Source organism: Dactylosporangium sp. NPDC006015 (genome assembly GCF_040614215.1).
Taxonomy (GTDB): domain Bacteria; phylum Actinomycetota; class Actinomycetes; order Mycobacteriales; family Micromonosporaceae; genus Dactylosporangium; species Dactylosporangium maewongense.
Map to the genome: position 1 here is coordinate 486,105 of NZ_JBEXUD010000002.1, position 216,939 is coordinate 703,043.

At 70.8% G+C, this 216,939-nt stretch carries 193 protein-coding genes, 4 tRNA genes, 1 pseudogene and 1 riboswitch; of the genes and pseudogenes, 74 read left to right on the forward strand and 124 right to left on the reverse strand.

Translation table 11 applies throughout. The features are described from left to right. Window positions 1–133 precede the first annotated feature (133 nt). The 4 genes from ABZ321_RS05230 (at window position 134) to ABZ321_RS05245 (ending at window position 8,400) form a co-directional block, all read left to right on the forward strand. Window positions 134–1,666 (forward strand): C40 family peptidase, encoded by a 1,533-nt coding sequence (locus ABZ321_RS05230; protein WP_354889495.1) that lies wholly within the window; start codon window positions 134–136, stop codon window positions 1,664–1,666. Between the two features lie 218 nt (window positions 1,667–1,884). Next, window positions 1,885–6,333, forward strand: a complete 4,449-nt coding sequence (locus ABZ321_RS05235; protein ID WP_354889497.1) for a hypothetical protein — start codon at window positions 1,885–1,887, stop codon at window positions 6,331–6,333. An 83-nt stretch (window positions 6,334–6,416) separates the two neighbouring features. After that, window positions 6,417–7,721, forward strand: a complete 1,305-nt coding sequence (locus tag ABZ321_RS05240; protein ID WP_344509363.1) for a DEAD/DEAH box helicase — start codon at window positions 6,417–6,419, stop codon at window positions 7,719–7,721. A 73-nt stretch (window positions 7,722–7,794) separates the two neighbouring features. Continuing rightward, on the forward strand, window positions 7,795–8,400 hold the full coding sequence (locus ABZ321_RS05245) for a putative glycolipid-binding domain-containing protein (RefSeq protein ID WP_344508968.1): 606 nt from the start codon (window positions 7,795–7,797) through the stop codon (window positions 8,398–8,400). On the opposite strand, the gene ABZ321_RS05250 is transcribed toward ABZ321_RS05245, so the two are convergent. Then, window positions 8,397–8,843, reverse strand: coding sequence for an Lrp/AsnC family transcriptional regulator (locus tag ABZ321_RS05250; protein ID WP_344508966.1), 447 nt, complete (start codon window positions 8,841–8,843; stop codon window positions 8,397–8,399). The two genes, ABZ321_RS05245 and ABZ321_RS05250, sit on opposite strands and share 4 nt — an antisense overlap. A 187-nt stretch (window positions 8,844–9,030) precedes the next feature. On the opposite strand from ABZ321_RS05250, the gene ABZ321_RS05255 reads away from it, so the two are divergent. Beyond that, window positions 9,031–9,258, forward strand: a complete 228-nt coding sequence (locus tag ABZ321_RS05255) for a BldC family transcriptional regulator (RefSeq protein WP_344508964.1) — start codon at window positions 9,031–9,033, stop codon at window positions 9,256–9,258. On the opposite strand, the gene ABZ321_RS05260 is transcribed toward ABZ321_RS05255, so the two are convergent. Next, a complete protein-coding gene (locus ABZ321_RS05260) occupies window positions 9,221–9,853 on the reverse strand; it encodes a UbiX family flavin prenyltransferase (RefSeq protein WP_344509361.1) in 633 nt (210 codons plus the stop codon). The genes ABZ321_RS05255 and ABZ321_RS05260 overlap by 38 nt on opposite strands. Window positions 9,854–9,925: 72 nt before the next feature. Between ABZ321_RS05260 and ABZ321_RS05265 the strand changes: the two genes are divergently transcribed. Next, the gene (locus ABZ321_RS05265; RefSeq protein ID WP_344508962.1) at window positions 9,926–11,386 is read left to right on the forward strand and encodes a menaquinone biosynthesis decarboxylase; all 1,461 of its coding nucleotides are present in this window, start codon (window positions 9,926–9,928) and stop codon (window positions 11,384–11,386) included. Next, window positions 11,383–12,285 (forward strand): menaquinone biosynthesis prenyltransferase MqnP, encoded by a 903-nt coding sequence (gene mqnP / locus ABZ321_RS05270; RefSeq protein ID WP_354889500.1) that lies wholly within the window; start codon window positions 11,383–11,385, stop codon window positions 12,283–12,285. The genes ABZ321_RS05265 and mqnP overlap by 4 nt, the downstream gene beginning before the upstream one ends. Window positions 12,286–13,244: 959 nt before the next feature. On the opposite strand, the gene ccsB is transcribed toward mqnP, so the two are convergent. Genes ccsB through hemL form a run of 6 tightly spaced genes read right to left on the reverse strand, consistent with a single transcriptional unit; the run spans window position 13,245 to window position 19,125 of the window. Then, on the reverse strand, window positions 13,245–14,297 hold the full coding sequence (gene ccsB, locus ABZ321_RS05275; protein ID WP_354889502.1) for a c-type cytochrome biogenesis protein CcsB: 1,053 nt from the start codon (window positions 14,295–14,297) through the stop codon (window positions 13,245–13,247). After that, a complete protein-coding gene (locus ABZ321_RS05280; RefSeq protein ID WP_344508198.1) occupies window positions 14,297–15,853 on the reverse strand; it encodes a cytochrome c biogenesis protein ResB in 1,557 nt (518 codons plus the stop codon). Before ABZ321_RS05280 ends, ccsB begins: the two co-directional genes overlap by 1 nt. Continuing rightward, window positions 15,850–16,602, reverse strand: a complete 753-nt coding sequence (locus ABZ321_RS05285) for a cytochrome c biogenesis protein CcdA (protein ID WP_354889504.1) — start codon at window positions 16,600–16,602, stop codon at window positions 15,850–15,852. Before ABZ321_RS05285 ends, ABZ321_RS05280 begins: the two co-directional genes overlap by 4 nt. Beyond that, window positions 16,602–17,138, reverse strand: a complete 537-nt coding sequence (locus ABZ321_RS05290; RefSeq protein WP_354889506.1) for a TlpA disulfide reductase family protein — start codon at window positions 17,136–17,138, stop codon at window positions 16,602–16,604. Before ABZ321_RS05290 ends, ABZ321_RS05285 begins: the two co-directional genes overlap by 1 nt. Next, window positions 17,138–17,788 (reverse strand): histidine phosphatase family protein, encoded by a 651-nt coding sequence (locus tag ABZ321_RS05295; RefSeq protein WP_344508203.1) that lies wholly within the window; start codon window positions 17,786–17,788, stop codon window positions 17,138–17,140. Before ABZ321_RS05295 ends, ABZ321_RS05290 begins: the two co-directional genes overlap by 1 nt. Next, complete coding sequence (gene hemL, locus ABZ321_RS05300) at window positions 17,785–19,125, reverse strand: glutamate-1-semialdehyde 2,1-aminomutase (protein WP_354889508.1); 1,341 nt, start codon at window positions 19,123–19,125, stop codon at window positions 17,785–17,787. Before hemL ends, ABZ321_RS05295 begins: the two co-directional genes overlap by 4 nt. A 101-nt stretch (window positions 19,126–19,226) precedes the next feature. Between hemL and ABZ321_RS05305 the strand changes: the two genes are divergently transcribed. After that, window positions 19,227–19,556 (forward strand): STAS domain-containing protein, encoded by a 330-nt coding sequence (locus tag ABZ321_RS05305; protein ID WP_344508207.1) that lies wholly within the window; start codon window positions 19,227–19,229, stop codon window positions 19,554–19,556. Here the strand turns inward: ABZ321_RS05305 and ABZ321_RS05310 are convergent. Beyond that, the gene (locus ABZ321_RS05310; RefSeq protein ID WP_344508209.1) at window positions 19,522–20,121 is read right to left on the reverse strand and encodes a response regulator; all 600 of its coding nucleotides are present in this window, start codon (window positions 20,119–20,121) and stop codon (window positions 19,522–19,524) included. The genes ABZ321_RS05305 and ABZ321_RS05310 overlap by 35 nt on opposite strands. A 32-nt stretch (window positions 20,122–20,153) precedes the next feature. Further along, window positions 20,154–24,521, reverse strand: a complete 4,368-nt coding sequence (locus ABZ321_RS05315; protein ID WP_344508211.1) for a HAMP domain-containing protein — start codon at window positions 24,519–24,521, stop codon at window positions 20,154–20,156. Window positions 24,522–24,612: 91 nt separating this feature from the next. On the opposite strand from ABZ321_RS05315, the gene ABZ321_RS05320 reads away from it, so the two are divergent. Further along, entirely contained in the window at window positions 24,613–26,571 is a 1,959-nt protein-coding gene (locus ABZ321_RS05320) for a SpoIIE family protein phosphatase (protein WP_354889511.1), read from the forward strand. 146 nt (window positions 26,572–26,717) lie between these two features. Here ABZ321_RS05320 and ABZ321_RS05325 read toward each other — a convergent pair whose 3' ends face one another. The 8 genes from ABZ321_RS05325 to ABZ321_RS05360 are packed head-to-tail and all read right to left on the reverse strand — an operon-like array spanning window position 26,718 to window position 34,372. Then, complete coding sequence (locus ABZ321_RS05325) at window positions 26,718–27,188, reverse strand: PH domain-containing protein (protein ID WP_354889513.1); 471 nt, start codon at window positions 27,186–27,188, stop codon at window positions 26,718–26,720. A 14-nt stretch (window positions 27,189–27,202) separates the two neighbouring features. Then, complete coding sequence (locus tag ABZ321_RS05330) at window positions 27,203–27,793, reverse strand: hypothetical protein (RefSeq protein WP_354889515.1); 591 nt, start codon at window positions 27,791–27,793, stop codon at window positions 27,203–27,205. A gap of 9 nt (window positions 27,794–27,802) precedes the next feature. Then, a complete protein-coding gene (locus tag ABZ321_RS05335; protein ID WP_354889517.1) occupies window positions 27,803–29,005 on the reverse strand; it encodes an ABC transporter permease in 1,203 nt (400 codons plus the stop codon). Continuing rightward, window positions 29,002–29,688 carry an ABC transporter ATP-binding protein gene (locus ABZ321_RS05340; RefSeq protein ID WP_344508221.1) on the reverse strand — a complete coding sequence of 229 codons (687 nt, stop codon included), beginning with the start codon at window positions 29,686–29,688 and terminating at the stop codon, window positions 29,002–29,004. The genes ABZ321_RS05335 and ABZ321_RS05340 overlap by 4 nt, the downstream gene beginning before the upstream one ends. Before the next feature lie 14 nt (window positions 29,689–29,702). Then, complete coding sequence (locus ABZ321_RS05345) at window positions 29,703–30,929, reverse strand: HlyD family efflux transporter periplasmic adaptor subunit (protein WP_354889519.1); 1,227 nt, start codon at window positions 30,927–30,929, stop codon at window positions 29,703–29,705. A 36-nt stretch (window positions 30,930–30,965) separates the two neighbouring features. Next, entirely contained in the window at window positions 30,966–32,576 is a 1,611-nt protein-coding gene (locus ABZ321_RS05350; RefSeq protein WP_344508225.1) for a HAMP domain-containing sensor histidine kinase, read from the reverse strand. A 9-nt stretch (window positions 32,577–32,585) separates the two neighbouring features. Further along, window positions 32,586–33,302, reverse strand: a complete 717-nt coding sequence (locus tag ABZ321_RS05355; protein WP_344508227.1) for a response regulator transcription factor — start codon at window positions 33,300–33,302, stop codon at window positions 32,586–32,588. Between the two features lie 11 nt (window positions 33,303–33,313). Next, a complete protein-coding gene (locus tag ABZ321_RS05360) occupies window positions 33,314–34,372 on the reverse strand; it encodes an HlyD family efflux transporter periplasmic adaptor subunit (RefSeq protein ID WP_354889522.1) in 1,059 nt (352 codons plus the stop codon). A 133-nt stretch (window positions 34,373–34,505) separates the two neighbouring features. Between ABZ321_RS05360 and ABZ321_RS05365 the strand changes: the two genes are divergently transcribed. The 5 genes from ABZ321_RS05365 to ABZ321_RS05385 all read left to right on the forward strand — a co-directional run bounded on the left by ABZ321_RS05365 (window position 34,506) and on the right by ABZ321_RS05385 (window position 38,493). After that, complete coding sequence (locus ABZ321_RS05365; RefSeq protein ID WP_344508231.1) at window positions 34,506–35,072, forward strand: hypothetical protein; 567 nt, start codon at window positions 34,506–34,508, stop codon at window positions 35,070–35,072. A gap of 159 nt (window positions 35,073–35,231) precedes the next feature. Further along, entirely contained in the window at window positions 35,232–35,723 is a 492-nt protein-coding gene (locus ABZ321_RS05370; RefSeq protein ID WP_354889524.1) for a hypothetical protein, read from the forward strand. A 137-nt stretch (window positions 35,724–35,860) separates the two neighbouring features. Further along, window positions 35,861–36,544 (forward strand): response regulator transcription factor, encoded by a 684-nt coding sequence (locus ABZ321_RS05375; protein ID WP_344508235.1) that lies wholly within the window; start codon window positions 35,861–35,863, stop codon window positions 36,542–36,544. Beyond that, window positions 36,537–37,928 carry a HAMP domain-containing sensor histidine kinase gene (locus tag ABZ321_RS05380; RefSeq protein ID WP_344508237.1) on the forward strand — a complete coding sequence of 464 codons (1,392 nt, stop codon included), beginning with the start codon at window positions 36,537–36,539 and terminating at the stop codon, window positions 37,926–37,928. The genes ABZ321_RS05375 and ABZ321_RS05380 overlap by 8 nt, the downstream gene beginning before the upstream one ends. Before the next feature lie 58 nt (window positions 37,929–37,986). Next, entirely contained in the window at window positions 37,987–38,493 is a 507-nt protein-coding gene (locus ABZ321_RS05385; protein WP_354889526.1) for a hypothetical protein, read from the forward strand. On the opposite strand, the gene ddaH is transcribed toward ABZ321_RS05385, so the two are convergent. Next, the gene (ddaH, locus tag ABZ321_RS05390) at window positions 38,490–39,320 is read right to left on the reverse strand and encodes a dimethylargininase (RefSeq protein ID WP_354889528.1); all 831 of its coding nucleotides are present in this window, start codon (window positions 39,318–39,320) and stop codon (window positions 38,490–38,492) included. The genes ABZ321_RS05385 and ddaH overlap by 4 nt on opposite strands. Window positions 39,321–39,388: 68 nt before the next feature. Here ddaH and ABZ321_RS05395 point away from each other — a divergent pair, with 68 nt between their 5' ends. Both ABZ321_RS05395 and ABZ321_RS05400 read left to right on the forward strand, forming a co-directional pair. After that, on the forward strand, window positions 39,389–39,877 hold the full coding sequence (locus ABZ321_RS05395) for an Lrp/AsnC family transcriptional regulator (protein ID WP_354889530.1): 489 nt from the start codon (window positions 39,389–39,391) through the stop codon (window positions 39,875–39,877). A gap of 5 nt (window positions 39,878–39,882) precedes the next feature. After that, complete coding sequence (locus tag ABZ321_RS05400; RefSeq protein ID WP_354889532.1) at window positions 39,883–41,772, forward strand: beta-propeller domain-containing protein; 1,890 nt, start codon at window positions 39,883–39,885, stop codon at window positions 41,770–41,772. Window positions 41,773–41,859: 87 nt separating this feature from the next. Here ABZ321_RS05400 and ABZ321_RS05405 read toward each other — a convergent pair whose 3' ends face one another. Then, window positions 41,860–42,036: a DUF397 domain-containing protein gene (locus ABZ321_RS05405; RefSeq protein WP_344508247.1), complete on the reverse strand. Its 177-nt coding sequence runs from the start codon at window positions 42,034–42,036 to the stop codon at window positions 41,860–41,862. 23 nt (window positions 42,037–42,059) lie between these two features. Next, the gene (locus ABZ321_RS05410; RefSeq protein ID WP_344508249.1) at window positions 42,060–42,917 is read right to left on the reverse strand and encodes a helix-turn-helix transcriptional regulator; all 858 of its coding nucleotides are present in this window, start codon (window positions 42,915–42,917) and stop codon (window positions 42,060–42,062) included. A gap of 277 nt (window positions 42,918–43,194) precedes the next feature. Between ABZ321_RS05410 and ABZ321_RS05415 the strand changes: the two genes are divergently transcribed. Next, window positions 43,195–43,620, forward strand: a complete 426-nt coding sequence (locus ABZ321_RS05415) for a DUF6232 family protein (protein ID WP_354889535.1) — start codon at window positions 43,195–43,197, stop codon at window positions 43,618–43,620. 13 nt (window positions 43,621–43,633) lie between these two features. On the opposite strand, the gene ABZ321_RS05420 is transcribed toward ABZ321_RS05415, so the two are convergent. The 3 genes from ABZ321_RS05420 to ABZ321_RS05430 all read right to left on the reverse strand — a co-directional run bounded on the left by ABZ321_RS05420 (window position 43,634) and on the right by ABZ321_RS05430 (window position 45,632). After that, window positions 43,634–44,698 (reverse strand): hypothetical protein, encoded by a 1,065-nt coding sequence (locus ABZ321_RS05420; RefSeq protein ID WP_354889537.1) that lies wholly within the window; start codon window positions 44,696–44,698, stop codon window positions 43,634–43,636. A gap of 98 nt (window positions 44,699–44,796) precedes the next feature. Further along, window positions 44,797–45,033: a DUF6457 domain-containing protein gene (locus ABZ321_RS05425; RefSeq protein ID WP_344508255.1), complete on the reverse strand. Its 237-nt coding sequence runs from the start codon at window positions 45,031–45,033 to the stop codon at window positions 44,797–44,799. Continuing rightward, a complete protein-coding gene (locus tag ABZ321_RS05430; RefSeq protein ID WP_354889711.1) occupies window positions 45,030–45,632 on the reverse strand; it encodes an NTP transferase domain-containing protein in 603 nt (200 codons plus the stop codon). The genes ABZ321_RS05425 and ABZ321_RS05430 overlap by 4 nt, the downstream gene beginning before the upstream one ends. A 99-nt stretch (window positions 45,633–45,731) precedes the next feature. Here ABZ321_RS05430 and fdhD point away from each other — a divergent pair, with 99 nt between their 5' ends. Further along, window positions 45,732–46,604 (forward strand): formate dehydrogenase accessory sulfurtransferase FdhD, encoded by an 873-nt coding sequence (gene fdhD, locus ABZ321_RS05435; protein ID WP_354889539.1) that lies wholly within the window; start codon window positions 45,732–45,734, stop codon window positions 46,602–46,604. A 452-nt stretch (window positions 46,605–47,056) separates the two neighbouring features. Here the strand turns inward: fdhD and ABZ321_RS05440 are convergent, their stop codons facing one another. From ABZ321_RS05440 to ABZ321_RS05455, 4 genes are all read right to left on the reverse strand, one after another. Continuing rightward, complete coding sequence (locus tag ABZ321_RS05440; protein WP_354889541.1) at window positions 47,057–48,097, reverse strand: DUF4192 domain-containing protein; 1,041 nt, start codon at window positions 48,095–48,097, stop codon at window positions 47,057–47,059. Window positions 48,098–48,240: 143 nt separating this feature from the next. Next, window positions 48,241–48,795 carry a GNAT family N-acetyltransferase gene (locus ABZ321_RS05445; protein WP_344508261.1) on the reverse strand — a complete coding sequence of 185 codons (555 nt, stop codon included), beginning with the start codon at window positions 48,793–48,795 and terminating at the stop codon, window positions 48,241–48,243. Between the two features lie 246 nt (window positions 48,796–49,041). Then, a complete protein-coding gene (locus tag ABZ321_RS05450; protein WP_344508262.1) occupies window positions 49,042–49,242 on the reverse strand; it encodes a DUF397 domain-containing protein in 201 nt (66 codons plus the stop codon). Between the two features lie 19 nt (window positions 49,243–49,261). Further along, on the reverse strand, window positions 49,262–50,116 hold the full coding sequence (locus ABZ321_RS05455) for a helix-turn-helix transcriptional regulator (protein ID WP_344508264.1): 855 nt from the start codon (window positions 50,114–50,116) through the stop codon (window positions 49,262–49,264). Window positions 50,117–50,293: 177 nt separating this feature from the next. On the opposite strand from ABZ321_RS05455, the gene ABZ321_RS05460 reads away from it, so the two are divergent. Next, window positions 50,294–50,551, forward strand: coding sequence for a hypothetical protein (locus ABZ321_RS05460; protein ID WP_344508266.1), 258 nt, complete (start codon window positions 50,294–50,296; stop codon window positions 50,549–50,551). A 204-nt stretch (window positions 50,552–50,755) separates the two neighbouring features. Here ABZ321_RS05460 and ABZ321_RS05465 read toward each other — a convergent pair whose 3' ends face one another. Then, window positions 50,756–51,346 (reverse strand): hypothetical protein, encoded by a 591-nt coding sequence (locus tag ABZ321_RS05465; RefSeq protein ID WP_344508268.1) that lies wholly within the window; start codon window positions 51,344–51,346, stop codon window positions 50,756–50,758. Between the two features lie 351 nt (window positions 51,347–51,697). On the opposite strand from ABZ321_RS05465, the gene pdhA reads away from it, so the two are divergent. From pdhA to ABZ321_RS05485, 4 genes are all read left to right on the forward strand, one after another. Beyond that, on the forward strand, window positions 51,698–52,831 hold the full coding sequence (pdhA, locus tag ABZ321_RS05470; RefSeq protein WP_344508270.1) for a pyruvate dehydrogenase (acetyl-transferring) E1 component subunit alpha: 1,134 nt from the start codon (window positions 51,698–51,700) through the stop codon (window positions 52,829–52,831). Further along, entirely contained in the window at window positions 52,828–53,808 is a 981-nt protein-coding gene (locus ABZ321_RS05475; protein ID WP_344508598.1) for an alpha-ketoacid dehydrogenase subunit beta, read from the forward strand. Before pdhA ends, ABZ321_RS05475 begins: the two co-directional genes overlap by 4 nt. Before the next feature lie 11 nt (window positions 53,809–53,819). Then, window positions 53,820–55,229 carry a dihydrolipoamide acetyltransferase family protein gene (locus ABZ321_RS05480; protein WP_344508272.1) on the forward strand — a complete coding sequence of 470 codons (1,410 nt, stop codon included), beginning with the start codon at window positions 53,820–53,822 and terminating at the stop codon, window positions 55,227–55,229. A gap of 208 nt (window positions 55,230–55,437) precedes the next feature. Continuing rightward, window positions 55,438–55,572: a hypothetical protein gene (locus ABZ321_RS05485; RefSeq protein WP_344508274.1), complete on the forward strand. Its 135-nt coding sequence runs from the start codon at window positions 55,438–55,440 to the stop codon at window positions 55,570–55,572. A gap of 1,282 nt (window positions 55,573–56,854) precedes the next feature. Here the strand turns inward: ABZ321_RS05485 and ABZ321_RS05490 are convergent. Then, window positions 56,855–57,196, reverse strand: coding sequence for a hypothetical protein (locus ABZ321_RS05490; RefSeq protein ID WP_354889544.1), 342 nt, complete (start codon window positions 57,194–57,196; stop codon window positions 56,855–56,857). Here ABZ321_RS05490 and ABZ321_RS05495 point away from each other — a divergent pair. Next, window positions 57,195–57,722 (forward strand): hypothetical protein, encoded by a 528-nt coding sequence (locus ABZ321_RS05495; RefSeq protein WP_354889546.1) that lies wholly within the window; start codon window positions 57,195–57,197, stop codon window positions 57,720–57,722. The genes ABZ321_RS05490 and ABZ321_RS05495 overlap by 2 nt on opposite strands. A gap of 63 nt (window positions 57,723–57,785) precedes the next feature. Next, a complete protein-coding gene (locus ABZ321_RS05500; RefSeq protein WP_354889548.1) occupies window positions 57,786–59,624 on the forward strand; it encodes an NHL domain-containing thioredoxin family protein in 1,839 nt (612 codons plus the stop codon). 1,167 nt (window positions 59,625–60,791) lie between these two features. On the opposite strand, the gene ABZ321_RS05505 is transcribed toward ABZ321_RS05500, so the two are convergent. The 3 genes from ABZ321_RS05505 to ABZ321_RS05515 are packed head-to-tail and all read right to left on the reverse strand — an operon-like array spanning window position 60,792 to window position 62,981. After that, window positions 60,792–61,553, reverse strand: coding sequence for a 5-oxoprolinase subunit PxpA (locus ABZ321_RS05505; RefSeq protein WP_354889550.1), 762 nt, complete (start codon window positions 61,551–61,553; stop codon window positions 60,792–60,794). Further along, complete coding sequence (locus ABZ321_RS05510) at window positions 61,537–62,391, reverse strand: biotin-dependent carboxyltransferase family protein (protein WP_354889552.1); 855 nt, start codon at window positions 62,389–62,391, stop codon at window positions 61,537–61,539. The genes ABZ321_RS05505 and ABZ321_RS05510 overlap by 17 nt, the downstream gene beginning before the upstream one ends. Beyond that, window positions 62,388–62,981, reverse strand: a complete 594-nt coding sequence (locus ABZ321_RS05515; protein WP_354889553.1) for an allophanate hydrolase subunit 1 — start codon at window positions 62,979–62,981, stop codon at window positions 62,388–62,390. The genes ABZ321_RS05510 and ABZ321_RS05515 overlap by 4 nt, the downstream gene beginning before the upstream one ends. A gap of 122 nt (window positions 62,982–63,103) precedes the next feature. On the opposite strand from ABZ321_RS05515, the gene ABZ321_RS05520 reads away from it, so the two are divergent. Beyond that, window positions 63,104–63,730, forward strand: a complete 627-nt coding sequence (locus ABZ321_RS05520) for a hemolysin III family protein (RefSeq protein WP_344508600.1) — start codon at window positions 63,104–63,106, stop codon at window positions 63,728–63,730. 32 nt (window positions 63,731–63,762) lie between these two features. Here ABZ321_RS05520 and ABZ321_RS05525 read toward each other — a convergent pair whose 3' ends face one another. After that, entirely contained in the window at window positions 63,763–64,068 is a 306-nt protein-coding gene (locus ABZ321_RS05525; RefSeq protein ID WP_344508602.1) for a DUF6458 family protein, read from the reverse strand. 55 nt (window positions 64,069–64,123) lie between these two features. Between ABZ321_RS05525 and ABZ321_RS05530 the strand changes: the two genes are divergently transcribed. Next, window positions 64,124–64,678: a histidine phosphatase family protein gene (locus ABZ321_RS05530; protein ID WP_354889555.1), complete on the forward strand. Its 555-nt coding sequence runs from the start codon at window positions 64,124–64,126 to the stop codon at window positions 64,676–64,678. A gap of 75 nt (window positions 64,679–64,753) precedes the next feature. Here ABZ321_RS05530 and ABZ321_RS05535 read toward each other — a convergent pair whose 3' ends face one another. From ABZ321_RS05535 to ABZ321_RS05550, 4 genes are all read right to left on the reverse strand, one after another. Then, window positions 64,754–66,601, reverse strand: coding sequence for an acyl-CoA dehydrogenase (locus tag ABZ321_RS05535; RefSeq protein WP_354889557.1), 1,848 nt, complete (start codon window positions 66,599–66,601; stop codon window positions 64,754–64,756). A gap of 419 nt (window positions 66,602–67,020) precedes the next feature. Beyond that, entirely contained in the window at window positions 67,021–68,130 is a 1,110-nt protein-coding gene (locus tag ABZ321_RS05540) for a PP2C family protein-serine/threonine phosphatase (RefSeq protein WP_344508290.1), read from the reverse strand. A gap of 66 nt (window positions 68,131–68,196) precedes the next feature. After that, window positions 68,197–68,772, reverse strand: a complete 576-nt coding sequence (locus ABZ321_RS05545) for a septal ring lytic transglycosylase RlpA family protein (protein WP_354889559.1) — start codon at window positions 68,770–68,772, stop codon at window positions 68,197–68,199. A gap of 205 nt (window positions 68,773–68,977) precedes the next feature. Then, window positions 68,978–70,750, reverse strand: coding sequence for a proline--tRNA ligase (locus tag ABZ321_RS05550; RefSeq protein WP_354889561.1), 1,773 nt, complete (start codon window positions 70,748–70,750; stop codon window positions 68,978–68,980). A gap of 61 nt (window positions 70,751–70,811) precedes the next feature. On the opposite strand from ABZ321_RS05550, the gene ABZ321_RS05555 reads away from it, so the two are divergent. After that, window positions 70,812–72,731, forward strand: a complete 1,920-nt coding sequence (locus ABZ321_RS05555; RefSeq protein ID WP_354889563.1) for a methyl-accepting chemotaxis protein — start codon at window positions 70,812–70,814, stop codon at window positions 72,729–72,731. A 12-nt stretch (window positions 72,732–72,743) separates the two neighbouring features. On the opposite strand, the gene ABZ321_RS05560 is transcribed toward ABZ321_RS05555, so the two are convergent. Continuing rightward, window positions 72,744–72,914: a hypothetical protein gene (locus tag ABZ321_RS05560; RefSeq protein WP_354889565.1), complete on the reverse strand. Its 171-nt coding sequence runs from the start codon at window positions 72,912–72,914 to the stop codon at window positions 72,744–72,746. A gap of 79 nt (window positions 72,915–72,993) precedes the next feature. Between ABZ321_RS05560 and ABZ321_RS05565 the strand changes: the two genes are divergently transcribed. After that, the gene (locus ABZ321_RS05565) at window positions 72,994–74,781 is read left to right on the forward strand and encodes a glycosyltransferase family 4 protein (RefSeq protein WP_354889567.1); all 1,788 of its coding nucleotides are present in this window, start codon (window positions 72,994–72,996) and stop codon (window positions 74,779–74,781) included. Window positions 74,782–74,938: 157 nt separating this feature from the next. Next, entirely contained in the window at window positions 74,939–77,695 is a 2,757-nt protein-coding gene (locus tag ABZ321_RS05570; protein WP_354889569.1) for a BTAD domain-containing putative transcriptional regulator, read from the forward strand. On the opposite strand, the gene ABZ321_RS05575 is transcribed toward ABZ321_RS05570, so the two are convergent. The 3 genes from ABZ321_RS05575 to ABZ321_RS05585 are packed head-to-tail and all read right to left on the reverse strand — an operon-like array spanning window position 77,692 to window position 78,855. Beyond that, complete coding sequence (locus ABZ321_RS05575) at window positions 77,692–78,042, reverse strand: alpha/beta hydrolase (protein ID WP_354889571.1); 351 nt, start codon at window positions 78,040–78,042, stop codon at window positions 77,692–77,694. The two genes, ABZ321_RS05570 and ABZ321_RS05575, sit on opposite strands and share 4 nt — an antisense overlap. Continuing rightward, a complete protein-coding gene (locus tag ABZ321_RS05580; protein WP_354889573.1) occupies window positions 78,039–78,473 on the reverse strand; it encodes a nitroreductase family protein in 435 nt (144 codons plus the stop codon). The genes ABZ321_RS05575 and ABZ321_RS05580 overlap by 4 nt, the downstream gene beginning before the upstream one ends. Window positions 78,474–78,507: 34 nt before the next feature. Then, the gene (locus tag ABZ321_RS05585) at window positions 78,508–78,855 is read right to left on the reverse strand and encodes an alpha/beta fold hydrolase (protein WP_354889574.1); all 348 of its coding nucleotides are present in this window, start codon (window positions 78,853–78,855) and stop codon (window positions 78,508–78,510) included. Between ABZ321_RS05585 and ABZ321_RS05590 the strand changes: the two genes are divergently transcribed. After that, complete coding sequence (locus ABZ321_RS05590) at window positions 78,839–79,408, forward strand: TetR family transcriptional regulator (protein WP_354889576.1); 570 nt, start codon at window positions 78,839–78,841, stop codon at window positions 79,406–79,408. The genes ABZ321_RS05585 and ABZ321_RS05590 overlap by 17 nt on opposite strands. Before the next feature lie 67 nt (window positions 79,409–79,475). Here the strand turns inward: ABZ321_RS05590 and ABZ321_RS05595 are convergent, their stop codons facing one another. From ABZ321_RS05595 to ABZ321_RS05635, 9 genes are all read right to left on the reverse strand, one after another. Beyond that, window positions 79,476–81,791 (reverse strand): Hsp70 family protein, encoded by a 2,316-nt coding sequence (locus ABZ321_RS05595; RefSeq protein ID WP_354889578.1) that lies wholly within the window; start codon window positions 81,789–81,791, stop codon window positions 79,476–79,478. A gap of 97 nt (window positions 81,792–81,888) precedes the next feature. Then, window positions 81,889–82,872 carry a sugar phosphate isomerase/epimerase family protein gene (locus tag ABZ321_RS05600; RefSeq protein ID WP_344508311.1) on the reverse strand — a complete coding sequence of 328 codons (984 nt, stop codon included), beginning with the start codon at window positions 82,870–82,872 and terminating at the stop codon, window positions 81,889–81,891. Between the two features lie 6 nt (window positions 82,873–82,878). Further along, a complete protein-coding gene (locus ABZ321_RS05605; protein WP_354889580.1) occupies window positions 82,879–84,315 on the reverse strand; it encodes an FGGY family carbohydrate kinase in 1,437 nt (478 codons plus the stop codon). After that, complete coding sequence (locus tag ABZ321_RS05610; protein ID WP_344508315.1) at window positions 84,308–85,270, reverse strand: transketolase C-terminal domain-containing protein; 963 nt, start codon at window positions 85,268–85,270, stop codon at window positions 84,308–84,310. Before ABZ321_RS05610 ends, ABZ321_RS05605 begins: the two co-directional genes overlap by 8 nt. Further along, the gene (locus ABZ321_RS05615) at window positions 85,267–86,148 is read right to left on the reverse strand and encodes a transketolase (protein ID WP_344508317.1); all 882 of its coding nucleotides are present in this window, start codon (window positions 86,146–86,148) and stop codon (window positions 85,267–85,269) included. The genes ABZ321_RS05610 and ABZ321_RS05615 overlap by 4 nt, the downstream gene beginning before the upstream one ends. 78 nt (window positions 86,149–86,226) lie before the next feature. Continuing rightward, complete coding sequence (locus ABZ321_RS05620; RefSeq protein WP_344508318.1) at window positions 86,227–87,228, reverse strand: D-ribose ABC transporter substrate-binding protein; 1,002 nt, start codon at window positions 87,226–87,228, stop codon at window positions 86,227–86,229. A 64-nt stretch (window positions 87,229–87,292) separates the two neighbouring features. After that, window positions 87,293–88,369, reverse strand: a complete 1,077-nt coding sequence (locus tag ABZ321_RS05625) for an ABC transporter permease (protein ID WP_344508319.1) — start codon at window positions 88,367–88,369, stop codon at window positions 87,293–87,295. Next, a complete protein-coding gene (locus tag ABZ321_RS05630; protein ID WP_354889583.1) occupies window positions 88,366–89,892 on the reverse strand; it encodes a sugar ABC transporter ATP-binding protein in 1,527 nt (508 codons plus the stop codon). The genes ABZ321_RS05625 and ABZ321_RS05630 overlap by 4 nt, the downstream gene beginning before the upstream one ends. Next, window positions 89,889–90,554 (reverse strand): DUF2291 domain-containing protein, encoded by a 666-nt coding sequence (locus ABZ321_RS05635; protein ID WP_344508323.1) that lies wholly within the window; start codon window positions 90,552–90,554, stop codon window positions 89,889–89,891. Before ABZ321_RS05635 ends, ABZ321_RS05630 begins: the two co-directional genes overlap by 4 nt. A 165-nt stretch (window positions 90,555–90,719) precedes the next feature. On the opposite strand from ABZ321_RS05635, the gene ABZ321_RS05640 reads away from it, so the two are divergent. Continuing rightward, window positions 90,720–91,718, forward strand: coding sequence for a sugar-binding transcriptional regulator (locus ABZ321_RS05640; RefSeq protein ID WP_354889585.1), 999 nt, complete (start codon window positions 90,720–90,722; stop codon window positions 91,716–91,718). 65 nt (window positions 91,719–91,783) lie between these two features. On the opposite strand, the gene ABZ321_RS05645 is transcribed toward ABZ321_RS05640, so the two are convergent. Further along, window positions 91,784–93,394: a nucleoside hydrolase-like domain-containing protein gene (locus tag ABZ321_RS05645; protein ID WP_354889587.1), complete on the reverse strand. Its 1,611-nt coding sequence runs from the start codon at window positions 93,392–93,394 to the stop codon at window positions 91,784–91,786. A gap of 135 nt (window positions 93,395–93,529) precedes the next feature. Then, on the reverse strand, window positions 93,530–95,047 hold the full coding sequence (locus ABZ321_RS05650) for a DUF1593 domain-containing protein (protein WP_354889589.1): 1,518 nt from the start codon (window positions 95,045–95,047) through the stop codon (window positions 93,530–93,532). Between the two features lie 584 nt (window positions 95,048–95,631). Here ABZ321_RS05650 and ABZ321_RS05655 point away from each other — a divergent pair. Continuing rightward, window positions 95,632–97,620, forward strand: a complete 1,989-nt coding sequence (locus ABZ321_RS05655; RefSeq protein ID WP_354889591.1) for a S8 family serine peptidase — start codon at window positions 95,632–95,634, stop codon at window positions 97,618–97,620. A gap of 117 nt (window positions 97,621–97,737) precedes the next feature. Here ABZ321_RS05655 and ABZ321_RS05660 read toward each other — a convergent pair whose 3' ends face one another. Continuing rightward, window positions 97,738–97,872: a hypothetical protein gene (locus ABZ321_RS05660; RefSeq protein WP_354889593.1), complete on the reverse strand. Its 135-nt coding sequence runs from the start codon at window positions 97,870–97,872 to the stop codon at window positions 97,738–97,740. A gap of 504 nt (window positions 97,873–98,376) precedes the next feature. Here ABZ321_RS05660 and ABZ321_RS05665 point away from each other — a divergent pair. Both ABZ321_RS05665 and ABZ321_RS05670 read left to right on the forward strand, forming a co-directional pair. After that, window positions 98,377–98,667 (forward strand): helix-turn-helix transcriptional regulator, encoded by a 291-nt coding sequence (locus ABZ321_RS05665; RefSeq protein ID WP_354889595.1) that lies wholly within the window; start codon window positions 98,377–98,379, stop codon window positions 98,665–98,667. Between the two features lie 72 nt (window positions 98,668–98,739). Further along, window positions 98,740–99,042 carry a hypothetical protein gene (locus ABZ321_RS05670; RefSeq protein ID WP_354889597.1) on the forward strand — a complete coding sequence of 101 codons (303 nt, stop codon included), beginning with the start codon at window positions 98,740–98,742 and terminating at the stop codon, window positions 99,040–99,042. 502 nt (window positions 99,043–99,544) lie between these two features. Here the strand turns inward: ABZ321_RS05670 and ABZ321_RS05675 are convergent. Further along, window positions 99,545–100,018, reverse strand: coding sequence for a hypothetical protein (locus tag ABZ321_RS05675; protein ID WP_354889599.1), 474 nt, complete (start codon window positions 100,016–100,018; stop codon window positions 99,545–99,547). Window positions 100,019–100,829: 811 nt separating this feature from the next. On the opposite strand from ABZ321_RS05675, the gene ABZ321_RS05680 reads away from it, so the two are divergent. Next, window positions 100,830–101,513 (forward strand): nucleotidyl transferase AbiEii/AbiGii toxin family protein, encoded by a 684-nt coding sequence (locus ABZ321_RS05680; protein ID WP_354889601.1) that lies wholly within the window; start codon window positions 100,830–100,832, stop codon window positions 101,511–101,513. Between the two features lie 39 nt (window positions 101,514–101,552). Here ABZ321_RS05680 and ABZ321_RS05685 read toward each other — a convergent pair whose 3' ends face one another. The 4 genes from ABZ321_RS05685 to ABZ321_RS05700 form a co-directional block, all read right to left on the reverse strand. Beyond that, complete coding sequence (locus ABZ321_RS05685) at window positions 101,553–101,810, reverse strand: helix-turn-helix transcriptional regulator (RefSeq protein ID WP_344508335.1); 258 nt, start codon at window positions 101,808–101,810, stop codon at window positions 101,553–101,555. Between the two features lie 38 nt (window positions 101,811–101,848). Further along, the gene (locus ABZ321_RS05690; protein ID WP_354889603.1) at window positions 101,849–102,088 is read right to left on the reverse strand and encodes a type II toxin-antitoxin system RelE/ParE family toxin; all 240 of its coding nucleotides are present in this window, start codon (window positions 102,086–102,088) and stop codon (window positions 101,849–101,851) included. 108 nt (window positions 102,089–102,196) lie between these two features. After that, a tRNA-Gly gene (locus ABZ321_RS05695) sits at window positions 102,197–102,267 on the reverse strand. A 9-nt stretch (window positions 102,268–102,276) separates the two neighbouring features. Further along, complete coding sequence (locus ABZ321_RS05700) at window positions 102,277–102,783, reverse strand: pyridoxamine 5'-phosphate oxidase (protein WP_354889605.1); 507 nt, start codon at window positions 102,781–102,783, stop codon at window positions 102,277–102,279. Window positions 102,784–102,849: 66 nt separating this feature from the next. On the opposite strand from ABZ321_RS05700, the gene ABZ321_RS05705 reads away from it, so the two are divergent. Further along, window positions 102,850–103,305, forward strand: a complete 456-nt coding sequence (locus tag ABZ321_RS05705) for a MarR family transcriptional regulator (RefSeq protein WP_344508371.1) — start codon at window positions 102,850–102,852, stop codon at window positions 103,303–103,305. 9 nt (window positions 103,306–103,314) lie between these two features. Then, on the forward strand, window positions 103,315–103,893 hold the full coding sequence (dcd, locus tag ABZ321_RS05710) for a dCTP deaminase (protein ID WP_344508373.1): 579 nt from the start codon (window positions 103,315–103,317) through the stop codon (window positions 103,891–103,893). 25 nt (window positions 103,894–103,918) lie between these two features. Here dcd and ABZ321_RS05715 read toward each other — a convergent pair whose 3' ends face one another. From ABZ321_RS05715 to ABZ321_RS05730, 4 genes are all read right to left on the reverse strand, one after another. Further along, window positions 103,919–104,890, reverse strand: a complete 972-nt coding sequence (locus ABZ321_RS05715) for an NlpC/P60 family protein (protein WP_344508375.1) — start codon at window positions 104,888–104,890, stop codon at window positions 103,919–103,921. 9 nt (window positions 104,891–104,899) lie between these two features. Then, window positions 104,900–105,032: riboswitch (cyclic di-AMP (ydaO/yuaA leader) on the reverse strand. A gap of 96 nt (window positions 105,033–105,128) precedes the next feature. After that, window positions 105,129–105,722 (reverse strand): LamG-like jellyroll fold domain-containing protein, encoded by a 594-nt coding sequence (locus tag ABZ321_RS05720; protein WP_354889608.1) that lies wholly within the window; start codon window positions 105,720–105,722, stop codon window positions 105,129–105,131. Between the two features lie 275 nt (window positions 105,723–105,997). After that, a complete protein-coding gene (locus ABZ321_RS05725; RefSeq protein ID WP_344508379.1) occupies window positions 105,998–107,011 on the reverse strand; it encodes a hemolysin family protein in 1,014 nt (337 codons plus the stop codon). Further along, on the reverse strand, window positions 107,004–108,332 hold the full coding sequence (locus ABZ321_RS05730; protein ID WP_354889610.1) for a hemolysin family protein: 1,329 nt from the start codon (window positions 108,330–108,332) through the stop codon (window positions 107,004–107,006). Before ABZ321_RS05730 ends, ABZ321_RS05725 begins: the two co-directional genes overlap by 8 nt. A 180-nt stretch (window positions 108,333–108,512) precedes the next feature. On the opposite strand from ABZ321_RS05730, the gene ABZ321_RS05735 reads away from it, so the two are divergent. Beyond that, a complete protein-coding gene (locus ABZ321_RS05735; RefSeq protein ID WP_344508383.1) occupies window positions 108,513–108,746 on the forward strand; it encodes a hypothetical protein in 234 nt (77 codons plus the stop codon). Window positions 108,747–108,785: 39 nt separating this feature from the next. Here ABZ321_RS05735 and ABZ321_RS05740 read toward each other — a convergent pair whose 3' ends face one another. After that, window positions 108,786–110,933, reverse strand: a complete 2,148-nt coding sequence (locus ABZ321_RS05740; protein ID WP_354889613.1) for a (Fe-S)-binding protein — start codon at window positions 110,931–110,933, stop codon at window positions 108,786–108,788. 204 nt (window positions 110,934–111,137) lie between these two features. Beyond that, window positions 111,138–111,422, reverse strand: coding sequence for a cell division protein CrgA (locus ABZ321_RS05745; protein WP_344508387.1), 285 nt, complete (start codon window positions 111,420–111,422; stop codon window positions 111,138–111,140). A 130-nt stretch (window positions 111,423–111,552) separates the two neighbouring features. On the opposite strand from ABZ321_RS05745, the gene ABZ321_RS05750 reads away from it, so the two are divergent. The 4 genes from ABZ321_RS05750 to ABZ321_RS05765 all read left to right on the forward strand — a co-directional run bounded on the left by ABZ321_RS05750 (window position 111,553) and on the right by ABZ321_RS05765 (window position 114,452). Continuing rightward, window positions 111,553–112,362: a DUF881 domain-containing protein gene (locus tag ABZ321_RS05750; RefSeq protein WP_344508389.1), complete on the forward strand. Its 810-nt coding sequence runs from the start codon at window positions 111,553–111,555 to the stop codon at window positions 112,360–112,362. A 79-nt stretch (window positions 112,363–112,441) separates the two neighbouring features. Continuing rightward, window positions 112,442–113,491: a class E sortase gene (locus ABZ321_RS05755; RefSeq protein WP_344508391.1), complete on the forward strand. Its 1,050-nt coding sequence runs from the start codon at window positions 112,442–112,444 to the stop codon at window positions 113,489–113,491. Between the two features lie 4 nt (window positions 113,492–113,495). Continuing rightward, window positions 113,496–113,798: a hypothetical protein gene (locus ABZ321_RS05760; RefSeq protein ID WP_344508393.1), complete on the forward strand. Its 303-nt coding sequence runs from the start codon at window positions 113,496–113,498 to the stop codon at window positions 113,796–113,798. A 9-nt stretch (window positions 113,799–113,807) separates the two neighbouring features. Next, entirely contained in the window at window positions 113,808–114,452 is a 645-nt protein-coding gene (locus tag ABZ321_RS05765) for an aminodeoxychorismate/anthranilate synthase component II (RefSeq protein ID WP_344508394.1), read from the forward strand. A 112-nt stretch (window positions 114,453–114,564) separates the two neighbouring features. Here ABZ321_RS05765 and pknB read toward each other — a convergent pair whose 3' ends face one another. From pknB to ABZ321_RS05800, 7 genes are all read right to left on the reverse strand, one after another. After that, window positions 114,565–116,292: a Stk1 family PASTA domain-containing Ser/Thr kinase gene (pknB, locus tag ABZ321_RS05770; RefSeq protein ID WP_354889714.1), complete on the reverse strand. Its 1,728-nt coding sequence runs from the start codon at window positions 116,290–116,292 to the stop codon at window positions 114,565–114,567. Window positions 116,293–116,411: 119 nt separating this feature from the next. Further along, window positions 116,412–118,148: a serine/threonine-protein kinase gene (locus ABZ321_RS05775; protein WP_344508607.1), complete on the reverse strand. Its 1,737-nt coding sequence runs from the start codon at window positions 118,146–118,148 to the stop codon at window positions 116,412–116,414. A 13-nt stretch (window positions 118,149–118,161) separates the two neighbouring features. Beyond that, entirely contained in the window at window positions 118,162–119,682 is a 1,521-nt protein-coding gene (locus ABZ321_RS05780; protein WP_344508396.1) for a penicillin-binding transpeptidase domain-containing protein, read from the reverse strand. Then, the gene (locus ABZ321_RS05785; protein ID WP_344508609.1) at window positions 119,679–121,148 is read right to left on the reverse strand and encodes an FtsW/RodA/SpoVE family cell cycle protein; all 1,470 of its coding nucleotides are present in this window, start codon (window positions 121,146–121,148) and stop codon (window positions 119,679–119,681) included. The genes ABZ321_RS05780 and ABZ321_RS05785 overlap by 4 nt, the downstream gene beginning before the upstream one ends. A 75-nt stretch (window positions 121,149–121,223) precedes the next feature. Further along, window positions 121,224–122,642, reverse strand: coding sequence for a protein phosphatase 2C domain-containing protein (locus ABZ321_RS05790; protein ID WP_354889616.1), 1,419 nt, complete (start codon window positions 122,640–122,642; stop codon window positions 121,224–121,226). After that, window positions 122,639–123,118 carry an FHA domain-containing protein gene (locus ABZ321_RS05795; protein WP_327007183.1) on the reverse strand — a complete coding sequence of 160 codons (480 nt, stop codon included), beginning with the start codon at window positions 123,116–123,118 and terminating at the stop codon, window positions 122,639–122,641. Before ABZ321_RS05795 ends, ABZ321_RS05790 begins: the two co-directional genes overlap by 4 nt. A gap of 86 nt (window positions 123,119–123,204) precedes the next feature. Next, window positions 123,205–123,981: a DUF3662 and FHA domain-containing protein gene (locus tag ABZ321_RS05800; RefSeq protein WP_344508403.1), complete on the reverse strand. Its 777-nt coding sequence runs from the start codon at window positions 123,979–123,981 to the stop codon at window positions 123,205–123,207. Between the two features lie 136 nt (window positions 123,982–124,117). Between ABZ321_RS05800 and ABZ321_RS05805 the strand changes: the two genes are divergently transcribed. The 3 genes from ABZ321_RS05805 to ABZ321_RS05815 all read left to right on the forward strand — a co-directional run bounded on the left by ABZ321_RS05805 (window position 124,118) and on the right by ABZ321_RS05815 (window position 126,307). Next, window positions 124,118–124,200, forward strand: a tRNA-Leu gene (locus ABZ321_RS05805). Between the two features lie 225 nt (window positions 124,201–124,425). Then, a complete protein-coding gene (locus tag ABZ321_RS05810; protein WP_344508405.1) occupies window positions 124,426–125,499 on the forward strand; it encodes an NAD-dependent epimerase/dehydratase family protein in 1,074 nt (357 codons plus the stop codon). Window position 125,500: 1 nt separating this feature from the next. Further along, window positions 125,501–126,307, forward strand: coding sequence for a WecB/TagA/CpsF family glycosyltransferase (locus ABZ321_RS05815; RefSeq protein ID WP_344508407.1), 807 nt, complete (start codon window positions 125,501–125,503; stop codon window positions 126,305–126,307). 90 nt (window positions 126,308–126,397) lie between these two features. Here ABZ321_RS05815 and ABZ321_RS05820 read toward each other — a convergent pair whose 3' ends face one another. The 5 genes from ABZ321_RS05820 to ABZ321_RS05840 all read right to left on the reverse strand — a co-directional run bounded on the left by ABZ321_RS05820 (window position 126,398) and on the right by ABZ321_RS05840 (window position 129,633). Then, a complete protein-coding gene (locus tag ABZ321_RS05820; RefSeq protein ID WP_354889619.1) occupies window positions 126,398–126,703 on the reverse strand; it encodes a hypothetical protein in 306 nt (101 codons plus the stop codon). A gap of 115 nt (window positions 126,704–126,818) precedes the next feature. Continuing rightward, window positions 126,819–127,787 (reverse strand): adenosine deaminase, encoded by a 969-nt coding sequence (gene add / locus ABZ321_RS05825; protein ID WP_354889621.1) that lies wholly within the window; start codon window positions 127,785–127,787, stop codon window positions 126,819–126,821. Between the two features lie 115 nt (window positions 127,788–127,902). Further along, window positions 127,903–128,412, reverse strand: coding sequence for a hypothetical protein (locus tag ABZ321_RS05830; protein WP_344508413.1), 510 nt, complete (start codon window positions 128,410–128,412; stop codon window positions 127,903–127,905). A 145-nt stretch (window positions 128,413–128,557) separates the two neighbouring features. Beyond that, window positions 128,558–128,785, reverse strand: coding sequence for a DUF397 domain-containing protein (locus ABZ321_RS05835; protein ID WP_344508415.1), 228 nt, complete (start codon window positions 128,783–128,785; stop codon window positions 128,558–128,560). Next, window positions 128,785–129,633: a helix-turn-helix transcriptional regulator gene (locus ABZ321_RS05840; RefSeq protein ID WP_344508417.1), complete on the reverse strand. Its 849-nt coding sequence runs from the start codon at window positions 129,631–129,633 to the stop codon at window positions 128,785–128,787. The genes ABZ321_RS05835 and ABZ321_RS05840 overlap by 1 nt, the downstream gene beginning before the upstream one ends. 357 nt (window positions 129,634–129,990) lie before the next feature. On the opposite strand from ABZ321_RS05840, the gene ABZ321_RS05845 reads away from it, so the two are divergent. Then, complete coding sequence (locus tag ABZ321_RS05845) at window positions 129,991–130,254, forward strand: hypothetical protein (RefSeq protein ID WP_344508419.1); 264 nt, start codon at window positions 129,991–129,993, stop codon at window positions 130,252–130,254. A 43-nt stretch (window positions 130,255–130,297) separates the two neighbouring features. On the opposite strand, the gene ABZ321_RS05850 is transcribed toward ABZ321_RS05845, so the two are convergent. After that, window positions 130,298–131,143 carry a PASTA domain-containing protein gene (locus ABZ321_RS05850; RefSeq protein WP_354889624.1) on the reverse strand — a complete coding sequence of 282 codons (846 nt, stop codon included), beginning with the start codon at window positions 131,141–131,143 and terminating at the stop codon, window positions 130,298–130,300. 151 nt (window positions 131,144–131,294) lie between these two features. Here ABZ321_RS05850 and ABZ321_RS05855 point away from each other — a divergent pair, with 151 nt between their 5' ends. After that, window positions 131,295–132,755 carry a hypothetical protein gene (locus ABZ321_RS05855; RefSeq protein WP_354889626.1) on the forward strand — a complete coding sequence of 487 codons (1,461 nt, stop codon included), beginning with the start codon at window positions 131,295–131,297 and terminating at the stop codon, window positions 132,753–132,755. Window positions 132,756–132,949: 194 nt separating this feature from the next. On the opposite strand, the gene ABZ321_RS05860 is transcribed toward ABZ321_RS05855, so the two are convergent. Together ABZ321_RS05860 and ABZ321_RS05865 are read right to left on the reverse strand one after the other, a co-directional pair. Further along, window positions 132,950–134,425 carry a glutamate--cysteine ligase gene (locus ABZ321_RS05860; RefSeq protein ID WP_344508425.1) on the reverse strand — a complete coding sequence of 492 codons (1,476 nt, stop codon included), beginning with the start codon at window positions 134,423–134,425 and terminating at the stop codon, window positions 132,950–132,952. Window positions 134,426–134,616: 191 nt separating this feature from the next. Continuing rightward, a complete protein-coding gene (locus ABZ321_RS05865; protein WP_344508427.1) occupies window positions 134,617–135,192 on the reverse strand; it encodes a YceI family protein in 576 nt (191 codons plus the stop codon). 108 nt (window positions 135,193–135,300) lie between these two features. Here ABZ321_RS05865 and ABZ321_RS05870 point away from each other — a divergent pair, with 108 nt between their 5' ends. Continuing rightward, window positions 135,301–135,795, forward strand: a complete 495-nt coding sequence (locus ABZ321_RS05870) for a MarR family transcriptional regulator (RefSeq protein ID WP_354889716.1) — start codon at window positions 135,301–135,303, stop codon at window positions 135,793–135,795. Window positions 135,796–136,148: 353 nt separating this feature from the next. Here ABZ321_RS05870 and ABZ321_RS05875 read toward each other — a convergent pair whose 3' ends face one another. The 12 genes from ABZ321_RS05875 to ABZ321_RS05930 all read right to left on the reverse strand — a co-directional run bounded on the left by ABZ321_RS05875 (window position 136,149) and on the right by ABZ321_RS05930 (window position 155,503). Continuing rightward, a complete protein-coding gene (locus ABZ321_RS05875) occupies window positions 136,149–138,509 on the reverse strand; it encodes a helix-turn-helix domain-containing protein (protein WP_344508429.1) in 2,361 nt (786 codons plus the stop codon). 71 nt (window positions 138,510–138,580) lie between these two features. Then, window positions 138,581–140,740: an MMPL family transporter gene (locus ABZ321_RS05880; RefSeq protein ID WP_344508431.1), complete on the reverse strand. Its 2,160-nt coding sequence runs from the start codon at window positions 140,738–140,740 to the stop codon at window positions 138,581–138,583. A gap of 48 nt (window positions 140,741–140,788) precedes the next feature. Further along, a complete protein-coding gene (locus ABZ321_RS05885) occupies window positions 140,789–141,946 on the reverse strand; it encodes an acyl-CoA dehydrogenase family protein (protein ID WP_354889629.1) in 1,158 nt (385 codons plus the stop codon). 12 nt (window positions 141,947–141,958) lie between these two features. Further along, entirely contained in the window at window positions 141,959–143,461 is a 1,503-nt protein-coding gene (locus ABZ321_RS05890; RefSeq protein WP_344508435.1) for an acyl-CoA carboxylase subunit beta, read from the reverse strand. A 163-nt stretch (window positions 143,462–143,624) separates the two neighbouring features. Further along, window positions 143,625–145,238 carry a chaplin family protein gene (locus tag ABZ321_RS05895; protein WP_354889631.1) on the reverse strand — a complete coding sequence of 538 codons (1,614 nt, stop codon included), beginning with the start codon at window positions 145,236–145,238 and terminating at the stop codon, window positions 143,625–143,627. Window positions 145,239–145,484: 246 nt separating this feature from the next. Next, on the reverse strand, window positions 145,485–146,519 hold the full coding sequence (locus ABZ321_RS05900) for a hypothetical protein (RefSeq protein ID WP_354889633.1): 1,035 nt from the start codon (window positions 146,517–146,519) through the stop codon (window positions 145,485–145,487). A 134-nt stretch (window positions 146,520–146,653) separates the two neighbouring features. Beyond that, the gene (locus tag ABZ321_RS05905; RefSeq protein ID WP_354889635.1) at window positions 146,654–147,547 is read right to left on the reverse strand and encodes a hydroxymethylglutaryl-CoA lyase; all 894 of its coding nucleotides are present in this window, start codon (window positions 147,545–147,547) and stop codon (window positions 146,654–146,656) included. Then, entirely contained in the window at window positions 147,544–148,896 is a 1,353-nt protein-coding gene (locus ABZ321_RS05910; RefSeq protein ID WP_344508442.1) for a biotin carboxylase N-terminal domain-containing protein, read from the reverse strand. Before ABZ321_RS05910 ends, ABZ321_RS05905 begins: the two co-directional genes overlap by 4 nt. Before the next feature lie 67 nt (window positions 148,897–148,963). After that, the gene (locus tag ABZ321_RS05915; protein ID WP_344508443.1) at window positions 148,964–149,587 is read right to left on the reverse strand and encodes a TetR/AcrR family transcriptional regulator; all 624 of its coding nucleotides are present in this window, start codon (window positions 149,585–149,587) and stop codon (window positions 148,964–148,966) included. 52 nt (window positions 149,588–149,639) lie between these two features. Continuing rightward, a complete protein-coding gene (locus ABZ321_RS05920) occupies window positions 149,640–152,471 on the reverse strand; it encodes a tetratricopeptide repeat protein (RefSeq protein ID WP_354889637.1) in 2,832 nt (943 codons plus the stop codon). After that, on the reverse strand, window positions 152,461–154,236 hold the full coding sequence (locus ABZ321_RS05925; protein WP_354889639.1) for an HSP90 family protein: 1,776 nt from the start codon (window positions 154,234–154,236) through the stop codon (window positions 152,461–152,463). Before ABZ321_RS05925 ends, ABZ321_RS05920 begins: the two co-directional genes overlap by 11 nt. A gap of 43 nt (window positions 154,237–154,279) precedes the next feature. Further along, complete coding sequence (locus ABZ321_RS05930) at window positions 154,280–155,503, reverse strand: hypothetical protein (RefSeq protein WP_354889641.1); 1,224 nt, start codon at window positions 155,501–155,503, stop codon at window positions 154,280–154,282. Between the two features lie 61 nt (window positions 155,504–155,564). Between ABZ321_RS05930 and ABZ321_RS05935 the strand changes: the two genes are divergently transcribed. The 3 genes from ABZ321_RS05935 to ABZ321_RS05945 all read left to right on the forward strand — a co-directional run bounded on the left by ABZ321_RS05935 (window position 155,565) and on the right by ABZ321_RS05945 (window position 159,989). Continuing rightward, on the forward strand, window positions 155,565–156,446 hold the full coding sequence (locus ABZ321_RS05935) for an ADP-ribosylglycohydrolase family protein (RefSeq protein WP_354889643.1): 882 nt from the start codon (window positions 155,565–155,567) through the stop codon (window positions 156,444–156,446). Between the two features lie 149 nt (window positions 156,447–156,595). Further along, complete coding sequence (locus ABZ321_RS05940; RefSeq protein WP_354889645.1) at window positions 156,596–159,049, forward strand: glycosyltransferase; 2,454 nt, start codon at window positions 156,596–156,598, stop codon at window positions 159,047–159,049. Next, window positions 159,039–159,989 carry a hypothetical protein gene (locus ABZ321_RS05945; protein WP_344508455.1) on the forward strand — a complete coding sequence of 317 codons (951 nt, stop codon included), beginning with the start codon at window positions 159,039–159,041 and terminating at the stop codon, window positions 159,987–159,989. Before ABZ321_RS05940 ends, ABZ321_RS05945 begins: the two co-directional genes overlap by 11 nt. Before the next feature lie 649 nt (window positions 159,990–160,638). Here ABZ321_RS05945 and ABZ321_RS05950 read toward each other — a convergent pair. Both ABZ321_RS05950 and ABZ321_RS05955 read right to left on the reverse strand, forming a co-directional pair. After that, window positions 160,639–161,478 carry a sulfurtransferase gene (locus ABZ321_RS05950; protein ID WP_344508457.1) on the reverse strand — a complete coding sequence of 280 codons (840 nt, stop codon included), beginning with the start codon at window positions 161,476–161,478 and terminating at the stop codon, window positions 160,639–160,641. A 4-nt stretch (window positions 161,479–161,482) separates the two neighbouring features. Continuing rightward, a complete protein-coding gene (locus ABZ321_RS05955) occupies window positions 161,483–162,250 on the reverse strand; it encodes an SGNH/GDSL hydrolase family protein (protein ID WP_344508459.1) in 768 nt (255 codons plus the stop codon). Window positions 162,251–162,396: 146 nt separating this feature from the next. Between ABZ321_RS05955 and ABZ321_RS05960 the strand changes: the two genes are divergently transcribed. Both ABZ321_RS05960 and ABZ321_RS05965 read left to right on the forward strand, forming a co-directional pair. After that, entirely contained in the window at window positions 162,397–162,822 is a 426-nt protein-coding gene (locus tag ABZ321_RS05960) for a CBS domain-containing protein (RefSeq protein WP_344508461.1), read from the forward strand. A gap of 17 nt (window positions 162,823–162,839) precedes the next feature. Beyond that, on the forward strand, window positions 162,840–163,304 hold the full coding sequence (locus tag ABZ321_RS05965; protein ID WP_354889648.1) for a SufE family protein: 465 nt from the start codon (window positions 162,840–162,842) through the stop codon (window positions 163,302–163,304). Here ABZ321_RS05965 and ABZ321_RS05970 read toward each other — a convergent pair. Continuing rightward, a complete protein-coding gene (locus tag ABZ321_RS05970; protein ID WP_354889650.1) occupies window positions 163,287–164,606 on the reverse strand; it encodes a VWA domain-containing protein in 1,320 nt (439 codons plus the stop codon). The genes ABZ321_RS05965 and ABZ321_RS05970 overlap by 18 nt on opposite strands. Window positions 164,607–164,720: 114 nt before the next feature. Next, on the reverse strand, window positions 164,721–165,251 hold the full coding sequence (locus tag ABZ321_RS05975; protein ID WP_344508467.1) for a dihydrofolate reductase family protein: 531 nt from the start codon (window positions 165,249–165,251) through the stop codon (window positions 164,721–164,723). A 78-nt stretch (window positions 165,252–165,329) separates the two neighbouring features. On the opposite strand from ABZ321_RS05975, the gene ABZ321_RS05980 reads away from it, so the two are divergent. Continuing rightward, complete coding sequence (locus ABZ321_RS05980; protein ID WP_354889652.1) at window positions 165,330–166,097, forward strand: DUF4184 family protein; 768 nt, start codon at window positions 165,330–165,332, stop codon at window positions 166,095–166,097. On the opposite strand, the gene ABZ321_RS05985 is transcribed toward ABZ321_RS05980, so the two are convergent. Next, complete coding sequence (locus tag ABZ321_RS05985) at window positions 166,037–167,755, reverse strand: tetratricopeptide repeat protein (protein WP_354889654.1); 1,719 nt, start codon at window positions 167,753–167,755, stop codon at window positions 166,037–166,039. The two genes, ABZ321_RS05980 and ABZ321_RS05985, sit on opposite strands and share 61 nt — an antisense overlap. Here ABZ321_RS05985 and ABZ321_RS05990 point away from each other — a divergent pair. The 3 genes from ABZ321_RS05990 to ABZ321_RS06000 all read left to right on the forward strand — a co-directional run bounded on the left by ABZ321_RS05990 (window position 167,754) and on the right by ABZ321_RS06000 (window position 170,828). Then, window positions 167,754–168,515 carry an arginase family protein gene (locus tag ABZ321_RS05990; protein WP_344508473.1) on the forward strand — a complete coding sequence of 254 codons (762 nt, stop codon included), beginning with the start codon at window positions 167,754–167,756 and terminating at the stop codon, window positions 168,513–168,515. The two genes, ABZ321_RS05985 and ABZ321_RS05990, sit on opposite strands and share 2 nt — an antisense overlap. 91 nt (window positions 168,516–168,606) lie before the next feature. Continuing rightward, window positions 168,607–170,313, forward strand: a complete 1,707-nt coding sequence (locus tag ABZ321_RS05995) for a substrate-binding domain-containing protein (protein WP_354889657.1) — start codon at window positions 168,607–168,609, stop codon at window positions 170,311–170,313. Next, window positions 170,313–170,828, forward strand: a complete 516-nt coding sequence (locus ABZ321_RS06000) for a YbaK/EbsC family protein (protein ID WP_354889718.1) — start codon at window positions 170,313–170,315, stop codon at window positions 170,826–170,828. The genes ABZ321_RS05995 and ABZ321_RS06000 overlap by 1 nt, the downstream gene beginning before the upstream one ends. Here the strand turns inward: ABZ321_RS06000 and ABZ321_RS06005 are convergent. From ABZ321_RS06005 to gyrB, 7 genes are all read right to left on the reverse strand, one after another. Next, window positions 170,806–171,564 (reverse strand): hypothetical protein, encoded by a 759-nt coding sequence (locus ABZ321_RS06005; RefSeq protein WP_354889659.1) that lies wholly within the window; start codon window positions 171,562–171,564, stop codon window positions 170,806–170,808. The two genes, ABZ321_RS06000 and ABZ321_RS06005, sit on opposite strands and share 23 nt — an antisense overlap. A gap of 208 nt (window positions 171,565–171,772) precedes the next feature. Then, window positions 171,773–171,848, reverse strand: a tRNA-Ala gene (locus ABZ321_RS06010). Window positions 171,849–171,874: 26 nt separating this feature from the next. After that, window positions 171,875–172,003, reverse strand: coding sequence for a DLW-39 family protein (locus tag ABZ321_RS06015; RefSeq protein ID WP_344508479.1), 129 nt, complete (start codon window positions 172,001–172,003; stop codon window positions 171,875–171,877). Window position 172,004: 1 nt separating this feature from the next. Further along, window positions 172,005–172,078 (reverse strand) — tRNA-Ile (locus tag ABZ321_RS06020). 127 nt (window positions 172,079–172,205) lie between these two features. Continuing rightward, window positions 172,206–173,066, reverse strand: a complete 861-nt coding sequence (locus ABZ321_RS06025; protein ID WP_344508481.1) for a DUF3566 domain-containing protein — start codon at window positions 173,064–173,066, stop codon at window positions 172,206–172,208. A gap of 3 nt (window positions 173,067–173,069) precedes the next feature. After that, the gene (gene gyrA, locus ABZ321_RS06030; RefSeq protein WP_344508483.1) at window positions 173,070–175,580 is read right to left on the reverse strand and encodes a DNA gyrase subunit A; all 2,511 of its coding nucleotides are present in this window, start codon (window positions 175,578–175,580) and stop codon (window positions 173,070–173,072) included. A 28-nt stretch (window positions 175,581–175,608) separates the two neighbouring features. Next, on the reverse strand, window positions 175,609–177,552 hold the full coding sequence (gene gyrB / locus ABZ321_RS06035) for a DNA topoisomerase (ATP-hydrolyzing) subunit B (protein ID WP_344508485.1): 1,944 nt from the start codon (window positions 177,550–177,552) through the stop codon (window positions 175,609–175,611). Between the two features lie 455 nt (window positions 177,553–178,007). On the opposite strand from gyrB, the gene ABZ321_RS06040 reads away from it, so the two are divergent. Next, the gene (locus ABZ321_RS06040) at window positions 178,008–178,565 is read left to right on the forward strand and encodes a hypothetical protein (protein WP_344508487.1); all 558 of its coding nucleotides are present in this window, start codon (window positions 178,008–178,010) and stop codon (window positions 178,563–178,565) included. 87 nt (window positions 178,566–178,652) lie between these two features. Here ABZ321_RS06040 and ABZ321_RS06045 read toward each other — a convergent pair whose 3' ends face one another. The 5 genes from ABZ321_RS06045 to dnaA all read right to left on the reverse strand — a co-directional run bounded on the left by ABZ321_RS06045 (window position 178,653) and on the right by dnaA (window position 185,140). Then, window positions 178,653–179,201 carry a DciA family protein gene (locus tag ABZ321_RS06045; protein WP_344508489.1) on the reverse strand — a complete coding sequence of 183 codons (549 nt, stop codon included), beginning with the start codon at window positions 179,199–179,201 and terminating at the stop codon, window positions 178,653–178,655. Then, window positions 179,194–180,327 carry a DNA replication/repair protein RecF gene (gene recF / locus ABZ321_RS06050; RefSeq protein ID WP_344508491.1) on the reverse strand — a complete coding sequence of 378 codons (1,134 nt, stop codon included), beginning with the start codon at window positions 180,325–180,327 and terminating at the stop codon, window positions 179,194–179,196. The genes ABZ321_RS06045 and recF overlap by 8 nt, the downstream gene beginning before the upstream one ends. 2 nt (window positions 180,328–180,329) lie before the next feature. Continuing rightward, window positions 180,330–181,202 (reverse strand): phosphogluconate dehydrogenase (NAD(+)-dependent, decarboxylating), encoded by an 873-nt coding sequence (gene gnd / locus ABZ321_RS06055; protein WP_354889662.1) that lies wholly within the window; start codon window positions 181,200–181,202, stop codon window positions 180,330–180,332. An 18-nt stretch (window positions 181,203–181,220) separates the two neighbouring features. Next, window positions 181,221–182,351 (reverse strand): DNA polymerase III subunit beta, encoded by a 1,131-nt coding sequence (dnaN, locus tag ABZ321_RS06060; protein ID WP_344508495.1) that lies wholly within the window; start codon window positions 182,349–182,351, stop codon window positions 181,221–181,223. A 965-nt stretch (window positions 182,352–183,316) separates the two neighbouring features. Continuing rightward, on the reverse strand, window positions 183,317–185,140 hold the full coding sequence (gene dnaA / locus ABZ321_RS06065) for a chromosomal replication initiator protein DnaA (RefSeq protein WP_354889665.1): 1,824 nt from the start codon (window positions 185,138–185,140) through the stop codon (window positions 183,317–183,319). A 479-nt stretch (window positions 185,141–185,619) separates the two neighbouring features. Between dnaA and rpmH the strand changes: the two genes are divergently transcribed. The 11 genes and pseudogenes from rpmH (at window position 185,620) to ABZ321_RS06120 (ending at window position 196,554) form a co-directional block, all read left to right on the forward strand. Next, complete coding sequence (rpmH, locus tag ABZ321_RS06070) at window positions 185,620–185,757, forward strand: 50S ribosomal protein L34 (protein WP_033360019.1); 138 nt, start codon at window positions 185,620–185,622, stop codon at window positions 185,755–185,757. Between the two features lie 26 nt (window positions 185,758–185,783). Further along, window positions 185,784–186,251 carry a ribonuclease P protein component gene (gene rnpA / locus ABZ321_RS06075; RefSeq protein WP_344508499.1) on the forward strand — a complete coding sequence of 156 codons (468 nt, stop codon included), beginning with the start codon at window positions 185,784–185,786 and terminating at the stop codon, window positions 186,249–186,251. Further along, a pseudogene (gene yidD, locus ABZ321_RS06080) lies at window positions 186,248–186,519 on the forward strand (membrane protein insertion efficiency factor YidD). Before rnpA ends, yidD begins: the two are co-directional and overlap by 4 nt. 11 nt (window positions 186,520–186,530) lie before the next feature. Further along, a complete protein-coding gene (gene yidC, locus ABZ321_RS06085) occupies window positions 186,531–187,574 on the forward strand; it encodes a membrane protein insertase YidC (protein ID WP_344508614.1) in 1,044 nt (347 codons plus the stop codon). Window positions 187,575–187,684: 110 nt separating this feature from the next. Then, window positions 187,685–188,347, forward strand: coding sequence for a R3H domain-containing nucleic acid-binding protein (locus tag ABZ321_RS06090; protein ID WP_344508501.1), 663 nt, complete (start codon window positions 187,685–187,687; stop codon window positions 188,345–188,347). A 1,318-nt stretch (window positions 188,348–189,665) separates the two neighbouring features. After that, the gene (locus ABZ321_RS06095; protein WP_354889668.1) at window positions 189,666–190,532 is read left to right on the forward strand and encodes a tetrahydrofolate dehydrogenase/cyclohydrolase catalytic domain-containing protein; all 867 of its coding nucleotides are present in this window, start codon (window positions 189,666–189,668) and stop codon (window positions 190,530–190,532) included. Window positions 190,533–190,637: 105 nt separating this feature from the next. Further along, entirely contained in the window at window positions 190,638–191,315 is a 678-nt protein-coding gene (gene rsmG / locus ABZ321_RS06100; RefSeq protein WP_354889670.1) for a 16S rRNA (guanine(527)-N(7))-methyltransferase RsmG, read from the forward strand. Between the two features lie 844 nt (window positions 191,316–192,159). Continuing rightward, window positions 192,160–193,143, forward strand: coding sequence for a ParA family protein (locus ABZ321_RS06105; protein WP_344508616.1), 984 nt, complete (start codon window positions 192,160–192,162; stop codon window positions 193,141–193,143). Then, a complete protein-coding gene (locus ABZ321_RS06110) occupies window positions 193,140–194,186 on the forward strand; it encodes a ParB/RepB/Spo0J family partition protein (protein WP_354889672.1) in 1,047 nt (348 codons plus the stop codon). Before ABZ321_RS06105 ends, ABZ321_RS06110 begins: the two co-directional genes overlap by 4 nt. A 668-nt stretch (window positions 194,187–194,854) precedes the next feature. After that, complete coding sequence (locus ABZ321_RS06115; RefSeq protein ID WP_344508617.1) at window positions 194,855–195,724, forward strand: hypothetical protein; 870 nt, start codon at window positions 194,855–194,857, stop codon at window positions 195,722–195,724. Between the two features lie 152 nt (window positions 195,725–195,876). Then, window positions 195,877–196,554: a GNAT family N-acetyltransferase gene (locus ABZ321_RS06120; RefSeq protein WP_344508509.1), complete on the forward strand. Its 678-nt coding sequence runs from the start codon at window positions 195,877–195,879 to the stop codon at window positions 196,552–196,554. Between the two features lie 99 nt (window positions 196,555–196,653). Here ABZ321_RS06120 and ABZ321_RS06125 read toward each other — a convergent pair whose 3' ends face one another. From ABZ321_RS06125 to murJ, 7 genes are all read right to left on the reverse strand, one after another. Continuing rightward, complete coding sequence (locus ABZ321_RS06125; protein ID WP_344508511.1) at window positions 196,654–197,811, reverse strand: N-acetylmuramoyl-L-alanine amidase; 1,158 nt, start codon at window positions 197,809–197,811, stop codon at window positions 196,654–196,656. A gap of 136 nt (window positions 197,812–197,947) precedes the next feature. Beyond that, entirely contained in the window at window positions 197,948–198,283 is a 336-nt protein-coding gene (trxA, locus tag ABZ321_RS06130; protein ID WP_033359929.1) for a thioredoxin, read from the reverse strand. A gap of 46 nt (window positions 198,284–198,329) precedes the next feature. Beyond that, complete coding sequence (trxB, locus tag ABZ321_RS06135; protein ID WP_354889675.1) at window positions 198,330–199,256, reverse strand: thioredoxin-disulfide reductase; 927 nt, start codon at window positions 199,254–199,256, stop codon at window positions 198,330–198,332. A gap of 98 nt (window positions 199,257–199,354) precedes the next feature. Then, a complete protein-coding gene (locus ABZ321_RS06140; protein ID WP_354889677.1) occupies window positions 199,355–200,266 on the reverse strand; it encodes a hypothetical protein in 912 nt (303 codons plus the stop codon). Then, complete coding sequence (gene sigM / locus ABZ321_RS06145; protein WP_344508519.1) at window positions 200,263–200,895, reverse strand: RNA polymerase sigma factor SigM; 633 nt, start codon at window positions 200,893–200,895, stop codon at window positions 200,263–200,265. Before sigM ends, ABZ321_RS06140 begins: the two co-directional genes overlap by 4 nt. A 37-nt stretch (window positions 200,896–200,932) precedes the next feature. Then, window positions 200,933–202,468 carry a protein kinase family protein gene (locus ABZ321_RS06150; RefSeq protein ID WP_344508521.1) on the reverse strand — a complete coding sequence of 512 codons (1,536 nt, stop codon included), beginning with the start codon at window positions 202,466–202,468 and terminating at the stop codon, window positions 200,933–200,935. Window positions 202,469–202,779: 311 nt separating this feature from the next. Next, a complete protein-coding gene (gene murJ / locus ABZ321_RS06155; RefSeq protein ID WP_344508523.1) occupies window positions 202,780–204,639 on the reverse strand; it encodes a murein biosynthesis integral membrane protein MurJ in 1,860 nt (619 codons plus the stop codon). Window positions 204,640–204,820: 181 nt separating this feature from the next. Here murJ and ABZ321_RS06160 point away from each other — a divergent pair, with 181 nt between their 5' ends. Beyond that, on the forward strand, window positions 204,821–206,323 hold the full coding sequence (locus ABZ321_RS06160; RefSeq protein WP_344508525.1) for a CCA tRNA nucleotidyltransferase: 1,503 nt from the start codon (window positions 204,821–204,823) through the stop codon (window positions 206,321–206,323). Here the strand turns inward: ABZ321_RS06160 and ABZ321_RS06165 are convergent. Both ABZ321_RS06165 and ABZ321_RS06170 read right to left on the reverse strand, forming a co-directional pair. Next, window positions 206,310–207,473: a peptidylprolyl isomerase gene (locus ABZ321_RS06165; RefSeq protein ID WP_354889680.1), complete on the reverse strand. Its 1,164-nt coding sequence runs from the start codon at window positions 207,471–207,473 to the stop codon at window positions 206,310–206,312. The two genes, ABZ321_RS06160 and ABZ321_RS06165, sit on opposite strands and share 14 nt — an antisense overlap. Window positions 207,474–207,706: 233 nt before the next feature. Next, window positions 207,707–208,846: a glycosyltransferase gene (locus ABZ321_RS06170; RefSeq protein WP_354889681.1), complete on the reverse strand. Its 1,140-nt coding sequence runs from the start codon at window positions 208,844–208,846 to the stop codon at window positions 207,707–207,709. Between the two features lie 220 nt (window positions 208,847–209,066). Between ABZ321_RS06170 and ABZ321_RS06175 the strand changes: the two genes are divergently transcribed. Next, window positions 209,067–210,023: a hypothetical protein gene (locus tag ABZ321_RS06175; protein ID WP_354889683.1), complete on the forward strand. Its 957-nt coding sequence runs from the start codon at window positions 209,067–209,069 to the stop codon at window positions 210,021–210,023. Window position 210,024: 1 nt separating this feature from the next. Here ABZ321_RS06175 and ABZ321_RS06180 read toward each other — a convergent pair whose 3' ends face one another. The 3 genes from ABZ321_RS06180 to ABZ321_RS06190 all read right to left on the reverse strand — a co-directional run bounded on the left by ABZ321_RS06180 (window position 210,025) and on the right by ABZ321_RS06190 (window position 213,589). Next, window positions 210,025–211,392 carry an MFS transporter gene (locus tag ABZ321_RS06180; RefSeq protein ID WP_344508533.1) on the reverse strand — a complete coding sequence of 456 codons (1,368 nt, stop codon included), beginning with the start codon at window positions 211,390–211,392 and terminating at the stop codon, window positions 210,025–210,027. A gap of 129 nt (window positions 211,393–211,521) precedes the next feature. Next, entirely contained in the window at window positions 211,522–213,048 is a 1,527-nt protein-coding gene (locus ABZ321_RS06185; RefSeq protein WP_344508535.1) for an SPFH domain-containing protein, read from the reverse strand. Between the two features lie 34 nt (window positions 213,049–213,082). Continuing rightward, window positions 213,083–213,589, reverse strand: a complete 507-nt coding sequence (locus ABZ321_RS06190) for an NfeD family protein (RefSeq protein ID WP_344508537.1) — start codon at window positions 213,587–213,589, stop codon at window positions 213,083–213,085. Window positions 213,590–213,669: 80 nt separating this feature from the next. On the opposite strand from ABZ321_RS06190, the gene ABZ321_RS06195 reads away from it, so the two are divergent. Beyond that, complete coding sequence (locus ABZ321_RS06195; protein ID WP_354889686.1) at window positions 213,670–214,155, forward strand: methylated-DNA--[protein]-cysteine S-methyltransferase; 486 nt, start codon at window positions 213,670–213,672, stop codon at window positions 214,153–214,155. A gap of 67 nt (window positions 214,156–214,222) precedes the next feature. Here ABZ321_RS06195 and ABZ321_RS06200 read toward each other — a convergent pair whose 3' ends face one another. Continuing rightward, window positions 214,223–215,302 carry an inositol-3-phosphate synthase gene (locus tag ABZ321_RS06200; RefSeq protein ID WP_344508618.1) on the reverse strand — a complete coding sequence of 360 codons (1,080 nt, stop codon included), beginning with the start codon at window positions 215,300–215,302 and terminating at the stop codon, window positions 214,223–214,225. A 23-nt stretch (window positions 215,303–215,325) separates the two neighbouring features. Next, window positions 215,326–215,925 carry a PadR family transcriptional regulator gene (locus ABZ321_RS06205; RefSeq protein ID WP_344508541.1) on the reverse strand — a complete coding sequence of 200 codons (600 nt, stop codon included), beginning with the start codon at window positions 215,923–215,925 and terminating at the stop codon, window positions 215,326–215,328. 185 nt (window positions 215,926–216,110) lie between these two features. Here ABZ321_RS06205 and ABZ321_RS06210 point away from each other — a divergent pair, with 185 nt between their 5' ends. Further along, window positions 216,111–216,545: a DUF5318 domain-containing protein gene (locus ABZ321_RS06210; protein ID WP_344508543.1), complete on the forward strand. Its 435-nt coding sequence runs from the start codon at window positions 216,111–216,113 to the stop codon at window positions 216,543–216,545. A 122-nt stretch (window positions 216,546–216,667) separates the two neighbouring features. Here ABZ321_RS06210 and ABZ321_RS06215 read toward each other — a convergent pair. After that, on the reverse strand, window positions 216,668–216,939 hold a 272-nt coding region (locus ABZ321_RS06215; RefSeq protein WP_354889688.1), incomplete at its 5' end, for a MerR family transcriptional regulator.

The following is a 216,939-nucleotide window of genomic DNA, read 5'->3' on the forward strand; positions in this document are numbered from 1 at the left end:
TACTGATCGACCAATGGCGGGCAGACCGACTGGGGACGGTGGCATGGACGGATTGGTACTGAGAGCGGCGAGCTATCCCGGCGACGAGTGGGTCCCGCCTGCACAAGCAGAGGAATCCGCGCAGGTCGCGGCCATGGTCCCCAGACAGCGCGGGAAGCACTCGACCGGCCGGCGCGGCAGGATGTTCGTCGCCACGATCGTGTGCACGCTGCTGTGCTCGCTGGTCCCCCGGCCCGCGTACGCCGATCCGGGCGGCGCGATTCCCGACACGGGCTCGCGGCCGATCGCGGCCGGCACGCTCCTCATGCCCGGGCAGACGGGCACCGGCACCTCCGTGCCCGTCGGTGGGAGCACCACGACGCAGCGCGGCCCGCTCGCCACCCAGCTCGCCACGCTCGAGGTCGCCGTCAGCACGCTCGGGCAGAAACGGCTCCAGGCACAGATCGACCTGGAGACCGCGCAGGCCGCGGCCGCCGACGCCCAGGACAAGCTGCGGCTGGCCACCGACCAGGTCACCGAGCTGCGCAGCCGGGCCGACTCGGCCGCCGCGGAGGCCTACAAGCGCGCGACGGGTCTCGGCCCGCTCGACGGCTATGCCCACAACCTGCACCAGTTCGGCCTGCTCGCCCCGGGCCTCGGTCAGCAGCCGGGCAGCCAGGAGGACGCCCGTGGCCTGCTGCGCGCCGAGCAGGAGGAGGCGGCCGCCAAGCTGCAGTACGAGCTGGCCCAGTCGACCTACCTCGCCGCGCAGGGCACGTTCGTGCCGCTGGACTCCGACTTCAGGATCAAGGACGCCGAGTTCCAGAAGCTCAAGGCCGACAACGAGGCGGCGGTCCTGCGGATCGCCGCGGAGGACGCGGCCGCCGAGCAGGTCCTCGGCACCGTGGACAACGTGCCGGTCGACGGCATGGTCGCCAACCCGAAGGCCCTCCAGGCGCTGAACTACGCACTCGGCAAGATCGGCAGCTGGTACGTGTGGGGCGACGAAGGCCCCAGCACCTTCGACTGCTCGGGGCTGGCCTACTGGTCCTACGGGCAGGTCGGGGTCCGCGTGCCGCGGGTCGCCAACGACATGTACCACGGCACCCACGCGATCCAGGCGACCAAGCGGACCCTCGGCGACCAGCTGCTCCCGGGCGACCTGGTGTTCTTCGCCAGCGACTCCAGCGACTGGCGCTCGATCTACCACATGGGCATCTACGTCGGCGGCGGCAAGATGGTGCACGCGCCGACCACGGGTGACAAGGTGAAGATCGGGCAGGTCAAGTGGTCGCGCTTCTTCGGCGCCACCCGGATCTTCGACGCGGTGCGGGCACCGAACGCGACCCCGACCACGACGGCGCCGTCCTCGACCCCGCCGTCGTCGACGCCACCCTCGTCGACCCCGCCGTCCTCGACGCCCCCGTCTTCGACGCCGCCGACGTCGACGCCACCGACGTCCACGCCACCCTCGTCCGCACCGCCGTCGTCGGCGCCGCCGTCGTCCGCGGCACCCACGACGACGACCGCACCGCCGCCCGCGCCGGAGCCCACCGCCGACGAGACGTCGAAGGCGCCGAGCACCCCGGCCAGCAGCACTGCGGCGCCTTCGAAGTCGGCGCTCAAGCCGTCCGCGGCCGGGGCAAGCACGACCGCGCAGACCACGGCGTCCGCGTCAGGAAACTGAGCGACCTGTTCCACCGGACCGGCTCACGGGGTCTCCCGTGGCCGGTCCGTTCGTTTCCCAACAAATCCGGCGTCCGCACCCGCGGATGATCTAAAACCCGACCGAGGTCCGGTCCAGCGTTCCGTGACTCGATGTGGCACCGTGGACGCGTGACTGGCGGCGGGGGCACGCCGGAAGCGCGACGACGCCCGGGCAGGGCACGGTCATGGAGGGCAGCAATGGACGAGCGGGAGACACGGGACGGCGCACGCGACGAGGGGGTGCGGGCCGGCTCCCCGTTCGGCTTCCCGCCCGGCGCGCAGCCGCAGGCCACGAACCCGGCGGCCGGCACCGACGCGGAAGCACTCGACGACCTGCCGCCGCTGCCGCCGCCACCACCGGTCGGCGCCGACCTGCCGCCGGACACGCCGGAGGAAGTGGTCCCCGACGCGGCGTACGAACTCCCGCCCACCCCCACCGACGGCGCCCTCTGGCCCGGCGGCGACCCGTTCGCGGACGCCGACGACGACGAGGACGACCCGGAGGTCGCGGCGATGGTCGCGGCGTTCCACTCGACCGACACCGCCGTGCCCGCGTCCGACGGGCTGTCCGAGGCGCCCGACACCCCCGAAGGCCTGGACGCCGGCGTGAGCCCCGCGGGCCTGGGCCCCGCCAGCACCGGTGTGGACGCCGGGTTGAGCCCCGCGCCGAGCGGCTCGCTGAACGAGGCGCCCGACCAGCGGCCGGCCGGTCCCGACGGGCCGCGCCGCCGCGCCGAGCCCGAGGCGGACGTGATCGCCGCCGCGCTCTCCGCCGAGCCGCCGGCGTTCCAGCTGCCGAGCTTCGACTCCGTCGCCGGGACGTACGGTCCCCCGCCCGGCGAGTCCACGCCGTACTCCGGAATCCACCCCGCGGAGCCGGAGTCCTCGGACGTGGCGGCGCCGCCGTTCGCGCCGGTTCCGGTCTCTGGCTTCGGGGCTCCCGCCGCGTCGATCGAGGACCCGGTGTCGCCGGCCCCTGGTTCGCCGGCCGACTCGCCCGCCGGTTCGCCGGTCGCTGGTTCGTCTGAGGAATCGTTGCCGCCGCTGCCGAGCCGGGCGCGGGCGCCGCGGCCGCTGCCGGAGTCGTCGTGGGACGCGTTCGCGCTGCCGTGGAGCGCGCCCTCGTCCTCCGATTCACCCGCTGCCGGCGATTCACCTTCTGGTTCACCTGCTGGTTCGGCTGCTGAAGCGCCGGTGTCGGAGCCGCAGGTGGTGCATCCGTTCGCGGTGCAGCGGCCGTCCCTGCCGTTCCCGCCCGCCGCCGAGCCTGCTCCGGCCGCCGCGGCCGAGCCCGTCGTCGAGCCTGTGCTCGCGCCGATCGACCGGCCCGTCGTCGACGTGCCCGCCGAGCCGCTGATGGCGCCCGGCTCGTCCGCTCCGGTCTCCTCCGCTCCGGTGGTGCTGCCGGTCGCCGGGGCGTTCGCCGCCGCCGTGGTCGCCGCCCGGGCCAGCGCCTCCGTGCCCGGCGCCCACTCGGTGACCGCCGAGGAGGCCGAGCAGGCCGCCCGCGCCGCCGCCACCCCGACCGTGTACCGCACCTCCATGGCCCTGCCCCAGTCCATGGCCGGTCCGGGCGCCTCTCCCTCCGGCGCCTTCGCCGCCGCTGGTCAGGACGCCTCGCCTGCCGCGGCGCCTGTCGACCCGATCCCGGGGCCGGAGCCGTCGCCGCTCCCCGGCCCGGAGCCGTCGCCGTTCCCGAGCCCGGAGCCCGTGCCCACGCCGGAGCCGGCACCGTTCCCGCCGGCGCCGGAGCCCGAGCCGATCCCGACGCCGTACCCGCCGACTCCCCCTGCGCCCGAGCCCGCTCCCGTGCCGGAACCGGAGCCGACGCCGCAGCCGTTCCCCGTGCCTGAGCCGTCCCCGGTCCCGGGCCCCGGACCCGCGCCGTCGCCGCCGTTCCCCGGGCCAGGGCCGCAACCGCCGTCGCCGTTCCAGGCGCCCACGCCGTACACGACGCCGTCCTCCCAGCACCCGTGGGGCACCTCCGACGCCGGCCAGCCCGCGGCCGCTGCCACCGGACAGGATGGGGCGCCCGCTTGGGCCCAGCCGGCCGCCGGCGTACCGCAGCCGCCTGCCGGACCGCAGCAGCCGCCGGCCCCTGCGCAGCCGTGGCTGGCCGGCCAGCAGCCCGTGTCGACCCCGCCCGGCCAGAGCTGGACCCAGCCCCCGGCGCAGCAGCCCTGGCAGGCTCCCCCGGCCCAACCCGCCCCCGGCGGCTACGGCCCCCCGGCCCAGCAGCCCCCGGCCTACCAGCCCCCGCCGCAGTACGGCACCCCCGGGCAGCACGGCCAGCCCGGGCAGCACGGCCAGCCCGGCCCGGCGGGTCAATACGGCGTTCCCGGCCAGTACGGCACCCCTGCCCAGTACGGCGCTCCCGGCCAGCAGGGTGTTCCTGGTCAGCACGGCGCCCCGGCCCAGCCCGGCGCTCCGGCCCAGCCCGGCCAGTACGGCGTCCCGGGCCAGTACGGCACGCCCGCCCAGCACGGTGCGCCGGGCCAGTACGGCACGCCCGCTCAGCCCGGGCAGTACGGCACCCCGGCCCAGCACGGTGTTCCTGGTCAGCACGGCGCTCCGGGGCATCCGGGTGCTCCTGGTCAGCACGGCGCTCCGGGGCATCCGGGTGCTCCTGGTCAGCACGGCGCTCCGGGACAGCACGGCGCCCCGGCCCAGCCTGGTCAGTGGGGTGCCCCGCAGCCCGGCCAGCAGGGCGCCGCGGGCCAGTACGGCACGCCACCTCAGCACGGGCAGCCCGGCCCGGCGGGTCAATACGGCGCTCCCGGCCAGCCCGCCCAGTACGGCACGCCCGGCCAGCCCAACACCTACGGAACGCCAAGCCAGCCCCCGGCCCCACCCGCGCAGGGATGGTCCGCCCCGCCGGCGTCAGCCCCGCCCGCGCAGGGTTGGGCCGCGCCGCCGGCACCCGCCCAGCCCAGCTGGCAGCAGCCGCAGGGCCAGCAGCCCGCCGCCGCACCGGGCGAGCAGGGCTGGGCCACCCCACCCGGCCAGGGCTGGGCCCCGCCGCCGGCCGCTCAGGCCTGGCAGCCAGGCACCGGCCAGACGGGCGAGCAGGTCTCCTCTCCCCCGGCACCCTCCTGGCAGGCGCCCCCGGCTCAACCGGCATCAGCCCCACCGGCGTTCGCCCCACCCACCTCGGGCGCACCGGCCTCCAGCACCCCGCCGTTCGCCCCGCCGCCGTCGTCCGACTCGGCACCGCCCGCGTTCGCACCGCCGACCTCGGGCGCACCGGCCTCGGCCCCACCCGCGTTCGCAGCACCGGCCTCGGCCCCACCCGCGTTCGGCGCACCAGCGTCGGCACCGCCCGCGTTCGCGCCGCCGTCGTCGGACTCGACGCCGCCCGCGTTCGCACCACCCACCTCGGGTGGACCGGCGTCCAGCACCCCGCCGTTCGCCCCGCCCGCATTCGCACCGCCGCCGGCGGCGGGTGGGCCGGGTGCGGGCACTCCGCCGTTCGCGCCGCCCGCCTACGGGGCTCCGGCGTCGGAGCCGCCTGCTTCGGCGCCACCAAGCTCCGGGGCAGGGTCGTACACATTGCCATCAGCATCACCGTCGGACTCCATGCCGCCGGTCTCCTTGCCGGGCGCTGTGTCCGGATCGTTCACCATGCCGTCCGCGACGCCGTCACAGTCGACGCCGCCGAGTTCTGCGCCACCTAGTTCGGGGGCTGGGTCGTACACCATGCCATCAGCATCACCGTCAGACTCCATGCCGCCGGTCTCATCGCCGCCGGCCTTCTCCATCCCCTCGGCGAGCCCGTCGGACTCCACGCCGCCGGTGTCGGCGCCGCCGAGCTGGGCTCCCGGTGGGCAGGCGTCAGGCTGGACGCCACCGCCGCCGGCCGCTGACTCGGTGTCGGCGCCGTTCGCGCCGAGCTGGGCCGCACCGTCCGCAGAGGCCCCCGCGCCGTCTGCGTCCCCCGCTCCCTCGGCTCCCTCCTCTCCTGCCGCGCCCGCGGCTTCTGCCTGGGCGCCGCCCCCGTCATCGCCGGACTCAGGGCAGGGCTGGGCGCCGCCGCCTTCCTCCGACGGGCCGCCCGCCTACTCGGTGCCGACCGCCCAGCCCGAGCTGCCCCCGCTGCAGCAGACGGGCTGGGGCGCGCCCGCCTGGACCCCGTCCGAGCCGCCGTCGGCGGGTCCCGAGCGGGACGACCGGCCGTCCAACGACAGGACGCCCGGCGCCGTCTACCCGTCGAGCGGCGCACCCGCCAACCCGTCTCCTCCGCCGCATCAGCAGCCGCCCGCGATCCCCCCGCCTGCGTCGGACGAGACCCAGGTGGTGAGCGACGCGGGCCCTTCGCCCGCGGCGGAAAGCTACGGAAAATGGGCTCGGAACCATCGCGGCTCTGCGGGCACAGTCTATGGCGGGCAAGGTGTCACCCCGGTGACAACAGCCTCGGCCGACGGCGGCAGCAGTCCTTTGGAGAACTCCGGCTCGCTGACCGGGCACATCTTGAGTCAAGGCACGCAGGAAGCGGACGAGGACGACGACGAGCCGGCCCGGTCCAGCAACCTGAAAGTCATGGTCATCATCGCGGTCATCGTGGTGGTGCTCGTGGTGGGCGGTTACCTCGCTGTCACGTTCTCCAAGTCATTCATGGAGGACATGTTCAGCGACGTACCGCAGAAATAGTGAGGCACGACACCTCGACGCGGGGTCGGTGAGCGAGATCGGATAAGCTGAAGGGTCTCCAATCGGAAGGTCCCAGCTCCTTGCTGCTCGCTGACCCCAGTTCGTTCCCCTCCATCTTCGAATCCACCGATGAGCCGGGCTTCGCCGGCCTCGGTCTGCCCGCCAGGTTGGTGCGCGCACTCGCCGACCAGGGCATCACCGATCCGTTCCCCATCCAGGCCGCGACGATCCCCGACGTCCTCGCGGGCCGTGACGTGTTGGGCAGGGGGCGCACCGGCTCGGGCAAGACGCTCGCGTTCGGCCTGCCGCTGCTGGCCCGGCTGGCGGCGAGCGGGCGGTCCCGTCCGCATGCGCCGAAGGCGCTGATCCTCGTGCCGACGCGCGAGCTCGCGATGCAGGTCAACGATGCGCTGACGCCACTGGCGAAGACGCTCGGCCTGTTCTGCAAGACCGCCGTCGGCGGCGTGCCGTATGACCGGCAGATCTGGTCGCTCGAGCGGGGGGTCGACGTGCTCGTCGCGACGCCCGGCCGCCTCGGTGACCTGATCAAGCGCGGGGTCTGCCGGCTCGACGCGGTGGAGGTCACCGTGCTCGACGAGGCCGACCAGATGGCCGACATGGGCTTCCTGCCGGAGGTCACCGAGATCCTCGGTCAGACGCCGGCCGGCGGCCAGCGCCTGCTCTTCTCCGCGACGCTCGACAAGGACGTCGACTCGCTGGTCAAGCGCTTCCTGGTCGACCCGGTCACGCACTCGATCGAGCCGCCGACCGCTTCTGTCGGCTCCATGGACCACCACGTGCTGCTGGTCCCGCCGAATGACAAGTTCGCCATCGCCGCGTCGATCGCCGCCCGCAAGGGCCGCACGATCCTCTTCGTGAAGACGCAGATGGCCGTCGACGAGCTGGTAGAGCAGTTCGCGGCCGTCGGCGTGCGGGCCGGTGCCCTGCACGGCGGCAAGACGCAGCGGGTGCGCACGCGCACGCTCGCCGAGTTCAAAGAGGGCACGTGCAACGTGCTGGTGGCGACCGACGTCGCGGCGCGTGGCATCCACATCGATGACGTGTCGCTGGTCGTTCATGTCGACCTCCCACGTGACCAGAAGGACTATCTGCACCGTGCCGGGCGGACCGCGCGGGCGGGGGCCGCGGGGACGGTCGTGACGCTGGTGCTGCCACGGCAGCGGCGGCGGGCGGCGGCGCTGCTCGCGAAGGCCGGGGTCACCCCGACCGAGCTGCGGGTGCGGGCCGGCGACCCGGCATTGGCCGAGGTCACGGGCGCTCGGCAGCCGAGCGGTGTGCCGGTGCGCATCCAGCGCAGTGCCCCGTCGCACGGTGGTCGTCCGGCCCGGCGGCCGAATCACGACCATGATCGTCGTCCACGGCGTTAGTCGCTGACGACAAGGGCGGTCCGCGTATGGTGCGGACCGCCTTTTTGTCGTACCCATCGGATAGCGTCGACGCATGACGGTGCTTCCTCGGGCGTTCGCATGGCAGCGGACCGACACGACAGGCGGCGAGTTCGTCACGCTCGACGATCGCCGCGGGCTCTATGCCAAGGGCACGGCGTTCGCCGCCGACAACGCGTTGTATTCGTGCCGATATGACCTGCACACCGACGAGGGCTGGGCGAGCACGCGGCTGGAGGTGACGGCCGAGGGTGCGGGCTGGCGACGGACGCTGCGCATGGAGCGGGCCGCGGGCCGGTGGCGGGTCACCACTGGCGAGCAGGGCGATCTGGAGCGGGTGCTGCCGACGGCGCCGTTCGCGGGCATCGAGGAGCCCGACCGGCTGCATCAGGTGCTCGACGTCGACCTCTACAACTCCCCGCTGACCAACACGTTACCGGTGCGCAGGCTGGGCCTGCACCGCGCGGAGCCCGGCACGGTGGCGACGATCGAGGCGGCGTGGGTCCTGCTGCCCAGCTTGGCCGTGTTGCCGTTGCAGCAGGTGTACGAGGTGCTGCCCGGCCGACGGGTCCGCTATTCCTCGGAGGGTTTCACGGCCGAGCTGGAGCTGGACACGGACGGTTATGTGGTCGACTATCCCGGGCTTGCGACGCTGGCCTAGGCCGGGGGCTGGGTGCGGCCTTCCCACTTCGTGGAGAGGGCGATCGCCGTGCGCGTGCGGGCGATGCCTTTGACGCGGTTGAGGTCGATGATGAGCCGCTCCAGGTCGCCGATCGTCTTCACGCGCGCCTTGCACAGAAACGATTCCTCGCCCGCCATGAAGTAGCAGGATTCGATCTCCTGATGCTCGCGGAGGGCCTCGAGGATGTCGTCGGTGTCGCCGTTGCTGTCGTGCACGATGCCGATGATGGCGGTCAGCGGCAGCCCCATGGCCTCCGGGTGGATTTCGGCGCGGTAGCCCTGAATGACCCCCGACGACTCGAGCTTGCCGACGCGTTCGTGCACGGCCGGCGCGGACAGGCCCACCTTCCGGGCCAGCTCCGCGTATGGAAGCCGGGCGTTGTCTCGAAGCAGGTCGATGAGTTGTCGATCGATCGCATCCATCGCGTCCAGCCTAATGGTCAGGGTTTTAGCACAGCTAATTACCCAACACGTGCGATTTCCTCGTTTCCCGGACACGGCACGCTAGCGGTGCTGTAATGGGCGTACATCCCAGGATGACTCGTGCTTTCAGCTTGCCGCATGGGGGTGCGCGGGCCCGATCGAGCCACCCATGGGTTAAGGAGGGGCCGTGGAGACGGGAGATCGTCTGCTGACGCCCGGCGAAGTCGCCGCCTTGTTTCGTGTCGACCCCAAAACGGTGACACGCTGGGCTGCGGCCGGCCGGATCAGCAGCATCCGAACCCCGGGGGGACACCGGCGGTTCCGGGAATCCGAGGTGCGGGCACTGCTCGAAGGAGACGAGACGCTCGACGACACCTCTAACGGGAATGGCCGAGTTCACCCGACCAACGAGTGAACAAGGTATGAGTGACGCCGGCAGCGTCGAGGACCTTGCCGGCGATGAAGTCAACGAGTTGGGCGGCCGTGGCCGCCGCTCCGGCCGAGTAGAAGCCGGGGCTGGCGGGGAGGACCACGGCGCCGGCGTCATGCAGGGCGATGAGGTGCTCCAGGTGACTGCGGGTCACCGGGGTCTCCCTCGGGACGACAACCACCGGGCGGCGCTCCTTGAGGTTGACCTCGGCAGCCCGCTGCAGCAGGTCCTTGGAGAGGCCGATCGCGATGCCGGCGCACGCCGCGGTGCTCGCCGGCACGACGAGCATGCCCTTGACCTGGTACGACCCACTACTGGGACCGGCGGCGAGATCACCGGCGGGCCAGTAGGCGACGTCTGCTCCTGTCGCTTCCTGCCCCACCCAGGTGGCCAGGTCGTCCTTCCAGTGCGCGTCACGGAAGGGCGCACCAGTCTCGTCGAGGATCGTGAGCCGGGCGGCGCGTGACACGACGAGGTCGACGGCCTCGCCCGCGTCGAACAGCGCCCGGATCACCGCGGCCGCGTACGGCGTGCCGGACGCCCCGGACACCCCGACGACCCACGGCCTGCGCTGATCCACCACGCGGTCAACTCTGCCACAACTGACCAGCCCGCTCGGAAAGTGTCATACCGGGTTGGCAGGATGGTGGGCATGGCACGCGGCTTTCCGTACGCAGACCTCAACGCCTTCCTCGCCGACCTCCAGCGGGCAGGTGAGCTGCATCGCGTGTCCGCACCCGTCGACCCGCACCTGGAGATCAGCGAAATCGTCACGCGGACCGTCCGGGCGGGCGGGCCGGCGCTCGTGTTCGACCGGCCGACACGTGGCGACATGCCGGTCGCGATCAACCTGTTCGGCACCGAGCGGCGGATGGCGATGGCGCTCGGAGTCTCCCATCTCGACGAGGTCGGCGAGCGCATCGGGTCGCTGGTCAAGCCGGAGCTGCCGGTCGGCTGGGCGGGCATCCGCGACGGCATCGGCAAGCTGCTGCAGCTCAAGGCCGTGCCGCCGAAGCACGTGAAGACCGCGCCCTGCCAGGAGGTCGTCTACAAGGGCGACCAGGTGGACCTCAACCGGCTCCCCGGCCTGCAGATCTGGCCCGACGACGGCGGGATCTACCACAACTTCGGGCTGACCCACACGAAGCACCCCGAGACCGGCAAGCGCAATCTCGGGCTCTATCGGCTGCAGCAGCACTCGCACAACACGCTCGGCATGCACTGGCAGATCCACAAGGACTCGACCGCGCACCACGCGGTGGCCGAGCGGCTCGGGCAGCGGCTGCCGGTCGCGATCGCCATCGGCGCCGACCCCGTCGTCTCCTATTCGGCGAGCGCCCCGCTGCCGTCCGACATCGACGAATACCTGTTCGCCGGGTTCCTGCGCGGCGAGCGGGTCGAGATGGTCGACTGCCTGACCGTGCCGCTGCAGGTGCCGGCCAATGCGCAGATCGTGCTCGAGGGCTATCTGGAGCCCGGCGAGCGCCTGCCCGAGGGGCCGTTCGGCGACCACACCGGGTTTTACACGCCGGTCGAGGACTTCCCGGTGCTGCACGTCGAGTGCATGACGACCCGCAAGCAGCCGATCTACCACTCGATCATCACGTCGAAGCCGCCGCAGGAGGACCTGGGCCTCGGCAAGGCGACCGAGCGGATCTTCCTGCCCCTGCTGAAGATCATGATCCCCGACATCGTCGACTACGACCTGCCCGCGGCCGGCGTGTTCCACAACTGCGTGATCGTGTCGATCCGCAAGCGCTATCCGAAGCACGCGCAGAAGGTGATGAGCGCCATCTGGGGCGCGCACCTGCTGTCACTGTCGAAGTTGATTGTGGTCGTCGACGAGGACTGCGACGTGCACGACTACGCCGAGGTCGCCTTCCGCGCCTTCGGCAACGTCGACTACAAGCACGACCTGCTGATCACCGAGGGGCCGGTCGACCACCTCGACCACTCGTCCTATCAGCAGTTCTGGGGCGGCAAGGCCGGCCTCGACGCGACCCGCAAGGGCCCGTCGGAGGGCTACCATCGCGGCTGGCCGGAAGAGATGATCATGTCCCCCGAGGTCGTGGCGCGGGTCGACAAGCGCTGGAGAGAGTATGGGTTCAAGTGACGCTCGCTGAGGCACCCCCGAGCCGGGTCAAGGCTTTCCTGCGGCTCGTCGCGATCGAGCACTCGGTGTTCGCGCTGCCGTTCGCCTATCTGTCGGCGCTGACCGCGATGACCGTGCACGGCGGCCACGTCAACTGGGCCGATCTGCTCCTGGTGACGATCGCGATGGTCGGCGCCCGCACATTCGCCATGGCCGCCAACCGGATCATCGACCGCCACATCGACGCCCGTAACCCGCGCACCGCCCAGCGCGAGCTCGTCACCGGCGCCGTCAGCGTCCGCACCGCGTGGACCGGCGCCGCCGTCGCCCTCGTCGTGTTCCTCGGCGCCGCCGCTCTGCTCAACTGGCTGTGCCTGGTCCTCGCCCCGCTCGCCGTGGTGCCGCTGGTCCTCTACCCGTATGGCAAACGCTTCACCAACTGGCCGCACGCGCTGCTCGGCCTGGCGCAGATGGTCGGCCCGGTCGGCGCATGGCTCGCCGTCACGGGCGACCTGAGCGGCTCGGGCCCCGCCTGGGTGCTCGGCGCCGCGGTCGGCCTGTGGATCGGCGGCTTCGACCTCATCTACGCCTGCCAGGACGCCACCGTCGACCGCGAGATCGGCGTCCACTCCGTCCCCTCCCGCTACGGCGTCCCCTTCGCCCTGCACCTGTCCAGCGCCGCCCACGTGGTGACGTTCGGCCTGTTCGTGTGGTTCGGCCAGCTCGTCGGCCTCGGCTGGCTGTGGTGGATCGGCCTGGCCGCCACGGCTGTCGCCTTCATCTACGAGCACGCCATCGTCCGCCCCGACGACCTGTCCCGCGTCAACCGAGCCTTCTTCACCGCCAACGGCTTCGTGGGGATCGCACTCTTCGTGTTCGCCCTCCTCGACCTGACCGTCTTAGGCGGCCTCCGCCCCTGACCCATCTCACCAACCTCGACCCCGCCCCGCCCACGTCGACGCCTGGCACCCACGTCGGACACTGACGTCCCGACGTCCGTCGGACGGAAGCCTTCCCACGGACGTCACTGGCGCCGGGCGCGTGGCTTCGCAAGGACGTCAGCGTCCACGCCGGCATCGGCCGCAGGCGTCGACGTTCCACGCCGGCATCGGACACGGGCATCAGGCATGGAACCTCGCGCAGCTGTGGGCGTCAGGCATCCGTGTTGGTGTTTCCGCAGTCGTTGAGCGTTTGCGCGGGCCTTCGCGTTTGACGTTGACGTTCCCGCAGACGTCAGGCGTCCGGCGCGAGGCCTTCGCAAGGACGTCAGCGTCCACGCCGGCGTCGCACGCAGGTATCGACGTTCCGTGCAGACGTCGGAAGCGGGCATCAGGCATGGGACCTCGCGCAGCCGTGGGCAGTTGGCACTCACGTTGACGCCGCCGCCAACCCGAGCATCGTCAGCTCCAGCAGCTGACCCCCACTCCACCGATGGCCGACCGCGGCCGATCCGGTTTGAGGCGGGCAACGCCGCCGATCCGGTCGAGGCGGGCAACGCCGCCGCTGCCGCCCGCCGCCGCGGCGTCCACTGCTGCGGCATTCCACCGACCCGGCGTCCAGAAGCGTGGTGATCCAAGGACCGAACTGGCCGTCATGACAGCCGGAACCATCCTTGGATCACGCCAGCGCGACGCCGACCGAACAGGACCAGACATCGGCCGGTGGCACCGCAGCGGAAACCCAGAGCCGGCCGACCCGCGCCCGCGCGGCAGACACCCGACTGCCCAGCAGACGGGCCACCCCTCTGCGGCATCCACCAGACTGGCGCCCGTCAGCGTGATGATCCAAGGACCGAACTGGTCGGCATGACCGCCAGAACTGGACTTCGATCAAGTGGCGGTGAGCAGGGTGGCGGTGTGAGGCGGTGGTGGGGTGAGGGTCAGACGCCGGCGTAGGAGTGGAGGCCGCTGGCGACGAGGTTGACGCCGAAGAGGTTGACGAGCATGGTCAGCCAGCCGACTACGGCGATCCAGGAGGTGACGCGGCGGCTGACGCTCGGGGTGGAGCGGGCGTGGAGGTAGCAGGCGTAGACGACCCAGGCGATGAAGGACCAGACCTCCTTGGGGTCCCAGTTCCAGTATCGGCCCCAGGCAGCCTCGGCCCAGATGGCGCCGGCGATGACGCCGAAGGTCCAGATGGGGAAGGCGAAGGCGTGGACGCGGAAGGTGACGCGTTCGAGGGTGTCGGCCTGGGGGATGCGCTCGCCGAGGCTGTACGGGAAGTTGCGCTTGCCCTGGTCGTGGCCGGTGCGGATCAGGTGCATGGCGGCGGCGACGAAGCCGACGAGGAAGATGCCCGAGGCGATCGAGGCGGCGCCGACGTGGATGACGAGCCAGTAGGACTGGAGCGCGGGGACCAGGGGGCCGACCGGGACGTACAGCGTCATGCCGGCGATCGCGAGCAGGAGGGACGCGACCAGGGTGACGAAGAGCCCCAGGTGCCGGAGGTTGCGCCACTTGAACAGCACGACCAGCCAGGCGGAGACGCCGACGAGGGTGGCGGTCATGACGAACTCGTACATGTTGCCCCAGGGGGCGCGGTCGGCGGCGATGCCGCGGGTGACCAGGGCGCCGACGTGGGCCAGGTAGCCGAGGACGGTGAGACCGACGGCCGCGACACCCGCCCACCGAAGACCCGAACCCGAAGAGTCCGGCTTATCCGAAAAATCGGAAATGTCCGCGGGGGAAGGGGAAGCGGAGGAAAGGGAAGCGGGAGAAGGGGAAGAGGAGGCCGAAGAAGAGGAAAGCGCGGAAGAGGTGGAAGCCGCGGCGGCCACCGGGATGGCTTCGACCGCTGGGGCGCCAGCAGTTATCAGCGCGCGCTGGCCGACGAGGCTGCGGGCGCCGAACGCATATTCGACGGCGTACGCCAGCATGGCCAGGACGTAGCTGAAGATCGTGACGACCAGCAGCTGATTGGACAACCCACCCATCAAACGACCTCCTTGACGTCAGCGTCAGTCTGCGCCACCTGGTCCGGCACGGTGGCGGCAGGGGTCACCGCGGCCACGATGGACTCGAACTCCTCGGCGAAGCCCGGGTAGTCGCCGCGCGGCAGGCCGCCCGCGGACATGCCGGTCGGGGTGATGCGGAAGAACACGCGGCGGCGCTTGCCGGTGAGGGAGCCCAGCAGGCCGAGCAGCAGCGCGGCCGCGCCGCCCAGGACGATCGGCTGGCCGGGGTCGTGGCGGATCGAGATGCTGATCCACTGCTCGGTGCCGAGGAACTCGACCGTCGTGCCGTCCGGGAGGGTGCCCTTGTCGCCGGGCTTGAGCATGATCGGGTCGCCGAAGGGGCTGAGGCGCTTCGCGTCGATCTGGCGCTGGTCCAGCGTGTACACGGACAGGGGCGCGCCGGCGTCGAAGCCGAGGACGCCGCGGTACGCCTGCAGCATGAGACGCGGGTCGTTCTCGGCGGGGAAGGCCGACGACGCGACCGAGGGGTCGGACGGCAGGGTAGGCAGGTAGACGCCGGAGAAGCCGATCTGGGCCTTCTCGTCGCGGGTGCCGGTCGACGGGTTCAGGTTGACGTCCGGGAAGGTGGCGACGCCGTCGCTGGTGAGCATCCCGTCCTTGGGCAGGAAGGCGGCGACCTGCTCGTGCGTCTTGCCGTACTTGTCGGTGTAGCGCAGCCGGGGGGCGTACCCGTGGCCGAGCAGCGACACGTTGGCGCCCGAGAGGCGCAGCGGGTCGTTGACCTGCAGCACGTGCTTGGAGGAGCGGCCCCGCTCGGTGACGGTCACGTCGGCCTTGTAGGTGACGGGCTGGCCGTTGTCGAGGTACGTGGCGGCGAACTTGTCCATCCGCACGCAGAAGCGGGGCAGGTCACCCTCGCCGACCTGGGCGCCGAGGGCGTGCTCGTCGTAGTTGAGCAGGGTGTTGCAGAAGGCGAAGTCCTGCCCCTGGATGAGCAGCCGGTTGCCGTGCCAGCCGAACCACGACCCGTACGCGACGCCGATAAGCAGCGACAGCAGCGCGAAGTGGAAGACCAGGTTGCCGGTCTCCTTGAGGTACCCCTTCTCCGCGCTGATCTCGGTGACGTCACCCGAGACCCGCACGACGGTCCGGAAGCGCCGACGCCGCAGAACCCCCAGAACCGAAGAAACGGATGAAACGGGCAAGTCAGCAGCAGAGGCGGGTAGCCGGGAGAACCGCGCCGGGGCCGGCGGGGGCTTGCGCACCATCGCGGCGAAGTGGGACCGGAAGCGGGGCACCAGGCAGCCGACGAGCGACGTGAAGAGCAGCAGGTAGATCGCCGAGAACCACGGCGAGGCGTACACGTCGAAGAAGAAGAACCGGTCCAGCGTCGGGCCCCAGTCGGGGTTGTCCCGCAGGTACTGCCGGACCTGCTCGGGCGACACGTTGCGCTGCGGCAGGACCGAGCCGGGGATGGCGGCGACGGCGAGCAGGAACAGCAGCACCAGCGCGGTGCGCATCGAGGTCAGCTGGCGCCAGGCGCGCCGGCACACGGAGACGAGCCAGCGCGTCACAGCGGCACCAATCCGGGCCCGAAGTTGGCCGTTAGGGCGATCATGAGCGAGTGCCAGACGCCGGTGATGAGCGCGACGCCGACGAGGACGAGCAGGGCGCCGCCGATGCGGGTCACCCAGCGGCTGTTGCGGCGGATGAACTTGATGACGCCGATGAGTCGCTGGAAGCCCAGCCCGACCGCGATGAAGGGCAGGCCGATGCCGAGGCTGTACGCGATGGCGAGGGTCACGGCCCGCGCCTGCGAGCCGCTGGTGGAGCCGAGCGCGATCATCGCGGCGAGCGTCGGACCGGTGCACGGCGCCCAGGACAGGGCGAAGACGACGCCGAAGACGGGGGCGCCGACGAGCCCGGCGGCCGGGAGCCGCTGGATCCGCCACTGCCGCTCCAGCCCCGGCACCAGGCCGATGAAGGCCAGACCGAGGACGATGACGATCACGCCCGCGACGATCTCGATCGTCCGGCGGTGGATCATGAGCTGCATGGCGGCGCTGGTCGCGAGGACGATGAGGGTGACGAAGACGGCCGTGAACCCGGCGATGAAGAGCGCGACCCCGGCGACGACCCGGCCCCGGCGCTGCCCGGAGTCGAGGTCGGCGCCCGCGAGGCCGGTGACGTAGGAGAGGTAGCCGGGCACGAGCGGCAGGATGCACGGCGACAGGAAGCTGGCCAGCCCGGCGAGGACGGCGACGGCGATCGCACCGACCAGCGGGCCGCTGGCGGTGAAGTCGAAGACGTCGGCGAGGAGCATCAGGCCTGCTCGGCGACCAGGTCGCGCACGATCGGCTCGAGCAGCTTCTGGTCGACCTGGGAGCGGATGACGGCGGCGACCCGGCCGCTGCGGTCGATGACCAGCGTGGCGGGGATCGTGTTGGGCGGCACGGGGAACTTCAGCGGCAGCTCGCCGGGTGGGTCGAAGATGCTGCCGTATGTCGGCTTCACGTCGGCCAGGAAAGAGGCGGCGGGGTCGCGCTGGTCGCGGACGTTCACGCCGACGAAGACGACGCCGTCGCCCTTGGTCGCGTCGTACACCTTCTCCAACTCCGGCGCCTCGGTGCGGCACGGCGCGCAGTAGGACGCCCAGAAGTTGATCACGACGACCTCGCCCTTGTGCTGGGCGAGGTCGAACGAGCCGGCGCGGTCCATGAAGTCGCCGCGCATCGCCGGCGCCGCCACCCGGTCGGAGACAGCGATCTTGCGACTGCCGAGGGCGTTCTGCGGGGCGGCGCTGTCGCAGGCGGCCAGGAAGACGCAGGCGACGAGGATCCACAGGAGGCGAGCTCGCATCATGCGCCCTTCGCGTCGCGCGCGCCCGGCGACATGGCGACGAGGTGCGCGGCCGGTTCGCTGTACGCCACCCCGACGATCTTCGTGTCCTCGAAGTGGAAGCTGGTGTAGCTGGCGAGGTTGCACTCGCGCTTGCGGGGGTCGTGCCACAGCCGCTTGCGCTCGACGTGCCGGCGCAGCGTCCAGATCGGCAGCTGGTGCGACACGCACACGGCCTCGTGGCCCTCGGCGGCCTCCCTGGCGGCCATCAGCGCGGCGAACATGCGCGAGGCGATCGCCGTGTACGGCTCGCCCCACGACGGGGTCACCGGGTCGCGCAGCACCCACCAGTTGCGGGGGTCGCGGAGCGCGCCGTCGCCGGCGCCGACCCGCTTGCCCTCGAAGAAGTTGCCGCTCTCGATGAGCCGCTCGTCCACGGCGATCGGCAGCCCGAACTGGTCGGCGATCGGCGACGCGGTCTGCTGGGCGCGCTCCAGCGGGCTCGCCACCACGTGGGTGATGTCCTTCTCGGCGACGGCCTGGGCGGCGGCCTTGGCCATCTGCACGCCGAGCTCCGACAGCCGGTAGCCGGGAAGGCGGCCGTAGAGGATCTTCTCCGGGTTGTGCACCTCACCGTGCCGCAGCACGTGCACGATCGTCTTGGTCGTCATGAGAGGCCCGCCGAGGCGGCCGCGGCGGCGCGGGCGGCGTGCGGGAGGGCGGCCGAGATGACGTCCAGGGCCTCGGCGCCGATCGCGGTGGAGACGAACCACGACTCGTAGGCGCTGGGCGGCAGGTAGACACCCCGGGACAGCATGGTGTGGAAGAACGCCTTGAACGCCGCCACGTCCTGCGTGCGCGCGTCGTCGTAGTTCCGCACCGGCTGCGCCGTGAAGAAGATCGAGAACATGCTGCCGGCGGTGGCGAGCGTGTGCGGTACACCCGCCGCGGCCAACGCATCGGAGGACAGCTTGCCGATCGTGGCCGCCGTCGCGTCGAGCTGCGCATAGACCTCGGGGGTCGCCAGTCGCAGGGTCGCGAGGCCGGCCGCGCAGGCGAGCGGGTTGCCCGACAGTGTGCCGGCCTGGTAGACCGGGCCGGCCGGGGCGAGGTGCGCCATGATCGACGCGCGACCGCCGAACGCGGCGGCCGGCAGCCCGCCGCCCATGACCTTGCCGAAGGTCCACAGGTCGGCGTCGACGGGCTCGAGGCCGACCCAGCCGGCCCGGCTGACCCGGAAGCCGGTCATGACCTCGTCGAGGATGAGCAGCGCGCCGTGGCGGTGGGCGAGCTCGGCGAGCTTGCCGTTGAACCCGTCGTGCGGCGCGACGACGCCCATGTTGCCGCAGGCCGCCTCGGTGATCACGGCCGCGATCCGGTCGCCCTCGGCGGCGAAGACCGCTTCGACGGCGGCGATGTCGTTGTAGGGCAGGACGATGGTGTCCCCCGCCGCCGCACCGGTGACGCCGGGCGAGTCGGGCAGCGCGAGGGTCGCGACCCCGGACCCGGCGGCGGCGAGCAGCGCGTCGACGTGACCGTGGTAGCAGCCGGCGAACTTGACCACCTTGGGCCGGCCGGTGAAGCCGCGGGCGAGCCGGAGCGCGCTCATCGTGGCCTCGGTGCCGGAGTTGACCAGGCGGACCTGCTCGACCGGGGTGCGCGCGACGATCTCCTCGCCGAGCGCCACCTCGCCCGGTGTCGGGGTGCCGAAGCTGGTGCCGTGCGCGGCCGCGGCGGTGATCGCACCGATCACCTCGGGATGCGCGTGGCCGAGGATCAGCGGCCCCCACGAGCAGACCAGGTCGACATAGCGTCGCCCGTCGGCGTCGGTGAGCCAGCAGCCCTCGCCACTGACCATGAACCTGGGGGTGCCACCGACCGCGCGGAACGCCCGGACAGGTGAATTCACCCCACCCGGCACGATGGCCTGAGCGCGGTCGAACAGTGCCTGCGAAGCCGGAGCGTCACCCGCGTAGGGGCCGAGGCCGGCGGAGTCAATAGCTGTCACAGCCTGCCCATTCTGACAGCCCGCCCGAGGCGACGCCGACCGCCCCCGGGCGGCCTGTGCCCGACGCCACTGCGGGCGCTGATCCACGTTAGGCTGTGCGGGTGGATCGACCGGAGCTTTCCGTCACAGTGCGGCGCGCGCCGACCGAGACCGTGGTATCGCTCGCGGGCGAGATCGACATGTCCACGGTCCAGCGGCTGGCGACAACCGTCGATGAGATCCTCGGCGGCGACGCCCCGCAGCGGGTCGTCCTCGACATGAGCGGCGTGACGTTCTGCGACTCGCAGGGCCTCGGCACGCTCGTCGTCCTCAGCCGCAAGGCGACCATGGCACAGAGCTACCTGGTGCTGACCAACGTCGGCGCGTTCCTGATCCGAGTCCTGGACATCACGGGCCTCAGGGGCGCACTGATGATCCAGGAGCCTGCCTGAAGGCTCTGGTCAGCGCCTCCATCGCCTTCTCCACCTGCGAGCGCCCGACCTCGCCGCCGGCGGCCAGCCCGGCCTTCAGCAGCGCGGTGGCCTCGTCGACGGCGACCCCGGCGGCCCGTAACTCGCCGTCCCGGGCCTTGACCAGCTCGGACTGCACCGCGAGCTGTGAGGTCTTCGTCCACAGCTCGACGAACACGGACACCTTCGCCCGGAGCACCCATGGGTCGAAGGGCTTCGTGAGGTAGTCGACGGCGCCGGCAGCGTACCCGCGAAGCGCCAGGTGCGAGTCACGGTCGGCCGCGGTGAGGAAGATGATCGGCACGTGCCGGGTCCGCTCGCGGCGCTTGATGTGCCGGGCGGTCTCGAAGCCGTCCATCGTCGGCATCTGCGCGTCCAGCAGGATCAGGGCGAAGTCGTCCACCAGCAGGTGCTTGAGGGCCTCCTCGCCGCTCTCGGCGGCGACGCCCTGGACCGGCAACCCCTGCAGGATCGCCTCCAGGGCGAGGAGATTGTCCCGCCGGTCGTCGACGAGCAGCACCTTCGCCGGCCGGTCCGGTCCAGTCAAAGACGCGCCCCTTTCTTCCGTTTCGGAGCAACCTACACCGCGCGACCCTCCCCGTTTACCCAAGCGGCCATGACGTCAAGCAGCTCGTCAAGATCGACCGGCTTGGTGATGTAGTCGCTCGCCCCGGCGGCCAGGGACGACTCGCGGTCGCCGGGCATCGCCTTGGCGGTCAGGAACACCACCGGGAGCTTCGCGAAGCGCCGGTTGCGCCGGATCGCCCGGGTCGTCTCGTTGCCGTCCTGGTCGGGCATCATCGCGTCCATCAGCACGATGTCCACGCCCGGGTGCTCCGACAGCACGCGCACACCGTCGGCGCCGTTGTCGGCGTACAGGACGGTCATTCCGTGCAGCTCGAGAGCGCTGGTGAGGGCGAAGACGTTGCGGACGTCGTCGTCGACGATGAGCACGGTCGCGCCGTCGAGCTGATGCGCCGCCGCGGTCGGGCGCCGCTCCGGGGTCGGCAGCGCCCGCAGCATCGCCGGGCCGGGCGGCAGGCTGCGCACCGGCGCCAGGGGCTGCGCCGGCACGGTGTGCACGGTCTGGGTGACCTCGGTCGCGATGACGTCCGGCAGGTACAGGGTGAAGACGGCGCCCCGGCCGACCTCCGAGGTGACCCCGATCGCACCGCCGAGCAGCCGGGCCAGCTCGCGGCTGATCGACAGGCCGAGGCCGGTGCCGCCGTACTTGCGGCTGGTGGTGCCGTCCGCCTGCTGGAACGCCTCGAAGATCAGCGCGACCTTGTCGTTGGAGATGCCGATCCCGGTGTCGGCGACCGCGAACGCGATCACCCGGCGCGCGCCGGCGAGCGTCGGCGACGAGAACTGCAGGTCGGGCGTGGCGACGCTGATCGACAGCGTGACCGCGCCCTTCTCGGTGAACTTCACCGCGTTGGAGATCAGGTTGCGCAGGATCTGCTGGAGGCGCTGCGGGTCGGTGACGATCGCGGGCGGCAGCTCCTCGGTCGTGCCGACCGTGAAGTCGAGGCCCTTGTCCTCCGCCTGCGGGGCGAACGCCTGCTCCACGTACGAGCGGATCTCGTCGAAGGAGACCTCACCGGGCTCCACGTCCATGCGGCCCGCCTCGATCTTCGACAGGTCGAGGATGTCGTCGATGAGGGCGAGAAGGTCGGAGCCCGCGTTGTGGATCGTCGCGGCGAACTCGATCTGCTTCGCGGTGAGGTTGGCGTCCGGGTTGTCGGCGAGCAGCCGCGACAGCAGCAGCATCGAGTTGAGCGGGGTGCGCAGCTCGTGGCTCATGTTGGCGAGGAACTCAGACTTGTACTGCGACGCCTGCGCCAGCTGCTGCGCCTTCTCCTCCAGGCCGAGGCGGGCCATCTCGATCTCGCGGTTCTGCTTCTCGATGTTGCCCTTCTGCTCCGACAGCAGCGTCGCCTTCTCCTCCAGCTCGGCGTTGGTGCGCTGGAGCTCCGCGGACTGGTCCTGCAGCTCCAGCGCGAGGCGCTGCGACTGGGACAGCAGCTCCTCGGTCCGCCGGTTGGCGAGGATCGTCTTGAGCGCGACGCCGATGGTGACCACGAGCCGGTCGAGGAACGCCAGGTGCAGCTCGGAGAACGAGGCGACGCCGGCGAACTCGATGACGCCGAGCGGCTCGCCCTCGAACAGCACCGGCAGGACGACGAGGTCCGCGGGCGGGGTCGCGGCGACCCCGGAGCGGACCTGGAGCCGGCCGTCCTGGGGTGCGCTGACCCGGATCGCGCGGCGCGACAGCGACGCCTGCCCGATCAGGCCCTCGCCGGGTGCGAAGCTGACCTCGGCGCCGGGCGCCATGTAGCCGTAGGACGCCTCCAGGCGCAGTCGCAGGCCGGACCCGGCGTCGGCGCCGGCCAGGAAGAACGCGCCGATCTGCGCGTCGACCAGCGGCGTCACCTCGGCCATGATCATGCGGCAGACCTCGCCGAGGTCGCGTTGGCCCTGCAGGAGGCCGCCGACGCGGGCCAGGTTGGAGTCGAGCCAGCCCTGCTCGGCGTTCTTCTTCGTCGTCTCGCGCAGCGTGACGATCATCTGGTTGATGTTGTCCTTGAGCTCGGCGACCTCGCCGAGCGCCTCGACCGCGATCCGCTGGGTCAGGTCGCCGCGGGTCACGGCGGTGGACACCTGCGAGATCGCCCGCAGCTGGGTGGTCAGCGTCGAGGCGAGCTGGTTGACGTTCTCCGTCAGGTCGCGCCAGGTGCCGGAGACGCCGCGCACCTGGGCCTGGCCGCCGAGCTTGCCCTCGGAGCCGACCTCGCGGGCCACACGGGTGACCTCGTCGGCGAACGACGACAGCTGGTCGACCATCGTGTTGACCGTCGACTTCAGCTCCAGGATCTCGCCGTGCGCGTCGACGGTGATCTTCTGGGACAGGTCGCCGCGGGCGACGGCGGTGGTGACCTGGGCGATGTTGCGGACCTGGGACGTCAGGTTGGACGCCATCGAGTTGACGTTGTCGGTGAGGTCGCGCCAGGTGCCGGAGACGCCCTTCACCTGCGCCTGACCGCCGAGCTTGCCTTCCGTGCCGACCTCGCGGGCCACACGCGTGACCTCGTCGGCGAACGACGACAGCTGATCCACCATCGTGTTGACCGTCGACTTGAGGGCGAGGATCTCGCCCTGGGCGTCGACGGTGATCTTCTGCGACAGGTCACCACGGGCGACGGCGGTGGCGACCTGGGCGATGTTACGGACCTGGGCGGTGAGGTTGGACGCCATGAAGTTCACGTTGTCCGTCAGGTCCCGCCAGGTGCCGGCGACGCCGCGCACCTGGGCCTGACCGCCGAGCTTGCCCTCCGTGCCGACCTCGCGGGCCACACGCGTGACCTCATCGGCGAACGACGACAGCTGATCCACCATCGTGTTGACCGTCGACTTCAGCTCCAGAATCTCGCCCCGGGCGTCAACGGTGATCTTCTGCGACAGGTCACCACGCGCCACCGCCGTCGCGACCTGCGCGATGTTACGGACCTGGGACGTCAGGTTGGACGCCATGAAGTTCACGTTGTCGGTCAGGTCCCGCCACGTGCCGGCGACGCCCGTCACCTGGGCCTGACCGCCGAGCTTGCCCTCCGTGCCGACCTCGCGGGCCACACGCGTGACCTCATCGGCGAACGACGACAGCTGATCCACCATCGTGTTGACCGTCGACTTCAGCTCCAGAATCTCGCCCCGGGCGTCGACCGTGATCTTCTGCGACAGGTCACCACGGGCCACCGCCGTCGCGACCTGCGCGATGTTACGGACCTGGGACGTCAGGTTGGACGCCATGAAGTTCACGTTGTCCGTCAGGTCCCGCCACGTGCCGGCGACGCCCGTCACCTGCGCCTGACCGCCCAGCTTGCCCTCCGTGCCGACCTCGCGGGCCACACGCGTGACCTCGTCGGCGAACGACGACAGCTGATCCACCATCGTGTTGACGGTGTCCTTGAGCTCGAGGATCTCGCCCTGCGCGACGACGGTGATCTTCTGCGACAGGTCACCCCGGGCCACGGCGGTGGCGACCTGGGCGATGTTGCGGACCTGGCCGGTGAGGCTGGACGCCATCGAGTTGACGTTGTCGGTGAGGTCCTTCCAGGTGCCTGCCACACCCGGCACGTCCGCCTGGCCGCCGAGCTTGCCCTCCGTGCCGACCTCGCGGGCCACGCGGGTCACCTGCTCGGCGAAGATCCGCAGCGTGTCGACGAGCGAGTTGATCGTCTCGGCGAGCTCGGCGACCTCGCCCTTGGCCGTCACCGTGATCTTCTGCGACAGGTCGCCGCGGGCGAGCGCGGTCGCCGCGGTGGAGATCGACCGGACCTGGCCGGTGAGGTTCGCGGCCATCGAGTTGACCGAGTCGGTGAGGTCGCGCCAGGTGCCGGCGACCCCGGTCACCTGCGCCTGGCCGCCCAGCTTGCCCTCGGTGCCGACCTCGCGGGCCACACGCGTGACCTCGTCGGCGAACGACGACAGCTGGTCGACCATCGTGTTGACCGTGCGGCCGATGGTGAGGAACTCGCCACGCAGCGGCCGGCCGTCGATCTCCAGCGCGAGCTGCTGCGAGAGGTCGCCCTCGGCGACGGCGACGATGACCCGGGCGATCTCCGTGGTGGGCCGCCCCAGGTCGTCGATCAGCGAGTTGACCGCGTGGATGCGGTCCAGCCACGCCCCCTCGAAGCCCTCCTCGTCGAGGCGCTCGGTCATGCGGCCCTCGCGGCCGACGACCCGGCTGATCCGCATGACCTCGCGGGTGTGCCGCAGCTTGAGCTCGGCGAGCCGGTTGAAGCGCTCGACGACCTCGCCGGGCAGGCCGTCGCGGCGGCTCAGCCGGTACTTCAGGTCGCCCGACGCCAACCGGTCCAGCCCGGTGGACAGCTCCTCGAGCAGCAGCGTCTCGGGACTCTTCTGGGTGACTTCTTCGACTGTGGTCATGACGTCTCCACCGGTCTCGGGGGCAGGCGGTGTCCACCCATCGTCGTCTCCAGGTTGGATTGTTACCACCGTTCGGTAGAGACTGCGAGGTGTGAACGCCCCGACCGTCCGGAGGATCCGACTCCCGGCCGACCATAGCTCTCCTGGGCTGGCCCGCGAAGCGATCCGGACGATCGTGCACGAACGGGATCTGGGCGGCATTCTCGACGAGGCGCTGCTGCTGGTGACGGAGCTGACGACCAACAGCGTCGTGCACGCCGGCACCGAGGTCGACGTGGAGATCACCGCCGCCGACAATTCGCTGACGGTCACCGTGCTGGACTTCAAGCCCGGCACGGTCGTGCCCAACATCCCGGCGCCCGGCACCGACCTGGACGAGCGCGGCCGCGGCCTGCTGCTCGTCGACCAGCTGGCGTCCTCCTGGGGCACCCTGCACTTCGGCGGCGGCAAGGGCGTCTGGTTCCGGCTGGACAAGAAGCCCGGCACCGTCGGCAGCGACAGGACACCACCCAGCTTCGAGATCCCCGTCGCGCCCGCACCGGAGGCGCTCAGCGCGCTCGGCTGGTCGGGCACCGGCACGTCGCTGACCGAGGTCTCGGAGGAGCTGCTCCAGCGGCTCGTCGGCGTGATCGGCGGGACCGGCGCGGCGCTGACCCTGGACGAGGGCGACGGCCCGCACACGGTCGCCGCCGTCGGCCGGCTCACCGGGACCGTCGACAGCGGCCTGCGGGTGCCGCTTCGGGTCACCAAGCCCTGGCGGGCGGAGCTTCTCGTGGCCGGCGGTGGTGGCAACCCGTACGCGCGGCCGCTGACGTCGCTCGCCGCGGACCGGCTGATGCTGCTGATCGAGAACCACCGGCTGCGCCGCACCGACTCGGAGCGGCGCACCTGGCTGACGTTCCTCGCCGACGCCAGCGAGCTGCTCGCCCAGTCCCTCGACGTGGAGCTGACCCTCGCCCTCATCCCGCGGCTGGTGGTGCCGCGACTGGGCACCTGGTGCGCGATCCACGCCGCCGACGCCGGCGGTGAGCTGCGGCTCGCCGCGGCCGCGCACGCCGACGAGTCGATGCTCACCGGGCTGCTCGACTCGCTCACGCACGCGGCCCCGCAGCTGAAGGAGGCGATGGGCACCGACGCGGTGGTGCCGCTCGGCCCGCCGCTGGAGGGGTATGTCCTCGCGCTGATCGCCCGCGGGCAGCACCTGGGCACGCTGACGGTCGGCGGTGGCGGCGACACGTGGCAGCGCAGCGAGGAGGTCGCCGTCGTCGAGGACGTGGCCCGCCGCGCCGCGCTCGCGATCGACAACGCCAACATCCACGCCGAGCGGCGCAGCATCGCCCAGGCCCTGCAGCGCTCGCTGCTGCCGCCGCAGCTGCCGAAGGCCGAGGGCGTGGAGTTCGGCGCCGAATACGTGCCGACCGGCGAAGGGGTCGACGTCGGCGGCGACTTCTACGACGTGGTGCCGCTCTCCGGCCGCCGCTGGCTGGTGGTCGTCGGCGACGTGTCGGGCAAGGGTGTCCAGGCGGCGACGGTCACCGGCCTGGTGCGGGACGTCACCCGCGTGCTGGTCCGCGACGGCCGGCCGATGCCCGAGACGCTGAAGCGGATCAACGAGACGCTGCTCGAGCGGGGCGCCGGCCGCTTCTGCACGCTCTGCCTGGCGGAGATCCTGCGCCGCCCCGACGGCACCCTTGACGTGGCGCTGCACCTCGCCGGGCACGACCAGCCGGTGCTGCTGCGCGCCGACGGCAGCACGGAGCTCGCCGGCCGGTGCGGCACCGCCCTCGGCCTGCTCGACACGATCAACACCCCGCGCACCCAGATCACGCTGCAGCCCGGCGACACGCTGATCTTCTACACCGACGGCGTCACCGAGCGCCGCCGCGGCGCGGAGCTCTTCGGCGTCGACCGGCTGCGCAAGGAGGCGGCGCTGCTGGCCGGCTTCCCCGCCGACGTGGTCGTCGCCCGCCTGCGCGCGACGACGCTGGGGTTCTCCGCGGAGGCGCCCCGCGACGACATCGCCATCTTCGCCGTCCGCAACGACAGCTAGCACCCAGCGACAGCTGTCCGCAACGACAGCTAGCACCCAGCGACAGCTGTCCGCAACGACAGCTAGCACCCAGCGACAGCTGTCCGCAACGGCAGCTGGAAGCCAACGACAGCCAGAAGCCAGCGACGGCTGGAAGCCGACGGCAGCTAGAAGCCGCGGAGCCGGAGCAGCTCCTCGTAGACGTCGGCCGGGTGCGCGTTGAGGTCGTACCGGCTGAGCAGGAACAGCTGCTCGCCCGCGTCGATCTCCAGGAGCTCGCTGCGCATGCCGCCACGGGACCGGGCGTCGACGCGCATCCGCTCGACCTGCACCCACTCGACCCGGCGGCGGCCCGCGTAGCCGCTGACGACGGTGACTCCGTCCGGGTCCGCGGCGAGACGGACCGGCGCGACGAAGTCCCGCAGCGCATAGACGCCGAGGATGGCCGCGGCGACCACCGCGGCGGTGAGCATCCGGCGGTCGCCCGCGGCGAACACGCCGGCGACCAGGAGGCCGATCGCCGCACAGGCCTTCAGCGCGGCGAAGCCGGTCGACACCCGCCACCGTAAGGCGGTCGCCTGCGGCTGCGGCTGCGGCTGCGGCTGCGAGGGGTCGAAGGTTCCGCTGCGGAGGTCCATGCCCCCAGCATGCGCTACTTCGTCTTGGTGATCGAGGTGGCGGTGACGGTCCCGTCGGCGTTCTGGCCGACGATCGTCACGCTGGAGCCGGCGGTGAGGTCCTTCAGCGCGCCCGGCATCGAGACGGTGGTCGTGCCGCTGGTCTTCACGATCAGCGTCTGGCCGTCGGCGGTCTCCACGTAGACGGTGGTGCCGTCGACGAGCTTGACGGTGCCGGTGATGCCGCCCCGCGTGCCCGTCTGCCCGGTGCCGGTGCCGCCTTGCGCTCCGCCGGGGAAGCCGCCCCGCCCGGCGAACTGGCTCGCCAGCGCCGCCGGGTTGGCGCCGCCGCCCGGGGTCGAGGCCGCCGGTGCGGTGCCGTAGGACTTCTGCACCTGCGCGCCGCCGACGAAGCCGGCGACCAGCAGCGCCAGCCCGGCCAGGACGTACGTGGCGCGGTTGGCGAGCCGGCGCGGCGCCGCCTTGCTGATCCGCTCGCTCAGGTCGTCGTCGAGCGGCTGCGCGAGCAGGTCGTCCGGTTCCGGCTCCGGTTCTTCGAGGAGCACGACCGGCTCGAGGACCTCGGTGTCCGCATTGTCGGAAGGCCGGCGAAAGGCGTGACTCACAGGAATCTCCTACTCATAGCGCAGCGCTTCGATGGGGCGCAGGCCGGCGGCGCGGCTGGCCGGGTAGCTGCCGAAGAACAGCCCGATCGCGACCGAGAACCCCAGCGCCAGGAAGACCGAGCTGGGCACGATCACGGGTTGGATGCTGACGATCGTGAACCGGCTGCCGATCACCGCCGCGGCCACGCCCAGGAGCCCGCCGATCAGGCTCAGCACGGTCGCCTCGACCAGGAACTGGGTGAGGATCGTGCGCTTCGGCGCGCCGAGCGCCTTGCGGATGCCGATCTCGCGGGTCCGCTCGGTGACGGTGACCATCATGATGTTGGTGATGCCGATCCCGCCGACCAGCAGGCTGATCCCGGCGACCGCGCCGAGCAGCAGCGTGAAGGTCTCCGCGGTGTTCGCGCGGGTCTCCAGCAGCTGCGAGGCGTTCTGGATGCGGTACGCGCTGGTGCTCGACCCGGTGATGTTCAGCTTGGCGTTGAGGATCGCCGTGACCTCGCCCTGCGCGTCGCTGACGTCCTCCGGCGCGGTCGCCTGCACCAGCAGCTGGTTCAGCGACCCGTAGCCGGTCAGCGACTCCTGCACCGCGGTGACCGGGGCGATCGCGACGTCGTTGGGGTCGGTGAAGCCGGTGCCGCCCTTGTCGGCGAGCACCCCGACGACGGTGAAGAGCTTGCCGGACACGGTGATCTGCTTCGACAGCGGGTCGACGGCGCCGAACAGCTCCTCCGCGACGGTCTTGCCGATGAGCACGACCTTGCGGGAGTCCTTGACGTCCTCGTCGGTGAAGAGGGCACCCTTGTCGACCTTGAAGTTCGAGGCCGCGACATAGCCCGGGTAGGTGCCGACGAACTGCGCGATCGTGTGGTCGGTGCCCTCGTACGTTGCCGACTGCGAGCCGGTGACGACCGGCGACACGCTGCGCACGTGCGGCGCCTCGTCCTTGTCGGAGAGCGCGGGCACCAGGTCCATGGTGAGCGCGGTGCTCGTGGTCGCCGCCGCACCTCGCGCGCCACCGCCACCGCCGGCCGTGACGGTCAGCGTGTTCGTCCCCAGTGACTCGATCTGCTTCTGTACGGCCTGGGCCGAGCCGTTGCCGACCGCGACGAGCAGGATGACCGCCGCGACGCCGATGAGGATGCCGAGCACGGTGAGGCCGGACCGCAGCTTGTTGGCGGTGATCGCCCGCAGGGCGAAGACGATGTTCATTTCAGCCGCTCATCCTGGACGATGTGTCCGTCGACGAGCCGGATCAGTCGCTTCGCCCGCTCGGCGACGTCCGGCTCGTGGGTGATCAGCACGATCGTCCGGCCCGACGCGCTGAGCCGGTCGAAGACGGCCAGGACGTCGCTGGTGGACTGCGTGTCGAGGTTGCCGGTCGGCTCGTCCGCGAGCACCAGCGCCGGCGCGGTGACCAGGGCCCGCGCGACGGCGACCCGCTGCTGCTGGCCGCCGGAGAGCTGGTTGGGCTCGTGGCCGGCGCGGTCGGCGAGCCCGACCATCGCCAGGGCCAGGTTGGCCCGGCGGCGGCGCTCCGCGGACCTCACCCCCGCGTAGGCGAGGGGCAGCTCGACGTTGGCGAGGGCGGTGGTCCGCGCGATCAGGTTGAACGCCTGGAACACGAACCCGATCCGCCGGTTCCGCACGAGCGCGAGCTGCCGGTCGTTGAGGCGGCTCACGTCGACGCCGTCGAGCAGGTACTTGCCGGTCGTCGGGATGTCGAGGCAGCCGAGGATGTTCATCAGCGTCGACTTGCCGGAGCCCGACGAGCCCATGATCGCGACGTAGTCGCCGCGCTCGACGGTCAGCGACACCCCGCGCAGGGCCTGGACCTCGGTCTCGCCCTGCCCGTAGATCTTCTTGACCTTCTGGACGTCCAGAACTGGGTGCATGTCGCCGGGTCCCATCAGTTGCCCTGGCGGCCGCCGCCGCCACCGGTGAAGCCACCGCCGCCGGTGAAGCCGCCACCGCCACCGGGGAAGTTGCCGCCGGGGAACTGGTTGGTGTTGGTGCCGGTCGTCGAGCCGGTCGTCGTCGTGGTGATCACGACCTGCTCGCCGGCCGTGAGCCCCGACTTGATCTCGACGAACGAGCCGCCGCTGATGCCGACCTCGACCGTGCGGGTCTCCACCTGGCCGTTGACCTGCACCTGGACGGTGCGCTGGCCGCCGGCCGTGCGCAGCGCCTGGGTCGGGATGCGCACCACGTTCTGCGCCTCGGCGATCGTCACGACCGCCGTGGTGCTCTGTCCGAGCCGCACCCCTTCCGGCAGCGTGTCCAGGCCGATGACCACCGCGTAGGAGTTGACGTTGTTGGTGGTCGTCGCCGTCGGCGAGATCGTGCTGACCTTGCCGTTGGCGCGGGTGCCGCTGAGCGCGCTCCAGCTGATCTCCGCGGTCTGGCCGGGCTTGAGCTTCGTCGCGTCGGCCTCCGCGAAGCCGGCGTTGATCTGCAGCTTCGTCAGGTCGGCGAGCTGGATGAAGCCGCTCGAGCTGCTGCTGGAGGAGGTCGCGCCGCCGGTACCGCCGCCGCCGGACGAACCAGAAGATGACCCGGAAGACGACGAGGCCGATCCGACGGCGCCGTTCACGGCGGTGACCGTGCCGGCGATCGGGGCGGTCAGGACCGTGCCGTTGACGGTCGTCTGCGCCGACGTCACGCTGGCCTGCGCGGTCGCGACCTGCGCCTCCGCGGAGGCGATGGTGGCGTCGTCGGCGTTGTTGTTCTCCGCCCGGGTGAGCGCCGCCTTCGCCGCGGTCAGGTTGGCCTTCGCGGTGTTCAGCGACGCGTTGGCGGCCGTCGGGTCGATCTTCGCCAGGACCTGCCCCTTGGTGACCACGTCGCCGACCTTCACGTCCACCTCGGTGACCGTGCCCGAGCTGGTGAAGTTGGCGTTGGCGGTCGCGGAGCTGGCGACCGAGCCCGACGCCGACACCGTCTGCGACACCGTGCCCTGGGAGGCCGCGACGACCCTGGTCCGCGTGGTGGTCTGCGACGCCTGGGCGGCCGCCGGGCCGGAGACGATCTGATAGGCCCAGAGCCCGCCGCCGACCGTGGCGACCGCGAGCGCGGCGTTGATCAGACCCACGGAGTTCGGACGAGGCCGGCGTAGAGACGGCAGCGACAAACGCATGAGGGGAATCGTGGTGGGTGCCGCTCGGAGCGACCCTCAGTCCACCTCGGAGTTACCTCGGAATTCGGTTGCCCCGGTTTCTCCGGATTCGTCGTCGTCAGGGCCGTCGGGCTCGTCCTCGAAGTCCGGCTCGTCCATCGCCGGCAGCAGCACCCGGAACCGCGTACCGACGCCCGGTGCCGTCCACAGCTCGACCCGCCCGCCGTGCGCCTGCACGATCGCCGCGACGATGGCGAGGCCCAGCCCGGCGCCGCCGTGCCGGCGGGAGCGGGAGCCCTCCGCGCGGTACAGGCGCTCGAACACCCTGGTGGCGTCCTCCGGCTTCATGCCCGGCCCCGTGTCGCTGACCTCGATCGCGGCGAGCGGCACCCCTTCGGGCAGCGGCGCACCGATCGACGCGGTCGGCGGCGGGGTGTCGCCGGTCGCCCGCCCGACCCGCACGACGACGCGGGTGTCCTCCGGCGTGTGCTGCAGCGCGTTGCTGACCAGGTTGGCGACGACCTGCCGGATGCGCGCCTCGTCGCCCTCCACGGTGACCGGCTCGAACGTCACCGACCGCTCGTCGAGCGCCGACAGCTGCACGAACCGGGTCGGCACCCGCACGTGCGCGTCGCGCACCGAGTCGGCGGCGACGGCGAGCAGGTCCACCGGGTGCCGCTGCAGGGCCCGCTCCTCGTCCATCCTGGCCAGGGTCAGCAGGTCGTTGACGAGCAGCCGCATCCTGCTGACCTCGGCCTCGATGCACGCCATCGCCTCGTCCAGCGCGGGTCCGGGCGGGGCACCACCGCGCCGGTACAGCTCGGCGAAACCCTGCACGGAGGTCAGCGGCGTGCGCAGCTCGTGTGCGGCGTCGGCGAGGAACTGGCGCAGCCGGCGCTCCGAGTCGGCGCTGTCCTCGACGGCCTCCTCGATGCGGGTGAGCATCGTGTTCAACGCGATGCCGAGCCGCCCCGACTCCGTGTGCGGGTCGGCGTCGACGATCCGGCTGGACAGGTTGCCGTCCGCGATCTCGACCGCGGTCTCCTCCATGCGGGTCAGCGGGCTCAGCCCGACCCGCACCAGCGACGCCGTCGCGAACCCGGCGAAGCCGAGCACGATCAGGCTCACCAGCAGCGAGTACTGCAGCATCCGGTCCCGCGTGTCCTGGATCTCGACGAGGGAGACCGCGTTGGCGCCGTATCCGTTGGCCCCGGCCGCGGTGCCCGTCGGCACCGGCAGCGCGAACACGATCACCCGCCAGTCCTCGCCGGCCGGGCTGGTGACCGTGAACGGCTTCGGGTCCTCGGCCCGCTGCCGGACGTCACCGAAGAGCGCCGGGTCCAGCACGACCGTCGGCGGCTCCTTGAGCTTGCCCGTGCTGTCGAAGCGGTAGATCTGGTACAGCGGTCCGGGGAAGAACTCGCCGCTGTACCGGTCGCGCCGCCCGCCCGTCACCGAGGCGCTGGGGCTCGGGTTCGGGTTGCGGCCGACGAACGCGGGCGGGTGCGCCGAGTGCTCCAGCTGGTCGTCGATGCGCTGCATCAGGTACCAGTTGAGCAGCCCGACACCGATCGCGTTGGCGGCGATGAGGGCGACCCCGGCGAGGGCCACCACGGAGACGACGATCCTCGCGCGGACCGTCCACTGGCGCCAGGGCCTGAGTCTCACCGCTGCGGCCTACTTCTGGGGCAGGCGCAGCGCGTAGCCGACCCCGCGGACGGTGTGGATCAGCGGCGGATCCCACTTGTCGACCTTGCGGCGCAGGTAGTAGACGTACGACTCGACGATGCGCCCGTCGCCGCCGAAGTCGTAGTTCCACACGCGGTCCAGGATCTGCGCCTTGCTGACCACCCGGCCGGCGTTGGTCAGCAGGTACCGCAGCAGGTTGAACTCGGTCGGGGAGAGGTCGACCCGGTGCCCGCCGCGGCGGACCTCGTGCGCGTCCTCGTCCATCTCCAGGTCCGCGTAGCGCAGCACCCCGCCGTCGACGAGCTGCTGCTGATCGCCCAGGCTGCGGCGCAGGATCGCGCGGATCCGCAGCACGACCTCCTCCAGGCTGAACGGCTTCGCGACGTAGTCGTCGGCGCCGACCGTCAGCCCCGAGATGCGGTCCTCCACGGAGTCCCGCGCCGTCAGGAACAGCACCGGCACCGGCCGCTGACTGCCGCGCAGCCGCTGCGCGACCTCGAACCCGTCCAGGTCGGGCATCATCACGTCGAGCACGACCAGGTCGGGCGCGAACTCGGCGGCGGCCGCGAGGGCCTCCCGCCCGCCGCCGGCGACCTTCACGTCGAAGCCGGTGAGCCGCAGCGTCGCGGACAGCAGGGCACGGATGCTCGCCTCGTCGTCCACGACGAGGACCTTCGGCTGTGGCGTGTTCGCCTGTACGGTCATCGGCTCCATCGTCACCGACCCGCCGTCAGGATCTCGTCGCCTTCGGCAAGTCCGCTCGTGATCTCGGTGTTGACGTCGCCGCGCAGCCCCGTCGCGACCTTGCGCTCCTCGTCCCGGCCGTTGACCCTGACCACGACCACGCCGCCGCGCACGGCCGTGGAGGGCACCGACAGCACGCCGTCCACGGACGCGGTGACCACTGCGACAGTAGCGCTCTGCCCGTAGAGCAGCGTGTCGGGCACCTTGTCGAACGCGATCAGCGCCGCGTAGCGCACCAGCCGGTTCGACACCGTGCCGGCCGGGTCGATCTGGATGACCTTGCCGTCGTACTTCGCGCTCGCGTTGTCCGGCAGCGTGATCCGGGCGACCTGCCCGACCTTGAGGTGGGCCACCTCCGCCTCGGTGAACTGCGCCTTCACCACGACATCGCCGGTGCCGGCGAGCGTGATCACGCTCGAGCCGGCGGCGGACCCGACGGTGCCGTTCACGTCGAGGATCTTGCCCGCGAGCGGCGCGGTGATCACCGTCCCGGCCAGCTTGGCGTTGGCCTGGGTGAGGGTGAGCTTCGCGTTGTTGAGCCGCTGCTGCGCGTTGAGCAGGTTGTCGCTGGCGTTCTGGACACTGTTCTGGTTGCCGGTGCCGGGGTTCTGTCCGCCGCCGGGCGCGCGGCTGGCGCTCGGGCTGACGCTGGGCGTGCTGGTGGCGCTCGCCTGGGCGGTCTCCGCGCGGTCCAGGGCGTCCTCGGCGCTGTCGACGCTCTCCTCGGCGGCGTCCACCGACTCCTGCGCGGCGGTCGCGTCGATCCTGGCCAGCACCATGCCGGCGGCGACGACGTCGCCGGGCTTGACGTTGAGCTCCGTCAGCATGCCGCTGCTGGTGAACCCGAGCGTGCGGCTCTGCTGCGCCTGCACCGTCCCCGACGCGGAGACCGTCGTCGAGACCGACCCGCGGGTCACCTTCGTCGTGCTCACCTTCGCCGGCGCGACCTTCTCGTCGCCGGTCAGCAGGACCCCCACGACGACCGCGACCGCGAGCACGGCAGCCCCTCCGGCCAGCCACCAGACCTTCATGCCTGCTAGTTGACCGGTCCCGGCTCCCGGTCAGCTCGACCGGACCTCAAAGTTCCCTGGGAAGGCGCTCTCACCGAATTTTGAGGTCCAGCCCACGGTGCGTCGAGGTTCGCGCCGTTGCATGTCGGGAGTGATGACCAAGCGGATCGGTGGGGCCGCCCTCGCGCTCGCCGCGGTGGCGTTCTTCGCCACAGCCTGCGGATCTTCGGACAGCGCGGCGCCGGCCACGGCGGCGTCCGGCACCGACTACGCGTCGTGCCTGCGCGACAACGGCGTCAACCTGCCGCAGATGAACGGCTCGGGACGCCCCACCGCCCGTCCTGACGGCAACGCGTCGGGCCGACCGACCGCGTTCCCGTCGGGGCAGCCGCGCCCGTCCGGCAGCGGTGGGTTCCGCGGCGGTGGCGGTGGCTTCTTCGGTACGGCCGCGCCGAACGGCGTGGACCAGCAGACCTGGGAGAAGGCGCAGAAGGCCTGCGAGTCGCTGCGCCCGACCGCGTTCCCGAGCGGCGGGTTCGGCAACGGCGGAGGCGGCGGCAACGGTGGCGGCCGGGATGCGGCGTACCGCAACTGCCTGACCGAGCACGGCGTCACCGTCAGCGGCCCGGTCGACCAGCTCGACACCGCCGACGCGAAGGTGGCGGCCGCCGTCACCGCCTGCGCTCCCCTCAAGCCCAGCCCCCGCCCGTCCGCTTCGTAGCCCTCCCCCGGAAAGTCGGACAGGCGGTGCGCCGGTCTTGCGGGCGCGGCGGTGGAGAAAAGGACATCGTGGGAGTGTCCTGACACTACGCCCGCAAGATCGGCGCGTTTCCGGGGCCGCGACGCGTGTCGCTGAGCGCGAACCGTCGTTGGCTTCGATATGGAGACGCTGGACACCTTCACGTGCACGTTCCTGCCGGCCACCGCACTGGCGAGGCTGTCCGCCGCGACCATCCGCCGCCACGTGCAGGTGCTGCGCGGCTGCGCCGGGGACCGTGACGCCGTCGCCGTCGTCGCCCGCTGCACGTCGCGCGCCTCCCGCAACAGCGTGCTGATGCTGACCCGCAGCCGCCTCGTGATCACCACCGAGTCGCCGCTGCTGCGCCGGGTCTCCCTGCACCTCAACACCGACCTGCACTCGCTCGCCGATGTCACCTGGACCCCCGAGCCGACCCGCTCCGGCATCCAGCTCGGCGTGACCGCCATCGACGGCGTCCGCGAGAACGTCTGGGTCCGCCTGCCGAACAAGGTCGAGACGTGGCGCCTCGACGAGGCCCTCAAGCAGGCGTTCCGCACCCCGTGGGGCGTGGTCGCCGCCGCCGCGACGCCCCGGGTCCCCGCCCTGGCCAAGGCGGTCCTCCGCTTCGCGTGAGCGATCGGCCCACCCTTCGCGGCAGGCGCTGGCTTCCTCGCGAAGGGTGAGCCGATCGATGTTCTTGTATCCGACCGACTCGATGCCCAAACCTCGCCCGAACATCGGGCGGGATGCGGGCGCGGCAGAATGGGCCCGTGGATCAGGGCAAGGGGCTGGTGCTGGTCGTCGAGGACGAGCGGCCGATCGCCGACCTGCTGCGCATGTATCTGGCGCGCGAGGGCTTCGGGGTGCACGTCGAGCACGACGGCACGGCGGGCCTGGCCGCGGCGCGGAAGCTGCGGCCCGTCGCGTGCGTGCTGGACATCGCGCTGCCGGGGATGGACGGCACGGAGATCTGCCGGCGGCTGCGGGAGGCCGGTGACTGGACGCCGGTGCTGTTCCTGACCGCGCGGGACGACGAGGTCGACCGGATCCTCGGCCTGGAGCTGGGCGGCGACGACTACGTGACCAAGCCGTTCAGCCCGCGGGAGCTGGTCTCGCGGGTGAAGGCGGTGCTGCGCCGCACGCAGGGGCCGCCCGACGTCGAGCAGGTCCGCACCGTCGGACCCGTCACGCTCGACCCCGCGCGGCGGGAGTGCCTGGTCGACGGCGCGCCGGTGGTGCTGACGTCGACGGAGTTCGCGCTGCTGGCGCACCTGATGAACCGGCCGGGGCGGGTGTTCACGCGGGAGGAGCTGCTCGGCTCGGTGTGGGGGTACGCCGCGCATTCCGGCACCCGGACGGTCGACGTGCACGTGGCGCAGGTGCGCGGGAAGCTCGGCGCCGCGGCGGGGGTGCTCAGGACGGTGCGGGGCGTCGGGTACACCGCCGATGCTTAGGGCCGGGTTCCGGTCCATCGCCGGACGCAGCGCGCTGGTCACGTGCCTGGTCGCGGTCATCTCGGTGCTGGTGACGGCGCTCGTCGGGGCGCCGCTGGCGATCCAGGAGGCCAACAAGGCGGCCCGGGTCCGGCTGGCCGACGACGCGACGCTGACCGCCGAGCTGCTGCGCCCCCGGTTCAACACGCCCAGGAGCACGGACGAGCAGGTGATCGTCGAGCGGCTGCGGACCCGCGGGATCCAGGTCTACCTGATCCGGGCGGGGCAGCCGGACCGTGCGGGGCTGCCCGACGGGGTGGTCAAGACGGTCGGGGCCGGGCGGCCGGTCCCGGTCCGGCGGGCGGTGGTGGACCAGCAGGTCCAGCTCGTGGTGGGCCGGCCGATCGGCAACGCGGGCAACGGGATCGTGCTGACCGAGCGGATGCCGTCGCGCCAGGCGACCATCACGCGGCTGTGGGGGCAGCTGTGGATGGCGCTGCTGGCCGGGTTGGCGGCCGGACTGCTGGCGGGCGTGCTGCTGGCCAGGAGGATCGCGCGGCCCATCCGCACCGTGGCGGACGCGGCCAACCGGCTCACCGCCGGGGACCGGTCGGTCACGCTGGACGCGGACGGGCCGGCGGAGGTGGCGGACCTGGCGCACGCGGTGAACGCGCTGACCGCGGCCCTCGCCACGAGCGAGGGGCGCGAGCGGGACTTCCTGCTGTCGGTGTCGCACGAGCTGCGCACGCCACTGACGACGATCCGCGGCTACGCGGAGGCGCTCGCGGACGGGGTGGTGGGTCCGGACGGGGCGCAGCGGGCCGGGCAGACGGTGCTCGACGAGGCGGAGCGGCTCGACCGGCTGATCGCCGACCTGCTGGTGCTGGCCCGGCTGGAGGCCGCGGACCTGCCGGTCGAGGTGGTCGACGTGGATCTGACCCAGCTGGTGGCGGCGACCGCCGAGGCGTGGGGCGGGCGGCTCACGGCGGCGGGGCTGCTGCTGCGCACGGAGCTGCCGCCGATGCCGGTGCCGGTGCGCACCGACCCGGGACGGATCCGCCAGATCGTCGACGGCCTGCTGGAGAACGCGCTGCGGGTCGTGCCGTCCGAGCAGGCGACAGGGGTGCCGGTGGTGCTGGCGCTGGTGTGGGGGCCGGCGGAGGCGTCGATCGAGATCCGTGACGGCGGGCCCGGGTTCACCGACGACGACCTGGCGGTGGCCTTCGAGCGGGGTGCGTTGTCGCGGCGGTACCAGGGCGCGCGCAAGGTCGGCAGCGGGCTGGGGCTGGCGCTCGCCGCGCGGATGGCCCGCCGGCTCGGCGGCAGGATCGAGGCCGGTCACGCGCCCGAGGGCGGGGCGAGATTCACGGTGACGGTGCCGTTTGGGCCGGGTGAGAGGAGGTAGTGCACCCGTCGGCTCAAATTCGGCGGAGCTCGGAGCAGCTCGGACAGGAGGTACCCAGATGCGACGCACACGCATAGGCCTGTTGCTCAGTGCCGTGATCCTGGTGATCGTCGGCTCCCTGCCGGGGGTCGCACTGGCGGATCCGACACCCGGCGAGACCGGTCAGGGTGGCCAGCACGAGAACTGGCTCAAGAACGTGCTGCACGGTGAGGGCATCGTGCAGACGAAGAAGGGCCCGATACGGGTCGCGATGCAGAACGGCACCGCGACGGCGGCGACGGAAACGTCCGTGACGGTCCGGTCGACCGACGGCTACACCAAGACGTGGACCCTGGCCCAGAACGCCAAGATCTACAACGACCACATGAGCGTGCAGCCCGGCGCACTGCAGGCGGGCTCCATGGTGGTGGTCGGCGGCCCGATCACGGTCAGCGGCGGCGGCGGGAGCCCGGCGGCGTCCCCCACCACGACCTACACGGCGCAGATCGTGCTGATCCAGTCCACGGCCGGGACCGGGACCGGGACCGGGACCGAAACCCCAGCGCCGGCTCCGGCGACCTCTTAAGGCCGAAGTTCGGCGATGCAGCACTTCACGGAGCCGCCGCCCTTCTTGAGCTCGGTCAGCTCCACCGGTACAGGCGCGTAACCCGCCTGGCGGAGTTTTGCCGCGAGGGCGGTGGCTTCACTGTTGAGCACCACGTTGCGCCCGTCGGAGACGAGGTTGAGCCCGAACGACAGGGCGTCCTCCTCGTCGGCGACGACGGCGTCCGGGAAGAGCTGCGCGAGCACCCGCTGGGACGCGGCCGAGAACGCGCCCGGGTAGTAGACGACGGTGCGGTCGTCCAGCGACGCCAGCGCGACGTCGAGGTGGTAGAAGCGCGGGTCGACGAGGCGCAGCGAGACCACCGGCCGGCCGAGCGCCTCCTGCGCCTCCGAGTGCGCCGAGGTCTCGGTCCGGAAGCCGTGACCGGCCAGGATCACGCCGCCGCCGAGCGCGTCGGGCAGGTAGGCGAAGTCGCCCTCGCCCTCGTTGGTCTCGGCCGGCGCGACGAACTTCCAGCCGTGGTTGTCGTAGAACCGCCGGTGCGCGGCGGCCTCGGCGATGCGCTGCGGGTACTTGAAGCGCGCCCCGTAGACGACGCCGTCGACGCTGAACGCCCCGTTGGCCGCGTAGACCATGTCCGGCAGGCCGATCTCCGAGGGCAGCACGTGCACCTGGTGGCCGAGCCGCACCAGGGTCTCCCGCAGGCCCTCCCACTGCTTCAGGGCGAGCTCGGTGTCGACCGGCGTGGACACGTCCATCCACGGGTTGATCGCGTACTCCACCACGAAGTGCTCGGGTGGCGACATCAGGTAGGTGCGCTCGCGTGGCTGCCGCTCGACGTGGGTCACGAGATCAAACGGTAGATTTGCGGGGTTGCACAAAACAGCGGTATTGCTTGCTTTCGAGGAGGGATTTGTTGCGCCTCGACCCGATCGACCAGCAGATCATTGCGTTGCTGCAGGAGGACGCCCGCTCATCGTATGCGGACATCGGATCGCAGGTGGCGCTGTCCGCACCGGCCGTGAAGCGTCGCGTCGACCGGCTTCGATCGACCGGAGTGATCCGCGGCTATACGGCGCTCGTCGACCCGGACGCGCTGGGGTGGACGACGGAGGCGTTCGTCGAGCTGTTCTGCACCGGGCGGACGTCGCCGCAGCAGATCCGCAACGCCGCGAAGCGCCACCCGGCGGTCGTCGGCGCCTACACCATCTCGGGTGAGGCCGACGCGCTGGTCCACCTGCGGGCGGTCGACATGGCGGGGCTCGAGGAGGCCCTCGAACGGCTGCGCGCCGAGCCCTTCGTGACGTCGACCCGCAGCATGATCGTGCTGTCACGGCTGGTCGAGCGGCTGGCGCCGAAAGTCGTCACCGTGCCGGGAACCGGATCGACACCCGCCACGTCCTAGCACGCATGAGACGCTCGCTTGCCGCGTTGAGTGCCCTGGTTTTCGTTGTCGCCGGATGTACGGGCGGCGGGTCGCCGAAGTCCGCGCCGGCCACGGTCGCCGGGCCGGAGCCGGTGTTCAAGCTGGTGGCGTTCGACTCCTGCGAGCAGCTGCTGTCGTCGCTGCGGGACGCCGCCGCGGGTGTGGTCGGGCCGTGGGGGTTCCTGAACGACGGCGGCATGCTGCGCGGCGGCCGCGCCGAGGACACCGGCGCACAGCGGCAGGGCGGGCTCAACAGCGGCAAGGCGGCCGCGCCGGCCGGTCAGGAGTTCTCTGGCACCAACACCCATGAGGCGGGTGTCGACGAGCCGGATCTCGTGAAGACCGACGGCAAACGGATCGTGACGCTGTCGCGCGGCACCCTGAAGGTCGTCGACGTCGCCGGCCGGGCGGTGACCGGCTCCCTGGCCATCGGCACCGTCGACGACGTCAGCGGCAAGAGCGCCGCCAACGCCACGGAGCTGCTGCTGTCCGGGGACCGCGCGCTGGTGCTCGGCTACGACTACCGGGCCGGCTTCGACGACGTGCCCGGTGTGTCGGGCGCGCAGATGACGCTGGTCGACCTCGCCGGCGCGCCGAAGGTGATCGGCCGGTTCACCGTCGAGGGCGGCCTGCTCGACGCCCGGCAGGTCGGCGGCACCGCCCGCGTGGTCGTGGTGTCCCGGCCGCGGATCGCGTTCCCCGACAACTCGAAGCTCGGCAGCGCCGACGCGCGGATCGCGGCGAACCGTTCGGCGGTCATGGCCGCGCCGGTCGACGCGTGGCTGCCGAAGTGGGCCGCGACCGACGCCGCCGGCAAGCGCACCGAGGGGCGGGTCGACTGCGGCGCGGTGAGCCGGCCGGCGACCTACTCGGCAACGTCGATGCTGACGGTGCTGACCTTCGACCTGGGCGGTGCGGCGCTCGGCGGCGGCGACCCGGTCTCGGTCGTGGCCGACGGCGACACCGTCTACGCCAACGGGCCCAGCCTGTACATCGCCAACGACCAGCGCTGGCGGATGCTCGCCGCCGACGTGGTGCGCAGGAAGGTCGCGACGTCGCCGGCCCGGCCGTCGACCCAGGTGTTCAAGTTCGACATCGGCGCGCCGGGCAGCCCCCGGTTCGTCGCGTCGGGTGAGGTGCCGGGCTGGCTGCTCAACCAGTACTCGATGTCGGAGTGGGACGGGCACCTGCGGATCGCCACGACGATGTCGGCCGACAACACGACGGCGTCGGCGGTGTACGTGCTGCGCCGCGACGGCGGCCGGCTCACCGAGGCGGGTCGCGTCGACGGCCTCGGCAAGGGCGAGCGGATCTATTCCGTGCGGTTCATCGGCACGACCGGCTACGTGGTCACGTTCCGGCAGACCGACCCGCTCTACACGCTCGACCTGCGCGACCCCGCGGCACCGAAGGTGGTCGGGGAGCTGAAGATCCCGGGCTACTCGGCATACCTGCACCCCGCGGGCGACGGGCGGCTGCTCGGCCTGGGGCAGGACGCCAACGCGCAGGGCCGGGTGCAGGGTATGCAGGTGTCGCTGTTCGACGTGCGGGACCCGGCGCACCCGTCGCGGGTCGCGCAGTTCAAGCGGCAGGGCGGCAGCTCCGAGGCGGAGTACGACCCGCACGCGTTCCTCTACTGGGCGCCGCTGGGGCTGCTCGCGGTGCCGGTCTGGCGCGACACCCAGCCGGCCGTGCTGGTGCTGAAGGTCGGCGACTCGGCGATCACCGAGGCGGGTGCGATCACCCACCCCGGTCGCTACACGGCGATCCGCCGCTCGCTGATCATCGGTGGCACTTTGTGGACCCTGTCGGAGCAGGGGCTGAAGGCGACCGACGCGGCGACCCTGGCCGAGCAGGCCTGGATCGCGCTCTAGCTGGATCGTTTCGGTTCTGCGCCGCTGGGCGGTCGGCGCGGCTGGGCGGTCAGCGCCGCCGCACGGTCAGCGCTGTCCGCCGTCTGGTCAGCGCTGCTCTCCGGCGACGTGCTGCACGAACGCCCTCCAGGCGGCGGCGTCCACGAAGATCTCCGGGCTGTTGGCGTCCTTCGAGTCCCGGATGCCGACGGCCTTCGGGTCGAGTAACACCTCGACGCAACCGTTGCCGCCGCTGCGCGTGCTTTTACGCCACACAATGCTCATGATGATGACCCCTAGAACCTGGGCTATTCGTATTCGCGAATAGCCCGCTGAATGTAATCAAGTGTTTCCGCGTGGCTCAGCGCCACAGTGCGCAACGATTCGAAGGCGACCAGGTAGCGCCGCACTTCCTCGGGGCGGTTGCGAAACACCCCGCCGGTCATTCCGTCGCAATACACGAGCGACTGCTCGGTCTCGCCGACGAAGTCGAGCACCGTGAACGCCCCGTCGATCCCCCGGTGCGCCCCACGGTCGAACGGCACCATCTGCAGCGTCACCGTCGGACGGTCGGCGATCTCCAGGAGCCTCATGAGCTGCCTTCGCATGACATCATGACCGCCGACCGGCCGCTTGAGGACCGCCTCGTCGAGAATCGCCCAGATCCGCGGCGGCGGGTCACGGGTCAGGACGGCCTGTCGCGCCATCCGGACCGACACCCGCTGGTTCACCACATCGGGCCGCTCCCCCACGGACACCGAATTGATGATCGCGCCGGCGTATTCCACGGTCTGCAGAAGTCCGTGGAGAATGACCGCGTCGTAGATGTAGACGTCGGATGCCTCGGATTCGAACCCGATCATTGTTTCATAGGCGCCGAGCAATGCGTCGCCATAGGCTTCCCACCAGGCCCGCTGGCGCGATTGCGCGGCGAGGGCGGTGATGCGGGTGCGCTCGGCCTCTGCGGTCTGGTAGAGGTCGAAGAGCTTCGTCAGGTCCGGGTTGCGGACGCTGCTGTTGGCGGTCTCGATCCGGCTGACCTTGGACTCGGACCACTTGAGCTCGGCTGCGACATCGGCGGCCGTCTTCCGGGCAGCCTCCCGCAACCGGCGCAGCTCGGCTCCGAGCTGGCGACGGAGCAGAGTCGGGCTCGGCTTCGAGGACATCGACCACACCGTACCGCATCCACACTCAAATACTGAGAACTTTCGGCACTGGGTTGCACTTGCATCTGACAGCGAGTTGATGCGTAATCAAGTTAGAAGCTACTAGTGAGGTTGCATGATCCGCCTCACCCAGCGACGGCGACGCTTGGGCTTCGATGTGCCTCATCCCAGGAGGCACGCTGGACGGCGGCCGTCACCGTGGCCGGTTGCCGCCTTCCTCGTTCGTCGCGTCGGCGTCCGCGATCCGGGCCCCGACCAGCAGCAAGGGAGCGCGACCATGAGTTCCTACGCACCCCAGTCGTTCGAGTCCCGGCCGGTCATCCACTACAACCAGCACGGGATCCTGGTCACCGACCGGATCTTCGCCACCGACCGCGGCCGCTACGAGATCGCGGAGCTGTCGCGACCGGCGCACGGCACCGGCACCCTGCACCCGGGCGTGCGGGCGTGCGTCGCGGTCGGGATCGCGAACGTCGTCGTCCTCGGCGCGGCGGCGACCACCGGCTCCGTGCCGGTCATCCTGGTCGCGCTGTCGGCGCTGCTGATCACCTGGGTCGTCGGGGTCGTCTACGCACGCCGCTGGCCACGGCAGCACACGCTGCTCGCCGACTACCGCGGCACGCGGGTCACGCTGCTGCGCACGCGGGACGTCGACCTCTTCGGCCGGGTGTCCCGGGCGCTGCGCCGCTCCTGCGGGCTCTAGCGTCTGCCGCGCTTTACAGGTACATCCCGGTGCGCTCGCCTTCGACCTGCTTGGGGGTGTCGTTCTCGCCGAAGAACCGCTTCCCGCCGAACTCGCCCTGCAGGCGGTCGTCCAGCTCATCCGCGAGCCCGGTCATCACCTGCACGGCGAGCATCAGGTGGGTCGCCTGGAAGTCCCGGCCGAACACCGGCACCGACGCCCACACCGTGTCGTTGGTGCAGTACAGCCGGCCGATCGGCATCCGGTTGGTGAGCTCGGACAGCTTCACGTAAAGCCGCTCGGTCGGCTCGATCTCGGTCAGCACCGGCGAATACACGTCGACCAGCGGCGGGTTGTCCCGCACCCGGACGAACACCATCGCCGACCCGGACCGGATGCCGATGTCACCGTCCGGGTCGATCGTCAGCTCCTCCGGCGTCGTCTTCATCAGCCGGGCCACGACCGTGATCACCTTGTCGTGCAGCGGCAGGTCGTCCTGCTCGTCACCCGCCTGGTGCTGCTTCGCCCGCACCACCGCCACCGGCCCGTCGCCGTCGGTCTCGACGATCGACGCGAGCGACCGGGCGACGCCGAGCGACGGCAGGGCCGCCACCAGCCCCTGCGCGTCGTGGGCGAGATAGGTGAGGAACGCAGGGTGCGGCGTGCCGTAGATGTCGCGCAGCGTCCGCATGATGAGCCGGCTGAGCTGGATGGCCTCGCTCTTGGGCACCCGCACGCCGAACGCCTCGCCCGAGCCCGGCACCACCCCCGGCGGCGACCACCCGAGCGCCACCGTCTGCGCGATCACGGTCCGCCCCAGCCGATACGCCGCGGGCAGGTCGGCGTTGCCGACGGCGGTCGCGGCGAGCATGTCGCCGTCCTCGCCGGTCACCTGCACCGAGTAGATGGCGTCGCCGGTCCCGGACGCCGTCGGGTCGAGCGTCAGATCGAGCGTCGTGCCGGGGGCGAGCTGCCGCAGCGCGTCGACCAGGTGCCGCGCGAAGTCGCGCCAGGCCTCGGCGACCTTCTCCTTGAGGTCCCCGCCGATCGGGTCCTCGTCGTCGAACAGCGCCGCCTCGTAGTCCTGATCATCCGCCATGACCGCCTCCAATCCCCCCGGGCTCACCCTATCCAGACGACGCACGTCCCGGGTGCCTCGGGCTCCTCGGACTGGTTGCTTCCGGGTCGTGGCGTCGGTCAGCCCTCGTCCACCAGGGCGACGAGCCGCGCCCGGGCCTCCTCAAGGTCGGCGCCCCGCCCGACGGCGACCCCCAGCAGGAACGCGGTCAACGGCGCCCCCGGCCGGGCCACGTTGTGCGCCACGTCCCGCGCGAGGTCGAGGATCGCGTCCTGCTCCCCCGCGCCCAACGGCTCCAGCCCGAGCTCAGCGCACGCCCGCACCACCCACGCCGCCAGCTCCGGATTCCCGCTCATCGGTCTCCACCCCCGTCTGCTCGCCGCAGGTCTTCTTCGGTGTCGCAGTCGAAGTACGGCGCCGGCCCGGAACCGGTCCACTCGACCTCGACCACGTCCAGCCCATCCAACACCGCCCGCATCGACCGGCCTTCGGGCGCCCCGAGCTGCTCGACCGCATCCCGCAGCGCGCCGGCCCGCCACACCCCGCACAGCAGCTGCCGCTTGCCGCGCCCGTCGACGAACACCGCGCCATCCGCGTGGCTCTCGACCGCCGCGAGCAGGACCTCGACTCCTTCAGTCGTGAGGTACGGCAGATCCGCGGCGAACAGCCCGACCAGCGCCGGCCCTTCCTCCGCTTCTGCCTGGTCCTCCGACGCCGCTCGCGGGACGAGGCCGAGCGCAGCGGCGGTCGCGGCCGCCGGGCCGGCACCGGGCGGCTCCTCGCGGACGGTGCGCACCCCCGCGGGCAGCCCCTCCCGGGGCGGCCCGACCACGATCCGCAGCGCCGCCCCCTCGACCGCGGCGAGCACCCTGTCGAGCATCGGCACCCCGGCGACGGGCAGCATCGGCTTGTCCTGGCCACCGAGGCGCGTGCCGCCACCCCCGGCGAGGATCACGGCCACGAGTCCCGGCCATGCGGTGGCTGCGCCCATGGGCAGAACGTACCGTCGAGCGGGCAACGACCGGAACCACTCCCCGCATCTGGAGGCCCGACCATGGGACGCGTCACGCAACGGCGCACGATCACCCGGGTCACCGTCACCCCCGCCCCGGACGGCCCGGCGGGGGTCTCCGCAAAGGTCGGGCCCGACACCTTGATCGCCGAGGAGCCGCTGGAGATCAGGGTCGGACCGGCCGGGACGCCACGCCCCGCGCTGGCGGTCACGATGCGGACCCCCGGTGACGACCTCGACCTGGCGATCGGGTTCCTCCTCACCGAGGGGATCATCAGATCCGCCGCGGACGTGCGGACGGCGCAGCTGTGCGCCGGCGACCAGGAAGCGAACACCTACAACGTCGTGGACGTGGTGCTCGCCGACGGGGTCCCGGCCCCGCAGACCGATCCGAGCCGGAACTTCTACACCACCTCCTCGTGCGGCGTGTGCGGCAAGGCCAGCATCGACGCCGTGCGGACACGCTCACAGTTCGACGTCGCGGCGGACGGCATCCGGGTGGCCCCGGCCGTGCTGGCCGACCTGCCCGACGCGCTGCGGGCGGGCCAGCGGGCGTTCAGGACGACGGGCGGCCTGCACGCGGCCGGGCTGTTCGACGCGGCCGGGCGCCTGGTCTGCCTCCGGGAGGACGTGGGCCGGCACAACGCCGTGGACAAGGTGATCGGCTGGGCCGCGCGACAGGACCGCCTGCCGCTCGCCGGTCACGTGCTGATGGTCAGCGGCCGGGCGAGCTTCGAGCTGTGCCAGAAGGCCTGGATGGCAGGCATTCCGGTGCTGGCCGCGGTGTCGGCGCCGAGCACCCTGGCCGTCGACCTGGCCGAGGAGGCAGGACTGACCCTCGTCGGCTTCCTGCGCGGCCAGACCTTCAACGTCTACACCGGCGCCCACCGCATCACCGGCCTGCCCCAGACCTGATCACACCGGCCGAGTTCCCCGCGGGCGGGAATGCCGGGTCAGCCCTCAGACGAACGGCGCATCCACAGTCCCCGGCGGTGCGCACGCACCAGCACGCCGCCCGGACTCGGCTGGACGGCAAGGCACCCTCATCCAGGGCGGCCCGCAGGACGGTGGCGGTGCCCCCGCGACCGAAGGACAGATCGCCAACCGGACCGAGAGGACCTCACCGCGACCGACCACCCGCGTCCGACCCGGACCGGCAAACACCCGCAACCAGGTCGAACGCGGCGTCGACCGCCGCCCGCAACAGCTCATGGCTCGTGGTCGCAACCAGGCACGACGCCCTGAACACCTCCCATCAATCAGGAACGCGGCACCGAGCGGACCACCCGACGCCCCACACCCGAGCCCGCAGCGGCACGCAGGTAGACCGCCAACGCACGCCGGGGTGGGGCGGCGCCAGGCAGGGTTCAGCGCCTTCGGCGGCGGGTGGTGCGGCGGCGGGGCGGGGTGGGGCGGCGGCCGTCGCGGCGGCCGATCGGGGGCAGGGACTGCGGGGACAGGCCGCGGTCGAGGATCTCGGCCATGAGCTTGGCGGCACGATAGCCAGGGTCGGCGTCGAACGCGCGGTCCAGGGCGATCCGGGAGCGGACACCATTGCCGGATCGCCAGGACGCATAGGCGACGAGCATCGCGGCCGGGGCGGCGAACGTGGGGGCGCAGCGGCGCAGCACGTCGGTCCACAGGCGGTCGTGGAGGTCGAGGTCGGTGTCGAGGTCGCGGTCGATGCGCAGCCAGGCATCGTCGCGCAGGGGCAGGCTGTGGAGGAGGAACGCGAGCCAGGCGACCTCCTCGTCGGTGAGGCCCTCGCCGGCGCGGACGCGGCGCAGCGCAGCGTCGATGGAGGCGACGCCTTCGGCGGGCGTGCCGGGCGAGTGGACGAGGCGGGTCTGGGCCTGGCGGGTGGCGCGCTCGGCGGCGTCGAGGGCGGGGCCGGTCGGGGCGGCGAGGCTGGCGACGAGGGCGGCCCGGTCGGGCAGCGCGACCATCCCGATCAGGGTGGCGGTCGCCGCGACCGCGGACGTCTCGACGTCATAGGGCTGGCCTTCGGTCGGGCAGCAGTAGGGCGACTCGCAGATCAGCGACCGGTAGCGCCCCTCGTGGGCCCAGAGCATCTCGTGCACGGCGATGCCGTGGCGGCGCATCGCGGCGGTGGTGGCGTGGATGAGGGTCTCGACGCGCTCGGGCGGGCCATAGCCGATGAGCACGACGTGGTCGACGTCCTGGCGGGCGAACAGGGCGCCATAGCCGTCGGCCAGGGTGTCGAGGTCCTCGCCCGGATCGGGCAGGTCGTCGCGCATGTGGAAGCGCAGCCGCTTGTCGCGCACCCCGAGGGCGACGAGGCTGTCGGACGGGTGGAACCCGAACAGATACGGCGTGCCGGCAAGGATGTCAGCGGGGGTGCGCAGGCGCAGCCGGGGCTGCGCGAGGGTCGAGGTCGCGGTCGTCATGCACCCGAGCCTGGCGGTCGCCGCCACCCACGGGAACTCGCGGTTTTCGGCTGTGGACAACGCCCGATTCGATCCACAACCGCCGGCCGCACCTTGACAAACGCCAGCACACCGCCAGAAGCGGCAAGTAGCAGGAAGCGGCGCTAGAAGCGGAACCGCTGCGCGTGCAGGTCGATCCCGTCGTGCCAGTCGTGGCCGTCCGGGTGCAGGTCGATGGCGAGCGTCACCCGGGCGAGCGCGTCATACCCGGCCGCCTGCAGGCACCGGATCGCGTCGACGTTGCGCGCCGCCGGCGAGATGCTCAGCTGCCCGAGCCCCCGCCGCTTGGCCTGGTCGGCGACGTGGGAGAGCAGCGCCCGCCCGATCCCCGCGCCCCGCCGGGACGACGCGACGACCAGCGGCTCGACCTGCCCACCGCGCCCGTCGAGGATGAGCCCGACCATGCCGACCACGCCGACGCCGAGGATCTCCGCGACCCACATGCCGGACAGGTCGAGCCGCGTGAGGTACTCCTCGAACGCGGCCCCGGGGTCACCGCTGACGGGTGGCGCCGCCGGGTAGAGGTGCTGATGCTCCTCGGTCAGCTCTGCCCACAGCTGCCGGCACTCGCGATGGTCCGTCGGTCGATACGCCCGGATCGTCGGCTGCAGCGTCGCGACCCCGCCACCTACGCCGTCATCTGCGCGAACAGTCACCATGTGTTCATGCTTACTCCGGTGCGTGCCGCCGCGACACCCACATCGCGGTATTGCACCCCAGCCGATCGCCGCCTGACCGTTTCACGCCTTTTGTTGCAACACGCGGATCGTGGCCACACGGTTATGGATGGAGCCGGTGAGCGATAACATAAAATCGGCTCGCAGCTACGACGAAGGGACCGCCGGTCGGGACGGTCCCTTCGCTGTTGCTCAGGCTTGGTTGGGGGAAGCTGTTGCTCAGGTTTGTTACGGAAGGCGGAATTCGCCGTCGGTGTCGACCGCGGCGATGAAGGTCTCCCATTCGGCGCGGGTGAAGCGCACGGATCCCGCGTCCGGGGAGTTGGAGTTGCGGACCTCGACGACACCGTCGACGAACCGCGCTTCGACGCACTGTCCGTTGTTACCGCTCCGGGTGGGCTTGTGCCACCGCTCGTTCAGCGCAGCCATTCTGCGCACTCCTTCGTTGTCAGGCCGTCTCAGCGACCGTTGACTCGATCAGCTTGACCGACTCGAATGGGCTGAGCGCGGCGGCTCGCAGACTTTCGAACACGTCGTGGTACCGCTGGACGTCTCCGGCTTCCTGGTAGATGTCGCCGGCCATGGCTTCGGCGTACACGACGCTTGGTGCACCTTGGAACTTGAGGATCGCGAATGATCCAGCCATGCCGGCATAGGCTCCCCCGCTGAAGGGGAGTATCTGGATCGTCACGTTCCTCGCCCGGCCCATTTCGGCCAGGTGCTTGAGCTGCGACCGCATCACGTCGACCCCACCGATGAGGCGCCGGATGACGCTCTCGTCGAGAACCGCGATGAACTGCAATGGATTCTCGGCCCGGGTGAGCAGTTCCTGCCGCTCACGCCGGGCGCTGACATGCGCTTGGACCGCGTCCTCCGACTCGCCGGACGGGGAGGCGGCGGCGAGCAGCGCCCGCGTGTACTCCTCCGTCTGGAGCATGCCGGGCACCACGAGCGCCTCGTAGTCCCGCATCTCGATCGCGTTGGACTCCAGGCCGATGTAGCGGGAGTAGTGGCTGGGAAGGTCACCGAAGCGGGCGAACCAGCCCCGCGTCTTGCCTTCCTTCGCAAGCGCGATCAATGTCTCCGTGAGATCGCTATCATCAACGTCGTAAATCTTGAGCAACTGTTCGAGGGTGCTGCGGCGGATGCCGACCTTCCCGCCCTCCATGCGGCTGATCGTGCTGGGCGAGCAGTCGAGCTGTAGACCGACGTCCTCGGTGGTGAGCTTCGCCTGCTCGCGCAGTCGCCGGAGCTGTTTGCCCAGCTGGAAGCGGGGGAACGTGGGGCTGTGCGCGTGCGACACCACTCACCTCCATTACTCAGGACGAGTGTCACCGTTACCGGGTTGTCGCGCAAGCGTGAGCGTCAGTGAGCGATTGGGTTGCTCTACTCAAGTTTGACGGAACGTATTGCCCCGGGAAACCTGCACATGCATTCTGGGGCGGTCAGAGATGGTTCCTCTGCCGGAGGGAGATCCGTCGTGATCGAAGACGACGTGATCCTGCTCGAAGGCGCACCACGGCTTTTCGGCATTGTCGCCGATCCGTTCGACGACGACCACCCCCAGGTTGTCGCCTGGGGTCACGAGCTGCCGGATCAGGCCGTGCTCACCTGGCGCCTGGGGAATGGGAAGTCCGAGATCGCCGTCTTCCGCTCGGCGAACGACGCGCTCGCAACCGCTCAGCAGCTGTATCCCGCCTGGATCCTGTGGACCGCACCCGCGACGCAGGGGTTCTGATGGCCGTCATCTATGACCACGCCGTGACCGACGCCCGCCGCCTCGTGGCGCGCCACCAGCCGTTACGCGTCCATCAGGCGACACGCTGCGCGGCCGGCTGCGCGCGCTGGCCGTGCAAGCCGTTCTCCACCGCCTGGGCGATGGTGACCCGCAACTCCAACACACGCGCCGGCCGATGACCCGCGCACACTTCATGACCCAGCGCTAAACCTGTGCGGCCGGGCAGTCCTCAAGATCTGACTGATCGGCCGACCCCGATCGGGGCCGATGCGCGGTCCAGCTCTTGACCGCCTCCGGCTTGCCCTTGCGCGTGGCGTTCCACCCCGGCCACGCCTTGTCCTGGATGGGCACGCCCTTCGTCGGTGAGGGCGTGGGCACGACGGCGGGGGGCTCCTGCACCTCGGGCGCCGGCGCGGTCGGCGGAGCCGGCACCACCGTGGGCGGCTTGGTACCCGTACCGACGACGACACCGCCGCCTGATCCACCCGATGTCCTCGCGCTGACGCGCGGCTTCGCCACGGTCGCCGGGGGCAGCGGCGCGGTCGGCTCCGCCGCGCGCGACGGCGTGCCCGTGCCGTGCAGCCCGCTGCTGGGCGTCGGGGCGAGCACGAGCGGTCCGGGCCGTGGCTCGGCGACGATCGGCGTCCGGACGGACGGCGCCGTGTCCAGCGAGGCGCTGCCGGCGGCGACCACGATCAGGGTCGGCACCGAGGTCAGCGCCACGAGCAGCGCGGAAATGAGCAGCGGCCGCCGGTTCGGCGACAGTATGCGGTGGGTACGGACGTCGGATTCCAAAGGAAGCGCTCCAGTGTGCGGGGGAAGGCAGAACGAAGCTCATTGGGAGCAACTGCCGCACGCGGGGCGAGGATCTGCCCGGTTCGGAGGGATTTTTCGACCTTGCAACGCGGACGAACCCGGACTCCATGGTGTCGATCCACACGCCTTCTGCGATGCTGGACACACACCGGCAACGGGGCTGTAGCGTCCGCATACCCTGCGACTGAGCCTCAGAGCCGGCTCCCGGGCGTGATCCACTCACACCCACCGCGACGCGCCGGCTCCAACAGGGCCGCCGCGTAGCAGCCACCCCCGCTGCGCGGCAGGGTTACCCCCGCTGCCGACGCGAGAGACGACAGGGAGAAACGGATGGCGAAGGGCGAAGCAAAGGCCCGGACGTCAGGAACACGGGCCGCGCCTGAACCCGCGTTCGTGCAGCTGCTCACCCCTGAGGGAGACCGGGTCGAACACCCCGACTACACGGTCGACTTCACCGATGAGGAATACCGCTCGCTCTACCACGACCTCGTCGTGGTCCGGAAGCTCGACGCCGAGGCGACCGCCCTGCAGCGCCAGGGCGAGCTGGGCATCTGGGCGAGCCTGCTGGGCCAGGAAGCGGCGCAGGTCGGCTCCGGCCGGGCGCTGCGCAAGCAGGACATGGCGTTCCCAACCTACCGCGAGCACGGCGTGCTGTACTGCCGCGGCGTCGACCCGATCGCACCGCTGACCCTGTTCCGCGGCGTCGACCAGGGCGCCTGGGACCCCAACGAGTTCAACTTCGGCATGTACACGATCGTGATCGGCGCGCAGACGCTGCACGCGACCGGCTATGCGATGGGCGTGACCAAGGACGGCAAGGTCGGCTCCGACGACGGCGAGGCCGTCATCGCCTACTTCGGCGACGGCGCCACCAGTCAGGGCGACGTCAACGAGGCCTTCATCTGGGCGTCGGTCTTCAACGCGCCGATGGTGTTCTTCTGCCAGAACAACCAGTACGCGATCTCCGAGCCGCTCGAGCGGCAGACCCGCGTCCCGCTGTATCACCGGGCCAGCGGCTTCGGCTTCCCCGGCCTGCGCGTGGACGGCAACGACGTGCTCGCCTGCTACGCGGTCACCCGCAAGGCCCTCGACGACGCCCGCCACGGCCAGGGGCCCTCGCTGATCGAGGCCTACACGTACCGGATGGGCGCCCACACCACGTCGGACGACCCGACCAGGTATCGCATCGCCAGCGAGGTCGAGGCGTGGCAGGCGAAGGACCCGATCGCGCGCCTGCGGGCGTTCCTCGGCAAGCAGGGCATCGCCGGCGACGACTTCTTCGCCGCGGTCGACGAGGAGGCCCGGGTCGCCGCCGCCGACCTGCGCGAGCGCGTCCTCACCATGCCGGACCCGGATCCGCGCACCCTGTTCGACCACGTGTATCCGCACGGTTCGCCGGAGCTCGAGCAGCAGAAGGCGCAGTTCGACAAGTACCTGTCGTCGTTCGAGGGGAGTGGGCACTGATGGCCGAGACCCTGACGATCGGCAAGGCGCTCAACACCGGCCTGCGCCGGGCGATGGAGCGCGACCCCAAGGTCCTCGTCATGGGCGAGGACGTCGGCAAGCTCGGCGGCGTCTTCCGCATCACCGACGGCCTGCAGAAGGACTTCGGCGATGAGCGCGTCATCGACACCCCGCTCGCCGAGTCCGGCATCATCGGCACCGCCGTCGGCCTCGCGATCCGCGGCTACCGGCCGGTGTGCGAGATCCAGTTCGACGGGTTCGTCTACCCGGCCTATGACCAGATCGTGTCGCAGGTCGCCAAGATGCACTACCGCTCCAAGGGCAAGGTCCGGCTGCCGATCGTCATCCGGATCCCCTTCGGCGGCGGCATCGGCGCGGTCGAGCACCACTCCGAGTCGCCCGAGGCCTACTTCGCGCACACCGCTGGCCTGAAGGTCGTCTCCTGCTCCAACCCCGACGACGCGTACTGGATGATCCAGCAGTCGATCGAGTCCGACGACCCGATCGTCTTCATGGAGCCCAAGCGCCGCTACTGGGAGAAGGGCCAGGTCAACGTCGACGCCGCGAGCGCACCGCTGCACGTCTCGCGGATCGCGCGCCCCGGCACCGACGCGACGCTGCTGGCCTACGGCCCGATGGTCCGCACCGCGCTGGACGCCGCGACCGCCGCCGCCGAGGACGGGCGCGACCTGGAGGTCATCGACCTGCGCACGCTGTCGCCGCTGGACATGGGCCCGGTCTACGAGTCGGTGCGGCGCACCGGCCGCGCGATCGTCGTCCACGAGGCGCCCGGCAACCTGGGGCTCGGGTCGGAGATCGCGGCCCGGATCACCGAGGAGTGCTTCTACTCCCTCGAGGCGCCGGTCCTGCGCGTCACCGGGTTCGACACGCCGTACCCGGCCGCCCGGGTCGAGGAGGAGTACCTGCCCGACCTCGACCGGGTGCTCGACGCCGTCGACCGCTCGTTCGGGTTCTAGGGGGACGCGCAGTGACACGGGTCAAAGAGTTCAACCTTCCCGATCTGGGCGAAGGCCTCACCGAGGGCGAGATCCTCAAGTGGCTCGTCCAGGTCGGCGACACGATCGAGCTCAACCAGCCGATCGTGGAGGTCGAGACCGCGAAGGCGGCGGTCGAGATCCCCGCGAAGTGGGCCGGTCAGGTCGCCAAGATCTTCCACCCGGAGGGCACGACGGTCGAGGTCGGCTCCCCGATCATCGCCATCGACACCGATCCGGGCGGCGCCCCGGCGCCCTCCACGGGTGTGCCTTCCGCGGCCTCGCTGGCGGCCGTCGACATCGCCGGCGACGCGCCGGTCGAGCCCGGCATGATCGGCGGCCCCGCGCCGGGCGGCCGCACCGCCGTGCTCGTCGGCTACGGTCCGAAAACCGCCGCCGCGAAGCGCCGGCCAAGAACAACTGCAAGTGCAACCGCGGCACCTGTACTGCCGAAGCCTCCCGCCACGCCCGTAGCGCCGGCTCCGGTCGTCGTCGCGGAGCCCGTGGACCGGACGCCGCCAGCGCGGGGCAACGTGCTGGCCAAGCCGCCGGTCCGCAAGCTGGCCCGGGACCTCGGCGTCGACCTCGCGGAGATCACGGGCACTGGGCCCAACGGTTCGGTCACGCGGGACGACGTGCTGTCCGTGTCGTCCGCCCCCGCCGCCGCTCCGGTTTCCCCGGCGGCGGCCCAGGCGTCCCGCGTCGGCCGCGAAGAGCGGATCCCGGTCAAGGGCGTGCGGAAGCTGACCGCCGAGAACATGGTGGCGAGCGCGTTCACCGCGCCGCACGTCACCGAGTTCCTGACGGTCGACGTGACCCGCTCGATGAAGGCCCTCGAGCGGCTGAAGGCCAAGCGGGACTGGCGCGACGTGCGGGTGTCGCCGCTGCTCATGGTCGCCAAGGCGGCCCTGGTTTCGTTGAAGCGCTACCCGATGGTGAACTCCACGTGGCAGGGCTCGGAGATCCTGGTCAAGCACTACGTCAACCTCGGGATCGCCGCGGCGACGGAGCGCGGGCTGATCGTGCCCAACATCAAGGACGCCGACGCGCTCACCACACGGGAGCTGGCCGACGGGCTGAACGACCTCGTCGCCACCGCCCGCGAGGGCAAGACGTCGCCGGCGGCGATGAGCGGCGGGACGTTCACGATCACGAGCGTCGGCGTCTTCGGCGTCGACACCGGCACCCCGATCCTGCCCCCGGGTGAGTCGGCGATCCTGGTGTTCGGCGCGATCCGGGACACCCCGTGGGTCCACAAGGGCAAGATCAAGATCCGGCAGGTGACGACGCTCGGCCTGTCCTTCGACCACCGGATCATCGACGGCGAGCTGGGCTCCAAGTTCCTGCGCGACGTCGGCGCGTTCCTCGAGGACCCCGAGGGATCGCTGCTGGCCTGGAGCTGAGCAGTCCAATTCACGGCAGGTGGCCCGGCGCTGACGCGCCGGGCCACTGTCATATGGCTGACGAACTGGGCGTTTACGCAGCCAGCAACCCTACGAATCGTCGGCGCGTGCGCCGCGTCACTTGCTATTCGCTGGCTAACGATCTTCCGCTGGGCGTGTAATGGATGCGAAGCAAGCCTCGTCCTTACATCCTCCCAAGGAGCCCGCCGTGAGCACCTTCATGGAGCGTTACCGCGCCCGCCGCAACGCCGCCCGCCGCCTCGACGCGATCGAGCGCGCCATCGCCAAGAACCCGTCCGCCGCGCTGCGCGACGAACTCCACGCCATGCTCAGCCGAAGTTGAGCCTGCGCACCACCCCGCGCCTGCCGCCCTGGTCCGACCCTCCCCGGACCGGGGCGGCATCGCTTTGTTCACCTATTCTGGGAGCGCTTGCCGGCGAACCTGAGCCTCCGCTCTGCCATGTACGGTTCGGGTCGACTACGGTCGCAAGGGTCTGACCCACAGGAGGCACGATGACGTCCGACCAGCCCCACCCGTCCGAAGCGGACGAGAGTGCGGCGAGCGCGCCGAGCTCACCCCCGCCCGGCACGCCCCCGGCCGGCACCGTGCGAGCGACCGCGTCGGTCCCGATGCCGACCAGGCCTCCCGTCCAGCCGTCGTCCCCGGCGGCGCCGCCGGCCCCCGCGACGTACGGCTCACCCGCCGCCTCCTCAGAGCCCGCCCCTGCCGCGCCGCCGGTCGCGCCGGCCGCCGCGCCTCCCGCTGTGCCCGCCGCGACCGGCCAGGGCGCGGTCGAGGACGCCGAGCAGCAGCCGAGGCCCGGGCCGTTCCCGCCGGCTGGGCCGTTCGCGCCGCCGGCCCCTCCGCTTCCGGCCCGCACGCCGCCGAACGCGCCTCCCGGCCCGCCGGGCAGCTTCCCTGGCTTCACCCCGGCGGGACCGGCCGGCGAGGCCTCGTCCGCCGCTCCGCAGAGCGACCCGGCCGCCGCCGCCCAGGATCCGGTTCAGGCGCCGGCGGGCCCCAGCGGCCCTCCTGCCGGCTACACCCAGGTGCCGGTCCCCCCGCCTGCCTCTGCTTCCGGCCCCGCACCTTCTCCCGGCGCCGGCCCTTCTTCCGGCGCCGCGCCTTCGGCTGGATCCGCGCAGGTGCCGGTGTCCGGTGTTCCCTCATCCGGGTCGGCGCAGGTGCCCGGGTCCGGCGGCGCACCGGTCGGATCGGTGCCTGGCGCCCAGCACGGCAACGCTCCCGTCTCGGCGGCCCCTGTCTCGGGGAGCGCCCGGACGTATGGCACCGCCCAGGTCTCCGGCAGCGCCCAGGTTCCCGGCGCCATGCCTCCGCCGTCCGCGGTCCCGCCGACCTCCGCACCCCCGGCGACGTACGGCACCCCGACCTCGCCCCCACCCACCTCCGCACCGCCGGCCACCTACGGCTCGCCTTCCACGCCGCCGGCCGCGTACGGCGCCCCGACCTCCGCCCCACCTGCCGCCTATGGCGCGCCCACCTCTGCGCCGCCGGCCACCTACGGCTCGGCTCCCTCTGCGCCGCCGGCCGCGTTCGGCGCGCCTGCCGCCGCTCCGCCGACCGCCTATGGCGCTCCCACCTCGGCGCCGCCGGCCGCTGCCACTTACGGCACGACTTCCGCCCCACCGGCCGCCTTTGGCGCGCCCACCTCCGCTCCGCCGGCCACGTACGGCGCCCCGACCTCCGCCCCGCCCGCGACGTACGGCACGCCGGCATCGGCGGCGCCCAGTGCGGCGGGCCCTGAAGCGGGACAGCCCGCCGGGGCCGTCCCGGCGGCACCGAACCTGGGGAAGATCCCGCCGGCGTCGTTCGCCGCACGGGCACAGGTGTCCGTCCCGCCCGCGAACGTGCCCCCGACCAGCGCGCCGCCGGCCAACCTGCCGCCCACGAGCGCACCGCCGGCGACCGGGCTGTACCAGGCGTCAGCACCACCGGCGACCAACATGCCGACCTCGGCGCCTCCGGCCTCCGGGCCGCCCGCGGCCGGCATCTATCAGGCCGCGCCGCCCCCCGCCACGGGCGTGTACCAGGCTTCGGTGCCGAGCGCAGCACCGGCCGGCCCGCATTACAGCGACCTCGTCACCATGCCCGGCGATCAACCCCCTTCCGGTGCTGAGCCTGTCGGTGGGGCGCCGGTCGTACCGACGCCGCCAACTGAAAAGAAGAGCAAGCGCGGCCTGATCATGGGGCTGGTCGTGGTGGTCGTGGTCTTCCTGCTCGCGGTGGCCGGCACAGGCATCGTGGTGGCGCTGAACAACGCCGACAGCACCAGCTTCGCGGTCAACTCGTGCGTCAAGCAGGACGGCAACTCGGCGAAGAAGGCGAGCTGCTCGGACAAGGACGCATTCACGATCGTGCAGAAGGTGGAGAAGCCGGAGAGCTGCTCAGACGCCAGCCAACCGTACGTCGTGCTGCAGCACAAGGGACAGAAGGACGAGGTCCTCTGCCTCCGTCCGGCCTCGGCCAAATGACCTAGGCGCCCGGGGCCAACGTCGCATGGGAGCGCCCGGCGGCACTCGGGCAGACTTGGGGGCATGACCGACCCGGCACAGTCGCCACTGCTCAAGGCCCGCGTCCGCGCTCCCGAACTCCGGGGGCGCGGATGGCTCAACACCGACGGACTCACCCTGTCCGATCTGCGGGGAAAGATTGTAGTTCTCGACTTCTGGACCTTCTGCTGCATCAACTGCCTGCACGTGCTTGACGAGCTGCGCCCGCTTGAGGAGCGGTTCGCGGACGTGCTGGTGACCATCGGGGTGCACTCGCCGAAGTTCGAGCACGAGAAGGACGCGGCGGCGCTCGCGGCAGCCGTCGAGCGGTATGGGGTCGACCATCCGGTGCTGGACGACCCCGAGATGGAGATGTGGCAGCAGTATGCGGCGAAGGCCTGGCCGACGCTGACCGTCATCGACCCCGAGGGCTATGTCGTGGCGACGATGGCCGGCGAGGGACACGCCGAAGGGCTGGCGCGGCTGGTCGAGGAGCTCGTCCGCGTGCACGAGGCGCGGGGCACGCTGCGGCGCGGCTCCGCTCCTCAGGTCGCCGCCAGGACCGAGGAGACGGTGCTGCGGTTCCCGGGCAAGGCGCTGGCCCTGGCCGACGGGCACTTCCTGGTCGCCGACTCGACGCACCAGTCGCTGGTCGAGCTCGACGCCGACAACGAGACCCTGATCCGCCGCATCGGCACCGGGCAGCGCGGCCGCAAGGACGGCACGGATCCCGAGTTCTCCGAGCCGGGCGGGCTGTGCCTGCTGCCCCCGCACGTGGCCGAGATCGCCGGGTATGACGTCGTGGTCGCCGACACGGTCAACCATCTGCTGCGCGGCCTGAAGCTCTCGACCGGCGAGGTGACCACGGTCGCCGGCAGCGGCCGGCAGTGGCGCGGCAGCGTCGACTTCGACGCGCACGACTCCCTGGCGGTCGACCTGTCGTCGCCGTGGGACGTGGCGTGGTTCGACGACCAGGTCGTGGTCGCGATGGCCGGCATCCACCAGCTGTGGTGGTTCAACCCGGTGCGGCGCACCGCCGGCATGTACGCGGGGACGACCGTCGAGGCACTCCGCGACGGCCCGCTGCAAGAGGTGTGGATGGCGCAGCCGTCCGGCCTGTCGGCGTCGCCCGACGGCACGACGCTGTGGATCGCCGACAGCGAGTCCAGCGCGATCCGCTTCATCGCCGACGGCCGGATGTCGACCGTGGCCGGGCAGGGCCTGTTCGACTTCGGGCACGTCGACGGCCCCGCCGATCAGGCGCTGCTGCAGCACCCGCTCGGCCTGCTGGCCCTGGCCGACGGCAGCGTGCTGGTCGCCGACACGTACAACGGCGCCATCCGCAGGATCGCCGACGGCGTGGTGTCCACCGTCGTCGACGGCCTCCGCGAGCCGAGCGACCTGGTCCTCAGCTCGACCGGCGACGTCGTGGTCGTCGAGTCGGGCGCCCACCGGCTGGTCCGGCTCGCCCCCGGCACCCTGGCAGCGGCGGGCATCGACGTCGCCGGCGTCCGGCACCGCACCGAACGCCCCTCGACGATGCTCGCCCCCGGCGAGGTCCAGCTCGACCTGATCTTCGAGCCGGCGCCGGGCCAGAAGCTGGACGAGTCGTTCGGCCCCTCGACCCGCCTGGAGGTGTCCGCCTCCCCGCCCGAGCTGCTGCTGGAAGGCGCCGGCGTGACCCAGGACCTGCGCCGCCGCCTGGTCCTCTCCCCCGACGTCACCGAGGGCGTCCTGCAGGTGGTGGCCCAGGCCGCGACGTGCGACATCGACGCGGAGTTCCCCGCCTGCCACCTGACCCGCCAGGACTGGGGCGTCCCGATCCGCGTAGCCAAGGACGGCGCCCAGCGCCTCCCCCTGGTCCTCCGCGGCCTCGACACCTGACGCCCAAGCCCGCCTTTAACGATCCGGAAGACCTCACGCACCCACCCCCGATCCGCACAAGGTCTTCCGGATCACCAAGGCGCAGCACGCCATCCCAGACCTGACGCCACCCTCCGCAGCAACCCCTTTCGCCGCAGCACCAACGCCCTCCGCCGCTGAGCGTTGAAGCCCGCAGCCCGCCCAGTCGGCCAACCAGGATGCGCCGCAAGACCAACACCAGCACAACTCAGCGACACCCAAGGCGCTGCGATGACCACGGCTCATGATCCGGAAGACTTTATGTCGTCATAGCAGCACAAAGTCTTCCGGATCACGGAAAGCCGGGCCGCAGGCGCGCCTCGCTGGTGACCAACCGCGCGGACGAACGTTCGTCATGGACACCGTGCCCGGGGGTATCGCCGCAGACCCACAGAGCCCCAACGGCAGAAATTCCGGGTCACGGGACGATGCCGCGCGGCATCGCATCGCGGTGGCCAGTGCAGACACCCACAGCAGCGCCGGGCCGGCAACAGGCGACACCACCCGCCGACGCCGCCGCTGCTCATGATCCGGAAAACGGGCCACGGACCTGCGCAGATATCCCCAGCAACCCCGGTCCGGGTCGGCACCAGGCGGCACCGCTCCAGACGCCGCCATTGCTCATGATCCGGAAGACTTTAGGTCGTCATAGCAGCACAAAGTCTTCCGGATCACGGAAAGCCGGGCCGCAGGCGCGCCTCGCTGGTGGCGAAGGGGGCAACCGGAGGGCCAACCACGCGGACGACGTCCGCCACAGACACCGCACCTGGAGAGCCGCCGCGGACGCACAGGGACTTAGACGGCAGAAGATTTCAGGTCACGGAGCAAAGCCGCGCAGCATGACATCGCGGCGACCAGCGCAGACGCCCACAACCACAACAACGCCGCTCCGGGCCCGCACCAGGCGACACCATCCCAGACACCGCTATTGCTCATGATCCGGAAGACTTTATGTAGTCATAGGCACACAAAGTCTTCCGGATCATGGAAAACCGGGCCGCAGGCGCGCCTCGCTGGTGAGGAAGTGGACATGCAGGGACCCACGCAGACATCCGCAGCAGTGCCGGTCCGGGTCGGCAGCAGGCGACAGTGCCCTCGGACGATGCCGTCGACCGTGAGACGGAAGAGGTTGCGGCGGGGTCTTCCGGGTCACGGGGAAGCGGAGGGTGGGGGCGGCTCGCTGGGGGTGAAGGGGGACAAGGGGAGGCCGGCGGCGAGGAGGGCGGTGCGGACGGCGGTTGCCATGGACACGGCGCCGGGGGTGTCGCCGTGGACGCACAGGGACTCGAACGGCAGTTGGAGCACGGTGCCGTCGATGGCGACGACCTCGCCGGTGCGGGCCATGCGGACGGCGCGGTCGGTGACGGTGGGGATGTCGGTCAGGACGGCGCCTTCGGTGCCTCGGGGCACGAGGCGGCCGTCCGGGAGGTAACCGCGGTCCACGAAGCCCTCAAAAACCACGCGCAGGCCTGCCTCGGCGGCGAGCCGAGCCAGGACCGAGCCGGGCTGACACAGGACGGGGAGGCCGAAGGCGGCAGCGGCGGCGGCGACGGCCGAGGCGTGGACGGGGTCGACGGCGGCGGTGTTGTAGAGGGCGCCGTGCGGTTTGACGTAGGTGACCGGGCCGAACGCCGACAGGGCGCCGATCTGGTAGCGCAGCTCGTCGGTCAGCGTGGTGGCGTCGACGTCGATGCGGCGGCGGCCGAAGCCGGCCAGGTCGCGGTAGCTGACCTGGGCGCCGATCCGGACGCCGCGGGAGACGGCGCTGGAGCAGACGCGGCGCATCGTGGAGGGGTCTCCGGCGTGGAAGCCGCAGGCGACGTTGGCGCTGGTGACGATGTCCAGGAGGGCGTCGTCGTCGCCGAGGGTCCAGATGCCGAAGCCTTCGCCGAGGTCACTGTTGAGGTCCACGGAACCGAACGGTATCGCCCGGGCGGGCCTGGGCGAGCAGCGGCAGATCCGCGGGGTCGACGACGGCGACGACCGGGTAGCCGCCGGTGGTGGGGTGGTCGGCGAGGAAGATCAGCGGCTGGCCGGACGCCGGGACCTGCACGGCGCCGAGGACGATGCCTTCGCTGGGGAGCTCGCGCTGGTGGGCGCGGGTGAGTGCGGGGCCGCCGAGCCGCGCGCCGATCCTGTTGCTGTCGTTGCTCAGGGTGTACGTGCCGGCGAGCAGGTCACCGGCGGCCGCGAAGTAGTCGTGGCGGGGGCCCCAGGTCAGGCCGAGCGTGATGGGGCCGCCCAGGGCGGGGCGGGGCGCCACGTCCACGGTGGACGGATCGCCGGTCGTGGGGCCCACGGCCAGCACGGCGCCCACGCCGACGACCGGCGGGCCGAGCGCCGCAAGGGTGTCGGTGGCGCGGCTGCCCAGTACCGGCGACGCGGCGAAACCTCCGTCGACGGCGAGGTATCCGCGCAGCCCGGCCACGGCGCGGCCGATCTCGACGCGGTCGCCGGCGCGGAAGGGGACGGGGGCGTTGATCGGCGCGGGCCGCCCGCCGACGCGCAGTGGCGCCACCGCCCCGGTCAGGGCGAGGGTGCCGGCGAAGGCCAGGGACGCGACGAACGGGCCGAGCGTGATCTCCAGCGCGGCGCAGGACGCGTCGTTGCCGACGAGGCGGTTGCCGAGGCGCAGGGCAGGCTGGTCGAGGGCGCCGGAGCGGGGGACGCCGAGGTGCGCGAACCCGGGCCGGCCGAGGTCCTGCAGGGTCGTGAGCGGGCCCGCCGTCTCGACCGTGAGCGTCCTCATGCCACCGCCAGCCGCACGGTCCGGCCGGGGGTCAGCAGGGCGGGCGGGTCACGGTCGATGTCGAACAGGGCCGTGTCGGTGTGGCCGATGAGCTGCCAGCCGCCGGGGGACGCGGTCGGGTAGATGCCGGCGTACTCCGCGGCGAGCGCGACCGACCCGGCCGGGACGCGAGGGCGTGGGCTCTCCCGCCGGGGGATGGTCCACGGCAGGCCGCTGAGGTACGCGAACCCGGGCGCGAAGCCGCCGAAGGCGACCGTGAGGGTGGTTTCGGTGAGCGTGCGGACGAGCGCCTCGACGGACGAACCGGTCATTTCCGCGACCGCCGCGAGATCAGGCCCGTCAAACACGACCGGAATCGCCAATTTGTCGCCATAAAAGCGGGCAAAAGACGGCGTCGGCCACGAGCACAGCGAAGCAGCAAGAGACGCAGGCGACGGGACCCCGTCGAGCAGGACGGTTCGCGCACCGGGGACGATATCGGTGACCGCGAGGCGTCCGGCGGCCCGCTCGGCGTCCAGCGCGGCGAACCATGCCAGCGGATCGTCGACCTCGATCAGCAGGGCAGAGCTCCCGACGGGGCGGATCTCCATGACCGCCACCCTAGTTGGTGTCCGCTTCGATACTTGCCAGTAACCTACGGTACCGTAACCTGGAGGGCGTGACAGTGAAGACCGAGACCCGCCTGCGCCCGGTCGACCTCGGCAAGCCCAGGATGCGCGGCTGGCTGCACACCTATGCGTTCGGCGCCGCGATCATCTGCGGCATCGTGCTGTGCTCGCTGGCCGCGGGCCGCCCGGGCTGGTCGCCGTTCGTGAGCTGCCTCGTGTACAGCCTGACGGTGTGTGCCCTGTTCGGGACCAGCGCGCTCTATCACCGCCGGGTCTGGTCGCCCGCGGGGTACAAGCTGATGCGCCGCCTCGACCACTCGATGATCTTCGTGTTCATCGCCGGCACGTACACGCCGTTCAGCGTCCTGCTGCTGTCGGGGCGGACCGGCGACGTCATCCTGAGCGTGGTCTGGGGCGGCGCGCTGCTCGGCGTGGGCATGAAGATGATCTGGCCGAACGCGCCCCGCTGGGTGGGGGCGCCGCTGTACGTCGCGCTCGGGTGGGTCGCCGTGGTGGTCCTGCCGGACATCCTGCGCACGGGCGGCGTGACCGCGCTCGTGCTGACGATCGTCGGCGGCGCGTTCTACACGGTCGGCGCGGTCTTCTACGCCCTGCGCCGGCCCAACCCGTGGCCGACCGTCTTCGGCCACCACGAGTTCTTCCACGCCTGCACGCTCGTCGCCGCGATCCTGCACCACATCGCCATCTACTTCGCGCTGTACGCGAGGTAGACGGCGATGTGTGCGGTTTTCCGCGGATTTTCCTAGTACGAACGGTCCTCGTACGTCCGGCGGCGCTCGACGACCTCGTCCACGGTCGGCGGGATCGCGGTGCCACCAGCAGTCGGAACCTGCCGGACGACCGTGCGCCGGCGGCTGTTCCAGAAGTACAGCGTGAGGAGCAGCCCCACCAGGCCTGCGAGCTGGAAGATCCAGCCGATCGTGTCGAGGTTGAACGGCCCGAGATCGGTGTCGTCCAAGCCGAACGTCATGATCGCTCCGATAACGATCAGAAGAATGCTGCCACCGATACCCATCGAGGGCCTCCAGGACGTTTGGTTGGTAACCATCTGTACCGCCGGGTTACCCACCTACGACGCCGCTCAATCGGGCACGCTATAGGACATGGCTGACGGCACCACTGGGCGCACCCTGATCCTGCTCCGGCACGCGAAGGCCGTCGACCCGGATCCGTACCCCACCGACCTCGAACGCCCGCTGAGTCCCCGCGGCCGCCGGGATGCCGCCGCGGCCGGCGACTGGCTGCGTGAGCAGGGCCTGCTGCCCGATCTGGTGGTGTGCTCGACCGCGGTCCGGACCCGCGAGACGCTGGACGGCCTACGCCTCGACAAGCACGACAAGCACGACAAGCACGACAAGCACGACAAGCACGACAAGCACGGCGGGCACGGCAAGACGGTGCCCGTGGTGTTCGAGCACCGGGTGTACCTCGGCCCGGCCCACGACACGCTCGACCTGCTGCAGAACTCGCCGGACGTGGCGACGCTGCTGCTGATCGGCCACAACCCGACCCTGTCGATGCTGTCCGACCTGCTCGACCCGGACGCGCTCCCGGACGAGGGCCTGGCAACCAGCGGGATCGCGGTCCACACCGTGACGGGCCCGTGGCGCGACCTGGAGACCGCGCCGCTGCGGGCGCACCACACGGCCCGTGGCTGACCTCAGAAAGAAACCGGAACAGAAAAGCGGGAGGGCGCCATTGCCCTCCCGCCAGCTCTCTGTGGAACAGAATCCCTAGAACGCGTTCTCGGACAGGTCCATCGCGTCCAGCGTGGTGGCCTCGATGACGCGGCGGTCGGAGCCGGTCCGCGGGAGCACCTCGCGGGCGAAGAACTTCGCCGCGGCGACCTTGCCCTCGTAGAAGGCCTTCTCCGTGGTCTCGCCGGCCAGGGCCTTCAGGGCCACCTCCGCCTGCCGCTGCAGGAGCCAGCCGACCACGACGTCGCCGAGGGCGAGCAGGAAGCGGCGGGTGTTGAGGCCGACCTTGTAAAGCGCCCGGGGGTCGCCGGCCTGGGCCTCGCCGAGCCAGCCGGTGAAGATGCCGAGCATGTTCTGGACCTCGCCGAGCGCCTTGCCCAGCGCGACCCGCTCGACCTTCAGCTGGCCGTTGCCGCCCTCGGCCTCCAGGAACTGCTGGATCTCGGCGGCGACGGTCAGCAGCGCCTTGCCCTGGTCCTTCACGATCTTGCGGAAGACGAGGTCGAGGCTCTGGATCGCGGTCGTGCCCTCGTAGAGGGTGTCGATCTTCGAGTCGCGGATGTACTGCTCGAGCGGGTAGTCCTGCAGGAAGCCGGAGCCGCCGAAGGTCTGCAGCGACTCGTGGCCGAGCAGCTCGTACGCCCGCTCGGAGCCGACGCCCTTGACCAGGGGCAGGAGCAGGTCGTTGACCCGCTTGGCGACCTTCGCGGCGGCCTCGTCGCCCGCGGCCTCGGCGAGGGCGACCTTGTCCTGCCAGGAAGCGGTGTAGAGGACGAGGGCGCGGAGGCCTTCGGCGTAGGACTTCTGCATCAGCAGGGAGCGGCGCACGTCGGGGTGGTGCATGATCGTGACGCGCGGCGCGTTCTTGTCGCTGCTGGCGAGGTCGGCGCCCTGGACGCGGCTCTTGGCGTAGTCGAGCGCGTTGAGGTAGCCGGTCGAGAGGGTGGCGATGGCCTTCGTGCCGACCATCATCCGCGCGTACTCGATGATGAGGAACATCTGGCGGATGCCTTCGTGCACGTCGCCGAGCAGCCAGCCCTTGGCCGGGACGCCGTGGCCGCCGAAGGTGACCTCGCAGGTCGTGGAGACCTTGAGGCCCATCTTGTGCTCGACGTTGGTCACGAAGGCGCCGTTGCGGTCCTTGAGCTCGCCGGTGTCGCCGTCGAAGTGGAACTTCGGCACGACAAAGAGCGAGAGGCCCTTCGTGCCGGGGCCGCCAACGCCGGGCGTGTCGACCGGGCGGGCCAGGACGTAGTGGACGATGTTCTCGGCGAGGTCGTGCTCACCGCTGGTGATGAAGCGCTTGACGCCCTCGATGTGCCAGGAGCCGTCGGCCTGCGGGATCGCCCGTGTACGGCCGGCGCCCACGTCGGACCCCGCGTCGGGCTCGGTGAGCACCATGGTGGAGCCCCACTGGCGGTCGACGAAGAGCTTGGCCCACTTCTTCTGCTCCTCGGTGCCCTCGATCCGCAGCGTGTTGGCGAAGGAGGGGCCGGACGCGTACATCCAGATGGGCGCGTTGGAGCCGAGCACCATCTCGGCGAGGGACCACCACAGGGCCCGCGGCGCGGAGGTGCCGTCGAGCTCGGCGGGGAGGTCGAGGCGCCAGAACTCGGCGGCCATGAAGGCCTCGTACGACTTGCGGAACGACTCGGGCATCTTCACCGAGTGGGTCGCCGGGTCGTAGACGGGCGGGTTGCGGTCGGCGTCGGCGTAGCTCGCGGCGAGGTCCTCGCGGGCGAGGCGGTCGACCTCGGCGAGGATGCTGCGCGCGGTGTCGACGTCGAGATCTCCGTAGGGACCCTGGCCGAGGACCTTGTCGACGCCGAAGACCTCGAAGAGGTTGAACTCGAGGTCCCGCAGGTTGCTCTTGTAATGGCTCATCGCGGAGTGGCCCCCGTCTCTGGGTCGCTTTTGTAGATCGAGCATGGACGACCGAGGTTACCAGTCGGTAACAGGAATCTTATTACTTGCGAGTAACTTCCGGCAACCCACCCGGGCGGGTGATGGCCATCACAAAAGGCGTCACCTATTTCGGCAGGTCAGGGTGACCGGTGAGTACTCCAAGGTGGCAGATGAGTAGCGCACAGGGTGTACGTGCGCACGACACGCCGTCACCTGCGGGTGACGTGATCGTTGAGCGGTTACTCGCAGTCAGAAGGAGGGCACCGCGATGATCGTCCGGATGATGGGCTCTCTGTTCGCTCCCAAGTACCCGCGCTTCTACACGGGCCGGCACCGCGCCCCGATGCGCCGCTTCGTCCCCCGCCCCCGCATGGTGGCGGAGTAGCGCCCGAAGGACGTCAGCCGACGGCCGTAGCTCCGGCGCCGCCGATCTCCCAGCTGGGGACCGTCGCCGGAGCCTTGACCCCCTGATACTCCACCAGCACCAGCGCGATGTCGTCGTCGAGCCGGCCGCGCACCCACTCCAGCAGCGCGCTCTCCAGCGACGCCAGCCCGTCGCCGACGGTGCCGTGCCCCAGCAGCCGCTGCGCCCGCTCCGCGGTCGGGAAGAACTGCCCGTCGCGGCGCGCCTCCGCCAGCCCGTCGGTGAAGAACAGCAGCCGGTCGCCCGGCTCCAGCCGCTCGACGCGCGGCTTCACCACCGGCATGAAGCCCAGCGGCGGCGCGTTGGACGGCGGGTCGAGCGGGATCACCTGGCCGCGGCGCAGCAGCAGCGGCGCCGGGTGGCCGCAGTTGACGATCGTCAGCGTGCCACCGCGCTCCTCGATCAGCGCCGCGGTCACGAAGTCCTCGTCGCCGACCGACCTGGCCACTGCCCGGTCCAGGTCGGCCACGATCGCGCGCAGGTCGGCCCGCTCAAACGCCACGTGCCGGTAGGAGCCGAGGACGATGCTGGCGAGCCGGACCGCGTCCAGGCCCTTGCCCCGCACGTCACCGATGATCATGCGGACGCCGTACGGGGTGTCCAGCGCCTCGTACAGGTCGCCACCGATGTCGGCGGCGGCGCTGGCGGAGATGTAGCGGGCCGCGATCGTCAGCGGGCCGAGCTGTGGCCCCAGCGGGCGCAGGACGGCCTGCTGCGCGACGGAGGCGAGCTTCGACAGCTCCGCATACCGCGCGATCTGCCGCTGCCTGATGGCGCCGACGGCGGAGGCGATGCCCGCGGCGAGGATGACGGCGCCCAGGTTGAGCATCATCACCAGCGTGCGCTCGCGGGTGTGCATGAGCTCGATGCTGCAGAAGACGACGGCGAGCAGCGTCGAGGCGCTGCCGACGGCGAGGACCTCCGGCCAGGAGGCGAACGCGGCCGCGAGGAACGGCGCGGCGGCGAGCAGCCCGACGTAGTTGGCGTCGGTGCCGTCGGCGAGCTCAGCGGCCAGGACCAGGCAGAGCAGCACGAAGGCCGCGCCGACTCCGGCGCGGGCTTCGGGAAGCAACGGTCGTTTCATAGGTCCGATCGACAGCATGCCACCAACCGGCCCCCGAGCCGCTCAAACAAACGGCCGGGATGCGGCTTACTTGAGTACCTCGTACTTTGCGTTGATCACGCCGGCACTCACCGAAGCGATCGCCACGAAGGCCCCGCGGGCGAGGTCGAGGCAGCGACCGCTGACGAAGGGTCCGCGATCATTGATCCTGACGACGACCGATTTCCCGTTGGCCAGGTTGGTCACCCGGACCCGGGTGTTGAACGGCAGCTCCTTGTGCGCGGCCGTCAGCCCGTCGGGGTCGAAGCTCTCGCCGTTCGCGGTGCGCGACCCACTCGCATAGTACGACGCCTTGCAGGTGCCGGTGTTCGTGACGACGCCGCCCGTGGGGTTCGTCGAGGGCTTCTTCGTCGGCGTCTTCGACGGCGTCCTGGTCGCCTCCGGCGACTTGCTGACCTGCGCGGACGCGGAGGGTGACGGCGAGGCGGACGGCGACGTGGAGGACGGGGAGGGCCGGTCACCGCGGTCGGCGCGGGTGTCGGCGCTGCGGCTCCCGTCGATCAGGTCGCTCGCCGAGGTCGGTTTGGCATCATCCGACCCCATATTGACGGTCACAACCGCACCGCCGATGAGCGCGATCGCCGCGACAGTGCCGGCGATCAATGGAATGAGGTGACGTCGGCGGATTGCGGTGTGTCGGCCAGACAACGTCAGCACCCTTCGTCGACAGCATGGCCGTGACCGAACGTATCGGCCGGTCCCTGGCGCCAGTCAAACCGAAGTGCCGCACGTGCGGGGATTTGACGGGATAGGTCCGGCCGAACGGCTGATCCGACAAGGAGCCGAACGGCCGACCCTTCCCGCGTTGTCACCCCGCGCGGACGATCGCGGCGATGCGCTCCGCCGCGCCCTCGACCGGAATCTCCTCTTTCTCGCCGGTCTTGCGGTCGCGGACCTCGACCATGCCGTCGGCGAGCCGCTTGCCGACCACGACGATCGTGGGCACGCCGAGCAGCTCCGAGTCGTTGAACTTCACGCCCGGCGAGACGTCCTTGCGGTCGTCGAGCAGCACCTCGAGCCCGGTGGCGGAAAGCGCGTCGGCGAGCTGCGCCGCGCCGGCCTTGATCTCCTCGGTCTTGCCCGCGGCCACCACGTGCACGTCGGCGGGGGCGAGCTCGCGGGGCCAGCACAGCCCCCGCTCGTCGGCGGTCTGCTCGGCGACCACGGCGATCGCCCGGGTCACGCCCACGCCGTAGGAGCCCATGGTGACCGTGACGGCCTTGCCGTTCTGGTCCAGGACGGTGAGACCCAGCGCCTTGGCGTACTTCTGGCCGAGCTGGAAGATGTGGCCGATCTCGATGCCGCGGGCCAGCTCGAGGGCGCCGCCGTCGACGGGGCAGACGTCGCCGTCCTGGATGCGGACCGCCTCGACGGTGCCGTCCGGGGTGAAGTCCCGCCCGGCGACGAGGTGCACGACGTGCTTGCCGGGCTGGTCGGCGCCGGTGATCCAGCTGGTGCCGTCCACGACGCGGGGGTCCACGAGGTACCGGATCCCGGAGGAGCCCTTCTCGCCGAGGACGCCGGGGCCGATGTACCCCTTGACCAGCGCGGGATGCTGCTGGAACTCCGCCTCCGACATGGGCGCGACCTCGGCGGGCGCCACCTGGGCCTCCAGCCGGCGCAGGTCGACCTCGCGGTCGCCGGGGACGCCGACGGCGAGGGGCTCGCGCTTGCCGTCGGGCAGCGTCAGCATGAGCATGACGTTCTTCAGCGTGTCGCCGGCCGTCCAGGCCCGGTCCTCGCGGCGCAGGTCGTCCCGGGCGTTGAACAGGTCGACGAGCGTCTCGATCGTCGGGGTGTCGGGGGTGTCGACGACCTGCGCGGCGGGCAGCCCCTCGATCGCGAGCGCCTCGGGGGCGGGCGTGGTGACCGCCTCGACGTTCGCCGCGTAGTCGCCGTTGGTGCAGCGCACGAACGTGTCCTCGCCGATGTCGCAGACCGCGAGGAACTCCTCCGACGCGCTGCCGCCCATGGCGCCGCTCGTCGCGGAGCAGATGACGTAGTCCAGGCCGAACCGGTCGAAGATCCTGCCGTAGGCGACCCGGTGCCGCTCATAGGCGGCGCGCAGCCCGTCGTCGTCGACGTCGAACGAGTAGGAGTCCTTCATCAGGAACTCGCGGCCGCGGAGGATGCCGGCGCGGGGGCGTGCCTCGTCGCGGTACTTCGTCTGGATCTGGTACAGGGTGAGCGGCAGATCCTTGTAGGAGGAGTAGAAGTCCTTCACGGCGAGCGTGAACATCTCCTCGTGCGTGGGCCCGAGCAGGTAGTCGCCGCCCCGGCGGTCCTTCAGCCGGAAGAGGTTGGCGCCGTACTCGGTCCAGCGGCCGGTCGCCTCGTAGGGCTCGCGGGGCAGCAGCGCGGGGAAGGTCAGCTCCTGGCCGCCGATGGCGTCCATCTCCTCGCGGACGATCCGCTCGACGTTGCGCAGCAGGCGCAGGCCCATCGGCAGCATCGTGAAGATGCCCGGCGCGACCCGTCGGACATAGCCGGCGCGCACGAGCAGCCGGTGGCTCGTCACCTCGGCATCCGCGGGGTCTTCGCGCAGCGTCCGCACGAACAGCGTGGACATCTTCAGCACCATCGGGCATCCGCCTTACTTCTCAAACAGGCCTTCGGCGACGATACCCGTACGACTCCGGTGCGTGACTACAGGGTTTTCTCAACCCGGCCGTTTTCTCAACCTGCCGCCGGACCTGCCGATCCGCCCGGTGTGCAACTGCGTCACCGCCGTCACCTGGCAGGCGACGAACCAGCTGACGCAGGCGGTGACCCCGGTGACGCTGCCTCGGGTCACGGTCGGCGGGGTGTGGCTCGGGCAGAACCGGGAGGTCGGTGTCCCGACGCCGGTCGTCGACGACATCCGCACCATGGTCGGCGGGACCGTGACGCTGTTCCAGCGCATGAACGCCGCCGGGGACCTGCTGCGCGTGGCGACGAACGTGCCCAACAAGGCCGGTAAGCGCGCCATCGGCACCTACATCCCGGCGGTCGCCGCCGACGGCAAGCCCAACGCGGTCGCCGCGGCGATCCGGGACGGCAAGCCGTTCCGCGGCGTCGCGCTGGTCGTCGACACCTGGTACGTGAGCGGCTACGACCCGGTGAAGGACGCGTCGGGGGCCGTGGTCGGCGCGATCTACTACGGGGTGCCGCAGGCCGAGGCGATCACGAGCCTCACCGGCACGATCGCCGGGACGAAGGTCGGCACCAACGGCGCCGTCACCGTGTACTCGACCGGGGCCACCGACCGGGGCCGGGTCATCGCGTCCAGCCGCAGCGGGGAGGTCGGCCAGGTCCGCCTCGACGCGAAGGACGCCGGCGGCGCCGCGTACGTCGACAAGATCACCACCGAGGCACCGAATCTCGGCGCCGACGCCATGTGGCACACGACCTACACGCTGCCCGGCACGACCGGGGCGCCACCGGCCGCCAGCGACCTCACCGTCACCTACTACGCCCCGTACAAGTGGGCGATCGTCACCCAGTCGTACCGCCCGGACGCGGAGGCCCAGGTCACCCCGATCGACGAGGGCCGCGACACGATGCTGCGCACGTTCGCGGTCGCCGCGCTGCTGGTCGCGCTGTGCGCCGCGGCCCTCGCCTGGTGGTGGTCCCGGCGGGTCGCCGGCCGGCTCGCCGGGCTGACGGGTGCGCTCGCCCGGGTCGCCCAGCGGGACCTGACGGTCAGCGTGCCGACCCGGGGCGACGACGAGATCGCCGGGATGGGCACCGCGCTGAACACCGCCGTCGGCGAGCTGCGCGGCCTGCTCGGCGAGATCAGCGCGACCGCCGGCGACGTCACCTCGGCCGCCGGGCAGGTCGCCGCGATCGGGCACGACCTCGACCGCACCGCGGCGACCGCGGCCGGCCAGGTGGAGGCGGTCGCCGCGTCGGCGCGGGAGGTGTCGCACAGCGTGCAGACCGTGTCCGCCGGCTCCGGGGAGATGGCCGCGTCGATCAAGGAGATCTCCCGCAACGCGCAGGAGGCGGCGAGCGTCGCCCTCGACAGCGTCCGGCTGGCGCAGCAGGCGACCGATGTCGTCGGCAAGCTCGGCGAGTCCAGCGCGCAGATCGTCGACGTGGTCAAGGTGATCGGCGGGATCGCCGAGCAGACGAACCTCCTGGCGCTGAACGCGACGATCGAGGCGGCCCGGGCCGGCGAGTCCGGCAAGGGGTTCGCCGTCGTCGCCGGCGAGGTCAAGGAGCTGGCGCAGCAGACGGCCCGCGCCACCGAGGACGTCACGACCCGGGTCGCCGCGATCCGGGCGGACACCGACGGCGCCGTCCAGGCGATCCAGGCGATCACGGACGCCATCGACCGGGTCAGCGACTTCCAGCGGGCGATCGCCGCGGCCGTCGAGGAGCAGACGGCGACGACCGACGAGATGCGCCGCAGCGTCAGCAACGCCGCCGGCGGCAGCGGCGCGATCGCCAGCAGCATCGACGGCGTGACCGAGAGCGTCGCCTCCGCCCAGCGGGCGGTGGAGAGCTCCCGGCACGCCGCCGACCGCCTCAACACCAACGCCTCGACCCTCGCCGGCCTGGTCGACCGCTTCCGCCGCTGAGGCGACGGGCCGCTACATCAGGGTCACATCGACGACGTGCAGCGACGAGCCGGCGACCGACCAGGCCAGCGGGTGCGCCACCTGCGTCCGCAACGATGAGCCGGTGAGGGTGCCGACGAGTCCGGTGCGCAGGTCCCAGAGGGCCGGTGGCTGCGGATCGTTCGGATGCAGCCGGTGCTTCACCCGGCCACCGACGAACCGGCCGGCCGGCGATCGACTGCGAATGTTCTCAAGCGGGTCGCGGGGCGGCCGATGTCAGGGTGTGCCGGCCTTCGAGGAGCACCCACCGCTGCGGCCGGATCTCGCCGCCATCATCGCCGCCGCCCGCCAGGCCGAGTTCGTGAGCAGGCGGGACATGCCCGCCGCCGCGCCGCGGCCGGCCCGCCGCGACCGCAGGAACAAGGTCAGGAACGCCGGCGCAGGCCCGTTGCGGCTATGCTTCCTCGTGCCGCGCACGGACGTCGGCGGCGGGGCGCGCGTGCTGTTCGAGCACGCCAACCGCCTGCACGGGCGCGGGCACGAGGTGAAGGTGCTCAGCCACTTCCCGCCGCCGCAGTGGCACGACCTGCGACCGGAGTTCTGGACGGTGCCGTTCGGCGTGGAGCTCGCCGAGGCGGTCCCGGAGTGCGACGTGATCGTCGCCGGATACTGGGACCAGGTCCTCGCCGCCCGCTCGCTGGGCCTCGCCCCCGTGGTCCACTTCGAGCAGGGCGACTCGCACCTGTTCGAGGACCTTCAGCCGGCGATGCACGAGCTCGTGGCCCGGCACCTCGAGGCCGCCGACGCGACGCTGACCGTGAGCGGCACCGTCGCCGACGTGCTGCGCGAGCGCTTCGGCGTCGCGGCGACGGCCGTCGGCAACGCGGTCGACCCGGACGTGTTCCACCCGGGCGGCGCCGAGCAGGCGCGGCCCTACGTGTTGTTCGTCGGGTGGGACGGCAACGAGTTCAAGGGCATGGCGCAGATGCGGCAGGTGTGGCGGGCGCTCAGCGCCGAGCGCCCGGCGCTGGACCTCGTGTGGGTCACGCCGAAACCGGCGCGCGAGCCGCTCGGCCGGGTCGTCGTCGCCCCGGACCAGGCGACGCTCGGCGCGCTGTTCCGCGGGGCCGCCGCGTACGTCTGCTGCTCGCACTACGAGTCGTTCTCCCTGCCGTGCCTGGAGGCGATGGCGTCCGGCACGCCGGTCGTCGCGACCAGGAACACCGGTGTCCTCGAATACGCCCGCGACGGCGTGAACGCGCTGCTCGCCGACGTCGGCGACGCCGACGGGCTGCTCGCGGGGGTGCGGCGGGTCCTGGACGAGCCGGCGATCGCGGCGCGGCTGCGGGAGGGCGGGCTGCTGACCGCGGCCGGCTACTCGTGGGACACGATCATCAGCCGGGTCGAGGACGCCTACCGCGCCGCCCAGGCCGCCTGGTCACCGCCGCCCGCCCGCGACGAGTGGCGCTTCGACCTGCGCGGCCTGCGCTTCGACCAGAGCCACACCGAGGTCGAGCGGCGGCTCCGGCGGCGGGCCGCCGCGACGGCCGCCGGCGCCGTGGCCGTGCCGGTGACGTTCCCCGCGTTCGACGGGCACCGGGCCGTGCGCTGGCGGGTCGTCGGGCGGCGGCAGGGCGGCGGCACCGGCGGCACCATCCGGGCCTACCTGCTGGGCCACGCGGACGCCCCGCCGGCGGACCTGCCCTACGCGGCGGCGCTGCGCGACTTCACCGCCGGGCGCTTCGAGGCGGCGCTGGACGGGTTCCTGGAGCTCTACGAGCGCGGCGGCGAGCTGCGCACCACGGTGTGCCGCTGGATCGTGCTCACGCTGCTCGAGCTGGGCCGCGACGAGCAGGCGGCGTCGGTCGTGGAAGCCGGTGTGCAGGGCGTCCAGGGGCACAGCGACTTTCACTACCTGCGGGCGGTGACTGGCCTGCTCACCGGCCGTGCCGTCGACAGCGCCGCCTACGTCGACGTCATCGACGGCCTCGGACCGGCCAGCCACTTCGACGAGTGGTTCGACGAGCCGGACGTGCTCGTCCGGGAGCGGCTGCTCACCACCGTGCGGTGATGCCGACCGCGTACGGTGACCGGCGGGTGAGCGCCGGCCGCCGTACGTCCCCGATCGGGTCGGCATTGACCAACTGCGAATATGGATGTCGTCGCTTGCGCCACGCTTGACACGCCACCGGCGGCGCCGCGAAGGCGACCGGCTACGGTGTGCCGCTGTGAGGTTCCGGCTGCTGGGTCCGTTGACGATCGACTCGACCGGCGGTCCCGTCGTGCTGCGCCGGCGTCGGGAGCGGTGCCTGCTGGCGGTGCTCCTGCTGCACAACCACGCGCCCGTGCCGGTGGAGCGGCTGGTGTACCTGCTGTGGGACGGCGAACCGGTGCCGACCGCCCGCCAGCTGCTGCACAGCCACGTCTCCCGGGTCCGCGGGGCGCTCAAGGATCCGGCGGTCACGCTGAGCAGCACCGGCACCTCGTACCAGATCGACGTCGACGACGACGTGATCGACGCCCGGCGCTTCGGCGCGATGGTCACGGCAGCCCGCGCGGTGACGGACCCGGCCGCCCGGGGTGCGCTGCTGCGGGACGCGCTCGCGCTGTGGCGCGGCGACGCGCTCGACGACACCGTCTCGGCGTGGCTGCGCCCCCGGCTCGTCGGCGACCTCGACGAGCTGCGGCTGGTCGCGACCGAGGAGTGGCTCGACTGCGAGATCACCGTGGGCCGGCACGCGGAGGCGCTGCCGGAGCTGACCCGCCTGACCGCCGCGCACCCCACCCGGGAAGGGCTGCTCGGGCTGTCGATGCGCGCGCTGCACGCGGCCGGGCGGAGCATCGAGGCGCTCGCGGCGTACCGGCGGCATCAGCAGCGACTGGCGCAGGAGTTCGGGCTCGATCCGGGGCCGGACCTGCAACGCCTCCATCTCGCGGTGCTCCGGGGCCAGCCCCCGACCGCCACCCCCGTCACGACACAGGCTCCGCCGACGCCGCTGATGCCGACCCCGCTGGTGCCGACGCCTCTTGTGCCGGCGCAGTTGCCGGCGGCGCTGCGCGGGTTCACGGGGCGCGACGCGGAGCTCGCCCGGCTCGACGCCCTGCTCGCGCAGGCCGGGCGGCAGACCGTGATCTGCACCGTCGCCGGCACCGCGGGGGTGGGCAAGACCACGCTCGTCGTGCACTGGGCGCATCAGGTCGCGGCGCGGTTCCCCGACGGCCAGCTGTACGTGAACCTGCGCGGCTTCGACCGGACCGCGCCGCCGACCGACCCGGCGGAGGCGGTCCGCGGGTTCCTCGACGCGCTGGACGTCCCGCCGCAGCGGGTGCCGGCCGGGTTCGACGCGCAGGTCGCGCTCTTCCGCAGCCGGCTCGCCGGCCGGCGGATGCTGGTCGTGCTCGACAACGCCCGCGACTCCGACCAGGTCCGGCCGCTGCTGCCGGGCGCCGGCGGCAGCCTCGTGCTGGTGACGAGCCGCAACGAGCTGTCCGGGCTGCACACCGCGGAGGGTGCCGAGCCGCTGCCGCTGGACCTGCTGACCACCGCCGACGCGCGCCGGCTGCTGGCCGCCCGGCTCGGCGCGGCCCGGGTCGCGGCCGAGCCCGCCGCGGTCGAGGAGGTCGTGGCGGCGTGCGCGGGGCTGCCGCTCGCGCTGGCGATCGTCGCGGCCCGGGCGGCGCACGCCCCGCTGGAGGAGGTCGCCGTCTCGCTGCGCAACGCCGGGCGGCAGCTCGACGCGTTCACCGGCGCCGAGCGCGGCACCGACGCCCGGGCCGTCCTGTCCTGGTCCTACGCGGCGCTGAGCCCGGCGGCGGCGCGCCTGTTCCGGCTGATCGGCCTCCACCCGGGCCCCGACTTCACCGCCGACTGCCTGCCGGCCTCGACCGGGCCGGCCGTGGAGGAGCTGCTCGGCGAGCTGACCCGGGCGCACCTGCTGACCGAGCCCGCTCCCGGCCGGTACACCTGCCACGACCTCCTCCGTGCCTACGCCGGCGAACAGGCGGTCGCGGTCGACTCCCCCGCGGACCGGCGCGCCGCGCAGCAGCGGATGCTCGACCACTACCTGCACACCGCGTACGCGGGGACCCGGCTGCTCAGCCCGCACCGGGAGACGCTCGACCTCGACCCGCCGCCGCAACCGGCCGACGCCCAGCAGGCCCTCGCGTGGTTCACCGCGGAGCGGCCGGTGCTGCTCGCCGCCGTCGACCAGGCCGAGCGGCTCGGGTTCGACGCGCACGCCTGGCAGCTGGCGTGGTGCCTGGCCACGTTCCTGGACCGGCAGGGGCTGTGGCGCGACTGGCTGCACACGTCGGAGGCCGGCCTCGCCGCCGCCGAGCGCCTCGGCGACCGCCGCGGGGCCGCCCACCTGCACCGGCTCCTCGCCCACGCCTGCCTGAAGGTCAACCGGATCGACGACGCGTCGTCGCACGCGGCTCGCGCCCTCGAGCTGTACGAGGAGGTCGGCGACCACGTCCTGCAGGCGCAGGGGCACATGAACCTGGGCGAGATCGCCGCCCGCCGCGGCCACACCGTCGAGGGCCTCCGGCACGTGTCGCAGGCCCGCGACCTGTTCCGCGCCGCCGGCGGCCGCAACGGCGAGGCCAACGCCCTCAACGCGATGGGCTGGCTGCACGCCCAGCTCGGCGACCACCGCGAGGCGGTGACCGCCTGCCGGCAGGCGCTCGCGCTGCACCAGGAGCTCGACAACCGCCAGGGCGAGGCGGAGACCTGGGACACCATCGGCTACGCCCACCACCACCTGGGCGAGCTGGCCGAGGCGGCGGCCTGCTTCGAGCGCGCGGTCGCCCTGTTCCGGCTCACCGGCGACCGGGACTTCGAGGCCGACTCCCTGCACCACCTCGGCGACACCCGCCTCGCCGCGGGCGACCCGGACGCCGCCCGCGACACCTGGCGCCGGTCACTGGAGATCTTCGAGGACCTCGACCACCCCGACGCCACCACGGTCCGCGCCAAGCTGCTCTAGCACTCGCTGTCGTGCCGGGGCAGGACCCCGTCGAGCAGGTAGCGCTTGACGGTGCCATCCACACAGGCATTGCCCGCGCCGGTGTACAGCCCGTCGAGGAACGCCGCGAGGCTTTCGGTCGGCGGCACCGCCTCGCCCGTCCGCGCCGCTCCCTCGCCAGCGCGACGCTCTCGTCGAACGACGCCCGGTCCGGCCCCGCGGACCGCACGAACGTGTCGGTCCGCCAGTCGCAGGCGGCCGCGCCAGGCGTCCGGGCCCGGCTTGCCGATGTTGACGACGACCAGCGAGCGGTGCGTGCCGCCGGGGAAGGACTCGGCGTCGACCTTGGCCGCGTCGAAGCCGGTCATCGGGCCCGCGGACAGGCCGACGGCCCGCATGCCGAGGATGAGGTACGCGACCTGGAGCGTGGCGTTGAGCCGGCCCGACGCTCGCGGACCGTCGGGTCGGCGAAGTACTCGTCCTTCGCCTGCGGGTAGTGCGGCAGCAGGACCGGCAGCAGCTCGTGGAACTCGGTGTCGGCGGCCAGGATCGCGGTCAGCGGCGCGGACGCGGTCTTGGCCCGGTTGTCCCCGTCCATCAGCGGGACCAGGCGGGCGCGGGACCCGGGCGAGCGCAGCAGGACCGCCCGCAGGGGCTGCTGGTTGAACGCGGTCGGCGCCCACTTCACGAGGTCGTGCAGGGCGGTCACCTGCTCGTCGGTGACGGGCTCCGCGGTGAACGTATGCGCGGTGCGCGCCTGGCGGAACAGCAGGTCCTGGGATTCGGCGTCGAGCAGCACGGTCGTTCGCCCTCCTTTCTGTGTTGGCGCTGTGTCAGCGGCCGGTCGCGGCGCGCTCGATGAGCTGGGCGGTGTGCACCGGGCGCGACACCATCGCGGCGTGCCCGGTGCCGAGCTCGACGGTGCGGGCGCGGCCGGCGGCGCGGGCGGCCATCGCCCGCTCGGCAGCGACCGGGATCATCCGGTCGGCGGTCGCGATCTGGTACCAGGTGGGGAACTGCTTCCACGCGGGCGTCCCGGTGACCGTCGCGCCCAGCGTCGCCGCGGCGACCGGCTTCTGGGTCGCGGCCAGCACCTGCTGCTCGGCCCGCGGCGCGTCCTGGGCGAAGTCCTCGCCGAAGTGCACCCGGTCGAGGATCAGGTCGGTGGCGGAGATCGGCACGATGTGCGACAGCGACGGCAGCGCCGGCGCGGCCACCCGCGTCTTCTACGCCGAGGGCATCCACGCGGTCGGCGTCGATCGCATCATCGCCGAGGCCGGCGTCACCCGCGTGACGTTCTACCGGCACTTCCCGTCCAAAGAGGACCTGATCCAGGCGTATCTCAGCGCCCACGACGCCGAGATCCGCGCCCACGTCGGCGCGAGGATCGCCGCGGCGCGCGACCCGCGAGCCGCCGTCTCGGCCATGATGGGCAGCCTCGGCACGGCCATCTGCGCGCCCGGCTTCCGTGGATGCGCGTTCATCAACGCCGCCGCGGAGTACCCCGACCCCGAGGAGCCCATCGCGAAGCTCGTCGCCGGCCACCGGCGCTGGTTCCGCGACACGGCGACCGACCTGCTGACCAGCGCCGGGCACCCCGACCCGGCGGGGACCGCCGCGCTGCTGCTCATGGTCCGCGACGGCGCGATGGTCGGCGGCTACCTCGACGACGCCGAGACCGTCCGCGCCAACCTGTCCCGCGCAGTCGATGCGCTCCTGCCGTCAGACGACTAAGACGTCCCCCTGCCGTCAGTCGGCTCAGACGCCCCTGCTGTCAGACGGCTGAGACGTCCTCCTGCCGTCAGACGGCTGCGACGTCCCAGAGAAAGACGTGGAACCCGCCCGACTGCGCGACCGCGAGCACCCGGCCGTCGTGGCTGAACGCCAGCTTCTCCGCGCCGTAGTGGTCGCTGGAGTCGAGTGGCCCGAGGACCGGCTGGTGGTCGGACACGCGCCAGAGCCGCGCCCCTTCGGCACCGGCGGTGGCGAGGTACTGGCCGTCGGCGGTGAACGCGACGTCCTCCGCCTCGCGCACCGCGATGGGCTCGCCGGACTGCGTCTGGGAGGCGACGTCCCACAGCCGGACCGTGCCGTCGCCGCCGGCGGTGGCCAGCAGCGTGCCGTCGCGGTTGAAGGTGACGGCGAAGACGTTGTCCGAGACGTCCGGCGCCTTGCGGTGCCCCGCGAACGCCTTGCCGATCTGGCCCCCGCCCGGCACCTGCCACACGGTGGCGAGGCTGCGCTGGTCCCCGGTGGCGATCCGGTCGCCGGTCGCGTTGAACGTGGCGTCCCAGGGCCCGCCGTCGACCAGGGTGACGCGTGCCCGGCTCGCGACGTCCCACACCGCCGTGCCCCGCAACCCGGCCGCCACCAGCCTCGTGCCTGCCTTGTCGAACTCGACCGAGTAGCGCCAGTCGTCGTTCGGGTTGATGTCCGGGCGGTTGACCAGCGGCTGCCCGACCTGCGCGTTGGTGCGCATGCTCCACAGCCGCACCGTGCCGTCCTGGCTCGCCGTCGCGAACGTGTCCCCGTCGGGGCTGAACGCGACCGCGTTGACCCGGCCGCCGTACGTGCCCCCGCCGTGCCCCGTGAACGGCTGCCCGATCCGTTGCCGCCCCGCGACGTCCCACAGCTCCGCGGTCTCCCCCACCGCGACCGCCAGCTTCTTGTCGTCGAGGCTGAACGCCATGTCCTGCGGGCTCGCGCCGAGCTTCAGCTCACCGACGAGGCGCTCGGAAGTGCGGTCCTCCGGCGTCTGGTCCTTGTCGGGCAGCACCGCCACCAGCACCGCGACGACGACCAGCAGCACGGCCAGCGCCGCCAACACCGCGGGTCCAGCTGCTGCCTTTGGCGTTTTCCCAGGTTGTACGGCGTGCGCCAGCTCGCCCGCCGCGATGGGCACTCCGCCGGTACCGGTACCGGGCTCGGCCGTCACGTCAGCGGGCCGCTGCGGCCCGGCGTCCTCGGCCGCAGCCCCGGCAGCCGTCACCGCGACAGCCGCAGGTCGCTCGGTCGCCGCCGCGCCGGTCGGGGCCGCATGGGTCAGCAGCGTGGCCGGCGCGTGCAGGCTCCCCTCGGCGACCACCAGCTCCGGATGGTCGAGCGCGGTGGGCGCGATCCGCAACGTCCGGTGCAGCAGCGTCGCCACCAGCGGAATCCGCGACGAGCCGCCGACCAGGAACAACCCCGCGACCTGCTCCCGCGGCACCCGGGCCTCCCGCAGCACCCGCACGGTCCAGGCGACGGTCCGCTCCAGCAGCGGCCGGGCCAGCGCCTCGAACTCCTCCCGGCTCAGATGCGCCGCCGCCTCGACGAGCGGCACCCGCACCTCGGCACCGGGCCGCCGCGTCAACTGCTCCTTCGCCGCCCGCGCGTCCTGCCACAACAGGTGCCGCGCCCGCAGGTCGTCCGCCGTCTGTGGCCAGTCCAGCCGCCCCCAGGCCGCGCCACCCCCGCCGGCCCGCCGCGCGTGCTCCACCACCGCCGCATCGATGTCGAGGCCCCCGACGTCGCCCAGCCCATCGGCACTCACGACCGCGAACCCGTCGTCGGTCCGCCGCACCACAGCGACGTCGAACGTCCCGGCGCCCAGGTCGTACACCAGCAGACAACGCCCCGGCGCGAGCTCCTCCCCAAGGACGTCCACGTAATAGGCGGCCGCGGCGACCGGCTCCGGCAACAACCTCACCGGCCCCAGCCCCGCCCGCTCGGCCGCCGACGCCAGCACCCCCAGCCGCCGCGCCGCCCACCCGGCCGGGTGCGTCAGCACCACCTCTGCCAGGGTCCCGCCACCGACCCGTGCCGCCTCGTCCCCGACCCGCCCCAGCACCGCCGCGATCAGGTCCGCGACCGCGTGCTCCTCCTCGCCCAGCCACACGGTCCCGTCATCGATCCGCCGCTTCGGGTTGAGCTCCAGCCCCGCCGGCGCCCCGAGCCCGGCCCGCTCGGCATCGCTGCCGGTCAGCACCCCGTCCGGCCCCACGAACACGGCCGACGGCAGCACCGGCGACGCCCCGAACAGCAACGGCCGCACCCGCCCGTCCCCGCCGGCCACCACCGCCACCGTGTTCGACGTCCCGAAGTCGACCCCTAGCCGCACCCCACCCAGACCCGTCACGCCCCCACCATACGATCGATCCCCGTCGACCCGGCAGGACGAAGGGGCGGCTCCGCCGCAGCGGCGCCGCCCCTGTTCCGGCTGAAGTGCGACGGCCTCAGTCGACGGCGCCGAAGAGGGCGTCCTGGACGATGCGCTGGGCGGCCATGGCGTCCTGGCGCTCCTGGGCCTCGGCGAGCGCGCTGACGTCGAGCCGGTCGAGCGCCCGGTGGATGCGCTTGAGCGTGCCGATGGCGGTCTTGGCCGCGTCGACGCTGTCCTCGCGGAAGGGGAACTGGTCGAGCTGCCAGACGCCGTCCCAGTTGTTCTTGCGCAGCGTGTGGAAGAACTCGAAGATCTCGGTGAGGTGGACGGTGCCGACGACCAGGTCGTCGTCCCAGCCGCGCAGGTTGTCGTTGACGTCCATGCCGAAGAGACGGCCGTGGTCGATGATGAGCTGGGCGGCGTCGGCCGGCGACTCGCCGCCGTAGAGGCTGTGGCCGAAGTCCAGCAGGACGCCGACGTTGTCCAGGCCGATCTGCTCGATGCCGAGCAGGGTGCGCGCGGCGGAGTCCCACGTCATCTTGACGCGCGGCTCACGCGGCTTGTATTCGATGGCGAACTTGAGGTCGGGGTGGGCGCCGGCCAGCTCGCGCATGCCGTCGACGGCGAGCTTCCACAGGGTGCGGTGGTCGACCTGGAACGGGTAGTCCCAGCCGTCCTGACCGGGCCAGATCTTGACGTAGTCGGCGCCGAGCTCCCGGACCACGCCGGCGGCCTCGTGCATGAGGTCCAGCGCCGCGGCGCGGGTGGCCGGGTCGGGGTTGGTGAACGAGCCCCGGCTGAACTTGCGCAGGTAGATCTCGGGGGTGATCCCGATGGCGGCGAGCCCCTGGGCGGCGAGGGCGTCCTTCACCTCGCCGATACCGACGCCGGGGGTGAACGGGTAGTTGAGGTCGACGACGGACAGGTCGCCGACCTGCCCGGCCAGCTCGATGGCTTCCAGCGTGGTCCGGGCCGGGCCGTAGCCGTCGGTGGCGTACCGGTCGACATAGGTGGCGAAGTGCCAGAGGCCGGCGCCGAAGCGCGGGTACTCGGTCATGGCGGATCAGCTCCCGAGGTGGTGTGCGGACGGGGTGGATGCTCGCGCGACGGCCTGGCGCCATCCGGAGCGGAGCTCGGCGGCGGCGGTGCCGTCGCGCGGAGCGAAGTCGTCGTAGGCGACACCGGTCGACGGGGCGCCGGCCGGCCAGAGTCCGGCGGCGCGGCCCGCGAGGTGGACGGCGCCGAGCGCGGAGAGGTTCGCGGTCCGGGCCCTGCGCACCGGCACGCCGGCGAGGTCGGCCTGGATCTGCATGAGCTGGTCGTTGCCGCTGGCACCGCCGTCGGCGAGCAGGCATCCGGCGCTGCCGATGGCGTCGACGACGTCGGTCACCTGGTGCGCGATCGACTCGATCGCGGCCCGGGCCAGCTGCGCCGCCCCGGCGCCGAAGGTGAGGCCGGTGATCGTGCCGGTGGCGGTGTCGTCCCACCACGGCGCGGCGAGGCCGCCGAACGCCGGCACCAGCTGGACGCCGTCGCTGGAGGCGGTCGCGGCCAGCGCGGCGACCCGCTCGGGCGTGGTGTCGAGCAGGTCGGCCAGCCACGTGATCGTCGCGCCGCTGGAGCGGATGTTGCCCTCGGCGGCGAGCCGGGCGCCGGGATCGCCCCAGGCGACGGTCACGCAGACGTCCTCGCCGGGGTCCGGTGCCGTGTCGGGCAGCAGCCGCATGACCGACGATCCGGTGCCGTAGGTGACCTTGACGCCGTCCGCCGCCCGGGGACCGTGGGCGTAGAGGGCGGCGTGGGAGTCGCCGAGCACGGCGGTGATCGGCAGACCGGCGAGGATCCCGCCGTGCTTGCCGATCGTGCCGAGGTCGCCGGCCGAGGCCACGATCTCGGGCAGGGCGCTCGCGGGGATGCCGAACAGGTCCAGGAGGTCGCTGCTCCAGCTCGCCGAGTGCACGTCGAGCAGTTGCGTGCGCGACGCGTTGCCGACCTCGATGCGGTGCTCGCCGGTCAGGGCGTACAGCAGCCAGGCGTCGATCGTGCCGACGGCGGCGTCCGGTGCCCGCTCGAGCAGCCACCGCAGCTTGGCCGCGCTGAACATGGGGTCCAGCGGCAGCCCGCTGACCGCCCGGACCGGCCCGTCGTGCCCGCCGGCCCGCAGCTCGTCGCAGAACGCCTGGGCGCGCTGGTCCTGCCAGCCGAGAACCGGCCCGGCCGGCCGGCCGGTGTGCCGGTCCCAGACGACGGCCGACTCGCGCTGCGTGCTCAGCCCGACCGCGACGACCGTGTCGAGGGCGACGCCGTCGAGACACTCGGCGGCGGCCCGCGACACGCTGTCGAGGATGTCGTCGGCATCCTGCTCCACCCACCCGGGCCGGGGGTAGCGGATGCCGACGGGAGCGGAGCCGGCGCGGACGACCGCCCCGCTCCTGTCGACCAGCAGGCACTTGGTCGAGCTGGTGCCCTGGTCGATCGCGAGGATCAGGTCCTCAGGCATCGGAGCGGGCGAGGGTGACGGCGGCGGCCCGGATCTCCGCGGCGGTGAGGCCGAAGTGCTCGAGCAGCATGGCCGTGTCGCCGGTCGGCGCGAACTGGCGGGGGACGCCGAGCATCCGCATCGGCACGGGCCGGCGGTCCGCCACGACGATCGCGGCCACGGCCGCGCCGAGCCCGCCGGTGACGGTGGCTTCCTCGGCGGTCACGATCGCGCGCGTCTCGCGGGCCGCGCGGCGGATCGCCATCTCGTCCAGCGGAGCGATGGTGGACATGTTGAGCACACGCACGGAGACGCCTTCCGCCGCGGCCTGCTCCGCCGCCTGCAGCGCCCGGGAGACCATCGTGCCGGTCGCCACCACCGTGACGTCGTCACCGTCGCGCAGGCAGGTCGACTGGCCGTAGGTGAACGGGTGGTCGCCGGTCACGGCCGGCACCTTGAACCGGCCGATCCGCAGGAAGACGGGGGTGCGGGCGCCGGCGGCCCACCGCACGGCGGCCCGGGTCTCGGCCGGGTCCGCGGGGACCACGATCCCGAGGCCGGCGATGGCCCGCAGCCACGCCAGGTCCTCGATCGAGTGGTGGGTGGGGCCGAGCTCGCCGTACGCCATGCCGGGGCTCATCCCGCACAGCACGACCGGCGACTCGCTGTAGGCGACGTCGGCCTTGATCTGCTCCAGCGCGCGGCCGGTGAGGAACGGCGCGGCCGCGCACACGAACGGGATGTAGCCGCTGAGCGCGAGCCCGGCGCCGACGCCGACCATGTCCTGCTCGGCGATGCCGACGTTGATGAGCCGGTCCGGGAACTCCTTGGCGAAGCCGCCGAGGTTGCTGGAGCCGACCGAGTCGTTGCAGACGGCCACGATGCGCTCGTCGGCGCGGGCCAATTCGAGCAGCTCCTCGGCGAAGGCGACGCGGCAGTCGTAGGTCTGCGCGTCCGTCTCGACGACCGCGCTCATCGGGCCAGCTCCGCCGCGGCCGCGCTGATCTGCTCCGCCGTGGGCACCTTGTGGTGCCATTCGACGCGGTCTTCCATGAACGAGACGCCTCTTCCCTTGATCGTATTGGCGATGACACAGGTGGGCCGGTCGCCGCGGGTGGCGGTGAACGCCTCCAGCAGCGCCAGGTGGTCGTGGCCGTCGACGGTCACGACGTCCCAGCCGAAGCTGCGCCACTTGTCGTCCAGCGGGTCCAGCGCGCTGGTGTCCTCGGTGCGCGCGCCCTGCTGGAGGCGGTTGCGGTCGACCACGGCGGTGAGGTTCGTCAGCCGCCGGTGCCCGGCCGTCATCGCGGCCTCCCAGTTGCTGCCTTCCTGCAGCTCCCCGTCGCCGAGCACGACAAACACCTGCCGGGCCGAGCGGTCGAGCCGCGCCGCCACCGCCATGCCGACCGCCACCGGCAGGCCGTGCCCGAGCGGGCCGGTGTTGGTCTCCACGCCCGGCACCTTCACCCGGTTCGGGTGACCGTTGAGCGCCGAGTGGGGGGCGGCGAAGGTCTCGAGCTCATGGGCGCCGAAGAACCCCGCCGCCGCGAGGGTGGCGTAGAGCGCACCCGCGGTGTGGCCCTTGCTGAGCACGAGCCGGTCGCGGTCGGCCCAGTCCGGTCGCTCCGGATCGACGCGCAGGACGGCGAAGAACAGGGTGGTGAGAATGTCGAGGACGGACATGTCGCCGCCCACGTGCCCCAGCCCGGCACGGCTGATCATCGCCAGGTCGGTGGTGCGGGACTGGTTGGCCCGGCGCCGCAGCATCTCACGGCGATGTTCGGGCTCGGCGTCGGCGAGTTCCTTCCGGAATCGGCGCCAGGCGTCGGCGGCCGAAGAGTCGGCGACCAGCATGGGAGTCCTCTCGTTTCTGCTGTGGTGACCGTTCGAGCCGGGCGGGCCCGGGTCCCTGGGCCCGCCCGGTGCAGCACGTCAGGAGCCTGCGACGGCGAAGGCGTTGACCTGCTTGGCGTTGTCGGCGTTGACCAGCACGCAGTCCACCGACTGCTTCTCGGGCTGGCTCGCCTTGCCGTTCTTGATGTAGTAGTCGGCCTGGTCGACGGCCATCTGGGAGATCTTGCTGGCCGGCTGGAGCACGGTGGCCTTGATGCCGTCCTTGAGGATCGAGGCGACGACGTCGGGGCTGCCGTCGAAGCCGACGACGACGATGTCCTTGCGGTTGGCGGCCTGGATGGCGGCGTACGCGCCGAGCGCCATCGTGTCGTTGCCGGCGATGATGCCCTTGATGTCCGGGTGGGCCTGCAGGATCGTCTGGGTCTTGGTCAGCGCCTCGGCCTGGTCCCAGTTCGCGCTCTGCTGCGCGACCATCTTCATGTCCGGGTACTGGTCCAGCACGCCGTGGTAGCCCTGGGAGCGCACGCCGGCGTTGGTGTCGGTGGCCTTGCCGGTCAGCTCCGCGTAGTTGCCCTTGTTGCCCATCACCTTGGCGAACTCCTGGCCGCCGAGCCCGGCGCCCTGGGAGTTGTTGGCCACGATCTGGGCGACCGCGACGCCGGTCTTGTTGATCTCACGGTCGATGAGGAAGGTCGGGATCTTCGCGTCCTTGGCCCGCTGGATGGCGCTCACCGACGAGTCGGCACCGGCGTTGTCGAGGATGATCGCGGCCGCCTTGCGCGAGATCGCGGTGTCGATCTCCTGGCTCTGCTTGGTCGGGTCGTCGTCGTGGCTGAGCACGAGCGTCTCGTAACCGAGCTTCTTCGCCTGGGCGGCCGCGGCGTCCTGCTCGGCCTTGAAGAAGACGTTGTCCGGCGAGGGCGTGATGATGACGATCAGCTTGCTGCCGCCGGCGGCGGCGGGAGCGCCGCTCGCCGACGAGGAGGTGTCGGACGACCCGCCGCCGCACGCGGCGAGGGTGAGCAGGGCGGCAACGCCGACGGGCAGCGCGAAGCGGCGCAGGGCCGAGGGTGTCTTCATCGGGGGAACCTTTCGGTGGGGAGGCGGGTTGACGTGACTGATGGGTTGGTGTGACGGGTGTCGATCAGGCGGTGCGTTTGGCCAGCCGGGTTTGCAGCCCCTGCTGCGCCTGCTCGGCGACGATCGCGAGGATGATCACGGCGCCCTTGACCACCGACTGCCAGAAGGTGGAGACGCCGACCAGGACCAGACCGTCGCTGAGGAAGCCGATGACGAAGGCGCCCATGACGGTGCCGATGATCGTGCCGCGCCCGCCGCTGAGGGCGGTGCCGCCCAGGACGGCCGCGGCGATCGCGTTGAGCTCGTAGGTGGTGGCGGTGTCGGGGTATGCGGCCCCGAGCTCGGACGTGAGCAGCAGGCCGGCCAGCGCGGCACAGGCACCGGAGATCACGTAGACGGCGATCTTGACGCGCTTGACCCGGATGCCGGACAGCACCGCGGCGCGCTCGTTGCCACCGACGGCGAAGACCCGCCGGCCGAACGGGGTGCGGGTGGTCACGACGATCGCCGCCACCGCGACGGCCACCATGATCCACACCGCGACCGGGATGCCGAGCAGGCTGTCCACGCCGATGAAGTGGAAGCCCTCGTTGCCACGACCGGGCGTGCCGGCCAGGTCCGGGTAGGTGCCGCCGTTGCTCAGCAGCTGCGCGACGCCCCGGGCGACGTAGAGCATGCCGAGCGTGGCGATGAACGGTGCCACCTTGAACCGGGTGACCAGCACCGCGTTGAGGCCGCCGACCAACGCGCCGACGGCGATGCCGATGACGATGACCACCGCGACGGAGAAGAACAGCGTGCCGCCCGGCACGTGCAGTCCCTTGAACAGCAACCCGCCCGCGATCATGCTCGCGAGCCCGGCGATCGAGCCGACGGACAGGTCGATGCCACCGGTCAGGATCACGAAGGTGACGCCGATGGCCAGGATGGCGTTGATCGCCACGTGCTTGGTCATCAGGATCAGGTTGCTCTGCGTCAGGTACTCCGACGAGATGGCGCTGAAGACGATCACCAGCGCCACCAGCACGATCAGCGTCCGGCCGCGCAGCAGGAGCAGCGCCGCCGAGGCGAACCGCGAGCCCGGGGCGGGCGCTTGTCTGGCGGAGACGGGATCGGACTTGGCGACGTCCGTGTCGATCATGGTTGTACCTCCAGGACCCTGTCGGATGCGGAGGCGCCGACCAGGGCCTCCTCGGTGACGTTCGCGGCGGTGAACTCGGCCGTGATCCGCCCTCGGGCCATCACCAGCACCCGGTTCGCCATGGCGATCACCTCGGCGAGTTCCGAGGAGATGAACAGCACGCCCATGCCTTCGGCGGCCAGCCGGGACATCAGGGCGGCGATCTGCGCCTTCGCGCCCACGTCGATGCCCCGGGTCGGCTCGTCGAGCAGCAGCACGACCGGCTCGGTGAGCAGCGCCCGGGCGAGCACGACCTTCTGCTGGTTACCGCCGCTGAGCGCGGTGACCGCGGCGGACAGCCCCGGGATCTTGATCCGCAGGTCGCTGACCTGACCGGCCGCGATGCGCTGCTCGGCCGACGTGGAGAGCAACCCGGCGCGGCTGACCCGGTCGACCGTGGCGAGCAGGATGTTGTCGCGCACGGACATGGTCTGCACCAGGCCGTCGCGCTGCCGGTCCTCCGGCACCAGCGCCAGCCCGGCGGCCAGGCGCGCCTGCACGGTGGCCTCGGCGGCGAGCTTGCCGCGCACGCGCACCTCGCCGGCGGTGGCGCGGCGCGCGCCCATCAGCGCCTCGACGAGCTCGGTGCGGCCGGCGCCCATCAGCCCGTAGATGCCGACGACCTCACCGGCGCGCAGCGTGAAGGACACGTCGTCGACGAGCGGGCGCACCGTCCCGGGCACCGTGAGGTGGCGGACGTCGAGCAGCACGTCGCCGACCGGCGCGTCGCTGTGCTCGTACAGCGAGTCGGGGTCCCGCCCGACCATCTGCCGCACGATCCACCCGGTGTCGGTGTTGCTCATGGACTCGTGCGCGACGAGGCTGCCGTCGCGCAGGACCGTCACCCAGTCGCCGATGCGGCGGAACTCGTCGAGCTTGTGCGAGATGTAGATGATCGTCACGTTGCGCTCGCGCAGGTCGGCCATCACGTCGAACAGGACGTCGACCTCGTGGTTGGACAGGGCCGAGGTCGGCTCGTCCATGATCAGGACCCGGACGTCGGACAGCAGGCACCGGCCGATCTCGATCAGCTGCTGCTGACCGATGGGCAGGTCACCGACGAGCGTGTCGGGATCCAGGTCCTGACCCAGGCGGCGCAGGACCTCCGCCGTCCGGCGCCGCTGGGCGGCGTCGTCGACGAAGCGGCCACCGCGGCGCAGCTCGCGGCCGGCGAACATGTTCCGGGCGATGGACATGTTCGGGAAGAGACTGAGCTCCTGGTGGATGATCTCGATGCCGCGCGCCATCGCCTCGCGCGGGCTGCCGAGCTGCACCGGCTCGCCGTCCAGCAGGATCTCGCCGCGGGTGGGCTGCTCCGTGCCGGACAGGATCTTCATCAGCGTCGACTTGCCGGCACCGTTCTCGCCGACCAGCACGTTGACCTTTCCGCGGTACGCCGTGAAGGTCACGTCCTTGAGCGCCCGCACGCCGCCGTATTCCTTGCCCACGCCCCGGGCGACGAGGATCTCGTCGGAGCCCGTCACGGCGTGACCTGCAGTTCGGTCGGGACCACCATGATCTGGTTCGGGGCCAGGGCCGAGAACGCCCCGTAGAAGCTGATCGTCTTGTCGGTGAGACCGGCGCGGTCGACCTTGGCGATCACGTCGCTCTTGACGCGGCTGTTGATCTCGTTGGCCACGTTGGCGTAGTCGATCTGGTTGGTGAAGTCGCCGAAGGAGATGAAGCCGACGCCGTCGCGGATCGCCGTGCCGGCGATGACGGGCCCGGTGGCCACGTACAGCGTGATCGGCTGGCCGCCGTCCTGGGCGATCTCGACGGTCACCGGCCCGGTCGGCGCGGACGTGTCGACCTTGACCACCTTGCCGGTGCCCTTGACCAGGAAGGCGTACGGGCTGCCGGTGCCGGCCTGGTGACCGTACTGCTTGCCGGCGGCGTCGACGTCCTTGGCGACAGCCGCCGCGACGGTGGAGATGTCGACGGCGTTGTCGTGCACGGCCGGCACGATCTTCGACGTCCAGATGCCGTCGACGTAGGTCTTGGCATCGAACGCCGCCGCACCGCCCGGCCGGCCGCCGGCTTGCTGAGCTTCGTAGACGTACACGCCCGGCACGCGGCCGCACGCCGAAAGCACCGGCAGTGCAAGCAGGCCCACGATCGCGCACCGCAGCAGAAGAGTCACCCTCATGTTGAATATCCATTCAGTTGTGATTGGACATGCATGTACTGTGAACTTCCCATGTCGGGTTTGTCAACGGGTTGATTCGCCCTGGCGGGCGGCGGCGTCGGACTCCCGCTACCCCGGCCTGGCCGGTCTGGTTACGCTCTCGCTGAGGACGTTGAGGAGGCACCAGTGAGCCCGAGGCTCGACGCGAACGACGGCGCGGAGCCCTATGGGATCGCTGCCGAACACATCCGGCTGCTGACCAAGGTCGCCCGGATGTACCACGAGCGCGGCGTGCGTCAGCCGCAGATCGCGGAGCTGTTGCACATCTCTCAGCCTCGCGTGTCCCGGCTGCTCAAGCAGGCGGTGGCGGCCGGCATCGTCCGGACCGTGGTGATCACTCCGCGCGGCGTACACGCGGACCTGGAGGACGCCGTCGAGCAGCGGTACGGATTGAGCGAGGTCGTGGTCGCCGACAGCGCCGGGCAGACCGACGAGATCGCGGTGACCCGGTCGATCGCCGCCGCGGCCGCCGTCTACCTGGAGACCACCCTCAGCCGCAACGACCGGGTCGGCATCTCCTCGTGGAGCGCGACGCTGCTGGCCACCGTCGACGCCATGCACTCGGCCGCGGGCCTCGCGACCGAGCGGGTGGTGCAGATCCTCGGCGGCGTGGGCACGAGCGCCGCGCAGGGCCAGGCGACGCGGCTCACCGGAGGGCTCGCCCGCCACACCCGGGCCGAGGCGGTCTATCTGGTCGCGCCCGGGCTCGTGGCGACGTCCGAGATGCGCCAGGCGCTGGTGCGCGAGCCGAGCATCGCGGCCGTGCTGGACGCCTGGCAGGACCTCACCGTCGCGCTCGTCGGCGTGGGCAGCCTCGAGCCCTCCACCCTGCTGCGGCAGAGCGGCAATGCGATCGCGGAGCAGGAGGAGCAGCGGCTGCGCGAGCTCGGCGCGATCGGCGACGTGTGCATGCGCTTCTTCGACGAACGCGGTCAGCACATCGCGTCGGAGCTGGACGATCGGGTGCTGGGCATCAGCGCCGAGACCCTGAAGAAGGTGCCCCGCCGCATCGGGGTGGCCGGCGGGGAGCGCAAGTGGCGCTCCATCCGCGCGGCGCTGCTCGGCGGCTGGCTGAACGTGCTCATCACGGACCAGACCACGGCCGCCGAGCTCCTGCGCGACTGAGCCCGCAACCGGTCATGTCGCGCGGCCCTGCGGGCCGCGCGACATGACGTGCTCGTGCGGTCCCGTCAGTGAACCGTCACGACCACCCGCGCGTAGCGGGTCATGGGCTTGCCGGCCTGGTCCTTGACCTCCAGGATCAGGTGGATGGTCTGCCCCGGCTGGGCGTCGGCCGGGACGGTGAAGGACGTGCGCAGGTCGGACGGGCCGGCGATGGCCACGGCGCCCGAATACGTGCCGGCCTCGCGGTACTGCCACCACGTGGTCGTGACCTTGTCACCGTCCGGGTCGGAGACGGCCGCGTCGAGGTTGACGCGCGCGCCGGGCTTGGCGGTGACGCTGGTGTTGCCGCGCAGCCGCACGACCGGCGCGTGGTTGGCGTCGGCGTACGACTTGGTCTGCCACTCGGAGCGTGCCGCCAGCTCCTCCTGCAGGGCGGGGATGAACCGGGTCTGCGCGTAGGCGACGTCGAAGCTCTCGCCGTAGGGGTTGGCGTCCCGGACGCGGCTGGGCTCCAGGTCGTAGTTGCGCTGGTTGTACGCCTGGTCCTTGTTGGCCAGGTAGGACGGGAAGTCCGTCCAGCGGTGCTGCGAGACCTGGGTGAAGCGCCCGCCCCAGCCGCCGAAGCTCGGGTCCTCCCAGCTGCGCAGGCCGTTGTCCAGCAGCCCGAAGTAGCTCGGGGAGTCGCCCTCGGAGAGGAACTCCGTGGTGTTCGGGAACCGGTCGCCCGCGAGGACGTAGGCGTCCGCCGAGACGGGGTAGGTGCCCATCAGCGGGCCGGTGCGCATGGCGCCGACGTACGCCGGGCCGAAGTACGCGTCCTCCAGCGGCTTCGGGACCCGCGGGAGACCCCTGGCGCCCTGGTAGCGGTACGTGTTGTAGGCGAAGCTCCAGAACTGGTCACGGTTGACCGTGACGTTGAGGTCGGGCCAGTGCGGATCGATGTAGTCCTTGTACGTCTCGTCCTGGTCCAAGATGATGTAGACGTTCGCCTTGGCGACGACCTTGTTGTAGACCTTCTGCCAGTCCTTCGTGCCCTTGTACTGGTTCTCGATGGAGCGCAGCGCGGCGGCGATGGTGTTCGTCCCGCCCCAGACCGGCAGGTACAGCGGGCGCGGATCGTTGTCGAGCAGGGCCGCCTTGATGGCGTCGGAGCCCTCGGTGTCCTTCTGCATCTCACCGCGGTAACTGATGTTGCCGACCTTGATCAGGCTGTTGAGATGCTCGACCGACGGGAACCGCGGGTCGTGCTTGCGCAGGTTGTCGAGCACGGCCTTGTAGCCGCCGCCCACGCCCTGGGGCCCGGTGCCGTTGATGATGTTCTGGAACACGTCGCTGCCGGCCCAGTTCGACGCCGGGATCGGCGGGTTCGCGGCCGGGTCGCCGGCCCAGTGGAACGTCGAGCTGGAGTAGATGACCGCTTCCAGGCTGTCGCTCAGGTCGTTCGCCTCGAGCAGCAGCCGGTGGAACGACGCGACGTCGTCGATCTCGGCGTCGCTGGTGACCATGATCCGGAACGGCGACTGGCCTCGCGCCACGGAGGTCCCGGCGGGGGCTTCCGTGGCAGCCGAGGCGGCGCCGGGCGTCGTGAGGGGTGTCAGGACGGCCAGGGCGGCGGCGAACGCCACGGCGCCACGGCGCAGGCGCTTGCCGCTCGGGGGTTGAACGGTCGGAGTCACAGGGAGAGCCTCCATCTGTTCCTACGTACGCATGTACATGCGGACATGAATAGGAATTCCAAGAACGTTCATGGTTGCCGGGCCGGCGCGGGCGCACACGACGTCCGCACCGGCCTGGCTGTGGCGATCCGGGGGTCAGATGACCTGGATGAGCACCCGGTCGTAGCGGGTGAGCGGGAACTGACCGGAGTCGGTCCCCTGGAGGATGACGGAGATCGTCTGACCCGGCACCGCGTCGGCCGGGACCGTGACCGTCACGTGGTCGTGGCCGCCGCGGTCGGCGATCGCGACCTTGCCCGGGTAGGTGCCCTCCTCCTGGTACTGCCACCAGCTGGTCGCGACCTGATCCCCATCGGGGTCGTTGGCCACGCCGTTGAGGTTCACGACCGAGCCCGGCGCCGCCTTGACGGTGCCGTTGCCGGCGATCTTCAGCACGGGCGCGTGGTTGCCGGCGCGGTGGTCGCCGTCCAGGCTCCACTGGACACGGGCCGCGAAGTCGTTCTGCGCGGCAGCGGCCCAGCGCAACGTGGTGTAGGCCGAGACCGACGCGCCGGTCCCGTCCTTCTCGGTGCCGACCATGGTCCACAGGTTGGGCGAGGTGGTCGTCTGCACCGACCGGCCGCCCCAGCCGCCCAGACCCGGGTTCGCCGGGTCCTGCAGGCCGGTGTGCAGCAGCGGGTTGAACGCGACGTTGTCGCCCTCGGAGAGGAAGTCGTACGGCGACAACGGCTTGCACCAGCCGGTGGGGGCGAGCTTCGGGTCACCGAAGATGTCGAGCTGGTCGCCCGGCATCGCCTGCCCGTCCAACCAGGAGCGGTAGAGCGACCCCAGCGGGCCGACCTGGATGTTCGCCTTGATCCAGGCGCCGCTGAAATACACCCGGTCCTGCGGCAGCCCGCGGGTGTTGCCCGCGCCGCGGCTGCAGTTGTAGCCCCAGGTGGAGTAGCCGGCCTGCAGGTTCTCGACCCGGAGGTCCGGCCACACCGGCGCGATGTACTGCGCGTAGGTGTCGTCCTGGAAACCGCTGGCCAGGATCACCGCCTTCGTCGAGACGGCGGCCTTGACCTTGCTCCACTGCGGGGTGCCGGAGTACTGCTCCTCGATGGACTTGAGCGCCCGCGCGATCGTGCTCGTGCCGCCCCACGCCTGCAGGTACAGCGGCCGCGGGTCGTTGTCGAACAGGAGATCCCGGATCAGGTTCGACCCGTCGGTGTCGTGGTCCATCTCGTTCTCGAAGTCGATGTTGCCGACCTTGACCCGCGACAGCAGCTCGCCCGGCGTGGGGTAGTCCGGGTCGTGCTTCTTCAGGTTGGGGTAGACCTTGGCGTACCCGGCGAGGACGTCGTCCTGGATCGTGTTGGTGCCGGTCCAGCGCCATGACGTCTGCGGGGTCTTGTACTCGCGACCCGGCAGGAAGAAGGTCGTGCCCTTCCCGTCACCGGCCCAGTGGTACCGGCCACTGGCGTAGACGATGCCCTGGGTGTCGACATCGTTGGTGTAGTACAGGTACCGGATCAGCGACGCGAGGTCGTCCTGCTCCATGTCGGTGGTGACGACCGTGCGTGGCTTCTGAGCCCGCTCCATACCTTGGCTCGCCGCGGCGACCGGCTGCGCGGTCACGCTCGCCGCGACCGCGAGCCCAGCGGTGGCCACGGCCGCCGCCAGCACACGGAAACGGCGCCGAGCACCAGGAGCCGAGCCGTCCCGGGGTCCGGACGTCTGCATAGCAGCTCCTCTCTAGTGAATATCTATTCACTATCGAATGGAATATCACCCGCCAGCAGTATTGGGTTTCGCTCCGATGTCGTCAAGGTTTCGCACTCATGAGTGTTCACCCCGGTCACTGCCCTGGGACGCCACTGACCAGCAACGATGCGCCCGTCCGGGCTCCAGTGACGCCGCATCGTGCGGTTCAGTGCTGGGTGCGAAAAGCCATGTCGCATTTCGACAAGTAGCTTTTCGCAGGTTTATTGCAATGACAGAAATGCCACTGGGTCGCACTCAGGCGCGCTCGGGCGCGCTCGCGGAAATAGGCGTTTCCGAGCGGTAATGACCATCCGCCGTACAGACGAGTGAATTTTGTCTGACGACACAAATACGATCACCGAACCCCTATCACAACACGGGGTCACCCCCCGTTTCGCAGGAGGCCAGGATTGAAATCCCGGTTACCCAGGTATGCCCTGTTTGCCGCAACAGCGGCAACAACCGTCGTGGTGGGCGCAACAATCGCGCCAATGGCCGCGGCGGCCGAAACCACCGGCCCTAACCTCAGCTACGTCGTCAACGCGGTGAACAAGGATCGGACGGCGGACGTCGCCGCCGCCGTCACCGCGGCCGGCGGCACGGTGACGGTGTCGTACGCCCAGATCGGCGTGGTCATCGCACGCTCCACGAACCCCTCGTTCGTCCAGGCGGTGAAGGGCGCCGCCACCGGCGACGCCGTCCTCTCCGTGGGCGCGACCCGGACCGCGGCCCTGCCCGCCATGACCGAGGACACCGAGGCCGTCGAGGCCGTGGACGCCTACGCGCCGGACGCGATGGAGAACGCGACGCGGCAGAGCGACATGGTCCTCATCGGCGCGCGTGCGGCGCACGAGGCCAACCTCGGCAGCCCCACCGTCACGGTCGGTGTGCTCGACGACGGCATCGACGCCAACCACCAGGACCTCGCGCCAGTGGTGGACCAGTCGAAGTCCGTCAACTGCGTCGGCACCGGCGCTCCCGACACGACGCCGGGTGCGTGGCGGCCCACCAGCCTGACCGCCGACTACCACGGCACGCACGTGGCCGGGACCATCGCCTCGGCGAAGAACGGCGTCGGCATCGTCGGCGTCGCGCCCGGCGTGAAGCTGGCCTCCATCAAGGTGGTCAACTCCGACGGCTTCATCTACCCGGAGTACGCGATCTGCGGCTTCGTCTGGGCCGCCGAGCACGGCATCCAGGTCACGAACAACAGCTACTACATCGACCCGTGGCTGTACTGGTGCGAGAGCCAGTCCGACCAGGCGCCGGTCGTCGAGGCGGTCCGCCGCGCGGTGGACTACACCACCGCGCACGGCATCCTCAACGTGGCGGCGGCGGGCAACGAGAACCAGGACCTCGCCAACAAGACGGTGGACACGACGAGCCCCGACGACACCAACCCGGTGCGCCGCACGCTCGACCCGAGCTGCCTCGACCTGCCGGCCGAGCTGCCCGGCGTGGTGACGGTCTCCTCCACGACCCAGCCGACCGTCCCCGCGACGGCCGTCGGGCCGTGGGCCGCGGGCCTGACCACGCAGCCGGCGCGGTCGTCCTTCTCGAGCTTCGGCCTCGGGGCCGTGGACGTGACCGCACCCGGCTCGAGCATCTACTCCACGTCCCCCTCGACCGGGGTCAGCAGCTACCGCACGCTCTCGGGCACCTCGATGGCGTCGCCGCACGTTGCGGGCGTCGCCGCGCTGCTGGTGTCCAAGCACCCGGGTGCGACCCCGGACTACATCGCGGAGCTGCTGCGCAAGCAGGCGATCCCGCTGGCCTGCCCCACCTCCGGCACCGACTTCACCCAGGGCCGGTGCAAGGTCGACCCCGCGAACCCGAACGTCAACGGCTTCTTCGGACACGGGCTGGTCAACGCGTACAAGGCCGTCACCGAGGCCGAGGACGTCACCGCGCCCACCGTGGCGGTCACCGGCGTCACCCAGGGCCAGCAGGTCACGCTGGGCGTGTCCGTCACCCCCGCCTGCACGACGACCGACGCGGGCAGCGGCGTGGCGAAGTCAGCGACCCTGTCCGTCACCGGCGGCCCGAAGGTCGGCTACTTCACCGCCACCTGCACCGGTGGCCGTGACCGCGCCGGCAACACGGCCGCTCCGGTCAGCGTCACCTACCAGGTGGTGTACGGCTGGCACGACTTCAGCTCGCCGATCAACGTCGACAAGCTCAACGTCGTGAAGGCCGGCAGCGCGATCCCGGTGAAGTTCGGCCTCTCCGGCAACCAGGGCCTGAACATCTTCACCGGCGGCGCCCCCACCCTGCAGACGGTGGCGTGCAACACGTCCGCCCCGCAGGACCCGGTCGAGACGACGGTGACGGCGGGTTCAAGCTCACTGACCTACGACGCGGCAGCCGACCAGTACAACTACGTCTGGAAGACCCAGAAAACCCAGGCAAAGACGTGCGGCCAGCTGATCGTCACCCTGATCGACGGCACCACCCACACCGCAACCTTCATGTTCACCTGACAATCCCCCACCTGCGGCCCGGAAGCACCCGCTTCCGGGCCGCAGCCATTCGCCCACATTCGCGAGTTTTCGAGACATTGCAGGTAGAAGCGCACGCCGGAATACCAGCGGAAAAGCTCAGGAGAAGCGCGCCGCCACCTCGAGATAGCGGTCTTCTACGGTGTCCTCGTCGAACGGCTCACCGATGTCGCTTCGCGGCACCGTCGAACGAGCCGAAGTCATGGCGCCCACCAGACGTGCGAACTGGGGCATTCACCGACTTCGCGGACCGCCCAGCTCAACTCGAACGCAAGCCTCGTCGACGCGGAAGCCTCGACCTTGCTCTCCCAAGGCGACAAAGCCATCACCCCGAACGGCTGCGGCTCGCCGACGCCCAGGCGTCAGCCGGCACCAAGCGAAGAGCTTGGCGCGTCTCAGCCACGACGGCGAGCGACCGCAGATCGTGGGGCCTGGGGTTCGAACCCCAGGCGGGTATGGCGAGGCCCCGGTTCGCGTTTCCCGCGAACAGAGGGCCTCAGGTCCGAACGGGTGAAGGAAATCGAACCCTCACTGTCAGCTTGGGAATCACCCAAGTCCACCTCACCGAACGCGTGAACCTCCAGGTCGTGCTTGCGGCGAGCGGCCTGGAGCGGCCAGTCGACGCCTGGGCTAATGGCCGCTAATGGCCCGGACATAGCTTGTCGATATACCAAGAACGGTATACCGTTTCTTCGAGCGCAAATGGCAATGAGGCACAACGGAAGGGCGGAAGGGGCTATGACGGCACGTCACTCTCGCTGGGAGCGTACCGGCGCCGAGCAACACAACTCCGCCTACGAGGAAGCGCGGGCAGCGCTGCTGCTCGGCCAGATGGTCTACGACCGGCGCACCGACCTCGGCCTCACACAGGGCGAGCTCGCCGAGCGTGCCGGCATGACCCAACCGCAACTGTCACGCCTGGAATCGGGTGGCGCTACACCCACCGTGCCACTGCTGGCCAGACTCGCCGCCGCCCTCGACGCGGAACTCGACATCACCTTCAAACCTCACCGCGACGTCGCCGCCTGAAGTCGCTCGGCACCGATCAACTCGGCGCAGCAGTCCGGGACAGCCCAGGCCAGGTAGCTCAGGAAGGATGCCGTGTCGGCTCTTCACGCGCTGTACCACTACAGCGTTACGATCAAGGCAACCGACAAGTCGGTTCTTGGCGCACTACGCGGTCTGTCGTTCGAGGTTGAGACTGCCGCTAGTTCCCAGATCTCCTCTGGTGGGACCACCGGCGACGTGTGGGAGAAGAACGACAAGCAGGTGAAGTTCCGGTTCACGTCTGCCGAACTCCGAGAGCGTTTCCTTGCGGAGGCCGCCCGCATCTTTCATGCCGGCCTGTTCGAGCCCGTCGGTACAGACGATGTAGATCCGGCAACTCCACGTCACCAGTCATAGCCGAAGGCTGGAAGCGCAAAAAGCTGCTGTGCCAGCCGCGCCGGGCGAGGCAGGCTGTCGCGCGAACAGCACAGGCGCCAGCCGGCGCTGAGGCCGAGCTGGCGAAGTACGACCGGCCACCGCGGACGGTGACCACAGATCGCGGGGAATGGGGCTCGGGCCCCAGGGGCATGGCGAGGGCCTCCGGTTCGCGCGTTCCGCGAACAGAGGGCCCTCAGGTCCGAGCGGGTGAAGGGAATCGAACCCTCACTGTCAACTTGGGAACCGTACAGGTCGCCCTGACCAAGCGTGTAAACCTCCGGGTCCGCCTGCAGCGGGCGGCCTGGAGCGGCCTGCCTTCGCCTGGGCTAATGGCCCACTAATGGCCCGAGGTGTCCCGGGCCGCCGTCAACTGTTCCCGCCAGGTGTCGACGCGCTTCCGGAGTGCCGCGACCTCGGCTGGCGTGACGCCATATTCGGCAAAGCGCTTTGGGCGCAGGGAAGCCCGTTGAACCGAACCACGTCAGGTGTCGTACTCGCCGTTCCAGGGCTCGTGGAACCCAAGCTGTTGAGGGTAAAGCTCGGCCCATGGACCCCCGTGGCCCGCGTATGGATCGTCGATGGTCTCGTCGATCAGGCCGAAGACGACGTCGTCGAAGTCGGCTCGGAAGGGCCGGATGGCGATGTCGCAGTAGGTGACTGCCTCAAAGTTCGACAGCCAGCCCGACACCATCTGCTGGGCACGTTCGATGACTTCAGGGCTGTCGGCCCTGACGCCGGCGAACCAGATGTCCGAACCCAGATGATGCCCGCTGTCGTCGAAGCGATGGAGAACCGCATAGATCCGCTGCTGGTGGCGCCAATCGGGCCCTCGGGTGACACCTTCTTGGTAGGCGCCAGTGACGTCTGCGAAGAACTGTCCGCCCGCATGTCGGCCAATGCGGCTGGTGCGGTAGTCGGGCATGTACTTGATCGGGATGACTTCTGGGAGCCGCACAGCGCGGATCGTAGCCAGCTTGGAGACGGTCGGATACGAGGGTCGGCGGCGTAGCGGGTGACTGGGCGCTGCGATCGCTGGTAGCCGTGGCGGGAGGCCAAGTGCGACCGACCACCGCGGAGGGCGACCATCGATCGCGGGGTCTGGGGCTCGAGCCCAGGGGGAATGGCGAAGGACCCTCGGTTCGCGCTTTCCGCAAACAGAGGGCCCCAGGTCCGAGCGGGTGAAGGGAATCGAACCCTCACTGTCAGCTTGGGAACTGGACAGGCGGCCTGACCGGTCCCGGGTGGGGCGCTTGTCCGAACCGTCCGGAGCGGTCTGGAGCGCCCTCAACGGGCCTGCCGTAATGGCACGCTAATGGCACGCGCACCAGGTCCCGACGATGGCCTCATCCGCGCTACCTCTCCTGAGGCGGAGGACGGTCGTACCATCTGTGAGGTACGGACGGGAGGAAGTCCTCATGACTGGAAGAGTCGCACCGCCCGGCTCGTCGTACGCGGAGCAGCGACACTACGTAATCCCTGCAAGCCTCACCGAGCTTCGTGGGCCAACTACTGGCGTCATCACCCTGGACCAGCGACTCGACTGGTCCGGCGACGGCCGATACGACCTTGACGATCCCGGCGACCTTCAGGTGCTGTACCAGACAGTCCTGAATCAGGCTGGCACCGCCGGCGAGCTGGGTCGATGGCTCAATGAGCAAACGCTCCGCCAGGTATGGCACGAGCTTTGGCTCCCAGGTCGGTTGCGTGCACTCTGGCAGGCTCGATTCCCCGAACTGAGCGCGCCGCCGGCAACGATGGCCGGCTAAGTGGAACCCGTTCACCTTCGGCTGGCCGAACTTGGGCTTCAGGTAGCCGCGCAGTACGGATTCGCGTTGGCCGGCGGATACGCCGTCCAGGCACATGGCATCCTGCACCGCCCGAGCGAAGACGTCGACCTGTTCACCGCCTGGGAACGTCGGGACGACTTCACCGCCGCAGTCGACGCGGTCGTAGACGCGTACACCCAGCACGGCTATACCGTCGCGATCACCCAGCGGTTCGAGACGTTCGCGCGGCTCGCAGTCACCGACCCCGCTGACCCCGAGCACCCTTACAAGGTCGAACTCGCCGCCAACTGGCGTGCACAGCCACCTGTACAGATGGACATCGGCCCGGTCCTGCACCGCGACGATGTCGTCGCCGGCAAGATGTCTGCCCTCTTCACCAGAGCCGAACCGCGCGACTTCCTCGACGTTGATGCCGCGATCACGTCAGGCCTCTACACCCGCCAACACCTGTGCGAACTCGCCGAGCAGGCCGATGCCGGCTTCGACCGTCAGATTCTTGCCGACCTCTTCGCCATGCTGGAGCGCTACCCGGACAGACGGTTCGCCTTCTACGGTGCCGACGCTGACCACCTCATCACCATGCGGGCCCGCTTCGCCGACTGGCGCCAGCAACTGCTCGATGACCATGCTGAGCATTCGCAGCAGCCGTCACAGGACAGCTGACAGTCGCCGCGATGGCCCGCTAATGGCACGCCGAGTTGGTCATGCCGCGTCAGGCCTGGCCTGAAATCCAACTGCCAGCTCGACGTCGAGCGCTCGCGCCAGACGTTCGAGGACCGGCAGCGTCGGCACGGTCCCGCCGGCTTCGAAGCGTGCGATCGCGGACTGCGTCATGGAGGCCGCCTCCGCCAGCTCGGTCTGGCTCCAACCGCGGCGCTCGCGGAGCTCACGGACCGCCCGACCCAGCTCGAACGCAAGCTTCGTCGACTCGTAAGCCTCTGCTGCGCCGGGCTCAGCCATACGCCGACTCCGCAGCTCACTCCAGTCGCCGCGACTGCTCATTCCCTGTCCCCCTCTTCAACGGTGTGCATCTCAGCGACGCATCGCGCCAGCGCCCGCTGGGCCCGCTTGACCTCACTGGTCTCGCGGTCGCGGGTCTTCCGGAACACCGTGAGGAGAATGATTCGCTCCCCCGACGCGATCCAGTATGTGATCCGCACGGCGTCACGCTCCAGATGAAACCGCAGCTCACGAAGCTTGCCATCCAGCGGAGAGTGAGGGTGCTTGGTGCGTAGCAACCACGACGGCGAGGCCCACAGATCGTGGGGTCTGGGGTTCGGACCCCAGGCGGGTATGGCGAGGGCCCCCGGTTCGCGCTTACCGCGAACAGAGGGCCCTTAGGTCCGAGCGGGTGAAGGGAATCGAACCCTCACTGTCAGCTTGGGAAGCTGATGTTCTGCCATTGAACTACACCCGCGAGCGACGCCTACTGTACCGAATCCGCGGCCGCCGTGCACGGACCATTCCGGCGGGCTTTGGGAAGTCGGGGTAAGCGGTCGCGCCAGAGGGTCTTGGTGGAGGTGAGGGGGGAGTCGCGTTGGACGATCATCGCTACCTCGATGGTGAGGGCGTAGAGCTTCCAGTCCACGCGTTGCGCGGCTCGCATCTGGAGGGCCAGGGAGGCCACGACCAGGGGATCCATGACGGGGGCGGTGCGGCCTGAGAGGTACGCCTCGTCGGAGGTGTCCTCGGCGGGAAAGCTGTGCAGCGCATAGCGGCCGTCGCGGTCGAGGTCGTGGCGCTTCGGGGAGGGGAGGATGAAGCAGTAGAGGCCTTCGTCGGTGATGACGGGCATCACGGGGTGGACGCGGGGACCTCCGTCGGGGCGGATGGTGGCCAGGTAGCCCATGCCGGGGCCGTACTGGCAGATCAGGGTGCGGATGGCCGTCGCCAGAAAAGGCTCGGCCGCGGAGAATTCAGCCCACGTCGCCATGCCTCCAATTTACTCGTACACGTGTACGAAAAGTGTGTGATTCCACGAATGAAGGACAATGACCCTGTGGGTGATGCGAGCGGCGAGCTGATCGACCTGCTGAGGAAGTTCAACCTCGAGGCCGACCGGTTCCTGGAGGTGTTCACCCGCCGGCACGGGCTGCACCGCACGGACATGAACGCCGTGGCGTACATCTGGCGGGCGACGGAGGAGCAGCAGCCGCTGACGCCCGGGGAGCTGGCCAGGACGCTGCGGCTGAGCCCGGCGGCGACGACCGCGTTGCTGGACCGGTTGGAGAAGGCCGGGCACGTCGAGCGGCGGCACGACATGGAGGACCGGCGTCGCGTACACCTCGTGATGCAGCCGCCGGCGAAGGCCTTGGCACAGGAGTTCTTCGCGCCGCTCGGGCAACACATCCGGGAGGCGCTCGCGGAGTTCGACGAGCACGATCTGGAAGCCACGAAGCGGGTCATCGAGGCAGTCCGAGGGGCCACCGCGAAAGCCACGAACCAAACCACATAGGGTCAGGACGTGCTGCTCTCCGACCGTGACCTGACCAAAGAGCTCGCCGACGGCCAGTTGCGGCTCGAGCCGTTCGACAAGGACCTGGTTCAGCCGTCGAGCATCGACGTGCGGCTCGACCGGTGGTTCAGGGTGTTCAACAACCACCTGTACACCCACATCGACCCGGCGATCCAGCAGGACGACCTCACCGCGATGGTGGAGGTCGACGACGGCCAGCCGTTCGTGCTGCACCCCGGGGAGTTCGTGCTCGCCTCGACGCTGGAGGTGATCAGCCTCGGCGATCAGCTCGCGGGCCGGCTGGAGGGCAAGTCGAGCCTGGGGCGGCTCGGGCTGCTGACGCACTCGACCGCGGGGTTCATCGACCCGGGGTTCTCCGGACACGTGACGCTCGAGCTGTCCAACGTGGCCAATCTGCCGATCATGCTCTGGCCGGGGATGAAGATCGGGCAGCTGTGCATCTTCCGGCTGTCCTCGCCGTCGGAGCACCCATACGGGTCCGCGGTATACGGCTCCCGGTACCAGGGCCAGCGCGGCCCGACGGCGAGCCGCTCCCACCAGAACTGGCGGACCTGGCCGACGACGTGAACGCCGGCGGCCAGGTCCCGAAGCCCTAAGCCACTCTGCCGTACCCGGAGATCGGTGCGGTGTCGATCTTCTTCATGCGGACCACGTCGCCGGTGGTCGGGGCGTGGACCATCCAGCCGCCGCCGACGTACATCCCCATGTGGTGCATGTCGCTGTAGAAGAAGACCAGGTCGCCGGCCTTGAGATCGGCTCTGCTGACGCGCTTGGTGTCCGAGTACTGCCACTTGGTGTAGTGCCGCAGCGTGTGGCCGGCCTGCTTCCAGGCGTAGAGCGTGAGGCCCGAGCAGTCGAAGGTGTTGGGGCCCTCGGCCGCCCACACGTACTTCTTGCCGATCTGCTGGCAGGCGACCTGCGCGGCCTTCGCGGCGTCGCCGCCGGAGTATTCGACGGGGCAGGCGACGGGGCGCAGCTCGCCGGTCGCGCCACTGGAGCCATACGCCTTCGTGCGCATGTCGTTGAGCGTCTTGATCTCGGCGTTGATGGTGGTTTCCTTCGTCGCCATCTCCGCCTCGGCGGCCTTCTGCTTGGCGATCAGCTCGTCGAGCGGCTTCTTCTGGTCGTCGAGGACCTTCTTGCTGTCCATGACGTCCTTGATGCCCTCGGCCTCGTCCTTGGCCAGCATGTTCAGCATGACGAGCTGCTCGGCGAAGGTGTCCGGCGAGCCGGTCGTCATCAGCGCGTTGAAGCTGGAGACCCGCCCGGTCTTGTACTGCAGGACCGAGAACGCACTCACCCGCAGCAGCGCGTTGTCGACCTGCGCCTGCAGCGGGTCGATCTGGCTCTTCAACTGCGCCTGCTTCGCCAGGTTGGCCTTCAGCTCGCCCTTGAGCTGGTTGTGCTGCTCGATGATGGGCTCGACTTCATTCCACTTCTTGTCGATCTGCGCTTCGAGCTCGGCGGGCGTCGGGTCGGCGTGAGCGAGTCCGGTGACTCCGACGACGAGCGAGAGACAGCCGAGCGTGGCAACGAGGAGCCGAACCAGACGGTTGGGCCGCATCGAGGGGGCACTCCTTCTTCCAGCCGCCTACCGGGTTAGCTGACGGGTTCGGACGGGAAGGTCGTCCTACCGCAGATCGCGGATTCACCCCGATGACGCAGGTGGGTCCCCGGCTCAAAAATCGACTCGGCGGTGCCGTCTGGCGCACCCGTGGTGGGCGCGGACATCCATCCGACCGGAATTTACGGTATGGCGAGTGACCCAGAGGAGCAAGCGGGTGTCCGATTTAACCGAAAAGTCAGGGCGCCCGAGTGATGAACACATCATCAATTGCACCGGCGAACTGGTCGTTGTTCGCACTGGTTCCCTTACCGCCAATACAGAGTGGATCCGCGTTCACTATGGACAGTGACGGAGGAATGGCCGCCCGACCCCTGGGTTGACCGTCCACGGCCACCGTGAGCAGGGCGTCACTGCGCGAACACTCGATCCGGTGCCATCGCCCGTCAGCCACGCTAAGCGATGCGAGGGCTACGTAAATAGTAGATCCACCCACGCCGACAATCACGCAACTGGGGCGCCCCGCGGCGCCGTCCACCTGCAACTTGAACTGACTGTCACCGACCGAGAACCCTTTTTGCAGAACATTGGCGCCTTTGGAAGTCTCATTGGGCGCGACGAGCACGCTCGCGCCATACGAGAACGCTTCCTGGCCCGGATTGAGGAATTCAGCGGGGCCGCTCTGCAGGATGGCGCGTGCGCAACTCTCCGCACCGTAGTGCTCACACGGCTGGGGAAATCGCACCGCGAGTCCGCCGTTGTGCGGCACGGTCGACAGCTGGCCGCCGGCCCTGCGGACCCGCAGCGGGAGCCGGCCCGCGCCGTCCAGCACCGGTCCCGTGATCCCGCTGTCGAAGCTGTACCGCAGGGCCGTGGCCGAAGGCGCGGCGGCGACGAGCGAGGGCGCGGCCGGGGAAGAGGGGGCAGCCCCGGACACCGTGGCGTGCCCGGGCGAGGGCCGGGCCGACGGCGCGGACTCACGAGGTTGCTGTCGCGTGGGGGAAGCGCAGCCGGCGAGAGGCACGAGCGCAGCCAGGAGGAGGAGCCACGTACGCATAACCGGACATTATGCCGAAATCCGGGAGACAAAATCCCGGCTGAACACGATCAGGGGACGGATTGCCCGACGACCGCGGTGAGCACGTCGTCGAGGGTGACCACGCCGATCGGCACCCGGCCGTCGCTCACCAGCACGATGTGCTGCCGCTCCCGGCGCATCGCCAGCAGCAGCTCGGCAAGGGTCCTGGTCGGTGGCACGATGCCGAGCGGGCGGATCAGGTCGAGCGGGATCGGTGCCCGCCGCTGCGGGCCGACGAACCCGAGCACGTCCTTGACGTGCACGAAACCCAGCACCCGCCGCGACGACCGCTCCACGACGGGAAACCGCGACCGGTTGGTCCGGGTCGCGAGGACCTCCAGCGACGCCGGCGACACGTCCTCCGCCACGGTCGTGATCTCTGACCAGAGCCGGAGCGCGTCGCGGGCCGTGCGCCGGCTCAGCGCGAGCGCGCCGGTGATGCGGGCGTGCTCCTCCGGCGCCAGCAGGCCCTCCGTGGTGGCCTGCGCGGCCAGGCCGGCGAGCTCCTCGGCGGTGAAGACGGTCTTGACCGAGCCGGTCGTCTCGATCCGCCACAGCGACAGGATCACCCGGGACGCCCACTTCATGGCGACCAGGACCGGCTTGAACACCATGCAGAACGCCAGCATGGGCGGCCCGAGCCACAGCACCGCCCGCTCGGGCGACGCCAGGGTCAGGTTCTTCGGGACCATCTCGCCGATGACGGTGTGCGCGAACACGACCACGCCGAGCGCCAGGACGAACGCCACCGGATGGATCAGCTGGTGGGGCACGTGCAGCGCCTCGAACGGCCCCTGCAGCCCGTGCGCGAGCGCCGGCTCGGCCAGGGCGCCGAGGCCGAGGGAGCAGATCGTGACGCCGAGCTGGGCGCCCGCGATCATCAGCGGGATCTCGCCCATCGCCCGCAGCGCGGTGCGGGCCCGGCGGGACGTCGCGGCCATCGGCTCGATCACCGTGCGCCGCGACGCGATCAGCGCGAACTCGCTCGCGACGAAGAAGGCGTTGCCGAGCAGCAGTAGTACCGTGATCAGCAGGTCACTCATCGTATGCCTCCGGGCGCACGACACGCACCTGCTCGATCCGGCGCCGCTCGACCTCCACGACGGTGAACTCCCAGCCCTCTTCCTTCCAGATCTCCCCGACGGAGGGGATCCGGCCCAGGCGGGCCATCAGGAAACCGGCGAGCGTCTCGTACGGGCCCTCGGGCATCCGGAAGCCGGTCACCTCGGCCAGCTCGTCCTCGCGCAGCACGCCGTCGACGAGCAGCGTGCGCTCGTCGCCGGGGGCGGTCAGGTCGGGCATGCCGTGCGCGGTGGCCGGCTCCTCCTCGATGTCGTGCTCGTCGACGATCTCACCGACGAGCTCCTCGACCAGGTCCTCGACGGTGACGACGCCGTCGGTGCCGCCGTACTCGTCGACGACGATCGCGAAGTCGGAGCCGCCGCGGCGCAGCGCCTGCAGGACGCCGTCGAGGTCGAGGCTCTCCGGCACGAACACCGGCTCCCGCGCGACCGCGCCGACCCTCGTCGTGGGCCTGCGCACCGGCGGCACCCCGAGCGCGTCGGTGACCGTCACGACGCCGGTGACCTGGTCCAGCGTCTGCACGTAGATGGGGAAGCGGCTGTACCCGGTCTGCACCGACGTGGCGAGCAGGTCGGCGACCGTGGCGTCGGCGCGCAGCGAGATGACGTCGACGCGCGGGGTCATCGCCTCGGCGGCGCGCTTGTCGCCGAAGCGGATCGTGCGCTGCAGCAGCACCGCGGTCTCCCGCGGCAGGGCGCCGGCGCGGGCCGAGATCGCCGCGAGCAGGCCGAGCTCCTCCGGCGAGCGGGCGCTGGCGAGCTCCTCCTGTGGCTCGACGCCGAACCGGCGCACGATCCAGTTGGCGGAGCCGTTGAGCAGGCTGATCAGCCAGGAGAACAGCTTGGAGAACATCCGCTGCGGCCCGGCGGTCGCCCTGGCCACCGGCATCGGCTTGGCGAGCGCGGCGTTCTTCGGCACGAGCTCGCCGAAGAGCATCGACAGCAGGGTCGCCAGGATCAGCGCCGCGACGTGGGCGGCGCCCTTGGTCATGGTGCCGAACACCGGCTTCAGCAGCGGCTCGAAGATGTGCGCCAGGGCCGGCTCGGCGAGGTAGCCGGCGAGCAGGGCGGTGATGGTGATGCCGAGCTGCGCGCCGGACAGCTGGAAGGACAGCTCACGCAGCGCGACCCGGACGGTGCGTGCCTTGCGGTCGCCGCTGGCGGCCTGCTGTTCGATCTCCGCCCGGTCGACCGTGACCAGGGCGAACTCGGCCGCGACGAAGCCCGCGTTCGCCGCGGTGAGCAGCGCGAAGGCCAGCAGGGGCAACAGGGTGGTGAACACGCGCGCGCGACGATCCCTTCGAGGTGACAGCCGATTGTTCCACGTGAACCCACGCTCCGCCGACGGCGGCCCGCTCGAATGTCACCCGTATCGAGAGGCGTAGATCACCCTCCCTCTTTCGGGGACTTCTCGCACCCCGAAGCAGCCTCGATGCTGTGAAAACGACCCAAGGAGGGCGGCATGGGAGCGGCACTGATCGGTGTCTTCATAGCAGTCGTCGCGGGGTTCGCCGCCGGCAGCGCCAACACCAAGGCCAAGCGCGCGCGGCTGGACTACTCGCGCACAAAGGCGCTGGTCCCGGGCGCGCGCAAGGCAGCGTGGTCGGAGAGCCTGCGAGGCCTTCGCGTGATCGCGACGGCGGCGGCGGTACTGGTAGCGCTGGCGATGGCGATGAACGTCATCGGGCAGCGCTGACCCCGTCCCCCAGCAAACTAGAGCGAAAAGTCCGATTTGTCAAGAATTGTTGGACGACAGCGACCGAAGCAGCACCGACGCCACGTCCACGACCTCGACGTCGTCCGGGGCAGCGCCCGCGGCCTTCTTGCCCGTGACCCCGTCGCCGAGCATCGTCAGGCAGAACGGGCAGGACACGGCCACCGTCTTCGCACCGGTCGACAGCGCCTCCTCGACGCGCTCGACGTTGATGCGCTTGCCGATCCGCTCCTCCATCCACATGCGCGCCCCACCGGCGCCGCAGCAGAACGAGCGCTCGGCGAAGCGGTCCATCTCGACCAGGCCGGCGTCGTCCTGGGAGGACGCGACCGCGCCGAGCACCTCGCGCGGCGGGGCGAAGACGCGGTTGTGCCGGCCCAGGTAGCACGGGTCGTGGTAGGTGATGGCGCCGTCGACCGGCTGCACCGGGGTGAGCTTGCCGGCCGAGACCAGCTGCGCCAGCAGCTGCGTGTGGTGGACGACCTCGAAGTGGCCGCCGAGCTGGCCGTACTCGTTGGCGAGGGTGTTGAAGCAGTGCGGGCAGGTCGCGACGATCTTCTTGACGCCGGCCTCGTTGAGCGTCTCGACGTTCTGCTGCGCGAGCATCTGGAAGACGAACTCGTTGCCGATGCGGCGGGCCGGGTCGCCGGTGCAGGTCTCGCCCTGGCCGAGGATCGCGAACGACACGCCCGCCTCGTTGAGCAGGGTGGCGACGGCGCGGGTCGTCTTCTTCGCGCGGTCCTCGAAGGCGCCGGCGCAGCCGACCCAGAACAGGTACTCGAAGTCGCCGCCGTCGGCCACGTTGGGCACCGTGAAGTCCAGGCCCTTGGTCCAGTCCTCACGGGTCGACTGGGCGGCGCCCCACGGGTTGCCCTTGTTCTCGAGGTTGCGGAGCATGACGCCCGCCTCGGTCGGGAAGTTCGACTCGATGAGCACCTGGTAGCGGCGCATGTCGACGATGTGGTCGACGTGCTCGATGTCGACCGGGCACTGCTCGACGCAGGCACCACAGGTGGTGCACGACCACAGCACGTCGGGGTCGATGACGCCGTTCTCGTCGACGCCGCCGATCAGCGGGCGATCCTTCTCCGCGAGGGCGAGGACGTCGACCTTGGCGAGCGCCTCCTCGGCCGCCGACGGGCCGCCCGCCAGCAGGTAGGGCGCCTTCGCGTAGGCGTGGTCACGCAGGCTCAGGATCAGCAGCTTCGGCGAGAGCGGCTTGCCGGTGTTCCAGGCCGGGCACTGCGACTGGCACCGCCCGCACTCGGTGCAGGTGGAGAAGTCGAGGATGCCCTTCCACGTGAACTGCTCGACCTGCGCGACGCCGAACTGGTCCTTGTCCGGGTCGGCCTCCTCGAAGTCGAGCGGCTTGCCCTCGCTCATCATCGGCCGCAGGGCGCGCAGGCCCGAGCCGGCGCGGCCCGGCTCGCGCTTGAAGTAGATGTTGAAGAACGCCAGGAAGCGGTGCCAGGCGACGCCCATCGTGATGTTGCTGGCGATCACGATGACCCACGTCATCGAGACGACGATCTTCAGCATCGCGATGAGGCTGACGGCGGCGGCGCTGGCGGGCAGCACGGCGCCGAGACCGTGGCTGACCGGCGCGGCCCACACCGGCCACTCGAGCGAGTCGTTGGCGGCCTTGAAGCCGCGGATGAAGAAGCCGCAGAGCAGGACGGCGAGGATCGTGTACTCGACGTAGTACGCCTGCCACATCGTCGAGCCGGTGAAGCGGGAGCGGCGGTTGGGGTTGCCCGGCAGGTTGCGCAGGCGGATGCCGATCAGGACCAGGATGCCGATGAAGCCGAGCACGCCGATCCACTCGGTGACCAGGCCGTAGACGTTCCAGGCGCCGATCAGCGGCAGGCCGTGGTCCGGGTCGGCGACCTCGAAGTACGCCTCCAGCACCAGCGACGACAGCGCCATGAAGGCGATCATGACGAACCAGTGCGCGGCGCCGACCACGGTCCACCGCAGCATCCTGGTGTGCCCCAGGGTCTCGGCGAGCATCGTCTTGAGGCGCAGGCCGCGCGGGCCGCTCCGGGACGGGTCGGGTTGACCCAGCCGCACCACGGAGAGCATCCGGCGCACGGTGCGCACGACGAGCACGATGGCCACGACGGTGATCACCGCCGCGACACTGGTCGCGATGATCTGCACTGGGCCCATGCCGTTTGCCTCCCACGCCGCTGGTCCTTCAGAAGACCTTAGTCCCCTTGGTTACTCATGAGTAACGTGAAGTTTGTCGCAGCACACGCTATGACGCGCGGGAGCGACACCACAGACGACGCCGCAAGTTGTGACGGAATAGCGCCAAATGCCCCCTCGGCGCACGAACGCACCGAAGGGGCTGTGACGGAGCAGGGGACTAGATCAGCGCCACTTGGACAGGACGCCGAGCGAGGCCACGAGGAACCCGAACCCGATGGCCAGGTTCCAGTACTGCAGCTTGGCCACGGCGGAGAACGCTTCCACGTCGAAGAAGCCCTGCGTCAGGTAGTACGTCACCAGCCACCCGATGCCGATCACGATGAGACTCACCGCGAGGATCGGCACCCAGGCCGGGCTCGGACGGCGCTTGGCGGCCACCGTCTCCTGTGGGCGCAACTCCGCCGGCGGCGTGTACACCTTCTTCTTACGAACTGTCGACTTCGGCACGGCGCTCTCCTGGAGGGGTCGTCTGGCCAACACTATCCACGTGACGCCGCCACCTCCGCCAGCGTCGGCCTGAATAATGTTCTACGTCTAGCGTAGTCAAGTCGGCACGCGTCCGGGGGGAGGGGTCGTGGTGGAGTACACATCAGGCGATTCCTCATGGGCCCGCGCCCTGCGCCGGCTCGGCCGCGCTATGCTGCCGCACCCCCGCAAGGGTCAGCGTTTCGGCTGGTCAGCGGCGACTCCGCTGGTGTTCGCGGCGGCCGGGCTGCTCTTCTCGCTGACGGCGGCGACCGCGGGCGGCACGGACCTGCGCGACGACCGGCGCCCCGAGCTGACCAACCTGATCGCTGGAAGAAAACAGGAAATCGCCACGGCCCGCGCCCGGGCCGCCCGGCTGCGCGGCGAGATCGAGGCGCAGCAGCAGAGCCAGGAGGGCGCGGACGGCGCCGTCGGCGAGCAGCGCCGCCGCGGCGAGAGCCAGCTGGCCGGCGCCGGGCTGACCGCTGTGCACGGCCCGGGGCTCGTGGTCGTGCTCGACGACGCCCCCAGACGGCCCGACGGCAGCCGCCCGGCGGGTGCCCGTCCGGATGACCTCGTGGTCCACCAGCAGGACGTACAGGCCGTGGTCAACGCGTTGTGGGCCGGCGGCGCCGAGGCGATGACGCTCATGGGAGTCCGGGTCATCGCCACGAGCGCGGTACGCTGCGTTGGCAACACGCTGCTGCTCGACGGTCAGGTGTATTCGCCCCCGTTCGAGATCGCCGCGATCGGTGACCAGGTGCGCCTCCAGCGCTCCCTCGACGACACGGAGGGGGTTGCGCTGTTCAGGAACGCCGCGGACAACTTCGGTCTGGGCTACCAGGTGCGGATGGAGGCAGACGTGCGGGCGAAGGCCTACGACGGCTCCACCGCGCTCCGGTCGGCGACGACCGGGTCCTGACCATGAGCGGGGCGCAGCGGAGCGAGGAGCCGCGAACCATGAACGCAGCTTGGCTCAGGCCGACGCGGGAGGCGGCGGCATGAGCGACGCACACCGTCCCCGGCATCGCGCCCTGGACCAGGACGACATCGCGACCCGGATGATCCCCCGCATCCGGGACGACAGCCCGCCGATGGACGCCGCCGAGACCGCCACGGCGGGACCGGCGGACGCCACTGCCTACATCCCGAAGTTCACCGAGCACAGCGGGCCGCCGGGAGCGGCCGACGCCACCACGGTGCTGCCGAAGGTCCCCGCAACGGCGGAAACAACCCCAAAAGCCACCCCCCAGGATGAACCGGAAGCGACTACGGAGCCTGACGCCGAAAAGGGTGTCAAGGTCGTGCCGTTGCGGCCGGTCCGCACCCAGGAGGGTTATCGCAGCGTGTACTCCGAATACACGAGGACCACGTTCGGCACGGTCGTGCGGGCGGTCAGCCGGGGCACCGGCGAGCTGCTCATCACGTTCGGCCTCATCGTGCTGCTCTTCGCCGGTTACGAGGTCTGGGGCAAGTCGGCGATCGTCGAGGCGCACCAGGACGAGCTCAACCGCCAGCTGGAGCAGCAGTGGTCCCACCCGGAGCCCGACCCGACCGTGTCGCCGTCCGGACCACCGGCCCCGGTCGCCAAGCCCGCCAACGGGGCGGTGATCGCCTCCGTCCACATCCCGCGGCTCAAGAAGAAGTGGGCCGTCGTGCAGGGCGTGACCGCCGCCGACATCCGCTACGCGCCGGGGCACTACCCGGACACCGCGCTGCCGGGCCAGATCGGCAACTTCTCGATGGCCGGGCACCGCACGCCGGCGATCTGGTGGGACCTCGACCAGCTCAAGCCCAGCGATCCGGTGGTCATCAAGACCCAGGACACCTGGTATGTCTACCGGGTGATCGGCCACGAGATCGTGCTGCCCACGGCGGTCCAGGTCGTCGCGCCCGTGCCGGGCAAGCCCGGGGCGGCACCCACCGAGGCGCTGCTGACCATGACGACCTGCAACCCGAAGTTCAACAACTACCAGCGGCTCGTCGTGCACGCGAAGCTCGACCGGTCCCAGCCCGTCTCCGCCGGCGACCCCGCCGAGCTGAAGGGATAGCCGCGTGTACGGATGGATCTGGCGGCACATCCCGTTCAAGCAATGGCAGCTCAAGTCGCTGGTCTCGGTGATCCTGATCGGTGCGCTCGGGGCGCTGCTGTGGTACAAGGTCTTCCCGGCGGTCGAGCCGATCCTGCCGTTCGACGACGTCCAGGTCGAGACCACCGACCAGGACGGCGGACAACTGCAGCAGCCGAGCGCAGACCCGTCGCAACGGCCGTCGACACAGTCGTCGACGCAGCCTTCCAAGCAGCCGTCGAAGCTGCCCACGAAGACGCCGTCAGCCCCGCAGGTCCTACCGAGCTAGGTGAGCCGCTTGCGCATCCTGGTCGTCGACAACTACGACTCGTTCGTGTTCAACCTGGTCCAGTACCTGGGCCAGCTCGGCGTCGAGTGTGACGTGCGCCGCAACGACGAGGTCTCGGTGGAGGAGATCGGCGCGGCGCGGCCGGCCGGCATCCTGCTCTCCCCGGGGCCGGGCACGCCGGAGCGGGCCGGGATCTGCATGGCGGTCATCCACGAGTACGCGGGCAAGATCCCGATCTTCGGGGTGTGCCTCGGGCACCAGGCGTTCGGCGCGGCGTTCGGCGCCACCGTGACCCGCGCGCCCGAACTGCTGCACGGGAAGACCTCTCTGGTCACCCACGGCGGCCAGGGCGTCCTCAAGGGGCTGCCGGACCCGTTCATCGCGACCCGCTACCACTCGCTCGCCGTGGTGGAGTCGACGCTGCCGCCGGAGATCGAGGTGACCGGCCGCACCGAGTCGGGCGTGATCATGGCGATGCGTCACCGTGAGCTGCCGATCGAGGGCGTGCAGTTCCACCCCGAGTCGGTGCTCACCCAGGGCGGCCACCAGATGCTGGCGAACTGGCTGGCCGCCTGCGGCCTGCCCGCCGCGCTGGAGCGGGCCCCGGAGCTCGTCGCCGAGGTGGAAGCCCGCCGGATCGCCGCGTTCGCGTAGGCGCACCTCGTGTGCGCCTACGGGTGCGAGCCTGTGTATAACCCTGTGGATAACTGCCGTGTTATCCACAGGGTACGTACGGTGATGGGTGGAAAAACCGGGTGAACCGGGCCTAATTGCCGGGCGAGGCGCTACCGCTCGGCTTCGGTGAGCCGGACTGGTTGCCGCCCGCCAGCACCCCGATCTTCAGGGTGATCACATCGGTCTTCATCAGCACCCTGCCGGTCGGCTGCGACGCGCTGATGACCAGGCCGTCCTTGGTCGGGTCGATCACCTGCGTCTCCGTCGTCTTCGGGTCCGCCGTGAAGCCGGCCGTCTCGAGCAGCGCCTGCGCCTGGGCGAGGGTCTTGTTCGTGACGTCGGGCATGACCGCCTGGTTGAACTTGGAGACGTAGATCGTGACCGTGGAGCCGATCTTCACCGACGAGCCGGCCGGCGGGTCGGACTCGATGACCTCGTCCTTCGGCTGGTAGCCGTCCTTCGCGACGACGTTGGGCTTCAGGTTGAGGGTGGTCAGCTGCTTGCTGGCTTCGTCCTTGGTGAACCGGATCAGGGTCGGGACCGTGGCCATCGTGGGCGCGCCGCAGAGTTCGTAGTCGATCTGGGTGCCCGCCTTGACCTCCTGGCCCTTCGGCGGGTTCTGCCGGATGACCGTGCCGGTCTTGCAGTTCTCGTTGGCGCCGGGGCGCCCGTCGCCCTCCAGCTTCGCCTGCCGCAGCGCGTCGCGAGCCTCCTGCTCGCTCTTGCCGACGATGTCGGGCACCGTCGCCATCGGGTCCTGGTTGGCCAGGTAGAGCCCGATGGACAGCGCGGCGACCGCGAGCAGGCTCAGCACGGTGAGCGCGACCACGATGCCGGTGGAGTTCTTCTGCTTCTGCCGCTGCGCGGCTCGGGCGGGCTGGCGCGAGGCGGGCGGCGCGGGCCGGTAGGCGGTCTGCGCCGCCATCACGGTCTGCATCTCGTCCTCGGTCATGACCGGCGGCGCCGACACGGGCCGGCCGGCCGCCGCGCGCATGACGTCGGCACGCATCTCGCCGGCGCTCTGGTAGCGGTTGAGCGGATTCTTGGCCAGGGCCTTGAGCACGACCGCGTCGATATCGGGGGTCACGTCGCGGTTGCTGCTGCTCGGCGGCCGCGGGTCCTCCCGGACGTGCTGGTAGGCCACCGACACCGGGTTGTCCCCGACGAACGGCGGATGGCCGCACAGCAGCTCGAAGAGCACGCAGCCGGACGCGTAGACGTCGCTGCGGGCGTCGACGGGCTCGCCGCGGGCCTGCTCCGGTGACAGGTACTGCGCGGTGCCGATGACCGCGGAGGTCTGCGTCATCGTCGTGGCACCGCTGGCCAGGGCCCGTGCGATGCCGAAGTCCATCACCTTGACCTGGCCGGTCTGGGTGAGCATCACGTTGCCGGGCTTGATGTCCCGGTGGATGATGCCGTGCCGGTGGCTGAACTCCAGCGCCGCGCAGATGTCGGCCGTGATCTCCAGGGCCCGCCTCGGCATGAGCCGCCCCTCGGCCGCGAGCACCTCTTTGAGGGTGCGGCCGTTGACGAACTCCATGACGATGTAGGGCAGCTCCTCGCCCGCCGGCCCCCGCTCCTCGCCGGTGTCATACACGGCGACGATCGCGGGGTGGTTGAGCGAGGCGGCATTCTGCGCCTCACGGCGGAACCTCAGCTGGAAGGTCGCGTCGCGGGCCAGGTCGGTGCGCAGGGTCTTGATCGCGACATCGCGGCCAAGGCGCAGGTCACGGCCCCGATGGACCTCGGCCATGCCGCCATAGCCAAGCAACTCCCCGACCTGGTAACGGCCGCCGAGGAGGCGAGGCTGGGCGGTCATGTCGTGTCGTCCTTCGGTCATCGACTCTTACCTTGCCACGTCTTGCGACGAGAACCCATTCCGATCCAGCCCGTCGGGACGATCCGGCCCGCCGGGACGCACCCGTCCGGTGGGACGGATCACCCTGTCTTGACGCACAGGCCGCCGACGTTTGTCTCGCCGGGCGGGCAGGACGGCTTGTTGCCGGCTGCCGGCGCGGACGAGTTGCCCGCGCTCGGCGACTCGTCGGCGCCACCGTTGTCGTCCGACGGCTCGGCGGTCGGCTGCTTGCCGCCGCCCTCCTGGTAGAACACCTCGATGTCGCCCACCGGGGTCGCCGGGCCGCACGGCTCGACCTTCAGCACCTGGCCCGGGATCGGCTTCTTGCCGTCCTGCGGGGTCTCCTTCACCTTGAAGCCCTGCCGCTGCAGCTGCCGCACCACGTTCGGCCGCGTCTGGAGCCTGGACCAGTCGCACGGGATGTTGACCGTCTTACCGGTCGGCTTCGCGCTGGACGGCGCCTGCGAGGCCGCCGCCGTGGTGCCCTGGGCGTTGGGCTCGTCCTTCGTGTCGTTGCCGCTCATCGCGTACCAGATGCCGCCGACACCAAGGAGCAGCACCAGGACGGCAGCGGCGGCGCCGAGCAGCACCATCGTGTTGCGGTTGCCGCCCGGCCGGTTGTTGGACGGCGGGGCCGGCTGGTAGCCGCCGGTGGGCGGGTAGTTGCCGGCGTCGCCGGGGAAGTACGCGGTCTCGTTGCTGGGCGGCGGCGGGACACCTGCCGCGCCCCGGGCGGCGTGCCCGGCACCTGCCGCGGCGACACCCGGCGGCGGCGGGACCGCGCCACCCGGCATGATCCGCGTGCCGCCGGCGCCGACGCCCGGCGAGGTGGGGGCGCCGCCGGAGACCGGGGTGCCGAACGCGCCCGACATGGGACCGCCGGAGACCGGAGGGCCGGAGACGGGGGTGTACGCGACGGGCGAGCCGGGCGGTCCGACCGGCGACCCGGGCGGGCCGAGCGGCGCCGCCATCGGGATGCCCGGGCCGGACGTGGTGCCGCCACCGGCGCCGGAGACCCGGCGGGCGGCCTGCGCCATCGCGGCGGCGCTGGGCCAGCGGGCCGACGGGTCCTTGGCCATCGCACGCTCGACGAGCTGTGCGATCGGCGGCGGGATGTCGGCGGGCAGCGGCGGCGGCATGTCGCGGACGTGCCGCATCGCGATCTGCAGCGGGTTGTCGCCCTCGAAGGGGCGCTGCCCGGACAGGCACTGGTAGGCGACCACGCCGAGGGCGTACACGTCCGACAGCGGGGTGGCCTGCGCGCCGGAGGCCTGCTCCGGCGAGATGTAGGAGGCGGTGCCGAGCACCGAGCCGGCCGCGGTGAGCTGCGCGGCGGCGGCGGAGCGGGCGATGCCGAAGTCGGTGAGGACCAGCGTGCCGTTGGGCCGCACGAGCAGGTTGCCGGGCTTCACGTCGCGGTGGACGATGCCCTTCTCGTGCGCCGCGTGCAGCGCGTCGGCGGCCTGGGCGACGAGCGCCATGGCGCGGGCCGGGGTGAGCCGGCCGACGCGGGACAGCGTCCGGGAGAGGGCGTCGCCCTCCACGTACTCCATGATCAGGAAGGCGGTGCCGCCCTCGCTGCCGTAGTCGTAGATGTCCACCACGCCCGGGTGGTTGATGGTGGCCATGGTGCGCGCCTCGTCGCGGAAGCGCTGGGCGAAGCCGGCCTCCTCCAGCAGCGAGGGCAGCAGCACCTTGATCGCGACCGTGCGGCCGAGCACCTCATCGGTGCCACGCCACACGTCACCCATCCCACCGCCGGCGATGCGCTCGTCCAGGCGGTAGCGCCCACCCAACGTGGTGCCGGCGCTCAACATGTCGCGCACCTCATTATTTGATGCCCTTTTCGTCCGCGTATGCCTTCATGACCAGGCCGGCGATGCGAGCCGCCTCCGCGCTGCCACCCTTGCCAGCGTTCTCGAGGAAGACCGCGACCGAGACGATCGGCTTGCCGTCCTTCATTGCGAAGCCGATGAACCAGCCGTGGTCACCGGCATCGTCACCGTCCTCCGCCGTTCCGGTCTTACCACCAACCTGCAAGCCGGGGATGTTGGCGTTGCGGCCCGTGCCGTCACGGGCAGTGACGACACTGAACATCATCTGCTGCAGCGAAGCTGCCACGTCGCCGCTGATCGGGCGGCCCAGCTCCTTCGGGTCGGTCCGGTCAGCGTTGGACAGGTCGGCGTTCTGCAGACGGTCGACGATGTAGGGACGCATCTCGCGCCCCCCGTTGGCGACCGTCGACGCAATCATGGCGCCTTGCAGCGGAGACATCTTCACTTCCCGCTGTCCGATGCTCGACTGAGCCACGGCCGGCGGGTCGACGCGGTTGTCGTCGCCTGCGGTCATCGGGCCGGTGTGGCTGGCCGCGACGTTGCAGTAGTTCTTTTCCTGGTCCTCGATGAAGCGCGGCTGGGCCTCGAAGCCGAACGCCTGCGCCATCGACTTGAGCTTCTCCGCGCCGAGCCGCTCGACGCCCATGCGGGCGAAGACCGTGTTGCACGACACGGTCAGCGCCTGCTTCAGCGTGATCTGGTCGGGGCAGATGCCCTCGTGGGCATTCTTGATGCGGAACGTCGAGGTCTGCGGCGGCTGGTAGAACTCGCCACCCGGCACGACCGAGTCGGGCGTCAGCGACGAGTCCGCGGACAGCGCCGCCGCCGACGTGATGATCTTGAAGGTCGACCCGGGCGGGTAGATCTCCTGCACCGCGCGGTTGAGCATCGGCTTGGCCGGGTCGGTGTCCAGCTTCTTGTAGTTGGCGCTGGCGGCGTTGATGTCGTGGGTGCTCAGCAGGTTGGGGTCGTAGCTGGGCAGCGACACCTCGGCGAGGATCGCCCCGGTGGCCGGGTCCATCGCCACGACCGCGCCGCTCTTCACGCCCTTCTTGTTGTTGCCGAGCTGGGTGTACGCGGCCTCCTGCGTCGCCTGCGACAGCGTCAGCAGCACGTTGCCACCGGCCGGGTCCTTGCCCGTGAACAGCCCGGCGATCCGGTCGGCGGCCTGCTTGTCGGAGGTGCCGATCAGGAAGTCGTTGTTGAGCTTCTCCAGGTTGGTCGCGCCGAGGTTGACCGGCTTGAAGCCGATGACGTGCGCGTACTTGTCCTTGAGCGGGTACGTGCGGAGGAACTTCAGCGTGTCGCCGGTCTCCTGCGAGTCGGCGATCGCGATGCCCTGCGCGTTGATGATCTTGCCGCGGGCGCGCTCGTACTCGCTGGCCTGGACCCGGCCGTTGCGCGGGTGCGTCCGGTAGTCGTCGGCCTTGACCACCTGGCGGTAGTTCAGATTCACGAACAGCATCGCGAACAGCACCAGCGCCACGACACCGACCCGGCGCAGTGGGGCGTTCATCGCACGACCTCCGTGGGAAGCTCTTGGATCTGGACCGGCGCGCCGCCCCCACCACCGGTGGACACCCCGCCCAGCCCGATCGACGGCGCACCGCCGGCCGGGCGTCGCGACGCGTCCGAGATGCGCAGCAGCAGACCGATCAGCAGCCAGTTGGCCACCAGCGACGAGCCACCCGCCGAGAGGAACGGCGTGGTCTGGCCCGTCAGCGGGATGAGCTGGCTGATGCCACCCACGATGACGAACACCTGCAACCCCAGCGTGAACGCGAGGCCACCGGCGAACAGCTTGCCGAAGGAGTCCCGCACGTTGATCGCGGCGCGCAGGCCCCGCTCGACCAGCAGCAGGTAGACCACGAGCAGGGCGGTCAGGCCGAAGAGCCCGATCTCCTCGCCCATGCCGGAGAAGATGAAGTCGGTGCGCACCTCGGGCACCTTGAGCGGCTGACCGGCACCGGGGCCGGCCCCGGTCAGGCCGCCGGTGCCCAGGCCGAGCAGCGACTGGACCAGCTGGTAGCCCTTGTTGTCCGCGTCGGCGAACGGGTCGAGCCAGGTGGTCGCGCGCTCGGAGAAGTTGAGGAACGGGCCGCCGACGGTCTTGCCGAGGAAGTACGCGAGGAACGCGCCGCCGAGGAAGAACGCCAGGCCGATGATGAGCCAGCTGACCCGGACCGTCGCGATGTAGAGCGTCACGACGAACATGCCGAAGTACATGAGCGAGGTGCCGAGGTCCTTCTCGAAGACGAGGACCATCAGCGACAGCAGCCAGACCAGCACGACCGGGCCCAGGTCGCGGCCGCGGGGGAAGTCGACGCCGAGGATGCGCTTGCTCGCCATCGACAGCACCTCGCGCTTGCGCACCAGGTAGTAGGCGAAGAAGACCAGCAGGCAGATCTTGGCGAACTCACCGGGCTGGATCGAGAAGCCCGGGAACTTGATCCACAGCTTGGCGCCGTTGATCGAGGAGAACCGCGCCGGCAGCACCGCCGGGATCAGCACCAGCACGATGCCGGCGAGGCCCAGCGTGTACGCGTAGCGGGACAGCGACCGGTGGTCCCGCACGATCGCCATCAGGACGATCGCGCCGACCACGGCCGCGGCGGTCCACCCGAGCTGGCGGAAGCCGTCGCCGCCGAAGACGCTCAGGTCGGCCCGCTGGGGGGCCTTGGTGTTGGCGAGGTCGAGCCGGCGCAGGAAGGCGACGCCTAGGCCGTTGATCAGCGCGACCGCCGGCAGGATCACCGGGTCGGCGTACGGCGCCAGGAACCGGATCGCCATGTGGGCGACCCCGAAGATGATCGCGAGGATCGCGGTCTGCACCCAGAAGTCCGGGGTGATCTCGCCGATCGCGTTGCCCTCGACGACCCCCGCGTAGATGACCAGGATCGCGGCGACGAACAGCAGCAGCCCCAGCTCGACGTTGCGCCGGGTGCCCGGCCGCGGCGCACCTGCCCCGCCACCCGGGTCCATGGGCGACGGGGAAGGGATGGCTGTTGCGGTCACAGCAGAATTCCTCTTGGCCTCGCGGTCAGGGTCATCGTCGGATCAGCAGCTGGCGGACGGGGTCGGGGTCTCGGACGCCATCGGCGGCTCGGTGGTCACCGCGGCCGTGGTCGGCGCCGGCGACGCGGCACCCGTGCCGGCCGAGACGCTGGAGGTCATGCTGGGCACGACCGCGCCGGTGGGGCTGGCGGACGCGTCGGTGGTCGGCTCGCCGCTCGGGCACGGCTGCTTCCGCGACGGGTTCTCGGGGTCGGTCAGCGCCGCGAGCTTGTCCTTGGCCTGGTCCAGGCTGTCGACCTGGATGCCCTGCTTGACCGTGCCCTGGGCGGCCGGGGTCAGGTCGTCGAGCTTGAGCTCGCTCGACTCGTAGACCTCGGACAGGTCGATCCAAGCGATCTTGCCCGGGACGCCCTTGAAGATCGCGACGGTGCCGTCGTCGGTCGCGCCCACGTAGTAGCGCGACTGGGTGACGCTCCACCCGTACCAGAGGCCACCGCCGAGCAGGCCCAGCAGCACCACCAGCAGGACGACGGTGCGCACCGGGTGGCGCTTCGGGCGGCCGGCCTCGTCACGGGCGGTCGCCGCGGCGTGCGCCCGCGCATCCTCGTCGGACTCCGGCACCGGCGGGCGCGGCGCGGCGAGCGCGGCACCCCGGGCCGAGGACATCGACTGGTCGGCGGACGTGGCCATGCCGCGGTCCTGGGCGGCCGCACCCCCGACGATCGGCCGCTCCTCGACGATGTCCTCGTCGGTGACGTCGGCGACGATCACGGTGATGTTGTCCGGGCCACCACCGCGCAGGGCGAGCTCGATGAGCCGGCCGGCGCACTGGTTGGGGTCGACGTACTCGCGCAGCGTCGACTCGATCGTCTCGGCGCTGACCACGCCGGAGAGCCCATCGCTGCACAGCAGGTAGCGGTCGCCCGTCTTGACCTGGCGCACCGAATACTCGGGGTCGGCGTCGCGCCCGTCGAGGGCGCGCGTCAGCAGCGAGCGCTGGGGATGGCTGTTGGCCTCCTCCAGGCTGATCCGGCCCTCGTCGACGAGCATCTGGACGTACGTGTCGTCCTTGGTCACCTGGGCGAACTCTCCGTCACGCACGATGTACGCGCGGGAGTCGCCGATGTGGACCATGCCCATCTTGGTGCCGGAGAACAGCATGGCGGTGAGGGTGGTGCCCATGCCTTCCATGGCCGGGTTTTCCTCGACGGCGTCGCGGATCTGCTGGTTGGCCAGGTCGACGGCGCCGCGAAGCGTGTCGATCATGGCGTTGCCGGGCACATCCTCGTCGAGCGGCGCCATGGTGGCGATGACGATGTTGCTGGCGACGTCACCGGCGGCCATGCCGCCCATTCCGTCGGCAACGGCGAGCAGCCGCGGTCCGGCGTAGACGGAGTCCTGGTTCCCACTCCGAATCAGACCGCGGTCACTGCGGGCCGCGTAGCGCAAGGTGAGGGTCATGGCCGTAACTCGAGAGAAGTGCGGCCGATGCGAATCGGCACGCCGAGGGGGACGGGGGTAGGTGCGCCGACCTTGGTCTTGTCGAGGTAGGTGCCGTTGGTCGAGCCGAGATCCTCGAGGTACCACTGGCCGGCGCGGGGCACGAGGCGGGCGTGCTTCGCCGAGGCGTAGTCATCGGTGATCACCAGCGTCGAATCCTCGGCGCGGCCGATTGTGATCGGCGCCTCACCGAGTGTGATCCGGGTGCCCGCCAGTGAGCCGGCGGTGACGAAGAGCTGGTGGGCGGTCTTGCCGCGCTTCACCTTCGCCGGACGGCCAGGAGCCGTCGCCGCACCAACCCCCCGGGGCGCGGCGACGATCCGGCTCGTTCGAGAGCCCGCGAACAGGTCGCGCCGGATCACTCCCACCACCGTGAACACAAAGATCCACAGCAGCACGAGCAGCCCGTAGCGGGCGACCGTAATGACAAATTCCATCTACGACCTATCAGGGGCCCGGAGGCCCGGTCGAGCAGGTGCACTCATGCAGATCCGCCTAACGTCGACCACGTGGTGCAGGGACTTCAGCCATCCACGCGGTAGGTGAGCGTGGTCGTGCCGAGCTGGATCATGTCACCGGGATTCAACGCGACCGCGGAGACGCGTTGCCCGTTGACCATCGTGCCGTTCGTCGAGCCGAGATCGGTGAGCACCACCTGCGCACCGTCGAAGTCGAGTCGCGCGTGACGGCGCGAGATGCCGACATCTGGCAGGCGCATGTTGGCCTGATCGCCCCGGCCGATCACGGTCGAGCCGATCGACAGAGGGTAGCTTCGCCCGTCGCCGGACACCAGTCGTACGTTGCGGGCAGGCCCACCGGGGCCGCCGGGGCCGGGGCCGTAGCCGCCGCCCTGGTTGTAGCCGCCGTAGGGGTCGGGCGCGGCCTGCGGCGCGACCTCGCCGCCGGTGTAGACCTCGGCCGTGACCCGGAACATGCCGGTGTCGAGGCCGTCGCCCCGCTCGATCTCGACGATCACGTCGCCGTAGACCGTCCACCCCTGCTCGCCGATGAACTCCGCCTGCGACTGGGCGAGCTCCTGGGCGAGCGCGGCGGCGTACGGCGCCAGCCGACTGTGGTCATAGGGCGACAGGTCGATCACGTAGCGATTCGGCACGAGCGTGCGCCCGCCAGCCAGAATCGCCTTGTGGGCTTCCGCCTCCCGTTGCATGGCGTTGAGGATCTCCACGGGGTGGACGACCCCCTTGAAGACCTTTGCGAAGGCCCCCTCGACCAGGCCCTCTAGGCGCTTCTCGAAGCGCTGCAGCACACTCACCGGTTCCTCCTCGGGTTCCGAGGTCATGATGGTATCCGGACGTCGCACGCCCGGTTGCATCCTCACCGGCTAGCCCGTGCTACTCTTCCGTGGCGCCCAGGGCAGCCTAGTACTAACCCGGTGAAAACGCCGAGTTAGCACACGCTACGCTGGGGCACTGCCAGGGGAAGTGGCGGAATGGCAGACGCGCACGGTTCAGGTCCGTGTGCCCGAAAGGGCGTGGGGGTTCAACTCCCCCCTTCCCCACACAACGGTGAGCGCACTCTGTTCGCGGAGTGCGCTCACTTTTTCGTTGCGTCCTCCCTCGCGCGAGGCTGACGCCTCGCTCCCCATTGGGGGAGCTGCGCTCCACCCACGCCCCCTCAAGAGCGGCGGGTGGTCGGACTTTGTCTTGGTCGTGCGTCAAAATAGCGACTCTCGCGTGCGGGGTATGCTCGGCCGGTCCTGCTGGAGTGGCAAGGAGTTCTGCTCGTGAGCGTCGTCATCGTCACCGGGTCTGCCGGGTTGATCGGGTCCGAGGCTGTCCGACACTTTGCCTCGTTGGGGCTGGATGTCGTCGGCATCGACAACGACATGCGGAAGCAGTTCTTCGGGGCGGAGGCCTCGACCGCGTGGAACGTGGTGGGGCTGACGAGCGACCTCGGGGACGCATACACGCACCATGACGTGGACATCCGGGACCGGGACGCGCTGGCTGCCATCTTCAGGCGCTACGGCAAGGACGTGGCGCTGGTCGTGCACACCGCGGCGCAGCCGAGTCACGACTGGGCGGTGCGAGACCCGTTCACGGACTTCGACGTGAACGCCGGCGGCACGCTCAACATGCTGCAGAACGTGCGGGAGCACTGCATCGAGGCGCCGTTCATCCACTGTTCGACCAACAAGGTGTATGGCGACCGGCCCAACAGCCTGCCGCTGGTCGAGCAGGAGACGCGGTGGGAGATCGAGGCGGGTCACCCGTACGAGAACGGCATCAAGGAGGACATGTCGATCGACGCCTGTCTGCATTCCGTCTTCGGGGCCTCGAAGGTCGCCGCCGACGTGATGGTGCAGGAGTACGGGCGCTACTTCGACATGAAGACCGCGTGCTTCCGGGGTGGGACGCTGACCGGGCCGGCGCACTCGGCCACCGAGCTGCACGGCTTCCTCGGGTACGTGATGCGGTGCGCGATGGAGCGCCGCACGTACAAGATCTTCGGGTACAAGGGCAAGATGGTCCGCGACGCGATCCACTCGCACGACGTGGTCGCCGCGTTCGAGGCCTTCTTCCGGGCGCCGCGCAGCGCCGCGGTCTACAACCTCGGTGGCGGGCGGCACTCCAACACCTCGCACCTGGAGGTGTTCGCGCTCGCGCAGCGGATCACCGGCAACGAGATGGTCACCGAATACCACGAGGCCAACCGGGTCGGCGACCACCAGTGGTGGATCGGGTCCAACGAGCGCTTCCAGCTGGACTACCCAGACTGGAAGCAGGTGTACGACGTGCCGATGATCTGTCAGGAGATCTACGAGGCCAACGTCGGCAAGTGGACCCCGGCGGCCTGACTTGATCGACCAGGGGAAGCAGAACGTCCTCGGCGTGCAGGTCAGCGCCGTCGACTACGACAGCGCCGTCGAGAAGGTCATGAGCGCCGCCCGGGAGGGCCGGCCGCTCGCGGTGACGGCGCTCGCCGTGCACGGTGTGATGACCGGCGTGCAGGACAAGGCGCACGGCGCCAGGCTCAACGCGTTCGACCTCGTGACGCCCGACGGTCAGCCTGTGCGCTGGGCGCTCAACCTGCTGCACCGCGCGCGGCTCGCCGACCGGGTCTATGGCCCGGAGCTCACGCTGCGGGTCCTGCGGGCCAGCGCGGAGCAGGGTCTGCCGGTGTACCTGTACGGCTCGACCGAGCAGACGCTCGAACTTCTGATCAGCAAGCTGCACGAGCGGTTCCCGGCGCTCAAGATCGCCGGCATGGAGGCGTCGAAGTTCCGCTCGGCGCAGCCGGGTGAGCCCGAGGAGATCGCGGCGCGGATCAAGGCGTCCGGCGCGCGCGTGGTGATGGTCGGCCTCGGCTGCCCCCGCCAGGAGATCTTCGTCTACGGCATGCGCCACCTGGTGGACGCGCCGATGCTGGCGGTGGGCGCGGCGTTCGACTATCACGCCGGCGGGCTGAAGAACCCGCCCGCGTGGATGCAGAAGTACGCCCTGGAGTGGCTGTGGCGGCTCGGCCTGGAGCCCAAGCGGCTCTGGCGCCGCTACGTGCTGCTCAACCCGGCCTACCTGGCCCGGCTCGGCGCGCAGAAGACCCGCCTGTGGCGGGCCACGCCGCCGGCGCCGGCCACGGAGCCGCTGAGCACGTTCGCGGTCTGAAGCCGGGCGGGTAGCCCGTCCGGAAGCACAGCATGAAAGCACAGCATGACGCCGGCCCCCTCGGGGACCGGCGTCAGTGTTTGTCCGTGCTCAGCGACCGGTGATCGCGTCGACCTTGACGGCGCGGCGCTTGAAGGTGCCACGCTTCTCCAGCGCGCGCTCGGCCGGCACCAGCATGAGTGCCAGCGGCGCCGCGATGTACCAGCGGTCGAGCAACACGTAAGCGACGATGTTCATGACGACGCCGAACGCGTAGAGGCCGATCAGCCAGTCCACGCGCTTCTCGCCGATCCCGCGCTTGTGGAAGGCGTCAAGCACGCCGAATGCACCGATGCTGAGGGCCAGGAGGCCGCCGCCACTCATCAATGCGAACATCAAATCAGACACGTCACTCACCCTTGCCTCCCCGTTCCTACCAGCGAACCCGCCCAAAGCTAAGCGGACATTTCAAGATCGACCATCAACTTTGCGACACCCGACCCGGGCCGAACGTAGCGCACCAATCGGACATTCAGCCGATATCACTGATCTTGCTCTTCAGCAGTACGCGAGTGTCGTCGTCGCAGGCAGCGCCCGCGACGCCGGCCAGGTAGGCGTCCTTCGCACTGAGACCGAGATCGGCAGCGACGCGGTGCTCTTGAGCCAGATCGGTGTTGAACATCGCCGGGTCGTCGGTGTTGACCGTGCAGGGCACCCCCGCCGCCAGCAGGGCCGGCAACGGGTGCGACGCGAGCGACTCTACTGACCGGGTCCGCACGTTCGAGGTCGGGCAGACGTCCAGCACCAGCCCCCGATCGACGATCTCTGCCAGTACACCGGCATCGTCGACGGCACGGATGCCGTGCCGCAGCCGGTCGGGTGCGAGGGTCAGGATCTCGCGGACCGACTCGGCGCCGGCCGACTCGCCGGCGTGCGGCACGATCGCCAGTCCGCCGTCGCGGGCCAGCTCGAACGCCTTCGCGTAGGTCGTCGCGGGGCCCGCCTGCTCGTTGCCGCCGAGGCCGAGGCCGACGATGCCCCGGTCCGCGTAGCGCACGCTCCACCGGGCGACGTCCTCCGCCACGTCGACCGGCATGCCGCGGTAGAGGTCCGGGGTCAGCCGGACGATCACGCCGTGCCGCTCCCGCGCCTCGACGATGCCGTCGGTGTAGCCCTCGTACAGGTCCTCCCAGGCCACACCGCGCTGGGCCCGCTCCCCGGGAGAGAAGATCGCCTCCAGGTACACGGCACCGTGCGACGCGGCCACGCCGGCGTAGTCGACCACGATCTGCCGGAAGTCGTCCGCGGTGCGCAGGCAGTTCGTGGTGAGGATCCAGACCTCGACGAACTTCTTGAAGTCGGTGAACTCATACAGCCCCAGCACGCCCTCGACGGTGTCGACCGGCAGCGGCAGGTCGTTGCGCCGGGCGATCTCCAGCAGCGTCGCGGGCGGGATCGCCCCTTCGAGGTGCACGTGCAGCTCGATCTTGGGATAACTCATGGGTTCAACTTATCGACGGGTCCGGCGCGCTCGCGCGCACCGGAGCCCGTCCGACCTCCCCAGGTCGAGCCTCCCTGCTTTCTACGGCATGGGATTCGACCTGTCGACCGGCGAGCTACTTCAGGCCTCGGGCCTCTTGCGAGTAGATGAGCTCCAGGATCGAGCGGGCCGCCTCGAACCAGCGGTCCAGCCACTCCTGCTGCGGCACCGTGCCCTTCGGCGGCAGCTCCAGCAGGAGCCCCCGCAGCAGCGGGTGGTCGGCCATCGACTGGCTGGGGCCATCGAGCCAGGAGTCCTGCAGCACGCCGCCGCGGCCGAACATCGGCTCGGTCAGCGGGCTGAGGTCCGCCACCAGGGACGACTCGGGCAGCTTCGGCGGCGTCAGCGATGCGGCGATCGGCGAGTTGTCCAGCGGCAGGGACGCACGGTCCAGTGGTGACGAGGCACGGTCCAACGGCGACGAGGCGCGGTCCAGCGGCGAACCGTTGCGCGGCGACAGTTCGTCGATCGGCCCGTCGCCGATGACGTCCCGGCGGCCGCCCGGGCGGTAGCTACCGAGCTGCCCGGAGAAACGGTCGTCGGTCTTCGACGAACCGTTGCCGAAGTTGTCGGGGCCATTGTTCATCGGATACAAGCCTTATCTGACTCGGGTGTTCGGATCTGGCGTGAAGTTCCTGAGCGCTCATTGAATACAACGATGACCGGCCCGGTCCGCAACGGCGATACCACCGTCGCGGGCCGGGCCGGTCGATTTTGACCTGGCGTTTCGCCTACGAGAGATCGAACTCCCCGTCCTTGGTCCCGCCGACGAAGGCCACCCACTCCTCGGGGGTGAACAGCAGCACCGGTCCGGCCTTGTCCTTCGAGTCGCGCAACGCGACAGCCCCGCCGACGAACGCGACCTCGACGCAGTTGTCCGAGTACGGACCGCTGCGAGTGCTCTTGCGCCAGCGGGCACCCTCAAGATTCACGCTGAAGCCCTTGGCCTCAATGTTCACTACGACTCCTTTGCCAGCTTCACGATCATCGATACTGACTCGTCCGGACGGAGTGCGTTGGCGCGCAAGTAGTCAAAGATGAATCCGTAGCGCTGCAGTTCGTCGTCCTTCTCGAGAAAGAGACCGCCGGCCGCGTTCGAGGCGAACACGAAGTTTTGCCCTGCGGACTCGTCGTACAGCAACATCGTGAATGTCCCGTCCATCCCGGCATGAGCACCGGCGGAGAAGGGCAGGATCTGGAGGGTCACGTTCGGCCATCCCGCTGCCGTGCCCAGGTGCTCGAGCTGACGGCGCATGACCGCTCTTCCGCCGACCGGGCGGCGCAGCACTGCCTCGTCCAGCACCACCCAGAGATCTATCGGGTCATCCTGGGTGACCAACGATTGGCGGCTCATTCGGACACGCACACGTTTCTCGACCTCCGTGACACTGATGTCCGGACGGGCCGCGTGGATCATGGCCTGCGCGTATTCCTCGGTCTGCAGCAGTCCGGGGACGACGAGCGCCTCATATGAACGAATGTGATCGGCGGCCGCTTCGAGGCCTACGTAGGCCCCGGTGAGCACGTCACCGTAGAGCTGCCACCAACCCTTCTGGCGTGCCTCCCTGGCGAATTTCAGCAACTGCTCGGCGTATTGTGGCTCGACACCGTAGATGTCCAGCATGTCCCTTACGTCGCGCGGGGTGACGCCGGTCTGTCCCGTTTCGATCCGCGAGATCTTGGATCCGGAACATTCCAGTCGCTCGGCGACATGATCGATGGTGACGTGTGCCGCCTCGCGAAGGCGGCGCAACTCCATACCGAGCTGTCTGCGTCGCAGCGTCGGGCTGCCTCGTCGACTTGCCACGCTTGCACCTCCGCGCCGGCCCACGGAATTTCCGATACGTATAGATCAGCGCAACCTGACGAAGGTCCGCAACCCGGATCGGCACGACATTCTCGCCACCTCCCGGGGGTCCCGCCACTCGGGAGCGACGCTCTCATGCGTGAGATGGAAATTTCTCACTGCAAGTTGCATTGATCACCGACCTCGGGCAATCTGTGGGTGTGGCGGTGGTCACGGTCTGTTCATCTTCGCGTCAACGAGACTCAAGGACGACCGGGACACCACTGCGGACGCAGCGACAAACGATCGAGCCGATCGGCGGTTACGGGGGCCCGTGACCGATCTTCCCCCTGCCGGCAGATGACGGGAGTCTTACCTGTGTTACCGAAGACCGGTGACGTGCTGCGTGTGACCAAGGCCGCGAGCGTGCAGTTCGTGCAGCCGATGCTGTTCCGGGTGATCCGGGTGCACGACTGGCAGACCTATGACGGGTGGGCGTGGCTGGACGGCTACCAGCTCAACGCCACCGGCGACGCCGTCGAGCGCCGATCCATCTTCGTGCAGCTCCAGGGCCTGCAGCCCGGCTTCGTCACCCGCACCGCCCGGACCGGCAGCCGGGTGCCCGTCTCCGCATCCGCATAGGGCCGACGTCGGTGCAGGAGCCGCGATCGCGAAGCGCTGGCGCCTAACTGGGTACCGCTGACGGGGACCTGCTCGACGGCGCCTTCGTCGGCTCCGTCGCCACGAAGAGGGTGATGGTCTCGCCCGGCGCGACGATCTCGCCCGCGCCCGGGTCCGTCCCCGCGACCTCGCCGGGCTGCACGGAGTCGTCGGCGCGACGGACGACCTTCACCTCGAGCCCGAGCTGCTGCAGCTTGATCGTCGCCTGGGCGAGGGTGTTGCCCGTCAGCGGCGGGATCGTGACGCTGGTCGGCGCGGCCGCGGTGGTCGCCGTGGGCGCCTCCGACGTCGGGGCGGCGGTCGTCGGCTGCGGTGTCGGCGACGGTACGACGCTGCTGCCGGCCACCGTCGGCACCGGCAGCTGGTCGGACGGTGCGTTGTCGCCGTCCGCGGTGGCCTGATAGATGAGGTACAGCCCGAAGCTCAGCGCGCCGACGAGGACCAGCGCGACGATGCCGATGATCACCGGGGTGAACCAGGAGCGTCCCTGGTACGGATCCTCTTCCTCGATCCACTCCTCCGGCGCGGCGGCCGGGCGGAGCGACGGGTCACCCGGCTGGGGGACGTTGGCGCGGGCGGACCACCGCGGCGACTCGTCGCTGCCGAGCGGACCGCCGATCCTGGTGGCGCCGCTGTCGTCGGGGCGCAGCGGCGACGTGCCGCCACCGATCCTGGTCGCGTCCGGATCCGTGGGCCTGCTGCTCGACGGGCCGATCCGGGTCGCGTCCGGGTCCTGGCCGCCCGGACCGATCCGGGTCGCGTCGGGGTCTTCCGCTCGTGGCGGCGTCGGTCCCCCGTCCGACGGCGGCAATCGATCGAACGGGGCGGTGGCGTCCGGCTCGTCTGACATAGGTTCCAGTTCACCACCTTGTCCGACATATCGCCTGCCAGTGGACAGGTTGCCCACCTCAGGCCCACCCTCCGCGACCGCCGTCTGCACGGCCTGACGTTCCGCTGACATCGACTCGCCCGGGTGGACGGCTGGGCGTACGCTGCGCGGCATGGCGGCACGAAGCTGGGCAACCTCAATATTCACCGCGATCGGTGTCGCGGCGGGCGCGGGTGCCGCGCAGCTCGGTCTTGGCTATGGCCTGGGCATCATCTCCTGGCAGCCGGCCGGCAACAGCGCGACCATCTGGGTCAGCAGCCTGGCCTGGGTGGCCTGGCTCGCGGCGTCCTCGACGGTCATCGGCGCCCTGTGCGCGGACCGGCTCAGCCCCGCCGACACCCCGGTCGCGGGCAACGCCTCGACCCCCGGGGCACACGCACTGACCGCCGCCTGGCGGATCGTGATCGCGCTGTCCGCGGCGGTCGGCGCCCTCATCGTCGTGCCGCTGGTCGCCGTGCCGTCGCGCACGCCCCGCCCCGACAACGTCGCGCCCTACTTCACCGCCGGCGGCTATGCGATCGCCGGCATCATCGTCGGCCTGCTGATCGCGGTCGGCGCCCTGGCCGCCCGCGCGATCGCATCCAACGTCATCGCCTCCTCGGCCTGGCTGTGGGTCCTCGCGGTCGTCGCGGTCGTCGACGTGGTCCGCGCCGACGGCAACCTCGCCACCGCCGCCCAGCTCGGCACCTGGCAGTTCACCGACGCCACCTGGATCCGCAACATGGTGAACCTGCCCGGGGCGCTCCTCATGCTCGCCATAGCGCTGGTCATCGGTGCCCTCGCCGCCTGGCCCGCCAGCCGCCGCGGCGACAACCGCGTCGGCGTCGCGGTCTCCGGCGCGGCCGGCCCGCTCCTGGTCGCCCTCGCCTACTTCCTGGCCGCTCCCGCCGTCGGCGAGCGCGACCCGCAGCTGTCGGCGTTCGTCATCGCCCCGTATGCGGTCCTCGCCGGCCTCGCGGGCTCCGTCATCGTCTCCGCCATCGGCCCCCGCGGCTCCCGCGCCCAGGCCCGCGCCGCCCGCCAGGCCGCCGCCGCGGAGCGCGAGGCCCGGGCCGCCTCCGACATCTCCGACTGGACCCAGGCCCTGGCCGACGCCGACGCCGCGGAGGCCCGCCGCCGCACCGAGCGGGGCGAGCCGCAGGACGCCGACGACCCCTGGACCGCCGCCCCTGACCGCACCCCCGAGCCGGTCACGATCGGCGCGGGCGGCAAATCCCCGGCCGCCGCTCCCAAGTCCCCGACGTCCACCGGCAAGGCCGCCGTCACCAAGGCCACGGCCACCAAGGCCGCCGACCTGGACTCGGCCAAGGACCTCGAGTCCGACGCCTACGCCCCGTCCCGCGCCTACGGCGGCGAGTCCTCGGGCCGCACCTACGCCTCCGAGTCCGCCAACCGCGCGTACGCCGAGGACACCGTCTCCGACGACACCGACCCCGCACCCAAGAAGCCGGCCCCGGCCCGCGGCTCCGTCGAGCCCCTGTGGCCCACCGACACCGCCCCGGCGACCCCGGAGCCGCCCAAACCCGCCCCGGGCCGCACCCGAGGCCGCGGCCGCGGCAAGTCCGCCGAGTAACCCCGCCGGTCCAGCCACGCCCACCACACGACCAGAGCAGCGGGAAGCTCAACACCCGAGGCGGTCCGCACACCGGACGATCGCCGTGCCTGGTCACGCATGATGCGGACGGCGCCAACCGTCCAACGACCCGAAAGGCAGGACGAGGCCGCTCCCCCAACGGCAGGGCGGAGAGGTGCGGATCGGCGGGTGGGTCAGATGGGCCAGGTGTGGACGGGTTCGTTGGCGTGCAGGCCGACGCTGTACCGCTGGAGCATGGCGCGGAGGGCGGCAGGGCGGTCGAGGTGGTGTCTGGACTGGAGATCGTTGACGGTCTCGGTCTGCCAGGCGGCGCCGTTGCGGCCGGTGCGGCAGCGGCCCTCGATGACGCCGAGCAGGCGGTCGCGGGTGGCCGGGCGGACGCCGAAGCGGTCCAGGCCCGCCGAGGCCAGCGGCAGCAGCTCGTCCAGGACCAGCTCGGCGACCTGCACCTCGCCGCGGTCGGGCCACCAGAGGCGGGCGTCGAGGCCCTCGCGGGCGGCGGTGTGGAAGTTCTCCTCGGCGGCGGAGAACGTCATCTGCGTCCAGATCGGACGGTCCTGCTGGACGAGCTCGCCGACCAGGCCGAAGTAGAACGCGGCGTTGGCGACCTGGTCGACGACGGTGGGGCCGGCGGGCAGGACGCGGTTCTCGACGCGCAGGTGCGGGCGGCCGTTCATGATGTCGTACACCGGCCGGTTCCAGCGGTAGATCGTGCCGTTGTGCAGGCGCAGCTCGCCCAGGTTGGGCACGCCGCCGGCCTCGATGACGGCGACGGGGTCCTCGTCGTCGGTGATGGGCAGCAGCGGCGGGAAGTAGCGGACGTTCTCCTCGAAGAGGTCGAAGATCGACGTGATCCAGCGCTCGCCGAACCAGACCCGCGGCCGGACGCCCTGGGCCTTCAGCTCTTCCGGGCGGGTGTCGGTGGCCTGCTCGAACAGCGCGATGCGGGTCTCCGCCCAGAGGCGCTTGCCGAAGAGGTACGGCGAGTTGGCCCCGACCGCGACCTGGATCCCGGCGATCGCCTGGGACGCGTTCCAGTGCATGGCGAAGTCTTCGGGGGCGACCTGCAGGTGAAACTGGACGCTGGTGCACGCGGACTCGGCGGCGATCGAGTCGGACTCCGCCTCGAGCCGCTCCTGCCCGCGGATGTCCAGGGCGATGTCCTCGCCGCGCGCGTTGATGATCTGCTCGTTGAGCAGCTGGTAGCGCGGGTTGTTGGACAGGTTGGCCAGCACCGTGTGCTCTGGGCGCAGCGTCGGGAGGATCCCGATGAGCACCAGCTGGGCGTCCGACTTGCGGGCGCGCTCGTCGGCGTGGACGAGGCTGGCGAGGACCTCCCGCTCGTACACGTCGAGGCCGTCGCCCTCGATGACCCTGGGCGCCACGTTGATCTCGAGGTTGAACTGCCCGAGCTCGGTCTGAAACGACGGGTCCGCCAGGTCGGCGAGCACCTCGGCGTTGCGCATCGCGGGCTGCGCCTCAGGATCGATGAGGTTGAGCTCGATCTCGAGCCCCGTCATCGGCCGGTCTGAATCGAACCGGAAGTCGTTGAGCATCAGCGCGAAGACGTCTAGACATCGGCGGACTTTATACCGATATCGGGCACGATCCTCCCGTGTGAACGCACCCCGTATGACGTCTTGCCCCATTCCGTTCCCCAACTCCCCGGCCGACCCCGTGGACCCTCCACGTTAGGAGTGGTCTGGATGTACCGCTAGGGACAAAACGGGCGCAACCTCAGCCTACGGTGATCGAAACCTTGCGGAGGGTGGGATATTTCGCCCACCCTCTGCAGCATGGTCAAACTCCGGCTTAAGGAGCAAAGAGCCGTAATTCAGGCTCAGCCCTGGCGCACGCCCTCGGCACCGATCTCAATCTTGACCTTCTTGCCGACGAGGACGCCGCCGGTCTCCAGCGCCTGGTTCCAGGTGATGCCGAAGTCCTCGCGGTCGATCTCGGTGGTCGCGCTGAACCCGATGACCTCCTGGCCCCACGGGCTCTTCGCGTGGCCCTCGAACTCGACATCGAGCTCGACCTGGCGCGTGACGTCGCGGATCGTCAGGTCGCCGACCAGCTTGAACTCGCCGCCGGAGAAGCCGGTCACGCGGGTGCTCTTGAAGGTCAGCGCCGGCCACTTCTCGACGTCGAGGAAGTCGGCGCTGCGAAGGTGACCGTCCCGGTCGGCCACGCCGGTGTCGATGCTGGCGGCGTCGATCTCGACCTCGACGTGCGACTCCAGCGGGTCCTCGGCGATGACGATGGTGCCCGTCGCCTTGGTGAAGCCGCCGCGGACCTTGCTCACCATGAGGTGCTTGGCGACGAAGCTGACCCGCGTGTGCGCCGGGTCGATGTCGAACTTGCCCGGCGTCGGGATCGTGACGCCGTTGTACTCGCGGGTGCCGACCGGTGCGGTCATGATGCCCTCCAGATGAGCTGTGGTGGAGAAGTTTGCTGAAGCAAATATACTCACGGCAGAGTCTCGTTTGTCAAGCTCTTCTGATAGACTGCCACTGTGACCGACGAGATGCTTGAAGATCCGCGAATCACTGCCATGGGCCTGTTCGTCGAGGCCTTCACCGGTGTGACCGCGCGTCTCAACGTCCAGCTGGCCGAGCACGGCCTCGGCAACGTCGACTTCGAGGTGCTGGTCAGGCTCGCCCGGTCGCCGGGCGGCGAGCTGCGGATGACCGACCTCGCGGCGCAGACCGGCCTGTCGACCAGCGGTGTGACCCGGGTCGTCGACCGCCTGGAGCGCGACGGCCTGGCGACCCGCCGCGCCTGCCCGACCGACCGGCGCGGCTCGTTCACCGTCGTGACGCCCGCCGGCGTGGCCAAGATGCACGAGGTCCTGCCGGACCATCTCGCGCTGATCGACGAGTGGTTCACCGGACGGCTGTCGCCTGAGCACCTGGAGACGCTGCTCAGCGGTCTCCGCACGATCCGTGACGCCGTCCGCCCCGGCGCCACCTCCGGCGTCGCGGACCAGAGCCGCACGACCGAAACACACCGCGCCGCGTAAAAGCCGCCCGGCACGACCGAAACACACCGCGCCGCGTAAAAGCCGCCCGGCACGACCGAGGCACACCGCGCCGCGTAGAAACCGCCCGGCGCGACGAAGCACACCGCGCCGCGTGAACCGGCACGCCGAGACACCAGCCGGGCGACCGGACACCGCGCCGCGTGAACGGAAGAAAGCGACCGGCAGGATCACCGGCAGCTTCCGCCGCCCCGAGGTCGTGAAACCCCCGCAAAGCCGCATTCCGGGCCATCGACTTCGTTAGTGTCCGCCCGGGGAAGAAACACCCCAGGGGGACCGGCACGGACGAAGCAGGTGGGAAGGCAACACGCGCCCGGGGGGTCTTCGTCCGTGCCCTACTGCTCGGGCGACTCCAGCAGCGCCCGCTCCCGCGGCAGCAGCGCCAGCCCGCCCCGCGCGCGGATCCCGGCCAGCTCGCCCAGCACCCGCTCCCGGTCGTCCGGCGCGGCGCAGGCGGCCAGTGCGACGAGCGCCTCCAGCACATCGCGGATGTCATCGCGACCGGCGAGCAGGTTCGCCGCGGATTCGAACGCGACCGCCGCCGCCGGCCGGTCTCCCCGCGCCAGCGCGAGATAGCCCCCGATCATCGCCGTGAACCCGGCGCTCCCGGGCAGCTCGGCCAGCTCGACGAGGACGTCCGCCGCCTCCTGCGGGCGCCCCGACTCGGCGAGCGCCTGCCCGAGCGTGCCGAGCGCCCGGACGTGGTGGGTGGGGTCGCCGACCTCCGCGGACGCGAACGCCGCCCGGCGGGCCAGGTCGACGGCCTCGTCGAAGCGGCGGTCCAGGCGCGCGACCTCCGCCAGGTTGGCCTGGGTGAGGGCCTGGACGCGGGCGTCACCGGCCTCGGCGGCGCGCCGCCCGGCGCCGGCCAGCCGGCGGGCCGCGGTGGCCAGGTCACCGGTACGGATGTCGTGCCACGCCAGGTTGTTCTGCGAGACGGCGATCTCGCGGATCCGGCCGGTCCGGATCGCCAGCCCGAGCATCGCCTCGGCGTGCCGGCGGGACTCGTCGGCGCCGCCGACCGCCTGCCAGACCCCGGAGAGGACCCCGCGGGCGGCGAACTCCCCCGCCGCGTCCCCGTGCGCGACGAGCACCTCGAGCGCCGCCTCGGTCGGCCAGAGCTCGGCGAAGCCCCGCCCGTGCGCCATCGCGAGCATCCCCGCCGCGACCTGCGCTGTCGCCCGGATCAGCGGGTCGCAGCCGGCGGTGCGCGGGTCGTCGAGCAGCCGCCGCAGCAGCCTGTGCGCCTCGACGTCCCGGCCCCGCAATCGGCACCAGCGCGGGATCGCCCCGGCGAGGCGCAGCGCGATCACGGGTTCGCGGACGGCGGCGTACCGCAGCGCCGTCCGGATGTCGCTGTTGAGGTAGTCCAGGCGCGACACGGCGGCGCCGCTGGCCGGCCCGACGAGGTCGGCCGCCAGCCGGACGGCGAGCCGGGTGATGACCTCGGCGTGCCGGATGCGCAGGGCGCGCAGCTCGAGGTGCTCGACGCAGCGCTCGGTGGCGAAGTCGCGGACCACGTCGAGGAGGCGGAAGCGCAGGTCGCCGGGGCCGCGGACGCTGACGAGGCCGAGCCCGACGAGCCGGTCGAGCACCGCCTCGGCGTTGAACCCGAGCAGCGCCTCGGCCAGCTCCAGCGACCACCGTCCCCGAAACATCGCCAGCCGGCGCAGCGCGGCCTGCTCCGGCTCGTCCAGCAGGTGGTAGCTCGCGGCGACGGCGTCGCGGAGCCGCTGCCCGGCGGGGTCGGTGGCGGCGAGGTCGAGGACGCGATTGCCGTAGCGGGACAGCAGCTCCGGCAGCTCGAGGACCCGCCCGCGGGCGGCGGCGAGCTCGATCGCGAGCGGCAGCCCGTCGAGGCGCCGGACCAGCTCGGCGACCGCCGGGATCTCCGCGTCGGGCACCGGCTCGCGCCGCACCTGCCGGAGCCGGTCGAGGAACAGCGCGACCGCCGGCACGCGACGCGCGTCGGCCGCGGAGCCCGGCGCGGACGGCGGCAGCTCCAGCGGCTCGACCTGCCAGTCGACGGCGCCGGGGACCGCGCCCGCGAGCGGGCGCCGGCTGGTCGCGAGGATCTTCACCGACGGCACCCGGGCCCGCAGCCAGCCGATCGCCTTGACCGCGCTGCGGTGCGAGCGGTCGATCCCGTCGAGGACCAGCAGCGCCGGCCGGTCGGGCAGCTCCTCGGCGCGGGCGACCCCGAAGACGGCGGCGACCGCGGCGAACACGTCGGTCGGCTGGGACACGTCGGTGATCGTCACGGAGACCGCGGTGCCGCTGGTCGCGTGCGCGACGGCGTGGGCGAGCCCGGTCTTGCCGACGCCCGCGAGGCCGACGAGCGCGACCAGGTCGGCGTGCGCCAGCAGGTCGAGCAGCTCGGCGACGTCGGCGTCGCGGCCGATCAGCGCCGGCGCGGTCGGCAGCGGCAGGGTCGCCGGGGCGGCGGTGACGGTGCCGGTGAGGAAGTCCTCACGGTCGGTGCCGACGAGGTCGAGGGCGTCGGCGAGCAGCGCGAGGGTGCCCCGCTGTGGCCGCGCGACCCTGCCCCGCTCCAGCTCACGCAGCGTGCGCACGCCGAGGCCGGCCCGTGTGGCCAGCTCGTCCTGGGTCAGTCCCCGGGCCAGGCGGCGGGTCCGCAACGCGGCGGCGAACCCTGCCCCGGCGCCCCGCGGATCATGATCCGCAACTGGAGACATGTTGTGGAAGGGTACTTATCGGAGCCGTCTGGAAGTAGCCAGGCGTCGGAACTACGACGGTTATCGATGCGTTACCTGTCGGTGGCGCGGTTGTTGCCAAGGGCGGGCACCTCGACGGTCTCATCCTCCGCGACCGGCTTTCCGGCCGCCGCCGGCTTGCGCCTGCCCAGCTGCTTGAGGAAGCTCGGCGCCCACCAGTTCCAGCTGTCGAGCATCGTCATGAGCGCCGGCAGCAGCAGCCCCCGCACCACCGTGACGTCGATGACCACGGCGACCGTCATGCCGACGCCGATCTCCTTCACCGCGACCAGCCCGCCGACCGCGAAGCCGAGGAACACGATGACGATGCAGATCGCGGCCGCCGTGACGACCGGGCCGGACTTCGTGATGCCGCGCAGGACCGCCCGGTTGGTGTCGGGGCGCCGGTCGTACTCCTCCTTGATCCGCGCCAGGAGGAAGACCTCGTAGTCCATCGACAGGCCGAAGATGAACACGAACAGCAGCACCGGCGTCGTCAGGTCGATGCCGCCCCAGGAATCGAAGAAGAGCGGGATCTGCCCCCAGCCCCACTGGAACACCACGACCAGGACGCCGAGCGTGGCGATCAGGGTCAGCAGGTTCATCAGGACGGCCTTGAGCGGGATGACGACCGAGCCGGTGAGCATGAACAGCACCGCGACGGTCACGATCAGCACGATGAGCGCCGCGATCGGCAGCCGGCGGGCGAGGGAGTCCTGGTAGTCGACGACCTCGGCGCTCGGGCCGGTGACCCACTTCGGGAACGGCGTGGGCATGGCCCGCACCTTGCGCACCAGGTCGAGGCCCTCCTGCCCGCCGACCTCGCCCTTCGGGGTCAGGTCGAGGACCGTCCAGCCCTTGGGCACGTCGGGGCGCACCTCCTGGCGGAACACCTGGCCGGAGAGGTCCTTGCTGACCTGGTTCATGAACATGCGGACGTCGGCGCGCTCGGGACCGGCCTCCAGCAGCACGACCACGTCTTCCGGGTGCTCGTCGTTGAACTTCTTCTGCAGCGCGTCGTACGCCTGCCGCGCCTCGTTGCTGTGCGGCAGTGCCCGCGCGTCGGAGTTGGCGAAGTTCGCCCCGAGCAGCGGCGCCGCCAGCACCAGCAGGCCCACGGTCACGCCGACCGCGACCGCCGACGGCGACTGCTGCGCCTTGGTGGCCAGCTTCGCGAGCAGGTCGGTCTTGAAGGTGAACCGGCCCTCGCCGGCTGCCGGGATCCTGTCCTTCGCGAGCGAGAGCAGCGCCGGCACCAGCGTCAGCGCCGCGACCGTCGCCAGCACGACGACGGCGGCCCCGCCGAGCGCGACCGCGGCGAGCAGCGGCTCGGCGAACACAGTCAGCCCCGCGAGGGTCGCCGCGACCGCGACGCCGGAGATCGCGACCGCCCGGCCGGACCGCGCGACCGCCTCGACGAGCGCCTCGGCCGGCTCGTGCGTGAGCCGCTCCTCCCGGAACCGGGCGACGATGAGCAGCGAGTAGTCGACGGCGAGCCCGATCCCGAGCAGCGTCACGACGTTCAGGGAGTATTCGCTCACCTTCGTCGCGAAGCTGAGCACCAACAGCAGCAGCAGCGACCCCGTGACCCCGACGACCGCGACCGCGAGCGGCAGCCCGGCGGCGACCACCCCGCCGAAGATCAGCACCAGCACGACGAGCAGCGCGACCAGCGCGATGCTCTCCCCGATCGCGAGGTCCCGCACCGACTGCTCGCCGAACGCCCGCTCCGCGATCTTCGTCCCGCCGACCGTCACCTTCGGCGCCTCGATCAGCTTCAGGCGCGCCTTGACCTTGTCCTCGAGCTTCTCGCGGGCGGCCTCACCGAGCTTCGGGTCGAGCTCGACCCGCACCGTCGAGCTCATGTTGTCGGCGCCGATCTGCCCGCCGGGGCCGTTGTAGAGGTCGTTGACCTCCTTCACCCCGGCCATCGCCTTGATCTCCTGGCTGGCCTTGGTGACGCTCGCGTTGAGCCCCGGGTCGTAGACGTCCTTGCCCTCGATGACGGCGATGACCATCGACCCTTCGGGCGCCAGCTCGTCGATGCGCTGCTGCGCGATCGCCGACTCGCTGTCGGCCCGGTTGGTGGTCGTGGTGGCGAGCCGGTCGAACAGCGCGCCACCGAAGACGGCACCGGCCACGGTCACAGCCAGCCACACCCCGATGACAGGCCACCGGTAGCGGTCCATGAGCGTGCCCAGTTTCGCGAACATCGCAGTATGCAAGCACGGCAGTGGAGCGCGGCGAAATCCTCCGTCTTGTTAGAGACCCAACGACCGCGAGATGATCATCCGCTGTACCTCCGACGTGCCCTCACCGATCTCCAGGATTTTCGCGTCGCGCCACATGCGGGCCACCGGCGTCTCGTTCATGAAGCCGTAGCCGCCGTGCACCTGGGTCGCCTCGCGGGCGTTGGTGACCGCGGCGTCGCTGGCCTGCAGCTTCGCGATGGCGGCCTGGCGCTTGAACTCCCGGCCGTTCACCAGCCGGGACGCCGCGTCGTAGTAGGCCAGCCGGGCGGTGTGCGCGCGGGCCTCCATGTCGGCGAGCTTGAACTGGATCGCCTGGTACTCACCGATCGCCTTGCCGAACGCCCGGCGCTGCTTGGCGTAGGCCACCGACTCGTCGACGCAGCCCTGGGCGAGCCCGACGCCGAGCGCCGCGAACGCGACCCGCCCCTCGTCGAGGATCTGCAGGAACTGCGCATACCCGCGGCCACGCTGCCCGAGCAGGTTGGCGGCCGGCACCCGGCAGTCGGAGAAGCTCAGCTCGTGCGTGTCGGAGGCGCACCAGCCGACCTTGGAGTAGCCGGGCTGGACCGTGAAGCCGGGCGTGCCGCTCGGCACGATGATCGAGGAGAGCTCCTTGGAGCCGTCCGGGTTGACCCCGGTGACGGCCGTGACGGTGACCAGGGCGGTGATGTCGGTGCCGGAGTTGGTGATGAAGGCCTTGGAGCCGTTGATCACCCATTCGCCGGTGGCCTCGTCCAGCACCGCGCGGGTCTGGGTGCCGCCCGCGTCGGAGCCGGCGCCCGGCTCGGTGAGGCCGAAGGCGGCCAGCGCCTCGCCGGTGACGAGCCGCGGCAGCCACTGGGCCCGCTGCTCGTCGGTGCCGAAGCGGTAGATCGGCATGGCACCGAGGGAGATGCCGGCCTCCAGGGTGACCGCGACGGAGGAGTCGACGCGCGCCAGCTCCTCCAGGGCGACGCAGAGGGCGAAGTAGTCGCCGCCCATGCCGCCGTGCTGGTCCGGGAAGGGCAGGCCGAAGAGGCCCATCTTGCCCATCTGGCGCACGATGTCGTACGGGAACGCGTGCCGCTCGTAGTAGTCGCCGATGACCGGTGCCACGACGTCGTTGGCGAACTCGCGAACGCTCTGACGGAGGGCCTCGAGCTCCTCGCCGAGGGTGAAGTCGACCATGACGGGTACCTCTCAGACGGGCGTGACGCCGTGACGGCGGCGCGAGAATTGACGGTCTTTCCCGGTGGCGGCGGCGAACCGGCGGGCCACCTCGTCGCGCAGCGCGCCCGGCTCGACGACCGTGTCGACGACCAGCTCGCTGGCCAGGCGCATGATGTCGATGTCGCGCTCGTACTCGGCCCGGGCCGAGGCGACGAACGCGGCGCGCGCCTCGTCGTCGGGCAGCGCGGCGATCTTGTTGGCGTAGACCGCGTTGACGGCGGCCTCCGCCCCCATCACGGCGATCTTGGCGGTGGGCAGGGCGATGGTGGCGTCGGGCTCGAACCCCGGGCCGGCCATGGCGTAGAGGCCGGCGCCATACGCCTTGCGGACCACGACGCAGAGCTTGGGCACGGTCGCCTCGGAGATCGCGGTGATCATCTTGGCGCCGTGCCGGATGATGCCCTGCTTCTCCACGGCCGAGCCGACCATGAAGCCGGGCACGTCGGCGAGGAAGAGCAGCGGCACGTTGAACGCGTCGCAGAGCTGCACGAACCGGGTCGCCTTGTCGGCGGAGTCGACGAAGAGCACGCCGCCCTTGAACAGCGAGTTGTTGGCGACGACGCCGACGGGCCGGCCGTCGATGCGGGCGAAGCCGACGGTGAGCTCCCGCGCCCACAGCGCCTGGATCTCGAAGAACGAGCCCTCGTCGACGAGACCGCGCACGAACTTGCGCATGTCGAAGGCCTGCCGCTCGCTGGCGGGGATCTCCGGCAGGCCGGTGGCGGCAGCCGCCGCGGCGACCGGCGCGGGCTGCGTCCAGTTGGACGGCAGGTAGGACAGGTAGCGACGGACCGTCTCGATCGCCTCGGCCTCGGTCTTGCACAGGAAGTGCCCGACGCCGGACTCCGCGCAGTGCACCCGCGCGCCGCCCATCGCCTCGAGGGTGGTCTTCTCGCCGGTGACCATCTCGACCATCCGGTCGGAGCCCAGGTACATCGACGCGTTGCCCTCGACCATCGCGACGACGTCGCAGAAGGCGGGGATGTAGGCGCCGCCGGCGGCCGACGGGCCGAACAGGGCGCAGGCCTGCGGGATGCTGCCGCTGGCGCGGACCTGCGTGTGGAAGATGCGCCCGGCGCCCCGCCGGCCGGGGAAGAGCTCGACCTGGTCGGTGATGCGGGCGCCGGCGGAGTCCACCAGGTACACCATGGGGACGCCGGTGTCGTAGGCCTTCTCGATGATCCGGATGATCTTCTCGACGGTGCGGGCGCCCCAGGAGCCGGCCTTGACCGTGGAGTCGTTGGCCATCAGGCAGACCGGGCGGCCGTCGACGGTCGCGGTGCCGGTGATGACGCCATCGGCCGGCAGGCCTTCGGCCAGCACGTTGGCGAACATCCCGTCCTCGACGAAGGTTCCTTCGTCGACGAGCAGGGCAATCCGCTCACGGGCGAAGAGCTTGCCCCGGGCAGCGTTGGCCGCGTGGTACTTCTCGGCACCGCCGGCCTCGACACGCTTCCGAAGCTCCTCCAACATGGCGCGACCTCCGCGTCAGCAACCTGAACGATCGTTATGTCTAACGATCGTTCAGGTTAGCCGAAGCGGAGGTCAAGTACCAATGGCTCGTCGGGCACGGGTCGGTGTGCACCCGGCGGGACCCCGGGTCCCCCTGCGGATCAGAGGGACCCCGGTACCGGTGTCAGCAGGAGTACGCGACCGCGCCGCCCTGGCTGGACGCCTGCGAGAAGCCGAACAGGCTGATCGCGTTGCCGCTGATGTTGACCGGCACCTGCAGCGTGGTGTCGAACTGGTTGCCGTTCAGCAGACCGGCGTTGTAGCCCGTGGTCCAGTCGCTGCACGAGTTCTTGACGGCGGTCGCGCCGCCACCGTTGCTCCAGCCGCCGCCGTTGCCGCGCCCGTGGTGCCCGTGGCCACGGCCGTGACCCCGGTCGTCGTCGCCGTTGCCGGCGCCGTTGCCGTAGCCACCGTTGCCGTTGCCGTTGCCGTTGCCGTAACCGCCGTTGTTCTGGCCGTTGCCGTAACCGCCGTTGTTGTTGCCGTTGCCGCCACCGTTGCCGTAGCCGCCGTCGTTCGCGGTGCCGGTGCCGGCGCCGTTGCCACGGCTGTGCTCGCTGGTGACCTTCTTGGTCTTCGCCTTGCCGTGCGACGCGGAGGCGCCGTGCGAGCTCATGTTGCTGGCGTTGCCCGCGGCGTTGCCGTACGCGCCGGGGTTGCCGTTGCTGCCACCGTTGCCGTAGCCGCCGTCGTTGTCGGCGTCGTCGTCACCGTAGCCGCCGTTGCCACCACCGTTGCCGTTGTCGTCGTCGTCCCAGTCGCCGTTGTCGCCGCCGTGACCGTGGCCGTGGCCGTGCCCGTGGCCGTTGCCACCGCCGTTGCCGCCGCCCCAGCCGTCGCCGTCGACGGCGACCGCGCCGCCGCCGCAGGAGGCGCTGGAGAAGCCGAGCACCGCGATCGCGTTGCCGCAGACGTTGATCGGCGCCTGGACCGTGGTGTCGAACTGGTTGCCGTTGAGCAGGCCCGCGTTGTAGCCCGTGGTCCAGTCCTCGGTGGTCGCGCTCTCGGTGGAGGCGCTCTCACCCTTGACCGCCCAGGCACCGCCGGCGCTCTGCGCGCTGGAGAAGCCGAACAGGCTGATCGCGTTGCCGCTCAGGTTGACCGGCAGCTGCAGCGTGGTGTCGAACTGGTTGCCGTTGAGCAGACCGGCGTTGTAGCCCGAGGTCCAGTCCTCGGTGCGGTTGCCGGTGCTCTCGGTGTAGTCGTCGGCGTCGGCGGCGTAGCCACCGTTGTTGTTCCCGGTGTAGCCACCGTTGCCGCCACCGTTGCCGCCGCCGTGCCCGTGGCCCCGGCCGTGGCCGTGCCCGTGACCCCGGCCGTTGTCGGAGGCCATGCCGCCCTTGACGGCGTACGCGCCGCCCTGGCTGGACGCGCTCGAGAAGCCCAGGACGCTGACGGCGTTGCCGCTGACGTTGACCGGCACCTGGAGGGTGGTGTCGAGCTGGTTGCCGTTGGCGACGCCCGCGTTGTAGCCGGTCGTCCAGTCCTCGGTGGTGGCGCTCTCGGTGTCGACCGCCGCGGCGCCGCCACCGCAGGACGCGTCGGCGAAGCCGAGCACCGCGATCGAGTTGCCGCAGACGTTGACCGGCAGCTGGAGAGTGGTGTCGAACTGATTGCCGTTCAGCAGGCCGGCGTTGTAGCCAGTCGTCCAGTCGGCGTGCGCGGCCCCGCCCGAGATGAGCAGGAAGCCCGCGGAAAGCACGCCCACGTTGAGCGACTTACGAACCCACGTCTTCATGGTGAAAGTGAGACCCTTCGGTAGGTGTTTCTGTTCAGTGCTGCTTGCGTGGGCGCGGATCGGAGCCGCGAAACCTGCGTGCGGGCAGGCTCTGCCCGGCTCCGCCCTGTCGACGTGCGCCCGGATGGTGCGTGTTCGGTGTTGCGAGATGCCGCGATGTGGTCGATGCGGATCGATGCTGGCCCAGGGGACCCTGGCTGGCTCCGGCTCGGCCCGCTTCGCTTCGCGTCGGCTGGCCGGCCGGCCTCAGTCGGGTGAGACTGTCGGCTTCTCGGCTGCGAGCAGCCGCAGCTCGGCGTCTTCGACCGCATCCAGCCTGAAGGTGACCACCTTCGTGCCGGCCGGAGCGGCGGGCAGCGTGGCGGCGGCGCCACCGTCGTGGTTGAGGCCCGAGCCGGTGCCCGGAACTCCCGAGGTGATGCCGGCCGCCGGCGCCGGAACGGGCGCCGGGCGGGGCAGCAGCGGCACGTGGCGCGTGCCCTGCGCTTCGGTCCGGTCCGCGACCGGCTTCTCGTGCGTGGCGTCGCCGGCGTCGAGCCGGTCGAGCTGACCCATGGCACGGGAGACGACGACGCGTGTCGAGTCGACGCCGGCACGGGAGGTGCCGGTCGCCGCGGCTACGACGTCGCCGGGTGACCCGACGCCGACCGGCTCGGCCTGGACGGCCGGCTCCTGCGTCTGCGTCTTGCGGGCGATCGTGATGCCGGCTTTTGCCGGCCTCTTGGTTCGTGAGTTCGTGGCGCTCGACGCGTTCACCGTCGTCAAGCGGGGCATCTTGGTGGACGCCGGAGTGGCGGCTTTGCCGGCCGCCTTGTCCGTGACCCCGTCGGTCGTGGCCAGGACCGTGCCCGTCACCGGTCGCAGGACGGTCAGCACCGTCCCGGTGAGCAGGTCACCCCTCGACTCGCGCGGCGACACCCCGGAAGGCGCGCCGGAGGACACCCTGGAAGGCACACCGGTGGACCCGATGTGACCGAAGGTGTGGCCACTGGAAGAGGCGTGACCATCAGCGCCGTGACGGCTGCCGCCGGCGCCGAGGTCGAGCAGGTCGAGTCCCGTCCCGCCGCCCCCGGTGACCAGGTTGGTCACCGGCGCGATCAGGGAGGTCCCGGACGCGAAACCGTCCGAGCCCGACGACTCCGAGGCGTGCGCCGCCGACGCCGACAGCAGCCAGGCCACGCCGGCAAAACCGGCGACGACCAGACCCTTGACGGCGAAACGGGCAGCAGACCGGGCACAGGGGGCCGTGCGCAGGTTGCGCTCGCTCCTTGACCGGGCCATGGCTGCCTCTCAGTACGGGCTCGGTGCCGGGCGGGTCGCCCGACATCTGACTGTTTCCGTACTGAGCAACGAATCGCCCCGGCCGGGGACACGCCACTATCCCGGCGAATCGGGCACAAGTGGGACAGCAGGCGTCAGAAAGGGATTCGCGGACCGGCCTTGAGCACGCCCGATGGCAGCTCCCGCCCGACGATCTCCTGCGCCATCGCCGCCGCCTCGATCATCGCCTTGAGGTCGATGCCGGTGTCGTGGCCCATGTCGTGCAGCAGGTGCACGACCTCCTCGGTGGCGACGTTGCCGGTGGCTCCCGGCGCATACGGGCAGCCGCCGAGCCCGCCGACGCTCGCGTCGAACTCGGTGATGCCCAGCTGCATCGCGGTGAGGATGTTCGCGAGGGCGGCGCCGCGGGTGTTGTGGAAGTGCAGCAGCAGCGGCAGGTCGGGGTGGCGGTCGCGGACGAGGCCGACGACGTCCTGCACGCGGCGGGGGGTGGCCATGCCGGTCGTGTCGCCGAACGCGACACGGTCCGCGCCGTCGGCGAACACCCGGTCGACGATGCCGGCCACCCGCGCCGGGTCGATGTCGCCCTCGAACGGGCAGCCGAAGCTGGTGGAGATGATCACCTCGGCGGTGGCGCCGGCGCCGTGCAGCAGCGCGATCAGCGCGGCGATGTCGTCGAGCGACTCGCCCGTCGACCGGTTCACGTTGCGCTGGTTGTGCGTCTCGGACGCCGACACGACGACCTCGATCTCGCCGAAGCCGGCCTTGAGCGCCCGCTCGGCGCCCCGCGAGTTGGGCACCAGCGCCGAGTAGTGCACCGCGGGGTTCTTGACCGCGGCGGCCCACACCTCGTCGGCGTCGGCCATCTGCGGGATCGCCCTTGGGTGGACGAACGACACCGCCTCGATCCGGCCGACACCGGTCGCGGAGAGCGCGTCGAGCAGCCGTACCTTGGCGGCGGCGGGAACGGGGTCCTCGTTCTGCAGACCGTCGCGGGGTCCGACCTCACGGATGGAAATGAAGCTCACCGCGCACCTCCTGGGCGCATCCGGCTCACGATGCCGGTGTCGTAGTCGCCGGAGAGGAACTCGGCGTTGTCGAGCAGCTCGGCGAAGAACGGCAGGTTGACCTTCGGCCCCACGACCTCGAATCCGGCGACCGCGGCGCGCAGCTTCGCCAGCGCGTCGGCCCGGTCGGTGCCGTGCACGACGAGCTTCGCCATCAGCGAGTCGTAGTTGGGCGTGACGACGTTGCCCGGCCCGTACCCGGCGTCGACGCGCACCCCGTCGCCGGTCGGCTCGACCCAGGTCGTGATCGCGCCGGGGCCGGGCAGGAAGCGCTTCGGGTCCTCGGCGTTGACCCGGACCTCGACGGCGTGGCCGGTGACGCGCAGCGCGGCGGGGTCGAAGGTCGGCGCGAGGCCGGACGCGACCCGCAGCTGCTCCTCGACCAGGTCGATGCCGAACACGGCCTCGGTGACCGGGTGCTCGACCTGCAGGCGCGTGTTCATCTCCAGGAAGAAGAACTGCCCGGAGGTCGGGTCGAACAGGCACTCGACGGTGCCGGCGTTGCGGTAGCCGACCGCCTCGCCCGCCCGGACGGCGGCGGCGAGCAGGTCGGCGCGCTGCCGCGGGTCGAGGGCCGGCGACGGGGTCTCCTCGACGAGCTTCTGGTTGCGCCGCTGCACCGAGCACTCGCGCTCGCCGAGGGCGACGACCCGGCCGTCGGCGAGGCCGAGGATCTGCACCTCGACGTGGCGGACGCGGGGGAAATAGCGCTCGATCAGCACCGAGCCGTCGCCGAACATCCGCTCGGCGAAGCCGCGGACCTTCTCGTACTCCACGACCAGGGCGGCCTCGTCGGCGGCGACCGCCATGCCCATGCCACCACCACCCGCGGCGGCCTTCACCATCACGGGGAAGCCGATCGAGGCCGCGGCGGCGACGGCGTCCTCGACGGTGGTGGCGGGGTCGGTGCTGCCCGGCGCGACCGGCACGCCGGCGGCGGCCATGAGGTTCCTGGCGTTGATCTTGTCGCCCATCGCGGCGATCGCCTCCGGCCCGGGACCGACCCAGATCAGGCCGTGCTCGGTGACGGTGGCGGCGAAGGCCGCGTTCTCCGACAGGAAGCCGTAGCCGGGGTGGATCGCCTCCACGCCGGTCGACTTCGCCGCGGCCAGGATCGCTTCGGTGTTGCGGTACGACTGGGCCGGGTTGGCCGGGCCGATCAGCACCGCCTCGTCGGCCTCACTGACGAAGGGCAGCCCGGCGTCGGCCTCGGAGTGCACGGCGACGGTGTGGATCCGCAGCCTGCGCGCGGTACGGATGATCCGGCGAGCGATCTCTCCGCGGTTGGCGACGAGCAGCGAACTCAGCATGCGGACCGCTCCTGTGGATAACTCTGTGGGTTAACACGTGACTGGCCTGTGGATAACCCTCGGAGGGTCACCCTTGCAGCGCGGAGAGTGTCGCGGCGCGCAACAGCTCGGCGCGGCGGGTCCGGTCGACCTCGCCGCCGAGGAACGGCGTGGAGTTCATCAGACCGAAGGCGGCGTGGGCGAGGACGCGGGCCTCCCCGGCGTTGAGCTCGCCGCGCAGCGCGGTGAGCGTGCTGACCCACTCCTCGACATAGAGCCGCTGCAGGCGCCGGATCTGCCGGCGGGGCTCCTCGGGCAGCCGGTCGAGCTCGTGCAGGTGCAGCGCGATGACCGCCGGGTTGGCGAGGGCGAACTCGACGTGGAAGTCGACCAGCGTGGCGAGCGCGGCGGCCGGGTCGTCGGACGAGTCGGCGATGCGCTTCTGCCCGCCGTCGAGCAGCTGCTCGCTGACCGGGATGAGCGCGGCCGCCAGCATCGCCTCCTTGCCGGCGAAGTGGTGGTAGAGGGCCGGGCCGGTCACGCCGGCCGCCGCGCCGATGTCGTCCATCGACACGCCGTGATAACCGCGGGTCGCGAAGAGCCCGACGGCGATCTCGAGGATCTCCTCCCGCCGTGAGCGGCGGCGTTGTCCGGCAGGCCCGGCACCGCGGGTCTGTGCAGGTGGGCGCACGGACGATTGCTCCAGCGTCATGGGGAAAGCCTAACCTTGTGTCAAGACAACTGCTGAACGGTCGTTAAGTTTGTCACTGCCCGAGGTGGAGCTGACGGATCTCGGCGGCCTCCTCCGAGCGATCCATCGCCTCGAGCGCCTCGGCCAGCATCCAGGCCGCGTTCTGCCCCGCCTGCGAGCCCGCGGGCGCGGCACCGAGCACCGAGCGCAGCAGCGGCTCGGCCGGTGCCGGATCGCCGGATCGCAGCAGCAGCTCGGCGTGCAGCAGGTCGGCCTCGAGGGCCTCGCCGAGCGCGCCGATGCCGCGCAGCACGTCCGCGGCGCCGCGGACCCGGGCCAGGGCCTCGTCGCCCTGGCCGGCGCCGAGCAGCACCCGCGCCGCGTCGCAGTCGAGCATCGCCCGCTGCCAGACCAGCCACGGCTCGGACGGCCCGACCGTCTGGCTCAACGACGCGGCCAGCGCGTCGGCCTCGGCGAGCGCGGCCAGCGACTCCTCGACGCTACCGGCCCAGCGCAGCGCGAGGGCCCGCATCCGGCGGTTGTACAGCTCGGCCTGGACCACCCCGGCGGCCCCGAACGCGGCCGCGGCCGCGCCGAACCGCTCGGCGGCCTGCGCGTCGCGGTCGGCCCGGTAGAGCAGCTGGGCCGCCTCCTGCAGCATCCGGCCGCGGGACTGCAGGTTGTCGAACCCGTCGAGGTTGCCGGCGAGCGTCTCCAGCAGCGCGAGCGCCTGGTCGGGCTCGTCGAGCTCCCGGTAGATCCGCGACAGCAGGTAGCGGGTGCGGTCCGCATACTCCTGGGCGCCGATCCGGTCGAGCACGTCGATCGAGCTCTCCGCCGCCTCGGCCGCGTCGAGCGGCTGCCCGGCCTGGTCATAGGCGTTGGCCAGGTCGAAGCGCAGGATCGCGGCGGGCCCGTCCTCGCCGTGCGCGACGTGGTCGGCGATCGCCTCGACGAGGTCGTCGACGGCCTCGGCCGGGTGGCCGCCGGCGAGCCTGGCCCGCCCCCGGCCGACCAGCGCCGACAGCCGCGGGTCGCGCTCGACCGCGGCGGCGAGCGCGGCGTCGAACGCCTCCACCGCGGCGTCGAACTGCTCGAGGTTGGCCAGCGCGTGCCCCTGGATCAGCGCCGCGAGCGCCACCGGCGGCGGGTCGCCGAGCCGGCCATACTGCTCGCGGCAGTCGGCGGCGGCCGCCACCGCCTCCTCGAAGCGCTCCAGCACCAGCAGGCACCGGGCCCGCCGCCCGGCCAGCTCGGCCCGCAGCGCCGGGCGGGCCGGCTCCTCGGCGACCGCGGCCTCGACCGCGGCGAGGGCGTCGTCGAGCCGGTCGAGCGCCAGCAGCGGATACTCGAGCCGCAGCCGCGCCTCGGCCCGGGTGTCGGCGTCGCCGATCGCGACGATCCGCTCGGTGACCTCGGTCAGCCGGGCCAGGACCTCCTCCTGCCGGTCCTCGGCGTCGGGGGCGAGCAGCGCGCGGGCCTCGGCGATCAGCGCGGACCGCTCGTCGCCGAGCCGCCGGTGACCGGCGGCGGCCTCCAGGAACGCGGCCTCGGCCACCTCCGGCTCCTCGTCGACGCTCGCGATCCGGCCACGGCCCTCCACCCGCCGGACCGCCAGCGCGGGCGCCGGGTCGTCGAAGAGCTCGTCGAAGCGCTGCCACGCGGCCCGCGCCTCGGTGAAGCGGTACTCCTCGAACAGCTCCTCCGCCCGGTCGAGCAGCTCCGCCGGGTCGGTCGGCAGCGGGCGCGGCGCGCTGGTTGCGGCGGGCGCGGCGGCGGTCCGCAGCGTGCGGGCCACGGCGCTGAGCGGCAGGTGGTCCACGAGCGGCTCGGCGTGCAGCCGGGCCTCGATGAGCCGGCCGATGTTGGCCGTGCCGTTGCGGGCGTCGAAGCGCGCCGCCAGGGCCCGCGCCCGGGCCGCGAGCCGCTCGGCGAGCACCGGCGCCGGCAGCCCCTCGGCACCCCCCGGCGCCGCCCTCTCCGCCGCCGGCACCCCGGTGATCACGACCGTGGCGTCGAGGCGGCTGAGCAGCAGCGCCGCCGCGGCGGAGAACCACATGTCGGCCTGCGGGTGCGGGGACTTGTCGAGCCAGGTCAGGTGCCGCTCGACGATCTCCAGGCCGCGGGTCTCGTTGCCGGTCCGCGCGCAGAACACCACGTGCTCGCCGATGCGCTGCAGGTCGGCGAGGTTGCCCCGCAGACTGCGGTAGGCGCGGCGGTGCGCGTCGGCGGCCTCCGTGAGCCGGCCGGTGCGCAGATACGGCACCAGCAGCGACGTCAGGATCGACTGGGGCTGCTCGGCGCAGGTGAGGTGGCCGGCGAGCACCGGCTGGGCGAGCGCCACCGCCGCCTCGTCGTCGCCGGCCGACACCAGGTGATACACCTTCGACGTCGGGTCGCAGCCGACGCAGTCGGAGTTGTCGTCGCGGGGCGTCGCGCACCACTGCTCATACCACTCGTCGGCGGCCGGGTCGCCGATGTGCGCGGCCACGGCGTGCCGGTAGGAGTAGACGGCCTGCAGGCTGTGCCCACCGGCGCGGAAGCGGCGCTCCATGTCGTCGAGCACGTCGTGCGTGCGGCCGAGCGGCACCTCGGGGAACTTCAGCAGGCCCGACACCATGTACTTGAACTGCCACAGCAGCAGGCTCTCGGCGTGCCGGTCGAAGCGCTCCGGGTGCGCGTCATACTCCGCGCGGCACCACGAGAACGTCACGAACGACTTCGCGGTCTCCCCGCCGTGCACATACGCCGTCGTGGCCTGCATCCGCGCCGCGAAGCGCAGCTCGTCGAAGCCGCCGGCGTCGGCGTGCTGCACGATCTGCTCGACCAGCGCGATCTGGCCACTGCCATACGGCATGTGGTCGGCCTCGCGCAGCAGGGTCCAGAGCTCGTCTTCAGTCTTCATGCGCGACCGCCTTGTTGAGCAGGCCCAGGAATGAGCTGTTGAGCAGCGCGGCGTCCGCCGGCCGCAGCGGATGGTGTCCGAGCAGCAGCGCCTGACCGTACAGGCCCTCGACGGCGAGGCGCACCAGGTCCTCGTCGGCGAGCTCGCTGATCCGCCGGACCAGCGGGTTTCGATGGTTCAGCACCAACTGGGGCCGGTCCTCGTCGTCGGTGCGGGCGAGGGCGTCCAGCACGTCGGCCCACACCTCGTCGACCCGCTCCCGGGTGGCCCGCAGCTCGGCGGCGAACGCGGCCGACCGGTTCACCAGATACATGGCCGGCATGCCCGCCGGGTCGAACGCGCGCAGGACCACCTCGCAGCCGAGCCGGTCCATGGCGCGCTGCGCGCGGGCCACGAACGGCCGCCGGGCCAGCTCCAGCCCCGGCTCCAGCGCGTCGAAGTGCGTGGTCAGGTCGCTGGGCTCGACCCGCTCGATCAGCGCGCCCGGCTCGATCAGCGGCAGCCGCTCGATGAGCTGCGCGTCATACACGTAGCCGGCGTTGACCACCGGCATGCCCTGCGCCGCCGCGACCGCGCCGATCTGGCGGAACTCGTCGACCTGCACCGTGTATCGCACGAGGCCGTGCTGGGCGCGGAAGTCGGCGAGCGTCATCCGGCCCGTGTTGGTCTCCATCGGCCACCAGCGCTCGACCAGGCGCAGCATCTCGTCGTCGTGCACGGCGAGCGCCTTGACGCCGAGGTGGTGGATCTCCAGGAACTCCGCCAGCCGCCGCGGGTCGCGGGTGGCGAGCCGGACCAGCCAGCCGCGCAGCTGGTCGCCGAGCGTCTCGCGGGTCGACTCGAGCAGCTGGTCCTCATACAGCGCCTCGCGGCTCGCGGTCGGGCGCAGCTCGCCGGCGTCGAAGACGCACCGCGCGAAGAACGCCCACTCGGGCAGGACGCCCTCGGCGCCCTCGGCGAGCAGCATCCGCTTGAGATAGACGCGGTGGCCGGCACGGGCCGCCGGGTTGGCCGGGGTGGGCAGCACGAACGCGACCCCGGTCAGCCCCGCCTCGGCCACGGACAGGTCCACCACGTCGAACGGGGTGAACCCGAAGACCTCCCGGCAGTGCGCGACGAGCCGCTCCCGCCGGTTGTCGCCGCCCGCCCGCCACGGCAGGCCGTCGCCGGTGACCTGGACGTCGCCGACCTCGACGGTCACCGGCAGCAGCGAGCCATAGAGGGTGGCGAGCTCGGTCACGGTCCGCCGCAGCAGCCACTGGTCGGCGTCGCGCCGGGGCACCAGCGTCACGGTCGTGCCGACGTGCAGCCGGTCCTCGCCGGCGGGCGCGACGCTGTAGCGGCCGTCGGCGAAGCCGCGCCACAGCACCGTCGGGCTGCCTTCCGCCCTGGTCAGGACCCGGATCTCGTCGGCGACGAGGAAGCAGGAGAGCAGGCCGATGCCGAACTGGCCGAGGAAGTCGTGCCGGGCGAAGCCGAAGTCGTCGCGCTTGGAGCTGCGCCCGATCGTGGCCAGGAACTGGTGGACCTGCTCCTCGGTCAGGCCGATCCCCGTGTCGGACACGCGCAAGGTGCCGTCGCCGGTGACGTCGGGCGGGTCGATGCGCACCCGTGCCGACGCCGCCGGGTCGAGCGCGCGCCGCGCGGTGATCGCGTCGACGGCATTCTGGAGCAGCTCGCGCACATAAACCCGCGGGCTCGCATAGAGATGGTGGCTGAGCAGGTCCACGACCCCGCGCAGGTCCACCTGGAACGTCCGATCCACGCGCGCACGCTACCGCGACCCACCGACATTCTCCGCCCCGTTCTCACCCCAGGACGTGCTCCACGGCGGTGAGCCCCGGCACGGCGACGGTCGCCACCGGTGCTCCGGTTTCCGGATGCAGCCGGTGTACGGCCTCCGCCTGCCCCACGTACAGCCCCGTGTCCGACACCGCGACGCCCCGCGCGTCGCCCGGCAGGGCCCAGGTCGCCCGCGGCGACTTCGAACCGGTGTCGAACACCTGCACCTGCCGCCCGGCCGCGAGGTACGCCGCGGAGCCGGACACCGCCAACCGGGCCCGGCCCGCCACCGCCGTGAACCGGAGCTCCTGCGTGACGGCCAGTACATCGGCGGAAATGACCGCAAGAACACCCTTGCCCGCGTCGGCGACCCACACCTCCTCGCCACGCTGTGCGATCGTCAGCCCCTCGACCGGCCCCGTGCCGAACGACGACGGCAGGTCGACGCAGACCGCCCACCCGTCGGCGACGCTGAGCGTGTGCACGAACGCGTGCACGTCCGGCCTGCCGTCCCGCGCCCCCGTCTCCGGGTGCAGCAGGTCGCGGACGTGCACGTGGTCCGGCTGGTGGCTGTACAGGGTGAAGAGCCGCTGCCGCCGGGCGTCGAAGACCGCCTGCCGCCCTTCGCCGCGCATCTGCTCCTCCGCGCCCTCCGGCACGAGGACCTTCACACCCGCCTCCGCGTTCGGCAGGTTCAGCGCGGTGAGCTGCCCCGCCGCGAGATCGAGGACCCGCACCCGGTAGCTGTCCGGATGCTCCGGGGGCAGCATGTCCAGCACGAAGAGGCTCGTGCCGGTGGACGAGAACGCCTCGGGCTGCACGAACCCCGGCAGCTTCAGCCGGTGCCGCTCGCCCGCCGGCCCGGCGACCACGATCGTCGTCTCCAGCCGGCCCGCCGGATCGCCGTCGACGAGCGCGACCAGCCCGGCGTCGGATGCGACCGCCGCCAGCCGGCCGGCGCCCCGCACCGTCGTCTGCGCGACGACGTCGCCGGTGCGCGCGTCGCGGGTGACGACGCGCGACGCGCCCGGCTCGGCGACGGCGCTGACGAGCCGCCTGCCGTCGGCGGTCGCGAGGGTCGCCGCGGGTGTCACCACCCGGCGGCCGGTGCCGGACTCCACGACGGTCATCCCGTCCCCGACGGAGACGGCGAGCAGCTCCCCCGGCTCCACCTTCTTCGGCTTCGAGCCGGATCCGCAGGACGCCATCAGGACGGCCCCACCCAGGCCGAGCAGTTCACGACGCTTCATGCCCACCACGAGCCGCGATCCGCCGGCGCCGTTCCCGGCCCGCATCGACTATTTTCGGCGGGTGGATCTCCGTGCCGCGCTCGACAGCCTGACCGGTCTCTCCGTCGGTGACGCGCTCGCCGCGCCGTTCGAGATGCACCCGCCGCTGCCCGCCGGTGCCGGATTCGCCCCGCCGCCGGCGCCGTGGCGCTGGACCGACGACACCGAGATGGCCTGCACGCTGCTGGAAGGGCTCCGCCGGGACGGCCGGGTCGACCAGGACTGGCTGGCGGGCGCGTTCGCGCAGCGCTGGAGCCGCGACCGGGGCTACGGCCGCGGCGTGCGGTCGCTGCTGACCAGCATCGACGAGGGTGTCCCGTGGCGGGTCGCCGCCGGCGCGCTGTTCGCCGGCCGCGGCTCCGCGGGCAACGGTGCGGCGATGCGGGTCGCGCCGCTGGGCGCGTTCTTCTCCGGCGACCCCGACGTCGCGGCGCGGCAGGCGGCGCTGTCGGCGGAGGTCACCCACCGGCATCCGGAAGGCGTGTCGGGTGCCGTCGCGGTCGCCCTCGCGGCGGCGCTCGCGGCCCAGCACACGCCGCGCGAGTCGCTGCTGCGCATGGTGCTCAACGCATTGCCGCCGTCCGACGTCCGGGACGGCATCGGCCGCGCCGCCCGCATGGCGGAGGCGTCCGATCCCGGGGAGGTCGCCGCGGAGGTCGGTAACGGCGCACACGCATTGGCGCAGGACACCGTGCCGTTCGCGCTGTGGGTGGCCGCGCGGTATCTCGACGACTATCCGGAGGCATTGGCGGCGTGTGTACGGGTGGGCGGCGACACCGATTCGATGTGCGCGATCGCCGGCGGCGTCATCGCGGCGCACACGGGCGTCGGCACACACGGTGACACGGTCGGCGTGCCGCCGGAATGGATCGATTCACGTGAACCGCTACCCACGTGGGGCTGAACACTCTACGTGACAGTTGAACGGTAATTCACCCGAACGATCACGCCGGACCAGGTTTCCACGAAGATGGACTGAGCAGCACATTCACCCCAGAGTCCCATCCGGGCGTATCAAGGTTTTTTGGCAGGCCCGGGGGTAACAATGTGCTCATGTCACACCCTGCCGCGACCTATCGCCTCGGTATCGTGTCGACCTATCTGCCTCGCCGTTGCGGGCTCGCGACGTACACCGCGGACCTGCGGGAGGCACTTGGTGTCGCCAGCGACGATCTGGAAACAGTCGTCGTGGCCATCGACCGTGACGGGCACAGCTACGGTGACGAGGTCGTCGTCACCATCAATCAGGACCGCATCGAGGACTACTCCGCCGCCGCCCGCGCCATGCGGGAGGCCGGCGTCCAGGTCGTGCTGATCCAGCACGAGTACGGGATCTTCGGCGGCACCGACGGCTCTCACCTGCTCGAACTGACCCGCGCGCTCAACGCGTGCGGCATTCCTTACCTGCTGACACTGCACACGGTGCTGTCGCGCCCCTCGTCCGGGCAGGCGGCGACGCTGCGCGCGCTCTGCGCCCGGGCGGCGAGGGTCACGGTCTTCACCGAGACCGCGCGCCGGGTCGCGATCCGCACCGGCGTGGCCGCCGGCCACCAGCTGGTCGTGGTCCCGCACGGCGCGCCCGAGGCGATGCGCCAGCCACCGGACCCCGCGACGCTGCGGCCCGAGCTGCGCGAGCTGCTGGACAAGGTCGCCGGGAAGCCGACCCTCACCACGTTCGGCCTGCTCAGTGAGGGCAAGGGCATCGACATCGCGATCGACGCGCTGGCCGCGGTGGTCAAGGAGCACCCGGACACGCAGTACATCGTGGCGGGCGCGACGCATCCGGAGATCAAGCGGCGCGACGGCGAGGCCTACCGCGACAGCCTGCAGTCCCGCGTGGAGCTGCTGGGCCTGGCCGGCCACGTGCACTTCGTCGACGCCTTCCTGGGCCTGGACGAGCTGTCGGCCATCCTGCACGCGAGCACGCTGTTCGTGACGCCGTACCGGTCGCCGGAGCAGATCTGCTCGGGTGCGCTCACGTTCGCGCTGGGCGCGGGCCTGCCCGCGGTCTCGTCGTCCTACAGCTACGCGGAGGACATGCTCGCCGGCGGCGCCGGACGGGTGGTGCCGTGCGGCGACGACGCGGCGCTCGCCGCGGAGATCATCGACCTGCTCACCGACGGCCGCGCGCTCGCCGCCGCGAAGTCGGTGGCCGAGGCGTGCGCCGTGTGGCTGCCCTGGCCGGCGGTCGCCGCGCGGGAGGCGGAGCTGGTCGCCGACGTGCTGCGCCAGACGCAGGCCGCGACGGCCCGCCCCGGTCACTCGACCGCGGCCGCCCCGCTGCTCAACCTCGCGCACCTGGACCGGCTCACCGACGAGATCGGCATCATCCAGTTCTCGCACGGCGCCAACCCTGCGCTGGAGTCCGGCTACTGCGTCGACGACGTGGCCCGGCTCGCGATCGTCGCGGCGGACCTGCTCGCGGTCGGCATCGACACGAAGCAGACGGCCCAGGCGACGCGCTGGCTGCGCCAGTCGATCCGCTTCCTGACCGCCGCCTACGACCCGTCGGGCGCGATGCACAACATGCTGAGCTACCACGGCACGTGGCAGGACTGGCCGCACCAGGGCGACCACGTCGGCCGGGCCGTCTGGGCGCTCGGCGTCCTGGTCGGCACGCCGGCCGTCCCCGACGACATCCGGCGGCCGGCGGCGGCGCTGCTCGACGAGCTGGGCGCGCGCACCCACCAGCTGCCGGACATCGGGCTGCGGACCGCCGCGTACGCGCTGATCGGCCTGGCCCGGGCGGGCCGCACCGACCAGGCGGCGCCGCTGCTGCGCCGGCTCGACGAGGCGCTGGTCGCGACGTCGGCGGTGGACCCGTCGTGGCGCTGGTTCGAGCCGGAGCTGACCTACGACAACGCCCGGCTGCCGCACGCGATGCTGCTCGGCGCGGCGCTGCTGGAGGACGACGCGATGGCGGCGCGGGCGATCGCGGCGCTGGACTGGTACGCCCAGCACGTCGGGCTCGCCGACGGCACCCTGCGCTGCGTCGGCAACCGGTGGCACCGGCGGGGCGAGTCGCCGTCGGTCTGGCTCGCCGACGACGGCGACGAGCAGCCGCTGGACGCGGCCGCGATCACCGAGGCGATGGTCGACGCCTGGCAGTACACCGCGGACCCGGCGCTGGCGCGGCTGGCGGGCTGGGGCTACTCCTGGTTCCTCGGCAGGAACCGGGCCGGCGCGCGGCTCTACGTCGACGCCACGGGCGCCTGCCACGATGGTTTGTCTGCTACTGAGCCAAATGGGAACCAGGGTGCCGAGTCCACGCTAGCCTATTACCAAGCGCTACTCAGCCTGCTCAAAGCCGGTTTGGCCGCTCTGCCCCACCCTGTCGTCGCCACGACGCCGGTCCCGACGTCATTGCCGGTCACCGGCCCGTCACGGCCGACTCCGAACAAGGCGCCGACGGGCACCCGGGCCGTCGGACGGGCCTCGGCCGGCTTCAGCGCGACCGCCCAGCCGCCCCGCCTGCGCACCACGGAGGGCCAACCTGATGCACTTTGACGCGGAGCTGTTCCACCGGGAACCCACCAATCCCCTGCTCACGGCCGGGGATTGGCCCTATCCGATCAACAGCGTGTTCAACCCGGGCGCCTGCCTGCACAACGGTGACACGGTCCTGCTGTGCAGGATCGAGGACCGGCGGGGTATCTCGCACCTGACCGTCGCCCGCAGCAAGGACGGCCGCACCGACTGGGTCGTGGACGCCAAACCGCTGATCGCCGACGACCCCACCGACCAGCACAGCTGCTGGGGCGTCGAGGATCCCCGGGTCACCTACGTCGACGAGCTCGGCAGCTACGTGATCGCCTACACCGCGTACGGACCCAGCGGCCCCTGCGTCGCGCTCGCCCGCACCGAGGACTTCGAGTCGGTCGAGCCGCTCGGCATCGTCATGCCGCCCGAGGACAAGAACGCCTCGCTGCTGCCCCGCAAGATCGACAACCAGTACGTGCTGTTCCACCGGCCCGTGTCCGTGCTGTCCGCACGGGCCGACGTCTGGCTGTCGAAGTCCGCGGACCTGCAGGCGTGGACGACCCCCGAGCCGGTCATGCAGTCCCGCTCCGGACCCTGGTGGGACGCCACCCGGATCGGCATGGGCCCGCCGCCGGTCGAGACCCCGCACGGCTGGCTCTGCGTCTACCACGGCGTCAAGCAGATGGTCGCGACGTCGCTGTACCGCGTAGGCCTGGTCATGCTCGACCTGGACGACCCCACGAAAATCATCCGGCGGACACCGAGCTGGGTCCTGGGCCCCGAGGCCGAGTACGAACGGGTCGGCGACGTGCCCAACGTCGTCTTCCCCACCGGCCTCGTCCACGACGAGGCCCGCGACGAGCTCCGCCTGTACTACGGCGCCGCCGACCTGTGCGTCGCCATGGCCAGCGCCCGCTTCTCCGAGGTGGTCGACTACCTGGTCAGCCTGCCCGCCGAGAACGAATAGCCCTGCCAACCGAACGGCGGCCCGCTGTCAGGGCCGCCGTTCGCCATGTTCCAGGCGCCCCACCATCCGACCTTGCCCGGCGAGCACCACCCAACCCCACCCCTCCCGGGCCGCCACCGGCGAAACGCACAGGGCCACCCCTCTCCCACCCACCCAGACATTGGTCAATGCCCAAAACGCCCCATTCCTGATGGACAGAGGCCGCGGACCACACCAGGCAGCCGCTCGCCACGCACCTGGCGCCCACATACAGGGCCTACCCCCTCCACCCACCCAGACGTTGGTCAATACCCCCGCAACACCCAGCCCCTCCCGAAACGCCACCGACGAACACACAGGGGCTACCCCTCCACCCACCCGGACGTTGGTCAATGCCCCGAAACGCCCCTTTTCCGGATAGACATAGCGCGATCCACCCACAGTTCGATCACTGATTTGAGGGTGGATCGCGCAGCGTCTATGGAACAAATGCCAAAAATCGGGGCATTGACCAACGTATTCGCGCGGAGACGAGACCAGAGACAGAGACGGGTGTGTCGGCTGGTTCAGTGCCGGGCGGGGAGCGGGTCGAGGGCGTCGGCCGGCGTGAGGTTCGACCCGCTTGGGCAGGACGGCGGCCCCCTGCAGTGGGCCGCCGTCCTGTTTGTCGCTACTTCGGGCTGTTGCCTTTAACGACCGGGACGCGGACCAGGTTGCCCCACTCGGTCCAGGAGCCGTCGTAGTTTCGCACGTGCTGGAAGCCGAGCAGATGCGTCAGCACGAACCACGTGTGGGACGACCGCTCGCCGATGCGGCAGTAGGCGATGACGTCGTCGTCCGGGGAGAGGCCGAGCTCGCCGACGTAGATCTGGCGCAGCTCGTCGACGGGCTTGAAGGTGCCGTCCTCCTGGGTCGCCTGCTTCCACGGCTTGCTGACCGCGCCGGGGATGTGGCCGCCGCGCAGCGCGCCCTCCTGCGGGTAGTCGGGCATGTGCAGCAGCTCGCCGGTGTATTCGCCGGGTGAGCGGACGTCGACCAGCGGGCGGTCGGCGGCGATGTGCCCCATGACGTCCTCGCGGAACGCACGGATCCCCGTGTCGTCCCTGGTGGGCACCGGGTAGGTGGTTTTCGGGCGACCCGGCGCGTCCTTGGTGAGCGGCCGCCCCTCGGCGATCCACTTGGACCGTCCGCCGTCGAGGATCCGCAGGTTGCGGTGGCCGAAGAGGGAGAACACCCACAGCGCGTAGGTCGCCCACCAGTTGAAGTTGTCGCCGTAGAAGACGATGGTGTCGTCGGGGCCGATGCCCTTGGCCTCGCAGAGCGCGGCGAAGCCTTCCGCGTCGAGATAGTCGCGGGTGACCTGGTCGTTGAGCTCGGTGTGCCAGTCGACCTTCACGGCGCCTGGGATGTGGCCGGTGCCATACAGCAGCACATCCTCGTCGGACTCGACGACGACGAGACCGTCGTCGTGGAGCCGCTCGGCCAGCCAGTCGGTGGTGACGAGTTTCATGAGTTCAATCTAGCGGCGCGAGCTCGGGCCGTTTGGCAGTCACCATGTCCCCGGAAGACTTTCCGGTCAGCCGCCGCTTCACCCACGGGGCCAGGTGCTGCGTCGCCCAGCGCGCGTCGGCCGCCTTGCGCGACATCCACGACAGATCCTCCGGCGGTGGTGGTGCGGCCAGCCACGATGCGTCGCAGTCGACGCCGAGCGCCGTCAGCACGTGGCCGGCGACCCGGCGGTGCCCGGCCGGCGAGAGGTGCAGCCGGTCGATCCCCCACAGCCGCGGGTTGCCGAACTCGGCGTCGTCCCACATGTTCACCACGTGGGCGCCGTGCTTCGCGCCGATGCCGTCGATCGCGGTGTTGAGCGCGTCGACCCGCGGGCGGAGCATCTTGCCGCCCGGCATCCTGCCGGTCAGGTCCGCGAAGCGGAAGACGATCACGTCGGCGCCGGTGGCCCGCAGCCGCTCGATCGTCTTGTCGAACCGCGCGACCAGGATGTCCACCTCGAACCCGCGCCGCAGCGCGTCGTTGCCGCCGCCGGCGAAGCTGATCAGGTCCGGCTTCATCGCCGTGGCGAGCGGCACCTGCTCGGCGACGATGTTGTCGAAGAGGCGGCCCCGCACCGCGAGGTTGGCGTAGCGGAAGTCCGGCAGATCCTGGGCGAGACAGCCCGCCACCAGATCCGCCCAGCCGCGGTAGCCCTTGCCGTCCGGTCTCGGATCGTCCATGCCTTCGGTGAAACTGTCACCGACCGCGACGTAGCTCGTCCACCCCGCCACCGCACAACCTCCCCATGGTCTGCATGCCTGCATCGCATCTTTTCAGGGCACCAGGGGGGTTGGAAGCGACTTTGCCGCACGCCACACCTGGTTCAGCCCTTCCGGGTTCGGGTAACAAACGGGCATCAACAGCCGGGAGGGCGACCATGACGATGCAGACCGTCCGCGACGTGATGACCACCAATGTTGTGTATCTCCCGAGTGAGACGACCCTCGCCGAGGCGGCTCGCACCATGCGTGAGCAGGACATCGGCGATGTCGTGGTGGCCGACGGTCCCGGTCTCACCGGCGTGGTCACCGACCGCGACATCGTCGTGCGTGCCGTCGCGGAGCGCTGCGACCCCGCCGCCACGACGATCGGCGAGATCGTCACCCGCGACCTCGTCACGGTCCGCCCCGAGGACTCCATCCACACGGCGGCGCTGCTCATGCGCGACCAGGCCGTGCGGCGGGTGCTCGTCTGCGACGACGCGCAGGGCCTGGTCGGCATCGTCTCCATCGGGGACCTGGCCGAGGAGATCGACCCCGACTCGGTCCTCGGCGGCATCAGCAAGGCCGCCCCCAACAACTGAGCGGCTAGATTTGAGGTATGGACATGCCCGGCAAGCTGGCCGCCATCGTCGACGAGTTCGCCTCCGCGCCCCGCGACGTGGTGCTGGAGATGCTGCTCGAGTTCGCTGACGCGGTCCGCCCGCTGCCGGCGTCGTTCGACGGGCACGAAGGCATGGAGCAGGTGCCCGAGTGCCAGACGCCGTTCTTCCTCAAGGCGGTGGTGACACCCACGGATCAGGTCGAGCTCCACTTCGACTGCCCGCCCGAGGCGCCGACGACCCGCGCCTTCGCGGGCATCCTGAGCGAAGGCCTCGAGGGTGCCACCGCCGCCGAGGTCCTGGCCGTCCCCACCGACCTGTACCACCGGATGGGTCTCGCCACGGCGATCAGCCCGCTGCGCGTCCGCGGCGGCACCGCCGTCCTGACCCGCCTCCAGCGCCAGGTCCGCGAGGCCGCCTCAGCGCAGCAGGTTCGCGAGGCCGCCTCAGCGCAGGATGCCTAGCCTCCTGACCTCCGGGATCCAGGTCGGAAACTCGCCGAGCAGGCGGTCGTAGAGCTCGGCGTCGCTGACCTTCGAGATGTCGTCGACCGCGAAGAACCCGACGTTGTCCACGACCCGGCCCGCCATCCGGTCGAACCGCTCGAGAATGCCGTAGTTGCCCTTGCCCAGGCCGATGAACTGCCAGAACGTCGGCTCGCTCGCGGCGTCGCGCAGCTGGCGCTCGATCTCGGCGTTGCGGTGGACGCCGCCGTCGGAAAAGAAGAGCACCAGGGTCGGGTCGGGCACCGGGTTCGCGGCGGTCCAGCGCCGGACCTGGTCGATGACGCTCGCCTCGTTGTTGCTGCCGCCCACGCCCGAGGGCCGTTTCGGCGTCTGGGCGGCGAGCCATCCCGGCATCTCGGCGATGGTCAGATCCGGCAGTTGGCGGGCGAGGTCGGCGAACGCCCACACCTGCATGGTCCCGTCGTCGTCCAGCTGAGCGGCGACCGCGGCCATGCGCTCGACCGCCTGGCTGACGATGCCGCTCTTGTACAGCCGGTGCATCGACCCCGACGCATCGAGCACCACGATGACCCTGGCCCGGATCCCGGCGGCGCCGCGCTTCGCCAGCGACACCAGCACCTGCTGTTTACGCAGGTTGAGCCGCTGCCGGTCGGCGGCGGGCAGCCGCTCCTCGCCCTTGGTGAACCGCACCCCCGGCCGCTGCTCCGGAACAGCCGGCGCGGGCGCTGCGGGCGCCGCGGGCGCTGCGGGCGCCGCGGGCGCTGCGGGCGCCTCGGAGATCGAGATGCCGAAGGCGGTCGCCAGACCGGCCAGCCCGGTGTCCCAGCCCTGCCCGACCGCGCGGAACTTCCAGGCGCCCTGCCGGCGGTACAGCTCACCCACGACGAACGCGGTCTCCGTCGTGGCCCGCATATCGGCGAACCGGGCGATCTCGGCGCCGGTGGCGGTGTCGTAGACCGTGGCGTGCAGCCCGGGGACCTGCCCGAACGAGCCACCGTCCGCCGAGGCGGCGACCACGATCCGGTCGACGCCCGGCTCCACGGTCCGCAGGTCGGCGCTCACCGCGTCGTACCCCCAGCCACCTGCCTGCTGCTTCCCGTCGTGGACGACGGCGCCGCTCGGGTGCTTCGGCTGGTTGTAGAACACCATGTCGTTGTCGCCGCGCACCTTGCCCGCCGCGTCGAGCAGCAACGCCGTGCAGTCGACGTCGGGCACCCCGGCCCCCTGCTGCCAGCCGACGACCACCCGGACGGCGCCGACCTGCACCGCCGTGTTCCCACCCTTGGCAAGCGTTGTCACGACTGACAACCTCGCACGCCGCGATCACCGGGTCTTCGCACGAACGGCTCATGTTTCACGTGCAACGTCGCCGCGACCTGCGGAACGGCCGATCCTCGGGCTCGACGCGGGGGCTCAGGCCGGCCCGTACGTGAGGTGGACGACGCCGGTCGGGAACGTCTCGGACGCCGCCAGCCGCAGCGGCACCCGCGAGCCGTCGAAGAGGCGCTTGCCGGCGCCCAGGACGATCGGGCACACCAGGAGGTGCAGCTCGTCCAGTACACCGGCCACCAGCAGCGACCGGACCAGCGTGGCGCTGCCGGTGACGGTGATGTTGCCGCCCTCCTGGCGCTTCAACGCGGTCAGGGCGGCGGCGACATCGCCCTCCAGCAGCGTCGACCCGGCCCAGTCGACCGAGGTCAGCGTGGTCGACGCGACCAGCTTCGGCGTGTGGTTCATGAAGTCGGCGATCTCGCCACTCTGCCCGGGCCAGATCTTGGCGAACTCCTCGTACGTCTGCCGGCCGAGCAGCAGCGTGCCGGTGGCGTCCCGGCGGTCCTTGATCGACTGGCCGACCTCGTCGCAGAAGTAGTCGAAGCTCCACCGCTCCGGCGACTCGACGACGCCGTCAAGGGACATGTGCAGCCCGGCAACGATCTTGCGCATCTCGGTGCTCCTTAAGGTTGGGTTCCAATGACGCGTCGAACGACGACGAACCCTTTCGACACGAGGAGCGGAAAACCTTTGCCTTCGACGCTGCCGACCCATCCGCTCGCCGTCCTGCCGCTGAAGCTGTGGCGGCCCAGGTGGTTCGACGGCGTCGCGCTGGTGGCCGGGGCCGCGGCGCCCGACACCGCCTACCTCTTCGACCGGCTCCCGGTCCCGGCGCCGCGGCACGCCGTGCACGCCTGGGGCTACGAGCCCGACCACCTCTTCGGCGCGCTGTGGTTCAGCGTGCCGGTCGCGCTGCTCGTCGCCTGGCTCATCCGCCTGGGCGCCCCGGCCGTCGCCGCGCACCTGGGGCGCAAGGGCGGCTGGGCGCGCGACTACGGCGTCCTCGGCCGGGTCCGCCACCGGTGGTGGATCACGGTGAGCTCGGCGGCGATCGGGGTGGCCAGCCACCTGCTGTGGGACCTCGTCACCCACCCCGGCCCGCTGACCTCGTGGTTCGCCGTGCGGCAGACCAGCGACTACGCCTCCCTGCTCCTGACGCCGCTGTTCATCTGGTACGCCGGAAGCCACCGCCTCCTCCGCGACTGGCACGGCACGCCACCGCCGGTCAAGCCCGCCCCGAAGCTGTTCTGGCCGACGACCGCCGCCGTGTTCACCGCCGGCGCCCTGGTGACGTGGCACCTCGGGTACCACGGCCCGCACATCGTGATCGTCCGGCTCATCACGTCCCTGATGCTCGCCCTGCTCACCGCCGCGGCCGTCGTCTCCACCCGCGGGACTCAGCGCAGCGCGGCCAACCCGCCCCGCGCCATGAGCTCCATGACCCCTCCGCGCGGGTAGCCGGCGATGCACCGCTGATACAGGACCTTCGCCTCCGCGTGGCGGCCCACGAGCCGGTAGGCGTCGGCGAGGTTGTGCTCGATGTTGGCGATGCACTCCGGTACAGGAGCCGCCGACGCCAACTGGTCGGCCAGCACCTGCGAAAGGAGCTGGATGCCTTCGTCCACGCGGCCGGTCTCCAGCCAGTCGAGGGCCAGCGACTCGCCGCTGTAGCAGGTGGCGACGTGGTGCGGGCCGAGGACCCGGCGGCGGGCGGCGTACGTGTGCTCGAACAGGGGCTCCGACTCGTCCAGCCGGCCGAGCAGCCGATGGTCGACGGCCACCTGGTACTGGGCCTCCAGCGTGTCGGGATGATCGGCGTCCAGGGCCGCCCGGCAGTCGGCCAGGAGCGCGGCGTGGACGGCCAGGGCCTCCTCGAACGCGTACTGGCGCCGCAGCACGATGCCCAGCGTCACGCGGCGGTCCAGCGTCTCGAAGTGCCACGGGCCGAGCACCCGGGTCGCCGCCGCGACCTGGTCCCGCGCCGCCCGCAGCGTGTCGGCCGGGTAGCGCAGCGCCTCGCGGGCCCGCTTGAGGGTGGCGTGGGCGAAGACCAGGTCGCCGTGCGCGACATTGCCGTGCACGAAGGTCGCGTCGGTCAGGATGGCCGGGCCCAGCGTGTCGACGGCGCTGGTGTTGTGGCTGCGCAGCAGCAGGTCGGTGCTCTTGCTGCGCAGGTGGACGAGCCGCTTGCGGGTCTTGGCGGTGGCGGTGTCGCCGTGCAGGAACGCCGCCTCCAGATGCAGCGCGAGCTCGGCCGCGGCGGCCCTTGATCCGTCGATCCGCTTGACCATGCGGGCCAGGGCGCCGGTGACGTGGGTGAGCACGGTGTCGGCCCGGCCCAGCTCGCGGCTGCGGGCGGCGATCGCGTGCCGGACGAAGTTCGTGAGCGTGACCCGGTCGGCGGTGACCGTCGCGAGCGCGGGCGGCACGTCGAGGGGCTGCTTCCCGCCGAGCAGCCGCGGGTCGATGCCGCACGGCGCAAGGACGGCGAGGCACTCCAGCAGCCAGTACACCTCGGGAGACAGCGACTCGTGCGCGAGACGGACCACGTCGGTGCCGGGATGGTCGTCGGGGGCCGGGAAGCGCCGCCCCGGCCCGCACGTCGCCGCCGCGATCGCCAGCGCCTCGGGGTGGTGATCGACCCGCGCGGCGAGCCCGGCGAGGGCGGGCGGCACGTCCGCCGGCGGGTGGCCGCCCAGCTCGACGGCGCCGGGGACCGCGGCCCGTGTGGTGACGACGACGTGGATCGCGCCGAAGTACGGCCGCCACCGGTGCACCAGATCCATGTCGGGCGCGTCGTCGTAGACCATGAGCACCGGGCCGGGATGATCGCGGAGCAGGGTGAGCGCCGCCGGGACGGTCCGCGACACGTCGGAGCCGGCGTCCCAGGCGCCGAGCGACTCCGCGACCTGGTCGAGGCCGACCAGCAGGCTGATCTCGTCCGTGGCCGACAGCCGCAGGACCAGCGGCCAGCCGTCGGCGATGCACCGGTGGGCGTACGCGTCGGCGAGCCGGGTCTTGCCGACGCCGGACGGGCCGGACAGGACGGTGACCCGGGCCGGCAGGCCGCGCACCGGCGGCGGTCCCCAGGCGACGTCGGGGGAGACTGAGGGCATGACCACGATCTACGTTCCCTACCACCTGGACGAGCGGCTGGACGGGCTGGTCGACGAGCCGGCGGACGTGACCGTCACCGTCGAGTTCCCCGAGGATGGTGACATCTGGGGGCGGCTGGCGGTGCTGTACGAACGGGTCGCCGACGAGGTGAGCGGCGCCGAGGCGCCCGTGGTGATCTCCGGGGACTGCACCACCGCGCTGGGGACCGTCGCCGGACTGCAGCGGCGCGGGGTCGATCCGGCGATCGTGTGGTTCGACGCGCACGGGGATGTGCAGACGCTGGAGACGACCACCTCGGGGTACATCGGCGGGATGCCGTTGCGGGTGCTGGTGGGGTACCGGCCGGAGCTCATCGCCGACCGGCTCGGGATCCGGGCGCTGGCCGAGGAGCGGGCCGTGCTGGTCGACGCCCGGGACCTCGACCCGGCCGAGGAGGAATACCTGAAGGGGTCGGGGATCCGCCGGTACCGGCTGCAGGACCTGGAACTTCCGGAAGGCCCGCTGGTCGTACATGTGGATCTCGACGTGGTGGACGGGGCGGAGCTACCCGGTCTGCTCTTCCCCGTGCCGGGCGGGCCGTCGCTCGGGGCGGTGCTCGCGAAGGTGGAGGAGATCATCGCGACGGGGAGGGTGGTCGCGGTGGACCTCGCGTGCACCTGGCGGCCCGGAAACGGCGCCGAGGCGCGGGAGTTCGTCCAAACGATCTGCAAAGGCTTCCGAAAGGATCCGAACAAGTTTCGGACTCAACGTGATCATTGAGGTGCAGAGTGTACTCGTGTCGCGCGAACTTGTGTGACGAATAGCCGAACGCGGGACCCATTTACCTCGTATCTAGGGAATATTGGTACCCGTGAGAGGACGGCACGCAGCGGCGGACCTGAGAAGCAACGGGTTCGTCGCACTCGCCGCCGGCATGATCCTTCCCCTCGTCGTCATCGGGGCCGTCTATGGCGGCTACCAAGTGATGTCGTCGGCGGGGTGCTCGGGCACGGTGCGGCTGTCAGTCGCGGCAAACCCGGAGATCGCGCCGGCCATCAAGGACGCCGCGAATCGGTGGATCAAGACCGAGCCGCGGGTCGACAACGAGTGTGTCTCGGTCGATGTGGTCGCCGTGGGCGCATCGGAGGTCGCCGCGGCGATCGCCGGTGAGCACGGCGTCTCCATCAGCACGCTCGGCCAGGCCGACGGCAAGACGCTGGTGCCGCACGTGTGGATCCCGGACTCCTCGATCTGGCTTCAGCGCATGCGCGCCGCCCGCGAGGACCTGGTGCCGCAGGCCGCACCGTCGCTGGCGCGCAGCCCGATAGTGCTGGCGGTGCCGGAGCCGACGGCGAAGTCACTCGGCTGGCTGGAGAACAAGCTCACCTGGAAGCAGGTGCTGCAGCAGATCGTCGGCGACACCCGGATCACCGCGGGCATCGTCGACCCCAAACACGACGCCGTCGGCATCTCCACGATGGTGGCGATGGCGTCGGTACGAGACCAGTTCGGCCCTGAGGGCGACGCGCTGACGGTCGGCGCGATCAAGGCTCTGACCAGTGGAAAGTCGGAGCAGCAGTCGGGCCTCATTGCCCGGTTCCCGCGCGACGCCGACCCGCGGACCCTGTCCACCGCGGTCACGCTCGCGCCGCTGTCGGAGCAGGCGCTGCACGCGTACAACGCGACCGGGCCGGCGGTCCCGCTCATCGCTGTCTACCCGGACCCGGCGCCGATCGCGCTGGACTACCCGTACGCCGCGATGCCCCGCCTGTCACCCAACCGGGCCGCCGCCGCGGAGCAGTTCCGCGCCGTGCTGTCCGGGGCGGACTTCCGCAACATGCTCTCCTCGCACCAGCTGCGCGCCAACGACGGCAGCGTCGGCGCCAACATGACCCTCGGCCCCAGCGCCTCGACCGGCGGCACCGTCACCCCCGTGCCGGAGCCGAAGGTCATCAACGCGGCGCTGCAGATGTGGATCGAGATCACCCAGCCGTCACGCATGCTGGCGGTCCTCGACACCTCCGCGGCGATGAAGACGGCCGTCCCGTCCGCCGGCGGCCTCACCAAGCAACAGATCGCCGTCCAGGCCTCGCTCGGAGGCCTGGACATGTTCCCCGAGAGCTGGGCGGTCGGCCTCTGGTCGTTCTCCACCGGCCACCAGCAGCTGGTGCCCATCGGCCCGTTGAACGCCCAGCGCGACCAGCTCCGCGGCGCGCTGGGCAGCCTGAAGCCCAACCCCAAGGGCGGCAGCAACCTCTACGACACCGTGTTCGCCGCGTACCAGTCGGTCCAGCAGGGCTGGGACCCCACCCGCGGCAACTCGGTCGTGGTCATCACCGGCGGCCGCAACAACAACCCCGCCGGCATGTCCCTCGACACGCTCGTCAGCTCATTGCGAAAAGCGGAGAACAAGGACCAGCCGGTGCAGATCATCATCATCGGCGTCGGCTCCGAAGTGAACCAGGCCGAGATGCAGAAGATCGTCGACGCGACGGGCGGTGCGGTCTTCATCGCCCAGGACCCGTCCAAGATCGGAGACATCTTCATGAAGGCACTCGCCCTGGACGACGGCCGTTGATAGGCAAGCTGGAGACAGTCCCGGCCGCCTCGGCCCCGGACCTGCTGGCCGCCCCGGTCCTCGCGGCGCTGCACTCCCCGGAAATCTTCGTCGCTCCGATCGACCCCTCCTTGGCCGACACCGCCGAGTTCTGCGCCGCGTACGACGTCTCCCTTGAGCAATCCGCCAACTGCGTCGTCGTCGCCGGCAAACGCGAGGGTTCGGTGCGCTACGCGGCCTGCGTCATCCTGGCCACCACCCGAGCCAACGTGAACGGCGTGGCCCGCAAGCGCCTCGACGTCCGCAAGGCCAGCTTCGCCCCCATGGACGACGCTGTTTCGTTGACCGGCATGGAGTACGGCGGCATCACCCCCATCGGCCTCCCCGCCGACTGGCCCGTCCTCATCGACTCCCGCGTCGTCGACGTCCCCTGGGTCATCGTGGGCAGCGGCCTACGCCGCAGCAAGATCGTCCTCCCGGGCGCCGCCCTGGCCACCCTCCCCACCGCCGAGGTCATCCCCGACCTGGCCCGCTGACCCCAGTCGAAGCAGGCCACGTCAATCCCCATAGCGATGACTCGATTGCGGGTCCGGCCATGGTCTCCGGCACCGGGGTCCGCCCGGCCTCGTGAGCCCAAGCCTCGAACCCCTCGACCACACGGGGTGGGTCGACCCGTCCGGGCCGGCCGTCCAGGTGCTCGTATCCACAGTCTTCGTCGGTGTTGGGCAGGTGCATGGTCACGGACACGCCTGCGGGGCTGCAGGCTTCCAGATGCGCACACACGCTCTCGGAAACCCATCCCGCCAGCACCGGAGCCCCGGTCGCGGCGGCCAGTTCCTGGACGCCTGCCGCCAACCGCAGCCGCTCCCGGTAGAACGGACGCACCCCGACCCGCTGCCAGCCGTCGCCCAGGTCGTACAGCCCGAGCGGATTACCGAACACCCGCATTCTGCTCGGCGTGGCGAACCACGACCCGAACGCCTGCCGCACCCCCCGGTACGCCGGAAGAGGACCGTCGGCAGACTTCGCGAGCAGGAGCGTTCCGTACCAACCGATGAGCCGCACCGTGGTCATCGACTTCGGGTTCGGCAGCGCATGGGACACCGCGATCCAGGCAGCAGAACGCCTCAGTGACGAGGCCTTGGCATACGCGACAAGCTGCGGGAACTGATGCCCGCCCACTAGACGCCGCCCAGCAGACAGGAAGCCGGCAGGTGAGCAGGGCGGCGCGACCGTCGACCTGCCCGGCGCGACCTGGGTCAGGAGCAGCAAGGCGGGCAGTACTCCGACAACTGCGTCGAGGTGACCGGCCTGGACTGTCCATAGGACGGCGAAAGACCAGCAGCACCAGCTACTGGTCTTGAGGGGGCGTTGGGTGGAGCGAAGCTCCCCCACTGGGGAGCGGCCCGAAGGGCCGCGCGGGGAATGCTGACACCACCCCGGCGAGCCCGCCACAGGCGCGCGAGCAGAGTGCGCCGGTTGGTGGAAGCGAGGGGACTCGAACCCCTAACCCCCGCCTTGCAAAGGCGGTGCTCTGCCAGTTGAGCTACGCCCCCGAGCGAGGGAATCCCTCGGTGTTGACCTAGCGCAGGTCAGGTGCGGTGGTGGCCTCGTGCCAGAGCGCGCGCTCCTCGCTTGCGGTCTTCACGCGCTTGGCGACATAGGCAGCGGCACCGACGACTGCGACCACCACGAGCACCTTTTTCCACATGTGGGGCTAGCTGGAATCGAACCAGCGACCTCAGAGTTATCAGCTCTGCGCTCTAACCGACTGAGCTATAGCCCCGTTACACCGATCCCCGCGAAAAGCGGCGTATCAGCGCGACGATGAAGGTTACCGCACCCGACACCCAAGCCTCAAACCGGTTCCCCCCGCGGCGAGTCGAAGCGCCCGCCGCGAGGGAAAACGCAGGTCAGTCCTTCTCGGCGAGGGTCAGCTCGATGCCGCCGACCAGGTCGGCGCAGACGTTGTAGATGAAGGAGCCGAGGGTGGCCAGCGCGGTGAAGAGGACCACGTTGACCACGCCGAGGAGGGCGGCGCCGCCGATGACACCCTTCGCGGTGATGCGGAAGGTGTTGTTGGCCTGGCCGCCGGTGGAGCTCACGATGTCGGCAAGGGCCTTGTTGACGCTGTTGAAGACGTCCATCGCGTCGAGGGCCAGGTAGAGCACCGACGTGGCGACGATCACGACGACGAACAGGACGAACGAGACCGCGAACGCGAACTTCATCACAGACCACGGGTCGATGCGCTTGAGATGCAGCCGGGCCCGGCGCGGGCCGCGGCCGACCGCGGAGCTGACCGTCTTGCGGGCGGCACGGACGGCCTCGGTGACGCGGGCGGAGCCGCTCACCGCCGCCGCGGGCGTGTTCAGCGCCTGCGTGGCGCCCGCGTTGGTCGGGCGCACGGAGGCGCGTGCGACGGCGACGCTGGCCGTGCCGGTCGCCGCGCCGCTGGTGGGCGCCGCCGGCCCGCCGGCGCCGAGCGTGACCGGCGGAGGCGTCGTGACGCCCGCCTTGCCCACCGCCGCTGAAGGCGACTGGATCGGCACCGTCAACGAGTCGGGCGGCGGGGCCATCCCCGGTGCACGCTGAAACTTCGGCGTGCCGCCGATGGTGGTCTCGCCGGGCGTGCTGGTCCCGTTGACCGCGCCGGCGTCGCCGCCGGCGGCAGGCGCCCCCGAGTCGGTTCCCGTCATGGCAGCCTCTCCGGCCGGCTTGGCCTCATCGGTTGCTGCCGAGGCGCTCCCCGACTTCGCCTGTGTGTCTGTCATCAACTAGTCCTGTTCGTCGGGCTCATCGGCGTTGCGGGCGATCGCGACGATGGTCACACCCTCCGGCAGGTCCATGAGCTTGACCCCCATTGTGTTCCGATCCCGCGTACGTCGTACAGGCTTCACGGGAGTCCGGATCACGCCACCATTTGAGGTGATGGCGAAAAGCTCATCGTCCGGAGAGATCACCGCGGCGCCAACAAGCCCGCCGCGACGAGACGTGATTTTAGCGGTGAGGACACCCTTGCCGCCGCGACCTTGCACCGGATATTCCTCGATGGGAGTCCGCTTGGCGAAGCCACCGTCGGTGGCCACCAACACGTCCAGATCCATCCCTTCGCGCACAACTTCCATCGCCAGCAGTTCATCACCCTCGGCGAAGCGCATGCCGATCACCCCCGACGTCGCGCGGCCCATGGGGCGCAAGGTGTCGTCGTTTGCGGTGAAGCGGATCGCCTGCGCCTGCTTGCTGACCAGCAGCAGGTCGTCCTCCGGGCCGAGCAGCGCGGCGCCGACGAGCTCGTCCTCGTCGCGCAGGTTGATGCCGATGATCCCGCCGGACCGGTTGGAGTCGAACTCCTCCAGCTTGGTCTTCTTGACCAGGCCGTCCTTGGTGGCCAGGACCAGGTACGGCGACACCTGGTAGTTCGGGATCTCGATCACCTGCGCGATGTGCTCGTCGGGCTGGAACGCCAGCAGGTTGGCGACGTGCTGACCCTTCGCGACCCGGCTCGCCTCCGGCAGCTCGTATGCCTTCGCCCGGTAGACGCGTCCCTTATTGGTGAAGAACAGCATCCAGTCGTGCGTCGAGCAGACGAAGAAGTGGCTGACGATGTCGTCCTGCCTCAGTGTCGCACCGGAGACACCCTTCCCGCCGCGCTTCTGCGAGCGGTACAGGTCGACCTTGGTGCGCTTCGCATACCCGGTGCGGGTGATGGTGACGACGACGTCCTCCCGCGCGATGAGGTCCTCCATGGAGACCTCGCCGTCGAACGGGATGATCTGGGTCCGCCGGTCGTCGCCGCGGCGGGAGACGATCTCGGCGAGCTCCTCGGAGATGATCTGCCGCTGCCGGGCCGGCGTGGCCAGGATGTCCTTGTAGTCGGCGATCTCGATCTCGATCTTCGCCAGCTCGTCGAAGATGCGCTGGCGCTCCAGTGCGGCGAGCCGGCGCAGCTGCATGTCGAGGATGGCGGTGGCCTGGATGTCGTCGATGTCCAGGAGGTTCATGAGGCCGTTCTTCGACTCCTCGGCGCTCGGCGAGCGCCGGATGAGTGCGATGACCTCGTCGAGCATGTCGAGGGCCTTGACCAGACCGCGCAGGATGTGGGCGCGCTCCTCGGCCTTGCGCAACCGGTACGCGGTGCGCCGGACGATGACCTCGATCTGGTGCGTGACGTAGTGCCGCACGAACTGCGCGAGGTTGAGCGTGCGGGGCACGCCGTCGACGAGCGCCAGCATGTTGGCGCCGAACGTCTCCTGCAGCTGCGTGTGCTTGTACAGGTTGTTGAGCACGACCTTGGCGACGGCGTCGCGCTTGAGCACGATCACCAGGCGCATACCGGTGCGGCCGGAGGACTCCTCGCGGATGTCGGCGATGCCGGCGAGCTTGCCCTCCTTGACCAGGTCGGCGATGCGCTCGGCCAGGTTGTCGGGGTTGACCGCATACGGCAGCTCGGTGACCACGAGGATGGTCCGCCCGCGGGCGTCCTCCTCGACCTCGACGACGGCGCGCATCCGGATGGAGCCGCGGCCGGTCCGGTACGCGTCGATGATGGCCGACGTGCCGACGATGAGGCCCTTGGTCGGGAAGTCGGGGCCCTTGACGATCTTGATCAGCTCGTCGAGCGTCTCGGCCTCGTCGGCGTCGGGGTTGTCCAGGCACCACTGGACGGCCTGGGCGATCTCCCGCAGGTTGTGCGGCGGGATGTTGGTCGCCATGCCGACGGCGATGCCGGTGCTGCCGTTGACGAGCAGGTTGGGGATGCGCGACGGCAGGATCGTGGGCTCCTGGGCCCGGCCGTCGTAGTTGGGGACGAAGTCGACGGTGTCCTCGTCGATGTCCCGCAGCATCTCCATGGCGAGCGGGTCGAGGCGCGCCTCGGTGTACCGCATGGCGGCGGCTGGGTCGTTACCCGGCGAGCCGAAGTTGCCGTTGCCGTCGATCAGCGGGTAGCGCAGCGACCAGTTCTGCGCCATACGGACCATGGCGTCGTAGATCGAGGCATCGCCGTGCGGGTGGTAGTTACCCATCACGTCGCCGACGACGCGGGCGCACTTCACGTAACCACGGTCGGGCCGGTAGCCGCCGTCGAACATGGCGTAGAGGATCTTGCGGTGGACTGGCTTGAGGCCGTCACGGACGTCCGGAAGGGCCCGCCCGACGATGACGCTCATCGCATAGTCGAGGTAGGACCGCTGCATCTCGACTTCGATGCCGATCGGTTCGATCCGGCTCGCGACCGCTGAACCACTCTCGTCGGGGGTCTCCGGAGTGGAAGTCGGTTCCGTCACTCTTTATCCCTTTTCTCAGTGTCGACGGTCAGATGTCGAGGAACCGGACGTCTTTAGCGTTGCGCTGGATGAACGAGCGGCGTGCTTCCACGTCTTCGCCCATCAGGACGCTGAAGAGCTCGTCCGCGGTTGCAGCGTCGTCCAATGTCACCTGACGGAGCATGCGGGTCGCCGGGTTCATCGTCGTTTCCCACAGCTCGGGGTAGTTCATCTCACCGAGACCCTTGAACCGCTGGATGTCGTCGGGCTTCGCGTTGGGCTTGCTCTGCTGGCGCAGCGTGATCAGGCCGTCGCGCTCACGATCGGTGTACGCGTACTGCGCGTCGTCGCCCTTCTTGTTCCACTTGATCTTGTACAGCGGGGGCGCCGCGAGATACACGTGGCCGAGCTCGATCAGCGGGCGCATGAACCGGAACACCAGCGTCAGCAGCAGCGTCTGGATGTGCTGGCCGTCGACGTCGGCGTCGGCCATCAGGATCAGCTTGTGGTAGCGCAGCTTCTCGATGTCGAACTCGTCGTGGATGCCGGTGCCCAGCGCCGTGATCAGCGCCTGGACCTCGTTGTTCTTGAGGACGCGGTCGATACGCGCCTTCTCGACGTTGAGGATCTTGCCGCGGATCGGCAGGATCGCCTGGACCCGCGGGTCGCGCCCCTGCTTGGCCGAGCCGCCGGCGGAGTCACCCTCGACGATGAACAGCTCAGAGACCCGGGGGTCGTTGGACTGGCAGTCGGCCAGCTTGCCGGGCATCGAGCCGGACTCCAGCAGCGACTTGCGCCGGGCCAGCTTGCGCGCCTGCGAGGCGGCCAGGCGCGCACGGGCGGCCTGGGACGCCTTCGTGATGATGGTCTTGACCTCGGCCGGGTTGCGGTCGAACCAGTCGACCAGCCACTCGTTGCACACCTTCTGCACGAAGCTGCGGGCCTCGGTGTTGCCGAGCTTGGTCTTCGTCTGGCCCTCGAACTGCGGGTTGGTCAGCTTGATCGAGATGATCGCGGCCAGGCCCTCGCGGATGTCCTCACCGGTGAGCTTCTCGTCGCCCTTGAGCAGCTTCTTGTCCGCGCCGTACTTGTTGACGACGGAGGTCAGCGCGCTGCGGAAGCCCTCCTCGTGGGTGCCGCCCTCATGCGTGTTGATCGTGTTGGCGAACGTGTAGACACTCTCGCCATACGACTCGTTCCACTGCATGGCGATCTCGACGGAGATGCCCTCGCCGTCGGAGCCGAACTCCACCACCGAGCGGTGGATCGGCGTCTTGGTCGCGTTGAGGTGGCGGACGAAGTCGGCGATGCCGTTCTCGTAGCAGAAGACGACCTCCCGCTTCTCCTCGGGCGCGTCGGTGCGCTCGTCGCGCAGCGCGATCTTCAGCCCGCGGTTGAGGAACGCGTACTCCTGGATGCGCCGGTAGACCGTCTCGTAGTTGAACTCGAGGGTCTCGAAGATCGCGCCGTCGGGGAAGAACGTCACGCTGGTGCCGGTGCGGTCGGTCGCCTCGCCCTTCTGCAGCGGGTCGGGCACCGAGTTGCGGTACACCTGCCGCCAGACGAACCCGTCCTTGTGGATCTCCAGGTCGATGCGCGTAGACAGTGCGTTGACGACCGAGATGCCGACGCCGTGCAGACCGCCGGAGACCGCATATGCCTTACCGTCGAACTTCCCGCCGGCGTGCAGCACGGTCAGGACGACCTCGACGGTCGGACGCTGCTCCTTCGGGTGGATGTCGACCGGGATGCCACGACCGTTGTCCACGACCCGGACCCCGCCACCTTCGAGGATCGTGACCTCGATGGTGTCGCAGAAGCCCGCCAGGGCCTCGTCGACGGCGTTGTCCACGACCTCCCACACCAGATGGTGCAGGCCGCGCTCGCCGGTCGAGCCGATGTACATGCCTGGGCGCTTGCGGACCGCCTCGAGCCCTTCGAGGACGGTGATCGCGGAGGAGTCGTATTGGCCTTCGGGCTTGTTTGCTACCACCCTCGGTCGCTTTCTCGCACTGGCCGGCCGCGCTGGAGGGCGCCCCGGGTCTCGTGCGGAGTCGTGCGAGCACTACGGTCGCGGATGCGGGCACGCAAGTGGCCTGCGCCCCACCGAACGGGCGCCGTGACCACCGGCGGGCCGACACCGCGGACGCGTGCACGCGGGGATGTGTCGGCTGGTTCTCAGAGCCTTCGCTCTCTGCCCGCAATCCTACTGTGCCCCTGCGACATTTTCGCATCGGGACGGCGCCTGTAGTCGTCGTAGCGGCCCGAACGGTACGGGGCGAAGGTCCCCCTACGCGGGAGGGGTCCGGACGGGCGATGACGGGCGGCACGGCGAGCGCTGGGATGCTGTCGCCGGGTTCGGCACCTGCGGGGGTCGCGCAAGCGGCCGTTCGTGCCGTATGTTCCCCGCCGCGGGGGCGGGGCAAGTGTGAGAGCGAGGGGTCCGCGATGGGGTTGGACAACGTCGCCGTGCAGTGGCCGCGCACCGGACGGTTCTACGACCCGGTGGCGCCGGCCGAGTTCGTCGACTTCGCCGAGCTGGCAGAGAAGCTGCCGCTGCACGCGGGGCCGGCCGCGGCACTGGCGGACCATGTGGCGAAGACCGGCACGGTGCGCGTCACCGGTTATACGGAGTTGGTGGACCTGCTCTTCGGGCTCAACGGTGTGCTGTTCGCCACCGATGCGGCCGCCGAGGACGAGGATCCGGTGATCAGCCCGGACGACTGCGCCTGGATCGCCGGCGGGCTCGAGCGCTTCGTCAACGGGCATCAGGAGTTCGGCGACGAGATCACGTTCGAGACGGTGAGCACGGTGCTGCGCCGGGCCCTCGAAGGCTCCCGCCTCGCCGAACAGCAGCTGCGCTGGCTGCAGAGCCGCCTCGACGCGCTGCGTGACGACACCGGCGACGCTCCGCAGTGGAGCTACACGATCGCCGAGCTGGACGTGCTCGCGAAGTTCTACCGGCGCTGCGCCAACCGCGGGTTCGCCGTATACGCCGACTTCTAGATTCGGCGTTTGCGGCATCTGTACGGACTCAGCGGGCCCGACACCCGTAGCCCATCGGGCCGAGGGTCGGGTCCGCGTGGCGGCCGGTCAGCCGTAGGTGTCGCGCGGACCTCGCCCGCGCACCCGCATGGGCCCGCGGCTCCACGAGGGCGTCGACGGACCGTGGATATGCAGCTTCTTCACGACGTTGTGACCGACCTCACCCGCGATGCGCGCGATGAGCCGGCCGGACAGCATCCGCAGCTGCGTCGCCCACGCCGTGGACTCCGCCTCGACGGTCAGCTCCCCGTCCTCCAGCTTGATCGGCCGGCAGTGGGCCGCCACGTCGGCGCCGACGACCCGCTCCCACTCGCCGAACACGGTCGCCTCGGCCGCCGGCCGCTGCCACCCCCGTGCCTTCACGACCCGCCCCAGGAGCGCGCCGAACAACTGCGGGTCCCTCGGGTCGGGCCCCGGTCCGGTGTACCCGCGCCGCCGCCGCGAGTCGCCGCCGCCCTCGGGCACGGCCTTGCGCCGCGGCTGCGCCTTCCGCTTGGCGAGGGCCGCCTCGACCGCCGCCCGGGCCAGCTCCGGCCCGCTCTTGTCGCCGGCGCCCGTCCGGGGGTCTCCGCCGGGGCCGCCGCCGGTGTCAGCCACGTCGCACCTCGCCTCCGCCAACCTCGTAGCGCGCGCCTCGGAGCGCGCGGGGCACGTCGTCGTCGACGGCACACGTGACGATGACCTGGCTCGCGCCGCTGACGAGCTCGGCGAGCCGCTCGCGGCGGCCCACGTCGAGCTCGGCGAACACGTCGTCGAGCACCAGCACCGGCTCCACCGCGTCGTCCCGCAGCAGATCGTAGGCCGCCAGCCGCAGCGCGAGGGCGTAGGACCAGGACTCCCCGTGGCTGGCGTACCCCTTCGCCGGCAGGTCGCCGAGCGTCAGCGTCAGCTCGTCGCGGTGCGGGCCGACCAGGGTCACCCCCCGCTCGACCTCCTGCTTGCGGGCCTCCCCGAGCGCCACCAGCAGCGCCTGCTCGATCTCCCCCTGTGCCGTTTCCCCCTGTACCGGCAGCGGGAACGACGGGCTGTAGGCGATGCGGGCGTCGGACCGGCTGGCGCTGACCGCCGCGTAAGCCTTGGCGACGTGCGGCGCGAGCGCGGCGACGAGGTCGAGCCGCGCCCGGACCAGCTGGGCGCCGTGCTGGGCCAGATGGCTGTCCCACACGTCGAGGGTCGACAGGTCGCCGCCGCGGCTGCCGCCGGTCTTGCGGGCCAGGTAGGCACTGCGCAGCAGCGCGTTGCGCTGCTTGAGCACCCGGTCGTAGTCGGAGCGCACGCCGGCGAACCGCGGCTGCCGGGTGACCAGCAGCTCGTCCAGCATCCGGCGGCGCTCGCCCGGGTCACCGCGGATCAGCGACAGATCCTCCGGCGCGAACAGGACCAGCTTCAGCGCGCCGAGGATGTCGCGGGTGCGGGCCACCGGCGACCGGCCCAGTCGCGCCTTGTTGGCCTTGCCGGGCTCGATCGACAGCTCGACGAGCAGCTCGCGCTCCTCGTGGACGATGGCGCAGCGGACCACCGCGCGGCTCGTGCCGAAGCGCACCAGTGGCGCGTCGGTCGCGACCCGGTGGGACTCGAGGCTGGCCACATACGCGAGGGCCTCGACCAGGTTGGTCTTGCCCACACCGTTGGGCCCGACGAGCACGCACGCCCCGGGCCCGAACTCGACGACGACCCGCTCGTAACTGCGGAAGTCGACGAGCTCGAGACCGCGGACGTACAAACTCAGCCCTTCTTGACCGCGTGACCGCCGAACTGGTTGCGCAGCGCGGCGACCGCCTTCATGGCCGGCGAGTCGTCCTGCCGCGAGGCGAACCGGGCGAACAGCGACGCCGCGATCACGTTCATCGGCACGGCCAGCCGGATGGCCTCCTCGACCGTCCAGCGGCCCTCACCGGTGTCGTCGGCGTAGCCCCGCAGGCCGTCGAGGTTGGGGTCCTCGTCGAGGGCCCGGTCCATCAGGTCCAGCAGCCACGACTGCACGACCGAGCCGGCCCGCCACGACTTGAACACCTCGGGGATGTTCTCGACGTATTCGGAGGCCTCGAGCAGCTCGTAGCCTTCGGCATAGGCGTGCATCATGCCGTACTCGATGCCGTTGTGGACCATCTTCGCGTAGTGACCGGCGCCGACGCCGCCCGCGTGCGCGAAGCCGAACTCGCCCTCGGGCTTGAGCCCTTCGAAGATCGGCATGCAGTGCTCGACGTGCTTCTTCTCGCCGCCGACCATCAGCGCATAGCCATTGGTCCGGCCCCAGACGCCGCCGGAGACGCCGACGTCGAGGTAGCCGAGGCCCTTGGTGACGAGCCGCTCGGCCCGGGGGCGGTCGTTGCTGAAGCGCGAGTTGCCGCCGTCGATGACGATGTCACCGGGAGACAGCAGACCGGAGAGCTCGTCGATGGTCGGCTCCGTGTACTGCACCGGGACCATGATCCACACGACGCGGGGCGCGGCGAGCTTGTCGACCAGCTCGCTGAGCGACGACACGTCGGTGACGTCTGGGTGGTGGTCGTAGCCGATGACCTCATGCCCGGCGGCGCGCAGCCGCTCGCGCATGTTGAAGCCCATCCTGCCCAAGCCGATGAGACCGAGCTGCATGTCTGGTGCCTCCGAAACTCAGCTGCCGATGCGAACCGGCATGATCAAGTACCAGTATCCAGGGATGATTTCTCCATCATCCTTGGCCGGGGACATGACCGCAGGCTTCTTCGGGTCAGTGAACGACAGCACGGCGATCGGGGCGTCGAGCGCCTTGAGGCCGTCGAGCAGGTATTGGTGGTTGAAGGCGATGGTCATCGGCTCGCCCTCATAGGTGCAGTCCATCGCCTCGCTGGCCCGCGCGTCCTCGCTGCCGCTGGCCTCGACCACGAGACCGTCGGCGCTGAAGGACAGGCGCACCGGGGTGGACCGCTCGGCGACCAGGCCGACGCGCCGGACCACCTCGTTGAGCGCGGAGACCCGGATGCGGGCCTGGGCATTGTGCGTGTCGGGCAGCAGCGCCCGCACCTTCGGGAAGTCGCCGTCGAGCAGCCGGGACGTGGTGCGCCGGGTGCCGCCGGCGAAGCCGATCATGCCCTCGCCGATCTTGCCCCGCGACAGCGCGACGGAGACCGAGCCACCGGTCGGCCCGAGCGTCTTCGCGGTGTCGTCCAGGGTGCGCGCCGGCACGAGGGCGGCGAGGCTGACGTCGGGCTCGTCGGGCCGCCACTCCAGCTCGCGCACGGCGAGGCGGTAGCGGTCGGTGGCGAGCAGCGTCAGCTTGGTGCCCTCGAGCTCGACCCGCACGCCGGTGAGCATCGGCAGCGTGTCGTCGCGGCCGGCGGCGATCGCCACCTGCGAGACGGCACCGGCGAAGGTGGCCGCGTCGACGGTGCCAGCCAGCTCGGGCATCTCCGGAAGCGTCGGATAGTCCTCGACGGGCATCGTCGGCAGCGTGAACCGGGCACTGCCACACGTGATCTCGACGTGCGACCCGACGGCGGCGACGTCGACGGGCTTGGCGGGCAGCGACTTGGTGATCTCGGCGAGCAGGCGCCCGGAGACGAGCGTCGCGCCGTCGGCGTCGGCCTGGACCTCGACGGTCACCTGGCTGGACACCTCGTAGTCGAAGCCGGACACCTGCAGGCGGCCGTCACCGACTCTGAGCAGAACACCGGCAAGCACCGGCACAGAAGGGCGGCTGGGCAGACTCTTGGCTGTCCAGGCGACGGCATCGGCGAGCGCGTCGCGCTCGACTCGGAACTTCATCGCGGTCCTCCCGCGTCGTCTCGTCTCAAGCGTGGTGCTGCATCGAACCTTAGGGCTTCCCCGGCGGTGCCGTGCACCGACCCCACCAAAATTCCAGCCCGAGACTTTTCCACTTGCTGATGATTGCTTTTTTCTCTCTTTTAAAGAGATTTACTTCGTAGTCATAGGTGGTGTGGATTCTGTGGACAACCCTTGTTTTAGCAGCTCAGCGGGGTTATGTCTCTGGGTATGAGCTGTGCATAACCCTCTGTGTACAAAGTTGTGGATTGTGGATAAGCGGTCATCCACAGGCGTTGTCCACCGGCTATCCACCGGGAATCCACAGGGTTCCTCCACCATCTGGGGATAACTCGTCCCGAGCCGTGTTCACGTTCTGTCGATGATTCGGTCACTCTTCGGATGTGTCCACACGTCTTCCACACGCTCTCCCCAGGAGTTATCCACAGACTGTGGACAGACCTTGTGTGCAATCCGTAGCCGTTCCGTCACTTGTGAGCACTCGAACACCCAGCGTGGCGAAGAGTTGGCACAAACGAAGTTATCCACAGGTTCTGTGGATAAAATGTGTGGATAACTCCGGCAAACCCCTCGGGGGTATATGCCCACAAGCTGTGGGCAACCTGGGGACGACGCTGTGGACAACTTATTGCCATAAGCGCCTGGATCCCAGGTCGGAGGCCTGTGGAAACAGTGGATAACGCGCGTTGTCCACAGGCTGTGCGCAACGTCGGTGGACAGTGCATTCTTCGCAAATCGACTCGGTGTCGCTAGGGAACTCACAATGTTGTCCACAGGCTGTTTGTGAGCACCACTCAGGTCGGCGGTTGTGCACAGCCCGTCCACCCCGCCGATCGGGGTCGCGGACAGGGCGGTGGGCGGCAGTCGTACACCTGCCGCGACCGCAAACAGAAGGGCCGGACCGGCGCCGTCACGCGCCCATCCGGCCCTCTGCGGGACGTCGGCCCCTACGTCGTCTGCTTGATGCGGTTGGTCAGCTCGGCGATCTGGTTGTAGAGCGAGCGCCGTTCGGCCATCTGCTGGCGGATCTTTCGGTCGGCGTGCATGACGGTGGTGTGGTCGCGGCCGCCGAACGCCTGGCCGATCCGTGGCAGGGAGAGATCGGTCAGCTCGCGGCACAGGTACATGGCGACCTGGCGCGCGTTGACGAGCACGCGCGACCGGCTGTGCCCGCGCAGGTCCTCCAGGCTGACGCCGAAGTAGTCCGCGGTCGACGCCATGATCTGGTCTGCGGTGATCTCGGGCCCGGAGCCGTCGGGGATGAAGTCGCGCAGCACCTCCTCGGCGAGGCCGAGCTCGACGGGCGCGCGGGTCAGGTTGGCGAACGCGGTGACGCGGATCAGCGCGCCCTCCAGCTCGCGGATCGACGACGCGACCCGCGACGCGATGAACTCCAGCACGTCCGGCGGCGCGAACAGCCGCTCCTGCGCCGCCTTCTTCTGCAGGATCGCGATCCGGGTCTCCAGGTCCGGCGGCTGGATGTCGGCGAGCAGGCCCCACTCGAACCTCGTCCGCAGCCGGTCCTCGAGCGTCGCCAGCTGCCGCGGCGAGCGGTCGGAGCTGATCACGATCTGCTTGTTGGCGTTGTGAAGGGTGTTGAAGGTGTGGAAGAACTCCTCCTGCGTCCGCTCGCGCGTCTCCAGGAACTGGATGTCGTCGATCAGGAGGATGTCGACGTCGCGGTACCGCCGCTGGAACGCCTGCGTCTTGTCGTCGCGCAGCGAGTTGATGAAGTCGTTGGTGAACTCCTCCGTCGACACGTAGCGCACGAAGCGGGCGTTGCCGAGCATCGTGGCGTACTGGCCGATCGCGTGGAGCAGGTGCGTCTTGCCGAGCCCGGAGCCGCCGTAGATGAACAGCGGGTTGTACGCCTTGGCCGGCGACTCGGCGACCGCGACCGACGCGGCGTGGGCGAAGCGGTTCGAGGAGCCGATGACGAACGTCTCGAACGTGTACTTCGGGTTGAGCCGGTTGCCGGCGGAGTCGCCCGCGGGGGTCTGTGCGCTGCGGCGGTCCTCGCGGCCGGTGCCGGGGTTGGACGGCGGGCGGGGCGGCAGGGGCTCCTCGTCCTGCAGCGGCGAGCGGCGCAGGCGTTCGTCGCGGGCGGCCTCGAAGGCGGTGCCGGAGTGCTCCGTGCGTTCCGCCGGCGACCAACCGGTCGTGCCCTTGGAGGGGGTGTCGGACGGGAGATCGAACAGGCGGTCGCTCTGGGGCCGCTGGTCCTGCGGTTCGTGTGCCCGCCGATCCTGCGGCTCGTGTGCCCGCCGGTCCTGCTCGTAGCCCGGCCGGTCGTGTTCGTACCCCGGCCGGGCCTGCTCATAGCTCGGCCGGTCCTGGTTCGGCCGGTCCGGGAGCATGCGGTCCTGGATCAGCCGGTCCTGCTCGTAGGACGGCTGCTGCGGCGGCTGGTACTGCGACTGTGGATACTGCGGTGCCGAAGCCGTGTCCGCCAGCTGGCCGGCGGTGCCGTTGGACCAGTGCGAGGCGGACGGGGCCGGCAGCGGCGGCGCGTCCTCCGGGGGGCGGACCGTGACGGCGACCTGGATGGCCCGGCCGAGCAGCCGCGACAGCGCCTCGGTGATGACCGGCCGGAGGCGCGACTCGATGACGTCGCGGGTGAACGCGTCAGGCACGGAGAGCAGCGCGGTGTCCTCGACGATGGCCCGTAGCCTCGTCAGCCGCAGATAGGCACGCTGCTGCGCCGAGACGATCTCGTCTGCGAGCTCGTCCGTTGCCGCATGCCATACAGCTGCGAGGTCGGTGTCAGTCACCGTTCGCGCACCCCCATCGTCGCCCCCCACCGCGAGTGGACCGTGCGCCGGAAGTTCCGCCCGTCCCGGGTCCCATTGTCCACAGGTTTTCCACAACCTGTGTATCAACGAGTCATGTGCCGTGGACGGATCGTCCTGATTCCCCCTCGCCCCGTGCCGAGTTGGCGGCTGTCGTGCCCCCGTGGCGGAGGTTCTGCAGGTCGGATGCGGTGCCATGCCCCCTGTGGCGCATCCGATTAGTGGCGGAAAGTCCTTTGTGCCCCGTCGCCGGTCGTCGCGGTGTCTACCGGCAACCGGGCACGTTAACAGCGTTGTCCACAACCACTCAACCGTTGTCCACAAGTAACCTGTGGATTTCGGGCCGATCCGTGGCATCGTTGACGGTCTGTAGGGCCGCGCGTACCCTGGTTCGGCTGGGGAAGCTTTCCCTGATAAACTCCAGTGACCAGCCCTACGCCGCTACGAAGACGGAGCCCGACGTGAGCAAGCGCACCTTCCAGCCGAACAACCGCCGGCGCGCGAAGACCCACGGTTTCCGGCTGCGCATGCGCACCCGGGCCGGCCGCGCGATCCTGTCGGCGCGTCGCGCCAAGGGGCGCGACCGCCTGTCGGCCTGACCGACGCGGGTCCTCCGGGAGGCAGCGTGCTGGCGGCCGCTCAGCGTCTGCGGCGGCGGGAAGACTTCGCCGCCACCATTCGCAACGGTCGCCGCGCCGGTCGCGGAGCCCTCGTGGTGCATTTCCTGCAGTCGACTGTCGAGCCGGCGCCAGCAGATCAACCGTCTGCGCGCGCCGGCTTCGTCGTGTCTGACGCTGTCCTTGATCGTGAAGTCGCCGGCAGTACAGGCGAGGCATCGGCCGACGCGGTCCAGCCGGCGCGGGCCGGGTTCGTGGTCTCCAAGGCGGTCGGCAACGCCGTCGTCCGCAACCTGGTGAAACGCCGGCTCCGGCACCTGGTCCGGCCGCACCTGGCCGACCTCCCCCCGGCGGCCATGGTCGTCGTCAGGGCGCTACCCCCCTCGGCGACAGCAAGCTACGAAGACCTGGGCCGCGACCTCGAGGCGGCCCTGGCGGCCGCGCGCCGCCCCAGAAGCCGGGAGGGACGTCGATGAACGTCGGAGCCCGGGTCGTTGCCGCTCCCATCGTCGCGTACCGTCGTTGGATAAGCCCGGCGTTGCCGGCGCGTTGTCGGTTCTACCCGTCGTGCAGCGCTTATGCCCTGGAGGCGGTCGGCACTCACGGCGCGATCCGGGGAATCGGTCTCGCGATCTGGCGGCTGCTGCGCTGCCACCCATTCCACCCCGGTGGGTTCGATCCGGTGCCTCCGCGCCGGGGAGCCTCGCCCGAGCCCGAGTCGACGTGACTGGAGCAGTGTCGTGATTAGCAAGCTGATGGGCGGGATCTACTGGCTGATCTCGCAGGTGATGCTGTTCTGGCACACCGTGTGGGACAAGGTCATGCCCGACCACCGCACGCTCGGCACCAACTGGCAATGGGTTCTCGCGATCGTGTTCCTGGTGATCACGGTCCGGGTCGTGCTGTTCCCGATCTTCGTGAAGCAGATCAAGTCGCAGCGTGCGATGCAGGCGATCCAGCCGAAGATGAAGGAGCTGCAGGAGAAGCACAAGGGCGACCGGGAGACCCTCCAGAAGGAGGTCATGAAGCTCTACCAGGAGGAGAAGGTCAACCCGCTCATGGGCTGCCTTCCGATGTTCCTGCAGATCCCGGTCTTCATCGGCCTCCTGCACGTGCTCCGCCACCTGAAGCCCGGCACCTCCAACCACCAGATGGAGCTGTACGGCTGGAGCATCCCCGAGTTCATGGGCGCCGTCGACGCCCGGCTCTTCGACGCCCCGATCGTCGCCAAGTTCAGCAGCAGCGCCGCCGACCTCGCGAAGATCGAGGCCAACTCGACCACCGTGAAGATCGTGGCCGCGATCCTCGTCGCGCTGATGATCACCACGACCTACCTGACCCAGCGTCAGATGATTATGAAGACCGGGTGGAACAGCGACCCGCAGCAGCGCATGATCCAGAAGTTCATGCTCTACGGCATCCCGTTCTTCACCCTCACCTCCGGCTGGTACTTCCCCATCGGCGTCATCATCTACTGGGTCACCAACAACGCGATCACCCTCGGCCAGCAGTACTGGGTTCTGCACAAGTACCCGCCGCCGGCGAGCGCGACCGCCAACACGACCCCGTACAAGAGCAAGGGCGGCCCCTCGCTGACCAAGGGCGGCGCCCCCGCGGCGAAGCCGGCCGGCGGCCTCCGCTCGATGCTCAGCAAGGCCAAGGACGAGGCAGCGGCGCAGCAGGCCGCGGCGGCCGCCGCCAAGCAGGCCCAGGCCAACGGCAAGGCCCTTGCCCCGAAGCCCGGCGCCAAGCCGATCAACCCGAAGAAGGGTGGCGCCGCGAAGCGGCAGTCGGGTTGATGCGACCCCGCCGGCCCACCCCTCCCCGGGCCGGCGAGCGGCGCTCCCTGTGCACCACCACCCCTCACCGACGACCTGTGACGGCGCCTCGGCGCCCCAAACAAGCGGAGATGAGTTTCGTGACCGACACCACCAGTGATCTCGACGCGCGCGGCACCGAGGACGACGCTGCGGATCAGGACGCCAACCTCGACGAGATCGAGGACGCCGACGACACGGACGAGGCCGACGAGGACGCCGACTCCAGCGACGGCGAATCGGCGAAGGCTTCCGGCGGCAGCAACGGCCGTGCCGCGGCCGACCTGTTCCGGGAGAGCGAGATCGCGGCCGACTACGTCGAAGGCCTCCTCGACATTCTCGACTACGACGGCGACATCGACGAGCTCGTCGTCAGCGGCCGCCCCGTCGTCGAGGTCGTCGAGGGCGGCGACGGCTCCGGCCGCCGCCTCCAGGCACTCGTCGGCCAGCGCGGCGCCACCCTCGAGGCACTGCAGGAGCTGAGCCGCCTCGCGGTCTTCCGGCAGACGGGCTCCCCCAGCCGTCTCCTCCTCGACGTCGGCGGCTACCGGGCCCTGCGCCGCAAGGAGCTCGGCGCGATCGCCAAGAACGCCGCCGAGAAGGTGAAGGAGTACGGCGAGGCCGTCCGCCTGGAGCCGATGAGCGCCTTCGAGCGCAAGTGCGTCCACGACGTCATCAACGCCCTCCCCGGCGTGGAGAGCGAGTCCGAGGGCGTCGAGCCGGCCCGCCGGATCGTGGTCCGCCCGGTCGCCTGACCCAAGCCCACCGCGAAGCGGGGCGCCCCATGACGGGGCGCCCCGCTTTCGTTTGCGGCTCACCTCCGTACAGCCACCTGTCTGCCTCCCCACACGATGCGTCCTGACCCGACGCGTCTCCGCTCTGCTCGCCCACGCCCCCGCACGTTTCCGACTCCGTGCCTTGTCCCCCGCGTCCGCCCCCGCACGCATCTCGCGGGGGCGCATACGGGCCTCGCTCTTCCACGCACCAGTCGGTCGCTGCTCGCCGTGCCCTCGCGCCCTGTTCTTCGCGCGCCCCGTGCTTCCGCGCTCTGGTGTCCGTGCCTTGCGCCTGTGCCGCGTGCCCCGCCCCCGTGCCCGGTGGCACCATGCCCCGCCTCCGGAGCTCGTGCCCTACGTCCGCACCTGTACGACCGAGGCAACATGACGCAGGGGTCGGCACTTCGACTGCTCGCCCCCGGCTCCGTGCCCCGTCTCTTGGCGAACGTTCCGTCCTCTGCGTCTGTGTCCCCGTCCGTGCCGCGCGCCCCGGCTTTAGCTTTCGGTCGAGTCGAGCTTCGCGCCGACTGCACTGTGGCCGGTCACCGCCTTCGCGTTCGGGTTGTCGCCTTCCCCGTAGTGCGTTGTGTCCCACGCTGCCCGCGCGCCGCGCTCTGTATCGAGGGGAAGATCCCGCACCCTCGTACCGCGGGCCCGGTGCGTCTGTGCAACTGCCCTGCGCCTGCGTCCAAGTCGGCCGCCTGCCCCTCTTGCTCTCGGCATCGCGTCCGAACGTCATCCACGCGCCGTGCTCCTTGGTTCGAGCACCGCGCTGCCTTCCCGTGTCCGGGTCGTGGGTCCTGACCGTTCCTTCGAGTCCTGGCGGGCAGCAAGCGAAGTGCTGCCCCCAATACCGACGCTTGATCAAAGGAGTGTTCTGGCCGTCATCACGACCAGGACTAGCCTTCGATCACCACACTGCTGGATGCCAGGGCGCCGGTCGCCCCCGCCCGCGCCGGACCCACACAGCTGGTCCCGAGTGCGATGCAGGCTGGCGCCACAAGCGTCGTCCGCACGTTGCGGGAGTCGACGCGGTCCTGTCTGCCCGGTCTTGCGACTGACGGCCGTACAGGGGCGGGCGGCGCGTCACGAGAGCTGGTGATGGCGTCTTGGGTGGGCGTGTCGGCTGTAAGCGTTCCTGCATTCCTTCGTCGGGGTTCGTCCCCGCGTGGTCGGGAGGGGATGGGATCGGGGACAATGGGTGGCAGACGCGACTGGCGGCACCGGGATGGGACGGACCATCGGGGAGCTCGAGTTGTGAGGGTCGACCGCCTGGGTCCTCACGTCGGGGAGTCGTATGTCCACGACCACTGCTGTTCTCCTGCCCGGCGCTCCTGTCGCCGAGAAGATCCTGGCTGACGTTGCGACGCGGGTGGCGGCATTGCGCGCGCGGGGGGTTGTGCCCTCGCTGGCGACCATTCTTGTCGGCGATGACGACGCGAGCGCGGGGTACATCCGCATCAAGCAGCGGCAGGCGGCGGAGCTCGGGTTCGAGTCGCCGCACGAGCACCTGCCGGCAGACACGACGCAGGAGGCGCTGCACGCGGTCATCGACCGGTTCAACGCTGATCCCGACGTGCATGGGTTGCTCATTCAGTACCCGACGCCGCAGCACCTTGACTACGACGTCGCGTTGCAGCGGGTCGATCCGGACATGGACGTCGACGGCATGCACCCGCTGAACCTCGGGCGTCTTGCCGCTGGCATGCCCGGGCCGCTCCCCTGCACGCCCGCCGGAATCGAGGCGCTCCTCGCGCACTACGAGATTCCGGTCAGCGGCAGGGAGGTCGTCATCCTCGGGCGCGGGGCGACGCTGGGCCGTCCGCTGGCGATGCTCCTGTCGCAGAAGCGCCCGACCGCCAACGCCGCCGTGACGGTCGTGCACACGGGTGTCGCGGACTGGCCGCGGTACACGCAGCGGGCCGACATCCTCATCGCCGCGGCCGGCGTGCCGGGCATCATCCAGCCCGAGCACGTGAAGCCCGGCGCGACAGTCATCGGCGGCGGGGTCCGGTACTCCGGCCGGCGGCTCCTGCCCGACGTGGACGAGTCGTGCGCGGAGGTCGCGGGCGCCATCACGCCGCGCGTCGGCGGGGTCGGCCCCACCACGGTCGCCATGCTCTTCCGCAACGCCGTGACGGCCGCGGAGCGACGTTTCACGTGAAACATCGGGGGCCGCGTCTTCGAGCGGCCCTCTTCTTGCCGCCTCCGTGCGCCGATCTGTCCCCAGTGGCCGGTCGCGCGGGGGCGGCGTGATTTGCTTGACCGCATGGATGGTGCTGTTCCGAACGAGGTGTTGCCGGCCGCCGAGAAGGTGTTCGGCGATCGGCTCCCGTTGGCTGAGCGGTTCGCTCAGTTGCTTGTCACCGACGGGGTGGTGCGAGGGCTGATCGGCCCTCGCGAGGCGCCGCGCATCTGGGAACGCCACATGCTCAACTGCGCCGTCCTCGGCGAACTCATCCAATCGGACGCCACGGTCGTCGACGTCGGCTCCGGCGCCGGCCTGCCCGGTATGGTGCTGGCAGTGGCTCGTCCCGACCTGTTCGTCACGTTGGTCGAGCCGCTCGCACGACGCACCGCGTTCCTGACCGAAGCGGTGACGGCGCTCGGCCTCGAGCGGACCACCGTGGTCCGGGCGCGGGCCGAGGAGTGCGTCGGGAAGCTTCCCCTCGCCGATGTCGTCACCGCCAGAGCAGTCGCACCGCTGGACCGGCTTGCCGGATGGTGTCTTCCCCTCACCGCCGTCGGTGGGCGACTGCTCGCGCTCAAGGGATCCTCTGCCGCGGCGGAGATCGCCGAGCACGCAGAAGTCCTGAGCCGGCTTGGAGCGGGCGCGCCGTCGGTACGGCTGTGCGGGGACGCCGTCCTCGCCGAGCCGACGACGGTCGTCGAGGTCGTGCGGGAGCGGGAAGTCGCGCAGCGCCGGAAGGCCAAGCGCGGGCGGTAAACCGGGGGACGGGCCGAAAGCGTCCTCCGGACACGGGGAACGCGGGGGTTCGACGATGGACATCAGAAACTGCAACAGCGGCTGGCCGGCCGTACCGACCAAGCGACTCGGCGGTCTCCTCCGCCGAGTCGACGGCTTTCTGGTCTTCTTACGGCCGAATGCGAGTGAGAAGACCAACGACTCGCCGATCGGCCATGGCTCTGGTCGCCTGTGCGCCGTAGGCTGGCCGCGCGCCGTTTTTGCGTTCCCGGCGCCGGTCACCGCAGTCACTCGAGACCTCGCGTCGGGCGGTGCGCCGGAGGTGGGCACAACGTCGCTGACGGCCGGCAGTGCACATCTTTCCGAGCGGGACGGGACTGACATGGTGCGCGACAGCGGTGATGGTCCGGACTACGGCGATGGCAGCTCTCATGTTTCACGTGAAACACCGATAGGCCCGCGACCGGCCGCCGGCGCCGGAGGCCTCTACGGCTCGTCCGCCGGGCACGTCGCACACCCCGGTTTCGGTGCAGTGAGCGAGCCCGGTGTTCCCGGTCCGGACTACGGGCACGGGACCCATCAGTCGGACAGTCCAGAGTCGGTCGCCCAAGCGTTGAATGCGCAGGGATCCGACGGGCAGGAAATCGAGGGCTGGGGGGTTCGCCCGCCCGCGCGGCCCGTGCCCCAGCCGCGGGTCGACAACCCGGCCGAAACGACACGCGGCACCACGGTGGACTTTCGCGGCAGCGGCCCAGTCGATCGCGCATCTACCGGTACTGTTTACGGCCGGGGCGGAAAACCGGTCGTGCCCAGAGCCGATTCACAATCCGCTGCAGACGAAGCGAAAGCCGAGACGAGAGCAGATATGAGGTCCGAGCGACGGAGCAGTCCGTCCCCCCGGCCACACCCGTCCGTCGTCACCGCGGATACCGAGGGCGCCATGACAGACGCGTATGTTTCACGTGAAACCGAAGACCCCCCGCTGGCTCAGGAGGCAAAGCGCGCCGTGGAGATCCTCAACCCGAGCGGGGAGATCACGATGCCCCGTCCGCCACGGCGGCGCACGATGTGTGTGGCGAACCAGAAGGGCGGCGTGGGTAAGACCACCACGGCGGTCAACATCGCCGTCGCCCTGGCGCTGCACGGCAATCGTGTCCTGGTGATCGACCTCGACCCGCAGGGCAACGCTTCCACTGGTCTGAACGTCCCCCACCATTCCGGTGTGCCGGACGTCTACGACTGCCTGATCGACGGCGCGCCGCTCGACGCGGTGACCCAGCAGGTCGAGGGCATCCCGAACCTGTGGGCCGTGCCCGCGACGATCGACCTCGCCGGCGCCGAGATCGAGCTGGTCTCGGTCGTCGCCCGTGAGTCGCGCCTCAAGCGGGCGATCGAGGCCGGCGGGAGCAACTACGACTACATCTTCATCGACTGCCCTCCGTCGCTCGGCCTGCTGACGGTCAACGCGCTCGTCGCGGCCGAAGAGGTCCTGATCCCGATCCAGTGCGAGTACTACGCCCTGGAAGGCGTGCAGGCCCTCACGAACAACATCGAGCTTGTGCGGTCGCACCTCAACCCGAAGCTCGACATCTCGACGGTGCTGTTGACGATGTACGACCGGCGGACCCGCCTCGCGGATCTCGTCGAGCAGGACGTCCGGAACCACTTCGGCGAGAAGTGTCTGAACGCGGTCATCCCCCGCAACGTTCGCGTGTCCGAGGCGCCGAGCTACAGCCAGTCCGTGATGACGTACGACCCGGGCTCCCGCGGTGCGGTGAGCTACTTCGAGGCGGCGCAGGAGATCGCGCTGCGCGGTGCGCACGATGCGCAGGTTGGAGGAGTGGCATGAAGTCGAACCGACGTGGAGGTCTCGGACGGGGGCTCGGCGCCCTCATCCCCACCGCCGCGCCGGCGGCCGAGAGCGCGACGGGCGGCACCGCCACCGCGCTGGCGACTCCCCCGGCCGAGACCGACGCCCCGACCAACGGCGTGACCGCCGTCGACTCCCCGGTGGAGCAGCTCGCTCCGGTGCCGGGCGCGCGGTTCGCCGAGATCTCGGTGACGTCGATCGTGCCGAACCCGAAGCAGCCCCGGCAGGTCTTCGACGACGATGCGATCGAGGAGCTGAAGACCTCGATCCAGGAGGTCGGCTTCCTGCAGCCGATCGTCGTCCGCGAGCTCACCGAGCCGGTTGAGTCGGACGACGAGTCAGGCGCGCAGAAGAAGTACGAACTTGTGATGGGCGAGCGTCGCTGGCGCGCGGCCCAGGCGCTCGGCAAGGAAGCGATCCCGGCCATCGTCCGCGAGACCCGCGACGACGCGATGCTCCGCGACGCGCTCCTCGAGAACATCCACCGCGCCAACCTCAACCCTCTGGAAGAGGCGGCCGCGTATCAGCAACTCCTTGAGGAGTTCGGCGCGACCCACGAGGAACTGGCGCGGCGCATCGGCCGGAGCCGCCCTCAGATCTCGAACACGATCCGCCTCCTGAACCTGCCCGCTCAGGTACAGCGTCGCGTCGCCGCCGGCGTGCTGTCCGCCGGGCACGCCCGCGCGCTTCTCGGACTCGACAACTCCGAGGAGCAGGAGACGCTCGCGCATCGGATCGTCGCGGAGGGCCTGTCGGTCCGGGCGACCGAGGAGATGGTCTCGCTCGCGGTGTCCGAGGGCGCCACGGCGAAGAAGGCGGCGCCGCAGCGGCGGGCCAAGCCGCACGCGCCGGCGCTGTCGGACCTCGCCGACCGGCTGTCGGACCGGTTCGACACGCGGGTGAAGGTGGACATCGGCCAGCGCAAGGGACGGATCACGATCGAGTTCGCGACCGTGGACGACCTGGAGCGCATCGTCGGCATCATCGGTGTCGACCAGCGCGGCCAGCAGCGGGAGCAGTAGTACTGAGATTCTCGGCCGCGGCGACGTCCGCGGTGAACGATCCGGCCGACGGTCCGGGCAGCTGCAGAACGGAGCAGCGGCCCGGACCGCGGTGTATCTGGGCGAAGTTCGCCCGGGAGACCGCGGCGTTGAGATGTTGCGACCCCGGGCGGCGGCGGTCGCGGCACGACGGGGGGCGTGGCTTCGAGCAAGAACGTGCGGCTGTTTGACGTCGGTCGCGTCGGTGAGAGGGTCCGCATGTGGTCGCGGCGATCGGGCGCGTCTACGGAACGGTCACGCTCGACCGGAGGGCCGTCGTGGCCCGTCGGGTGGGTGAGGGGGCGCGCTGACCGTAGCAGCGCTTGGCGGTGTGTCTGAATGACTTGCGAAGGGTGCCGCCGGAGCGGCCGGGTACGGGCGACGGGCTGGCGCTAGTCGTACAAACGCCGAAAACGCCAATCAGAACGGCTGGGGGCGAAATCTTGGGGTGTTTGGATTCCGCCTCAGGATCGTTCTGGGGGAACTTTATCCACAGGGGTTATCCACAGGCTCGCCGTTTCACGTGAAACCGCGTGGTAGAGGGCTTAGGTGCCTGTGGACGAAGGTCCCTGGGGTGCACTGTCCACAGGGTGCGGACAGCGGGGTTGCGATTGGGCTAGGGTCGGCTCGTGCCCGAGACGCCATCGCAGCTGCCCTCGTTTACCTACTGGCCCACGTTCCCGTTCGAGGGTGACCTCCGGGTGAAGCGTCTGCTCGACCCGGTGCCGATCGAGCCGCCGCGGCATGGGGACAACCCGGCGGAGTGTCGGGCGTGTGGTGCGCCGGACGAGGCATACATCTGGGTAAGCGACCGGTGGCGGGTGCGCAGCCTCGACCGGCCGACCGGGCTGCCGGCCGTGCTGATCCTCGAGTCGCGGTCGCACCTCGACCTCGGCGATCTGCCCAACATGCTCGCCGCCGAGCTCGGCGTGATGACGGTGCGGCTGGAGCGGGCGATCCGGTCGCTCGACGGGGTGGCGCGCGTCCACGTGAACCGGTGGGGCGACGGCGCCGCGCACCTGCACCTGTGGTTCCTCGCGCGGCCGTACGGGCGGCTGCAACTGCAGGGGACGTTCCTCGCGCTGTGGGACGACATCCTGCCGCCGATCCCGGAAGACCAGTGGCGGGAGAACCTGGCGCTGGTCGCCGCCTGGCTTGCGGAGTTCGGCGGGCGACCCCTCGCCGAGCCGCCGCGGATCAACTGGACGGCGCCGGCGCGGTTCCGCGAGGAGGCGGCGCTCGGAGACGCGGGGATTCACGTGGACCCGCCGGAGCCGGCGGCGGCGAGCGAGCCTTCTGTCGGCGATGGCGGCGTCGGTACGGCCGGAAGCACCACAACGCCCGCAGCGGGCGCAGCGGCTCCCGGTCCAGCGACATCCGGCCCAGCAGCGCCCGGCGCGGCAGCGGCGACCGGAGCGGCCACGGGGCCGGGTGCAGCGGGGTCAGGTGCGGCGGCGGCGCCTTCCCAAGGAGGAGATGCGGCGCCGGTGCTGGACAAGAAGGAGCCAGACGCCCTGTGACCTGGCCGCGGCGCACGGTGCTGCTGAGGCAGATGAGCCGCAGGGGCGGCGCCGATCGAGGAACTCTCGCCGGATGACTCCCGCGGCCCGTGATCGGTGCGTACCATCATGACGGTTGACCGTACGTAAGCAGCGCGCGCGGAGATGGGCCAATGTCGCGACGTCTCGTGAGTTTGACGCTCGACACCCTCGAGGATCTACCTCGATCGTGCCGTGCCTGCGTCTTCTGGGAGCTCGACCCGGTAGCCGCCGACAGAGCCTGCGCCAACGGCGACCCAGGCCTCGAAAAAGAGGCCTGGGTGTCGCAGACGCTGCTCGAGTGGGGCTCCTGCGGCAAGCTGGTGTATGTCGACGGGATGCCGGCGGGGTTCGTGATGTTCGCTCCCCCGGCGTACGTGCCGAGGTCGATGGCGTTCCCGACCTCGCCGGTGTCACCCGACGCGGTGCTGCTGATGACCGCGCACGTGGTGCAGCCGTTCGCGGACGGCGGGCTGGGGCGGATGCTCGTCCAGGGCGTCGCGCGTGACCTGACGAAGCGCGGCGTGAAGGCGATCGAGGCGTTCGGCGACGCGAAGTTCGGCGAGGTCGACGAGGCCGGCCGCAACGAGCAGGGCTGCCTCGCGCCGGCGGACTTCTTCACCTCGATCGGGTTCAAGACCGTGCGGCCGCACCCCCGCTACCCGCGGCTGCGGCTGGAGCTGCGCACCGCGCTGTCGTGGAAGTCGGACGTCGAGTATGCGCTGGAGAAGCTGCTCGGCTCGATGAGCCCCGAGTCGCTGCTCCGCCCTGTGCTGCCGGTGCGGCCGGCGACCCGCACCATGCAGCCCTGAGAGGCCCGGACCACGCGGCCCTGAAGGGCCGTCCAAGACGAACAGTGCCTCCCGGCCTGAACGGCGGCCTGGGAGGCACTGGTGGGCGCTGGAAGCGCCTCAGACGGCGTTGTTGGTCAGGGCCCGCAGCAGGCTGACGTCGATGGAGCCGGTCGGCACGTCGATCTCGACCGGCAGGTACATGCGCTGCACCGCGGCCATCATCGCCTCGACGACCCGCTCGCGGAACGCCGGGTCGATGAGCCGCTCGCGGTCGGTCGGCGAGGTCAGGTAGCCCACGTCCACCCGGACGGCGGGCATCCGGCTGAGGCGCAGCAGCTCCCACGTCTTCGCGTGCGTCTGGCAGTCGCGGAGCCCGGTGCGGACGACGATCTCGCGCTGCACGAGCTTGGCGAGCCGCTCGCCGACGATCGACGTCGGGCCGGAGACGGTGCCGTAGTGGTAGGTGGCGACGCCCTCGGCCTCGGGGTTGCGGTAGCCGTCGAGGTGGATCGAGATGAGAAGGTCGGCGCCGAGCTCGTTGGCCAGCTGGACCCGGTCACGGTCACTGAGAGCCGCCGTGGGCTGCGGACCCCTGGTGAGGTTCACCCGCATGCCCGCGGCCGCCAGACGGCCTTCCAGACGGGCTGCGAGGTCATATACGAGGTCCGCCTCCGCCCACCGGAGCGGACCGTCGGGGACGACGTGCCCGGTGTCGGGTCCGCCGTGGCCCGGGTCGATGACGATGCGCTTGCCGAGCAGGGTCGGGCCGGAGGCGCGGAAGGCCTCCGCCTCGCGGAGCAGCTGCGGGCGGCCGCCGATCACCTTGCGGCCGAGGCGGCGCAGCGCACCGACCGTGGCCGGCCCGCACTCGCCGTCGGGCCGCAGGCCGACCTCGCGCTGGAACTGTGCGACGGCGTGCGCCGTGCGGCTGCCGTAGATCCCGTCGGCGCGTCCAGGGTTGAAGCCCATCTCCAGCAGGCGCTCCTGCAACTGACGGACGTCGTCGCCGATGTACGGGTCGCCGACGGTGTGGAACAGCGCCCGCTGCCCCAGCCGCCACCGCGCCGCGTCGAGGGACCGCCACGTCTCGTCGCCGACCGCGCCGTCGACCGTCAGGCCGTGGCTCTGCTGAAACGCGCGGACCGCGCGCTCGGTGGCCTCGTCGAACTCGGGATCGGTCTGAGGTGCGGTGTCAGCCAGCAGATCCAGCACGACAAGAATGCTGCGGATCTCGGCGACCGCCGCTCCCCGCGCCCCGCGCCGGATTGCCCGCATGTGGTCCTCCTGAAAAAGCCAGCGAATGCACCGCAGCGTACCGCTCACGGCACAGGGACGCGTCATCACGCGGCCATTGACGAAAACGCGCCCCGCCTTACCTGAAGGCGGGGCGCATCAATGCTTGTGGCTGGCCTCAGGCTGGCTCGAGCGCAGACTCGATGAGCCGCACCAGTGCGCTCTTCGGGCTCGCGCCGACGACCGACCGGAAAGGCTCGCCGTCCTTGAACACGGTGAGTGTCGGGACGGACAGCACCTGGTAAGCGCGGGCCGTCTCCGGGTTGCTGTCGATGTCGACCTTGACGATCTTCACCTTGTCGGCGAGGTCGCCCACGGCGATCTCGTTGAGCATCGTCTCGATCTTCCGGCACGGCTGGCACCACTCAGCCCAGAAGTCCACCAAAACCGGAATATCGGATTTGAGGACGTCAGCCTCGAAGGTCTTGTCGCTGACCGGCTGGATGGCTCCCATGCGCACTCCTCTACCTGTTGTGAAACTGTCGTGCTCCGCGTTTGAGTTACAGCGTGGCGATGTAGCGCTCGGCATCGAGGGCTGCCGCGCAACCGGTGCCCGAGGCGGTGATCGCCTGCCGGTAGGTGTGGTCGACCAGGTCACCGGCGGCGAACACGCCCTCGATGTTGGTGCGGGTGCTCGGCGACGCCACCTTCACGTAGCCGGCGTCGTCCAGCTCGACCTGGCCGCGGAACAGCTCGCTGCGCGGGTCATGGCCGATCGCCACGAACACGCCGGCCACCTCGAGGTCGGTCTCCTCGCCGGTGTTGACGTCCTGCACGCGCAGGCCGCCGACGCGGCCGCCGCGGTCGAGGACCTCGGTCACCACACTGTTCCACCGGACCTGGATCTTCTCGTTGGCCAGCGCGCGCTCCGCCATGATCTTGCTGGCACGGAACGATTCGCGCCGGTGCACGATCGTCACCGACTTGGCGAACCGGGTGAGGAACGTCGCCTCCTCCATCGCCGAGTCACCGCCGCCGACGACCACGATGTCCTCGTTACGGAAGAAGAAACCATCACAGGTGGCACAGGACGACACGCCCCGCCCGAGCAGCTCCTGCTCCCCCGGGACGGAGAGCGGGCGCCAGGCGGAGCCGGTCGACAGGATGACGGCGCGGGCCTGGTATTCGGTCTCGCCGACCCACACGCTCTTCACGGGGCCCTCCAGGGCCACGCGGGTCGCGTCGTCGGTGACGAACTCGGCCCCGAAGTGCTCGGCCTGCTTGCGCATGTTGTCCATGAGCTCCGGGCCGAGGATGCCGTCGGGAAAACCGGGGAAGTTCTCCACCTCGGTGGTCGTCATCAGCGCGCCACCTGACGTGACGCCTTCGATCACCAGCGGCTTGAGGTTGGCCCGGGCCGCATAGACGGCAGCCGTATACCCGGCGGGGCCGGACCCCACGATGATCAGGTTGCGGACCTCGTCCACGGTCGACTCCTCGAGTTAAGCCTGTGCCAGCAAAACGTCATCCTACGAACCGATGATTCCCGTTGTGGGGTGACGCGTGTGCCACATCACCACTACGGTCAGACAGTGCCGCGGTAAAGCTCGTCGGCGATCGCCCCGCCGATGCCGCAGTCCGGCCCGACCGCGATGACCAGACGTTTGCCGGCCCCGACCCGCGTGCCGTCGACGATGACGACCAGCGCCGGCTTCCCCTCGAACCGGGCGTAGTCGACCACTGCCACCTGACCACCGTATTCCCCGACCACGGCGTTGAGGCAGGCGGCCCTGGCCACCGGGTCCGTGAGCCGCCGCAACGCCTCAGGCACGCCGGCCGGCGGCTTCGCCGACTTGGCCACGTCGGTGCCGCGGCTGCCTTCGACGTCGGGCATCATCGCGGCGGACGATGGCGACCCCAGGGCCAGCTGGCCGACCGTGCCGGGCCCGTAGTCCTGGCCGGATGCCACGAGGGCGGCGTCGGAGCGGGTGGACGCCCTGGTGCCGCCCGAGCTCGAAGCGGGCCCTACCTGTGGCGCCGCGCCGTTGTTCCTGCCGCCGTCGGCCGCGGACATGCCCGGGCTGTTGGTGATGGTCTGCTCGCTCACGACCAGGCTCACGCCGAACCCGCCGCAGATCAGCACCGCGGCGGCCGTCGCCAGCCCGACCGCCCACCGCTGCCGCCGGTGCCGGCGCGCCTCGCGGGCCCGGGCGAGGTCGAGCACCGGTGCGTCGGAGGTCGGTGCGACGACCGCGGCCTGCAGCGCGGCATTCAGCCTGTGCTCGACGTCCGGCGGCACGGCCGGCGTCTCGGCGCCCAGGGCGGTCAGCTCGTCCCGGACGGCCACCTCGGCGGTGACGAGGGCCGCATACGCCTCGGCCCAGCTCGCGTCGGTGCTGACCCGGCGGCGCACGTCGTCCGCCTCGGGGGTGCCGTCCAGCGCGCCACCGACGAAGTCGGCGAGCAGGTCGAAGTCGGCGTCGGAGAACATCGTCACGAGCCGCCCTCCTTCCTGATCGCCGCGGCTCCAGTCGCTGTCTCAGCGCTGCTCGGTGATGGGACGCCGCCGGTGCCGACCGGGTTCCGCAGGTGGCCGAGCATCACAGCGAGGCGGGCCCGCCCGCGCGCGCACCTGCTCTTGATGGTGCCCTCCGCGACGCCCAGGATCACGGCCGCCTCGGCCACGGAGTATCCCTGCACGTCGACGAGCACGAGCGCCGAACGCTGGTCGACGGCCAGCTGCTGCAGCGCGTGCTGCACGTCCATGGCCGTGTCGCGGTCGGTCGCCGGGGCGGGTGTGACGTCTGTCTCGGGCAGCGGCACGGTCGGCCGCGACTGCCGGCGCCGCATCCGGTCCAGGCAGGCGTTGACCACGATGCGGTGCAGCCACGTCGTGACCGCCGAGTCGCCCCGGAAGCTGCCCGCCGCCCGGAACGCGGACAGCAGCGCGTCCTGGAGCGCGTCAGCGGCCTCCTCGCGGTCGCCCAGGGTCCGCAGGGCGACCGCCCACAGCCGGTCACGGTGCCGCCGGACGATCTCCGCGAACGCGTACGGATCGCCCGCGGCGTGGGCATGCAGAAGCGCGGTGTCATCCGGCGTCTGACGCACGCCCGGCTCCGCCTCCACGGCTGGCACCTTATCGACCGCGAACGGCTTGTGGGGACTACTGGACTCGAACGGTTATCTCGGCGATGGCAACTCGATAACCGCTGCCGCTGCTCTCCTTGGGCAACTTCGTGATCCAGACAAGCAGGTAGCGCGTCGGCTGCGCCGGACCCACGTACAGGTTCGTGGGGTCCATCGCGGCCTTCGCCGTGTTCTCGACCACCTTGTACTGGTCGACGGTCTGCTGGTCCTGCGTGGCGCCGCTACCGAAGTCGGTGGTGCCGGTGCGCAGCTCACCGCTGGCCCCCGGGGTGGCGAGCTTGACCTCCACGGACACGATCTGCCTCGCCTCGCCGAGGTCGAGCCAGACGCCCATGCCGTCTTTCTTGCCACCGAAGTCGGCCTTCGGGTATCGCTCCGTGCGCCAGGTCGTCTCGGTGTTGGCGTCGATCGTCTTCTCGGCGTCCTTGACCTCGGACCGGTTGCCCTTCGGGTCGACGATCCGGACCTGGGACGACTTGAGCGTCAGCACCGTCGGCTGGCCGGCCGGCGGCTTCGCCTGCTGCGGCGCGCTGCTGCCCGCTGTGGAGGGGGGCGTCTCACTGGGCGTCGCCGGGTCGCCGAGGACCTTCGCCGCGGCGAGCGTGCCGGCCAGCGCCAGCACGAGCAGGCCCACGACGCCCACGGCCAGCTTCCGCCCTGCGGGCTTCGGCGGCGCGGTGGACTGCGACGCGGCGTCGAACGCCTCGAAGTCGAGCTGCTCGCCGCCGCGCTCTGCGCCGCCCTCGGCCAGGTCGCTCTCGTCGAACTGCCCGAACGAGGCGAGCTCCCCGGCGAGCGACTCCGCCGACGGCAGCGGCAGGTCAGGGTTGAGCAGGTCCGTCACCAGCGAGTCGAGATGCGTCGGCACGCCGGCCCGCACCTGCCGCGGCGCCGCCAGCGCGCCGGAGCTGTCCCGCACGCCGTCCGGCACCGAATAGGTGCCGGCCTCGCGGTGCGGCCAGTATCCCGTCAGCGCGCAGTAGAGCACCGCACCGATGGCCCGGATGTCCGTCTCGGGGGTCGCCAGGTCGTCGGCCCGCGCGTCGGTCAGCACGACCCGTCCGTCGTGCGCGACGAGCACCGTGCCGGGGTGCACGTTGCCGTGCGCCATCCCCGTCCCGTGCAGCGACGCCACGGCGTCCGTGACGGCCCACGCGATCGCCACCGACCGCCCCGCGTCCAGCGGACCCGACGCCACGATTTCGCGCAGCGCGATCCCGTCGACCCACTCCCGGACCACATAGGCCCGGTGGCCCTCGTCGATCGCGTCATAGACGCCGACCAGGTGCGGGTGGACGATCCGGCTGGCGGCCACGGCCGCGCCCAGCATCTCCTTGGCGCTCTCCCCACCGGGGTAGCGCAAGACGACCGCCACCGGCCGCCGCAGGATCACGTCGATCCCGCGATACAGCTGACGGCCCAATGAGTCGTTGCCGATGTGCTCTTCGAGCTGGTATCGCTCGGCAAGGATTTCACCGACGGATGGGGTGCCGAAGGTCAGGACCTGCGGAATTCCTCCCGAGGCCTCCAGCCCTTCGTCGAGCTCAGCCACCCGTCCTCCCTTCCGATTCGTGTGCTCACCTGGGGCGTCCGTCGTAACGCGAGTCGCAGTCACTAAGCCTAAGCGCTCCGGCGGGGCGTCGAGGTTGACCTTACCGGTCAGGTCTAAGGGTTCCGACACGTCATCTTCTCCGGACCACCCACGGCGATGCCAATTGATCACCCATGCCTGGACATAGCGGTCATATACCTTTCACCCGCCTTTCACCGGCTCGCCCCGTCTCGCGATCCGCCCACCGGCGGGGAACGGCGCGACTCGACGGACCCGGAAGCGCTCCGCCCCGGGAACCGGTTTGAGGACGGTCATCGGCCCAGCTTGCCCTTGATCAGGCCGGCGAACTGACGGACCTCGGGCACGCGGAGGGCCAGGGCGGTCGCAGCGTAGGCGGCCAGCAGGACGGCGCAGCCCACGAGGAGCTGCACGAAGCTGGTGATCTTGCCCGGGTCGAGGATCTTGCCGATGGCCCAGGAGACGGCGAGGGCGAGGACACCGCCGACGGCCGCGGCGGCCGCGAGCCGGCCCAGGGTGTCGGCGACCTTCGCCAGGCCGAGCCGGCCCAGGCGGGTGCGCAGCAGCCAGTAGCCCATCACCAGGGCCGCGACGAACGAGAGCGCCGTGCCCACCATCAGCGAGGCCGTCACGGCCGCGATCGGCAGGACGAAGTAGAAGGCGACGTCCAGCAGCAGTCGGACGGCCACGCCGCCGATGTTGACCAGGGCGGGCGTGCGCGTGTCGCGCATCGCGTAGAAGACGCTGGTCTGCATCTGGCTCAGCGCGAACGGCAGCAGGCCCAGCCCCGCCGCGCTCACCACCCAGCCGGTCGCGAGGGCGGTGTCGTAGTCATACTGCCCCCAGTTGAACAGCGTGACGGCGAGCGGCTGGCCCAGCACCAGGTAGATGGCGGCGGCCGGGATGAGGATCACCGACGCCAGCCGGGTGCCCTGGGAGAGCTGGTCGGTGACGTCGCCGAACCTGCCGTCGGCCGCGGCGGACGAGATGCGCGGCATCAGCGCGGTGATCACGGAGACGGCGACGATGCCGTGGGCCATCATGAAGATCAGGAACGCGTTGTTGAAGATCGCGGGGCCGTCGCCGCCACGCAGGGAGTTGTTCTTCGCGAGGACCATCACGACCGTGATGCCGATCTGGTTGACCCCGACGTAGAGCAGCATCCAGGTGCCGAGGCGGGCCAGCTCGCCCAGGTTGAGCTTGCCGAAGTCGAAGCGCCACTTCCAGCGGAAGCCCGTCTTGCGCATCGCCGGCCACAGGCCCAGCGATTGGATCACGATGCCGAGCGTGGTGCCGATGCCGAGCACCAGGACCTGCGGCAGCGTGATCGACTCGGGCGTCGGCAGGTTGGGGCCGGGCAGCAGCACGAAGATGCCGGCCGTGGCGATGATCACGAAATTGTTGAGGATCGGTGTCCACATGGGAGCGGCGAAGTGCCCCCGCACGTTGAGGATCGCGGCGAAGATGCCGGCCAGCCCATAGAAGAAGATCTCGGGCAGCAGCAGATACGCCAGCAGCGTGATCAGGTCGCGGTCGGTCGCCGTCACCCGGTCGTTGCCCACCGTGTAGACCGCGGTGAGCAGCGGCGCGGCCAGGACCACCACCAGCGTCGCCGCGCCGAGCGAGACCACCGCCAGGGTCAGCAGGCGCTGCGCATAGGCCTCGCCCCGGTCGGGCTCCTGCTTGCGCGCCCGCACGAGCGTCGGGATCAGCACGCTGGCCAGGACGCCGCCGAGCAGGAGCTCATAGATCTGGTTGGGCAGGTTGTTGGCCAGCGTGTAGTCGTCGCCGACGGCGAAACCGCCGATCGCGGCCGAGATCGCCGCGGCCCGCAGGAAGCCGGTGGCACGGCTCACCAGGCTCAGGATCGCCATGGTGCTGCTGTTGCGCACGACCGTGCCGGTGCTCTCGTCGTCGCCGGGCCCGGAAGCAGGCCCGGGCGCCGGCACCGACTGCTCCACCTGAGGGGCGTCCGAGGTGACCTCGGGGGCGGGCGTGAACAGTGGCAGGCTGACCGTGGGCGCGTTGGCCGGGTCGAGCGGCTGGGTCGGCAGGTCGCCGTGCGGGTCAGGCGCTCTGTGGGCGCCCCCGGTCACCGGCCGCAGCACCGCCGTCGGCTCGTTGCTCCAGCGCCCGTCGTCTGCCGGGTCCATCCGCCACACCCCAACTCGGCCGTGCTTACGCTCGCAGCACAGACCATAGTGGCACCCCCCGACATTTCCACCGCCCGACCGAGGAGCCGACAAATCGCGAGACCGGTCGCCGACACGGCGACTACCCTCGGTGTCCGCTCCTTGCCCACCGCACATGCCCTCGCGATAGGCTCACCGACCGATGTCCGAAACCACACGAACCGACGCCGCTCGGGCCGAAGCCGCACGGGCCGAAGCCGCGCGCGCCGGGAGCACCCGCGCCCTCACCGACGCCCAGCGCCGTGCCGTGCACGAGCTGATGCGCGTCTCCCCCGTCGCCGACGAGCTCGGCCGCCGGTTCGCTGCGGCAGGGCACGAGCTGCACCTCGTCGGCGGTTCGGTGCGTGACGCGCTCCTCGGGCGCCTCGGCGACGACCTGGACTTCACCACCGACGCCCGGCCCGAGGAGACGCTGCGGATCATCGACGGCTGGGCCGAGGCGGTGTGGACGACCGGCCAGGAGTTCGGCACGATCGGGCTCGCCCGCAAGGGCCTGCGCATCGAGGTCACCACGTTCCGCGCCGACGCCTACGACCGCGTCAGCCGCAACCCGATCGTCCAGTACGGCGACAACCTGGTCGACGACCTGCGCCGCCGTGACTTCGCCGTCAACGCGATGGCCGTCTCGGTGCCGGGGCACGAGTTCACCGACCCGTACGGCGGCCTCACCGACCTCGCCGAGCGTGTCCTGCGCACGCCGGGCGCCCCGGAGGAGTCGTTCGCCGACGATCCGCTGCGGATGCTGCGGGCCGCACGGTTCGCCGCGCAGCTGCAGTTCACCGTCGCGGCCGAGGTACGGGCGGCGATGACCGCCATGGCCGGCGACCTCGCACGGATCACGGCCGAGCGGATCCGCGACGAGTTCGTCAAGCTCATGTGCGGCGCCGACCCGATCACGGGCCTGCGGCTGCTGGTCGACACCGGCCTGGCCGAGACGTTCCTGCCGGAGGTGACCGGTCTCAAGCTGGAGATCGACGAGCACGCCCAGCACAAGGACGTCTACGAGCACACCTTGATCGTCGTCCGCAACGCCATCGGCCACGAGAGCGACGGCCCGGACTTCACGCTGCGCATGGCCGCGCTGATGCACGACGTCGGCAAGCCGGCGACCAAGGCGGTCGGCCCGGACGGCGGCGTCAGCTTCCACCACCACGAGGTCGTGGGCGCGCGGCTGACCAAGCAGCGGATGAAGGCGCTCAAGTTCCCCAAGGACGTGATCTCGGACGTCTCAGAGCTGGTCATGCTGCATCTGCGCTTCTACGGGTACGGCCGCGGCGAGTGGACCGACTCGGCGGTGCGCCGCTACGTGACCGACGCCGGGCCGCTGCTGTCGCGCCTGCACAGCCTGACCCGGTCGGACGTGACGACCCGCAACCGGCGCAAGGCGGCGCAGCTCGCGGCCGACTACGACGCGCTGGAGGCCCGGATCGCCCGGATCGCCGCCGAGGAGGACCTGGCCCGCGTCCGGCCCGACCTCGACGGAAACGCGATCATGGAACTGCTCGGGGTGCCGCCCGGCCCGCTCGTGGGTCGAGCCTGGCGGCACCTCAAAGAGCTGCGGCTGGAGCGCGGCCCGCTCGACCGGGACGAGGCCGAGGCCGAGCTGCTGCGCTGGGCTGCCGCCGAGGGCCTCACGAAACCCTGATCTCCGTGATCTTCACGGCCAGTTTCGGCGCGCCGTCGGCACCCCCCGTGGTGGTGCCGGCGGCGGCGATCCGGTCCAGCAGGTCCAGACCGCTCGTCACCTGGCCGAACACGGAGTAGTCCGGCGGGATGGCACTGTCCTTGTAGACAATGAAGAACTGCGAGCCGTTCGTGCCCGGCCCGGCGTTCGCCATGGCGAGCGTGCCCCGCGGGTACGGCGGCAGCGTCGTCGGCAGGTTCTCCTCGCCGAACTGGTAGCCGGGCGTGCCGGTCCCCGTGCCGCCCGGGTCGCCGCACTGCAGCACCCACAGCCCCTCGGTCGTGAGCCGGTGGCAGGGCGTGTCGCTGTAGAAGTCGTCCCGGGACAGGTGGACGAACGAGTTGACCGTGCAGGGCGCCCGGTCGGCGTACAGCTGGATCCCGATCGCACCGAGGTTGGTCTCCAGCGTGGCGTTCGGCTTGCCGGTCAGCGTCGCGCGCGGCGCGGGCGTGGCCACCAGGCGGGGCTCGCCGCCGCCGCGGTCCGCGGGCGAGTACGTGCACGTCACGCCCGCACCGGGAGCCGACGGGGATGCCGCGCCGTTCGGTCCGGCCGCGGGACCGCGACTCGTGCCGTCGCCGGCGCTCGGTGCGCTCTGGGTGCCCGTCTCCGCCGTCGACGCCGCCACGGAGACGACCGGACCGGCGGTGGTGTCGACCGAGTCGTTGGCCCGCACGTACAGCAGGACGGTGGCGGCTCCGCTCAGGATCAGCAGCGCGGCGGCCCCACCGACGACGGGGATGACCCAGCGCCGCCGCTTGCGCTGCCCGGGCGGACCACCAGGGCCAGAGCCAGGGCCAGGGCCGGAACCGGCCGGACCAGCGGCGGGCCCGGCGGGACCGGGTGGCTGCTGATCAAAGGAGGGGCCGCGGGAAGCGCTGGGGGAAGCGCCATAGGCGGACTCGCCCGGCGGATGGAAGTCCGGCACGTCATCGGCGGTGTACGCCGGCCGCAGCCACGCGGGGAGGGTCGGGTCCGGCGCCGACGGCGGCAACGGCTCGGCGAGCTCCTGCGGCCGCGGCGCACCGGGCCGCGGCGGCTCGTAGTCCGGCACCTCGTGCTCGGACGAAGGCTGATGGGCGGCCGACGCCAAGGACGGGAACCCGTACACGGGCTCCCGGTACTCGTACTCCTCGTACGCGTCGGGATCGTGCGCGCGGGACGGCAGCGACGGCCGCGCCGGCGGACCCGACTCCAGCTCGAACCGACGTGGACCGCGAGGGTCCTGAGCGCCGCGAGGGTCGCGAGCGCCTCGAGGGTCGTGCCCGGAATCGGGATCCGGCGGCGAAGCGGACAAAGGCGGTGGAGGTGATGACATTATGTGATCATACGATTACAAACGGTTCAAAGCGGCAGGGCCACCGCCAACGCCTTCGCCCGTTCCGCCCACGAGTGCTGCTCGGCGAACGCCTGCCGCCGGGCCACCAGCGCCGGGTCGTGCGCCTCGGCCGCCGCCTCCCGTACCGCGGCGACCACCGCCTTCGGAGTGCCGGCGATCCGCACGAGCGGGGTGTCGAGCCAGTGCACCGCCGGCAGGTCGGTGCTCACGGGCGGCTTCCCGGCCGCGAGGTACTCCAGCGTCTTGAGCGGGAACGACGCCCGGTTGAAGGGCGTGTCACGGTACGGCGTGACGCCCACGTCGATGTGCCGCAGGAACGTCGGCAGCGACTCGAACGGCTGCCGCCCGACCCAGACGACGTTGGGCCGCTCGGTCAGCGCCGGGAAGCGGTCCGGCTCCCAGCGGGCGTCGTGCGGCCCGACCAGCAGCAGCGACACTCCGTCGTCGGCTAGGGCGGCGAGCAGCTCGAAGTCGGTGCGGTCGGAGAACTGGCCGATCACCCCCGCCACTGGCCCGGTGAGCGGCTTCGGGAGCGCGGCCGGCTCGCCCGGGGTCCGGTACGCCGAGGTCTGCACGCCGTTCGGGATCAGCTCGACGCGTTTGGCGCCCAGTCCCGTCCAGCGCTCCGCCAGTACCGTGGAAACCGCCACGACCAGGTCGGCGTTGTCCAACTGGCGTCGCTCGTCCTCGGCGACCCGCGCCGCGTCGTGCCCCATGAGCTCCGCGCCGGCGACATAGTCGTCGGTGCCGTAGAGCACCTTGGCCACCCCGGGACCCCAGCTGCGCAGGACGTCGACGAGGTTGCAGGCCATCACCGCGGCCGGCCGGCGGTCGAGCTTGCGCAGCGCCCAGCGGGTCTGCGAGCGGATCAGCGCCGCGGTGCTGACCTTGATGTAGGGGCGGGTGTGCAGCGGCAGCACCCGCGGCGTCAGCCGCGTCACACCGTCGGACACCTGACGGATCTGCGGGGAGACGCCCAGGCGGGAGGCGCCGTAACGGTATCGGTCCGGAGTCGCCGCAGAGATCGGCGGATCGACCCAGAGAATGTCAGCATGTGAGGTGAGCGCCGAGGCGAGCAGCCGGTCAGAGCCGGTCACCCCGTCCCACGACGTTCCGGCAAAGACGACGACCAGCGGCTGAGGCACGGCTCACATTCTCCTGGAGGACTCCTGGCAGGTTCAACGCTGTCAGAACTCTGACCCCGGTTGCGTCGTGCATGTGGCGATTCAGCCGGTTCTGCACGTAGACCCGGTCAGCTACCGTCGCTACACGTTCCCCCCTTTCGGCCGCTCCCCGGTTGTGGGTCCGGCCACCCCTGAACAAACTCTGGAGGCAGACATGCAGCCGTGTCCTACATGCGGCGGCATGGGCATTGATACGAACGGTTACTGCACGCAGTGCCGCACCTATCGAGGCGTCCCGCAGGCGCCGCAACCGCCGGTGAGCGGCTCGCCCTACGGTGGCGACTCGTACGGCGCGCCCTATGCCGGCTACCAAAGCAGCGGACCCTCGTTCCCCGACCAGCAGGTCAGCGGGCCGGGCTACCCGGGCCAGGTCAGCGGCCAGCCGGGCTACCCCGGCCAGGTCAGCGGACCGGCCTACCCCGGCCAGGTCAGCGGACCGGCCTACCCCGGCCAGGTCAGCGGACCGCCGGCGTTCCCGCCGGCGACCTACGGCGGTCAGTACGGCGCGTCGCCGACCCCGCCGCGGCGCAACAAGTTCATGATGCCGCTGATCGCGCTGTCCGGCGTGGTCGTGGTCCTCGTGATCGCGATCGTCGCCGTGGTCGCCCTGCGCAAGGACGACGACCCGAAGAACGTCGCCGACCCGGGCAAGACCACCACCGCCGGTGCGAGCGCCGGGGCGAGCGCCAAGCCGAGCGCGGCGATCGACACCTGCCTCATCGGCACCTGGACGACGACCAGCTACAGCCAGGAAGTACCGATGGCGGGCGTCGAGGGCGGCCTCAAGCTCACGCTGGACAAGAACGGCTCGAAGCTGAAGTTCGACGCCGACGGCAACTACACCGAGACCTACGAGAACAGCCTCTACAAGGCCAACCCGACGGTCTCCGGCACGCCGGTCGCCGTGACGGTCACGGTCAACGCGACCGTCACCGCGAAGGTGCACACCACCAGCGGCAGCATCGTGTACGAGGACGTGAAGGCCACCGGCAAGATGGTGACGGCCGTTCCGTCCACCGGCTCCAGCGAGGAGGACGCGTTCTCCGCCGACGACACGCCGAGCAAGTACACGTGCAGCGGCAACAACCTGTCGTTCTCGAACACGACGACCCAGGTGCAGGCGAAGAAGGCCAGCTAGCTCAGGCCAAAGACGTGAGGCGTTTCCCGCCGGGTTGTGCGATGTCGTCGCCGACCCGGCGGGCCCACCGGCCGCCGAGCACCGCGTAGCCCGCAGCGGTCAGCACGTAGCAGATCGCCACCCCGCTGAGCACCACCGCCGACTGGCCGGTGTAGGGCAGGGTCAGCGCGCCGATGTACATGCCGGCGACCAGCATGATGTTGAACGCGGTGTCGTTGATGCTGAACACCCGCCCGCGGAACTCGTCGGCGCACTCGTGCTGCAGTGACGTGTCGGTGACGATCTTGATCGCCTGGGCCGCGAGGCTGGTGACGAAGACCGCCCCGAGCAGCAGCACCGGGTCGAAGGGCAGCCCGAAGCCGAGGATCGCCGCGCCCGTGGCCGCCAGCACGACCGTCACCCAGCGCCAGCCGCCCATCCGGCGGGCCACCGGCGGGGTCACGAAGGACGCCAGCAGCATCCCGACGCCGCCTGCGGCGAAGGCGTTGGCGATGGTACCGAAGGAGTCGCTGACCTCGCTGCCGGTGTTGAACACGGAGCGGAACAGCAGCAGGCAGGCCAGCAGGACCACGCCGTACAGCAGCCGGAACACCGCCTGCACCAGGACGAGATAGGCGGCGCCGCGCTTTGCCGCGAGGTGCCGGACCCCGGCGACGGTGCCGCGGTTGACCTCGCCGACCGCCTGCCGGATCGAGCCCTTGGTCTGCTGCGCGGCGTCGGGCCCCAATTCGTCGGCGGCGAACGACGACCGGCCGATCAGCGCGGACGCCAGGTAGAAGGCGGCCGCCATCGAGGCGACCAGCGCGTAGCCGTGGAACGACGTGGCAAGCACCGTCTTGATCAGCGTCGCGCCGACGCCGATGCCGAGGGAGAAGCTGAGCGAGCCGAGCGTCGCGGCGAACGAGTTGGCGGTCACCAGCATGTGGTCGTCGACGACGTGCGGAGTCGCCGCGGACAGCCCGGCCAGGAAGAACCGGTTCAACCCGGTGACCACGAGCGCCAGCAGGAACGGCACCGGCGACTCGTGCCCCTGCCAGATGTACAGCGCGATCGGCAGCACCAGGACGGCGCGCAGCAGGTTGGCCCGCAGGATGATCGTGCGCCGCCGCCACCGGTCGAGGAACACCCCGACATACGGCCCGATCAGCGAATACGGCAGCAGGAGGACGGCGAAGCCGGCGGCGATGGCCATGCCGCCGGCGCGCTGCTCCGGGTTGAACAACACCGTGCCGGCCAGCGCGCCCTGAAACAGGCCGTCGCCGATCTGCGCCACCATCCGCACGCCGAGCAGGCGGCGGAAGCCACGTTGCCGCAGGACCGCCCGTACGAAGTGGGACTGTGGATGAGCGGCTGCGGTGGCGGTGGACACGCCAAAAGCCTACGGCTCGTTCAGGCCTTTGGCGGCTTGACCGTACCTCGGCCGTGGGCGGGCCCGCGGTCGGCGGGCTCACCCACGGCTCCGGCGAGTCGACGGCGGCTCGGCCGTCGACGGAGTCTGTCAGGCCTGCCGGGGCTTCGGCGCTTCGACCGCGGCGCGGCCGTTGGCGGGCTCGTCCGCGACCATGCCGCTGAGGCGGCCGAGCAGTTTCGCCAGGTCGATGCCGGTCAGGTCGGTGCTGAGCTGCAGGCCCTGGGCGACGTTGCCGGCGACCGACTTCGTCAGCGACGACGCGCCGTCGGTGGAGATGACGGTCATCTTGTCGATGTTGGCCATCGGCTCGCTGGCGGCCTTGACCACCTCCGGCATCACCCGCACCAGCAGGTCCAGGATCGCGGCCTCGCCGTACGCGGCGAACGCGTCCGCCTTGAGCTTCATCGCCTCGGCCTCGGCCTGGCCGCGGGCCAGGATCGCCGACGCCTCGGCGGAACCCTCCCGCTCCAGGGCCTCGGCGATCGCGACGCGCCGGCGCTGCTCCGCCTCACCTTCCTTGGCACCCTCGATCGCGTTGGCCTCGGCGAGCGCCGCCCGGCGGGACCGCTCGCCCTCACCGGTGAGGCGGGCCTGCTCGGCGGAGCCCTGCGCCGCGGCGATGACGGACTGCCGCTGCGCGTCGGCCTTGAAGATCGCGGCGTTCTTCGCCGCCTCCGCCTCCTGCTCCACCCGGTAGCGCTCGGCGTCGGCCGGCTTGCGGACCTCGGTGTCGAGCTGGCGCTGCTTGAGCTCGGCGTTGCGCTCGGCGACCTTCTGCTGCTCGGCCAGGATGATCTGCTCGCGCTCGGCCTGGGCGAGGGGGCCGGCCGCGGCGGACCGGGCCTTCGCGGCGTCGATCTCCGCCTGGATGGAGGCCTGCTTGAGCGCCAGGTTGCGGTTGGCCTCAGCGATGGCCTCCTCCGCCTTGAGCCGCTCCGACTCGGCCGCCTGGCGTGCGTGCGCCTCGGCGATCGCGGCGTCCCGCAGCACGCGGGCGGCCTCCGGGCGGCCGAGATCCTTCAGGTAGGACCCGTCGGCGAGGATGTCCTGAAGCTGGAACGTGTCGAGCACCAGACCCTGGTTGGTCAGCGAGTGCTCCGCCTCCTCGGCGACCGCGCTGGCGAACGCGGTCCGGTCCCGGATGATCTCCTCGATGGTGAGCCGGCCGACGATCGAGCGCAGCGCGCCGGCGAGTACCTCGCTGGTGAACAGGTCGATGCCCTGCTGCTGGTTGAGGAACCGCTGGGCGGCGGCGCGGATCGCGTCCTCGGTGCCGCCGACCTTGACGATCGCGACGCCCTGCAGGTTGGCGCGGATGCCCTGCTTGCTGACCGCGCCGGTGATCTCGACGTGGATGCGGCGGCTGGACAGGTCCAGGACCTGCAGCTTCTGCACGATCGGCACCACGAACACCGAGGCGCCCATGACGACCTTCTGCCCGGACAGGTCGGTGGAGCGCGACCCGTCGAGCGCCTGCACCGACTTGCCCTTGCGGCCGGTGATGATGAATGCCTCGTTCGAGCCGGCGACCTTGATCCGCGCGACGATGAACAGCATCAGGAAGAGGATCAGCAGCACGCCGCCGCCGATCGCGATGAGCAGGACCGTATTCATATGTACGTCCCTTCTTGAAAAGGGTTTACTCGACCTACAAAGGGGTTTCTTCGACGATCACGCTGGTGGAACTGGTCGCCTCCACCACGAGGACCCGCGCGCCGAGCGCGATCGGATGGTCCGCGCGGGCGCTGAGCTTCACGGGCTGTCCGCCGAGGGATATCCGCACCTCGCCGAAACCGTTCACGGAGATGGGGGTGACGACGACGCCGATGGTGCCGATCATGTCCCGTTGCGTCGGTGTCGCGTCGGTACGCATGTTCATCGCCATCCGGGCGAGCCGGGTCGCGAACCAGGCCGTCGGAAAGGCCGCCGCGATTCCGCAGAGGGCGGCGACGGCCGAGCCCCCCGGGACGCCGAGCGCCGACACGATCGCCGCGCCGAATCCAAACGCGCCGATGAACCCGGCGATTGCCGGCAATGAGAACAGGCCGCCGGCGTCCGGATGGTCGACGTCGAGATGGAAGAGGTCGCCGAGCAACAGCGACAGGGCCAGCACGAGGACACCCAGGCCGCCGACGACCAGGAACACCACATCCATCGCGCCCCCTCCCCGTTGGAACTAGCAGGGTATCCATCCGACGCAAATCTGACACTCGCGTTTTCGGGCACAATTGACGCGTGCGTTGGGCGGAGATGCAGGCGCCGATCGATTCGGTCGGGATCGCGGTGGACGACACCGGTGTGTGCTCGGTGCGTTTCGGCGGCGCGGCGGGTCCGCTCGCCCCCGCCGGCGATCCGGTGCTGGAGCGGGCCGTCGAGGAGCTGACCGGCTACTTCGGCGGGGAGTCGGCGCCGTTCACGGTGCCGCTGTCGGTGCGCGGCGGGTCGGAGTTCGAGCGGGCCGTCTGGCGGGCGCTGTGGGCCATTCCGTATGCGGAGATGCGCACGTACGGGCAGATCGCCGCCGCGGTCGGCGAGCCGGACGGGGCCAGGGCGGTCGGGGTCGCCTGCAACCGCAACCCGCTGCCGATCATCGTGCCGTGCCATCGCGTGGTCGGCGCCGACGGGAAGATGGTCGGGTTCGGCGGCGGCATCTGGCGCAAGAAGGTGCTGCTGGAGCTGGAGGCCAAGGTCCGCATCGAGCGCGAGTTCGGCCTGTCATGAGGAACGCCCCTCTCCGGTGGTCCGGAGAGGGGCGTTCCCAGTTATGTTCCTAGTTATAAGGAGTGGTTCAGCGCTCGATCTCGCCGGCGATGAACTGCTCGACCGACTGGTGCGCGTCGTGGTCGTTGTACTGCACCGGCGGCGACTTCATGAAGTAGCTCGACGCGGACAGGATCGGGCCGCCGATGCCGCGGTCCTTGGCGATCTTCGCGGCGCGCAGCGCGTCGATGATGACGCCCGCCGAGTTGGGCGAGTCCCAGACCTCGAGCTTCAGCTCCGCGTTGAGCGGGGTGTCGCCGAAGGACTTGCCCTCGAGGCGGATGTAGGCCCACTTGCGGTCGTCGAGCCACGGCACGTGGTCCGACGGGCCGATGTGGACGTCGGACTTCGCCATCTCGTGCGGGATCTGCGAGGTCACCGACTGGGTCTTCGAGATCTTCTTCGAGACCAGGCGGGTGCGCTCCAGCATGTTCATGAAGTCCATGTTGCCGCCGAAGTTGAGCTGGTACGTGCGCAGCAGCTCGACGCCGCGGTCCTCGAACAGCTTCGCGAGGGCGCGGTGCACGATCGTGGCGCCGACCTGGCTCTTGATGTCGTCGCCGACGATCGGCAGCCCGGCGTCGGTGAACTTCTGCGCCCACTCCGGGTTGGAGGCGATGAACACCGGGAGCGCGTTGACGAAGGCGGCGCCCGCGTCGATGGCGGCCTGGGCGTAGTACTTGGCGGCCTGCTCCGAGCCGACCGGCAGGTAGCAGACGAGCACGTCGACCTGAGCCTCGCGCAGCGCGGCGGCCACGTCGACCGGCTGCTCGTCGGACTCGTCGACCATCTCGCGGTAGTACTGGCCGAGGCCGTCGAAGGTCGGTCCGCGCTGGACGGTCACGCCGGTGGGCGGCACGTCGCAGAACTGGATGGTGTTGTTCTCGCTGGCGCTGATCGCGGCCGCGAGGTCCTGGCCGACCTTCTTCGCGTCGACGTCGAACGCGGCGACGAACTGCACGTCACCGACGTGGTAGTCGCCGAACTTGACGTGCATGAGACCCGGTACCCGGTCATTCGGGTCGGCGGTGCGGTAATACTCCACGCCCTGGACCAGGGACGAGGCGCAGTTGCCTACACCGACGATGGCAACGCGGACGGAGCCCATCGCGGATGCCTCCTTCTTGTTGTTCACGATGACCGCTCCGGATCTGCCGAAGGCGGCTGAGGGGTGGTGCCATTGCGTTCGTTCGCAATGAGCTCTTCGAGCCAGCGGACCTCGCGCTCGCACGCGTCCAGGCCGTGGCGTTGCAGCTCCAGGGTGTAGGCGTCGAGCCGCTCCGCGGCCCGGCTCAGCACGTCACGCATGCCCTCGCGACGCTCCTCCACCCGGCGACGGCGGCCCTCGAGGATCCGCAGCCTGGTCGCCGGGTCGGTGCGTGCGAAGAAGGCGAAGTGGACGCCGAAGCCGGCCTCGCTGTCGTAGGTCTCGGGCCCGGCGGCGGTGAGCAGCTCCTGGAAGCGCTCCTTGCCCTCGGCGGTGATCGTGTAGACCACGCGGCCGCGCTTGCCAGTGAGCAACGGGACCTCGTCGGGTGACGCCGGCATGCCAGTCGGCGGGGCACCTTCGGTGATCCAGCCGTCCGTCTGTAGACGGCGCAGTGTGGGGTACAGGGAGCCGTAGCTGATCGCGGCCCGGAACGCGCCCAGCTTGGTCGTGAGCTGCTTACGCAGCTCGTAACCGTGCATCGGGGACTCGTGCAGGAGACCCAGGATCGCCAGTTCGAGCATTCCCGGCCTCCCTCCGTTTACCCGATCCGATGTATCGGCCCGATACATCGCAACGGTAGGCCCCCAGCCGAACGGATGCAACGCGCGTGACCAAGTGGCCTGGACCACACCTCTGATCGTCTATCCGACGGTTACCGATCGTGACCGATGTCGCCGAGCGGCGCGGGACCGCGTACCCTCGGCGCATGCGTACCCAGCGTCAGGTGGTCGACTTCTCCTTGCGGAGACGCGCCCTGCTGCGTGAGGTGCATTCCGGGCGTGTCGGCACCTATGAGGTGTGCGACGCGTCGCCATACCTGAAGAGCGCAGCGAAGTTCCACGGCGAGCCGACGGAGGAGCTGTGCCCGGTGTGCCGCCGGGAGAACCTCACCCATGTGCATTACATCTATGGGGATGAGCTGCGGCAGTCGTCGGGTCAGGCTCGCCGCCTGACCGAGCTGCCACTCCTGGCGATGACGCTGAGTGAGTTTCACGTCTACGTGGTGGAGGTCTGTCGCGCCTGCGGCTGGAACCACCTCGTGGAGCAATATCTGCTGGGGCGCGACGGCCTGACGGCCGGATCGGACGATGGAGCCGGCGGTCGGTCAACGACGCGGGTCCGAGGAGGGGCGGCCGAGTGAACCTGGCCCGCGATCGCTGCGGGCCGATTTGCATCGATGCCCTGACGAGCGGTGACCTCTCGCGGCCTCACGGCCGCTTGACGCCCGGGACCGCAGACTTTGAGACCTGACCGACGAGTGCCTCAGCTCACAGACATGGTGGCGACGGAGCATGCGACAACGACGCAACCGGCAAGGTGGGACGAATGAACTACGGTGACCCGACCAACTCCCCCTCGGGCCGGGCGCAGGTTCCTGGATCCTTTCCGGGACCAGACGGTGACGACTTCGGCGTGCCGCCCCTGCCACCGCCGCCTGCCCTGGGCCAGGACCCGCTTGATGGTCGCGATGTCCAGCCCGAGCTCCCGCAGGGTGCGCACGAACTCCAGCCGGACCAGCGAGTCGTGGTCGTAGC

Bases quoted from the DNA above. Each gene is read 5' to 3' on its own strand.
- ABZ321_RS05725 (WP_344508379.1), bottom strand. From the start codon at position 107,011: ATGAGTGACCTGCTGATCACGGTACTACTGCTGCTCGGCAACGCCTTC.
- ABZ321_RS06025 (WP_344508481.1), bottom strand. From the start codon at position 173,066: ATGACAGACACACAGGCGAAGTCGGGGAGCGCCTCGGCAGCAACCGAT.
- ABZ321_RS06190 (WP_344508537.1), bottom strand. From the start codon at position 213,589: ATGGATGTGGTGTTCCTGGTCGTCGGCGGCCTGGGTGTCCTCGTGCTG.
- ABZ321_RS05535 (WP_354889557.1), bottom strand. From the start codon at position 66,601: ATGAGCCATTACAAGAGCAACCTGCGGGACCTCGAGTTCAACCTCTTC.
- pknB (WP_354889714.1), bottom strand. From the start codon at position 116,292: ATGACCGCCCAGCCTCGCCTCCTCGGCGGCCGTTACCAGGTCGGGGAG.
- ABZ321_RS05285 (WP_354889504.1), bottom strand. From the start codon at position 16,602: ATGCTCCTCGCCGACGTCTTCGACTTCACCGCCAGCGGCCCGCTGGTC.
- ABZ321_RS05575 (WP_354889571.1), bottom strand. From the start codon at position 78,042: ATGACCGGCTTCGACGCGGCCAAGGTCGACGCCGAGTCCTTCCCCGGC.
- ABZ321_RS05525 (WP_344508602.1), bottom strand. From the start codon at position 64,068: ATGGTTACCAACCAAACGTCCTGGAGGCCCTCGATGGGTATCGGTGGC.
- ABZ321_RS06200 (WP_344508618.1), bottom strand. From the start codon at position 215,302: ATGGGCTCCGTCCGCGTTGCCATCGTCGGTGTAGGCAACTGCGCCTCG.
- ABZ321_RS06090 (WP_344508501.1), top strand. From the start codon at position 187,685: ATGAGTTTCGTGACCGACACCACCAGTGATCTCGACGCGCGCGGCACC.
- ABZ321_RS05880 (WP_344508431.1), bottom strand. From the start codon at position 140,740: ATGTTCGCGAAACTGGGCACGCTCATGGACCGCTACCGGTGGCCTGTC.
- ABZ321_RS05875 (WP_344508429.1), bottom strand. From the start codon at position 138,509: ATGTCTCCAGTTGCGGATCATGATCCGCGGGGCGCCGGGGCAGGGTTC.
- ABZ321_RS05735 (WP_344508383.1), top strand. From the start codon at position 108,513: ATGGGAGCGGCACTGATCGGTGTCTTCATAGCAGTCGTCGCGGGGTTC.
- ABZ321_RS05800 (WP_344508403.1), bottom strand. From the start codon at position 123,981: ATGACCTCGGAACCCGAGGAGGAACCGGTGAGTGTGCTGCAGCGCTTC.
- ABZ321_RS05405 (WP_344508247.1), bottom strand. From the start codon at position 42,036: ATGAGCATTGTGTGGCGTAAAAGCACGCGCAGCGGCGGCAACGGTTGC.
- ABZ321_RS05855 (WP_354889626.1), top strand. From the start codon at position 131,295: ATGGCGGCACGAAGCTGGGCAACCTCAATATTCACCGCGATCGGTGTC.
- ABZ321_RS05500 (WP_354889548.1), top strand. From the start codon at position 57,786: ATGACCGACCCGGCACAGTCGCCACTGCTCAAGGCCCGCGTCCGCGCT.
- ABZ321_RS05615 (WP_344508317.1), bottom strand. From the start codon at position 86,148: ATGCTGGTCGCCGACTCTTCGGCCGCCGACGCCTGGCGCCGATTCCGG.
- ABZ321_RS05360 (WP_354889522.1), bottom strand. From the start codon at position 34,372: ATGAAGGTCTGGTGGCTGGCCGGAGGGGCTGCCGTGCTCGCGGTCGCG.
- ABZ321_RS06160 (WP_344508525.1), top strand. From the start codon at position 204,821: ATGTCCGAAACCACACGAACCGACGCCGCTCGGGCCGAAGCCGCACGG.
- ABZ321_RS06040 (WP_344508487.1), top strand. From the start codon at position 178,008: ATGGGGTTGGACAACGTCGCCGTGCAGTGGCCGCGCACCGGACGGTTC.
- ABZ321_RS05365 (WP_344508231.1), top strand. From the start codon at position 34,506: ATGACCAAGCGGATCGGTGGGGCCGCCCTCGCGCTCGCCGCGGTGGCG.
- gnd (WP_354889662.1), bottom strand. From the start codon at position 181,202: ATGCAGCTCGGTCTCATCGGCTTGGGCAGGATGGGCTTCAACATGCGC.
- ABZ321_RS05900 (WP_354889633.1), bottom strand. From the start codon at position 146,519: ATGGCCCGGTCAAGGAGCGAGCGCAACCTGCGCACGGCCCCCTGTGCC.
- ABZ321_RS05960 (WP_344508461.1), top strand. From the start codon at position 162,397: ATGACGATGCAGACCGTCCGCGACGTGATGACCACCAATGTTGTGTAT.
- ABZ321_RS05355 (WP_344508227.1), bottom strand. From the start codon at position 33,302: ATGACCGTACAGGCGAACACGCCACAGCCGAAGGTCCTCGTCGTGGAC.
- ABZ321_RS05335 (WP_354889517.1), bottom strand. From the start codon at position 29,005: ATGAACATCGTCTTCGCCCTGCGGGCGATCACCGCCAACAAGCTGCGG.
- ABZ321_RS06015 (WP_344508479.1), bottom strand. From the start codon at position 172,003: ATGTGGAAAAAGGTGCTCGTGGTGGTCGCAGTCGTCGGTGCCGCTGCC.
- ABZ321_RS05550 (WP_354889561.1), bottom strand. From the start codon at position 70,750: ATGGTGCTGAAGATGTCCACGCTGTTCGTGCGGACGCTGCGCGAAGAC.
- ABZ321_RS05385 (WP_354889526.1), top strand. From the start codon at position 37,987: ATGCGACGCACACGCATAGGCCTGTTGCTCAGTGCCGTGATCCTGGTG.
- ABZ321_RS05945 (WP_344508455.1), top strand. From the start codon at position 159,039: ATGCACTTTGACGCGGAGCTGTTCCACCGGGAACCCACCAATCCCCTG.
- ABZ321_RS05380 (WP_344508237.1), top strand. From the start codon at position 36,537: ATGCTTAGGGCCGGGTTCCGGTCCATCGCCGGACGCAGCGCGCTGGTC.
- ABZ321_RS05495 (WP_354889546.1), top strand. From the start codon at position 57,195: ATGCCGACCTCGGCGCCTCCGGCCTCCGGGCCGCCCGCGGCCGGCATC.
- ABZ321_RS05445 (WP_344508261.1), bottom strand. From the start codon at position 48,795: ATGGTGACTGTTCGCGCAGATGACGGCGTAGGTGGCGGGGTCGCGACG.
- pdhA (WP_344508270.1), top strand. From the start codon at position 51,698: ATGGCGAAGGGCGAAGCAAAGGCCCGGACGTCAGGAACACGGGCCGCG.
- ABZ321_RS05895 (WP_354889631.1), bottom strand. From the start codon at position 145,238: ATGAAGACGTGGGTTCGTAAGTCGCTCAACGTGGGCGTGCTTTCCGCG.
- ABZ321_RS05700 (WP_354889605.1), bottom strand. From the start codon at position 102,783: ATGGCGACGTGGGCTGAATTCTCCGCGGCCGAGCCTTTTCTGGCGACG.
- ABZ321_RS05625 (WP_344508319.1), bottom strand. From the start codon at position 88,369: ATGATCGACACGGACGTCGCCAAGTCCGATCCCGTCTCCGCCAGACAA.
- ABZ321_RS05665 (WP_354889595.1), top strand. From the start codon at position 98,377: ATGACGGCACGTCACTCTCGCTGGGAGCGTACCGGCGCCGAGCAACAC.
- ABZ321_RS05230 (WP_354889495.1), top strand. From the start codon at position 134: ATGGTCCCCAGACAGCGCGGGAAGCACTCGACCGGCCGGCGCGGCAGG.
- murJ (WP_344508523.1), bottom strand. From the start codon at position 204,639: ATGGACCCGGCAGACGACGGGCGCTGGAGCAACGAGCCGACGGCGGTG.
- ABZ321_RS05415 (WP_354889535.1), top strand. From the start codon at position 43,195: ATGAGTTCCTACGCACCCCAGTCGTTCGAGTCCCGGCCGGTCATCCAC.
- ABZ321_RS05345 (WP_354889519.1), bottom strand. From the start codon at position 30,929: ATGCGTTTGTCGCTGCCGTCTCTACGCCGGCCTCGTCCGAACTCCGTG.
- ABZ321_RS05290 (WP_354889506.1), bottom strand. From the start codon at position 17,138: ATGCGAGCTCGCCTCCTGTGGATCCTCGTCGCCTGCGTCTTCCTGGCC.
- ABZ321_RS05740 (WP_354889613.1), bottom strand. From the start codon at position 110,933: ATGGGCCCAGTGCAGATCATCGCGACCAGTGTCGCGGCGGTGATCACC.
- ABZ321_RS05540 (WP_344508290.1), bottom strand. From the start codon at position 68,130: ATGAAACGACCGTTGCTTCCCGAAGCCCGCGCCGGAGTCGGCGCGGCC.
- ABZ321_RS05660 (WP_354889593.1), bottom strand. From the start codon at position 97,872: ATGCCCCAGTTCGCACGTCTGGTGGGCGCCATGACTTCGGCTCGTTCG.
- ABZ321_RS05930 (WP_354889641.1), bottom strand. From the start codon at position 155,503: ATGAAGCGTCGTGAACTGCTCGGCCTGGGTGGGGCCGTCCTGATGGCG.
- ABZ321_RS06125 (WP_344508511.1), bottom strand. From the start codon at position 197,811: ATGCGGGCAATCCGGCGCGGGGCGCGGGGAGCGGCGGTCGCCGAGATC.
- ABZ321_RS05295 (WP_344508203.1), bottom strand. From the start codon at position 17,788: ATGACGACCAAGACGATCGTGCACGTGCTGCGGCACGGTGAGGTGCAC.
- ABZ321_RS05785 (WP_344508609.1), bottom strand. From the start codon at position 121,148: ATGGACCCGGGTGGCGGGGCAGGTGCGCCGCGGCCGGGCACCCGGCGC.
- ABZ321_RS05755 (WP_344508391.1), top strand. From the start codon at position 112,442: ATGAGCGACGCACACCGTCCCCGGCATCGCGCCCTGGACCAGGACGAC.
- ABZ321_RS06105 (WP_344508616.1), top strand. From the start codon at position 192,160: ATGAGGTCCGAGCGACGGAGCAGTCCGTCCCCCCGGCCACACCCGTCC.
- ABZ321_RS05440 (WP_354889541.1), bottom strand. From the start codon at position 48,097: ATGACGACCGCGACCTCGACCCTCGCGCAGCCCCGGCTGCGCCTGCGC.
- ABZ321_RS05885 (WP_354889629.1), bottom strand. From the start codon at position 141,946: ATGGTCGACTTCACCCTCGGCGAGGAGCTCGAGGCCCTCCGTCAGAGC.
- yidC (WP_344508614.1), top strand. From the start codon at position 186,531: ATGGGCGGGATCTACTGGCTGATCTCGCAGGTGATGCTGTTCTGGCAC.
- dnaN (WP_344508495.1), bottom strand. From the start codon at position 182,351: ATGAAGTTCCGAGTCGAGCGCGACGCGCTCGCCGATGCCGTCGCCTGG.
- ABZ321_RS05315 (WP_344508211.1), bottom strand. From the start codon at position 24,521: ATGACCACAGTCGAAGAAGTCACCCAGAAGAGTCCCGAGACGCTGCTG.
- ABZ321_RS05870 (WP_354889716.1), top strand. From the start codon at position 135,301: ATGCTTGAAGATCCGCGAATCACTGCCATGGGCCTGTTCGTCGAGGCC.
- ABZ321_RS05610 (WP_344508315.1), bottom strand. From the start codon at position 85,270: ATGAGCGCGGTCGTCGAGACGGACGCGCAGACCTACGACTGCCGCGTC.
- ABZ321_RS05780 (WP_344508396.1), bottom strand. From the start codon at position 119,682: ATGAACGCCCCACTGCGCCGGGTCGGTGTCGTGGCGCTGGTGCTGTTC.
- ABZ321_RS05510 (WP_354889552.1), bottom strand. From the start codon at position 62,391: ATGAGGACGCTCACGGTCGAGACGGCGGGCCCGCTCACGACCCTGCAG.
- ABZ321_RS05635 (WP_344508323.1), bottom strand. From the start codon at position 90,554: ATGAGGGTGACTCTTCTGCTGCGGTGCGCGATCGTGGGCCTGCTTGCA.
- ABZ321_RS05830 (WP_344508413.1), bottom strand. From the start codon at position 128,412: ATGAACAATGGCCCCGACAACTTCGGCAACGGTTCGTCGAAGACCGAC.
- ABZ321_RS06175 (WP_354889683.1), top strand. From the start codon at position 209,067: ATGGGCATTGATACGAACGGTTACTGCACGCAGTGCCGCACCTATCGA.
- ABZ321_RS05450 (WP_344508262.1), bottom strand. From the start codon at position 49,242: ATGGCTGCGCTGAACGAGCGGTGGCACAAGCCCACCCGGAGCGGTAAC.
- ABZ321_RS05795 (WP_327007183.1), bottom strand. From the start codon at position 123,118: ATGGAATTTGTCATTACGGTCGCCCGCTACGGGCTGCTCGTGCTGCTG.
- ABZ321_RS05605 (WP_354889580.1), bottom strand. From the start codon at position 84,315: ATGCCTGAGGACCTGATCCTCGCGATCGACCAGGGCACCAGCTCGACC.
- ABZ321_RS05655 (WP_354889591.1), top strand. From the start codon at position 95,632: ATGGCCGCGGCGGCCGAAACCACCGGCCCTAACCTCAGCTACGTCGTC.
- ABZ321_RS05985 (WP_354889654.1), bottom strand. From the start codon at position 167,755: ATGCCCTCAGTCTCCCCCGACGTCGCCTGGGGACCGCCGCCGGTGCGC.
- ABZ321_RS05920 (WP_354889637.1), bottom strand. From the start codon at position 152,471: ATGAAGACTGAAGACGAGCTCTGGACCCTGCTGCGCGAGGCCGACCAC.
- ABZ321_RS05235 (WP_354889497.1), top strand. From the start codon at position 1,885: ATGGACGAGCGGGAGACACGGGACGGCGCACGCGACGAGGGGGTGCGG.
- ABZ321_RS05425 (WP_344508255.1), bottom strand. From the start codon at position 45,033: ATGAGCGGGAATCCGGAGCTGGCGGCGTGGGTGGTGCGGGCGTGCGCT.
- ABZ321_RS05975 (WP_344508467.1), bottom strand. From the start codon at position 165,251: ATGCGCAAGATCGTTGCCGGGCTGCACATGTCCCTTGACGGCGTCGTC.
- ABZ321_RS05245 (WP_344508968.1), top strand. From the start codon at position 7,795: ATGACGGTGCTTCCTCGGGCGTTCGCATGGCAGCGGACCGACACGACA.
- ABZ321_RS05530 (WP_354889555.1), top strand. From the start codon at position 64,124: ATGGCTGACGGCACCACTGGGCGCACCCTGATCCTGCTCCGGCACGCG.
- ABZ321_RS06095 (WP_354889668.1), top strand. From the start codon at position 189,666: ATGTCCACGACCACTGCTGTTCTCCTGCCCGGCGCTCCTGTCGCCGAG.
- ABZ321_RS05890 (WP_344508435.1), bottom strand. From the start codon at position 143,461: ATGTTGGAGGAGCTTCGGAAGCGTGTCGAGGCCGGCGGTGCCGAGAAG.
- ABZ321_RS06110 (WP_354889672.1), top strand. From the start codon at position 193,140: ATGAAGTCGAACCGACGTGGAGGTCTCGGACGGGGGCTCGGCGCCCTC.
- ABZ321_RS05850 (WP_354889624.1), bottom strand. From the start codon at position 131,143: ATGTCAGACGAGCCGGACGCCACCGCCCCGTTCGATCGATTGCCGCCG.
- ABZ321_RS05600 (WP_344508311.1), bottom strand. From the start codon at position 82,872: ATGACCGAGTACCCGCGCTTCGGCGCCGGCCTCTGGCACTTCGCCACC.
- ABZ321_RS05915 (WP_344508443.1), bottom strand. From the start codon at position 149,587: ATGACGCTGGAGCAATCGTCCGTGCGCCCACCTGCACAGACCCGCGGT.
- ABZ321_RS05860 (WP_344508425.1), bottom strand. From the start codon at position 134,425: ATGGGGCAAGACGTCATACGGGGTGCGTTCACACGGGAGGATCGTGCC.
- ABZ321_RS05715 (WP_344508375.1), bottom strand. From the start codon at position 104,890: ATGCGGCCCAACCGTCTGGTTCGGCTCCTCGTTGCCACGCTCGGCTGT.
- ABZ321_RS05520 (WP_344508600.1), top strand. From the start codon at position 63,104: ATGCGCGGCTGGCTGCACACCTATGCGTTCGGCGCCGCGATCATCTGC.
- ABZ321_RS05325 (WP_354889513.1), bottom strand. From the start codon at position 27,188: ATGGACCTCCGCAGCGGAACCTTCGACCCCTCGCAGCCGCAGCCGCAG.
- ABZ321_RS06120 (WP_344508509.1), top strand. From the start codon at position 195,877: ATGTCGCGACGTCTCGTGAGTTTGACGCTCGACACCCTCGAGGATCTA.
- ABZ321_RS05910 (WP_344508442.1), bottom strand. From the start codon at position 148,896: ATGCTGAGTTCGCTGCTCGTCGCCAACCGCGGAGAGATCGCTCGCCGG.
- add (WP_354889621.1), bottom strand. From the start codon at position 127,787: ATGAGTTATCCCAAGATCGAGCTGCACGTGCACCTCGAAGGGGCGATC.
- ABZ321_RS05620 (WP_344508318.1), bottom strand. From the start codon at position 87,228: ATGAAGACACCCTCGGCCCTGCGCCGCTTCGCGCTGCCCGTCGGCGTT.
- ABZ321_RS05990 (WP_344508473.1), top strand. From the start codon at position 167,754: ATGACCACGATCTACGTTCCCTACCACCTGGACGAGCGGCTGGACGGG.
- ABZ321_RS05370 (WP_354889524.1), top strand. From the start codon at position 35,232: ATGGAGACGCTGGACACCTTCACGTGCACGTTCCTGCCGGCCACCGCA.
- ABZ321_RS05250 (WP_344508966.1), bottom strand. From the start codon at position 8,843: ATGGATGCGATCGATCGACAACTCATCGACCTGCTTCGAGACAACGCC.
- ABZ321_RS05515 (WP_354889553.1), bottom strand. From the start codon at position 62,981: ATGGAGATCCGCCCCGTCGGGAGCTCTGCCCTGCTGATCGAGGTCGAC.
- rsmG (WP_354889670.1), top strand. From the start codon at position 190,638: ATGGATGGTGCTGTTCCGAACGAGGTGTTGCCGGCCGCCGAGAAGGTG.
- ABZ321_RS06210 (WP_344508543.1), top strand. From the start codon at position 216,111: ATGCGTACCCAGCGTCAGGTGGTCGACTTCTCCTTGCGGAGACGCGCC.
- fdhD (WP_354889539.1), top strand. From the start codon at position 45,732: ATGGGACGCGTCACGCAACGGCGCACGATCACCCGGGTCACCGTCACC.
- ABZ321_RS05965 (WP_354889648.1), top strand. From the start codon at position 162,840: ATGGACATGCCCGGCAAGCTGGCCGCCATCGTCGACGAGTTCGCCTCC.
- ABZ321_RS05340 (WP_344508221.1), bottom strand. From the start codon at position 29,688: ATGCACCCAGTTCTGGACGTCCAGAAGGTCAAGAAGATCTACGGGCAG.
- trxA (WP_033359929.1), bottom strand. From the start codon at position 198,283: ATGGGAGCCATCCAGCCGGTCAGCGACAAGACCTTCGAGGCTGACGTC.
- ABZ321_RS05265 (WP_344508962.1), top strand. From the start codon at position 9,926: ATGGCACGCGGCTTTCCGTACGCAGACCTCAACGCCTTCCTCGCCGAC.
- ABZ321_RS05420 (WP_354889537.1), bottom strand. From the start codon at position 44,698: ATGGCGGATGATCAGGACTACGAGGCGGCGCTGTTCGACGACGAGGAC.
- ABZ321_RS05775 (WP_344508607.1), bottom strand. From the start codon at position 118,148: ATGTTGAGCGCCGGCACCACGTTGGGTGGGCGCTACCGCCTGGACGAG.
- ABZ321_RS06185 (WP_344508535.1), bottom strand. From the start codon at position 213,048: ATGAATACGGTCCTGCTCATCGCGATCGGCGGCGGCGTGCTGCTGATC.
- ABZ321_RS05865 (WP_344508427.1), bottom strand. From the start codon at position 135,192: ATGACCGCACCGGTCGGCACCCGCGAGTACAACGGCGTCACGATCCCG.
- ABZ321_RS05940 (WP_354889645.1), top strand. From the start codon at position 156,596: ATGTCACACCCTGCCGCGACCTATCGCCTCGGTATCGTGTCGACCTAT.
- ccsB (WP_354889502.1), bottom strand. From the start codon at position 14,297: ATGGGTGGGTTGTCCAATCAGCTGCTGGTCGTCACGATCTTCAGCTAC.
- ABZ321_RS05490 (WP_354889544.1), bottom strand. From the start codon at position 57,196: ATGTTGGTCGCCGGTGGTGCTGACGCCTGGTACAGCCCGGTCGCCGGC.
- ABZ321_RS05685 (WP_344508335.1), bottom strand. From the start codon at position 101,810: ATGGCTGAGCCCGGCGCAGCAGAGGCTTACGAGTCGACGAAGCTTGCG.
- ABZ321_RS05950 (WP_344508457.1), bottom strand. From the start codon at position 161,478: ATGAAACTCGTCACCACCGACTGGCTGGCCGAGCGGCTCCACGACGAC.
- ABZ321_RS06205 (WP_344508541.1), bottom strand. From the start codon at position 215,925: ATGCTCGAACTGGCGATCCTGGGTCTCCTGCACGAGTCCCCGATGCAC.
- ABZ321_RS05400 (WP_354889532.1), top strand. From the start codon at position 39,883: ATGAGACGCTCGCTTGCCGCGTTGAGTGCCCTGGTTTTCGTTGTCGCC.
- ABZ321_RS05790 (WP_354889616.1), bottom strand. From the start codon at position 122,642: ATGACCCTCACCTTGCGCTACGCGGCCCGCAGTGACCGCGGTCTGATT.
- ABZ321_RS05410 (WP_344508249.1), bottom strand. From the start codon at position 42,917: ATGTCCTCGAAGCCGAGCCCGACTCTGCTCCGTCGCCAGCTCGGAGCC.